Genomic DNA, 197369 nt, shown 5'->3' with positions numbered 1-197369 from the left:
TGATTATGCCGGTATTACTTCCTCTGTGGATTCTGATGAGATCACTGAGGGTGAGCTCACTGTGGTCGGTATCGGGGAACGTGAGGTCACTGCTGAGTATCGTGGTCAGAGTGCTTCTGCTGAGGTGTCTGTGATGCCCGACGAGGCGGACTCCCTGGTTGTCGAGGGGCCGACTGAAGCCACTGAGGCTGAGACGGTCACCTATACCGTGGAGCTGACCGATGAGCACGACAACCTGATCAGTGATGTCACTGGTCAGGTGGATGTGGTCTCTGATGTTATCGGTGATCAGGTGGAGCTGAACCAGGATGGGGACGCTATCGAGGTGACTTTCGTCTTCACCCCTGAGGAACTGGTTGACCGGGTGCTGACGTTCGTCTATCCGGTGGAGGGTGATGAGGACATCACCGCCACTGTGGATGTGGAGGTCTCCAGTGCGGTGGAGGACATTGAGTTGGATGCTCCAACCTCTGTCGGCGACGGAGAGACCCACGATGTTCAGATCACTGCCCTGGACGATGAAGGCGAGCCGCTGGGCGATGTGAGTGACTATGCCACCATCATCTCTGAGGAGGAGGCCGATGACACCGATGGCGCTGAGATCACCTTTATCGGTGCTGGCCAGCGCGAGCTGACCGCCATTTACCGCGGTCTTGAAGACACCGCCGTGGTTACAGTGACAGCGGAACCTGGGGCACCGGAGTCCATCACGATCGTTGGAGCTGAGCAGGTGATGGAGACTGCAACCGGTGCGTTCACCGTGGAGGCCTTCGACGCTGACGGCAACAGCTTGGGCGATGTTACCGAAGATGTGCTCATCACCTCCTCGGTGGAAGAGGACCAGGTTGCTGGCAACGAGGTGAGTTTCGCCTTCACCCCTGAAGCCCTGACTGACCGGGAACTGACGTTCACCTACCCGGTTGAGGATGATGAGGACATCATCGCTACCGTGGAGGTGCAGATCACCAGCGCGGTTGACTCTCTGGTGGTTGATGCCCCAACTGAGGCTGAGGTCGACGACGTCATCACAGTCAGTGTTGAAGCACTTGATGCTGAGGGTGCCGTACTCGGTGAGGCGGCTCAATATGCTGACCTGGCATCCTCAGTGGAGGGCGACGTCGTCGTTGGTTCTGAAGTGATCCTCGCCAGCGAAGGTGAGCGGACTATCACGGTCAGCTACCGTGGTGTCACCGGCACTGCGGTGGTGGAGGTGGCCGCCCCGGAGGAAGAGCTCCTGGTGCCGGAGGGGGTCATTCCCGGCTCTGACCAAGTCCCCACCGGCGGGACCCAAGAAGCCTCTTCCAGCGGGTATGCCCCGGGGGTTGAGGTCAGCGCCACCATGTACTCCGATCCCTTGGATATCGGCACCGAGACCGCTGATGAAACCGGTGCGGTGGCCTTCACCTGGGAGATCCCTGAAGACACCGAGCTGCGTGAACACACAGTGGTACTGAGCGCACCCGGGTATGAGGACACCTCGGCCACCTTCGAGGTCGTCGCAGCAGAAGAGCCGACGCCCACTGCGACTCCGACCGGATCTCCCACGCCGACTCCGACTGATGAGCCGACGCCGTCCCCAACGTCGACCCCGACACCGAGTCCGACCGCGACTCCTACACCCACTCCGACAGAGTCTCCGGCGCCAAGTGAGGAACCGACACCCACCGCAACGCCGACGGAGGAGCCGACAGCGACGCCGACTCCGAGTGATGAGCTGACGCTGAGTCCTTCCCCCGACCCAGATCTGGAGGCTGGCTCTGTGGAGGGGGCTGACCTCATCCCGGTTCCGAGTCCGACCGCAACCCCTACTTCGCCTCAAACTCCTTCCGCCGATCCGAGCCCGAGTCCCGATCCCGGGCCTGGCTCTGATACCAGCCCTGACCCGAGTTCGACCCCCGACTCTACTCGGGAGGCTGGCTCTGTTGAGGGGTCTGGCTCTGTTGCGGAGCCTGCCCTGGATCCGGTCCTCGGGGCCGAGGCGACAACGTATGGGCAGAGTCTCCGGTCGCCGGCCGACCTCCTGGACCACCCAGTACGGAATGCGGTGACGGCCGCCGCGCTCGCTCTCATCTTCACGCTGCTCGCGGCGCTGCCCTCGGAGCTGCTGTACTCGACGCTGAGGAGCAACTATAACCGTGCCTTCGGTTGGGCCGCCGGTCTGGGACGTCTGTGGACCCGGTGGGTTTCGCGGCTTCGGCGGGTTCCCAACCGGCATCTGGGACTCATCGCGCTGATGGTCTCGGGGGCGGTTCTTGGTGTTCTGGCCGAAACCGATCCGGCGAGCCCCTCGGTCCTTCTCCGCCTGTATCTGGCGGTGCTGGCCTCTGTGATCATTATGAACGCCGCCTCGGCACTGTTGTCCTGGAGCGTGGTCTATGGGCGGTACCGGATCGCCACCCGCATCAGGGCCATGCCCGGCTTCTTGCTCCTGGCTGCGGCGAGCGTCGCGGTCTCCCGCGTGTTTGATCTACAACCGGGCATCCTGTTCGGCCTGCTGGTCACAGTCGTTGTCCTGGGCACACTCAATCGTGCCCAGCAGGGCACAGTTGCCGCCGTGGCCGGTGCCGGGTTCCTCGCCCTCGGACTGTTGGCCTGGTTCGCCTATGCAGCGATTGACCCGGCGGCTGAGGGCTTCTTCACGCAACTGCTGCGCGAGATCCTGACCACCCTCACCATTGGCGGTATCGGTTCCACCCTGGTGACGATGCTGCCGATGCGGTTCCTCATCGGACACGATGTCTTCGTCTGGTCCAAAGGCGTGTGGGCGGGGCTCACTATGGCCTCGGTGGCGGCGTTCGTCCTGGTCGTCGCACCCCTGCCAGAGAGCTGGATCGAAGCATCGCGGCAGACCCTGGTGTGGTCCGTGGCCTTCGGAGCCTTCGGGATCGCCTCAATCGCGATCTGGGCCTGGTTCAGGTTGCGCCCGGTGCCTGAGGCGGTCCGTGTGCGCTGAATGCGTGCGGACTGCCCGGTCAAACATGGGCAGCCCGCACAGGTGTGCTCGGTATTAAGTTGTGACAGGTGTGGCCGGCATTCTTCGGTGCCGGCCACACCGGTTCCTCTCTCCGAGGGATCAGGCCTCGAAGCTGCTGCGGCGGCGGACCATGGACAACACGCCGAATCCGATGGTGAGCATTACCAGAGCGCCGAGACCGACCAGACCGATGGTGGCACCGGTCTGGGCCAGGTCGCCGGGCTGCTGCTCGGTGTCATCGGCATCGTCGCTATCATCGCCGGCGGGTCCGGCATCGGCAGCCAGCACAGTCAGTGTCGCGCTGCCGCTGATATCGCTGTCATCTCCGGTGACGGTGAACTCGTACTCACCGGGCTCAACATCCTCCGGGATGGTGACAGTGCCGGAAGCGGTGCCCTCGGCGTCAGCCTCGAAGCTGCCCAGTGTCGGATTCAGCGTGACCGTGATCTGCTCGCCGGCCTCGAAGCCGCTGGCCTCGAAGGAGACCTCATCGCCGGGTTCTACTTCAGCGATGCTCAGCGAGACCTCGGCTGAAGCCGGTTCCTCGGCGTCGTCATCCTCATCATCAGACGGCGGGGTGGAGGCGTCGTCGCTCGGGGTCGGTGACGGAGTCGGTTCCTCGTCCTCATCATCGGTGGGCGGCGTGGCGCCGTCGGTCGGCTCCGGCTCGGTGGGCTCAGGACTTGGCCCAGGCTCATCGGGGTCCACCGGTGTCGGCGGATCCACCGGACCGCCATCGAAGTCGTCGCCCTCGATGCTGAAGACGTCCACGATGCCCGCATTCGAGAAGTTGGAGACCCACAGGTCGCGGCTGACCGGGTCGATGCCTATGTTGATGGCGTTGCCGGAGGTCGGCAGCACCAGCTGCGGTTCGAACTCGTCCGTGTCATAGACGATCACCTCGCGGTCACCGAGGTTGGCTGAATAGAACAGACCGCGCTCGCCGTCGACCGCCACCGAGTTGGTGGCACCGGTCTCGATGATCTCCAGAACCTCGCCGTAAGCGCTGGATTTCGGGTCGGCGTCAAAGACGGTGATGGTGTTCTCCGGGAAGCTGGAGACGTAGAGCCGCTGGTCCACCGGGTCGAAGGTGGGGCGGTTGTTGTCACCGGCGTAGCCGAAGAGAGCGGCGATGCCGCTGTTCTGCTCCAGGGACTCCCAGCGGGAGGTCTCCTTGGGGTCAGACAGGGTGATGTCGGAGATCTCGAAGCTCCACACTGATCCCTGGCCGCCTCCGATGGTGCCGACGTAGACCACACCATTGGTCTCATCGACCTCCACGTCCAGGGCACCGACAGCGTAGTCGTCGATCTTCGGCAGCGGCACCTGAGCGACCACCGCGTCCAGACCGCGCTGGGTGGTGTCGAGCACGGTGACGTAGCCGTCGCGGGCCTCGGGGTTGGCCTCGCGGGCGAAGCGACCCTCACCGAGGTTGGTCACAAAAGCCAACTGATTGGTGGAGTCGGTGGAAATGCGCCGCGGGCCATCAAGTACGGGGGTGCCGTCCTGGTACTCCCAGATCCGGTCCCCGTCGGTCGGAGCGCCCTGGTCTGCGGAGTAGAGCACCACGCCGCCGCCGAAGCCGTACTCGTCCAGCTGGCTCTGCTGGCGGGCAGTGGTGGTGATCAGTGATCCGGTGGAGGGCTCGAATGCCACTCCGTAGGGGCCGAAGTGGGTACGCATCGAGGAGTAGCTCTCGACACCGGGGTTGGCCTGGTAGTCGAAGGGATCAGCGTCGGTACCGGAACCATCATTGGGGGTCAGGCCGGTGAAGTCGTGGTTGCCCACCAGCTCACGGGACTCGACGTCGAACTGGACCAGCTTGGTGCTTGACTCGCGCAGCGCAGTGTACTCTCCGCCCTCGAAATTGGACTGGTACCAGAAGGTGTCGGTGAGGTAGACCTGCCGGCCGACCTCGTCCAGTGCCAGCTGGTAGCCGTTGTTCACCCCGGTGGGCAGCCGGTCCACCTCATAGTCCAGGTCGGAGGCGATGAGGTCGGGCACCTCACCGGTGACGGTGGCGGTCAGGGCGGTGCCGCCGCGGGCGATGTCGTTGTCGCCCAGGGAACCGGTAAGCAGGATGATGTCGATCTCGTCACCGGCCTGGTAGGGCTCCTCCAGATCCGAGTTGTAGGGGGTGGGGAAGTCCAGGTCCATGTCAAAGCTGCCGTCTTCATCGGCGTAGATGATCTCCCATACACCCAGGTCAGCGGCGTCGGGATGGTCGGGGGCGATTACCGGGGTCGGTCCGCCGTCTCCGTCCAGCCGCACAGCGATAGTGGAACCTTCGCCTTCGGCGGTCTGCCAGTGCTCGCCGCGGATGTTCAGCGTTTCGCCGTACTCCCAGTCGGTGGTCTCCGCGTAGAGCTCAGCACCGTCATTATAGACCCGGACCGGCTCCTCAGCGTCCTCGTCGCCGTTATCGGGAGCAACATAGTCGAAGCTCCAGGAAGCCTCAGCCTCCGGGTCGAGCTCGTAGCCCTCCTCGGCCACAGCGGTGATGTTAACCGTGCCGTCCTCGGGGATCTCCACAGTGCCGGTGACCGTCTCGTCGGCGACGGTGTAGAGCACGCCCTGGGTCTCTGGGATGGTGACGATGTTGTTCTCAGCGGTGGGCTCAGCAGGGATGACCACGACGTCGGCCTCCTCGCCTGCCACGATGGTGAACTCCGCGGCAGGGTTGCGGATCACATCGTCTTCCCCGAGTGAGCCGGAGAGCACCCGGACCAGGTGCTCGGTCTCAGCATCCCAGGAGCCCTCGGCGATGTCAGAGTTCTCCTGGTCAGGGAACGGGATGCTCACCTCCCAGGTGCCGTCCTCGGCAGCCTCGAAGATGGCGTGCAGCCTTTTGTCCGGGGTGACCTCGTCGGTGACCGGGTTGGTCACGTCACGGGTGGTGTTCACGGCTCCGGGAGCCGGGGCGTCGAGGAGGACGGCACCCACGCTGGGCGACTCCCCGTCATTGGCGAACCAGCCCTCGCCGGAGATCACAATCTCCTCGCCGAACTCGACTTCAGTGGGTGCTACCAGCGTGGCACCGTCCGGGGTGGTGACCGTCTGCGTCTCTTCCGCGTGGGCGGCCGACGCCATGACGCCGACCAGTCCGCTGGAGAGGAGAGTGGCGCTCAGCGCGGCAGCCAAGGCTCTGGAGCCCCGGCTTCGCTGCTGGCGCGGACGCCCGGTGGCGGGCGCTTCAGTGAGCGTGTCCATGCACAGCTTCTTTCTCTCAAGGTGGGTAAGGAACCTGCGCGCCAGAGGGCGAGCAGAAGCGACCCAGTAGGTCTGCTATTGGTGAGCATAACCTAACCTTCATCTGTTCTCTAGATTTATGACAGAATAAAGGAAGTGATAACTTCTCTAATTGACTGGATGACGCGGATAGCTGTGCTTGCGATGGTGCTTGCGGTGACCGCCTGCACCACCGACCCCTCCGCTGAAGATTCCTCAGCGCCCCCAGCCGAGGGAACTCGCATCGTGGTGGACGTTGAAGGCACCGTGGTTGAAGTCCCTCAGACTCCGCAGCGGGTGGTCACACTCTCCGAGCCCACCCTGGACGGAGCATTGGCTCTGGGCGTGCAACCGATCGGCACAGTCACCGGCCGCGGTCAGTCCACCGTCCCCTCCTATTTGACTGAACACGCTGGAGACATCTCCTTATTGGGTGGAGTCGCCCAGCCGAACTTCGAGGCCATCGGAGCCGTGGAGCCTGATCTGATCCTGGTGGACGGTACCAGTGTGAACAACAACCCGGAGGTGATCACTGCCCTGCGCGCCATCGCCCCGGTGGTCTACACCGGGTACGCCGGCGGGGACTGGCAGCTGAACTTCCGGCACACCGCCGCGGCCCTCGGTATGGAAGATGAAGCCGAGAAGGTCATTTCAGGCTACGAGGCCCGGGCTGGGGAGATTGCCGCCGAACTCGAACCCCAGTATGGGGATAAGACCTTCAGCATCGTCCGCTGGCAGGGCGGCGGGGCCGCCACCATCCTCAAAGAGCTGCCTCCGGGTGCCGCACTCGAAGACCTTGGGCTGCAGCGCCCGCCCAGCCAGGATATGCGCGGCCGTGGCCACTCCAATCCGGTCTCCCTGGAGAACCTGGAGGAGATTGACGCCGACTACATGTTCTTCGGAACCCTCGGCGGCTCCAGTGTGGACAACCCGCAGGCAGGGGGATCCGCCAATGTGGACGACGCTTCCTCCGCGCTCCAGCTGGCTGTCGACACCCCGGGATTCACCCAGCTCGCCGCCTACCGTGCGGGCACCATCATCCCCGTGGACGGCTCCGCATGGACCTCCACAGGCGGTCCGTTGCTGATGACTCGCATCATTGAAGACGTCCGGGAGGAACTTCTGGAATGAGAACTTTCCTACCGCGGCGCCCGATCGCCGCACTGCTCACCGGACTGCTCCTCTCCCTCGTGGCAGCCGGCCCGGCCGCTGCCCAGCAGCAGGTCGAGGACACTCTTGGCAGCGGGGCGGCGCTCACCGGCCCGGTCGAGGTGGCCTATGGCGAGGATATTCGCATCTCCGGCACCGGCTATCTCACCCCCCAGGGAGAGCCCTCAGTGATGATAGTGCTGCTCGACGCCCGTTTCTCCGGAGACCCGGACACCGTGCACACCACCCGTGAGGTGATCAATCCGCTGACCGGCACCCCGGACGGAGATACCCGCCTGCACGCCATTGTGGAGGCAGACGCCGAGGGCAGCTGGGAGGCCGTGATCCCCTTCCCCACCGAGGAGAACTCCAATGCCGGCACTGAGGTGCCGGCCTGGGAGCCCGGCTCCACCCATGAGCTGCGTGTGCTCACCGGCACCTATCGCCCAGGCGACCACATCCGCAGCACATCGGTGGAGTTCACCATCACCGGGGAGGACGGGGCCGGTAAGGAGGAACCGGAGCCTGCCGAGCCCGAACCCAGTGACCCGGGGGAGCAGCCCGAGCCGCCGGCCAACCCCGGAGCCCCAGAGTGGCCGCACATCACCGTGGTGCATGACTCCGGTGCGGTGGCTTTCGTCGAACGCGATATCGGGACTGAGGCGGGCGGGACTCTTCGGATCAGGGGTGAAGGCTGGACCAACCAGGCCGGCACCAGCGGCTCCACTATTGCTGTGAAGCTGAACCGGTCGCAGACAGCCCAGTACACCAGGACCGGGGGCGACGTCGTCGTTCATCCCTCAGCTGGGGGAGATGACACTATCTGGGCGCTGCTGGCTCCGGAGAACCCCGAAAGCCACCGGTACGTCTTCCAGATCAGCAACGACGGATCCTTCGAGGTCCAGCTGCCGGCACCTGAGGATCTGGCTGCCGGCCAGTACCTGAGCGTCCTCTTCCAGTCCGGGCTCTTCCAGGACGGTGACGTCTCCCGGGCTGTCACCTCGCAGCCGCTGGTGGTCGGCGGTGAGCCCTTCGAGGGCGAAACCGGGATGGAGGAGGAACCGACCTGTGAATCCGCTGCTGCGGTGCCGAGCCTCGAGATTGGGAATCCGACAGTCGGTTTCGGGGAGACCCTGACTGTCCACGGCAGTGGCTGGTGCCACCCCGAGGCGAACCGGGGCGCCTCGGTTATCGCGATCAAGATCGATGAAGGCGCCTACTCCAGGCTGGACGACTCCCTGCACCAGAACCGCACCATCTGGTACATCGTCGACGACGCTGACCCGGCCACCGGAGACTTCACCGTCGAGATAGACCTTCCCGACGGCACCGCAGCCACTTCTGAGCCGGCACTGCCGGAGGGAGCCCATACACTGCGGCTGCTCACCGGTTCGCTGAAGCCAGGCGACGCCCCGCGGACCATACTCTCCGAGGAGTTCGTGATCGGCGAGTACCAACCGCTGGCACCTCCCGAGCCGCCTGAGTACCACGAGCACCTCACCGACTCGACCCAGGGCGCAGTCCGGATCAGCCGCTCCGCCCGGTACGTCGAGGTCGCCATTCCCGGTGCTGAGGACGGCGACTGGATCTACCTGATGGGTTTCGCCGAGGACGGCTCACCCCGCTATTGGTGGGGCGGCACCTGGTTCCAGGTAGCGGGTGAGCGGGTGCGTGCCCCGCTTGCGGAGACCACCATGCCGCTGCCTGAAGATTCGACCAAGCTTGCCGTACTCTCCGGAAACCAAGGCGAGCTGGGCCTGCTGCTGGGCTGGAAGTGGCTGGCGGGCGCCACTGTCCAGCAGCGCCCGGCCCCTGAGGTCACCGGCGATGGGTCCCACAGGGGCACAGACGGCACACAGCAGTCGCAAAGGTCAGAGAAAACAGCGAACAACCACAGCACCGGAGGCGATTCGGCCAATAGCAGCCAGCCCCGAGCCCAGCAGGGCGGGCTCGTGCAGAACCCGCAATACTCCAGCTACAGCCTCTGGGGCCAGCCGGTCCAGTATCAACAGTATTGGGTCCCAGAAGTGGAACAGGCCCCAGGCGCTCCAGCCCAGCAGCCTGAACCGCCACGCGAGACAGACCTGAACCAGGAGAACACCGGAGAGATCACCGTCTGGCTGGAGGACACTGAGCTTATCCTCGAGCTCGGCGAGACTGCCCCCGGCGACTGGGTCTTCCTCCACCTGTTTCCCGGTGCCCAGCCCCTGGGCTGGATCGAGGTGGACGATCACCACCGGGTCCGGCTCGAGGTGGCCGGTATGCCGCCCGGGGAGTACAGCTTCTCAGTCCAGGACCGAGAGGGGGAACTGATCGCCTGGGCTGAGCTGATCAGCCCACAGGACGAGGAGCCGGCCGCTGAGACCGTCGCGCTTCCGCACACGCCTCCGGCAGAGCCGCAGCAGCCCCAAGCAGTCCCCGCCTCATCCTCAGGCGGGCTCCTGGGTCATGCCGACTGGGTGCTGATCGCCCTGGGAGCTGGTGCCCTCTTCGGCGTGGCACTGGCCATGCTCATCACCACCCGACGATCCGCTGTCGCTGAAGGAGCCATACCGTGAGAACAGCACTGCGCAGAACCTGGGCTGGACTGGCCGCCCTGATACTCGCCGTCCTGATCACCGCTGTGCCTGCCCACGCGATCCCGCCCGATGGCGCCGGCCCGGACACTCCCGGCACGGCTTCCACCACCAGCCCCACCTCCGGACTGCGCCCCGGGGACACTTTGAACTTCACCGTGCACGGTTTCCCCGCCGGGGAAACCCTCTACATCAAGATCGACGATGGGCTGAACTGCTCTCAGGCGGCCGTGCACGGTGCCTGTGTCTACCATCAGCAGGCAATCCCGGCCTCAGGAACGGTCAGCGGCTCCATCGTGCTGCCCCATGACATCACTCCGGGCCAGCACTGGCTGCGCTTCCTCGCCTCTGAGGAAATGCGCGATGGCAGCGGCAATGTTATCGGCACCCAAGGCTACACACTGCGTGGACAGAGCTTCACGGTAGCTTCCCGATCAACCGACAGCGGCTCGCAGAACTCATCCGGATCACCCAGCACAGGCGAAAGCTCCACCAGCTCAGGATCGGGAACAGGCCACAGCAATTCGACGAACAGCCAAACCGGCGGTTCCAACCGTGCACAGCCTGAGACCAACACCGCAGTGCTGCCACCCGCAGGGCAGCAGCCTGGAGACTCTGTCCAGCCCGGGGCCGAGACGGGACCGGTAGAGACCGGAGAGGGACTCTCTGCCGGTGAGGTGATCACCGTGGACTGGTCCCAGTATGAGTCTGAGGATCTCGCAGATGGACTCCAGGAGGACGATGCCGCAGCTGAGCAGGCAGCTGAGGAGGCCAGACAGTTCCTAGCCGATAATCAGCGGGACATCTCAGACTCAGAGTCACCGGACCAAGCCGCTCAGGATGGCACTGTAGCCGCCGCTACGGGTCCGGGCGGGTTCCCCTGGATCGGCATAGTGGTGCTGATAGTGCTGCTGGCTGCCAGCGGAATGATCGTGGCGACCATGGCGCGGCGGCGCCGTACAGTCGCATGATCACAGCCGGTCGCACACTGTGGCTGGCCTTCGCTCTGATCAGTTCTCTGCTGCTTTGCGCGCTGAGCATCTCTGTGGGCTCCCGCAGCATCGGGCTCACTGAGGTGTGGCAGGTGCTGCTGCACCCCCAGGAGACCACTGAGGGCGTTGTCGTCATGCAGCTGCGGGTGCCGCGCACGGTGATTGCAGTGGTCGTCGGCGCCGCCCTGGCAGTTGCCGGTGTGCTCATGCAGTCCCTGACCCGCAACCCACTGGCGGACCCGGGGATCCTGGGCATCAACGCAGGGGCCTCATTGGCTGTGGTGATGGCGGTAGCCATCACCGGCATCGCCTCGATCACGTTCTATCTCTGGTTCGCGTTCCTCGGTGCAGCAGCTGCGGCAGTGGGCGTCTATCTGCTGGGCAGTGTCGGGCGGCAGTCCGCCACCCCCGCCAGATTGGCCTTGGCTGGGGTGGCGATCACCGCAGCGCTGAGCGCCCTGGTGCAGACCATCATCCTCACCAATCAGGAGGCGTTCAATGAGTTCCGGTTCTGGACAGCAGGCTCCCTGGAGGGGCGCGGTCTGGACATCACTGCCGTGGTGGCACCGTTCATCGCAGCAGGAGCGCTGTGTGCGCTGGCACTGGCACCGACGTTGAACGCGTTGGCTCTGGGCGATGAGACCGGTGCTGCCCTGGGTGTTCGGATCAGACGGACCAGGGCACTTACCTTCTTGGCGGTTACCCTGCTGTGCGGTGCGGGCACTGCCGCGGTGGGGCCGATCGCCTTCGTCGGCCTGGGCATCCCCTACTTAGCGCGGGCGGCCGTAGGCCCTGATCTGCGCTGGGCGGTGCCGATGTGCCTGCTGCTGGGCCCAGCCATGCTCCTGGCCGCGGATATCTTCGGGCGGGTGATCATCACCCCACAGGAGGTGCAGGCCGGCATCATCACTGCGCTCTTCGGCGCCCCGGTCTTCATCGCTATTGTCCGCCGCCGCAGGATCGAAGCGGTATGAGCGGCCATATCGTTCTGCGCGCCCGCGGGTGGTCACTGGTGTATGAGCGGCGGACGCTGCTGGTTGGCGTTGCCATGCTGCTGGTTTGTGCCGCACTGAGTGTGGCCGGTCTGCTGTTCGGCGACTATCCGTTGACCGTCTCAGAGGTGATCGGCTACCTCCTGGGTGACACCACGGATCAGCTGGCCGGCTTCTTCGTACGTGAGCAGCGTCTGCCCCGAGTGCTGCTGGCCGTGCTGGTCGGCGCTGCCCTCGGCATCTCCGGGCAGATCTTTCAGGCACTGTCGCAGAACCCGCTGGGCAGTCCCGATATCATCGGCTTCACCACAGGTTCGGCCACCGGGGCGGTAGTCCAGATCATCATCTTCGACACCGGCCCCGCAGGAGCAGCGGCCGGAGCGCTGCTGGGCGGTCTCACCACAGCGTTGGTGATCTACCTGCTCGCCTACCGGAGCGGGGTATCCGGCCTACGCCTAGTACTGGTCGGCATTGGCATCGGACTGATGCTCGGTGCACTGAACACTCTCCTGGTGGCCCGAGCAGCACTCACTACCGCGCAGACCGCCGCCCAATGGCTGGCCGGCTCGCTCAACGCCACCACCTGGCATCAGGTGCTGCTGGTGGTCGCCGCCCTGGCCCTGCTGATGCCCGGCGTGCTGCTGCGCGCCCGAGTCCTGACCGTGATGAACCTTGGCGACGATACCGCCGCCGGCCTCGGCGTCAGGGTTGAGCGGCAGCGGCTGATCCTGGTGGTCTGCGGGGTGGCACTGGTCGCCGTGGCCACCGCAGCCTGCGGTCCGATCGCTTTTATCGCGCTGGCCGCCCCGCAGCTGGCCCGCCGCCTCACCCGCTCCAACCAGGCTGGGTTCCTGCCCGCCGCGTTGATGGGCGCCTGCCTGGTGCTCGGCAGCGACATCCTCGCCCAGCGGCTCTTCGCACCTACCCAGCTGGCCGTAGGGGTAGTCTCCGGCACCCTAGGTGGCCTCTACCTCATCTGTCTGCTCGCCCTCGAAAGGAGAAAGCTCTGACCCCCGCCCAGCGCCCGCCCAAGATTCCCCGCCCAGTGCCGGTCCCACGTATCCCGGTCCCACGGCTGCCGCGCGATTTTCGCTCGCGCCCCTGGCCCTTGGTCACCGAGGAGCACGCCGGCACGGCCACCGTGACCTTCCTCTGCGAGTCACGGCAGGCCACCAGCGTACTGTTGTTCGCCAATCGGCTCACCGACGAACGGAACATCGGCTGCAGTGAGATGGAATACCTCGGCGACGGCCTCTGGGGGCTCAGCTACCGGATGGAGACCGACTGGCGGGCCAGTTATGGGTTCCTGCAGCACACCGGATGCGGGGTGCCCCCTTGGCGGGACGACTCCGACCAGCGAAGCCTGCGTGCTCTGCTGGACACCGGCAATACCGACCCGCGCAACCCGCTGACCTGTCCCAACTCCACCGGCCGGCTCTTCTCCGTGGTGGAACTTTCTGATGCCCCGCCCCAGCCCTTCCGCCTTGTGCAGCACCAGGACGACGGCGTCCCCACACCCAGCGAGCACCGGATCCCCACTTCCAGCGGCCCCAGGACTGTCTGGGCACATCCGGTGGGATCCCCGGGAGAGGGATCCCCACTGGTGCTGGTTCTGGATGGGGACACCTGGCTGCACCACCACCGGATGCAGCTCAGCCTCAACGCAGCCCACCAGGCTGGCGTGATCCCTGCGTCATGGGTGTTATTCGTCAGTTCCGGGAGCAAGGCCCAGCGATGGCAGTACCTGGGGCACCGCGATGGCGCCTCGGCAGAGCTGGCCACCGGTATCCTGCCGTGGGCCCAGCATCAGCTGGGCGCAGGTCTGGGGCCTGCCTCCACCTTAGCCACTGGGCACAGCTTGGGCGGGATCTCCGCACTCTGGGCCCTTGCCCGGCATCCGGAGCGGATCGGTGCAGCTCTGGCCCAGTCACCTTCGTTGTGGACCGACCAGGACAGCGCCCTTGCCTCCGTCCTGCGTCAGTGCGTCGGCAGGATCCGTCTGGAGGTCGGCCGGCAGGAGTGGGCCATGGTGGGTCAGGTACGGCAGCTTGCCCAGACCCTGCAGGATGCGTATGTGGCGGTGGAGTACGTTGAATTCAACGGCGGCCACGATTACGCCTGCTGGCGCGGAGGCCTCATCGAGGGAATCGCGGCGCTGCTTCCTCCCGAGTGAGGCTGCGCAACTGGGCGAGCTCCCCGCGCAGCTGCGGATCCTCCGGCACCAGATCTCGGTCCACATGGAAGGCCGCGGCATGTGCCGCTGCAGCCACGTCCTGTTCTGCCACTGCCCGGTAGAGCGCCAGATGATCCTCATGGCGTAGTTCGGCAGAGACCCCGTGTACGATCTGCCCGGCACTCTTGATCTGCCGCAGTGCAGCCATCACTCCAGCGTAGAGCCCGGTCATCAGCTCATTGCCGGCAGCTTCGAAGATCAGCACATGGAACTCCCCCGGAGTCTGGCCGCGTTCCACGTAGGCAGGGGAGTCGGCGGCGTCGTCCTCTCCTATGCTCAATGCAGTCCGCAGGGCCTGCAGCTGTTCCTCGCCGCGGTGGGCCGAAGCCAGCTGGGCCGCCTCAATCTCCAGGGCGCGCCGGTAGCCCAGTACCTCTTCCACCGGGTAATAGCTCACATAGTCGGCCAGCACCGAGTTCACCGGGATGCGGGAGCGGACAAAGGTGCCGATCCCGGGCATGGTCTCCAGCATCCCCTGGTTGACCAGCGACCGGACAGCCTCACGGACCGTGGACTTGCCGACCCCCAGAGCCTCCATCAGCTGGGCCTCAGTGGGTATACGGGAGTTCACCGGCCAGTCACCTGAGGCGATCCTGCGCCGCAGGTAATCATGGGCGCGTCGGGCGATGTCCGAGCCTCCCCGATGCATTGGCACGATCAACTCCTTGGGCTGTCTGAACGAATGCAGTCCAGTCTAGAGTGCCAGATGAAGGGGTAGACCACCTCACAGCAGACTCGATGTTCCTAGCGGTGAGCAACCTCAAAATAGACCGGAGTTCTGCAGGCCCTCCACAGCGTTGAGACCCAGGAACAGGCCAAGCAGGAACAGGATCAGCGCGATCGTTCCGTTGGTGTGCCGGCTCAGGAAGCCTTCCAGCCTGGCCAAGGGGCGCTCCAGCAACCGATGAGCCACCATTCTGCCCATAAGCAGCACCAATGCTGGGGCTATCATCACCGCACAGTAGAACAGGATCATCAGCGCCGATCCCGGCAACTCAGGGGCAGTGGCAGCCACCAGCCCGATACCTGCCAAATATGGAATCAGGGTGGCAATCTCCAGCCCCACCGCGGCCAGGGCCAGTGCCAGAAGAGGCCCGAGGCCGCCACCAGCACCCTCACCCACCGCCCGGCTGCGGAACCGGCTCACCCGGTCCGCAGCACTGCGCCCAGCCTCCCGTTGACGTTTCTTCGCCTTCCCCGCCTCTGTCCAGGGGTCCAGCCGAAGGCTGTACCAGATCAGCCCCGCAGCCAGCGCCGCCTGTCCGATGAGGAAGAGCTCAGACTCGCTCGCAGCGCTGAACCAGGAGAGCAGCTGATCGCCGAAGAGCACCAGCCCCGCCAGCAGCACCATACCGATCACCGCATAGGCGCCGGCCACCACACCCAGATAGACCATCACGCGTCCGGCCCGCAGTCGTCCGGGGGCCATCAGCAGCCAGACCGGGATCAGCAGGGTGCCGAAGCTGGTGGAGTCAATCAGCGCCAGCACCGTCAGAATCCCCAGCAGAGCCCAGGAGCCGTCCAAGTCATCGCCGAGCCAGTCGGCGGCAAAATCTGTGCTGCCTGCAGTCAGCAGTCCAGCCATATCCAGTCCAGTCATACCCTGATCCTCAGGCCCGGCTGCGGCACAGCGCATCGGCCAAAGGATGGAAACCGCCTCGCCGTGCAACACCGCATCTGCCACCTTCGACGGAGGACTCAGTGCGCAGGACTGTGGTCGAATAGCGGTGTGCACCGCAATCACCGCGCCCACCTGCAGACCGCTGCCTACCTTGTGCTCGGAGTGGTGGCCGTGCTCGCCGGCTGGGCCGGGCCCACCGACCTGCCCTGGTGGGATCACCTGCCCTGGCAGCCCCAGACCTGGTGGCACCTGATCACTCTGGCTGCCATGGGGGCGGTCATGCTGCTGAAGGTACACCGCCCCACCCTCGCACTGCTGCTCGGCGGGGTATGTGTCGCCGCCGACTTCAGCTTCGGCATCAGCATCGGACTGCTCCTGTGCCTGACCGATCTCATCTACAACCACGGAATTCGCGCCGGGGCCGGTCAGAACCGAGTGGCACAAACAACGTTGACCTGGCTGGTTGCAGCTCTAACCCTTACCGCCGCAGTGATGGGCACAGCCCAGTCTGTGATCAATGTGCTGCTGCTGAGCATCGCCGTTCTGATGGTCCCCCTCTGGTGGGCGGCCGAGGTGCGACGCGGCTATCCGGCGTTCGTGGAGGACCGGGTCCGCCAGCGGCTGGAGCAGGAGCGTCATGCTGAGTTGCTGGCTGAGCAGGAGCGCAGACGCGTTGCCGCAGTGGAACAGGAGCGGCGCCGAATGGCCCGCGAGCTGCACGACGTGGTCTCCTCCCAAGTGGCGTCGATCGCCCTGACCTCAGGTGCGGTGCTGAACTCTGATCCGGATCCGGAGCGGGACCGCCGGGCGCTGCAGACAATCCGCGAGACCAGTGTCAGCGCCATGGGTCAGCTGCGCCAGATGGTCCAGATCCTGCGCAGCCAGGGACAGGAGAACAACGACGCCGCGGCCGAACTGCTCACCGCCACCACCTGGGAGCAGGTGCTCACCCAGGCGCGCGGGCAGGGGCTCGAGGTGGAGAGTCACGGTGAGCCGCCCCAGGACCTGGACCTCGCTGTGCGGACCGTGCTGTTGCGCATCCTCCAGGAGGCCCTGACCAACGCCTATCGGCATGGTGCCGGGCCGGCGGTGGTGCGGCTGCGCACTGTACGTCGGCACCTGGTGCTCACCGTGGAGTCGGGACTGCGCAGTCAGGATGTGACGCCGGAGGTGGAGGGAACCGGGACGGGGCTGATCGCAATGGAAGAGCGAGCTCAGAGCATCGGCGGCAGAGTCTCTGCGGGTGAGGATCAGGGACGGTGGCGGATCCAGGCTGAGCTTCCGCTCAGCAGCAGGGTGACAGTGCAGGAGGGGACAGAGTGAGCAGTGAGCACAAACTCGCCGCAGCAGTCGCACCGATTACGGTGCTGCTGGCTGATGACCATTCCAGTGTGCGGACGGGGCTGCGGCTGCTGCTGGAGACCGCGGAGGGGATTGAGGTGGTCGGTGAGGCCTCCGACGGTGAATCCGCGGTGAAGCAGGTGCGCGCCCTGTGGCCCGATGTGGTGCTGATGGATGCGCGGATGCCGGGCACTGATGGAATCGCCGCCACGCGTCGGATCACTGCGGAGACGGACACCGAGGTGCTGATGCTGACCACTTTCGATCTTGACGAGGTGGTCTTTGGTGCTCTGCGCGCCGGTGCGGCAGGGTTCCTGCTGAAGTCAGCAGAGCCCCGCGACCTCATTGCTGCGATCCGGCGGGTGGCCGCCGGGGACGGCGTGGTCGCCGCTGGGGTGACCCGCAGATTGCTGGACGCCTTCGTCAGCGGTGAATCCGCTCAGGTGGCAGAGGAGCAGCCGGTCCCCGACAAGCGTCTGGCCCAGCTCACTCCGCGCGAACAGGAAGTACTGGCCACCTTGGGGCGAGGCCTGGGCAACGCCCAGATCGCCGCAGAGCTGTTCATCAGTGAGGCCACAGTGAAGTCGCATGTCTCCAGCCTGCTGGCCAAGCTGCACCTGACCTCCCGCATGCAGGCCGCAGTACTCGCCCGCGAGACTGGTTTGGTGCCATGACAGCGATGCCTTGAGGATCAACGCCGGATATGGGTCGGCTGGGCTGTCGGCAGCCTGATGCTCAGACTCGCGATGGTGGTGTCTCGTTCCGTCGGTCGATACTAAGAGTGGCGACGAGGTCTTCATGGAGTTGAAACCAGACTCGGTGGCAGGAGTCCACGTCGGTCTTATCGATCCAGTCGGGTTCCCCGCACTTGGCCTTGTCCAGTGCTGATTCATACCGAGCAATGTAGTCGTTGAATCTCGCCAGAACGGCAGAAAGACGTTTGGTCAACGGTGCGAGGTCTCTACCGAGTGCTGTGAGTTCTTCGAGAACGCGCCCATCCCACGCGCGGTCGGTATGGTCGTTGGGAGCAAACTGGTCTGTTGCGGTTGGCCTGATTTGCCAGTTGGTGACAGCGCGGAGCAGGCGAGCGTTGAGGGGGCGGAAATCGCGGTAGACAGCAGCGACCACGCCTTGGGGGTCGGCGTACAAGCGTTCTGCCGCGAGCTGGCGCTCGTTCTCCGTCTTGCCCGAATCGGTGAGCGTCCAGCCGTCGAGTTCGGCGAATCCGACATGCTGTACCCAGCCTGCACGCTCAGCCTCACTCAGCATTCGCAGTGCCTCGACATGGCTGACCCCGGCACGTTCGGCAACCGCCGTACTGTCTGCGAATCCCAGCAGGCGTACTGCGTGCAGCACGAGCAGCTCCGGCACGGATTGGTGAATCATGCTCGCTTGTCCTGCCTGGCGCTGAGCCGGTTGACGTACTGCTGGCAAGCCTGCGGGGAGCGGAACCCCATTGCCTCAGCAATCTGCGCCCAGGTCAGCCCGTCGTTTCGAGCTGCGAAGAGTAGACCGATCTCCACGGTCTCGACCTCCGCGCGAGCTGCCGGGAGCAGCGAAAGCGCCCCTAAGAGTTCATCCTGGGTCAGCTCAGATGAACACCAAAGCGCGTACTGCGTCAGATCGACCGCCGAGGGCGGCATCGGTTCAGGTCGCCACGGCCGCGGTTCTAACTGGTCCGCGCCCTTATCGAGAAGCCGGTCTTGGGCGTCGCGCTCACGCTGGCCCTGCGCGTGGTCGGAGCTGCCGGGTCGTTCGAGGTCGTACTTGCGTGCCATACCGACCATCCTGCTACTATCAACATAATATTGTCAATATTTTGTTGATGGATGGTGTGATGCTATTACCCCTCTCCAAAGTGACCCGCGCCAACGCGGGCAGCAAGGCGACCATGCTTGGGGCGCTGCGGCACGAAGGGTTGCCGGTGCCCGACGGGTTCGTCGTGCCCGATGACTACGGGCCCTCTGGCTCCGCGGTCGAGAGTTCCTTGCGCGATGCGGTGGCCGGTGAGCTTGCACGGTGGGGCGATCCGGTGGTGGCGGTGCGTTCCTCGGCGGCGAGCGAGGATGGCACCGGCGCTTCGGCAGCGGGACAGTACCAGAGCATCATCGGCGTTCGAGGAACAGTTGAGGTGTGCCAGGCGATCACGGCGTGTCGGGAGTCAGCTCAAGCGGCACACGTGGTGGATTACTGGACTTGGCTGGGAACTGAGGACTCGCCTCCGGCAGCGGGGATGGCGGTGCTCGTGCAGCCGGTGGTCGAGGCTGAGGTCTCGGGGGTGATGTTCACGCCCCAGCAGTCTGGAATGTCGACGCGGATCGAAGCCTCCTGGGGCTTGGGCTTGTCGGTAGTGGGGGGAACCATCACGCCCGACACCTACCAGGTCGCAGCAGACGGCACCATCGGCTGCTCGGTCGGCAGCAAGCGGACACGGATCGACTTGGATCATGAGCGCGGCGGTGTCATCACCAGCACCGTCAGTCCAGATCAGCAATATGCTCGCGTCCTGGACGATGCCACGGTCACGGCTCTGGCCGACCTCGGAGATCGGATCGCGAGGCTGCTCAGCGGACCTCAAGATGTCGAGTGGGCGGTCGCAGGCGGCACCATGTGGATTCTGCAAGCACGCCCCATCACCGCGGCACTTCCTGCCAGAAAGGTTCCCAGCTCGCTCGAATCGGTCGAGGCTCTGAGCGGCACTGCTGCTTCCCACGGAACGGTCACCGCGGCGGCAAGGATCGTGCGTGGCCCCTCAGACTTCGACTCCGTCCACCGGGGCGAGATTGTGGTCTGCCCCTATACCGATCCGGCATGGACGCCCCTGTTCGCCGTTGCCTCCGGGGTCGTCACCGAGACCGGCGGCGCGCTCTCGCATGCCGCGATCGTCGCCCGCGAATACGGCATTCCCGCCGTACTAGGCGTCACCGGTGCCACTGCCCGTATAAGGAACGGCGCCCGGATCACGCTGAACGGAGCAGCCGGAACCATCAGCGTCCTCTAATCCAAACCCTTGCCCCGGGAGAAAGGAGAGCAGGAGCATCGCCAGGGTGCTCCTATCACGCTCATGGCCACTAGGTACCTCTACATCGCCCGCCACGGCGACGCCGATGCATTCGGCAACCTCACCGACACCGGACGCGAACAAGCCCGCCTGCTCGGTCAGCGCTTGGCCAAAATCCCGATAGATGCCGTATGGCATTCGCCGCTGCCCAGAGCTGCTGACAGCGCCCGGGAACTCAACATCTTCCTCACCGGCAGCGCTCCTGTAGGCGAAGCGGCCGAGCTGATCGACCATGTGCCCTACGTGCCGAAGCCGGAGGAGACCCCGCTGTCATGGGTGCCGTTCTTCGACGGATACGACGCCGACGAGGCCGAAACGGGACACAGGATCGCCCAAAGCCTCACCGCAAGATTCACCACGCCACCCGAGGGCGACGACGACGTACACGAAGTGCTCATCACCCACGCCTACCCGATTGCATGGCTGATCCGCCACGCTCTGGACGCCCCGGCTGTACAGTGGCTCGGACTCAGCAGCGCCAACGCCGCCCTGACCGTGATTGAGAACCGACCCGGACTGCCACCTAGCATCGTCATGTTCAACGAGATGAGCCACTTGCGCTCCGACCTGCAGTGGACGGGGTTTCCGAAGACACTGCGCCCCTGAACCTGATTGAGAGGTAAGGAGATTCGAGTGCATGAGTACGTGATCGAGGCTGGCCGGTGAGGGTGGGAACACCCCCGTCGATCGGTGGTATATGACTGGGTGCGGTTGGTGTTTCTTGACTCCTGGGCACTGTCCAGGCTCTCTCGCGACGATCCTGGCTCACCGTTCAAGGACGATGGTAAGAGGCTCCTGGTCTCAGGCGGAGGGTCATTATGCGGCTGGATTGTCACGGAAAACCGTCGCGAGGAGACGGTCCAGGGCTGCGTGTGACTGCTCTCGAGCCGCCGGGGAGTTTTCGTGCTGCGCGGTCCACAGGGCGGCTTCGTTCATCGCGCCGGAGAGCTGTGCGGTCATCGCGTCGAGAAGCTCCTCAGAGACGCCAACCTCACGGAGCGCCTCACGCAGGTGTGCTGCTGAGTTCTCTGCGTCGAGTCGGCGCCATTCCTGCCAGCCGATCACCGAGGGGGCATCGATGAGCAGGATGCGCACAACCGGGGCAGCAGTGATCGCATCAAGGAACGCATGCGACCCCGCTTTCAGTTGATCAGTCGGGTCTGTTCCGGCTTCCTCTGCCGCTTCGATGACGACTTCGGCGACGTATGTCTGAAGCCGGTCGGCGACTGCGCGGAACAGTCCCGTCTTGTTCCGGTAGTGGTGATAGACCGCTCCCCGAGTGACACCGGAAGCCTGGGCAACATCGTCGAGTGAGACCTCAGCGAAACCACGAGAGGCGAATAGATCAGTGGCCGAGTCGAGAACCTGCAGGGCGGTCTGAGCGGCAGCGGCCGCAGAGGCGCGAGGCATAAGCACTTCCTTTACGTACATAAAGTATGTATTCTGCTCTTGTTAGATACACAGTGTATGTAAAGGAGAGGTCAATGTCTGTCACCAGCTTCTATCCGGTCCTCATGTCACGTGATGTCGAGACCGCTGCGGCCTTCTACCAGAAGGCGCTCGGCTTCGAGGCTGTCTACGAGACCGACTGGTATGTCAGCTTGCGCCTGGGCGTGTTCGAGCTGGCAATCCTGGCTCATGATCACGCTACGGTACCGGAGGGATACCGGGCGCTACCCCGCGGAGTGATCGTGAACCTCGAAGTCGACGACGTTGACGCGGTCCACCACCGTCTGACCGGCGAGGCCGGATTGGAGCCGGTCCTGACTCTGCGTGACGAAGATTTTGGTCAGCGGCACTTCATCGTCGCTGCACCAGACGGGGTTCTGCTTGATGTTATCCAGCCGATCCCGGCCAGTGCCGAATACGCAGACTCATACACCGGCGGTTGATCTGTCTGCGGGGATGCAGCGCGCTGGACCCAATATCCGCCAGGTTCAGGCACTCGATTGGCCACGGGGTCAGGAGACCGTCCGAGATCCTCAGCCGCTGCCGCTGTGGTATGCGCCTATGGCATCCTCAGCATGGGCATATCTGCCCTAAGCTGCCGCGGTCATGGCCGCTGCGCGAGGATGGCAGAGAACTTGTGCTGATAATGGATTGCTCGCACTGGGAGACTGTGACAACGTAGGTGCATGCAAAGATCGATCAGGGCGCACCTAGACATCACCGTTGAGGACGCTGCTGATTTTGTCTTCATAGTCTCAGCGGCCCTGACGGGCTCTGCAGCCGACCGTCTGGTCGACGAAACACTGACCGTGTCCCACAGCAGCGTCGCCCTCGAGGTCTCTGAGCTCCAGGACCTCCACGGAACCCGCATGCACTGCGTTTCCGCACCTACCGGCCAGCTGACTGTCGACTACCGGGCAACTGTCTCAGGCAAGACCGAACCCGGTCCGGTCGATCCAGCAGACCTGGTGCGGTACCGCAGGCCGAGCCGCTACTGCCAATCCGATGAGCTGGCTCCTACAGCGCACTACGAGTTCCAGGGCCTGAGTGGACTGGCCGCGATTGATGCCGTCGAATCCTGGGTCCATTCGCAGCTGTTCTACGTGCCAGGCTCCAGCGATCCCACCGATGGCGCTGTTGAGACTCTGCTCGCCCGCGAGGGAGTCTGCCGGGACTATGCCCACCTGGTGATCGCCCTGCTTCGGGCACTGGATGTGCCGGCCCGTCTGGCCGCAGTCTACGCACCAGGGCTTTCCCCCATGGACTTCCATGCCGTGGTGGAGGCGTACGCAGAAGGAAGCTGGCATGTGGTGGACGCCACGCGTCTGGCGCCGAGGAAGTCAATGGTCCGCATCGCGACCGGCCGTGATGCGGCGGACACTGCCTTTATGACCTCAGCAGAAGGGAAGCAAACCCTGAACAGCATCGAGGTGACCGCAGTCGCAGAGCAGCTCCCTGACGAGAACCACGCTGAGCGTGTTCAGCTGGTATAGCCGCTTCGGGCGCATGAATCGTTCGGCACCGAGCGGCACACGACATTGAGAGGCAAATACGGCAGGACATTCAGCTGGCTCCGCATCCTGATCCCGGCCCTGGGAGTGCTGATCTGGCTGGGACTGACCGCTGTGGGCGGACAGACTTTCGGCAAGCTCTCAGAGGTCGTCTCCAACGAACAGGTCACCTTCCTCCCCGCTGAGGCAGAGTCGACCCGGGCGCTGGAGCTGGGACGCCAGTTCTCCGACGACGACGCCGTCCCCGCCACGGTCATCGCAGAAGCCTCCGCAGGCGAGATCGGCGAACAGCAGATGAGCGCACTGGAAGACACCGTGGAGGTGATCGCTGGACTCGACGGGGTCCTCCAGGCGCTGCCGCCGCAGGTCTCCGAGGACGGTGCGGCAGTGCAGATACTGGTCCTGCTTCAGGAGCAGGCGGTCGAAGAGGGAGCAGTCGGCGGTCTGCGCACCACTGTGGACCAGCAACTTCCCGAAGCCGAATGGACAGCTCATGTGACCGGGCCGGCCGCGCTCTCGGACGACTTCTCCGAAGCATTCGCAGGCATCGACGGACTGCTGCTGATCGTTGCAGTGGTCACCGTCTTCATCATCCTGGTCCTGGTGTACCGATCGGTGCTGCTGCCGTTGCTGGTGCTGCTCTCCTCGGTGGGTGCGCTCTGCGCCTCCATCATCGTCGTCTTCCAGATGGCGCGCATGGACTGGATCCAGCTCAACGGCCAGGCGCAAGGGATTCTGTCCATCCTGGTGATCGGGGCCGCCACCAACTACTCCCTGCTGCTGGTGGCCCGCTACCGCGAGGAACTGCTGAATCAGGAGGACCGGTTCTCCGCGCTCTGGCTTGCCTGGCGGCGCTCGCTGCCGCCGATCCTGGCCTCCGGCGGCACCGTGGCGGTGGCGCTGCTGTGCCTGCTGGTCTCCGACCTGAACTCCAACCGCGCCCTGGGCCCGGTGGCCAGTACCGGGATCGTCTTCGCCATGATCACCACTCTGACCTTTCTGCCTGCAATGCTCGCGCTGCTGGGCCGGCCGGCTTTCTGGCCGAAGATTCCCCGAGCAGTCAGCCGGGTCCCCGCCGCTGAGCAGGGTAGGCGCCAGCGGCGGATCAGCCGTGAACGTGCCGGTCTCTGGCCAGCTGTGGCAGCCAAGGTGCGCCGCAGCCCACGGCCGATCTGGATGGTGGTTACCGCACTGCTGCTGATCTGCTCCGCAGGGGTGCTCGGTCTGAAAGCTGAGGGGGTCGCGCAGTCTGACCTGGTGCTGGGCGAAACGGATGTGAAAGCCGGCCAAGAGATGCTGGAACGGCACTTCGACGCCGGATCCGGTGCGCCGGCGTCGGTCTATGTCCCAGCGGAGGAGACCGAACAGGCTTTGGAGATCGTAGACGGCCTCGACGGCGTCGGCAGCGTCTATGCGGTCTCGGAGGACGGGTCTCCCGCCCAGTCGCTTCAGGAGGCAGCAGAGGCGGAGGGCTATGTGCAGCTGTCGGCCACACTCACCGACGCGGCGGACTCCCTGGCTGCGGAGAGCACAGTGCTCGAACTCCGGCAGCAGCTGGCCGAACTGGAGGCAGAGACACTGGTGGGCGGGACCTCTGCCATCCAGCTGGACACCAACCAGACCGCTCAGCGGGACCTGATGACGATCATTCCCCTGATCCTGGCGGTGATCCTGGTCTTCCTCGTCGTGCTGCTGCGCGCGCTCACCGCCCCGCTGGTGCTGCTGGTCACCACCGTGGTGTCCTTTCTGGCGGCGCTGGGGATCTCGGCACTGGTCTTCAACCACCTCTTCCAGTTCCCGGGGGCTGACCCGACCGTACCGCTGTTCGGCTTTGTGTTCCTCACCGCCCTGGGGGTGGACTACAACATCTTCCTGGCCACCCGGGCACGTGAGGAGACCCCTGCCCGCGGTGCAGGAGAAGGTCTCCTGCACTCCCTGGTGGTCACCGGGGGAGTCATCACCAGCGCAGGGATAGTGCTGGCGGCCACCTTCGCCGCCCTGGCCGTACTTCCGCTGATGTTCATGGTCCAGCTGGCGTTCCTGGTGGCGGTCGGGGTGCTGATCGATACCTTTGTGGTCCGCACCCTGCAGGTCCCGGCGATAGGGGTCGACCTGGGCAGAAGGTTCTGGTGGCCCTCTCAAGTTGGTCAACGCCCAAAGACTGCCGAAGGCGCCGAGCCTTAGGGCCGTTCCCAGGCCTCCACGGCGCCAGGCACGGGCCTGAACAGCGGGTGTACCGGTACAGGCTGCTCCGGTGCGGAAGCGCCTGCGTGCAGCTGCGGGGAACGCTCCGCGAGTTTGGCCTGCAGATGCTTCCACTCGAACTCGAGCTGCCCGGTGGTCACCTCGATCTGCATCAGCCCACTCTCTTCCCGCGGCACAGCGTCGGCGATGCGGCCGGCGTCGAACCGGTAGCCGCGACTGAGGCTCTCCTGGTGCAGGGTGCTGAGGTAGGAGGCGATGGCGGCCGCCGGTTCCGGATGCGCCTGAAACCTCTCAAGCTGGGGATGCCGGGTGTATCCGCGGGTGCGTCCGAGCAGCACCGCCTGGGCCAGCAGCGCCTCTCGCCAGCAGGCGACCAAGCCCTGCCGGTCCAGGACAGAAGGGTGCAGCGACCAGAGTCTCATCCTTAGGGAGCCACCCCCGCGGCGGCGGGACGGAAGCCCAGCCGAACGTTCTCGCAGCAGCCAGGCCGGCAGACGTCGTACCAGGGACCCAACCGGGTCAGGCGCGGGCGCTCCTGGGCGACAACGGCCTGGATACGCTCCTGGATCAGGTCTACCAGACCAGCGACGAAAGTCGGGTGGATACCTGGGGTGGGGGTTCGTGCAGCTCTCAGGCCGGCCTCCTCGGCTGCTTCCATCGCCTCATTGTCCAGATCCCACAGCACCTCCATATGATCGCTGAGGAATCCCAGCGGAACAAGGGCGACCGCCTTGACTCCCTGGTCTGGAAGCTCCGCGATCGAATCGCACACATCGGGTTCCAGCCACGGCTGAGTGGGCGGACCCGACCGGGACTGGTAGACCAGCTCCCATGCTGTGCCGGGCTGGGCCGCCGACTCCGCCGCCAGCTGCTCCATGATCTTTGCCCCCACGGCCAGATGCTGGGCCGCATAGGCACCGCCCTCTCCGAAGTGCTGGTCACCAGGGCCTGAACGCTCCGCATCCGCGGTGGGGATGCTGTGGGTGCAGAACAGCACACGGATCTCTTCGGGAGCGAACCCCTCTGCGGCGAACTCCCGCAAGGCCGCTGCCAGGCCCTCGGCGAAAGGCTGCACGAACCCCGGAGCGTCGAAGAACTGGCGCACCTTGTCGATGCGCACCACGCCGGCCAGGCCAGTATTGATCAGCGCCCTGGCAAAGTCCTCACGGTACTGGCGGCAGCTGGAGTACGAACTGTACGCACTGGTGGCCACCGCAAGCAGGCGATTATGCCCGTTGGCAGCGGCCTCCTGCACAGCATCCTCCATATAGGGGTCCCAGTTGCGATTCCCCCAGTAGACCGGCAGGGTCATCCCTCTGCTGTGAAGCTCCTGCACCAGGGCTTCGCGCAGCTGACGGTTGTGCTCGTTGATGGGACTCACACCTCCGAAATGCCGGTAGTGCTGGGCGACCTCTTCCAGCCTCGCATCGGGGATTCCCCGACCACGGGTGACGTTGCGCAGGAAAGGGATCACATCCTCCTGCCCCTCAGGGCCCCCGAAACTGGCCAGCAGAATGGCATCGTACTCCTGCGGGCGCAGCGAATGCGGATGCCCAGCCGCTGAGGCGTCATTGGCGTGCGGAACCTCAGCGGTATCTGGGTGGGTCTCGGTCATACTCGGTTTCCTTTCCTCAGTGGTGTGTGATGCGGTGGTAGGTATGGAGTCCGGTTGGGTAGGCGGCCTGGTCAGTCGGGCAGGGTTATGAAGATCAGCAGGACGGTCAGCGCGGCTCCCGCCGCGTAGTTGATCCAGAGGAAATGACGCCAGCCGCCGTGGGCCTGAGCTGAGTCCTGCTCGGCCAGATTCCTGTACGGTGCCGCCGCGGCAAGATAGGGCAGCGCCAGCAGCCCGGCCAGCGCTGCCGGCCAGCCTGCGCCTGTCACCAGGAGGCCCGCTGCAGTCCACAGAGCCAGGGCGAGCCTGACCGTGGTCTTTGCCCCGAGTGCAGTGGCGACAGAGCTGATCCCGGCCTGCCGGTCGGGGCCGATGTCCTGCACCGCGCCGAAAGCGTGGCTGGCCATTCCCCACAGCAGGAATCCGCCTAGTGCGCATGCGGCGGGGAGGCTGAAGTCAGCGCCGGCCAGAACCATCGCGTAGACGGCAGGGCTGACGAAGTGCAGGCTGGAGGTCAAAGAGTCCAGCAGCGGAACCTCCTTGAAGCGCAGTTGAGGTGCGGAGTAGGCCAGCAGGGCAGCGAGGCTGACTGCCAGGGCGATCCAGGATGGCCAGGAGCCAAGGGCCGCCAGCAGGAGCACGAACGGAAAGCAGACCACCGCGCAGGCCAGCAGTGTTGCGGTGTGCAGGCGCGGTGGCAGCAGAGCGCCCTCGGCGCCGCCCTTGCGAGGATTGGCTGCGTCGGAGGCGTAGTCGAAGACATCGTTGATCCCGTAGAGCGCGAGATTATAGGGAATCAGGAAGAACAGCGTGCCGAGCACCAGGGCGGCGTCGACCCCTCCGCCGGTGAGCAGATAGGCGGCCGCGAAAGGGTAGGCGGTATTGATCCAGCTCAATGGCCGGGAGGAGCGGAGCAGATGGCCGATCATCGCTCATTCTCTCCTGTGGACCCGCCCGAAGAGGGTCCACAGCGCGGGAAGCAGCACCACTGCTGCCACCGGGTAGCTGAAGTCCTCGATCGGGGCCAGGCCCAGCCGGAGCCCGGAGATCCGCTCATCGGCATAGGTGAACAGGCCGGCCGCAATCATGAGGTTGTCGAAAACCGCGGTCAGCACCAGCAGGACGAGTGCGGCGGCGCACAGCGCGCCCCAGGTGAACGGTGCAGGGGTGCTGTGTGTTGCGGTGGTGCCGCTGCGGCGGTGCACGGCGACCGCCCAGAGGGCGACCAGCGCAGCCGCACCCAGGAACACACCGGAGAGCACAAGATAGGTCATGTACTTCCCCCGCTCTCCAGCAGCCGCTGGGCGCCCAGTACCAGCACCATGGTCAGGTGGCACAGGAACAGCAGGAAGAACAGCTCCTCCAGGGGAAGCTCCGGTGCGAGCATGATGCCGGTCATATACGGTCCCGGTCCGTGCAGGAAGATCCCCAGCGCGATGCCCGCCAGATCCCAGAGCAGGAAGAACGCTGTGCCCGCCACCAGCACCAGGCCGGCGCGCACCGGTGCGCGGAAGACGAACAGTCGGAACCGCCAGTCGAGCAGCAGCATGCACCCGGTGGAGATCAGCAGTGAGCCCAGGTAGAGGAAGCTGGTCGGATCAGACAGCACAGGAATCCTCCACACGGGATGGGTCAGTGTCCCGGCGCAGGGCTTTGAGCACCAGCTCAGCGCTGATCAGGCACATCGGCACCCCGATCCCCGGCCTGGTCGTGGCCCCTGCGTAGAAGAGCCCGTTGAGCTTCGGAGACCGGATCGGCCCTCTGAGGAAAGCGCTCTGGCGCAGCGTATGAGCAGGGCCGAGCGCCCCACCTCGCCACGCTCCGTAGTCCCGCTCGAAGTCCGCAGGACCGATGCTGCGCCGGACCACAACGCGTTGGGCCAGATCCGGAACCCCGGCCCAGTCGGCGATCTGCTGGATCGATTCGTCCACCACGCGCTCCACTGCAGCGGCTCCGCGGCCATCCCTCCCGCCTGCCCCCAGGGAGGTGTCGGCGGCCAGTGGGACGAGCAGGAAGAGACTCTCATGCCCCGGGGGTGCGACCTCGTCGGTGGCGCTGGGGCGGCACACATAAAGTGACCGCGGAGGCCCTCCCGCAGGCCGCCTGCCGGAGATCTCGTCGAAGCCGCGCTGCCAGTCATGGGTGAACAGGAGCGAATGGTGGGCCAGCTCCGGAAGTGCTCCTCGAACGCCCAGTAGGGCCAACACCGCGCTCGGTCCGGGGTCCCGTCGCCTCCAGCCGCGCTCGGAGCGGCTGCGGTGCTCCGGTGCCAGCAGCTGAGTCTCGGTCACGTGCATGTCGGCGGTGGAGACCACGATGTCGGCGGAGACGAACTCGCGGCGACCGCCGCTTTCCGAGACCCACACCCCTGTGGCCCTTCCTCTCGATGCGGTGATGCGCTCTGCCCGGCAGCCGGTCCGCAGGACGGCGCCCTCGTGCTCGGCGATACGAGCCACCGCCTTCACCACAGAGCTGAATCCGCCCCGTGGGTGGAGAACGCCCTGAGTGAGGTCCAGGTGGCTCATCAGATGGTACATGCTGGGCGCAGCCGAGGGAGAGGTACCCAGGAAGACCGCCGGATAGCCCAGAATCTTCTGGACTCGCTCATCACTGGTATGCCGGGCGATGAACCGGTCCAGCGGCTCGGTGAGCAGCCTCAGCAGTTGTGGGAGCCGTCTGAGCAGAGCCGGCTGCAGGAAGGCCCGGGGTGAGGAGAATGTGGAGTAAAGCAGCTTGTCCAGAGCCAACCGGTAAGTCTCGGCGGCAGAGGCCAGATAGGTCTGCAGCGCGTCCTCGTCGGCGCCGAGAGTCACCAGAGCCTCGGAGGACCGGCGCTCCGGAAGGTCGAAAGGTGCTTCTTCGGACTCGAAGAAGACCCGGTATCCGGGATCGAGCTTCACCAGGTCCAGCTCTTCAGCAGCAGATGTCCCGAAGTGGCTGAAGAAGTGCTCGAAGACCTCCGGCATCAGGTACCAGGAGGGGCCTGTTTCGAACCGGAATCCGCGGTGGAGCCATTCACCGGCGCGTCCGCCTACCGTTTCATGGGTTTCCAGCAGCGTGACCTTGAGCCCCTCGCGCGCTAGCAGGGCGGCGGTGGCCAGGCCGGAGAACCCTCCTCCGATGACCACTGCTGTGCGCGTGTCGGTTCTGGTGCGTCTCACCGAACTGCTCCGGAGGGCATCGGCAGCAGCGCTGCAGCGATGATGCGCGCCTTCACCCGTTTCGGCACCGAGACCCGGATGCGGTGCAGGTCTGCCGCGGGAGTGCGGCGGAGCCGCTCATTGAGCTCACCGAAGAGTCCCGTGGCCAGTGCGGTGGCACGCCTGGGGCCCGGTGGAAGCAGGGGAAGCGCCCTGCGCGCTGCGGTGAGGTCGGCGTCGATATCGGCGATGATCTCGGTCTTGCGGTGCTCCCCCAGCACACCGGGGCAGGTGCCGGGGAAGTAGGTGCGGCCGAGCTGCTGAAAGTCCTCGGCGAAGTCACGCAGGAAATTGATCTTCTGGAAAGCTGCGCCCAGGTGTGCGGCGCCGATCTCCATGCGTTCTCGCTCCTCCTGTGAAACCTGCAGCCCCTGCAGGAAGACCCGCAGGCACATCAGTCCCACGGTTTCGGCCGAGCCATGGACATAAGTCCTGTACTGCTCCTCGCTGAGCGATACCACAGGTGTGAGATCCCTGCGCATGGAGCGGAAGAAGGCATTGATCAGCGCCTCCTCTATCCCTGCGGCCCTGCCGGTCACGGCGAAGCAATGAACGATGAGGTTGGCGCTGAATCCGTGCTGAAGGGCGGTGAGGGTCTCCTCTTCGAGGGCATCGAGAACCTGTTTCCTGGACTCGCCGTCGAGGCCGGCCTCCTCCGCTGTGCCGTCGACGATCTCATCGGCTACTCGGACCAGCGCGTAGATGCTGCGGATACTGCTGCGAGTCGCAGCCGGGAGCAGGGAGGTGGCCAGTCCGAATGATGTCGAATACTCCCGGATCACCCGGGATGAGGCGGCCTGAGCTGTGTGTGAGTACAGTTCTAGGTGAGAGGACAGCGCAGTGCGTCTCATAGGGGTGCCCGTCCGGACAGGCGGGCTTCCCTGCCCTCCTGGTAGAGGGGCATCTGCTGTGCCTGGAGCACCAGCCAGGGTGAGAAGACCCACGGAGCGGCGTGCACTGCGGTTCCGAGCTGTTCCGGCAGCACCCAGGTCAGTTCGCAGACTTCGCTGGGGTTCATCTGTGGAATAGTTGCAGCGGTGGCGGTGAAGACCGGGCAGATCTCGTTCTCCACGATTCCCGAGGCGTCTGCGGCCCGGTACTGGAAATGGGGGAGCTGAAGCTGAACCTGCTCCAGGGTCAGGCCCAGCTCGTGGCGGGCATGCCGGCGCACGGCGTCCTCAAGGTCCTCGCCCGGCTGCGGGTGGCCGCAGAAGGAGTTCGTCCATACGCCGGGCCAGGTATGTTTGTGAAGTGATCGTCGAGTGATGAGCACTTGTCCGTGGAGGTTGAAGACATGGCATGAGAAGCCAAGATGCAGTGGTGTCTGAGCGGTGTGCACCCCCTCTTTGAGCGCGGTGCCGCACTGTTCACCGTTCTCGGCGAGAAGCACCACCTGTCTTGCTGCCTCATTCATCTCAACACCACCTCATATAGTTAGCCTGGCTAGTAATAAACTTAGCTAATAGTAACCTAAGGAAAAGGTATGGTGAACAAGAGCGCGCACCAGGGCAGGACCGGGGGGTTCTCCATGCTCGATCCGCGTGTGATGGATCCTGGCGAGGAGATCATCAGATACAGCTCTCTTGAAAAGGATGAGCTGGATCAGATCGTCGGTGTTCTCGAGTCCCTGCGCAATTGGCGCGAGGCTGAGCGGAGCATGAGTGAAGCCTCACGAAAGTACATGAAGCTAGGTGAGACCGACATGCGAGCACTCAGGTACATCATCGCGGCTCAGAAGAACGCCCAGCTGGCGACTCCGGGCGCTCTTGCCCAGCATCTCGGGATTTCGACGGCCTCGGTGACCAAGCTCCTCGACCGTCTCGCTGAGCAGCAGCACATTCGCCGCCTCCCGCACCCTCAGGACCGTAGGAGCACCGCGATCGAGGCAACGGAGCAAACCCGCCGGGTGGCGCAGCAGACGGTGGGCCGCAGCCATGCCGGCCGCTTCTACGCAGCTGCGGCCCTCAGCCCTGAAGAGCGTGAAGTCGTCATCCGGTTCCTCGACGCCCTCTCGGCGACCCAGCCCTCGGACCAGGCGCCACAGGTCAGCTCCTGACTACATTAGAGCGTGGTGAGGTCCAAGGAGGTCGTGTCAGCCCCGCTCGGCGAAGAGGGTACGGCGGGTTTCGTAGCGTTCGCGCACGAAGCGGGTGGGCTCGGCGGTGAAGGTGGTGGTCGACGACGCCGCCCACTCCGGGGGTGCCGAAGCTCCGGAGAGCACCCACGCAGCCTGGCGGGCAGCCCCGTTGGCCACATACTCATCCGGCTCGGGCACCTGGACCTCGCGCTCGAAGATGGCCGGGGCCAGCTGCTGGACCGCCGGATTCTTCGCTGCTCCGCCGATCAGCTGGATGGAATTCACCGGCACTCCAAGGTTCTTCATCGCCTGCAGCCCGTCGGCCAGCAGGCACAGCAGGCCCTCCACGGCAGCCCGGGCCACATCCTGCGGGTTCATCGATGCCAGCGAGAGCCCGATGAACGAACCGGTGGCAAACGGCAGGTTCGGGGTGCGCTCACCCTCCAGGTAGGGGATCAGGGTCAGCCCGTTGGCACCAGGCTCAGCGGCCAGCGCCAGCTCGGCCAGCTGGTCATGGTCCACCCCCAGCATCCGGCAGATCCCATCCAGGATCCGGGAGCCGTTCAGCGTAGTGGCCAGAGGCAGGAACTCCCCGTCCGCGGAGGCGAACCCGGCGATCATCCCGGAAGGGTCCTGGATGGGTTTCGGCGAGACCGCAGCCACCACGCCGGAGGTGCCGATGGAGATCGACACATCCCCGGTGCTCATGCCCAGCCCCAGGGCTGCGGCGGCATTGTCCCCCGCACCCGGGCCGAGCACCAGGTGCCCCCAGCCGCGGGAGGCGTCCCCGGTGCCGGCGGGCTCATTTGATGCCAGCACTCGGGGCAGCACGATCTTAGCGGCATCATCCTCGGAGATGCGCAGCGCCTGAGCCAGCAGGTCGTAGCGGTATTCACCCACCGCGGCGTCGTAATAGGAGGTGCCGGAGGCATCCGAGCGGTCGGTGGTGAGGTCCTGAAGCCGGGTCGCCCCGGAGATCTTCCAGGTCAGCCAATCATGCGGCAGGGCCACCGCGGCCACCCGGGCGGCGTTCTCCGGCTCCGCATCGGCCAGCCAGCGCAGCTTGGTGGCGGTGAACGAGGCCACCGGCACTGAGCCGGTCATCCGCGCCCAGTTGGCTTTGCCCTCTGTGGCCCCACCGCGCTCCTCGATCAGCTGGTTGGCGGCATCTGCCGAGCGGGTGTCGTTCCACAGCAGGGCATCGCGGATCACATTGCCCTCAGCGTCCAGGGCCACCAGGCCGTGCTGTTGTCCCCCCACCGAAGCCGCGGCGACGTCGTCCAGCCCGCCGGCAGCGCGCACCGCCTCCAGGAATGCATCCCACCAGACATAGGGATTGACCTCGGTGCCGTCGGGATGTTTGGCGGAGCCGGAACGCACCAGCGCCCCGGTCTCCGCATCCCGGATGACCACCTTGCAGGACTGGGTGGAGGAATCAATGCCGGCTACCAGAGTTGCCACGGAGTGCTCCTATGAGGGGGATGTTCTTGGGATAAGTCTAGTGAGCGATGCCACAGAGGCGCTCGGGAGTCCCGTCATGGGACCGGGCGCCTCTGCTTTGGTCGTGAAGGCCGGCGCAAACCGGCCCAGAGGCGCGGTCACGTCACGGCCGGTACCGCGCCGGGAAATTAACTGATCAGGTGCTTGAGAGCCAGCTGGTTGAGCTTCACAAAGCCGAAGTTCCGCTGTGCAGCCTTCTCCGGGTCGAAATCTTCGTAGGCGGAGGTATCAGCCAGGAAGTCGGTCAGGCTCTCACCTTCGTCCAGGGTGGGCTGGGCCAGCTCGAAGATGCCGGATTCCTCGAACGCAGTCTGGACCTCGGGGTCCTCGCGGTAGGCCTTGGCCTTGTCTGCCAGCAGGGTGACCATCTCAACATTGGCCTTGGCGGAGTCCCAGATCCCGTCCACGTAGTCGGTGCGGGAGGGCTTGTAGTCGAAGTGCAGCCAGCCGTCGTACTTCGGCCCGCCGTTGGGGAATCCGTTGACCAGCAGATCGATGGTGAAGAACGCGGAAGTCAGGTCGCCGTGGCCGAAGACCAGGTCCTGGTCGTATTTGATGGAGCGCTGGCCGTTGAGGTCAATGTGGAAGAGCTTGCCGGCCCACAGTGCCTGGGCAATGCCGTGGGTGAAGTTCAGCCCGGCCATCTGCTCGTGCCCGGTCTCCGGATTCAGGCCCACAATGTCGCCGTGCTCCAGCTGGGCAATCATCCCCAGAGCGTGGCCGATGGTCGGCAGGAGGATGTCGCCGCGGGGCTCGTTAGGCTTGGGCTCCAGGCCGATCCGCAGATCGTAGCCCTTCTCCTTGATGTAGGCGGCCACCGTATCGATGCCCTCGGCGTAGCGCTCATGGGCGGCGTTGAGGTCCTTGGCGTTGTCATACTCCGAGCCCTCACGCCCACCCCACATCACGAAGGTCTCAGCGCCGAGCTCAGCGGCCCGGTCCACATTGCGCAGCAGCTTGCGCAGTCCGAAGCGGCGCACGGAGCGGTCGTTGGAGGTCAGTCCGCCGTCCTTGAACACCGGGTGGGAGAAGGTGTTGGTGGTGATCATCTCGATCTTCAGGTCTACCTGGTCGGCAACCTCTTTGAACTTGGTGAAGTACTTCTCCCGGGCGGCGTCGTCGGTGCCGAAGGGGGCCACGTCGTCGTCGTGGAAAGTCACACCCGAGGCGCCTGCCTCCTTGAGCTTGGGCAGGTACTCCCATGGCTCGAACTCCGGCCGGGAAGCTTCACCGAATTGGTCGCGGGCGGTCCAGCCCACGGTCCAGAGGCCGAAGGAGAGCTTGTAGTCAGAAGGCGAGGATGCCATGAGAGTTCCTCCATTGCAGGATCAAAGGGGGAGCGCCCTGACCCGCCCCTCCAGGGCTCAATGTGACCAGGCGCTCATTTTGTTTCTAGATGTAACCTAATTGTTTAGGGGGATAAGATCAAGTCCGTGATGTGGAACGGTTCTGGTTCATTGGCGCGCCTGGGCAGGCGTTCGCTGACCCGTGGGCTGAGTGCGCGCAACGGAAGAGACGGCACCGGCTTGAGCAGAGAGTGGACTAGCGGCGCGGGGTCGTCCGAGACGATTGAGGGTGGCGTGCAGCGCAACCCTGGCGACGCCCGCCCTGACTTTCTGCGTCCACAGCGCCGTGACCGCCCGCCGCACCATGAGGCGCTGCGCCCTGGTGCCCGGCAGGAGACCTTGCGGGAAGCTAATCTTCTGCTGATCACTGAGGAGATCTTCGCCTCCGCGCAGCCGTTGTCCCGGGCAGACCTCTCTATCCGCACCGGGATGACCCGGTCTACGGTGTCACGCCTTGTGGATGATCTGCTCACGGCGGGAATCGTGCGGGAGGGCTCACCTATGGTCGGCCCCACGCGCGGCCGGCCGGCAGTGCCGCTCACCCCGGCCCGGAAGACCTTGGCTGGGCTCGGGGTTGAGGTCAATGTGGACTTCATGGCCGCCCGGGCACTGGATCTCACTGGAAGCGTTCTGGCCGAGGCCATGGTGCAGGGGGACTTCCGCGGCTCGGAGCCGGAAGCGGTACTCCGGGATGCTGGGAGACTTGCCGCCCAAGTCGCCCAGCAGGGAGTTTCGGCCGGGGCGCGGGTGATCGGCACAGTGCTGGCTCTGCCGGGGTTGGTGGCTGCCGATGAGCGTTCCTTGCTGTTTGCACCGAACCTGGGCTGGCAGGATGTGGATGTGGTGGAGCAGTTCACCGCGGGGATCCCAGAGGGGACTTTCGGCCAAGCGGTCAGCGCAGCCAACGAGGCAAAGCTGGCTGCACTGGCAGTGGCTCAGGAGCTCACCGAGGCCGATGGTGAGGAGCAGACCTTCCTCTATGTCTCAGCCCAGCGCGGCATCGGCTCCGCTGTGGTGATCGACGGCGTGGTGGAGGCCGGTCCGCATGGCTGGGCCGGGGAGCTCGGACATATCTCAGTGGAACCGGCCGGGCCGGAGTGCGGCTGCGGCTCCAACGGCTGCCTGGAGGTCTACGCGGGCAAGCGTGCTCTGCTCAGAGCTGCCGGTCTGGACCCTTCGGCGAGCGCGGCGGAGCTCGCTGCGGCAGCTGAGGGTGCGGAAGGCGAACAGGCCCAGGAGGCCATCCGCCGCGCCGGCTGGGCCATGGGAGTGGCGTTCTCCGGAGCGATGAACGTGCTCGACGTCCATGAGATTGTGCTCGGGGGAGCGTTCGGCCCGCTGGCCGACCTGCTGCGCCCCTGCATCGAGGAGGAGCTGCAGCGCCGTGTGCTGGCCGCCCAGTGGGCGCAGTTCCGGGTGCGGGAATCGGGCACCGGGCTCGCACCGGCTACCTCAGGTGGAGCGCTGCGGGCGCTCCGAGCCGTCGTGGACGCCCCCCAGGATTGGGTGCCCCGAGCATAAAGATTTCGCCAAGAGATATGGCACCTGGCAGCATGCGCACTCACTGTGCCCGCGGTCGTCGTCGTGATGTCAGCGCTTTTTCTCCGCGAACTACCGCCCACACTTGCCATCATCGGAGGCGCCATATCTCTGCTGGGTGTGGGATTCGCCCAATGGAAGCCAAGGCGACGCCCAAGAACAAGTCGAGAGTAGGGGCGACCGCGCCAGAAAGGAGCTCCCGCCTCGGCGTAGTACCGAGTGAGCGGCGGCGACAGCGAACGATCTCCATCCACGGCGGCGACCGAGCACCCGTTTCGCTCTTCATCGTGAAAGAATGAGGGCCATGTATACGTTCTTCCGACTCGGCTAGCGATCCGCTAGCCAGTTCGAGGCCTCGCCCGCGGCTAGCGATGCGGGAGCAGACCTTCTGGTCGCTCCCGACCGCTACCGGGAGGAACACCCATGCCCTCTGTGCGCCTCGGCGCGGCAGAGTCGATCACCCACACCCTAACCACCAGCTCGCCTCCGCGTGTCCTGGTGCGCACCGTCAGCGGCCTCGAACCGCTCGCCGCTGCCGAGCTGACCCAGGCTGGTCACCGGGTGATCGACATCTCCACACGCCAACTCCTCGTTGAACTCGGCTCCGCGAGCATCATCACCGCCCCACCACGGCTGGCCGATGACCTGTTCCTAATCGGAGCAGATGTGCCCGACCCGGGCCGGACGAAAGCCGATCTGGCCTCGCTCGCCGGGAGGCTCCGACGCCACCTCATGATCCCCCTGACTCACCGCCCGCGCGAAGCGATCTCGGTGAGCGCGTCCTTCCTCGGCCGGCGCGCCTACAGCCGGTTCGACATCGAAGACCTCACCGGTCAGGTCATCGCCGAGCGCACCAGCGGCTGCTACTACTCTCGGCGCGAGGGCAACCGGCCACCCCCGCAGCGAGCCGACTGGCGTGTGGTGATCGACGGCACCCGCGCCATGGTCGCGATGCGACCCTTCGACGCGCCTTTGCACCGTCGCGACTGGCGCACCCGCACCGTGACCGGCAGTCTGCACCCACCGGTAGCCGCCGCGCTGTCACGACTGGCGCGCATCGAGCCCGGCCATCGTGTGCTCGACCCCTTCTGTGGTGCGGGAACCCTTCTGCTTGAAGCCCACCGGCTCGAACCCGGTGCCGACAACCTCGGCATCGACCATGACCCGACCGCGATCGCAGCCGCCCAAACGAACACCGCACCACGATGCGCGGCGATCACCTGGTGCAGAGGCGATGCGCGTGACCTGCTCAACCTGGGGACCAAGATGGACCGGATCGTCACGAACCCACCCTGGGATGTGCGAGTACGCATCGACGACCCCAGATCGCACATAGACCTATGGCGCCGAGCGATCAGGCCTGATGGGCTCCTGATCGCCATCGTCAATCAGTCACAAGCAGAGCTCCTGCAAGACGCGGCACGCTGGCACGTGACTGAGGCCCACGAGATCGCGGTGGCCGGTCAACACCCTTGCATCGTCATCGCCCAACCGAGCCCGTGACGCGGAGTGCCCCTGTGGTCACCAGAAGACTTCAGGCTCGCCATCTGCGGCGGTGTCTGAACGTAGGAAGTATTTGAACCCGTCGCCGGCGTCTTCTCTCACCACTGGTCAGGCGGGAGAATGGATTACCAGTTGTACTAGGAGGGACGATGGCTAAGAACGAGCTCGTCGCCGCCTCGACCTAGAGCGGTCACGCCTCTTGCAGATCGAGGGGAAAGTTCCCGAATCAACTCTGCGTTTACATCGCTGGCGGGTGCAGGACAGTCAGGATACCCGGGGCGAGAATTGCGGTGCGATCTGCGTGGGGGTCGGCCGAAGCTCGGTTGCCGAGCCCCAAACTCCATATCGCCTGGTTGCGACTATCGGCTATTCCATTCAGTTGACAGCAGAGTGCTAGAATGCTGTCATATCGATATGGAGGTGGCATCATGGCAGTCCTGACGGTGCGCAACGTTCCTGATGAGGTACATCGTGCGTTACGGGCCCGTGCCTCAGAGCACGGCCGGAGCGCCGAGGCAGAGGTACGCGAGATTCTTAGCGCCGCGCTCGTGCCATCCCGCCGTATTCTGCTCGGCGATGCGCTGGCCTCGCTCGGCCGCGATCTTGGTCTTACCGATGACGACGTTGCTGCCCTCGATGAGGTGCGTGATCGGACCCCGGCGGAGCCGCTGGCATTGCAATGATCGTCCTGGACACCAACGTCGTCTCCGAGGCGATGCGTCCCGAGCCTGACCCGAGTGTGCTGCGCTGGCTCAATACACAGGCTGCTGACACTTTGTATCTGTCGAGTGTCACGCTCGCGGAGTTGCTGTTCGGCATCACTGCCCTGCCAGACGGGGCGAGGAAGCACCGGCTAGCACAGGCCCTTGACCGGCTGCTGGCGTTGTTCCCCAACCGAGTGCTGCCCTTTGATCAGGAGGCCGCACGACGCTATGCGGACATGGTCGTAGCTGCTCGTGAGGCCGGCCGTCCCCTGCCGACCGCGGACGGCTATCTTGCTGCCACCGCAGCGGCGCACGGTTTCGTCGTCGCCACCCGGAACATCCAGCACTTTGAGGACACCGGTGTCGAGCTGATCAATCCCTGGGACCACGGCTGACAAAGTCCGAATCAACGCGAATAGACTAAGAACCCCAGAAACTAACCGATCAAGACCGCGCTACTTTTGCAGGCCCACGGCGTTCTCAACTCGGTGTAGTGCGGTCTCAGGCGTCGATGATGATGGTGACGGTGCCTCGGATCTGTCGAAGCACGGCCGGGCCTACGTTGCCGATTCGTGCGCTCACCCGCGTAGTCGCGACGGACCGGATGTGCTGGCACTGCGCGGCAGAGACGGCGCTGAGCCCGTTGTGCCCGTCGGGTTCGATAACGATCTCGGAGCCGCTGTCGCGGATCGTGCGTGTGAGAGGAACAACCTGGACGACGTTCGGGCCACCATGGAGGATCCGCTCAGCGGTGATAACGACAGCGGGCCTGCGCAGACCCGCCTCTGCGCCCGCTGGTGCACCGAGGTCGAGGTCGACGACGTCACCCGGCGTCAGCATCGAGCCAGGCAAGCTCGTCGTCGCGCAGGGGCACGGAAAGGCTGCGCCCAATAGTTTCCTGCTCGAGCAGGCGTGCACCGCGGGAGACGGTGTCGGTCAAGGACTCGCCACGCCGGGTCGCCAAGTCATTGAGGATGTCGCGCGTTGCGCGGCTGACCCGAATCGTTGTTGTATCGCCCATGCTTTCAGGCTAGCAGGTGTAGATGTTCTAGTCTACACGCGTCCGTCTCAGCTGCGAGACGTACACTGCGAACCGCAGAAAATAGCCGATCAAGGCCAACTACTTTTGCGTCGCTACGGCGTGCTCAACTCTGCGTAGTGCTGCATCACGGTGTGCCTCGCGGCGTTCCTCGCTTCGCATAGCAGCGAATGGACACCTGGACAGTGACTGGTCCTGTCGACCGTGATCGAATAACACCTGAGAGATGTCTTACTGGCCGGGAATATGAACTAGGCGCTCGTTATTTTCGCATGTCAGAGGCGCGTTTCCCCGTTACCCCGCCGCTTCAGGTCTATCCTTCATCGGTGGATTTGAGGACAAACACCAGATGCGGTGGGGAGTATCCCGCTACAGTTATAGGCAGTAGAAGTCAGAAGTCTAGGTGAGGACCTGAGGATGACTAGCACTACGAGAAATCAAGGCAGCGGCACCGTAAGCAGCGGGAAGCGACACGGGGTAGTGGTTGGCGTTGATGGATCTGACCACTCGATAGGGGCGCTGCGCCTGGCGGCAGAGGAGGCCGGTTACCGTGACGTGCCGCTGACTCTCATAGCCAGCTATGCTGTCACGGGCTACGCAATAGCTGCCGCTGATCTTAGCCCGCAGATCATCGACGAGAACATCATACGACGTGAGCTTGAAGAGCTACTCGAGAACGCATGTGAGCACATCGATACGTTTGACGGGCAGATTCGCACCGAAGTTGAACGCGGCGATGCAGTTAACGTTCTGCTGGACTATTCTCGAAACGCAGAGCTTGTCGTGGTGGGAAGTCGAGGCCGTGGAGGCTTCACTGGACTTCTGTTGGGATCAACCTCCGCAAGGCTCCCTGCCCATTCAAAAGCCCCTGTGCTGGTAGTCCCGCGCAGATTCACCCAAGCTGCCCTCGCCCCAGGCGCCTCACCCTTGGATAGCAACGCGCCGATCGCCGCAGGAGTTGACGGGTCCAGCCAGAGTCTCCTTGCAGCGTTAGAAGCGGCTCGTTTGGCGATAGAACGAGAGGTGGGACTCAAACTGGTCTCAGCTCTACCGCCCGTGGAGCCAGACGTGAGCTGGACACCATTACAGGAACAGCGACGACGGGCGTTTGACCATATCCGTCAACGCTGTGAGCAGGACGCGAACTGGCTGCAGGAGCTCTACCCCGGATTAGAGCTACAAAGTGAAATCGAGGAGGGCCGGGCGGCCGAAATCTTGATCGCAGAGACCGGCAAAGCTCAGGTGACCGTCGTGGGGACGCGAGGTCGGGGCGGATTCTCCGGAATGCTACTGGGTTCTACCTCCAATGCGACAATGCACCACGCCGCCGGACCGGTGATGGTGGTGCCGGCCTACGAAACCGATCTTCTGGGGAAACATCCTCGCTTCACGGAGAAATAAGAAGAGTTGGAGCCAGCCAGTCACTTCAGGTGCTCATCGCCGACCAGTGGTAACACCGCCATTTGTGGTCCTATCAAGTCGTTTTTGTGGTATTGGACCCTGTCCCCCCACTAGTTCCGTATCCATGTTCGGAGTAAAATCGCGGCCATGCAGAACACGCCCTCGACCCCAACCACCGAGGTCCTGCAGTCCCGTGACTGCTGGGACCTGTTGCGGAGCGTCTCTCTAGGCCGGTTAGCTGTCTGGACCGGCGATCACCCAGAGATCTTCCCACTGACCTACCTGACCGACCAGAAGACGATCATCTTCCGGACCGGCCCCGGGACCAAGCTCTCTGCAGTGCTCGGTGACACACCGGTAGCTTTGGAAGCCGACGAGATCGATACTCGAACCAACATCGCATGGAGCGTCGTTGTGAAAGGTCGTGCCCAGCAGATGGAACACACCGAAGAGTTCCTTACCGGCAATGCGCATCGGCTGATCGCCTGGGAAGCTGGGACCAAAGACTACTTCATCCGCATCACCCCGGAGGTAGTGACCGGTCGTCGGTTCTTGGTAGCCGGCCCCCATGCCTGGGAGGCGTCCCTGGACGATGCTTCCCGATCCGGACTGGAGTAACCACTTCGTAATGGTTCTGGGATGATCCCGGACGGTGCGGTGGCCCTTGGTCGGGTGAGCGTGCTCGGTGGTTCAGGGCCAGCCGCTGTGTCTCGAAGGCGCAGATATTACCCGCCGTTCGTCTCGAACTACCCTGCGAACTCACTGGATCCTGAGTACAGGGAATCAGCGGCCGAAGAGGACCTGGGCTTCTTTGTAGCGCTCGGCGGGAACCTCCTTGAGTCCGTCCAGGGCCTCAGCAAGATCCACCTTGACGATCTCGGTGCCGCGTAGTGAGGCCATATGGCCCCAGGCTTTCTCGTGGACCAGGTCGAGGGCCTTCATGCCGAACCGGGTGCCCAGCACCCGGTCGTATCCGGTGGGGTTTCCTCCGCGCTGGATGTGCCCCAAGGTGGTGTTGCGGGTTTCGATGCCGGTGCGTTCTTCGATCTGTGCGGTCAGCCACTCGCCGATGCCTCCCAGGCGCGGGCGCCCGTCAGCCTCCTGGCCCTTGGCGGCCAGGGCTGCTTCTGAGCCTTCGGGGATGAATCCCTCGGCGACCACCACCAGCGGTGACCGGCCGCGGGAGTACACCTGCTCCACCCACTCGCAGACTTGGTCCACATCCACTGTCTGCTCGGGGATAAGGATTGCGTGAGCTCCGGCGGCCATCCCGGAGTGCAGCGCGATCCACCCCACATGCCGGCCCATGACCTCGGCGACCATACAGCGATGGTGGGACTCCCCGGTGGTGCGCAGTCGGTCCATGGCATCGGTGGCGATGCTGATCGCAGTGTCGAAGCCGAAGGTGTAGTCGGTGGCCTTGAGGTCATTGTCGATGGTCTTGGGAACTCCCACGATCGGCAGCCCCTCGTCGGCCAGTCGCTTGGCCCCGGCCAGAGTGCCTTCGCCGCCGATGGCGATGACCGCGTCGATGTCATGGCGCTTGAGCTGTTTGGCCATATTCTCCGGGCCTCCACCGGGGTGGTTGTAGGGGTGGGTGCGGGAAGTCCCGAGAATGGTCCCGCCCTTGCGGGAGAGACCACGGACGTCATGGCGGGTGAGTTCCACATAGTCCGCCTCGATGACGCCCCTCCAACCGGCCTTGAAACCGACGAATTCATCGCCGTAACTCTTGATGCCATGCAATACCGTGGAGCGGATTACCGCGTTCAGCCCGGGGCAGTCGCCACCGGAGGTCATCAGCCCGATGCGCATGGTTCAGCTCATCCCTTCATCTTCTGACGAATGATCCTGACAGCGCCGACATGGATGGTTTCGCTCAGCGCGTGGGTGTCAGTCTAACTCCGCTGGACCCCCGAGGTAACCCTTTCGATGTCCCGGCGCTGATCACGGAAACGAGATCGCCCGGTTTGACGAGGCCGTACTGCGTTCCGGTCTCGTGCCGGGTCGGCAGGATATCGAAGAGTTAGGACGCTTTCGGCTGTGCTGGCATTCGTAGGCAGTTTGTGCGCTGAAGTAGCAGCGAAGGCCACGCGCACATACCCAGCTTGGGTGCCCCCAGAGCAGAACTGTTCGCTGCCTAGTGACCTCTCGTTGTAATTCACACAAGCATACCGATATGTGCCCGGCGTAGTAGACTGAGGGAGTCTGGTCCAGCACCGTACCAGCCGTGTTGCACCGGCCGTCACGTTAAACTCGTTCAACTGTGAAGGCAAGGCATGAGACCCTCAGAGATCATCGCAACTTTCGGGCCGGCCAGCACCGTGCAGGTTTCCCATCGTGCCAACGCGGTGATGCTCTCCAGGGACCACGGAGTATGAGCGAATCTGCTGAGCTGCACGTTCCAGTGTTTTTCGTCTCCGACAGCACCGGCATCACTGCCGAGACTCTCGGTAATGCGCTGCTCATACGTTTCCCAGGCATTCAGTTCGATCGCCGTGTCTTCCCCTTTGTGGAGACGCCGGAAATCGCACAGGAGGTACTTCACGAAGCCAGTACTGCGAGCTCGGCGCCGTTGATACTCATGACTGTGAAGAGCCCGGAGGTGGCTGCGGTGTTTGTTTCTGACAAGTGCGCCGTTGTGGACCTGCTGGGAGGACACCTTGGAGAACTCGAGCGGATCCTCGGTGTCAAGAGCTCAGAAGATGCGGCAAATTCTCATGGTGTGGGGGACTTGGAGCGATATCACTCACGGATGCGCGCGGTCGAATACGCCCTGGAGCACGACGACGCCCAAAGCGTGAGAATGCTGGATCTGGCAGATCTCATCATCATCGCTCCCTCCCGGTGTGGTAAGACCCCTACCGCGCTCTATCTGGCTCTGCGGCACGGCCTGCGGGTGGCCAACTATCCCCTCACAGAGGATGACTATCCGGCACTAGATGTACCGAAGGCGCTGGCACCGTTTACGGCGCGGTGCTTCGGATTGACCAGCACCGCCCAGCGCCTGAGCCAGGTGCGTCAAGAGCGACGACCAGGCAGTCCCTATGCAAGCCTGCAGCAGTGTCGTCGCGAACTGCGTTGGGCAGAGAACCTCTATCGAAGACACCGGATCCCGAGTCTGAACTCTGAGGCCAAAAGCGTCGAGGAGATCGCAGCAGTGATGCTGCACACAATGGGGTTGCGTCACAGTTAGGCAGAAACTACTCAATGGGAGGACCCGATGCGCAATATTCTATGGTTCGACGAGATCACCTTATCTGATATCGCTCAGGTGGGTGGGAAGAACTCTTCACTCGGGGAGATGGTCGCCCATCTCTCGCAGGCAGGGGTGCGAGTCCCAGGTGGCTTTGCGACGACCGCGGATGCCTACCGTGGTTTTCTTGCCTCGAACGGGCTTGACCGGCGGATCAAGGACGCTCTGGAACACCTGGACATCGAAGATGTCGGTGAGCTTGCCCGTGTCGGAGCACAGATCCGCGCGTGGATCCAGGATCAACCATTCCCCAGCGAGCTGGAACAGGAGATCCGCCAGGCCTATGACAGGCTGATAGCAGAGGATCCGGATCCCGACTCGGTGACGTGGGCGATCCGCTCCAGCGCCACGGCCGAGGACCTCCCGGATGCTTCCTTCGCAGGCCAGCAGGAGACGTTCCTGAATATTGGGGGAGCTGAGAACGTGATTGCCGCTGTGCATAGCGTTTTCGCCTCGCTGTACAACGATAGGGCGATCGCCTACCGGGTCCACCATGGTTTCGCCCACCACGAGGTGGCACTTTCGGCTGGTGTGCAGCGCATGGTTCGGTCTGATATCGGGGCCTCGGGTGTGATATTCACCGTGGACACCGAAACGGGATTCGATCGTGCTGTCTTTATTACAAGTGCCTATGGTTTGGGTGAAGCTGTGGTCCAGGGTGCGGTGAACCCCGATGAGTTCTATGTCTACAAGCCCTCTCTCCGTGCCGGCCGCAAGGCCATCCTCAGCCGCGCATTGGGCGAGAAAGCTGTAGCGATGCGCTATGCCTCCGGCCGAGGCCTAGAGAGCAGTACTGTCTTCGAGAAGGTTGATCCGGCAGACCGCGCACGATTCTCGATCACCGAGGCCGAGGTCACTGAGCTCGGTCGTTACGCCGTGGCCATTGAAGATCACTATGGACGACCGATGGATATCGAGTGGGCACGTGATGGAGTGGATGGCCAGCTTTATATCCTGCAGGCGCGCCCAGAAACAGTGGTCTCCCAGAACGCTAGTCAAATCCTGCGCCGTTTCGTGCTCAAGGAGCGCAGCGAAGTGCTGACCACCGGCCGCGCCATCGGCCAGCGCATCGGCACGGGGCCGACGAAGATCCTGCGATCAGTAGCAGATATGGACCGCCTGCAGCCCGGCGATGTGCTCGTTGCCGAGGTCACCGACCCCGACTGGGAACCGATCATGAAGCGTGCCTCAGGAATCATCACGGAGCGTGGTGGTCGCACCTGCCATGCGGCGATCATCGCCCGCGAGCTTGGCGTGCCTGCAGTGGTCGGGACCAGCGACGCCACCCGGACGCTGACCGATGGTGAACCAGTGACGATCTCCTGTGCCGAAGGCGACAACGGCATCGTCTACGCAGGAACCCTGCGATTCGAGGAAGAAGAGACCTACCTCGATGAGATGCCGGAGGTACCGGTGAAAATCATGATGAATGTAGGCACCCCCGATCAAGCCTTCTCCTTCTCCCAGCTTCCACACCGCGGGGTGGGACTCGCCCGGCTCGAATTCATCATCAACCACCAGGTCGGCATCCATCCACGGGCACTGCTAGAACACGACAGCCTCCCGGCAGCGTTGCGCCAACGCGTGAATGAGAAGATCACCGCGTTTGCATCGCCGCGGGAGTACTTTGTGCAAAGGGTGGTAGAGGGCGTGGCAACCATCGCGGCTAGCTTCGCCCCGGAGCCGGTGATCGTGCGGCTCAGTGACTTCAAGACCAATGAGTATGCCAACCTCATCGGTGGCGAACGCTACGAACCACGAGAAGAAAACCCGATGCTCGGATACCGGGGTGCATCCCGCTACATCTCCGAGGAATTCCGTGAGTGTTTCGAGATGGAGTGTGAAGCGCTACGCGTGGTCCGTGAGGATATGGGCTTGGAAAACGTAGCCATTATGGTGCCCTTCGTCAGGACAGTCGATGAAGCCAAAGCCGTCATCGACCTGATGGCTCAGAATGGGCTTCGCCGAGGGGAGAACGGCCTGAAGATCATGATGATGTGCGAACTGCCCAGCAACGCCCTGCTCGCAGACGAGTTCTTGGAGTATTTCGATGGATTCTCCATCGGTTCGAACGACATGACCCAATTGGTACTCGGTGTCGATAGGGACTCAGATCTCGTGGCTCATACCTTCGATGAACGAGACCCGGCAGTGCTCAAAGTGCTCTCTACGGTGATTGAACGCTGCCGGGCGCATGGAAAATACGTCGGCATCTGTGGCCAGGGACCTTCAGACCATCCAGATCTCGCCCAGTGGCTTGTTGAGCAGGGCATCGAGTCTGTCTCACTGACTCCGGACACCGTGGTGCAGACCTGGCTGAGCCTGGCCGCTAAGAGTTAGAGCGGGGGCTTCCGTGCATCAGTGGGGCCGGTCATGGTCTCCATTTACCCACCTGAACTGGTCTGCCATCACTGTAGCCGCTCTCATCCGGATCGAGACCGCCCCACCCAGCAGGTACACCTCAGGGCAAGTCATCAGCCGAGGTATGCCACAGAAGTGATTGACCAGATTAACTAATTTCAGTCAAAATGCCTCAATGGGTATCGACGCGAACCCGCCGCAGACCGGGTATGTAGTGGCACATGCAGGCTCACAGATCCGCGCTTGGCTCACCGGGCCTGCTGGTGGCCCGTTGGTCGCCCTGAGTCACGGTGCCTCGATGGACCATCAGATGTTCGATGAACAGCTCGGGCCGCTCATCGGTGCCGGGTATCGGGTGCTGACTTGGGACATCCGCGGTCACGGCCGGTCCCAGCCCATGGGCCGGCTCCCTATCGAAATTGCTGATATGACCGACGATCTGTTGGCCATCTTGGATCATCTGGATGTCTCCGGCCCGATCTGTGTCGGTGGGCAGTCGCTGGGGGGCTACATCGCACAGGAGCTGGTGCGCCGCGAGCCGGAGCGGGTGGCGGCGGTCGTGATCATCGGGTCGACCTGCACCACTATGCCGATTGCCTGGTGGGAGCAGTGGGCACTGAAGTCTTCCGCGTGGTGGTTCGTGCCCTGGCCATGGGAGCACCTCAAACGCACCATCGCCAAGTCAACGGCTCAGCGACCGGAGGTCCGCACCTACGCCGAAAACGCGATCAGTATGATGTCCAAGACCGACTTTGTACAGATCTGGCGAGCGGTCACACAGTCGATACGGCCAAAGCCCGGATACCGGATCGAGGTGCCGCTGCTGCTGACTCACGGCGACCAGGACCGCACGGGCAACGTCGCGCGAACCGCGCCTGCATGGGCAGCACGAGACCCACGCTGCCAGTATGAAGTGATCCCGCATGCCTCCCACAACGCGAACCAGGACAACCCTGAGCACTTCAACAGCGTCCTGCTGGATTTCCTGACCGAGCATTACCCGGCCGGCGGCACATGACCGCTCGGCGACAATAGTCAGGCGGAACTACTTCGGCGACCCTGCAACGGGCTTCTTGCGGCCTGGAGTCACTGCGCGCATCAGATCCAGCTGGGGTGTGAGTGGCACCAAAGCCCGCGATGGTGGGAAGGACGCCGGCTGTTCTGCTACGGTAATGGAAGCCCCGCGCAATGTATGCGCTCCGGATCGACTGGAAGGAGGAGCACAATGACTGCCTTTGTCCTGCCTCCGTATCCTTCACTTTTCAACGAGGTCGCTTCCGCTTTCTGACCTTCGGCGACCTCCCGATCCTGGAGCGTCTCCACATGTCTTCTGTGCGTACAGGCACACATCTTTCTAACCCTGACTCTGATGCAGTCCCACTGCAACCTGGGGCTGATCAACGGTGGTCCACCTGGACCGAGGTCACCCCCACTCAGCGCGGACCGCGTCCTCATCCTGACTGGCTGGTCACCGCCGCCGGTGCTTTCGACACCGAACTCGGCGTGGTGAAATCCGGAAAAGAAGCCGAGGTCCACCTCATCGAACGCGCGGTCCCCGGTACCACCGGCTGTCTTCTGGCAGCTAAGCGTTTTCTGGGCTCCCAACACAGTGATTTCCACCGATCCTCTGCCTACACAGAGGGGCGAGAAGTCCGCGACAGCCGGGAGGCCCGTGCCATGAAACGCAAGTCCTCCTTTGGCCGAATCGTGGCGGCCGGGGAATGGGCCTTCGCCGAATTCGAGGCGCTTGTCAAGGCGTGGAAGGCAGGTGTAGCCGTCCCTTATCCGGTGCAGATCAACGGCACTGAGATCCTGATGGAGTTCATCGGAGAGGACCGGGTTGCTGCTCCAAGGCTTGTCCAGAGCAGACCAACGGGAGTAAAACTTGCCGAGGCTTACGACCAAGTGGTGAGCATTCTGGAATCCTTCGCTCGCATGGGGTATGTGCACGGTGATTTCTCGCCGTATAACTTACTCGATGACGGCGGCAGAATTGTGGTCATCGATCTGCCTCAGGTGATTGATGCGGCCGTGAACCCGATGAGCCTGGACTTCCTCCACCGGGATGTTGTGAATGTGACCACCTGGTTCAACCGCCGTGGTTTAGATGCCGATCCAGAGGCCTTGTTCGCTGACCTGGTGGCACAGATGTGGTGATAGACCTTACAGCCTGAACGCCTCCAGCGAATAGCCCACCCGGTGCCATTGGCCGGGGGAGAGCTCAATCAGGTCCTTCCCTGAGTTGAAGGCGTTCGGTGGGCAGGTCATCGGCTCCACTGCTACCCCGGCCCGGTCAATCCGCTCGCCGGTATAGACCTGCGCCCAGGGGGTGTCAGAGATCATCCGCACCATGAAACCGCTGGGCCCGTGCAGCAGCTCTGCGCTCCAGCCCTCCTCCGGCAGCCCGGTATAGGCATGGTCAATCCGCAGGCCTGCCAGTAGGGGGCCGTCGGTGAGATCTAGGTCGCCGGCAACCGGGTTGGAGCCTACTACCTTGCCGCTGGGCTTGGTCTTTACCACGGTTTTGGCCGGAAGCCGCAGCCGGCAGGACTTCAGCGGGGCGTCCGCTGCGGTGAGATAGGGATGGAAGCCGGCGCCATAGGGGGCAGTGGGCAGCACCGAATCGTCACCGTCTTCTTCGATTGGTGTATACCTTGTGCTCAGGGTGGTGGTGAGCCCCAGGTGGCCGGCGACCCGGTACACCAGCACCACTTCCAGCCGGAAGGGGTAGCCGGCAGTGGGTTCGATGACTCCGGCAAGGTGCACCTCCGATTCCCGCTGGTACTGGATGCCCAGCTGGGTGTCGTAGAGCAGCCCGTGGATGGCAGCCCCGGTCTCTTCCTCATTGGACTCCAGTGCGTACTCAGCGTCTCCGTAGCTGTAGCTGGCCTTGACCACCCGGTTGGGCCAGGGCGCCAGCACCGCGCCGAGGAAGCCTGTTCGTTCGTTTCCCGGCACCTCCTGCGGGGCTCCCGGGTCCCCTGCTCCCTCTTGTGTTGAGCGCTCCAGTGGCACGATGAGGTTCTGCGGGGTGCCTGTGGCGGGATCCTGGCTGGTCAGGCTCAGCAGCGCACCGCCGCGGGTGGCGATCGCAGCGGAGTACCCGCCGGCTGAGATGGTGACATTGGGTGCAGAGGCGGTCATAGTGGTGGTCTCCTTCGCGTGAATTCTGGGACAACACTAACTAACCCCTGCTCAGTTGCCCACTTTTGGGGTTGCGCGGCGTCGTACACTAATGGCCCTATGAATTCACCAGTAGAGACTCCGCACAGCAAGCGGCAGGCAGACTTTTCCCGTCCGGCGGCCGGGCTGGGCGGCAGCTTTGTGCACCAGCCGGGCACCAAGATGGTGTGCCTGGACATTGACGGGACCATCGTGAACCATGACGGGTACATGTCCGAGGCGGTCAAGCAGGCCGGGCGCGCTGTGGTGGCAGACGGGAACACGGTGGTGATTGCCACCGGGCGCTCGCTGCAGGCCACGTTGCCGATCATCGAGACCTTCGGCATCACCCACGGCTATGCGGTCTGCTCCAACGGTGGGGTGACCCTGCGCATCGATGCTCGCCCTCCCGAGGACGGCGGGCTGGAGGATGGCTATGAGGTGATCGATCAGCAGGCCTTCGACCCGAGTCCGGCGTTGAAGGCCCTGAACAAGCGGCTCTCCACCGCCCGGTTCGCCATTGAGACCTCCGCCGGGCATTTCATTGCCACCGAGCGGTTCGAGGATCTGACCTTCGGACTGATTCCGGAGCCGGTGAGTATGAAGCAGATGAAGCGCGCTGAGGCGGTCCGGCTGGTGGTGAACTCCGACGACGCCACGGCTCACGAGTTTGCCCGGGCGGTCAAGGATATCGGGCTGCAGGGGGTCAGCTACTCAGTGGGCTGGTCAGCGTGGATCGATATCGCCGCCGACGGGGTCACCAAGGCCTCGTCCCTGGAGAAGCTCCGCGAGAAGCTCGGTGCCCCAATGGAGTCCACCGTAGCCTGCGGGGACGGGCGCAACGATATCGAGATGCTGCAATGGGCCCACCGGGGGGTAGCGATGGGGCAGGCTGTGCCCGAGGTCAAGGAGGTTGCCGATGAGATCACCGGCACTGTCGATGAGGACGGCCTGGTCGATGTGCTGAACTCGATTCTGAAGGGGGATGCGGTCGCAGCCCTTTAGATGCCACACCTGCGCCCCCCGGGACCAGCTCAGCGCAGCTGATCAGCCAGCTGCGCCACGGCGGGCTCGCCCACCAGATCACCACCCAGCATCGGCAGGGTGAGGATATCTGCCCCGGGCAGCAGTGTGCCGAGCTTGCCCAGCTGCTCCTCCTCTTGGGTACGTTTGGCGGCTAAGAACTCGCCCTGATCGAGGGGGGAGAGACGATTGACCACGACGCCGCCCACCTTCACTCCCAGCCGCTCAAGCTGGTGAAACAGCTCAGCTGACTCCAGCACCGGCACTCGCTCAGCAGTGACCACAATGACAAAGCTGCACAGGATGGGATCAGTGATCAGCCCGCGCAGCTTCTCGAATTTTCCCCGCCGCTGGGTGAGTACCTGACGGATCCGGCGGTCCCGATTGGCGCCCTCGGAGCTCTCCGGATCGTCATTGTCCAGGGCACGGATGGCCGCACCGAACTTCTCCGCCTTGGTGCGCCGGTTCAGCAGCCCCTCGGTCCAGGCAGACATGATCTCCGGCAGAGCAAGCAGCCGGGCGGTGTGCCCGGAGGGGGCGGTGTCGAAGATCATCAGGTCATAGTCCCGCTCAGCCAGCTCCACCACCTCGGCGATCCGTTCCAGAATGGCCGACTCATGGGTGCCGGGGGAGGATCGGGCCAGATGAAGATGAGCATCCACCTGCTTGTGCAGGTGATCCGGCATGAAGTCGCGCAGGGTCTGCCCCACCTGGGCCAGGTGGTGTTCGATGGTGGCGGTGGGATCGATCTCCACCCCGGCCAAGACTCCCGAGCCACCGTCATCAGCCAGCAGCACCGGTTCATCACCTACTGGCCGGTCCCAGAGGTGGCCCAGGTTGTGCGCGGGATCAGTGGAGACCAGCAGCACCCGCCGGCCAGCCCGTGCCTGGTGTAGGCCCAGGGCAGAAGAGACTGAAGTCTTGCCGACCCCACCCTTGCCGCCGATGAACAGCAGGCTGCGGTCTGCCGCCAGCTCTAGCAGCACTGCATGCCGTCCATCGGGGAGCGGTCCAGACCCTGCCGAATATGCCAGTCGTGCATGCGGTCCAGCATCTCCGGCAGCAGCTCCAGGGTGGCCCCGGAGGCCGGATTCGGCACACCGAGCGCTTCAGAGAGCACCAGCATCATGAACAGATCTTCCTCGTCACGCTTGGCCCGGGCGAAGACGCGCCGATAGGGGGCCACGTAGAACTCACGCAGCCCCCTCTCAGCTCGCTGGAACCAGCGCGCTGGCCCCGCCGGCGGGACCAGGTCCCGCTCGGCTTTCGGCCGGTTGCGCCGGCGCCGGCCTTCACGCCCAAAGCCGTGCATAACCGTACTCTACGTGGTGGTGAGCTTCTGGTCCTCGGTGAGGGCGACGTCGTCCTCTGGGTCCTTGGGGCCCTTCCACGCGGCGAGCATGGAGATCACAGCCTCCAGTAGCACCCAGGTAGCAGCCACCACGATCACTATATCGATGGTGAACAGCAGCCAGTCCCCGGCTTGGAAGAGGTCGACCAGCTGCACCAAGGCGGCGTAGATCGTCATGAACAGCACGAACACCGCAGGCAGCAGCACCGGTAGGAACGGCCGGCCCTTGCGGATGAGCATCACGGTCAGGATGGTCAGGGACAGTCCGGCCAGCAGCTGGTTGGTGGTGCCGAACAGCGGCCACAGCCTCATTCCGCCGGAAGCGTCTGCTCCTTGGGAGAAGGTCAGCGCGAAGGCCAGCACCACGGCGATCAAGGTGGCTGCCAGAGTGGGGATCTTCACCCCGGCGATCTGGCCGATCTCCTGGATCACGAACCGTTTCAGACGGGTCGCAGTGTCCAGCGTGGTGGCTGCGAACAGAATGGCCATAGTGGCCAGGATGGTTGCCGCCAGCCCCTGAGGCAGGCCGAGGCCAGCGTTGAGAATGTTCGCCCCGCCCTCCACGAACAGCGGCACACCGCCGGAGGAGAAGGAGTCATAGACCTCGCGCCACTGGGTGAGGCTCTGAAAGCCAGCAGTGGTGGCGATGATCGCGCCCAGGGCCAGCAGGCCTTCGCCGACCGCGCCGAAGTAGCCCACGAAACGGGCGTCGGTCTCCTTGTTCAGCTGCTTGGAGCTGGTGCCCGAGGAGACGATCCCGTGGAACCCCGAAATCGCGCCACAGGCGATGGTGACGAACAGCAGAGGAACGATGGAGGGAGTGTCGGCTGGGACGGCGTCGTTGACTGCCGGTGCCACCACAGTAGGGGTGGCCAGCAGGACTGCGCCGTAAATGATGCCCAGACCGACGAACAGCTGTACTCCGTTGATGAAGTCACGCGGCTGCAGCAGCACCCACACTGGAAGCATCGAGGCGATGCCGGAGTAGATGAACAGCAGGATGATCCAGATGGCATTGGGAGTCAGGCCGAAGGCACCCTCCTCGGGCAGCGAGATCGGGTAGGCGTTGCCCAGCAGGATCAGTCCGTAGAGTGCGATGACGCCCACAGCTGTCACCACGATCAGGTTCCATTTGAATCGGTAGATGGCTTGGCCGACCAGCACGGCGACCACCAGGGCACCCCAGGTGGGGATGACCGCCCCGGGCTGGGCCACCAGAAGGTTGGAGATGACCACGGCAAAGGCAGCCAGCACCATCAGGATCAGCAGGAAGATGACCACCAGGAACAGGTTTCGTCCGCGATTGCCGATATAGGTGCCCGAGAGCGCCCCCATGGACTTCCCCTTATTGCGCACGGAGGCCCACAAGGTGCCGAAGTCATGCATACCGGCCATGAACACCGTGCCCAGAGTGACCCAGAGGAAGGCGGGCAGCCAGCCCCAGATCACTGCCACGGCTGGGCCCACAATGGGGGCTGCGCCGGCTACTGAGGTGAAGTGGTGTCCCCAGAGGATGTAGCGGTTGGTGGGCACATAGTCCACACCGTCTTCGAATTGATGGGAAGGGGTCTTGAACTCAGCATTGAGTTTGTAGACCCTCTTCGCCAGGAACTTTGAGTAGAGGAAGTATCCGGCCAGCATCATCGCGACGCCGATGACGGCCAGCACCAGTGAGTTTGGTGCGTCCATGGTGGCTCCTGAGTGATCCGTTGGTGTAAGTGCCGCCGGACATATTACGTCTGCATGTGACCGGCGTAACTTTTAGGTTTCGCAGGTCCAGTATATGGGCACTGTGTGATACACGCCACGTATGAGTGACTGTGGTGGTGTCGCTTCGCTCAGGCTCTTCAATCGTCTGCCCGCATTCGGGCAACCCTGAATCGCCTCGGGCATTGCGCCGCAAGCGCTGCATGCCACTCGGCTCAGTCGGGTCTCGGCATCTCCCAGCTGAGCTGGGGGCTTCCCTCGGTTGAGTCGGGCGTCGTCGTGTGGAGTCTTTTCCCAGGTCAGGGTGATGATGTAGGGAATACCGGTACATGAAGCGAGTGAGATTGTGAGTTGCACCCCGTGTCACATCGAAACCCTGCACACCCGAACACCGGCAGCCACCGTGTAGTGGAGTCCAGCTATGCCACTGACCAGACTGCCGTGAAGAACCCTCTGCCCAAGGCCACTGCAGCTGAGACCGCCGCGGTGCTCGCCGAGGTGGAGCTGCCCATGATTATTAAGGGCCCCATCATCCGCCGGCCCAAAGTGGTCTCAGCGGTGGAGCGGCTGGGCCTGGAGGCTCGGGCGGTCAAGCGTATGCAGACCATGGCCCAGAAGTACGGCCGCGGCCCGCTGATGCTGGCTGTGCCCGGGCGGAACATGGCTACGGTGCTGGATCCCGACCATGTGCACCGGATCCTGGAGGAGTCTCCGGAGCCTTTCGCCACTGCGGAGACGCTGAAGGTCCACGCCCTGAAGCACTTTGAGCCGAAGGTCGCGCTGATCTCCGAAGGCGCGGACCGGGCGCGGCGCCGTGAGGTCAATGAGCAGTTGTTGGACCACAACCATCCCATCCACCGGATGGCGGAGCAGTTCATGCCCGCGGTGCGCGAAGAAGCCGCCGCCCTGTTGGCCGAGATTGCAAACAACGACGACGCCGGCCAGCTCGACTACGACACTTACTTCACTGCCTGGTTCCGTCTGGTCAACCGGGTGGTGCTGGGCGACTCCTACCGGGATGGCGCAGAGCTGATTGAGCTGATGCAGACCCAGCGCAAGCGGGGGAACTTCGCCTTCCTGCGCCCCGTGGACAAGGGTGCGCGGTCTGAGATTCTGCAGCGGATTGAGCAGGCGGTGGAGAAAGCCGAGCCGGGCAGCTTGGCTGCATTCATGAAGCAGATGGAGGCCGCCGGGGAGGCCGACACCTCCCGGGATGAGAATGTGCAACAGATCCCCCAGTGGCTGTTTGCCTTCGATCCGGCGGGGATGGCCAGCTACCGGGGGCTGGCGCTGCTGGCAGCCCACCAGGACCGGCTGGATGCCGCTCGGTACCAGATTCAGGATCAGGCCGGCGCCAAAGCTCCGATGTTGCCGCTGCTGCGGGCCACGGTGCTGGAGTCGCTGCGGCTGTGGGCCACCACCCCGATGATCCTTCGCGAGACCACCCGGGAGGTGGAGTTTGAACATGGCGTGATGCCGGCCGGGACCACGGTGCTGATCTTCGCTCCCTTCTTCCACCGGGACGAGAACAACCTGGACTTCGCCCACCGGTTCGCCCCGGAGGTCTGGGATCACGAGCGCACCCGCGAGGAGTGGCCACTGGTGCCCTTCAGCGGCGGCCCCGGGATCTGCCCCGGCCGGCACCTGGTGCTGCTGCTGACCTCCAACTTCATCGCGGAGATCGTGGGGAACCGGGGCATCGAGCTGACCAGCCATGAGCTGGAGCCGGGGAACCTGCCCGCCCTGCTGGACAATTTTTCCCTGGAGTTCCGGCTCTCACCCCGCTGAAGCGGAACCCTTGCCCTCCGGGACCCGCACCGACCACGGCACCTCTCTGCAGACTTGCGCGTCTCAACTGGAGGAATAAGCGTGTTTTCTGTGGGTTATCTCCTCAGTTTGGGCACCTGAGTTTTATGCGGCAGGGATAAAGTGGCCCTATGGCAGAGTTCAGGGTTCCCAAGGATGATCCCTCCCTTTCGCTGGAGGAGGTCTGGCCGGTCTTCGGACTGCGGATCATTTCCCCGCGGCTGATCCTGCGCCAGGTGCGTGAAACCGATTTCGGCGCCTATGTGGCTGCGGCCTCCTCGGGGATCATGAAAGGACCGCGGAACTCCTTTGCCTCGCCTTGGGATGAGAACACGCCTACGGATATCGCCAAGAACTCGCTGACCTGGCTGTGGTCCAGGCGCCCGGCCATCGGCCCGGATTCCTGGTATCTGATGCTGGCGGTCTTCGTCCGCAGCGAGGACGGCAGCGAGGGCCCGCTGATCGGTATGCAGGATGTTTGGGCGGAGAAGTACCGGGTGCTGCGCTCCCTTGAGACCGCCAGCTGGCTACGCGCCGACCAGCAGGGCAAAGGCTACGGTAAGGAGCAGCGGGCTGCTGCCCTGCTCTGGGCCTTCGATCACTTCGACGCCGAGTACGCCCAGTCCGGCGCCTACGACTGGAATGAGCCCTCCAAACGGGTCTCGGAGTCTCTGGGTTACTTCCAGTGCGGCACTAAGCGGGTCACCGACGCCCACGGCAAACAGCCGGAGTGGGAGATCGCCTACCGCATGGCTAAGAGCGATTTCATCCGGCCCAGCTGGAGTGTGAAGGTGGAAGGCAATGAGCTGCTCAAAGACTTCATGCTGCTCTCCGATCGGCACCTCTGGGACAATAGCGACCAGACTCCTTGACCCTCACCTTGGTTGAGGGATTTAAGTAGTGGCTATGAATCACGACGCCGCTACTGGGCTCCTCACTATCGGGGAGGTGGCCCGCGCCTCCGGGCTGAGCATCTCAGCTCTGCGCTTCTACGACCGGCAGGCAGTGTTCGTCCCTGCTGAGGTCGACCCGGCCACCGGGTACCGCTGGTACACACCGGAGCAGCTCGACGACGCCAAGTTGCTTGCCCGGCTGCGCCGGATCGCCCTGCCCGTGGCAGAGATTGCCACTGTGCTGGCCCGGGGCGACCCGGAGGTGACCCGCAGTGTGCTAGACCACCACGTCGCAAACCTCGAGGAGGGGCTGGCCGCCGCCCGGGCTGAGGCCGGGTTGATCACTGAGCGCGGTGGGACAGAGGAGGCCGCCTCCCCGCCTTCCGGACGGACTGCCCTGACTCTGGCAGCCGAGGATCTGCTGACGGGTCTGCGCACAGTGCGCCATGCTGTCGGCACAGATCCAGATATGCCGGCCATTCACGGCGTCTTTGCAGTGGGTGTCTCTGGCTGGAGAGGCCAGCAGGGCCGGATACGGTTGGCAGCGACGGACCGCCGCCGGGCGGCCTTTGCCGAGGTGCCCGCCCTGGTGGACGGGAGGCTGCGAGCACTGCTGCCCACCGAGTTCGTCGAGGCCGTGCTGCAGATGACTCCGCCGCTCAGTGGAGAAGTCGCTCTCGTGCTGGAAGCCGGTGAGGTGAGTCTCCGAGCAGGGGAGCAGCACGTCCTGCGGATGCCGGTACCGGAGGTTGCCTTCCCGGACCTGAGTCACGCGATTCCTAAGGCCCGCACCAGTGTCATCCTGGAGTCCGAGCAGGTGGCAGAGCACCTGGCAGAGCAGGGCGTCGCGCTCAACCAGGACTATATGGATCAGGCACTCGGCGCCCTAGATCCGGCGGAGGCAGAGAGCGGCGGCCCGGTGCAGCTCCGCCTGGACCTGGACGGCCCCGCTGAGCCGCTGGCCATCCGCCGGGCGGAGGAACCGGGCACCTTTGTAGTGGTGCTGCCGATTGTTCCGGATGCCGGGCGATGAGCGAGCGTGATGCTCACCCCGAGCTGAGTGAGGAGCCAGCGAACGTGCCGTCGATATATTGGCTCTGGCTGGGCGGCCTGGCGTGGACCACCATCGGTGTCAATCTGCTCTCCTTCGGAATGGTATGGACTGCTACGGCACATAGTGGGCTACTGGCCGGCGTCGTGCTCTTCTCCACTACCTTGCCCCGGGTCATACTGGCACTCTTCGGCGGGGCCGTCGCAGACCGGCTGGGTCCACTGCGTCTCATGTTTACCTCCGATGCCGCCATGTCTGCCTTCTGTGCCTCCGCTGCGGCCCTTGTCGTGGTGGTGGGTCCACATCCAGCATTGCTCATCGGGGTGGCCCTGATGCTTGGTATCGCCGATGCCTTCTACTATCCCGCGGCTGGAGCAGTGCCGAAGTTCCTTGTGCCATCGGCTGGTCTGCCCCGGGCTCTGTCGGCCCGTCAGCTGGTGATCTTTGCAGGGTCAGTGGCCGGACCTGCCCTGGGCGGGGTCGCGGTCAGTGCGGCGGGGCTGCCGCTGAGTCTGGCCCTGGGCTCGGCGGGATTCGCGGGCATGCTGCTGATTCTGGCCAAAGTCCGCCGCCGTATGCAGCAACCAGCACACCAGAACCACGCCGCCACGCCTTCTGACGTCATCGGCCAGATGCGTGCCGGGCTGAGGTTCGCGCTGACCACCCCGCTGCTACGCGCAGTGGTCCTGGTGACCTCAGCCTTCGCGCTGTTCGTGCTGCCGCTGACCTCGATCATGGTGCCCCTGGTGGCTCGGGACCGCGGATGGGAGGCCGAACTGGCAGGCGTCACCGCAGGGGTGTTCAGTGCAGGCATGGCGGCACTGGCACTCTGGGTGATGTGGCGCAGTGGTGCTCAGCGGGCCGGCGCCGCGGCCATCTGCGGCATGCTCATCACCGGAGCTGGGATCCTCGGCTTCGCCGCTGCCCACTATGAGGTGTGGGCCATCCTGGCGGTGCTGGTCACCGGTCTGGGTGCTGGTCTGTTCAGCGCCCATCTCGGCCCATTGTTCGTGGCCGCCACTGCGCCGGAATACATGGCTAGGGTTCAGTCAGTGATGATGATCGCCCAGGCCGCACCCATGATGATCGCCGGTCCAGTCATCGGTGTGTTGGCAGATCTGCTGCCAGTCGGCGTCATTGTGCTCATATGGGGTGCCGGGGCTCTCGTGGTGGGTTGCGGCTCCCTGTTCAGCCGTCCGCTGCGCAAGGCGCAACGACCCAGCTGAGGAGTAGCCCAGCAACCAGGTGTGGAATGGAAGTTTTTACCGCAAATTACCGTAAAAAACCTGCCCGAGGCTCGTCACGTCACCAGATGTTCAGCAACATGTCATAAACTCTTTAGATGGAATTTGTGCGACGTTGGCCGTACACCTTCATCAGTGTTGTCGCGATTCTGACTGTTGTGGCAGCCATTGCTGCCTCCAGCTACACCGGCGTGGGGCTGCGCGATCCCGAGGGATTCCTGGGTCCTGCCTATATCCGACTGCCGCTGCTGGCAGCCCTGATGTTCCTGGCCGGACTGATCCCGGCAGCCATCCGGCGTAGCGGCTGGAAGCAGATCCCACGCGGTGTGGTCGAGGTCATCAAGCATGAATGGACGCTACGCCGGATTCTCTACATCTGCACCGGGCTGCTGGCCTTCTACATCTGCTACGTGGGTTACCGGAACCTGAAGTCAGTGCTTCCGCTGCTGACTGATGAGGTGCTCTGGGACACTGAGCTGGCGGCACTGGACCTGTGGATGTTCGGCAACGTGAACCCAGCCTTCGTATTCCAGGACATGTTCGGCACCGGCATCTCGGCCGCAGTGCTCTCCTTCGTCTACCTCATCTACCTGCCGGTGGTGCCGATCAGCCTTGGTGTGGTCCTGGTGTTCAGCCGTGACCTCACGGTGGGCGCCTGGTACGCCACTGCGATGAGCCTGAACTGGATTGTGGGCACCGTCAGCTACTACATCCTGCCGGCGGTGGGCCCCATCTACTATGAGGGCACCCAATGGGCCTACGCCGCACTGCCGGAAACTAACACCTCGGCTCTGCAGGACGCCCTGTGGCGCAACCGCGAGACGTTCCTGGCTGACCCGGCCGGAGCCGATGTGATCCACGGGGTGGCGGCCTTCGCCTCGCTGCACTGCTCGGTGACCTTCACCATGGCCCTGTTCGCCCATCTGGTGATCAAGAACAAGCTGTTGCGCATTGTGGGGTGGGCGTTCTTCGGGCTGACTTTCATCGCTACCCTCTACTTCGGCTGGCACTACCTGGTGGACAGCCTGGCCGGGGTGCTCATCGGCTGGCTCTGCGTCGCCGTGGGCGCCTGGGCCACTGGCAACTGGTGGGCCAAGCGGCGCACTCTGAAGTCCGATCTCACCGAGATCGACCAGGACGACGACGCCAGCTCAGATGACAGCCCTGCAGACCATGAGACTGCCAGCACCCCGGTACGCGGCCTGGCCGCCCGCTCTGCCGGTTGAGCCTCGCCGGGGGAATCCCGCCAGTACGGGACGGGAGACTAGGCTTAATGGAATGAGTAGTGCAGAGCCGGAGCTCGCGGCCACACCAGTGCTGCTGACGCAGCGGTTGCGGCTGAGGGCACCTGATGAGGAGGATGTCGAGTTCGCGCTGGATGTGTACTCCCGTCACGAGGTGGTCCGCTATATCGGAACCGGCGAGGTGCAGACCACTCGTGAGCAGGCGTGCTACCGGATTGCGCGCTACCGGTCACAGTTCGGTCCCGCCGCCGGTGTCTGGCTGATTGAGCAGCGTGACGCCCGATTGGGCCGAGCGAAGACCCGAGTTGGCTCGGAGCCTTCCGAGACCCGACTGGGCCCAGCGAAATGTGGCGCTTGCGGCGCAATGTCCGAGGCGACTGAGGGTTGCCCGCAATGCGGGCAGGCGATTGAGCAGAGTGAGCGAACCAATGGCGCCCGGGTCGGGTTCGCTCTGATGAAACCGATTCCCTTTTCCGAGGGTGTGGAGGCTGAGCAGCAGGACATCGAGATCGGCTGGCATCTTCACCCGAGCGCCTGGGGCTCAGGTTTCGCCTCAGAGGCGGCTCAAGCTCTGGTTGACCATGCGCGCGCTCAGGGGCTGGGGCAGCTGGTGGCAGTGACTCATGCGGAGAATGCCGCCTCCCAGGCTGTGGCCCGCCGTCTTGGCATGAGGTATCGAGGTTCCACCGACCGCTACTACAACACCGCTTGTGAGCTCTTCACCTTGGACCTCTGAGGGCTGAGCTGTGACAGGATTGAGCCGTGTCTGCTGAGCCTGTCACTGTGAGTCCGGAGTGGGTGCGGGGTGCGGTGGTGGCCGCGTAGAAGATCCCTCCCCCCGCAGGGGCAGGGGAATACGACGACGCCGCCGATGTCCTGGGCGGACTGGGGCTCATCCAGCTGGACCCGCTGACCCGGGTCTCTACTGCCCAGCGGCTGACCTGCCTGACCCGGTTGCCGCGCAAGCACCGAGCCGAGCAGGTGGACGCCGCTCTGTGGCCTGCCGAGGCGCCTGCATCCTTCGAGGCGTTCACCAAAGTGGCCTGTGTCTTCCCGCTTCAGGACTGGCCGCTGCTGCGGCTGCGGCGTGAGGCTACTCGGGCCCGCCACGGGGAGAAGATCGCCCCAGCCGTCCGGGGCCGCATCCTTGAGCTGGTGGCTGAGCATCCTGGCGGTGTGCCCACCGGGGTGCTTGAGGCAGAGTTCGGCCCGGAACGCACCACCGGCTGGCACTGGTCTCAGGTGAAGGAGGCCGCTGAGCTGATGGTCCGGATGGGCGATCTGGTGGTCACCGCCCGGGACGGTGTGATCCGTCTCTTCGATCTGCCAGAGCGTGCCCTGCCAGCTGAGGTCCGCGAGGCCGAGGACCTGCCTGACGATACTCTGCGCGCCGGGCTGGCCCGGCGTGCCGCGGCCAGTTTGGCGGTGATGACCGTCAGCGACTTCGCCCACCACTATCACCTGGATAAGCACAACGCCCGATCGAGCCGAAAGGGCAGTGGTGCTAGTACCGGCTCCCCTGAGGCGATTGAGAGGCGTGAGCGAAGCGACGCAGCCCATGGAATCGAACTGGCAGGACTTACTCCGGTTGCTGTGGAGGGTTGGCGAGAGACAGCCTATGTGCTGCCTGAGCTGCTGGAGGCAGAGGCGCCTGAAACCGGGATCGGAGCGGATGGTCCCGCTCTGGGGCCGGTGAAGGAAGCCCGGCTGATCGGTCCCTTCGATCCGCTGCTGCGTGATCGCCGCCGGGCTCAGCGGATCTTTGGCTTTGACTACACCTTCGAGGCCTACGTGCCGCGGGATAAGCGGATCTACGGCCATTACGTGATGGGCGTGCTCTCCGGCACAGAGCTGATCGGACGGGTGGACCTCTGGCGCCGCAGCGGCGAGCTAGTGGTCAACCAGATCTGGGCAGAACTCGGGTATCCGTCACGGAGCGTGACCGCCCGCGCCAAAGCGGCAGCCCCAATCCTGACGCGTCAGCTTGGCGTTGCTCTGCGGCTGCCTGATTCGTAAGGTGGGTGGGCAGCTGTTCCTGGCCGTCGACACCGGCTTTTCATGAGTACACCGCGTTATAAGCCGGTGTATCTTTGATAACCCGGTGTAGTTGCGGGGCGGGGCGTCGTCGCTTCGGGTATCGTCTCAATCGCCTGCCCGCATTGCGGGCAACCCTCAGTCGCCTCGGACATTGCGCCGCAAGCACCACATTTCACTCGGCTCGGTCGGGTCTCGGAAGACCTCGCGTGAGCGCGGGTCTTTGCTCGGCTCAATCGGCGGCCGTTATACGCTGAGGGATGGAACGCTGACTTTGAACCCAAGGAGGAAGACGTGGCAATTGTCCGCGATGTGACCATCGAGATTCCGGCCGGATCCCGCGTGAAGTACGAGATCGACCACGAGACCCACCGGCTGCGCCTGGACCGGGTGCTGTTCACCCCCATGCAGTACCCCGCGCACTACGGGTACTTCGACGACACCCTGGGCGAGGACGGCGACCCCTTGGATGCTCTGGTCTACATCCCTGATGTCGACCTGATCCCCGGAGTAGTGGTGGAGGCCCGCCCGATCGGCGTGCTGAACATGACCGACGACGGCGGCGGGGATGCCAAGCTGGTCTGCGTGCTGGACGATAAGCGTTTCGACCACATCACTGACGTCAGCGACCTGGGCGAGTTCCTGGTCAAGGAGATTGAGCACTTCTTCACCCGCTACAAGGATCTTGAGCCCGGCAAATGGGTCAAGATCGAGGGCTGGGCCGGCCGCGAGGAGGCCGAGGCCGAGCTGAAGCGCTCCATCGATCGTTTCAGCAAGTAGCCTTTTTCGTTCGGTGGTCTCCTGCAACGACGTTTTTGCCTGATATCGGGGTGATTTGTCGTTGCACGGGGCCACCGAACGTGTAGTTGAGGCGTGGCCCAACGTGAAGCGCCGAACCTGGGGTCAGCCGGCGGGAGCGGCAGTCAGCTGAGCTTCTGGGCGGCACCGAGGTGGTGGGCTAGCCAGGCGTAGTCCCAGGCCCGCTCCTTCCACTTCTCATACCGGCCTGAGGCTCCGCCGTGCCCGCCGTCGATCTCGGTCTTCAGCACGATGGGTGCATCCCCCTGCTGGTGTTCGCGCAGCACCGGCACCCATTTGGCCGGCTCCACGTAGAGCACCCGGGTGTCGTTGAGTGAGGTCACTGCGGCAATGGCCGGATAGGTGGTGCGGTGTACGTTCTCGTAGGGCGCGTAGGACTTCATGTACGCATACACCTCGGGGTCTTCGATCGGATTGCCCCACTCCTCCCACTCACCGGCCGAGAGCGGCAGATCCGGGTCAAGAATGGTGGTCAAGTTGTCCACAAAGGGAACCTGGGCCACGATCGCGGCGTACTTCTCAGGGGCCAGGTTCGCCACTGCGCCCATCAGCAGCCCGCCGGCCGAGCCGCCGATCGCCGCCACCCGGCCAGGGGCACCCCAGCCCTCAGCCACCAGGTGATCGGTGACCGCGATGAAGTCGGTGAAGGTGTTCTTCTTATTCAGCTTCTTGCCGTCTTGGTACCAGAGTCGGCCCAGCTCGCCCCCGCCGCGGATATGCGCCACGGCAAACACGATCCCGCGGTCCAGCAGCGATAGCGACGGGATGCCCAGGGAGGCGTCCATGCTGATCTCGTAGGACCCGTAGCCATAGACCACTAGCGGATTGGTGCCGTCGGGCTGCACCTCGACCCGGCGCAGCAGGCTGATGGGCACTTTGGTCCCGTCCTGCGCTTGAGCCCACAGCCGTTCGGCCACGTAGTCTGCCGGGTCGAAGTCGTTGACGGGGGTCTCCCGCCGCAGCAGCGGCTCGCCGGTGGGGTGAGGATCAGCGACGTCTGGGACCAGTGCAGGCGCGTTAGCGTCTGTGCGGGCTACGTGGTGGCGGATGTCGTAGACCCGGTCCGGCACCAGCCAGGAGGTGTACTCCACCCGGAACATCGGGGCCTCGAACCGGGCCTGCACTACACTCACCGCATGGATCTCGTCTTCAAAAGCAGGACCAGGCAACGACGACGCCGTCACCGCGCCCCCGCCGTGACGCACCTGGCGTACGGTGTCCAGTGAGAGCAGCCGCACGGAGGGGTTCGCATTGATCCGGGCCTCCACCAGGATCTGGGCTGCGGTCACCGTGAGATAGAAATCGAGCTTCACCTCATCTTCGTGCCGTAGCACCGTAGGACCAAGATCAAGAGCCTCAGCATCGGCTTGGGCCCGCAGCGCCTCCGCGGTGGTCAGCGAGACGGAGTTGTTCGGACCGTGCTGGTTATGGGTGATCAGCAGCATCCGCTGCCCGTCCAGATCGAAGGGGGCCACAAAGTTGATCAGTCGCCGGGAGGCCGGGATGATCTCCACCGGCTCCGCGTGGGCGTCAGTGAGGTCCAGCAGCCGGGTGGCGTTCCACTCCGAGCCGCCGGACTCGATCACCAGCTGCTTGCGGTCTGCCGAGTACCAGGCCCCGGACCACTGAGTGATGTCATCGATCTGCAGCAGCAGCCGGTCCTCTTCCGGCTCGGTCCCGATAGTGTGCACATATAACCGATCGGGCCGCCAGGACTCATCGGCGGCAAAGTAATAGGCGCGCTTCCCGTCCGGGGAGAGGTAGATCCCGTAGTGCAGGTTCTCCACCGACTCCGGCAGATTCTCACCGGTGATCAGGTCACGAAACCGCAGGGTGAAGTGCTCATCCCCGCTGGTGTCCTCCGAGTAGGCCAGCAGGGCGCCCGACTCATCAATCGCCATCCCGCCCAGCGAGTAGAACGGGTGCTTGGCCGCCTCAGCATTGGTGTCGAAATACACTTCTTCGCCGACCAGCGGCACACCGGGTTCAACCACCGGCGGCTCCCAGGAGGCTGGATCCCTCACAGGGGTCCGGCAGTACACCGGGTGCTGCTCGCCCTCAATGGTGCGGGTGAAGTACCACCAGTCCCCGCGCCGGGCCGGGACGCTGAGGTCGGTCTCCACCGTGCGGGCCTTGATCTCCTCGAAAATCGCTTTGCGCAGCGGTTCCTGGTCTGCGGCCGTTGCCTCGGTATAGGCGTTCTCCGCCTTCAGATGCTCAATGACCTCCGGGTTGTCCTTCTCCCGCAGCCACTCATAGTGGTCCACAAAGGTGTCCCCGTGGTGGGTCCGCTCAACAGGAATCTTCTTCGGCACAGGGGGAGCAGGCGTCGTCGTCATCCCTCCATTCAACCAGTGTTTGTCCCGCCGGCGGGCACAGGTCCCGCTCGGCTCTCGGCCGCGTTGCCGAGGCCTTCACGCCTGAAACGTGACTCACTCCCCGGCTCTGATCAAGCCGGACTCATAGGCGGTGACCACAATCTGGGTGCGGTCGCGCAGCCGCAGCTTGCTCAGTATCCGAGAGACATGGGTCTTGACAGTCTGCTCGGCCAGGAACAGCTCCGCAGCGATCTCAGCGTTGGGCAGGCCGCGGGAGACCAGCCGCATCACATCCAGCTCCCGCTCGGTCAGTCCAGCCAGAACAGTCTTGTTCTGCGCGGTGACAGCGGGCCGGGCCGCGTAGTCAGCGATCAGGGTGCGGGTGATTTTCGGCGAGAGCAGCGCCTCGCCCTCGGCCACCACCCGCACAGCCTGAATCAGCTCCTCCGGTGTGGCGTCCTTGAGCAGGAACCCGCTGGCCCCGGAGCGCAGGGCGGCAAAGACGTACTCATCGGCGTCGAAAGTGGTCAGCATCAGGATCCGTGGCGGCTCACCAGGCATACTGAGCACTGTGCGCGTAGCCTCCAGACCGTTGACCTGCGGCATCCGGATGTCCATGAGCACCACATCGGGCCGGGTGCGCCGCACGGTGTCCACGATCCCTGCACCGTCCTCAGCGGCGCCGACCACCTCGATCCCCTCCTGGGCGTCCAGCAGGGCAGCGAACCCGGCGCGGATCATATGCTGGTCGTCGACAATGAGCACGCGCACAGGGCGAGAGGGGGAGACGCTGTTATCGGCCACGGCTTTACGCTACCCCAGCAGGGATTCCGGCCTGATCCCGACGGCCCGGTATTGCCGAGAATTGTCCCGCCGGTATCACCAGCACACCCGAGTTTCACTCCCCGGCGGGACGCCGAAACCGACGACGGATGCTTAGCGTGTAGGGCATGAACAACATCACATCACTGAGTGAGCGGCCATCGAGCCTCCTCTCAAGTCTTGCCCGGGACTACGCCTATGTGCTGCCCGGATTCCCGATCGCTGTGTTCAGCTTCAGCCTATTGCTGGCACTGACGGTGACCTCTGCTGCCACCGCGATCCTGTGGATCGGCGCGTTGCTGATGCCGCTGACCTTGGTGGTCGGTACAGGATTCGCCGAGCTGGACCGTCACCGGCTGCGGTTCTGGGGAGTCCTCCTGCCTCAAGCCGTCTACCGCCCGATTGGTCAGGGGTTGGCCGGGAAGCTACGCATCCTCGCCGACCCGCGCCGTTGGCTGGACTTGGTCTTCGAAATGCTCATCACCTTTCCGCTGCGACTGTTCACCTTCAGCGTGACGGTGGTGTGGACCGCCATCGGACCAGCGGGACTGACATATTTCTTCTGGTCGCTGTACCTGCCCGGCGAACGCGGGCTGATCCAGCTGCTTCGCCTGACCGATGCCGGTTTGGTCCCCGAAAGTACAACGGCACAGTATTTCTTGGACTCCGGCGCCTACTTCCTGCTCGGGCTGGTTTTCCTGGTCACATTGCCCGCGGTGGTGCGTGTGCTCGCCACGATGGACGCTGCACTCACCACTGCGCTGTTGGGCGGCGTCGATTTCGCCGGCGCAGCAGCCCCACACAGTCCCCGCGATGACCGCACTGCGTCGACCACCCCGCTTACTAGGGTCACCGGTGGTACCAGCGGGCCGACAGTATCTTTTAGCCGTGCGGCGTGGTCCTGGATCGGTACCGGCTTCGCCGCTGTGGTGCTGCTTGCCGTGGGGTGGCCGATCACCGCCACGGCCCACTCCGTTCCGGTGACGGTTGCCATGGTGCTGGTGCTCGCGCACTGCGGGTCGGTAGTGCTCACCCTGTACCAGCCATGGATTGGGCTCATGCTCTCCCTGGCGGCATCCGGAGGACTGATGGTTGCTGTCGCCGAAGCGGCAACCTCCCCCTGGCCATGGCCGATGACTGCGCTGATCACCCAGTGCGCGGTCCTCAGCGTGGCCGCACTGGCCCGGCCCTGGTACTACGCGGTCTCCGCCTGGTGCGGCGGGGCGGTCCTGACCCTTGTCGCGCTGCTCATCGTTGAACTTGAGACGGCCAGCGGGGCGCTGGCCAACAGCATTGTGTCCGTCTCAGTGACCGCGAGTGTCGTGGTCATCGGTGTACTGGTGCGGCTGTGGATCCTCAACGCCGGGCGGCTGGAGGCCGCCGAACGCACCAGTGCGGAGCAGGACCGTCGCCGCAAGGAGCTCCAGGAGCGCAACCGGATCGCCCGCGAGCTGCACGATGTGGTGGCTCACTCGATGTCAGTGATCAGCGTCCAGGCCTCCACCGCCCAGTATCGGAACCCCGGGATCGACGACGCCGCCCGCCGCGAATTCGAGGAGATCGCCGGCTCATCCCGGCAGGCACTGAGCGAGATGCGGATGCTGCTGAGCATCCTGCGCGGCGAAGACGAGGTGCCCACCGCGCCGGAACCCGGACTGGAGGACATCGACGAGCTGATCGAGACCACCCGAGCCTCCGGAACCCTGATCAGGTACCGCGGCCTCACTCCGGAGAGCGACGCCGCCCTGATCGCCTCTGCCACCCCGGCAGCAGCGCTCGCCGCCTACCGGATTGTGCAGGAGGCGCTCAGCAACGCACTACGACACGCCCCGGCCGCAGAGGTGGAGGTCGTGCTGAAGGCGGAGAAGATTGGTCCGATCCGCCGGCTGAACATCAGCGTGCTCAACAGGGCCTCCCCGGAGGAGATCGCAGAGCCTGCACCAGGGGCGGGCCTGGGTCTGAGCGGCATCAGCGAGCGGGCCGCGGCAGTGGGCGGCACTGCTGAGGCCGGGCCCACTGAGGACGGCGGCTTCGCAGTGCGTGCCCGGCTGCCGCTCTGAGCCGCTGCTGAGGAGAGCCCCTGACCCCTACTGAGGTAGGGGGTCAGTTTGGCTCCGGGGAGGGACGCGCAGAGCCACAAGGTGCTTCTAACCTGGAGCCATGACCATCACCCAGGATGCCCCGCGCAGCACATCTTCGTCCAAGCCCGCTCGCACTCCTGCGCCTAACAGGCAGACCAATGAGTTCTTCGAGCTCGCTCGGCGGGTGAAGGAGGCCGGGCTGATGGAACGGGGCGCGGAGAGCTACATCGGCCGCGGCGTCGTACTCCTCCTCGGCTTCACGGCGGCTGCTGCGCTGCTGGTGCTGCTCGGCGACAGCCTCTGGCAGCTGGCGGTGGCGGTGCTCTTCGGCATCCTGTTCACCCAGACTGCCTTCGTCTCCCACGACGCCGCCCACCAGCAGGTGTTCAGCAACGGGCGGAAGAACGAGTGGCTGTCCCTTCTGGTCGGTGACTTGGGGGTGGGCATGTCCTACAGCTGGTGGGTGCGTAAGCACGGTAAGCACCATGCCAACCCCAATGTGATCGGCAAGGACGGGGACATCGCTGCCGGCATCCTGGCCTTCATCCCGGAGGATGCGGCCTCGCGCACCGGGATCGCCGCCTGGTTCGCCAAGCGGCAGGGCTGGTTCTTCTTCCCGATCCTGCTGTTCTTCGGGTTTGTGCTGCACGGCCAGGCGGTGCTCGCAGTCGTTCGCGGCACCAAGGTCAAGCGCCGTGGGGTGGAGGCCAGCTTCCTGGCCCTGCGCCTGATCGGCTATCCCGCACTGATCCTCTGGCTGTTGGGACCGGTACTGGGAGCCGCGTTCCTGGTGGTGCAGATAGCGGTGTTCGGCGTGTACATGGGAGCCAGCTTTGCGCCCAATCACAAGGGCATGCCGCTGATCCCTAAGGATGCTGAGGTCGACTTCCTGAGCAGGCAGGTGCTCACTTCCAGGAACATCGCCGGCGGTCGCCCTATGGGCTGGGCGATGGGCGGGCTGAACTACCAGATCGAACACCACCTCTTCCCCCGGATGGCAAGCCCCAAGCTGTATAAGGTGCGTCCGCTGGTGCGCGAGTTCTGCGCGGAGCGCGGCATCACCTACACCGAGACAGGGCTGTTCGAGTCCTATGGGATCGTGATCCGCTACCTCAACCGAGTGGGGCTGGGCTACGCCGACCCCATGGAGTGCCCCATCACCTCCCAATTTAGGACGACGACAAAGGTCATGTGAGCCCCGCGCCTCTCCTACAGTTCACGTCGCTGTGCTAAAACGTGGCGGGTGAGCACCCCCGCATCCGAGTATGAGCCCCAGCCCGCAGCACGCCCGGGGACCGTATGGGAGGTCTTCCTGGTCTTCCTGCGGCTGGGCCTGACCAGCTTCGGCGGACCGGTGGCGCATATCGCCTACTTCCGCGAGGCGTTTGTGGTGCGCCGCAGATGGCTGACCGAAAAGGCCTACGCAGACCTGATGGCGCTCTGCCAGTTCCTGCCCGGCCCGGCCTCATCCCAGGCGGGAATGGCCCTGGGCCTGCAGCGGGCCGGAGTCGGTGGGCTGTTCGCCGCCTGGTTCGCCTTCACCATGCCCTCGGTGGTGCTCCTGGTGGCTTTCGCCTACGGGGTGGCCAACGCCGGAGACCTCACCGACGCCGGCTGGATCAACGGGCTCAAAGCCGCCGCCGTGGCCGTGGTGGCTCACGCAGTGCTGGGCATGGCCCGCTCGCTGACCCCGGACCCGCCGCGGGCCACTATCGCAGTGGGCTCCATGGTGGTGGTGCTGCTGGTGCCCAGTCCGTTCATCCTGGTGGGCGCCATCGCACTCTCCGGACTCATCGGCCTGATCGCCCTGCGCGCCCCCGATGAGCCCCTGAACAGTAAGGATGCCTTCCCGCTGCGGATCCCCAAGGCCGTCTCGATCACCTGCCTGAGCGCATTCTTCGTCCTGCTGATCGGACTGCCTGCGGCAGCGGCAGCCACCGGCAACTCGGTGCTGACGCTCTTCGACACCTTCTACCGCGCCGGCGCCCTGGTGTTCGGCGGCGGCCATGTGGTGCTGCCGCTGCTGGAGGCCGAGACCGTAGGTGCCGGGCTTATCGACTCTTCCACCTTCCTGGCCGGCTACGGTGCGGCCCAAGCCGTGCCGGGTCCGCTGTTCACCTTCTCCGGATTCCTGGGCGCCTCCGCCGCAGGGGACCCCACCGGCCTGCTCGGGGCAGTAATTGCGGTGCTTGCGATCTTCCTGCCCGGCGGGCTGCTGGTGGTGGGCACTGTGACCTTCTGGGAGCAGCTGCGCAGCAACCGCATCGCCCGCAAAGCGCTGCTGGGCTTCAACGCCGGGGTGGTCGGCGTGCTGGGTGCGGCCCTCTACAGCCCGGTCTTCACCGCTGGCATCATGGACACAGCCAACCCCGCTCTGGCGGTCTGCTTCGCGGTGGCCGCCTTCGTGGCGCTGAACAGCTGGAAGGTCCCGGCCTGGGCGGTGGTGATCGTCGCCGGCCTGCTCGGCTGGGTGGTGCTCTAACCCGCGCCGCTCCCGGGTTCCGCAGGCCCTGCTGACTAGGCTGTGAGAGAACGAGCCGGGCCCCGGCTCCTGGTCACCACGAGACGGGAAGCGAGTCAACGCCATGAACCAGCGCCGCCGCGCTTCGCCCGCCGTCTACCGCCGGCGCCGCCTGGTGGCCGCCCTGCTCGCGGTGCTGCTGCTCGCCCTGGCCATCTGGGGAATGCGCACCCTCTATGACCGGATCTTCGGCGATGACCCGGAACCTGCCGGCCAGACTGAGGAACAGACAGAGAATGATGACGCCCGATTGAGCCGAGAGGAGAGCGGAGCTGATTCTGAATCTACCGAGGAGCCCGCAGCCGAAGGCACTGAGGAGGAGCCTTCAGCTCCCGAGGACCCTGCAGCCGAGGGTGACTGCGCTGCAGCTGATATCGAGGTCAGGGCCAGCACCAGCCATGAGTCCTACGACGCCGCCACCGCACCCATGCTGATCATGGAGATCGAGAACACCGGCTCATCAGAGTGCATTCTGGATGCGGGCACCGCAGAGCAGCAGTTCAGCGTCTCTTTGGGCGGCCGGGAGATCTTCACCACCGCCCAGTGCGATATCGATGGAGAGTCCTTGGAGATTGAGTTCGAGCCCGGCCAGACCGAGCGGGCCAATATGGTCTGGCCGCGCTCCGAGTCGGCGGTGGACTGCGCTGAACCGGCCGAACTGGTCACCGGCGATTACGAGCTGACTGTCTCCGTCTCCGGGATCACCTCTGAACCCCATACCTTCCACGTCACCGGAGCAAGCCAATGAACGATTTTCCTGAGCCTTTGGGGGTGAATCCCGGCAAGGCTTCGCCGGGATTCAGTATCAGACCGGCGCGGACCTCCGATGTGCCGCGGATTGTGCAGATGGCCCAGCCCCTGGTGGAGAAACGAGTGCTTGTGCCCAAGGAACGGGTGGCCTACTACGAATCCATCCAAGAGTTCCTCATCGCCGAGAGTGCCCCTGGGGACCGGCAGCATCTGGAAGATTCTCCGGACCACGTCAGGGGCACTGAGGGGGATCTGATCGGCTTCGGGGCACTACACGTGATGTGGGAGGACCTGGCCGAGGTGCGTACTCTGGCGACTCTGGAGTCCTGGCGGGGCCTCGGCGTCGGCGGTGCACTGCTGCACCAGCTGCTGGACCGGGCCCGGACGCTGGGCACCTCCCGGGTGTTCTGCCTGACCTTCGAGGAGGAGTTCTTCACCCGCCACGGGTTCCAGGTGATGGCCGACCAGACCCCGGTGGACCCGGAGGTCTACGCCGAGCTGCTGCGCTCCCCGGATGAGGGTGTGGCGGAGTTCCTGGACTTAGCCCGTGTGAAGCCCAACACACTGGGCAATACCCGGATGATCCTTGACCTGGACGTCTAAAGATCCCTGAGCGTCCTCTGACTCCGACTAAACCGTTTAGCCCCCAGGTGTTCACCTCCAGTTCACCCGATCAGCAACTTCTGGTCACTTCACGTCCTTAGCGTGGCACCCGGTTCGACCAGCGCGCCTGCACGGTGCGCGAACCGAAGAAGTCCAAGCACCAAGAACTCGGCGCCGACCTAAGCCCGCGCCGACGCTCAAACCTCAGAGAGGGACAACGTGAAGGTAGCAAGCTTCGGCCGCGCAGCGGCCATTCTGTCCGTGGCATCACTGGCCCTGGTGGCCTGCAACGGCGACGACAACGGAAACGGTGACGATAACGGCACCGACGACAACGGCACGGTGGACAACGGCGCCGATGACAATGGCAACGGCGAGGCCTCCGGCGACATCGACTACTCCACCCTCGCCGGCACGCTTTCCGGCTCCGGCGCCTCATCCTTCCAGCTGGCCATCCAGGAATGGCAGTTGGAATTCCCCAACCTCACCGCTGGTGTGGATGTGGACTACGACGCCGTAGGCTCCGGCGACGGCCGCGCCAACTTCCTCAACGGCGCTGACTCCTTTGCCGGCTCCGACGCTCTGATGAGCGATGATGAGTTCGCCCAGTCCCAGGAGCGCTGCGGCGAAGACGGTGCCTTCCACCTGCCCACCGCCATCCTGCCGATCGCCGTGGGGGTGAACCTCGAGGGTGTGGACGAGCTGGTCCTGGACGGCGAGACCATCGCTCAGATCTTCGCCGGTGAGGTCACCAGCTGGGACGACGAGACCATCGCGTCCCTCAACGACGGTGTGGACCTGCCTTCCACCACTATCACCGTGGTGCACCGCCAGGACTCTTCCGGAACCACCGAGAACTTCACCGACTACTTGGAGCAGGCCACCGACACCTGGACCTGGGAAGCCGACTCAGAGTGGCCCAGCGAGATCTCCGCAGAGACCGGCGACGGCACCTCCGGGGTGATCAGCGCAGCCCGCTCCGTGGACGGCGCCATCACCTACGCCGACGCCCAGCAGGCAGAGGACGGCGGACTGACCAGCGTGCAGCTGGAGATCGGCGGCGAGTCCAGCGCACCCTCCGCTGAGGCAGCAGCCCAGGCGGTGGCCAGCTCCGAGCTGCGCGGCGGCCAGGCTGAGAACGACATGGGCTTCGATTTGGCCCGTGCCACTGAGGAGCCCGGCGCCTATCCGATCGTCCAGGTGGCCTACACCATCTGGTGCAACGAGTACGACAGCACCGAGGAGGCTGAGCTGGCTGCCGGCTTCGCTCACTACATCACCTCCGCTGAGGCTCAGCAGATCGCAGCCGATGTTGCCGGCGCCGCCCCGCTGAACGAGGACCTGATCAGCCAGGCGCACGAGGCGATCAGCCAGATCTCCGGCTGATACCGGGCCTGTTTGAGGCCCACCACAAGCTCCCTGATCCTTCAGGGATTCTCAAATGGTGCGAGTGACAGCGGACGCCGGGGTCCAGCCAAAAGCTGAGCTCCGGCGTCCGCGACCGCACCGCCCAATGACCTATCACCACCGCACCACTGGCACCGCAAGAGAGGCAGCACGGTGACGACTGACTCCACCACCCGGTCACAGCGCCGCAAGTTAGCCAAGAAACCGGACAACACGCTGGTCAGCGCCGACCGAGCCGGTGCAGGCCTGGACCGAGGCTTCGCCGGGCTGGCCAAAGCCGCCGGCATCTTCATCCTGATCATTCTGGCCTTTGTGGCGTTCTTCCTGTCCTGGAACTCAGTGGGTGCCCTCTACCAGGAGGAAGAGGGCCTGATCATCGGCCGGTTCCTCTCCTATGCCTGGCCCTTCGCCCTGGGCACTGTGGTGGTCGCCCTGCTGGCCCTGATCATGGGAGCTCCGATCGCCATCGGAGTCGCCCTCTATATCTCCCACTACGCACCCCCGCGGGCCTCCAAAACCATCGGCTACATCATCGACCTGCTGGCCGCCATCCCCTCAGTGGTCTACGGAGCCTGGGGCATGTTCGTGCTGGCTCCCGCCATGGTCCCCCTCTACCACTGGCTCAGTGAGTGGCTCTACCTCTGGCCCGAGGAGAATCTGGGCTGGGGCATCCCCTTCTTCGCCGGCTCACCCGGTATGGGCCAGAACATCTTCACCGCCTCGGTGGTGCTGGCGGTGATGATCCTGCCGATCATCTCCTCAGTCTGCCGGGAGATCTTCATCCAGACCCCCAAGCTGCACGAGGAGGCCGCTCTGGCACTGGGAGCCACCCGCTGGGAGATGATTAAGATGGCGGTGTTCCCCTTTGCCCGCCCCGGCATCATCTCCGGTGTGATGCTCGGCCTGGGCCGGGCCCTGGGCGAGACCATGGCTGTGGTCATGGTGGTCTCCGGCCTCGGCTTCCAGGCCTCCATCATTTCCCCCGGCAACTCCACCATCCCGCGTGAGATCGCCCTGAACTTCGGTGAGACCGGCCACGGCACCGAACGCTGGCACCAGCTGGTAGCCCTGGGGCTGGTGCTGTTCATCATTACCCTGGCAGTCAACATGGTGGCCCGCTGGATCGTCTCCCGCCACAAGGAATTCTCAGGGGCCAACTGATGTCCGAGACCGATACCAAGCACATGCACCAGAAGTTCGAAGAGCATCAGCGAGCCGAGCAGGACCAGGTCCACCTCGGCTCCGCAGCAGGAATGGTGGGATCCGTGAGCAACGTTGAACCGCAGGAACTCATCCGCCCCAGGTCTCTGGTGGGCAACGTGCTGCCCAAATGGTTCTTGCCGGCAACCGCCGGGGTGGGCGTCGTCGTCGGTTTTGTGATCAGTTATCTGATCGGCGGGCTCAGCGTGAACTACGCGCTGTGGTTCGTCTTCGCCGCGATCATCTACGTGTTGGTCAGCTACCTGATCACCCGTCAGCAGCTCAACAAGCGCAAAGCTGTCGACGGGCTGTGGCGCAACCTGGTCTACGTGGCGTTCGTGATTGCACTGATTCCGCTGGTCTCAGTGATCTGGTCGGTGACGGTGGACGGCTTCCAGGGCATCACCCACTCCTCGTTCTGGACCCAGGACATGAGCCAGAACGCGGCCAGGACCCGGGAGCAGGCCATTCATGACGGTGAGGCGCCGATGGGCGGTGGGGTGCTGCACGCGATCATCGGCTCACTGCTGATCACCCTGACCGCCACGGTGATCTCGGTGCCGATCGGCCTGCTGACTTCCATTTACCTGGTGGAATACTCCCGAGGAGGCCCACTGTCCCGGGGCATCACCTTCTTTGTGGATGTGATGACCGGTATCCCCTCGATCGTGGCCGGGCTGTTCGGTGTAGCCGCCATGCAGACCATTCTGATGCTCGGCAATCAGATCGGGCTCTGGAGCTACGGGCCGGGCAACTACTCCATGGGCATCACTGCCGCAGTGGCCCTGTGCGTGCTGATGATCCCGGTGGTGGTCCGCACCACTGAGGAGATGCTGCGCGTGGTGCCCAATGAGCTGCGCGAAGCCTCCTATGCCCTGGGTGTGCGCAAATGGCGGACCATTCTGAAGGTGGTCATCCCCACCGCGATCTCCGGCATCGCCGCTGGTGTGACTCTCTCGATCGCCCGGGTGATCGGTGAGACCGCCCCCATCCTGCTGACCGCCGGCACCCTGACCCGGGTGAACTGGGACATGTTCGCTGGATCCATGATGACCCTGCCGGTGTACATCTACCACACCTTCCGTTACCCTTACGGCGGGCCCGGAGAGCTGGAGTACCTCTCCGAGCAGCGCGCCTGGGGTGCGGCCCTGGTGCTCATCATGATCGTGATGACCCTGAACCTCATTGCCCGCATCATCGCCAACGTCTTCGCTCCCAAGAAGACCGGTCGCTAAGGAGCCCCAAGCACCATGTCAAAGTCCATCACCGCCAAGGGACTCAACGTCTACTACGGCGACTTCCTGGCCGTGGAAGGTGTCAACATCGAGATCTCCGCTCGCTCGGTGACCGCCTTCATCGGGCCCTCCGGCTGCGGCAAAACCACCTTCCTGCGCACCCTGAACCGGATGCACGAAGTACTCCCCGGAGCCCGCGTGGAGGGCGAGCTGCTGCTGGACGAGGACAACATCTACGGTCCCGGTGTGGACCCGGTGACTGTGCGAGCTATGGTGGGCATGGTCTTCCAGCGGCCCAACCCCTTCCCCACCATGAGCATTCGGGAGAACGTGCTGGCCGGCTATAAGCTCAATGGCGCACGGCTCTCCCGCAGCCAGGCCGACGATATCGTGGAGAAGGCGCTGCGAGGCGCCAACCTCTGGAACGAGGTCAAGGACCGCATGGACAAACCCGGCTCCGGACTCTCCGGCGGTCAGCAGCAGCGCCTGTGCATCGCCCGCACTGTGGCGGTGGAACCTGATGTGATCCTCATGGATGAGCCCTGCTCCGCCCTGGACCCGATCTCCACCCTGGCCATCGAAGACCTCATCGCCGAGCTCAAAGCGAAATACACGGTGGTCATCGTCACCCACAATATGCAGCAGGCAGCACGGGTCTCCGAGAAGACCGCCTTCTTCAACATCGCCGGCACCGGCAAGCCCGGCAAGATGATCGAGTACGACGAGACCTCGGTGATCTTCAACAACCCCACCAACGAGCAGACCGAGCGCTACGTCTCCGGAAAGTTCGGTTAGTTCGGTTAAGCGGCCTCCCTGACATGGCCCGCAGAATGCGGCAGCATTTCACGGGTCCCTGATGTCAGGGGTCCGGGTGCGGGCGACCCGCTGCGCTCCAGCCGGTCGCGGCACCTCACGGTTCGTACCGCCTCCCTCCCGTCCCCTTGCAGCTCATCCCGCATAAGAACCGCTCTGTTATAACAGGGCGCTGAGGGCGACGGTAAGGGTCGCGGCGATGAGCCCTGAGACTACTGGGGTGGCCGCCCAGTAGAGGGCGATCCGGCGGAACTGCCGCCAGTTGACGGTGGCGAACCGCTGGTTGGAGCCGCCCCCCATGATGGCGCTGGCAGCAGTCAGCGAGGTGGACAGCGGCAGCGCGAAGCCCAGCGAGCCGGCGAAGAGCAGCCCGGAGGTGGTAGTGGTGGCCACCATGCCGCGCAACGGGTCAATGGCGACCAGCCGGTGGGCCAGCACATGGCCGATCCGCCAGCCGCCGTGCCAGGCCCCAGCGCCGATGAGCACAGCGAAGAGCACATAGGCCAGTCCCGTCCACCTCTCAGGGTCGGTCACCCCGCCGGCGGCCAGGGCCACCAGCAGCACAAAGGAGAACCGCTGGCCCTGCTGCAGCCCGGTGCCCAGCGAGGTGACCCCCACTGAGACTGACTGTAGGCCACGGGAGACCCGGTTGACGCTGTCGGGATCTTCACCACGGGCCACGCGCACCGCTAGGAATACCAGCAGATAGGCCAGTGCGAAGGCCACCAGCGGAGAGAGCAGCAGGGTGATCAGCGGGGTCAGCCAGGGCAGTGACAAGACCGCTGCGGTGTTGGCCCCGCCCACTGCCACAGCAGCCAGCGTCCCGCCAAGCAGGGCGGCCAGCAGGGCGTGAGTGGTGGAGGTGGGCATGCCTTGGAAGTAGGTGAAGAGGTTCCAGCCCAGCACGGTCAGCAGGGCGGAGAGAAGCACCGCCAGGGTCAGTCCGGGGGCCATCTGTGGGAACTCGAACCAGGAGTAGAGGTAGATTCCCAGCGGCAGGGCCAGCAGCACGCCCAGCGCGTTGAAGGCTGCGGCCACCCGTGCTGCGATACGCGGGGTGAGCGCACGGGTGCGCACCGGGATGGCGATGGAGTTGGGCACATCATGCAGGCCTGCTACATAGAGGGTCGGCGCCAGCACAGCGACCACGAGCACCAGCAGTGCGAGCTCCACGTCAGGATTCCCGCACGATGATCGACCCGCAGATAACGGCCACCTTGCGCTGGGAGTGCACCGCGGCCAGGATCTGGTCGGCCAGCTGGGCCTGCTGCTGGGCGATGTTCGGCTGGAAGGCGGAGTCGGTGGAGATCACCCAATCCCGGTGCGTGCGGTTGGCCTGTTTGCTCAGCCGCTGCAGCTGGGCCCAGTAGTTCTCCAGGTGGTCGAAGTCGTCCAGCCTGGACATGGCGGCATCTGTCAGCTCCACCTGGCGGGCCAGCGCCTCGATCAGGTCTGCTGCCTCGGCGGGCAGCTGCAGAGATTTGCGACGCAGGATCAGGTCCCCGGCGGCCACCACATGCTCCATGGTGCGGTTGAGCTGCTGAGAGATGGCATAGATGTCCTGACGGGGCAGCGGGGTGAGGAACACGCTGCGGATATGGGTCATCAGGTTGAAGTGCAGATCCATGACCCGACCCTCCAGCCCCAGCAGCTCCTCACGGTGGGTGGCCCGCTCTCCGGCCGGGGTGCCCAGCAGCTGGGCCAGCATGTTCACTCCGGCCCGGACCTCGCGGGCGATATCGGTGAGCAGCGTGGCAGACTGGTGCTTGCGCTGACGGTTCCGAACGATCATGCGGTGTGTGCCCCTGGTGCGTTCTGCCGATGCCTGCCGCCCAAGGTGAACGGCAGGTGTCCTACAAATGGTGAGTGTATAGCCACCGGGTGAATGGCCGCAGATTACGCTACCGCAGGGCAGTCACACAGGCATCATCAACCGTTCCAGTTCCGGACGGTTTGACCATGGGACAAGGTGGGGTCCACACTGGTGGGCAGGTGTCGGGCTGTAGGTAACCCCCGGGCTCCAACCTCTAGCCGCTACGAGCGGCCACGCGCCGTGAGGCGTTCCCAGCCCGACACCCGCCCCTATTTGATGTAGGGGATGCCCTCGGCGGCGGGCGGTCGCACCCGGCCCACGAACCCGGCCACGGCGAAGATGGTGATCACATAGGGCAGCATCAGCAGCATTTCGCTGGGCACCGGAGTACCGATAGTGGACAGGGTCTGCCCCAATGAGGTGGAGAAGCCGAACAGCAGCGCGGCGAACAGCGCACCCTTGGGATTCCATCGGCCCAGGATCATCGCAGCCAGCGCAATGAACCCCTGCCCGGCAGACATCTCCTGGCCGAAGGCCAGCCCCTGGCCCACCGTGAAGTAGGCTCCGCCGAGCCCGGCGATTGCACCGGCCAGCACTGTGTTGATCACCCGGGTGCGGGCTACGTTGATGCCCACAGTGTCCGCCGCCTTGGGGTGCTCGCCCACCGCGCGCATTCGCAGCCCCCACCGGGACCTGAACACCAGGATGCTCAGCGCAGCCACGATCACATACATCAGGTAGACCAGGATGGTGTGGTTGAACAGCACCGGCCCGATGATCGGGATCTGGCTCAGCCCCGGCACCGACAGCCGCGGCAGCTGCTGCCGGGCGTTCCACAGCTCAGCGTTCTGGGTCAGCACCGTGGAGTAGAAGAAGCTGGTCAGCCCGATCACCAGCACATTGAGCACCACACCAACAATGATCTGGTTGACGTGGTACTTCACCGCGAACCAGACCAGCAGCCCGCCCACCGCAGCACCGGCGAAGGGGGCGGCCAGCAGTCCCACATAGGCGGAAGTGAAGAACGACGCCGCCACCGCCGCCAGGAAAGCCCCGGCCAGCAGCTGCCCCTCAATAGCTATATTGATGATGCCTGAGCGCTCTCCCACCAGGCCGCACATCGCCCCGAAGATCAGCGGCACCGAGAGCATCAGCGCCCCGGAGAGCAGGGTGACCATGGGGATGAACGCCCCGCGTCCGGCCCCGGCATAGACCAGGAAGGCCAGCACGAACAGTGTGCCGAAGAGCACCGGGTGCCAGACTCCCAGCCTGATCCGGTGCACCGCTGCGTAGACCGCCCAGCCGGCCAGCGCCAGCTGCAGGATGCTTAGGCTCAGTGCTGTGCCGAAGCTGGGCACGTTGATCGCATCGAAGGTGATGAAGTCGCTGGCGGTGGAGACCCGGAACTGGGTGGCCGCCCCGGCGGGGATCAGCAGGGTGAAGACCAGCAGTGAGAGCAGTCCCAGCACAGCGTAGGTGATGGGGAACTTCCACCGGATCGGCTGCAGCCGGGCCTCGGCCTGCTCTAAGGGTTCGGCCTGGACTGCCGCGGTGTCAGGGGCGGTGGGCTGCTCGCTCATCGAACGGCCTCCTGAACTGGTTTCTGACGTCGTCGTGGTTTCTTCTTCCGCTCAGTGCTGGGCAGGAAGAAGATGGCGCGGACCAGGGGCGGGGCAGCGATCAGCAGTACGATCACCGACTGCAGCACCAGCACAATATCGATGGGGGTGCCGGTCTGCGCCTGCATCAGCACTCCGCCTGCGCGCAGCCCGCCGAAGAGCAGTCCGGCCAGGAAGGTGCCCAGCGGGCGGGAGCGGCCCAGCAGGGCCACAGTGATGGCATCGAAGCCCAGGGTGCCGGCGATCCCGGCAGCCAGCCGGTACTCAGTGCCCAGCAGGTGGGCTGCCCCGCCCAGGCCGCAGAGTGCGCCACCGATGATCAGCACCAGTGCGGTGGCTTTGGGCACGTTGACCCCGGCGGTGCGGGCGGCTTCAGGGTTCTCGCCGATGGCGCGCATCTCGAAGCCCAGGGTGGAGCGCTCAAGCAGCCACCATACGAACACCGTGGCGGCGATGGCAATGAAGATTCCGGCGTGCAGTCGGAAGCCGGTGCCCAGCAGCCCGAACAGGCGGGCGGAGTCCTCCACCGGGGTTGCGATGGGCTGGTTGGAGCCAGTCTGGACGAACCACTGCTGGCGCAGCAGCCAGGCCAGGAAGTACAGGGCGATGTTGTTGAGCATGATCGTCACGATCACCTCATTGGCCCCGGTCTTGGCCTTGAGCACCCCGGCGATCCCGCCCCAGATGGCTCCGCCGAGTACACCGCCCATCAGGGCCAGCAGCAGGTGCAGGCCCAGCGGCAGGGCGAAGGCGTAGCCGATGAAGGCTGCGCAGGTCGCGCCCAGGATGATCTGGCCCTGGCCGCCGATGTTCAGCATCCCGGAGCGGAAGCCGATGGCGATGCCCAGACCGGCCAGGATCAGGGGGACGGCATTGACCAGGGTCTCGGTGATCGGCCGGATGGCTCGCTGGGGTGTGGCGGCCTGCCAGTCGTAGACAGCTCCGCGGAAGAGTGCGGAGTAGGCATCGCGGATCACCTCGAAACTGGTGGCGAAGAAGTCGGCGGGCCGGGCGAAGAAATAGCCCAGAGTGGCCTGAACCTGGGGGTTGGTGGCCAGGATGAGCAAGGCACCCACCACCAGGGCCACCACAATGGAGAGCACGGTGATCATCCAGGAGGACTGGGCGAGATCCCGGAGGGCATACTGCAGGCGAGACTCTGCCTGCTTGAGGGCACCACCAGGCTCGGCGGCGTCGTCGTTGTTCCTTGGGGTCTTCTTCTGGTCGCTCATGCCTGCTCCTCCGCCTCGACGTCGGCCTCGCCGAGCACGGTGTGGTGGGCTGCTGCCTGCACTCTGGCCTCCTCTGCGGGGACTCCGGCCATCATCAGGCCCAGCACGTCCCGGTCGGTGTCACCGGGCACCGTGCCGATGATCCGGCCGCGGTACATCACCGCGACCCGGTCGGCCAGATTCAGCACCTCGTCCAGCTCGGTGGAGACGATCAGGCAGGGGGTGCCCCTCTCTCGCTCCTCGATCAGGGTGCGGTGGATGAACTCGATGGATCCCACATCCACACCGCGGGTGGGCTGGGAGGCCACCAGCAGCCGATTGTCCCGGCTGAGCTCGCGGGCCAGCACCACTTTCTGCTGGTTGCCCCCGGAGAGCGTGGAGATCGCATCGTCCACCGTGCCTAACCGCACATCAAACCGGGCGGTCTGCTCCTCTGCCCTAGCGCGCATCACCTCCTGGCGCATCACCACCCCATTGGAGTACGGGGGTTGGTCGTACTGGTCGAGCACAAAATTCTCGGTGATGCTGAATCCGGCGATCACCCCGTCAGTGGACCGGTCCTCGGGCACGAATCCGATCCCGGAGTTCAGCCGCTGCTTGACGTTCTTGGGCCCCAGGTCGGTGCCGTCCAGAGTGATGGTGCCCGCCGCTGCCTCGCGGATGCCCAGGATCGCCTCGGTCAGCTCGGTCTGCCCGTTGCCGTCCACCCCGGCGATGCAGAGGATCTCCCCGCGGGCGATTTCCAGGCTGACATCGTCCAGCAGTGCCTTGCCGTTGGGGGAGACCACAGTCAGCCCGGAGACGCTGAGCGCAGTCTCGCCGGGGGATGCTGGCTCCTTCTGGGTGGTGAGGCTGACCTCGCGGCCCACCATCAGGCTGGCCAGTTCAGTCTCAGTGGACTCCGGGGTGGTTTCGCCAACCACTTTGCCACGGCGGATCACGCTGATCGTATCGGCGATCGCGCGCACCTCGCGCAGCTTATGGGTGATGAACAGGATGGAGGTGCCGGAAGCTTTGAGCTGACGCATGATGCTGATCAGCTCATCGGTCTCCTGTGGGGTGAGCACCGCGGTGGGCTCGTCCAGGATCAGCACCCTGGCGTCCCGGGAGAGCGCCTTGATGATCTCCACGCGCTGCTGCGCACCCACTGGGAGGTCTTCGATCATCGCCTCGGGGTCCACGTCGAAGCCGAACCGTGCAGAGATCTCCTCCACCCGGCGGCGGGCCTCAGCAAAGTCAACCAGTCCGGCCGCCTTGGTCGGCTCATAGCCGAGCATCACCGATTCGGTGACGCTGAAGACCGGGATCAGCATGAAGTGTTGGTGCACCATGCCGATCCCGGCCGCCACAGCATCTCCAGGGCCGTGGAACTCCACTGGTTCCCCGTCCAGGAGGATCTGCCCCTCATTGGGGGAGTAGAGCCCGTAGATGATGTTCATCAGCGTGGACTTGCCCGCGCCGTTCTCACCCAGCAGCGCGTGGATCTCCCCGGGTTCCACCGTCAGATCGATCTGATCATTGGCGGTGAAGTCACCGAACCGCTTGGTGACACCTCGCAGCTCAAGCTTCAAGGGGCCTCCTCCTGTTCGCAGATCGGCTGCTGATCACGGAGCGTTATCGGAGACGACCTCGGTCTCGCCGCTGACGATCTCCTCGATCAGCTCGTCGATCTTCTCCTTGACCTCGTCAGATACCTCATCCTCGTAGTCGTGGAAGGGGGCCAGGCCCACGCCGTCGTTCTCCAGATCGCCGATGTATGGCTCGGAGCTGAACTCGCCGGCCACGGACTCCTCAACGGTGTCGTAGACCGCCTGAGGGATCTGCTTCATCACCGAGGTGAGGATGATGTCGCCGTAGTCGGTGGACTCGTAGCCGTCGGTGTCCACCCAGATCATCAGGGAATCGCCATGGTCCTCAATGGCGGCGGCGGCACCAAGGCCCACCGGGCCGGCCACCGGCATCACGATATCGGCGTCCTGGGCCAGGAACTGCTCGGTCAGGGTGCGCCCGGCGTTCTGGTCACTGAAGTCCCCGGAGAAGGAGCCATTCTGGGTCTCCTTGTCCCAGCCGAGCAGCTGCACATCGGCGCCGTTGTCATCGTTGTAGCGATCCACACCGTCGGCGAAACCGTCCATGAACACGGTCACCGTGGGGATCTGGATGCCGCCGAAGGTGGCTACCACCCCGGTTTCGGAAGTGGCGGCGGCCACATAGCCGGCCAGATAGGCGGCCTCGGCGGTGTTGAACACCAGGGCCTTGCCGTTTTCGGGCTCGCTGGGGAGGGTGGAGTCGATGAGGCCGAAGCTCAGGTCCTCGTTGGCCAGGGCGGCCTCGTCAATGGCGTCCTCCAGCATGTAGCCCACGCCGAAGGTGAGGTCGCAGCCCTGCTGGACCATGGCGTCCACATTGGGCCCGAAGTCAGCCTCGGAGCTGGACTCAGCGGTGTTGAAATCGATGTCGAAGTCCTCCACCGCGTTCTGCAGGCCGACGTAGGCGGATTCGTTGAAGGACTGGTCATCCCAGCCGCCCTCATCGGAGACCAGGCAGGCGGTGAAGTCCACATCCTCGGGAACTTCGGGGGACTCGCCGTTCTCATCGGCTTCGGCGTCAGTCTCCGGCTCCTCGTCGGGGGCTTCGCCGCATGCTGCCAGGGCGAGCACGCCTACGGCGGCCAGGCTGAAAAGTGCTTTGGGGTTGATGGGCCTCATCGGGTTCTCCTGTGGTGTGAGTGTTGGTGCGTGGCTCCGCACAGGTGCGGTGTGAGGACATAGTACGGGGCGAACGTGAAAGCACCCAACCTCGGCCCAGCCCTGTGAGCACAACGCAACATGACGGTAACCGCGACGCCGGACGGCCAGCTGGGTGGCCAATCTAGACCCCTACTCAGAAATCAGGTCCTTATTGGATTGTCGGCAGCTCATGAAATGTAGAACTTCCGATAAGGCCCTGATTCTGCTCAGTGATGAGGGGAGTCAGGCTCAGTCAAGGGTGCCGGCTCGGTGGGCCCGGGCGGCGGACTCCAGTTCCTCTGCGGTGCCCAGCAGCTGTGTGGCCTTCTCGGTGAGCACTCGGGCCTCACGGTGGGCCAGCCGGTGCTGGTCGGCCCAGAGCGCCTGCCCGCGGGCGATCACCCGGCAGAAGGCTCCAGCCCGGTCGAAGGCCACATCGATCTCCCCGGCGTACATTCCGGCCAGGATCGCATCGGCCAGCCTGGTCATCTCCTCGGCGGAGGGCGGTTCGGTCACCCCGGCGATCGCCGAGGGTGCGGAGTTGCTGCGGCCCAGTCGACAGTACTCGCTGATCCGTTCCGGGGACTTCTGTACGGCGGCGCGCAGCGCGTAGATCCGCCAGAGTGCTCCGGCCAGGGAACGGGCAGGGGAATGGGCCCAGAGCTCGGCGATGGCCTCAATCCCCTCGGTCTCGGCCAGTCGGACGAACCGTTCGGTGATCTCCGGGTCGGCGGCGTCGCGCCCTTGGTCGACCAGGGCGTGTGCGGTGTCATGTGCGGCCTGGGAGATTTGGGCAGGATCGGAGCCACCTACCCGCTGGTCGAACACAGCGGGGTCGGTATAGGCGGGTCTGCGGTATTGCGGAGGGTTGCTCATCGGGTCGCCATGATATCGGCTAGGGCAGGCAGCGGAGCGGAGGCGCCGTCGTCGTAATACCTAGAACTCATCGAGGAGACGTCCAGGAACAGTCCAGGCAAGCTGGTTTCACTGGTCGTACGGAGAGCGGAAAAGGTCTTCAGCAACGGATAAGTGACAGCGAAGCCATCAGGGGAGTTGGACGTGGGACAGCAGGCAGTCTCGGCAGGCAGAACAGGACAGAGAAGCAGGGCGCAAAGCTGGATTGCGCTGGCAGCAGCGGTAGCGTTGGGGGTCACCGCCTGCGGAAGTGATCCCCAGGCCGCTCCGCCGGTAGAGGTACCTGCCGAACCGGAGGGCACTGACCAGCCTGAGGGCACCGATGAGCCGCCGGAGACTGAGCAGGAGCAGCCCGATACGCTTGCGGAGTTCTGCGCCGGAGACCCGGAGATCCAGCCTGAGGACGAGGACCGAATCCTGCACGGGGTCAACGTGATCATGGGGGAGGACCCCGAACAGGTGCCGGTGCCGTACTTCGAGCAGCTGGAGCAGTCTGCTGAGTTCCAGCCGGCCACGGTGGACGGGCCCGCCGAAGGTGTGGAAGTTCCGGTGTTCTCCGCGCTGATCTGCGATTCCAGTTCTGACGGCGCCTACGCGGCCCTTTCGCACTGGTTCGAGTTCCTGCACTACTCCGAGCTGGTGCGGGACAATGATCTGCTCACCCAGCTGCATATGGAGGACTGCCGGGACTGCGTTATCTGGGAGGAAGATGTCGCCGAGATGGCTCAGGAGGATCAATGGCTGGTTGATGGCGAGATCACCGGGGAGCTCTATGTCTCCATGCCGGTGGGCGACCAGTTCGAAGCCGTGGTGGACCTGGTCGCTGATCCCTATGACCGGGTGGACGCTGACGGCGTGGTGACCACCAACAGCGAAGGCATATTGGAGACCAATACCTTTGAACTGGTCTTTGACGAGGACCAGGGGCACTGGCGGGTCGCTGAGATCGGACTCGGCTTTGTGGACACCGATCCGGGCAATGGAGGCGACGACGACGGACCGCCGCCTGGTGCCGGTGAGGCACCTGAGCCGCCGGAGATGCCCGCCGAGGTGGAAGAGCACACCCCCGAGGGCGCCTTGGCAGCCATGAACTACTGGCTGGCGGTCTTCGACTATTCCGGAGCCACTGGGGATATGGAGCTCGCTGAAGAGATGATGCACCCGGAGTGGGGCGAGCTGGAGACCTTGTTCGAGGGCCGGCTGGAGCTGCTGGAGGAGGAGAACGTGACTATTGCCCTGGACACTCCCACTGAAATCTCCGACATCCGGGTCTGGCAGGGATCACTGCCCAACCCGGACGCCGGAATGGTCTCCGGCCAGCTGGTGGAGGGCCAGTGGACCGCCTATACGGAGGACGGCAGCGTCTTCCACGTGAACCGGGAGAGCCAGATCGGCACCACCACCTACATGTTCATCTACAACCAGGACGTGGGGCACTGGCAGGCTGCTGAGACCGGCGGCGACGAGCCGGAGGAGGTCTTTGAGCTGATGGAGATCGATGTCCCTGACCCTGATCTGACCAGTGACTGAAAACCTCAGCTGCCCTGCCGCTGTGGTGGCGTGGTGCGTGGCTGGGGACAGTTGAGCAGGAAGTCCAGGTAGCCACTGCGCAGTCTGCCGCTGCGGTGCAGTAGCAGCATGGCAGCCACCAGCACGCCAGGGCTGCTGCCCAGGATCATATCGGTCATGGTGTCCCAATTATTGTCCTGTGCGGAGGTGTCGAAGACGGCATCCCAGATGAATTCGGCGACCTCCCACAGCAGAGCGATGAATCCTTTGACTGTGATGATGATGGCAGCTTCGAGCCAGGGCGGCAGCTGCAGGTTGTACCGGCGGATGGTGATCCCTAGGGCAAAGACCACTAACAGTGCCAGGGGGAAGCCGGAGTAGGTGTGAACGACTTTGTCCCATGGGTCCCAGGCGTGGTAGAGACCCAGGAACTCCCCGATGTAGGGACCGGTGATCAGCAGGACGGCGTAGCCTGCCTGCATGCTGAAGGGAATGTGCACCCGTGCCCATCTCTCCACGAGAATCGGAGGCAGCAGGGCTGGAATCAGCAGCAGAGGGACCAGAGGCTCCGGCTCACCATCGCTGAACAGGGCGATGACCAGAGAGACCACGGTGATCACAGCGGTGGCAATCATGGGGGTGTGGCGGATCCAGGAGAGACCCTCTGGGCGGTGGTGCATCATTAAACCCTACAGAACCCCAGGTCCGAGGGAGAGAGGCGGAGACTAGTGGAGCTATGCACGCAACTGCCGGCCACAACCCGGCTCTCCCATTCGGGCAGAATCGCCGAGCTGACCCGGGACGATCTGACGGACTCAGGGGTGGTGCTCTGCATCGGGGAGCCGGGGGAGATGACCGAGCAGTCCCATGTGGAGGCCAGGGACCCCGGTTTCCTGCTGCATGACTACATTCGGCGGATCCGTTCGGTCATCACATCCTTGCTCCCCCCTGAAGAGCTGGAGTTGGGTGCGATACTGCACCTGGGTGCAGGGGCGCTGACCCTTCCCCGGTGGGTGGAGCATCAATGGCCGCAGGCTGCTCAGACAGTGGTGGACATCGAGCCCGAGCTGGTGGGGTTTGTGCTGGAGCACCTGCCGATGCGGCGGGTGCCGGAGAGTGTAGTCGCTGATGCCGCGCAGGTGTTGACTGCTGATGGAGACTTGTCCGGCAGGCGCTTTGAGGTTGTGGTGGTGGACCTGTTCAATTCTTCTCAGGCGCCGGATTCACTGACTGAGCTGAAGTTCTTCCAGAACGTTCTTGGGGCGCTGACCCCTGGCGGGCTGATGGTGATGAACATCGGCGACGACGCTGGGATGGAGTTTGCCCGTCGGCTGACTGGCCGGTTGCTGGAGGCTCTGGGGAGAGAGGGAGTCTCAGCACACTATGCCCTACTCACCGCCCCGGATACAGTGCTCAGCGGTGAGGATGAGGGGAATCTGGTCTTCGCCGCCCGGCCTTCGTGGCCGCTGAGGGAGACCGAGACCAGTCAGATCTGGGCGGCAGGACCGCACCCGGGTGATGTGCTCAGCGGTGAGGATCTGCACGCTTGGGTCAGCTGAACCGAACTCCAGGAGGCCTTGATCACGGGTGGCGTAGCGACGCCAGTTGCTGCGTGTGCCGGGGGAGATGGACACGTGCAAGCCCTTCGACGAGTTCACCCAGCGTAATCGAGTCATCAGCGACTAGCTGGGTTCCCGAGATGATCAGTCGGCGGAGCCCGGTGTCAGCGTCCGAGTCGGACAGCTGATCGGCGATGGCGCACAACACCTCACCGCGTCGTCGCGCGGTGTCAAGCAGGGCGGCCCGATTGGGATGCTGCTCGATGATACGAGCCAGGTTCCACTCGTCGAGGGCATAACGGTTGTCATAGGTGGGCCGTTGACCGGAGGCAATCGCCAGGGCGACAGCAGCTACGCCGCAGTCGGTTGCAATGACGTGCGCGATTTGCTGCTCGGCGGTCCATTCCCCTGACCGTGGCGGACCGAGATCGCCGGCGCTGGCGACCGAGAGGAAGGAGTCATACGCCGCCTGTAGATCCTTGGTCTCCATCGTCATGCTCTCTTCCGGATCGGTACAGCCGCCACGCGCTGGGAGGACTCGAGGTATCTTTTGAGTGCGCCGATGATGTGCTGGGAGCCGTCTGCGGTCTCCTGTCCGTGGGCTCCGGAGTGCCTAAGCATGACGGTACAGCCCTCGCCGTCGGGCTCGACCGTCCAGGTGAGTGAGCCCTGATCCTCGCGATGACCGTTCCAGACTGCGATGAACTCATGGGTGAACGATCGTGGCGGGTCGTAGGTGATGAGCATCCCGGTGATCTGCAGCTTACCCCCGCTGTAGTACTCGATGGGCGATCCGACCTGCCAGGTGGTCCGGAGCTGCGAGCCAAAATACCACTCGCTCGTCTGAGCGGGGTCGGTGAGAGCCGCCCACGCTGCCTCCGGCGGGGCGTCGATACGCACCCGGAATACACGGTCCTCTGTCATGCTCGTCCTTCCAGCTCCCTCTTGAGGGCGGTCAGTCCGGACGCAGTGCGCGCCCCGAAATCATCGATCCATCGCTCCGCGAGCTGCACGATGGGCACAGCGTTGAGATAGCAGAACCGCTGTCGCCCGACCTTGTGGGTCACAACAAGATCGGCATCCTCGAGAACTCGGATGTGCTTAAGTACGACATGCCGACCTAGCGGCGCGACACAGTCGGTGAGCGACGCAACGGGCTGTCCATCTTCCTCGCGAAGGGCATCGAGCAACCTGCGGCGTGTCGAATCCGCGATCGCGGCAATGACGGTATCGGTGCTCACATCTAAAATGATAGGTGACTGTCTAGTCACCTATCAAGTCCCATGACGAGCTACTCATCGACCCTTGCGGATCCAGTCAGCGATGCCCACGGTGCCCAGGGCAGGTTCTTCGAGTACGCCACGATGCTCGTCTTCGCCGGCATTCAAGAGGAGCGCCACGCGTGGCTAGCTATCGGCGAATCGGGTCTACGCAGTGAACCACACTACGAGCGCTATAGACATATCCTCGCCGACCTTGTGCACCGACCCGGCGGTGCTCGATGAACTGCTGGACCGGGCCTGGGACCTGACGGTGAACACATGGACACGAACAGCCCGCAAGGAAGTGGGGCTGATGTAGAAACTGGTAATAGTTTCGGTTCCTCAACGCACCGCGTTCGGCCCATCAGGAGTTTTCCTCCAGGACTGGACAATGGCCGTACTCAGTCATCCAATGAGACGGCGGCGAGGGCCTCAGGACCGTGCTGCTGGGAACCAAGAGTTAACCCTGAATCTGCGTGCCCCGGTACCCCCTGAGATCGCCGAGCATCTTGGACGACCCTGGTCTTCCTGCCCACCATCACCCCGTCCATCCGCTCTAGGCCCTGCTGCGAATGTTCAGGTCAATCCTTGTAGCTGATGCGGCAATGCTGGTGCCGACCCAGATGGCCGTGAATGGGGCGCATCGCGACCATCTATGAGCTTGAAATGAAGGTGATGGTCTCCGCCTCGGCGCTGGCACAGCTGGCTGCGCAGATGAGCGGACAGGCACTTGCCCGCAGCTTCATCAAACATATCCGTGGGGCCGGCAGCGCGGTGAATACCACCGTTGCCTCTGCCAACACCAGGCCACAGGTGAGGGGTGGATGCGACTCTGTGAAAAGGTCCACACCGGCACCATTCATTGATATCACCCAGGTCACATGACTTCAGCCCGACGATTGCTCTGTGATGAAAGAGATGTTCTCGCGGAAAACGTCTCGGAAATAGGCGCGGCAGCGAAGGAGCTGAGGACGGCGGGTTTCTGCAGTGAATCCTATGGGAGAGTGAGGTGTGATGACCACTCCTGATGATCTCGATGCCACCGGTTCTGATTTTCGCACCGAGGCCCGTAGGGGCCTCATTGCGCTGACCGGGCAGGAGGTCGAGTTCAGACCCGGGCAGTTCGAGGCTATCTCCGCATTGGTCGAACATCGGCGGCGGGTCCTGATGGTGCAGAGGACCGGATGGGGCAAGTCAGCGGTCTACTTCCTCTCGGCTGCGCTGCTGCGCCGTCGAGGGAGCGGTGTGAGCCTGATCGTCTCACCCCTGCTGGCACTGATGCGGGATCAGATCCTCGCCGCCACGCGCGCAGGTGTCCGGGCTCAGGCGCTGAATTCGGCGAATGCGTATGAATGGGATGAGGTGCTCACTACCCTGCGCAACGATCAACTGGACGTTCTGCTCATCTCACCAGAGCGTCTGGCGAATCCCCGGTTCCGCGACGAGGTGCTTCCCCACATCTTGGAGCACCTGGGCATGCTGGTGATCGATGAAGCCCACTGCATATCCGATTGGGGACATGATTTCCGCCCCGATTATCGCCGGATCGGCAGTATTGTCCACGCCCTTGACCCTGACATTCCGGTCTTGGCGACCACGGCCACGGCGAACTCTCGCGTGGTCGAGGACGTGGCGCAGCAGTTGGCGCCCGAGTCTGAATCCTTGGGCGCCGAAGACGTCCTGGTGCTGCGCGGTTCACTGGGCCGGGAATCCCTGCGCCTGGGGGTGCTCACACTCGCCCAGCCCGAGCAGCGGGTCGCGTGGCTGGCCGAGCATCTGGGCTCGCTGGCCGGAAGCGGCATCATCTATGCGCTGACCATTTCCCAAGCGGAGAACCTCGCACATCATCTGCGCGCCCAGGGGTTTGAGGTGGCGGCATACACCGGGCGCACCGACCCTGAGGAACGGCAGGACCTGGAAAAGTCGCTGAAGGACAACCGTGTCAAAGCTCTGGTGGCGACCAGTGCGCTGGGAATGGGCTTCGACAAGCCCGACCTGGGGTTCGTGATTCATCTGGGTGCACCGTCCTCTCCAGTCTCCTACTACCAGCAGGTGGGCCGCGCTGGACGCGCTGTGGCCAATGCCGATGTGCTGCTGCTCCCGGGTTCCGAGGACGTTCGGATATGGGAACACTTCGCCCAGGCGTCCATGCCCACCCAAGAGGGTGCAGCAGCCGTGCTTGCCGCCTTGGGCACCGCTGATCCGCTTTCAGCCGCCCGGCTGGAGGCTTTGGTGGAGATCCGCCGTGGACCGCTGGAGCTGCTGCTGAAGGTCTTGGAGGTCGACGGCGCCGTCCAGCGAGTGAGCCGCGGCTGGGTATCCACAGGACGCAGTTGGGAGTACGACGCTCAACGGTATGCGAACATTCTGCGACTGCGCCGGGAAGAGCAGCGGGCCATGCTCGACTACGAACACCTCGCCGCTGACCAATGCCGTATGGTCTTCCTGGCCAGAGCGCTCGATGATCACCAAACTCAGCCGTGCGGCCGCTGTGATACCTGTTCCGGTCCCTGGTATCCCACCTCACTGGCGGAGTCCTCACTGGAACAGGCGAGGGCAAGCATCGACCGGGTCGGTGTGGAGATCGCAGCACGGCGCCAGTGGCCCACCGGGCTCGGCAGCCTCGGACTCAGTCTCAAGGGCAAGATCCCGGAGGCCGAGCGAGCCGAGGAGGGACGCGCGGTCGCACGGCTCAGTGACGTCGGCTGGGGGCCGCTGGTTCGCGAGGCGTTGCAGGCAGAGGACCTCCCCGTACCTGATCAGCTGCTGCAGGCGGCGGTGCGCGTCTTGGCCGAATGGCAGTGGCAGCGGCGGCCCGACGTCGTGGTCTCGTTGCCCTCCCGGAGGCATCCGATTCTGGTGCGCAGCCTGGCGGAGCGGATCGCTGAGATCGGGCGGCTGCCCTATGCCGGTGAGCTCGCCTGGGCCGACGGCGGGCCCCGCAGCTCACCAGAGTCAAACAGCGCTTTCCGGCTGGCGGGTCTGATGGACCATTTCGCTGTTTCCGAGGTCGTGGCGGCAAAATTAGGCGCAGCTGCGGTGTTACTGGTGGATGATGAGATCGTCTCGCGCTGGACCATGACCGTTGCGGCCAGAGAGCTCCGCCGTGCCGGCGCCGACGTCGTATTCCCCATGGCGCTGGGCCTGCGCGGATAGTTCTCGCTTGTCGGCAGACTCGTTTGCGGTTTCGCCGTTCTTCGATCGATTCAGAGCCTAAGCACATCACATCACACGTCAAGTAGATTGCATGGCTAACTAGTTAGCGGTACGATCTAGTCATGGGGAAGGATACCTCATCCCCATCGCCTTGAAGAAGCCGGCTTGGGTCGTATCAAAGGCGGCACCCTGTATCCGATCCTCTCTGAGTACGAGTCTTCCGGACTTCTCACTGCGTCCTGGCAAGAAGGTGAAGGCGGGCCTGGCCGCAAGGTCTTCTCCATCCCCCGAGGGGACGAGAAGAGCTGCACAACCTCCAGGAGCGATGGACTGGGTTTTCGGCTCACGCAGGAGCAGCTATCAACGCACAAGGAGAAAAACAATGACCATGGACCGCACGACCGCATACCTGGATGAACTTCACACAGCCTTAGAGCTGCGCGAGACACGGGATTCACTCACCGACGACGTGGTCCGGCAGGTCGAGAGCCACATCGCTGAAACTGGCGAAGACCCATACGAAGCCTTCGGTGATCCTGTCCAGTACGCGCAGGGGCATTCACCACGTTCCGCAACCGCCCCCTTCTGGGCCCTTCTCGCCGCCTCAGTCCTTCTGGCCTGTGGGGGCGGGTGGTTACTACTCCACGGCGTGATCAATGTGGCGGACTCACGTGAGATTTTCTGGGGCATAGGACCGATCTTCGGAGTGACTGCGGGAGCGGCGCTCCTTTTCCTGTGGGTCGCCTTTCTTGTCACCGCGGGGGTTGCACGTAAGAAGCGGTGAATCGACCCCAGTCTCCAGTGTCCTGTCAGACATCGCCGCACGGGCCTAGTAGCAGTTCTCCCTCGGCTCTACCAGCCCGTATCAGGATTGACGGGCCTTCGTAGACGCTTCACCCAAGCTTATGCTGATCGTCACCGACTGAGGTCGGGCCGAGGAGAGGGCGTTTCAGAGGGCGGTCAGATCCACGGCAGCCACACTCCGGCGGCCGAAGGCCCAGAGCACATTTTCCTCAGGCGGTCCTTGGATCACACAGAGAGGGTCCGTAGTCCGCCCCCTGGTCACCGCACCGTAGTTTGGGCTGATGAAAGTGATCCGCTGATGCTGCGAGCGCGCTGCCAGCAGAAAGAGCCCTTGGGTTCCTTGCTTCCACAGCTGCGCCCGAACATCTGAGTTGATGTCACGCCGGTTGTCCGGGTCGAAGTCCTGCTGAGCCCGGAGCACGTCCTCAGTGTGTACGTAGAATTCCACGGTGTTGGCGACGTTATCTACTGGGCGCAGGCGCGCAGGCGACCATCGCGGCGGGCCGGCAGCCACCCGATCCACCAGGGCCTGGTAGCCCACGCGCTTCAGCTCCTCCAGCGCAGCCCGTGCGCGCCGGCCCACCACCGGAAGTCTCTCCCCGGACAGAAGATCCGGCCGCGAATCGCGCACCACAATATGGACTGCCAGGTCCCGGGCATCCCAGCCCTCGCAGAGCGTCGGCGCATCCGCTGCGACACCGCGCAACGCCTCGGACAACGCTCTACGTTCTTGTGCTGCGGGATGGACCATAGGCTTAGTGTACGCCGGGTTATCCTCAGAGCTCGGGCCTATCCGGTGCAATTCCTGCCGATTCAATGCAATGCGGATGTTGAAGCAAACTGTGGGCCTCCATAGTCGATAGGGAGTTTGAGAACCCTTCCCCGGCCTTGAAAACCGTGGCTTCTCATTGGTCTCGCGGGGTCTACAGGCAGGATCGGAGGTCGCTGGAGCCTATGAAGTGTCAGGGCATCGTTCATGTTTTTTCGGTTGGTAGTCCCTGTCGGAGTCGATGAGATGTTCGGCGATGGTCGTCCCTATGGCTAGGTCGATGATCATGGTTTCTCGATCGTGCACCGGGGCGAGGACACTGGCGCCGCGGTGGTCACGGCATATGTTGAGGTGGCGCAGTTTGCCGGCGTAGCGCAGAATGATCTGTCCTTGAGCTTTCTGAACCGTCTGCACACCTCCCCGCGGACCAACGTGCATCGAGATCTGACCGCTATAAGGCTTACAGCCGGTTCACGGCTCGCGTTCGTCTGCTCCGCGGAGAACTATTCGCCATCGTTTTTCAAGCGGCCTCTCACCTTGCGCATTCTATATTGGTATGCCAATATACCAACATGCCAAATATAAACGTGACCCAGCTCACAGATAGGGCTCGTGGAGATTCGAGCACTTTCTCTCCTGCTGAGGTTCAACAACCCCTATCCCGTGCTGATCAAATCAGAGAGGCTCTCCGCCAAGGGATTCTCCAAGGAGCATTGGGGCCGGGCCATCCACTGGTGGAGCGCGATCTCGCGGCTAGATTCGGGGTCTCTAAGACCCCGGTCCGAGAGGCACTTAAGCAGCTTCGCTGGAGCGGGTTGGTCGAGTTCAGCTCCTACCAAGGCGTTCGCGTCCGCAGTATCGACGCAACTATGGCTGAGGAGCTTTACGCCGCTAGACTCGCCGTCGAGCCGGCTGCGGTCAGCCATAGCGTTGCCTCACGAGGTCCTGGGGTGCTTACTACTGCGCGTCAATCACTCGAACGAGCCCAGGCCCTCATAGCTGAAGACGACTGTGATTTCGCCGAACTGGGGCTAGCCAACCGAAACTTCCATCGTGAGCTATACGCAGTTGGAGGGAACTCCTTCCTATGCGACTTCGTCGACCAGTTGTATGACTTGACGACGTTGGTGGCCACCACCGGGTGGCGGATCATGGCTACTTTTAGTAAGGAAGCCGAGGAACATCAGGCAATTCTGCAGGCTGCAGAAGCAGGCGAATCCGACCGAGCCTACGACTTGCTTCGAGCCCATATCGAGACCTCAGCCGAAGTAGTGTCCAGTGTTCTGGGCAGTCGGGGCGGGTCATGAGGACTGCGGTATGGGCACACCCGGTGTCTTTCCTCGGTGATGGGTGGCGCGAGGCGCAACGACTGCGTGACGAGGGCGTGGAAGAGGTGCGTCTAGCGCTGGTTTATCACAGTGGCCGATGGCTTCTCACCACAAGTGCCCCGGGTGTTGTGACACATCTCCCCTCCGGTACCTGGTTTCAGCCTAAACCTGAACACTACGGTCGGCTGCGTCCTTCGGTAGCTGACCCCACAGCCCGAGACAAAGTGGTCGGAATGCTGGGTGAACACGGCCTGTCTGTAAATGCCTGGTTGGTCGGATTGCATTCGACCCCTCTAGCAAGTGCCAATCCAGATCTAGCTGTCCTCAATGTCTTCGGGCATCGGTACCGGCACGCTCTGTGCCCTGCGAATCCGGATGTCGAATCTTATGCTGCGAACTTGGTTCGTGATGTTGTGACGAACTCTGGAATCGATGCTGTGGAATTGGAAGCCTTTGGCTACCTCGGCTGGGCGCACGCCAGTGAACATGACAAGGGCGGAGCCGACTTGAGACCTGTTGACAGGTGGCTTCTCTCTTTGTGTGTGTGCCCCTCCTGTTCTGATCGTATGCGCCGTGTCGGTATAGACCCAGATGCCCTCGCGCATCGCGTCAGGCTAGTCGTGCAGGAACAGCTGCGCGAACCGCAACCAGCCGCCCCCGAAACTTCCGAAGACGCTGTCCGCGCGCTGGGAGAAGCTTTGCATCACTCCCTAATCGCCCTAAGGTCCGAGGTTACGGGCGATTTGATGACGGCTGTCACTGATGCAGTTCGGACTCGGAGGGCGCAAATTTGGCTGCGAGCCACGGGCGACCCATATCATTGCGGTGGGAAGAGCGCCGGAGACCTGGCCAGACTGGCAAAGATCGTTGACGGACTTACTGTCACTAACCTGAGCGGCGACGTCGACGCTCTCGATACAGACCTTGACGAGGCACAACGGGCGGGAGCTACACGTCTTACCGCTGGCTGGAGCCTGATTGGCTCCCACACCTCTTCCGCGGCGAAGCTAGTCGAAGTCGGATCCCGGGTCCGCGCCGCCGAAACCCTCTGCTTGTACGGCTACGATCTCGCGCCAAGCGAGCGCGTGGGTTGGATGTCGCGGGCTATACCCCGGGAGGTACCGCTGCCATGACGGGTTTTATCCTCCGCAGGGTCGTTCAACTTGTCATTGTCCTTGCCATCGTCTCAGTCGCACTGTTTCTGTTGCTGCGTCTGCTACCGGGCGACCCGACCACAACCATTCTAGGCACTGAGGCTACTCACGAACAGCGAGAGATTCTCCGCGCCGAACTTGGTTTGGACCAACCCTTGATAGTGCAATTCGGCCAATGGATTCTCAGCGTATTCAATGGAGATTTAGGAGAATCTTGGATCACTGGCGAACCAGTTTCTGCTGTAATGAGCGACCGACTTCCAGTCACTGTTCAATTGGGCGTGATGTCCCTCCTAGGGGCCCTCCTAATCGGGGTCCCCGCTGGAGTCCTCGCGGCGGTGCGTCGGCGCAGCACGTTAGACACAGCATTGACAGGCGCTGGCGTGTTCTTTCTGGCGATTCCGAACTTTTTTCTCGGTCCGCTTCTAGTGCTGTTATTCGCACTCTCCCTGGGGTGGGCTCCGCCCTCAGGATTTGTCAACTTCACGGACGATCCTATTGCGAACTTGATCCATATGGTACTGCCGGCTGTAACGGTTGGCAGCATGGTAGTTGCTGTGGTCATGCGCCAGGCCCGGGGGGCCATGCTTGACTCACTTGGCGGGGACTACATTCGTACCGCTAAGGCTACTGGGCTCTCCCGTGGTCGGGTCGTTATGGTCTATGCGCTGCGAAACGCGCTTCTTCCCGTGATTACAGTGACCGGTCTCCAGGTCGGCGCGTTGTTGAGCGGAACCATAGTTACTGAAACGATCTTCACCCTGCCTGGCATGGGCAGCCTCATTGTCAACTCGATCTTCAGTCGCGATTTGCCTGTAGTTCAGGGAGCGGTACTGCTAATTGTCGTGGCTGTACTACTGATCAACTTGGTGACGGATCTTATCTATGCCTGGCTCGACCCCAGGATTGTCTATGACGCCGCGTGAGCGCCCTGTTTTCTGCCACAGTGAAGGAGAAGAACCGTGACTCTCATCCAACTGACCACAAGTTCTTCGCGGAAGATCGCAGCGCGACTGCTACGGATGCTGCTTCGTGATTGGCGCGTCGTATTCGCATTGACGGTCTTCGTTGCGATAGGTTGCGCGGCACTCGTTAGCCCCTTCATCACCGATACCATGACCGCAACGGACACCGGCCGGCTTCTGCGGGGTCCGGGTCCTGGTCACCTACTTGGCACAGACAACCTCGGGCGCGACATTGGCGCGCGCCTTGTTGGTGGCGCCGTAGTTACGGTACAGGTCGTTGCGATCGCTGTCGGTGCAGCCCTTGTTGTCGGCACTGTGTTGGGCCTGCTGGCTGGTTACCTAGGTGGATGGGTTGATGCTGTTGTCATGCGTACCGTTGACGGGCTCATTGCGTTCCCATTGCTTGTCCTTGCGCTAACGATCGTCGCCGCACTTGGTCCCGGAGTCAACAACGCCCTCATCGCCATTGCAGTGGTTATCACTCCTCAGTTCGCTCGCTTGGTCAGAGGCGAGGTGCTTTCCCTTCGCACCCGCGACTGGGTTGCTGCGGCACGTATCGTTGGGGTTCCCACACCGGTGTTGCTGTACAGGCATGTTCTCCCGCACTTGGCAGGGACGCTCTTAGTTTTCACCGCACTCCAAGCGTCCACCGCTGTGGTCGCAGAAGGGGCGCTCAGCTTCTTAGGTCTAGGTGTCCAGGCACCTGACCCGAGCTGGGGTGCGATGGTCGCAAGCGGCACTAACTACTTATCTTCCAATTGGGCACTCAGCGTCTTCCCTGGTCTTGCCCTGTTTCTTACGATCGCAGCTTTCAACTTACTCGCGGATGCGCTACGAGATGTCTTTGACACTCACAGGACGAACTGATCTTCGTCTGACCACCACCTGATGAGAAAGGAAAATCATGACTAATACACCGAAGCGGGGAGACCGACGGAATGCTCGGAGACTCTCTCTGGCGGCAAGCACGCTTACTCTCGCCCTGTTTGTAGCGAGTTGCGGAGGTTCAGAAGCTGGTGACTCCGCCGGCACGCTAACTGTGGGTTTCGACAATGAACCTGTGACCCTTGATCCGGCTTTCAGCAGTGCCATCTCCTCAGACCGGAACGTCCTCAACATGTTCTATGACACTTTAGTCAGGCAGGATGCGGACGGTGAGTTTGTTCCAGCTCTAGCCGAGGACTGGGAGCAGGACGGTGACACCCTGAGGTTCTTCTTGCGAGAAGGCGTGACATTCCACGACGGAACTGACTTCGATGCTGAGGCAGCCGTTGCGAACCTGACGCGGGTAATGGACCCTGAAAATGGGAACACCAAAGCGGCGGCGTTGGCCAAAGTCGAAGAAGTCACGGCCGAAGGAGAACACATTCTGGAGTTGACTCTTTCCGAGCCCGATCCCATCCTCTTGGTCAACCTTGCGCACGAGGCCGGAATGATGGCATCCCCCAGTTCGTTAGAAGCAGACAGCTTAGATCGCGAACCTGTAGGCACCGGACCGTTTACATTGAGTTCTTGGCGATCCAACGTAAATCTCGTGGCCGAGGCAAATCCTGATTATTGGAGAACGGATGATGAAGGTGAGGCTCTGCCCCGGCTCGGGCAAGTCACCTTCGATTTCGTAACCGATCCCTCCACACTGCGAGCAAATCTCAGCGCAGGCCAGGTCGACATGGTTCGGGTCCTGCCTCCTGAGGAGTACCTTCAGTTGGAGGAAAATCCACAGGTCACCTTTGAAGACACTGGGGTGCGCCGATCCTACTACATCAGTATCAATCAGGAAGAAGGCGTGTTCGAGAACCCTCAAGCACGGGAGGCGCTCTCTCTGGCCGTGGACCGTGAGGGCATCGGTGAGGCTGCCGCAAGTGGCGAGTATGACATCTCGCCGTCCTTCGCGACCGAGTTCGATTGGTTCTTCGACGAGAGTATTCAGGTTCCCGAGCACGACCCGGAGCGTGCCGCCGAGCTCATCGAGGAAGCTGGCCTGGAAGGTGAGGAAGTGAGCATCTTGGTACGCCGTCGCGATCCCGATCCTACTATCGCCGAACTGGTCCAGTCCGAGCTCAACCAAACTGGCCTTTCAGCGTCGGTTGAGGTTCTTGAATTTGAGTCCCTGCTCGACCAGATGAATGAGGGTGACTACGACGCTGCAGTGATGGTGATCGACGTGCCCAGACTTGACCCGTCACTGACCTTCGATCCATATCTAGTTACAGGAGCGCCCAATAATTGGGGCGGGATATCCTCCGACGAACTCGATGATTTGCTTGCCGAGGGAACGCGAATCGAGGGGGAAAGCGAAAGAGCCGAGATCTACTCCGAAGTCCAACGGAGCATAGGCGACAATAACGACCTTGTCTTCCTGCACCAGCCTACTGCGCCGTTGATCCACGACGTGGACTTGCAGGGACTTGTATTCAATGTCGATGGGCAGTGGCGTCTCGATGAGGCCTGGTTTGAGTCCTAACCGTTCCCAAACCTAAGGAGCCTGAGCGATGTCGCTGCTGGAAATAGAAAACCTGAATGTGCAATTCAGTACTGGGAAACGCACAGTCCACGCCGTGAGCGGGGTTGACTTGCGAGTCCGGGCGGGAGAGTCACTTGCGCTAGTGGGTGAGTCTGGGTCGGGTAAGACAGTTACTGCGCTGAGCATCTTGGGCCTTACCCCGCCCGCGCCAACGTGCAGGGTCGGTGGGGAGATCCGCTTTAGTGGACAGAATCTGCTCGGATTGTCTGAGAGTAGGTTGAAGGCTGTTCGAGGCGGTGAGGTCGCCATGGTTTTCCAAGATCCTACTAGTGCGCTGAATCCTCTGCTCACCGTTGGTACTCAAATTACCGACGCCGTTCAGTCGCATCTACCCGGACGGCGGCGGCGTGATGAACTCCGTGGACGCGCAGTCGAAGCCCTGGAATTGGCCGCTTTGGATAAACCATTGGAGAGGTTGCGTCAGTATCCCCATCAACTCTCTGGCGGCATGCGACAGAGAGCGGCCATCGCGCTTGCAATCGCGGCTCGGCCCAGACTTCTCATCGCGGATGAGCCCACGACTGCACTGGATGTGACGGTGCAGGGGGAGATTATGGAGACATTAGGGCGGCTCCGGCGTGAACTTGACATGGCGCTTGTTCTGGTGACCCACGACCTGGGTGTGGTCGCTGAGCACAGCGACCGGACTGCCGTAATGTATGCGGGTCGAATAGTGGAGCAGGGGCCTACCCAGCAGGTCCTCGCCAACCCACAAATGCCCTACACCCGGGCTCTCCTCGACGCGACGCCCCTGGTTGGGGCGCCGCCGAAAGAGAGATTGCGAGCCATCGGCGGGGCCCCGCCTGACCTTGCGGACTTGCCCGAAGGGTGTGCTTTCTCTCCTCGTTGTCCTTACGCCATAGATATCTGTCGCACGACAGTACCTGAGCTGACACGACGCGGTCCGGATCGAGTGGCTGCATGTATCCGGACTGACAATGGTCTGGTCATCAACGGGACAAAGTCACCTATCCCCGCTTCCTTCAGCACAGTATCTAAGTCTTCAGTCAACCCGGCGAGCAGCCCGAAGGTATTGGCACGATTCACAGACGTTGCCCTGCATTATCCGGTCCGTGGCGGACTACTGGGAAGGAAAACAGGCTATGTCCCAGCGGTCGATGGAGTTTCGCTGGACGTCTACTCGGGCAATACGCTGGCGGTGGTAGGGGAGTCAGGGTCTGGTAAGACGAGTCTGTCCCGCACACTGCTGCGCTTAGAAAAACCTACGGCTGGTCTGGTTACCTACGATGGCATCGATGTGTCACAGGCTCGGGGACGTGATTTAGCCAGACTTCAGCGAGAAGTTCAGGTAGTCTTCCAGAGCCCTTATGCGAGTCTCGACCCGCGCATGACCATTCAGCGCATTCTGGCGGAACCTCTTCGCGTTCATGGCGAACCGGTTGAGCGGGACCGTTTGGCGCGCCTCTTAGAATCAGTTGGGCTGGGGGAAGACGCCCTGGACCGCTACCCTGCGGCATTCTCTGGTGGCCAGCGGCAACGCATCGCCATAGCTCGTGCCGTGAGTCTCCGACCACGGCTCATTGTCTGTGACGAGGCTGTGAGCGCGCTAGACGTTTCAGTCCAAGCCCAGGTCCTTAATCTGCTCGGTGACCTGCAAGCCGAACACGGAATCGCCTATTTATTCATTACTCACGACCTCGGGGTAGTCCGGTCTGTCGCCGACGAGGTTGCCGTTATGCAGGCCGGCCAGGTCGTGGAGTACGGACCTGCCGAACGCGTCTATGCCCAACCCAAGCACAACTACACCCGGGAGCTGCTCGCTAATGCGCCTCGCCAAACCGCGGGTGCCTTGTGAACACAATATCCACCACGCACAACGAGAGGACAGTTTCCATGCCCCGGAATAATCCCCGGATTAATAAGGTACGGCTCACACCTGTTAACACCCCGCGACATAACAGCATCACTTGCGGCCACATCATGGTTGAATTACTCACGGATGACAACGACCTCGTCGGTCTGGGGGAGATGTCTGACCTCCAGCACCTGCCTCGCTATCATTTCGATGTGCCGGAGTTAGCGCAGACTCTGAACGACCTTCTGGTGGGCCTGTCTCCGCTGGAGTTGACAGAAGCCGAGACGAGATTAGAGGGCGAATTCCCGCAAGCTGAGTATATTTACGATAAAAGCCGGGCCATCAAATGCGGTGTGGACATTGCGTTATGGGATTTGGCTGCCAAGCATCTCGACGTGCGTGTTTGCGATTTGCTCGGTGGGCAGGTCCGTGACTCCGTTGCCATCGCTTATCCAATCTTCCGGCAGACCCATGAAGATGACTTGGAAGTCAACCTGGAAATGATGGACCGCCGGATCAGTGAGGGTTTCAACCACTTTCGCGTGTACGTAGGACGACATTTGGATCTGGACGAGCAGTTTCTACGCCGGGCTCGTGATCGTTTCGGCGATACCGTCAGCTTCAAGTCCCTGGATTTCTCTAATATGCTCTCGGCGAAAGAGGCGTGCGTTTTCACAGAGCGAGTAATGGACGTTGGCTTTGACATGGTCGAGGCGCCCGCGCCCAACCACGACATCCGTGGTCTTGTGTTCGCAAAACAGCGACTACCCGTGCCCGTGAGCGAACACATCTACGGTAACCGTTGGGCACTCGATCTAGTTGCTGCCGACGCTGTGGATGTGTTCAACGTTAGCGTGATCGCCATCGGCGGCATTACCCCTGCCCGGCGAATATTCGCTCTCGCCGAAGCAGCTGGAAAACCCTGCCTGGTTGGAACCACTCAGGAACTGTCCGTAGGCACTGCTGCCGCCGCCCATGTGGCCATGGCGATGCAGACGGTGAAGTTGCCCAGCGACCCCGTCGGCCCACTGCTCTACACCACCGACGTGGTTAAGGAGCCTGTCAGTTATGAGAAGGGACGCCTGCTGGTCCCGGATGGACCCGGATTGGGCATGAGTCTGGACCGTGATCGACTAAATGCTTGTGCCTCTCCGCTGACATGGTCGCAAAATAGCCGTGAACAGGTCGAGGACAGGGCGGCGGTGAGACAGTGAGTACACGGACTGCTATTGTCACTGGCGCGGGACGTAACATCGGGTTTGCGATCGCTCGCCACCTCGCTTTGAAACGTCTCCGGGTGGTCGTCAATGCGCTCCATGCTGATGAGGCCGAGCACGCTGCAGCTGCCCTCCGCAGTACAGGGGGCGAGGCCGTTGGGGTGGCGGCCGATGTATCTGATCCTGACGAGGTCGCGGCTTTGTTCGACGTAGTCGCTGACAGGTGGGGCGTGGCCGACGTATTGGTGAACAATGCCGCGGCTCCCATGGTCGCACGTCAACCGCTCTTGCAAGTCGACCCCGGTGACTGGGATCGCAGCTTTGCCGTCAATGCCAGAAGTGTCTTTCTCTGCGTGCGTGAGTTCGCTCACGCCGCCACTCAAGGGGGGAAAGTTGCCGCATCCGATAGCGCAGTGGTCAACATCTCCTCAGTCGGCGCTACTCGGGCCCACCGCAATGCTGTGGCTTACGACGCGACTAAGGGAGCAGTCGAGGCTGCTACCCGTTCGATGGCTCTCGACCTGGCACCACTTGGCATTCGCGTCAATGCTGTTTCGCCGGGCGCTGTGATCAACGATCGGCTGGCCGGGGCTGACCCTGCAGATCTCGCGGCCCGCGCCGCAACCATTCCATTGGGACGGATCGGCACCGGTGACGATGTCGCGACTGCCGTCGCCTTTCTCGCCGGGTCGGAATCTGCCTACGTCACCGGTCAGGTACTCCAGGTGGACGGCGGTCTCAGCGCGCAAGCCCGCCCCCCGGGAGCTGACGTCTTCGCCGACCAAGGACCCCACACCACACCTTTTAGGAAGTGATTAACTCCATGCCCGATCAGCCAAAACATGGATCTTCAACTGTGCTAAACCCGAAAGATCTAGCCGCTCTCTCCCGTGCTAGTACTGCCACTATCACCACACAACTTTTCAAGTTAGGTTATCGCAATACCTTCCTGGCTGGAGTGCGGCTCCAAAGCAGCCCTACTGGTCGAATGTTGGGGGAAGCATTTACCTTGCGATACATTCCCGCACGTGAAGACATCGATGTCTTGGCCGCCTTTGACGACTACGACCACCCACAGCGTAAAGCCATTGAGTCCACCAAATCTGGCCAGATTCTAGTCATGGACTGTCGCCAGGAAACACGCGCGGCCTCCGCTGGGCACATTCTGCTCACCCGGGCTGCAGCTCGCGGTGCGGCGGGCGTGGTCACAGATGGATCTTTGCGCGACATCGCCGGGATCTCGGAACTCGACATGCCTGTTTATGCGGCTGCCCCGGCGGCGATGACAAATCTCGCTACCCATCACGCGGTCGACCTGAACGTGCCGATTGGGTGCGCGGGAGTTCCCATATTCCCCGGGGACATACTAGTTGGTGATAGCGACGGCGTGGTTTGCGTACCGCGGCACCTGGTGTCCGATATCGCACAACCCGCTGCCGAACAGGAGGCTTTGGAGGACTTTATTTTGTCGCAGGTACAAGCAGGAGTGGGGCTTCGGGGCACTTATCCGCCCGATGAACAGACGATGGAGAGATATGCGCGTTACTGCGGCAACCATCCTTCTTACAAAGAGGACCTTGCATGACCGGTTATAAGCACGCCCATCCTGCTTCATCCAAAGAAGATGCGACTGCTCTTGTTCAGACTCTGAGCGGCGTTAGCTGTGTCCTTATAACGCCATTCTATGATGGCTTCGTTGGGGTGGATAAGACATTATTGTCCAACCTGGCGGCGTCCATTGCTAACCAGGGTATTCATAGCCTGACTGCACTAGGCAACACCGCAGAGGTGCACCAGTTGGATTGGTCTGAACGTGAGGCGGTGTTGGGGTCGGTCGCGGCAGCTGGTGAGACGGCGACTCTCATCGCGGGAGTCAGTGGGCCGTTCCCCAGTCTCATAAGGGAGGCCGAACTAGCCACTGAACTCGGCTACAAGGCCATCATGGTCCATGAGCCGACCGACCCATTTGGGGACGCTCAGGGTCTTCTTAACTACTATTTTGCTTTGTGCGATGCCTCTCCGCTCCCTGTGGTTCTGTACTTGCGCACGTCATTGTTAGATGTCTCCAATTTGGCACGGTTGATTGACCACCCAGCCGTAGTGGGAGTCAAGTACGCGCGATCAGATTTGGAATCCATGGCCGCGTTGCGCGGAGTTGTCGGGTCGACTGGCTGTGTGTGGATTAATGGTGCCGCGGAGACAAGGGTCGCTGACTTTTTAGATCTCAGCGTCACGGGGTTTACCTCCGGACTAGCCAACGCGATACCCGCTGCCTCGCTCGCTATACACCAAGCTGCAGTCGAAGGAGACCAAGAGCGTCTTGGCCATCTGATAGATCTAGTCCGACCTTTGGAGGATTTGCGCACAAAAAACCGTAACCGTAACAACGTCGCTGTCATCAAAGAGTTGCTGCGACTCAACGGCCTGCCCGTGGGCCAAGTGCGGCCGCCGCACATGCAACTAGACACTGCAACAGCTCTAGCTGTGCGGGAGCTACGAGAAGCGGTTCTTGCAGAGATCCCCTAAGGCGGGCACCTGGCGTACTGTTTCATTTCCTGACCTTTTAAGGATCTTCCACGGACCCATCTCCGACATAAGAATAGACCGAATTTTCACGTGTGGACCATTAATGCCCTCCGCGGAACAGAAGAATTGGAGCTGAGTATGAGTCAGAATCTGAAGGGACACTCGATCATTGCCGGCGAGCACATTGTCGGCAGGGGGAAAACGATTTACGGATACAACCCCGCTACTGGTGAGGCACTTGAGCCAGGGTTCACTCTGATCGATGAGTCACAGCTGAAGACTGCTACAGCGGCCGCTGCCGAGGCTTACCAATCCTTGTCGACTCTGGATCCGGAGGCCCACGCAGACTTCCTGGAGAAGGTCGCTGAAAACATCGAGGCCATCGGTGAACAGATTACTAGGCGGCTGTTACTTGAGACTGGACTTCCGGAGGCTCGGGCAACCGCCGAGCGGGGCCGGACAGTCAACCAATTGCGGCTCTTCGCCAAGGTGGTGCGTCAGGGAGACTTTCGGGGAGTTCGCTGGGACCCTGCTTTGCCGGAACGTCAGCCGATGCCGTGTCCAGATATCCGTCAGCGCAAAATTTCAGTGGGACCGGTCGCAGTTTTCGGCGCTTCGAACTTTCCGCTGGCGTTTTCGGTTGCTGGTGGAGATACCGCCTCGGCGCTGGCTGCTGGCTCTCCTGTTATTGTCAAAGCCCATAATGCCCATCCAGGGACCTCAGAGATCGTGGGAACCGCCATCACCCAGGCAGTAGCGGATGCCGGGCTGCACCCTGGGGTGTTCAGCCTGATCTACGGACCCGGCTCGTCGATAGGTCAGGCGCTGGTCTCAGACCCGGCCATCAAATCTGTCGGATTTACTGGTTCCCGTGCTGCGGGCACTTCTCTGATGAGGGTTGCAGCCGCACGGGAGGTGCCGATCCCGGTCCATGCGGAGATGAGCAGTATTAATCCTGTGTTCATCTTCAATGGAGTGTTAAGCAACGATGACGATGGGATGTCCGATTTGGCTAGTGCCTATCTGACTTCTGTCACCGGATCTTCCGGGCAATTATGTACCCAACCCGGACTGGTGTTCGTTCCCACTGGAGAGAAGGGCGACGCCTTTGTTATGGCTGTCGGTGCGGTGACAGGTTTGACTGCAGGGCAGACTATGCTCTCCGAGCCGATTTACGGTTCGTGGAAGGAAGGGGTCGAGCAGCTAGCAGCCCAACCCAGCGTCGAGTTGGTTGGCAAGGGCAGTGAAGGTGAGACCCAGAACGCGCCTGCCCCAGTGATCTACCAGGCCACCGCAGAGCAGTTTCGGAACAACCCGGTGTTGCACCAGGAGATCTTCGGAGCGGCATCGTTGATCATCCGATACGATTCCGCCGACGATCTCATCAACGTAATACGGCAACTGGAGGGGCAGCTTACCGCGTCTCTGCATCTCACCCACGATGACTACTCGACCGCCGCTCCGCTGGTGCCTGTGTTGGAGCAGAAGGTTGGTCGTCTCCTGGTCAACGATTGGCCCACTGGTGTGGAAGTCAACCACTCCATAGTCCATGGTGGACCGTTTCCGGCTACTTCTGATGCACGCACGACAAGTGTGGGAACTCTAGCGATTGAAAGGTTCCTGCGACCAGTCGCCTACCAGAATTTCCCAGAAGCCCTAATGCCGGCCCCAGTGCAGGCTGAAAATCCTTGGGGGCTGAACCGGCGAGTCAACGGCGAGGTGAGACAGGAGGACTAAAGCCGGCCGGGTATGCAGAAGGACTCTCCAGCCCCTCGTGCACCACTGTGCAGGGAAGCGACGGCGAATTTGATGCTGATAATTCCCTGTTGGACATTGACCCGGCGAGAAATCGATTGGATGAGCTAAGGACCGAACGGATATAAGATGAATCGTCATTCCCCACATGATGAGGTAGATTCGACGCTCGCTACGGCACTGCGTGGTGCGGTTGCAGAGGTGAGTGTGCGAGCTATTGATAGGTTTGCGGCGGCGCATGATGCCTCGCACTATCGGATGACCCCTCAGGTGCTTGTTAAGCCGACTACCATTGATGAGTTGGCGGCTCTGTTCGCTGAGTGCCGTGAGCGCCGGATGCCACTAACTTTCCGCTCAGGCGGTACCAGCTTGTCGGGGCAATCGGTCACCGAATCGGTTCTGGTCGATACCCGTCGGCACTTTCGACAGATCGAGGTCCTTAACGGTGGTACCCGAGTTCGCTGCGGACCGGGAGCGGTGCTCCGCAATGTCAACGCGCGATTGATTCGACATGGCCGTAAGCTTGGGCCTGACCCCGCCAGCGAGATTGCCTGCACCATCGGGGGTGTGGTAGCCAATAACTCATCGGGCATGGCTTGTGGTATCGAGTCCAACACTTATCAAACTTTAGATTCAGCAGTGCTGGTGCTCCCAAGCGGCACTGTGGTTGATACTGGTACCAATAATGCTGACGCAGCCCTTCGCCGAGATGAGCCGGAGATTCACGCAGGATTGGCGGCTCTGCGGGATCGGCTACGCGGGGACCAGCAGACGATAGAACGAATCGAGGCTTTGCATTCGATCAAGAACACCATGGGCTATGGGTTGAACTCGTTTCTTGACTATGACGAGCCAGTCAAGATTCTAGAGCACTTGTGCATCGGCTCCGAGGGGACACTGGCGTTCATAGCCGAGGCTACCTTTTGTACGGTGACGGTGAAACCTCACGTAGCGACAGGACTGCTGATCTTCGAGGACCTGCGAACTGCTACTGCTGCACTCCCGGACTTAGTGGCAGTTGGCCCGGCCACAGTAGAACTGATGGATGCCACGAGCCTCCGGGTAGCTCAGCAAGATCCCAACTGTCCACGTGAGATTGTCTCGATCGATCTGGCCCATCACTGCGCATTGTTGGTGGAGTTCCAGGAGGCCGAAGACCATCGGCTCACCGAGAAGCTCAATTCAGTCGCCTTGGTATGGCAGAAGTTCCCACCTTTTCTCGATGTGGAGTTCTCCAGTGATCCTGGTCGCCGGTCAGCTTTGTGGGCCACTCGCAAGGGACTTTTCGCCGCTGTGGCGAGTAATCGCCCCTCGGGCACTACTGCGTTGCTGGAGGACATTGCAGTGCCCATGGAAAGACTGGGTGAGACTTGTGAAGCTCTGACCATGCTGTTCGACGCGTATGGTTACGACGATGCGGTGATTTTTGGTCATGCAAAAGACGGCAACATCCACTTCATGATCACTGAACAGTTCAGCGCAGCTGACGAGGTCGATGAGCCAAACAACACCGCCCGTCGTGACTTGGAACTCGATGATGCCGAAATTGAGAGTCGTCACGCAGTGCTTCGTTACCGGGCTTTCACCGAAGATTTGGTCGACCTGGTGCTTTCCCAGGGCGGAACATTAAAGGCTGAGCATGGGACAGGACGAATGATGGCACCATTCGTCCCTCGCCAGGTGGGCCAAGAACTCTACCGAGCAATGTGGGAGGTCAAAGACCTCATCGACCCGGAGCATTTGCTCAACCCAGGAGTTCTGCTTACTGAAGATCCCCACGCCCACCTGCGGAACCTCAAGACTGCCCCTGGTGTCGAAGAAGAAGTTGACCGATGTGTGGAATGCGGTTACTGCGAACCGGTCTGCCCCAGCAAGGACCTGACGACCACCCCGCGAGAGCGCATCGTTATCCGTCGCGAGATCGCCCGTGCTGATGCCGAAGGCCATACCGAGTTGGCCGCCACCCTTAGGGGACAGTATGAGTATGAAGGGCTGGATACATGCGCGGTAGATGGTATGTGCCAGACCGCCTGCCCGGTCTTCATCAACACAGGAGACCTCGTCAGAAGGTTGCGGGAAGAAAACACTAGTCGGCTGGGCCAGCGTGCGTGGAATGCTGCAGCCCATCATTGGCACAAGGCCAGTGCTTTGGGGTCGCTGGCCTTGACATCAACGGATAAGTTACCTTCGCTGTTGCCTGTGGCCGCATCTTCCATAGCCCGCAAAGTGGCGGGAGAGGAGACAGTGCCCCAGTACAGCGCCGACCTTCCCACGGGAGGGGAGCAGCGCGTCACCATCGAGAATCCCCAGGCAGAGATCGTCTGGTTCTCCAGTTGCACGAACACGATTTTCGGCCCTGGTGAAGTAGTGGAACAGGCAAAAGTCGCCTGCGGTTTGGTAACTGTAGGCGTAGCCGACTCCTTCCGCATGCTATGTGAACGAGCGGGCATAGAAGTGTGCACTCCTGAAGGAGTCTCCAAGCTGTGCTGTGGTACTCCATGGAAGTCCAAGGGGTACCACAGCGGCTATCAGCACATGCGACAACAAGTAATCGAAAGGTTGAACCAAGCAACTGACGGCGGCAGAATCCCGGTAGTATCCGATGCTTCGTCCTGCACAGAAGGTTTAGCTGCCCTACTAGATGGCACAGCGATTGAAGTAATCGATGTTGTCCACTTTACTGCCGACAGAATACTCCCAAACCTGCCTGAGTTTTCGGAAGCCCAGGGTTTTCCCTCACTTACGTTGCACCCGACCTGCTCGTCGAGCCGGATTGGTTTGAACCCAGCGCTAGTAAAAATTGCCGAGGCGATCTCGGAGGATATTTACATTCCCGAATCCTGGAATTGCTGTGCCTTCGCAGGTGACCGCGGCATGTTACGTCCTGAGCTGACTGAGTCCGCAACTAAGCTCCAGGCAACGGAAGTGCGACAGTATGGCGCAGCTGCACACGCTTCGACCAACAGAACATGTGAGATAGGGATGTCCCGTGCAACAGGCATAGAATACCGTCACATCCTAGAGCTTTTGGTCGTGGCCTTGCCATAGCCTGTCCAGCACATTGCTCCAGACATTTACCATCGGATGGGGCTGGTGCAGGGGTAGGTCGAAGCAGCCATGACTGACATCGCTCGTGCGTGGGGAACCGGTGGCGATCTCCCTTTTCGCGCTCGGCCTGCTGATCCTTGCCATTGGTGCCGCGCTGCTGGCGGTCGATACTTGGAACTGTGCCCCCATGCACTGGGCCGGCATACCGCTAGCTTTACTGGTGATCCTGTATCTGCCGCAGTTCTTCGCTCCCGACGTGGTGCGCGTAGCCCACGGGATTCTACTCGGTGCCGCGTGCGTGTTCTGGGCCTTCGCTCACGTCCATATCCGGGTGGTGAGGACTAGACGGTAGCCATCAGGATCAACGAGGGTGACTCCGCCCTCGTCCCAATAGGGATTCTCTGAGGCCACGGTAGTCCCGCCCAGACGCTCCAATCTCGTCTGTACCTCTTGGACGGAGGAGCTGTCGCCGAGGTAGAACACCAGAAGGTCGTCGATGGTCGGAGACGGGATGATCGTGTGAGGCTCACACCGGGTGAATTCCAGATGCCACCGGGCGTTCTCGAAGCCGCACATCACTAGCTCCCAGCACCGTTGCTCGATCTGGGCATCGCCCTCGTAGAGGACAGACATGCCTAGGCCCTCAACCTAGAAGCGGCGAATGCCTGCTGGATCGAGTGTAGGGCGAGCAATTCGAATATGTGCGTCGCTGGTCTTCATGGGTAACCCGCCCCCACCCGAGGTGAAGCAACAACACTGGTACGCAACAGCATCAGAATAGTCCCTGTGGGGAGCGCCTGATCCTTGCGGTGATCACTGGCTGCGCTCGGTTGTGATACCTCGCCGTAGTAATTGGAACGCTTGTTTGAAAAGTGGTGAGAGCTCGGCATGGGGATCTTTCTGTTCCGCCCAGGCAATGATGACATTCAGCACGGTCGAAGCGACCATCCCCGCGACGATCCTCAGTTCCACAGCATCTCGGCCTTGCTCTCTTCCCCATGATAGGACTGAGCGGAGTTCGGCCTCCATGGCATCGGCCTGCCGGTGCATGGCCGCGAGGATCATCGGTTCCTCCACGATATAGCTGATGCGGCGGCGCAGGAACTCCCTTTCACTCTCATCGAGCGCGTCAACGTAGGTGCCCACGCGGCGTACTTGGGTCTCGATCGCGTCAAGCACAGCACCCTGTTGAAGACCATGTTCAATGCCACTCATCAGGCCCCGATCATGCTCGTCCCAGAGCACAATGTGCTCCTTGGTGCCGAAGTAGCGATATATCGAACTGGGTGAAACGGCTGCTTCGGCGGCGATCTGCTCCACTGTGACTCTCTGGTACCCCTCGACGTCGAAAAGCTCAAGGGCAACCCGTTGAATGTGGCGCATAGCGGTGAGCTTCCTCTGCTCCCATGCACCTAAATCTTCGCTCATGCTCAGCATGATAACCCTGGATCGAACAAACTTGATAGTCACTTGCAGGTATGCGATGCAGGCGCTATAGTGAACACACTTGAAAGTCACTATCAGATTGGAGGTTCTCCTGTGCGAGGTTCGACCCCTGCCTCATCGTTCGTCAGCCCGCAATGGCGTGAGAAGTTCATGAACCATTACGAGCACATGCTGCATGACTGGCCCTCTCACCAGCGAGAGCTCATCGCTCATCGCTACGGGCGTACCGGGGTGCTTGTCGCCGGCAATGTGGAGAGCCCACCCTTGGTACTGCTGCACGGGCGCTACACGCCCTCGCCGAGTTGGACCCCTCTGATCCACGATCTAGCCTCCCGCTACCGGGTGTATGCCATCGACACCATCGGCGAGCCCGGACTCAGCGTCAACGACGGCGTGAGGCTACGGTCAGACGGGGACTACACCGCTTCGCTGGTAAGCACCTTAGATGGTCTTGGCCTGGGAGCTGCTCATGTATGCGGGTACTCCTTTGGCGGGTGGCTCGCCGCCGGGCTGACGGTGGCACACCCCTCACGGGTGAGATCATTAACGCTGTTGGATCCCGCTCAGGTATTCGCCCCCTTCAGGCTGCGCTGGATACTGCACTGCATCCGCCCGTATCTCTTCCCCACTGAACAGAACATCAACCGGCTCTTCCGCTGGGCCGGGCAAGGAGCCCCAGGCCACGACGACATCATCGAACTGGCCACACTGGCCATGCGTTCCTTCCGCATCAAGGCACCGGAAGCCTCCTTGGTACCCAAGGTCCAGCTACGAGAACTCGACATGCCAGTCCAGCAACTCATTGCAGTGCAATCGGTCGTCCACTCTCCCGAGAGGGCACAACGCAGAGCCGAGCGCATCAACCTAGCGGTGAAAACGCTCCTGGTGGAGGACAGCTCCCACTTCATCATCCACAACCAACCCACCCAAGTGCTCCAAGCACTCGATGACCTCATCACCGCCACCGAACAATGTCCAGTGAACCGCTTGTAAGTCTTGAGGTGGCTGGCCTGGGGCTGGCTGGCAGGGTTGGTGTCGTCACCTGATCCCGGGCGTGACCCTTGAATCGCCTGGCCTCCATGTGGAGTGTCTTTCCCAGGATCTGTCCGTTTGGTTTCGGGTGCCGACACCAGCCCTGGGCCACCACGATGGCCTGATCAGAAGCATGTCCATCCCATGGAATCCGCAGTCGGTGGGGTGTGACCCATTACAGGCATGCCTCGTAGTGACTTCTCTCCCCGGACCGGCGTCGGCAACGACGTATCTGTCCAAGACGAGAGAACAGGAACACCGTCATGTCCAGTGTGACAAGCAATATTGCGGACTTCTACCAATACGTGGTCGGAGTCGATACCCACGCCGCCACCCACAGCTATGCCATCCTCTCTGCTGCCAACGGAATAGTGATCGATCAAACGAGTTTTCCCACCACCGCCGCCGGACTGCGCCGAGCTCGGGAATGGATCAGTCGTCGCACCCATGGCGACCTTGACGCTGTGCTCATCGCAGCTGAGGGCACAGGCTCCTACGGTGCAAAACTCAGCGGTGTGCTGTCTGAAGTCGGCTACCGAGTCGTGGAAGCACCCACACCAACCAAACAACGTGGGCATGCGAAAACCGATGCACTCGATGCTGCCCGATCAACGCTGGCGACGCCAGTGAACTCACTACGAGACCGACGCGCTGGTGAAATCCATGACGCGCTACAAGTACTAACTTCAGCGCGGGACCATCTCAACGTTGAGCGACTGCGATGCATCAATGCCCTCACCGCCTTGGTCAGGACCTATGACCTCGGTATCGAGGCACGCAAGGCGCTGACACCGAAGCAGATTGAGCTCATCGCTGCCTGGCGGCATCGTGAGGAACCTCTCGGACCGCGCGTTGGGCGTGCCGAGGCGGTGCACCTAGCCAAGCGCATCCGTGCCCTTGATGGGGAACTCTCCCAGAATCGTGTTGCCCTTACTGAACTGGTCGAAGCTCATGCTCCGCAACTACTGCAACTGCCCGGGATCGGGGCGGTGACAGCCGCGGTGGTGCTCGCTGCTTGGGCTTATCCGGGATCGGGTCCGAGGAGAAGCTGCCTTCGCCCGAATCGCTGGCACCTGCCCGATCCCAGCATCCTCAGGCAACACTCTCAGGCATCGATTGAACAGAGCCGGAGACCGCAAGCTGAACAAGGCGCTGAACACCGTTGTCCTGACCCGGATGCGCACCGATCCCGAGACCCGCCACTACCTCGAACGGCGAAAAGCAGAAGGACGGACTACCAAAGAAATTCGCCGCTGCTTGAAGCGCTACATCACCCACCAGCAGGAGCTAACTATCGCGTATTGACAGACATAGAAGCATCTGTAAAGGGTCACACCCCACCGACTGCGGATTCCATGGGATGGACATGCTTCTGATCAGGCCATCGTGGTGGCCCAGGGCTGGTGTCGGCACCCGAAACCAAACGGACAGATCCTGGGAAAGACACTCCACATGGAGGCCAGGCGATTCAAGGGTCACGCCCGGGATCAGGTGACGACACCAACCCTGCCAGCCAGCCCCAGGCCAGCCACCTCAAGACTTACAAGCGGTTCAGTGCTCCCGTTCGGCGGTGATGGTCTCGTGCGCGGACAACTCGGCCCCGACGTGTTGCAGGACGCCGTAGAGGACGGAACGTGCGGTGGCGTCGGGGTTGTCGCCCGGATGCGGATGGGCGTGTTCGTCGGGCCGGTCGAGGATCACATAGACATGGTTGGCGTGCTTGCCGCGGGTCATCGCGACGTAGAAGTTCTCCCTCGTCGTGTTCGGCTCCACCAGCACATGCGCGGTGTCGACGGTGACGCCCTGCGCCCGGTGCGCCGTGATCGCATAACTGGGCTCGATGAACTCGAAGACAAAGCCACCACGCACACCCCCGGCTTCATAGATATCGAACATCTCGGCGAGCTGGTCAGCTTGAACCTGTTCGTCTCGGACGTGCCCGTCGTTGATACATGGAACGGGAGCGTCGCGATGGATGATCTAGTGGCCGGAGGGACCTTTTCCTCGACACACTGATAACTGCCTAAGCCAAACTCCGTGATGACGATCGACATGCCAGTTGCATGGTGGTCAAGGCGAGTGGCGGAGTGACGTTGGAGGAACGAAGGATTCAAATACCGTGCCAAAGGCCGTGACATCGATCGCAGAGCCTATCCTGCGACACTCCACACCAAGATCTTGGCCCCGCCTGCGGCCCTTAACAGAACGGCATTGCTGTTAGCTGTGTTCTGCCGGCCCTTCAAACATCAGCTGGCGGTCTGCGGTCATTTGGAGCAGCTCCGTGTCATAGCTGATCAGCAGGACAACGGCGCCATCGGCTGCGAGCTGGTGGAGGATCTCCCGCCGGAGCTTTTCTGAAACATTTTTGGAGGCAGCGGATTCCATCATCGGTAGTGACAGTTTCACGGACACACACGAGAAGAGATCATGCCTGCTACCAAGACCCCCGCCCTGGCCGTCATCATCGGCAGCATCCGCCCGGACCGGTTCGGTCCCACACTGGCCAGATGGTTCGCCGCCGAGGCCGAAGCACACGGGTCCTTCCGCGTGGACGTCATAGACCTGGCTGAATACCAGCTTCCGATGGAACTGACCGGTAACGACCCCCACGCCGCACTTCCCGACGACGTCGCAGCCCTGGGTAAAAGATTGTCCCGGGCCGATGCGTTTGTGCTGCTGACCCCGGTCTACAACCGCAGCTATCCCGCCTCCCTGAAGACCGCGATCGACTGGTTCTACGGTGAGTGGGTGCTCCGTCCGGTCTCTTTCATCTCCTACGGAGGGGTCACCGGCGGGCTGACCGCGGTAGAGCACTTGCGCGTCATCTTTCCGGAGTTCCCGGCCATCACCACCAAGAACTTCATATCTCTGGCCAATTTCTGGAAGGTCTTCGACCATGACGGCCGTCCGGTGGACACCGCCGGGCTGCGCGGGCCAGCCACCACTGTGCTGGACGAGCTGGCGTGGTGGGCCCCGATGCTGCGCGAGGCCCGCACTACACGCCCCTACCCAGGGCTTGACTTCGAACCCACATTCACCGAGAAGGATCGGGAGGTCCCAGCATGAGTTCCCCAGAGACCCAGCCGAACCCCACCGTCGGGGACAACGACGACGCCGCGGCCTCAGCACCCAAGGCCAGCACTCGGCAATGGCTGGGGCTAGCCATCCTGGTCATCCCGCTATTCATGCTCTCCACCGACATCACAGTGCTGTATCTGGCGATGCCGGCCATCGCAGCAGATCTGGCGCCCGCGGGCTCTCAACCTCTGTGGATCCTGCATATTGGTGAGTTTCTCAGTGCAGCCACGATGATCACCTTCGGCCTGCTGGCTCAACGCATCGGTGCACGCCGGTTGCTGCTCAGTGCAGTGGCCGCCTACGGCTTGGCCTCGCTGATTGCCACTTATGCCGTTAATCCGGAGATGCTGATCGGTGGACGCGCCCTGCTGGGTGTAGCTGCAGCGGCTTTCACTCCGGCAGGAATGATCCTCGTCCGGCGGACCTTCCGGAATCCCAAGCAGTACAACGTGGCCTTTGCCTCCTATATGGCTGCCTTCGCCGGCGGGATGGCAGCCGGACCCCCACTGGGTGGGCTGATTCTGGAGCACTTCTGGTGGGGCGCTGTCTTCCTGATCAACGTTCCCGTAGCAGCGATACTGCTGATCGGCGGCCCCTTCCTGCTGGAACGCAACCACTCAGACCGAGGCGTGCGAATCGACGCGCCCTCAGTGGTGCTGTCCATTGCTGCCGTGCTCGCCTTGGTCTACGGTCTGCAGGAGATCGCCACGGGGAACTTGACCGCTCTGTCGCTGTTATCTGCCGCCATCGGAATCGGGCTACTGCTGCTTTTCCTGCGACGCCAGCGCACCACTTCTGCTCCTTTGCTGGACCTTGCCCTGTTCCGGAACAAGACACTTCGGCTGATGCTCATCCTGATCTTCATCGGTGCCTTCGGCATGGCAATAGCCGATATGTTGCTTCCCCAGTTCTTGCAGATCACCCGTGGACTGAGCCCGTTGCAGACCGGGCTGGTGCTGCTGGGGCCGGCCATCGGTGGGACGGCGGGCACTATGCTCACTCCGCTGTTCGCCCGCGCCCGGCGGAAAGGCCTGGCACTGGCCGGAGTCATGGCGACCACTGGCGCTGGCGGAGCTGTCATCATCCTGATGCTGCCTGGGGCCAGCCTGGTCAGCATCATCATCGCACTGACAATCATCTCTGTCGTCAGTGCGCCCTTTATGACGCTGGCCTCCCAGATGCTCATTACAGCCGCCCCGGAAGAAAAGACCGGATCGGCTACCGCGGTGCAGGATGTGACCTCGAGCCTGGGCATGGCCTCATCCCTAGCCTTCCTCGGCGGCGGGGTCCTGACCCTCTACCGGCGTATCCTGTCGGACCGTGCCGATGCTCAGCTGCCGGAAGAAGCTGTGGATGCCGCAGGGGAGAGCTTCGGCGCCTCTGCTGCAGTGGCGGAGGGACTCGACGGCGTGCAGGGCTCGCAGCTGATTGAGGCAGCCGATGCGGCCTTCACCATTGCTACGCAGACCGGCTACGGGGCCTTCGCAGGCATCAGCCTTGCTATAGCAGTGGTGTTGGTTCTGGTGCGCCGACACATCAAGCTCGGCTGAGCCGGAGCCCTGCCGGCAGGGCGTCCTCTCCAAGGAGCCGGCTGAGCGAGCGGTGCGCCGTGTTTCGCTCAGCCGGCCTCAGCCCTGCCAGGACTTTTTCAGCCTGCTCCGGGTCTCTCAGCTGGAACTCCAAGACGGCCTCCAGGGCATCAGGATGCATGATGCAGAATGCATAGGCAGTCCGGCGGGCCAGCTCTTTTGTCCGGTGCAGATGACTTTGGGCAGCGTCCAAGTCCTGGAAACGCACGCTGTTGAGGGTTCGTACGGATTCCCAGTAGGAAAGCTCGCCTTCCAGGCCCAAACTGTCCGCGAGCTGGACAGCCTCCTCGGTGATCTCTTGAGCCCGCGAGGTGGCACCGTCTGCCACCGCAACCAAGTACTGCACCGCCAGCAGCTGCGTCCTTCCGTCGGCATCCCCCTGCTCCCGCAGGATCTCCTCGGCGTCGTATCCAACAGGCAACCCCTTAGGCCGAATATCGAAGTGCTCCATAAGAAAGTAGTCCCGCTGAGCCGCAGCGAAGGCAGCCCGGGACAGTTCGCCCACAGCCAGCAGATACTCAACTGCCTCATCGGCGAGCCGCTCACCCAGTTCCCCGTGGGTCTGATGAGCCAGCATGCAGCTGGCAGCGAACCACTGGACCTGCATCTTGGCCAGGGGGCCAGCGTCGTCGTCTTCAAAGCCGTCCAGGGCTGCCACGACCCCTTCCACCCGGGCGTCAGTTTTCCCGGCTTGCAGAGTACGGGCAAGCACCTTCACCTGAGCGTGGCGGTTTCGATCCTCAGAACTCCGCCCCGGATACGTACAGGCCGCCACTGCGGCAAGTTCTTCGCCCAATGAGTCAATGCGCCCGGTCATCCAGCGGAACCAGAAAGTGGACATCACCAGGAGTGTAGCGCTCTGAACATCCTCACGACGGAGGGCTTCGGTCAGAGCATGGGTCAGATGCCCGCGCTCGGCGTCAATCCTGTCGATCCATCCCTTGGCGTGATGTGCGAAGAGGTAAATCTCAGCGCATTCGGCCAGTTCCTGGAAGTAGGTCACATGCCTGGCGGCAACAGCAGGCTGCTCACCTGATTCTGAGAGCTGTTCAGCAGCGTATGAGTGCACGGTCTCCAGTAGCCGGTAGCGCAAACCATCGCTGGTGTTCACGGTGGCCATCAGACTGCTGTCCACCAGGTGGGAGAGTAACGGCAGTATGCGGCTGGGAGGAATCTCCACAGTATAGGCAGGCCACTGGGTTGCCGTCTCGGTGCGAGAGCTTGCACAGATTTCTTCAATGACGTCGAGCCGCCAACTGACCGGATGCACTGCCAACCGTCGCAACAAGGCACGCTCCTCGTCGTCTAGCAATGACCAGCTCCATTCCAGCATCGCTCGCAGAGTCTGCTGCCGCCTGGGGGCCGCTCTGCCAGGTCGGCTCAACAGGTCCAACCGATCGGTGATGCGTTCCAATAACTCCGGGATCGACAGCACATTAGTCTGCGCGGCGGCCAGCTCCAGAGCCAACGGCAGACCGTCGAGGTGACGGCACAGTTGCTCTGCAGCCTCCAGAATGCTCTGGTCGACTACCACGTCGGAGTTCACCGCCCGAACCCGGGTCAGAAAGAACTCTACGGCCGGGCTCAGCTGTTCCAGCTCGTTAGCCGAATGCAGATACTCGCCTTTAACCGGCAGCTGAGGAACCCTGTAACGCTGTTCCTCGGGCAGGGCCAACGGTTCACGACTCGTCGCCAGAAGGCGCACCGAACCAGCATTGCGCAGCAGTCTCTCGGCGAATGACGCCGCACCCTCAACTACATGTTCACAGTTGTCCAGAACCACCAGCGCCTCCCGACCTTGCAGGGAGGCTGCGATACGCTCCGTCAGACCAACGCTGTCCTCCCGAGGAGTGGGCAATCCCAGAACTGCAGTCACAACACGTGCCACTACGCGTTCAGCCCGCGCCGGGTTCTCCTGACCCTGTGCGCTGACTTCAGCGAGGTCCACGAACCACGCCTCGGCAGAAGTATCGTGCACCTCTTGTTCTGTGGCTTCGACTGCCAACCTGGTCTTACCGATGACGCCGATGCCCATCAGGGTGACTATCCGATGGGAACCCAGCAGCGCCAGAACATTACTGAGCTCTTCAGCACGCCCTAAGAAGGGAGAGGCATAGGCCGGCAGCCGGCGGCGCGGGCACAAGGCCACCGGGGCCGACGAAGGAGGGGCTGGCTCTGCTTCCACAGCAAGGTCCTGACGCAGGATCTTCAGGTACAGATCCTGAAGATCCGGGCTGGGGTCAGCACCGAGCTCTTCAGCCAGGTGCTTTCGGAGCCGCTCATAGGCGGCTAGAGCCTCTGGCTGGCGACGGCTGCGGTAGTAGGCAAGCAACAGTGGAGCCACCAGGGTCTCCCGTGCTGGGTGTGCGGGCAAATACGGAGCCACAAAGTTCACCGCCCGCTCAGGATCCATCGCCATCAGTGTCTCGGCGCAGCGTTCCACTGCCTGCAGTCGCGCCTCCTGAAGATCACCGACCTCAGCGGCCAGTCACAGCTCATCTGCGAACTCCGCATAGGGTTCTCCACGCCACAACTCCAGGGCCTTTTCAAACACCAAGACTTGCTCCTGGCCTGAGAACTGGGCAGAGGTGCTGCGGATCCTCTCCCGGAACTCCGCGGCATCAAGCGTCTCTGCAGTGACATTGAGCTTGTAGCCCCCGGATGAACGGATAAGCATCTGCCGGGCACCCGGGGATGCCTCATCGAGCAGCGACCTCAGCCGGGAGAGCTTGGCCTGGAGCACACGGGCAGGATTGTTGGGCAGCGAATCTCCCAAGACCCGATCCACCAGCTTCTCCGGCCGGCACGGACTGGCCACCGACTGCAACCAAAGCCGCAATCAGCGCACGGATCTTCCGCTCCGGGACTTCGACCACCCTCCGGCATCCCTAGCCCTAGCCTCTTGAATTCTCACATCCCAGGGGAACAGAACCCAGGACACGTCACCCAAGGGAACAAAACCCAGTACGGTTCATCATCGACCGACAGATCGCGTTCCTCGACTCCCGCATCCAGGCCAGCGAGATCGAATACGATCAAGCCCGTACCCACCTCGATGACTGCCTGGCCCTGGCCAGTGACTGTCACGCGATCTACATGAGCATCGATGATCCGTTGCGCCGGATCGCCAACCAAGCCTTCTTCGACCGCCTCATCGTCACCGATGACGATGTGATTGACGCAGAGCCAGGGGTGCCGTTCAACATCCTGTTCAACCCCGAAGTACACGCTACCGCCCTCGCACAGCAGGGCAAGAACGGAAACGAGGCAGGTAAAACCGGAAACGTCGGCGGTTTGAACAACGACGATCTGGTGGGCCCTGCGGGGCTCGAACCCGCGACCAGCGGATTAAAAGTCCGTAAGAGGCACCACGATGACAAGCCCTATTCTACGCTTCCCCAGGTCAGTGCGTTGGTTACCGTTGGTTGGAGTTGCTCAAAACCCGGTACTTTCGACTCGCGGGTGTACCCAGGGTGTACCGGATACTACGGCTGGGAGGGGATGACGACTGGATGCCTCTCCTCCCAGCGCGGTGCTTTCTCGTATCGTAAGGCTACGATGGGATCTTTCTCCGCAGCTCGGTAGGCCGGCATTGGGCCTGCTATGAACGCGATAGTCCGGATGATGCCGGTGAACACGGCCAGTTCCAGTGGGACGGATTCATAGAGGGTGAGTCCGATGACGTCGCTCAGCGGCCCGCTGGCCAAAAGGTGATTCCTTAGTGAAGGCGTTAGGTTCCTAGGGATCGTCACGCTAAGGACTCTTCGGAAACATTGAATCTAAGTCCATATCAGCATTCGGCTTTAGCGGAACTTCTTGCGCAAGAGCATGTATGGCTTGTTTGGCAAGTTCGACGCAGTCCGCGCCGCCCATCGTCAGATATTTGTAGGTGGCATAGGTGGTGATGGTCGAAGCAGCGCGTAGAGCCTCAATCAGAGCTCCGGCGTCAGGGAGGACGAGCGATCTGAAATGGCCAGGTTCGTACTCTTCGCCGAGACTGATCTGAGTGAGCTCCAAATTAGTCCAGTACATTCCATGGGCGGCTCCGCTCATGGCTCTCCAGAGCCGCTCAGCCTCCGTTCCGTCCAACTTCAGTCCAGGATCAGTACAGGCCTGCTGGATTATCCACAAATAGCCTTGAGGTGCTGAGACCTCTCTGTCAGAGAACTCAGAAGAGACTCGTTCTACGAGCTCCTGCTCTCGTCGCCTAACTGATTGCTTGCCCGCCGCATTGAGGCGGCTCTTACGATGCTCCTGAAGATCCCAGCGGACGAGAGACAGATGTCTTCGAACGCACTCTCGAGAAGTTTGCCCCGCAAGCAACCAGACGACCTGTGCTGCACTCTCAATTGCAGCTCTTGCCAGAGCTAAGGTGGGGCGCATTCGAATGACTGAAGCCTGCTCCGGATCGAACTTCAGAGGGGCCACGAAGTCGGCCCACATTAAGAGGTGCTCAAGTGAAGCGGCCACATAGTGCTGTGCTCGATCCGAGACCTTCTCCCACTGATAAAGGGCATTCACCTGGGCCAAATCTGAGCCGGGCGTTGGATCTCCCCACGAGTTCAGCATCTTCTCCGCCATACGCGCGCCTTGAGCGACCTCAACAACTACGCTAGACGCTGCTTTCGGAGCCGGTACAGGGTAGGTGCTCACGCGTCCTCCTGTCGGCGCTCGGACTGGAATTTCTCTTCTGCTTCTTTGACGCGCTCTTCGCCTTCGAACATACGGTCACTGACCTTCTTCGCAGCAAGTTCTAGGGCGACCAGGAAATAACCTCCCCAGTCCTCGTTGACGCTTGATGTTCGCACAAGGTGAGGGACTACGGCTTGTAGCTGACTTACTAAGAGTGCGGAGGCAATAGTGGCTGGAAGCGCAAGTCCCAAATTTGTGGGGCCGGCTACAAGAGCAGCTTCGTGTTCCCGGACTGCCAGAGTGTCGTGGAGCCCATCGGACCCAGCATGCAGAGGGGCACTCGTAATGTTGTAAAAGACGGGAAGCTCTGGCATTACTCGCTTGATGAGATCGCCATACCCTATTCTGCGCTGGCCAGGGAATAGGGGCGCAGCCCAGCCGCAGGCACTGGAGAACTCTTTTCCATACTCAAGAATCAGCAGGTCTCGTTGTTTTTTAACACGAGAGACGCGCTCATCCGAGAGAGACTTCTCAGAGTCGTCAAGTATTCCGCTAGACTTGATTGCGCTGATGGTCTGGAAGCCAAAGACTTCGCGGTGCACCAAGTATCGCTCAACTAGCTCTGGATGATCTCCCTCAGGGGAGCCGTGCTCTGCAAGAGTGCGAGTCACTGCGAAAATCTCAAGGATCGTGCGAGTTCTCGCAGCGGCACCATCAGAGTGACCACCCCGGAGAAGCCAAGACACCTCTGCGTGTGTCTTTAAACATCTCGCAGCGAGTCCACGTTGGACATCGTAGTACCTCAGGTACTGAGTCTCCTCAAGGTCATTACCAAGAGCTTTTTCGATGACTTCGTGCCCCCATGAAGCCGCTTCAATTGCCATAAGGTACAGAAGATCCAGCTCTTCCAAGCCGTCCTGGTAGTAATTCTCTAGTCGCTCCTGGAACTCAGACCTATCCGCGAGGTGTGCCTGAATCGGTTCACGCCGGTCTCGCCCGAGATTCTCCAAAAACTCAGAAAGTCGGGCAGCGTCAAGGTCCTCTTTCTTCGGGATGCCGAAAATAAACGCTTCGGTCTGCGGGGAGCCATCCTGTGTGTGGCCACTTTCAGTCACTTGCCGTCCTTACTTGGTCTTCTGGACCAAAATCTAGAAATCTTTTGATTCGGATCATTTCGGCGTAGCGGGTGAAGAGGATCTCTTGACGTTTCTTCTCGGACTGGCAGGTGCGGGTCGCTCCGAAGGCACGGTCGACGACGGCGTCAAGTTTGTCGTGCGCTTTGATCAGTGCGGGGTCCATCACCAACGGGTTGTAGTGGTCCGCAAGAGACCGTTCTGGGTACCGATCGCGGGCTTCGAGGACACCCTGGCCGGCGGAGATGATCGCAGCCCGGAGGTCGTCCGGGACGTCGGGGAGCGGCACCGTGTACCAGGAAAGTGTTGAGCCGAAACGAAGGTCAGACTTGATGCGTCCGCCTACAGTTTTCTGCCAGGTGATGAACATTGACGAAGACATGATCGCGAACTGGAACCCGGTGGCGTCCGGAGCCGTGAAATTCGCGTTGCTGCAGATGACCGCTGGGCCAAAGTGCGCGACAGGGTAGTAATGCCGGGTCTCGGAGACGTGAATCGGGATGCCAAGGTACGGCTCCGAATATTTCATTCGTTGCCGGAAGAGATGGGGGTAGCGGGCGAAATCCCTGGTAGAGGCTGCTCTGGAGGCTGCGCGGAACTCTCGGACAGCTTCGACTCGTGTCTTCAGGATGGGCGACCTGGCCAAGTCCTGGGGGTCGAGGTCTTCGAGCCAGAGGCACCAGCGGTCCTCCTTATGGATGAGCTCTCGGGCTCCGACGTAGGGGTGAAGGTACTTGGCTGCGATGGGGTCAGCAGCGACCTCCTCGTAGTCTTCAAGTTCGACGATGAGGTTGCCGTCGTCGGTGGGTTTGGAACCGTAAGCTGTCTTCTCAATGTGAGGGGAAATGGGTTTGGACGCTTTCTCCACCAGCACATTCGGCCCGTCGACCAGATATGCATTGATACTTTGCGGCTTCTCCTCAACGGGCTCGCCACGCAGTTCGGTGTAAATGAACAATCGGCGCTGGATTGGCCGTTTCGTGAAGCCAATAATGGTGCAGTGCACTGCCGCTGCCGCAGGTGCCTCCGAAGTCCAGGCAAAGGTGCGGTGCGCAAACTTGATCTGCCACCCAGCCTCAAAGATCGGCTTGAACAGGCGTGCCGGCTGATCGCCCTGGACGATCGAGTTGGTTGACACGAAACCCCAGGTGCCGTCGCCTGTCCCGAAGTAGTCGACGGCTTTCTTATACCACCCGGTGACATAGTCCATCCGGGAAACTGTGTAGTCACGGCCCCAGACATCCTTGAGATCATCCAGCTGGTCTGCCTCACGGGTGTTGTCACCCAGGAACGGTGGGTTGCCGAGAATGTAGACGTTTTCGCTAGGTTCGATGACTTCAGTCCAGTCCATCCGGAGGGCGTTGCCGGTGTGGATGGTCTCGACCTTGTCCAGTGGCAGCAGCTGTGGTGCTGCGCCGAGGCGGGCCTGCATCTCCTGGTTGGCCTGGTGCTCCACCAGATGCAGTGCGGTGGCCGCGATACGAGCAGGCCAGTCTTCGATCTCGATGCCGTGGAACTGCCTGGCCTGGACCATGATCTGATCCCCGGTGAAGAACAGCCCCTCATCCAGAACAGACTTCGACTTCCGGCCAGCCTCGAGTTCTTGGATGCGTTCGATGATGCGCAGCTCCAACGAGCGCATTTCTCGGTAGGCAATAATCAGGAAGTTCCCGCAACCGCACGCCGGGTCAAAGAAGTGCATCTCACCCAGACGTTCACGTAGATTCCGGAGCCCACGCACGGAGTCTTTCTTTGCTTCGAACTCCTCGTGCAGTTCGTCGAGGAACATTGGCCGGATCACCCGCAGGATGTTCCGCTCCGTGGTGTAGTGAGCCCCCAGACTGCGTCGCGCGGCCTTGTCCTTCACCGCCTGGAACAAGGAGCCGAAGATCGCAGGGCTGATCGCTGACCAATTGAAGTAACAGGCTTCAATCAAGCGGCGGCGCATATCCGAGTCGAAGAACGGGATTGCCACGTCTTCTTCAAAGAGTCCGCCGTTGACATACGGGAACCTGGCCAACAGCCCGGTGAGATTGCGTGGCCGCCGTTCCGGGGGAGTCTTCAGCATTTGGAACAGCTGAGCCAGCATCGGACCAAGGTCATTCCCTGATTCCTCGGTCCGGTTCTCCAAGAACTCCAAGAACAGGTCTCGTTCACCCCAAAGGGCGGTGTCGTCGGCGTAAAGCATGAACAGGCACCGGACCATGAATACCGATGAGGTATGCTCGTTAAACCCGGACTCTGCCAGCCCCTCGTAGAGGGAGGCCATCAGCTGGGCAGCCTTGATGGAGGCGGCCTCGCGCTCCTCGAAGCTCAGTATTCGGTGGCCGTAGCCGGCCAGGAATGCCAACTTTTCTGCGTGATCACGGAAGTTCTCCAGCTCCCACTCAACTGCGGCGTCGTCGGAGCCGGTCTTCAGATTCAGCAGACGGAAGCGCACGAAGTCACTGGTCAGCACCCAGTCAGGAAACTCCGCATCGGGAAGATCATGCAGATAGTCCAGGGCCTGGGCCTCAGCCTTGGCCAAATCCTCGCCGGCAGACTTCATCTCCACCGCCAGGATGCCCGGGACCAAGGCGTCGATGTAGCCCTGCCTGCCAGTAGAGGTGCGCTTAGCCCGGTGCTCGTAGAGCGCAGCGCGAGAGTCGGTGAGCCCGTAGACCTGAAGCAGATCCCGGACGAACATCTGGGCCTGCTGGCGTTCATCGCCTGCGGCGTCCTTCCAGTCCAGCACGAACCGGTCCACCTGCCGGTAGATCTCCTCGAAGCTGCGCGCTTTGTCCATGCGTTCAGGTTACACACAGGTAGGGAGTTCACGGGGTCCGTGCGGATATAGGTGCCGGTACATGTCATAGGCAGGAGGCATGATGGATCGTATGATGTTGAAGATGGAGCCAAGCACAGTTGCACTCCGCGCAGGAGCCAGGGGAGTCGATGATGAGACGATCATCAAGATTCTCGTAGCAATGCGCAAGAACCACCCCCTGACTCAGCCCGAGCGCGTCCAGATGCTTCAGCAGGAAGGTATCGATTACCTGCTGGAGACTCTATTTGGCACAACACTGATCGACCCGGAGCTAGAGCTCGAGGTCGAACGCGCCTACCAGGATCTCCGGCGATGGCGGTCTCATGGTTTCAACGTGCTTTCCATCCTCGATACCGCCTATCCGCGTCATCTGCGCAATGCCCGGGAGGCCCCAGCTCTGCTCTACTACCAAGGTGACATCGTGCCGAACGACACTGCGGTGTCGGTAGTCGGATCCCGAAGAGCAACACCGGAAGTGCTGGAACAGGCAGCAGCCACAGCCCAAGAGCTTGTGTCCCGGGGCCTGACGGTCGCCTCAGGGCTCGCAGCCGGGGTTGATGCTGCTGCTCACTGCGCAGCGCTAGAGACTCATGGCCGAACGGTGGCGGTCATGGGCACAGGGCTTGAACACACCTACCCGGCGTCGCATCAGAAGCTGCGAGGGCAGATCGCCAACACCGGGTTGGTGCTCTCTCAGTTCGAGCCCGACTTCTCCGGCGCGAAGTTCGCCTTTCCCATGCGGAACCAAGTGATGTCTGCCTATGGTCTTGCGACCATCGTGATCTCAGCACAGGAAAAATCCGGTACTAGGCATCAGGCCCGAGCAGCTATCGGGCACTCCCGCGGCCTCATTATCTCTACACAGGTGGAACGTGAGACAACGTGGGGTCAGGACTACGCCGCCAACGGGCTGGCAAAAGTCGCCCACAGTCCGCAGCAAGCAGCTGAGCTGGCACTTCACTTCGCCGAGATCCATGAGAGAGGCACTCGGCTGTTCGCATGAGTCCGGAGCAGGGCTTCGATGAGTCTGTCGATGAGTTCCTCGCAGCGCAAACTCACCTTCGCTCTGCTGCGCTTCAACCGGATTTGCCGGTCTGTAAGAGTTGTCGCGGCGCAGTGGGACTCCTGATCGGGTTCTCTGAAGTCAACGAGCGATACGAACTCTGCGCACCGTGTTGGGGCTACAGGCATGGCCAGCGAGTAGAGCAGCACGGTCTTGCTGACGGTATCTTCCCGTTGCTGTATGCCGTATCTGGACGGGACCAAACCTCACGTGACATGTGGAACTATAAGGATCCCCGCCTCGGTGGGCCCAATGACAACATTGCTTTCGCGGGGTTGGCCTCCGTTCTCTACGTAACCCTCCGAGACCACTGGCCATGTCTGCAGTCCAACACTGGTACCTCGCCGGAATGTGTCACCGTGATCCCCTCAACCCAAAAGCCTGGACAGCCAAGTCCGCTCCTGGAACTTGTGACCCGAGTGTTGCGAAGGCTCCCGTTGCCCACCCAGGTCCAAGAACTCCTCAGCTACCGAGGGCCCTCCACGACGGCAGGAGGAAAGCAACGCGGCGTCGTCGACCCTGAGTTGTTCAGCGCCGAAAGAATCGACCCCGGCGAAGACATCTTGCTCGTGGAGGACACCTGGGTCTCCGGCAGTCATGCTCAGTCGGGTGCCACTGCTCTGAAACGTGCTGGGGCTCGCTCGGTCACAGTTCTAGTCCTAGCCAGATGGCTCGACCCCAGGCATGCTCCTGGTGAGTATCTTCTCGAAGCACTTCCGAATCTTCCGCAGCCGGGATCTGAAATCTGCCCATTCGTGACTCCTGGCCTCCATAGGTGTCTCGCCAGCGCAACGCACCACTGAAGCGACTCAGATTCATAGTGCCTAGCGCGACACCCACTACCCTGTGGCAGCAGCTAGTCATTTACTCCAGCCCAGGGACCAGTCCAACTTTCGTGACCGTTCATGGCCCTAGTCCTCTCCAGACCGGCCCCGTCTGAGTCCAGGCCACGGCTCTGGCCCAGTCCACATGGACTCAGTCCCAGTTCCGCTTCAGTCCAGGCCCGGTCCCCTAGACCTACAGTCCAGTCTAGGACTGACATTCACATCGAGTCCCCAGCCCGCCTCATAAGCGCACGACTCCTCAATAACCACGCCTACCGTCTTCTACGACCACAGAAAGAGACCTCAAGATGTTCTAGAACCCTCAGAAGGACGTTCGACGATCCAAGGATGTTCAAGTCCTGATATTTACGACACACCTCTGGCACCAAGTGTGCACATCGTGGACAAAGTGCGCAGAAGTAACGCTACGGCAGGCTGCCCAGTCCTCTTCACAAATGAACGAAGTCGCTAAACCTCAGATGCGCGTCCTAGCAAGAGGCGGAGCGAGGGCCAACTCACCTGCTGCCAAATTCTCGGGTAACTGGGAAAGGGGACCTTAGTCGGTGACGTCATCGGTCTTCGGAAAATCCGAGATCGATGCCAGGAACCCCTGCGACACGAAGTAGGGATTGTTCTCATCTCCGATGACTTGGATTTGAATGGCCTCACCATCGGCTTCGAGCACTCTATAGGAGTCGCCTTCCCGGACCGCAAGGCCGGACGACGGATCCTCGGCGTCGGCGGTGACCGCGAAGAGCTTTCTCCTACCGAGGCAAGGAGCCGTCTGCTTGATACGGGCTTTGGTCGAACGTCCGTAGGCATAACCTATGCCCAACCCCGCGCATGCGCCTACGCTTAGGACCAGCCCAACTAGATTCTTGGGTCCGCCAACTTTCTTAGCGATGGTAACGAAGTCCTGGTAGTCACCGAGGTTACTCACGTCCCTGACCTCCCTTGTCAGCTATTTGGCTCAAGCGTACAGCTACGGCAGTGACCACGCTGGGCTCGCTCTCCTTGGACTGGTCGGCATCCTAAGAACCCATCGCTCAGAGCGCGTTCTCGAGCTCATCCCTTGAGTAGCCAAACATGTAGTCTTCATCCTTGCCGTTCGAAACCCAAATCTGAGCGGCATCGTAGACACTCAATGCGTCGCCGTCGTCACTTTCCTCGTCATCTTCGTCCCGGAGACCGGACCAGCAACTTGAACAGTACATACCAGAGTAGACGTACCTTTTTGTCAGGGGAGTTCCGCAATCAGGGCACGGTGGCGTCTCCCCGGTGTAAGCATCGCTCTCCTCCCAGCTCTCTTCCTTCTTCAAAAGAAAATCAAAAAGGCCCACTGGTAAAACCCTCCTCAGTTGTCAAGCTGTGTTAGTCGGATCCGATGGCCGTATATATGAGCGAGCATTCGGTCACAGGTCACCACATGTCGTAGCCGCTGGCGCTGAGCAGCCTCACCACACACTCAGACGATCCCCCGTAGGAGGAGATAGTCCAGGTGGTGTAGTCACCGGGATCGACTTCGTCACTGTCAGTGAAGCTCCGATCATCTGTTACTCGACCGCCATCTGAGAGGCAGACTATGTCTACGCTGATCGGCCCAGTGACGGTGACGTCATGGGGGTTGACGACATCACCAGTTAGGTCTCCACTGGGAAGCTGCTCAAAGTTGTCGATGTCCAGGGTGATGATGTTCTCGAACGATCCAAGTCCTTCGGTGTACTTCACGCGTAGGTCTGGAATTTCAGATCCAGCAGGGAGGTCCCAATCCGATGAATCGACGTAGACGTACCCGAATCCGTAGCCGCCAGGAGGGATCACGTTCGGATCAACGGAATGCGAAGAGCCAGTTCCCAGAGTCTCTCCTTCAGGACCCAAAGCTCGGCCGCTGACCTCTACGCGTGAGACTGTCTGTCCGGTCCTGTTGTGCACGATGAATGGAAATGAAGTGTTCCCGTCAGGTTCGCTGATCGCGACGACAGATACTTCACCGTCTTCACCCTCCGGCAGTGCGCTCTCGTCACCAACGATTGTGATGGCTGTGTAGGCCTGGGGAGTATTGGGAAGGCTTTCACCTTGGGGGACATCTCCATCTTCCTCTGGATCGTCCTCGTCGGCGTCATCAGCTTCTGATGCAACAGATGTCTGCTCTTCGTCGTCTGCGGACTCTTCGGTAGTTGTGTCTTCAGCGCCATTGTCTGGTGCGGCTCCGGATTCGGCATTGTCGCCGTCGCAGGCCGTCAGTGCCAGCAGTGCAACCAGACTCAATGTGGCGGTGGTGCTGGTGCGAGCAATCACGTGTTGTCCCCTGCCGTTATTCCCTGTGGCGGCATAAGCCTGAGCGAGGCCCATGAGCCTCATTGGCCTGATCCTAGCGCGCAGCTCGGACATCGAGACTTCTATCCACCGAAGATCTCTTTGCTGAGCCGATGATGCATTAAGTTATGAGGAGTGACGGCTGACAGGCATGGTGAGTTGCCCCAGGCTTGCATCCGGTCTTCTCCACTTCGGGTTTCCGAGGACCCCGGGCTCCTCGGCCTGGCGCCCTAACGGTGGTGCGCTCATCCTCCGTGATCGCCAACCGGGCGAACTGGACGCAGCGCCTGCGGGGGTCTCTTTCTGGCAGGGAAAGAGCGACTTCGAACGCGCCTATGTTCCCGGGGCAGATGGGCATTTCTCCTCTATCAACCCGCCCCAACGACACTCACCTCATCGGTTGGTCGAAGTTCAGGCAGGGTTCTTGTCACCAGAAGGGGAGGTAGTCCTCGCTCAGCGGGTAGTCATACCAGGGCGGTAGGTCGCTCTCCTCGGCGCTGATCCGCAGCACTGTTGTCCACCAGTCAGCGAAGTTCTCGAAGCCCTGGTTCCGCCAGAGGGCCAATTCCTTTGCCTTGTCCAAATCACTCTCCAGACTGGACCTTACCTCGTCCAGGCGCAGCTCAGCGTTCTCGATGATCTGGCGTATCGTCTCGCATCGGCTGAGAATCTGATCAACCATTTTCTCCTCAGCAGAGGGCACGGCCCGGCTGTATTTCATGGCCCGTCGCCGCTGGTGCTTCTTCACGTAGGCATAACTGGCCTCGGTAAGCTCGCCGGTGGGATGGACTCTCAGAAAAGGGGATTCCGTCTGCTCCTGCTGGAAAAACCGGAGCTTATTCCGTTCGCTTTGGACGTCCGCCTTCAGCAACCGGGCATAGTAGCGGGCCTCTTCAACCTGCTCCTGGAAGTACCGCCGTGATGCCTTGGTCTTCCTTAGCTCGTCCTTGAGCCGCTGGATTTCGTCAACAGCCTCCTGGGGAACAGACTGCCCTTGGCGACGTCGCACTCGGTAGGCAGCTTGTCGGCAGTTCCTGCCACAGTACTTCTGGTCCGGCTTCTCACCGGAAAGAGGATCAGCACAGTGTTGACAACGCTTCATGGGTTTTCGCCATCCCAAGGTCTGTCTCCGATGATCAGACTCAGTGGCCAGGGCGGCGTCGAGCCGGATCAGTTCGGATGACAAGTCGTTCGATGGAACGGATGATCGATGAGGTCCGAAACTTGATGATCATGCCATTCGCCAGCTGCGGCGCATCGGGCTTCTCGAACAAGACGTGGAAGTAGTCTCCGACCTGCGGCCAGCGCAGCACCTGGAGGATCTTCCACTGCTCATGATCACGCTCCAGCGCCCCAGAGACCGAGTTGCGTCGGGGTGAGCGCAGATAGGTCATTTTCTCCAGATCCCAGATGCTCTGACTGCCTTCGGTGGTGACCAACCAACGGCCACCAGAACCTGCAGTAAGTCGGGCGATCTGCTGACGTTGTCCATACTCAGGTCTCATCCGTTGCGCCCTTCCCAGACTCCGCTTGGGGGTCATTGTCGGCGAGTCGGGTAATCGACCGAACCTCAGAGGAGACACGGTAGTGCTCAATGGCATGATGCAGCTCTGGGTCGTCGTACCAGATCCAGGAGCGCCCTCCGACTTGCGGCCACTGCACCACGCGCGTGATCCGCATCGGCTGACCGTCAAAGAGCATGCCCCTGAACCTGGGATCTGGCCCGGGCAATCGCGTGTACACCATACGGTCCAAATTCCAAATGTGCTGCGTCCCTTGAGTCTCGACCAGCCAACACCCAGTATCCTCAGGGCCGAGTTCTGCGACATGCTCCGGCGAATCATCAGACGGCATCAGACCCACCACTCTCCATCCTTTCGGGGAAAGCCCGCAATGGGCGTCCTCCCCGGCTCAGGGTCTCGAACGCCATGCCCTGCTCCTGACGCTCACGAACCAGGGCCTCGACCGCAGGTTCTGAGATGTCCAACGAGGCGGGCTCTCTGAGCTGGACATAGAGCTCCTGATGCTCTTCATCCCATTGCCAGTCGACGATGACACCGAGGCTCTGGAGATACTCCACCACGCCGAGAATGAACCGGCCTGTGAAGAACCTGCACAGACTCGATGGAGCGTCCAGGGGAATCCAGGCCTGATCCCCCGATGGGGCGTTCTGCTCGGCAGCAGCAAAAGCCAGCTCCCGCAGGACCATCATGATTTCAGGGCCGATCTCTTCCTCTGGGAGGAGATGCATCGCCTTGAGGGTGCCCTCTTCCTGGTCATCCTCGAGGCCGATGCCTAACAGGTGGAGCGCACTATCAGCGGCATCGAGATAGTCGATCTGTTTCTCTGAGAGCTCGTCCTCATCTATTAACCAGTCACCGCCAGGCTCAAGAACTTGATGAATCGCGTGGGCAACGCGTTCAGCCAAGTGCCCAAACTTGTCGTTTGGCAGTATTCGCCCGCCGAAGTGACGGCGTTCGTCCTTCCTGCGGCGAACTACGAAGCCACCCCAGGTGTACGGGTCCAAGGGCGAGAGCCCCGTGGCCCACTCTGTAACTGCTCCGCTGAGCGGTTGGCGGTGTGACATGGGCATGTGAATACTCACTTTCCTGGAGGTTCCAACTCCTCGCGCGCGTACTGGACCTTGCGTCCAGAGACGAGGAGGAGGTGGAAGTTGTTTTTGAAGTGAAGTGGAAGTTCCTTTGTATTAAGCATGACCACGGGGATCATGGGAGGGGTGATCCCCGTGGTCATGGGTCCCATGATCTGGGGATCCCAAAGACCCATGATCTTTCGCGTCCATAAGCCTGCCGCGGGAGGGGCTCTCCGCTCTCGGCACTTGCTCCCAGACATACATCTGCGTTCGGTGATCAAAATGCCTCGGAAGCCAGGTGTAATCGGCTTCCGACTCCAGGATCAGCGCATAGTGCTGCCTCATACCCGTCGGGTTGTTGGTAGTTGCGGGAACTGCGATTCCCAACTGCATGAGAACGGAGAGGACTCGGCGTGTGGCACGCTCGGCGTTCATCTTGTTCCTGCACAGATCTTCAGGGCTCCTCGCATCCTCTAGAGTGAGGCAATAACCTAAGGCGACGGCTATCTGCTCCCACCCGGCGAAGAAAACGGGAGGGGCCCCATCGTCTTTCGCAATCGACGCCATAGAGATCGCGGCAATACGGGCCTGCTTCTCGCGGGGCGTGCCGCGTGGAATGAGCTCTGGGGTGCCCAAAACTTGTTTGACCAGCTGACTACCCATGATCCACCTCCGAATCGTGATGCGACTCGGCATGGGTCGGGAGACGGTCGGCCTGCGCCGTCAGCCATGCGGCATAGTTGCGCAAGCACCCAACACTCGAGAACCGGAGCACCAGGCCGTCTCCGATGTTCCCGTCATCGTCAAAGTGATTGATAAACACCCGGACGCCGGCGTCGATGAAATCGTTGGGGATGCTGGAGAGAGCGACGTGATGCTCATGCTGTTCGCCCCGGTCGGCATGCCCTAGATAGCAGTACTCAGCATGCTCAGTGAGCCGCTCACCCCGGACGGGTGCATATAGGAGCTTGAGGTCGGTATCCTGGAACGAGGCAGGTAATCCGTAATAGGTGCTTGCTTCGGCGGTCCGGTTGTCTTCTTGGCGGGAGAGACCGGGCCGCTTCTCGCTATCAAGATGCCTCATCTGCTCATCACCTGACCTTGCGCCTTGGCCTCAGCTTGCGTGCATGCCGTGACCCATGCCTCCAGCTCTTCACGAACATAGAGAACCCGCTTTCCAGCCCGGAAACTCGGTGGCGCAGGGTGCTCGCCACTTCTGGCGTGGTGTCTCCATGACCGCAAAGTTCCCTCTGGGACACCCAGGAACTCCGCAGCCCGTTTGGTGTTCATAACCTCCATCGTGGATCAACCTTTCGTTGTCGATACTGAATAATATGCCCACTTATCGTTGATACAGCATAAAAGCACCCACGACTCACGCTGTCAACACAATGGAGTCGAATAGCAGATATTCACCAATATTCGGTTACTATTGATCCATGCTAGACGAGGCAGCGGCCGCAGAGGACAACTTCGCCATTCACTTGCGCCATCAGCGGCGCCTACGGGGGCTGAGCCAGGCCCAGTTAGCAAAGCTGATGGAGGAAGAGGGTATTCGAATTCACCCCCAGACCATCTTCAAGATTGAAAACGGCACTCAGAGGGTAAAGCTCAACGAGGCTGCTGCTATAGCCTCCTGTCTCGATTTGCCACTGGGAGACCTCATTTCTAGGGAGGGGAATCTCTCTGTGGCACAAGGATGGAGGCAAGCGATCTTAACTAATTTCGATGCAAGTACAGCCGTCCACCAGTGGCTCATGGCGAAGTACCTGCTTGCCTTGCAGTTGGACTTTTTCGAAGAAACAGGATGGACACCTCTGGAGAACTACTATGAGTCACTCGTCGTTACGCCTCTGGAGACGCTTGGGGCTGAGTTCCGTTGGCCAGGTGCTGTAGAACAGGAGGCTCAGCGATCTATTGCGGATCCGAATGTACGAGATGAGCTACTCCAGCGGATCAGAGACGGCTGGGAAGGTGCTTCCCACGTTAGAAACTTCTATCGGGCGCACCCCCATCTTCTGGACGGCAAGGGGACTCTTGATCCGCCGAGCGGCAAAGACAATTGAGCCCACATGCCCTCCAAGAATCCCCGTGCCTGGGTTGAGGACACCTGGTACAAGCGCGACAAGACTCCCAGTGCCCGGCATGGACGGGGCCGCCGCTGGCGGGTTCGCGTCTTTACTCCGATGGGCAAGACTGCCACTGAGTCCTACGAGAGAAAGACGGATGCCGAGCAGCGCCGTGATGAGCTGAACGCTCAGTTTGTTACCGGCACCTGGGCCGACCCGAAAGCAGGCCGGGTCGCAGTAGGAGTGGTCCTCGACAAACTCATGGAGACCAAAGACGTCAAGGGCAAGACCCTTCGGGACTATGAATCGCTCCTCAAGACACATATACGGCCGCGCTGGGGCGACACCCCAGTCAAAGCCGTTCAGAAGTCAGATGTGCAGCTCTGGGTTGCGACTATGCGCAAAGGAGGCCTGTCGGCCTCTCGGACACGAAAATCCCTATTGCTTCTCAACGAGGCGCTCGAGCTCGCCGTCGACGACCGTCTCATCAACGTCAACCCGGCAGCCCGGGTCAAGGGGCCTAAGCAAGGCGAGAAACGCGAAGGCCGCCCCCTAACACTCGATCAGATTCTGTCCACCACCCAAGCGTTCAAGCGACCCTCCGACCGAGCGCTGTTCCTCACACTCGTCCTCACGGGGCTTCGCTGGGGAGAAGCCTCCGCCCTGCAAGTGGGATCTGTCGATCTTGACCTCAATAAGCTCACCATCTGGCGCACGTACTCAGACTCTGGCCAAGGCGGGAAAGTCATTGAAGAGATCACGAAGAACAAGGAGCGACGGTGGGCTCCGCTCTCCGAAACACTGAAGCGAGAACTTCTGCCACTCATGAAAGACAAGGGGCCCGCTGCCGACCTGTTCACTGCCCCTCAAGGAGGCGTCGTCCTTGAGGGCAACTGGCTGCATCGCGTCTTTCGACCAGCCCTGAGGCAGGCGGGCATCGCTGAGCCCAAGGACTACCGAATCCACGACCTCAGGCACACCTTCGCGTCCCTCAACGCCAAGAACGGAATCTCCCCCAAGGAGCTTCAGCGCGTTCTGGGCCATAAGACGCTGGCCATTACCACCGACACCTACATGCACCTGTACGAGGACGACTTCGGCGGTCTCCGGGAGTCCCTTGACAAGGCGATGCGCCCACTTGCGCAGGCACCCAAGGAATCGGAACCAGCTACCTGAGCGACAGCCCAAAATCCTCCCGGGTGTACCCGGGGTGTACCGATAGATCTCAGCGGAACTGGCTGAGCACTCAATAGTCCTGCAGAATCACGTTTGACCTGGGGTTTTAGTTGTGGGCCCTGCGGGGCTCGAACCCGCGACCAGCGGATTAAAAGTCCGATGCTCTACCAACTGAGCTAAAGGCCCTGGTCTGTATGGAGGCGGCCAAAAAGGCCAGAGACTATGGTAACTCACTCGGGTCGTCCTGTGCTCAGCCGTAGTGAGGCAGACTGAGGGTATGGACCAGGTTCAGTATGTGACAGTGCAGACCACTACCGATTCCGCTGCCGAGGCGCAGCACCTCGCCTCTGCCGCAGTGGCCCAACGGCTGGCAGCCTGCGTGCAGATCTCCGAAGTGCGCAGCTTCTACCAATGGCAGGCAGAGACCCACGACGACGCCGAGCACCTCCTCACCCTGAAGACCACGGCGGCCCAAGTCCCCGGGATCAAGGAACTGCTGGCCCAGCAGCATTCCTATGACGAGCCGGAACTGATCGTGCAGCCGATCATCGATGGCAGCGCGGGATACCTGAACTGGATCGCCGAATCCACCGCCTGAGCAGCCAAAGAACTTTCTTCAAGCTGTCAATATGCGGGGTGCTTGTACGTCATGATGGTGACGGGCCATCCGGTTCGGCACTAATCACCTCCGGCGAAGGTCGCCCGACCGACTGCCGCAGGGGGCACGATCTGAGGAGCAATCATGAAATACGCACTACTGCTGATGGGGCACATCAATGATCCGAACTGCGGCGAGGACGGCGGAGCCGATCCTGAGGAGTTCTTCGCCTTCGACAAAGAGATCACCGAAGCAGGTGTTGTGGTGACTTCCTTCGCGTTAGAAGACCCGGAGCATGGCGTGCGGGTGAGCAGCGACGAGAAGGGTGAGCGTATCGTCTCTTCTGGACCCTTCGCTGAGGTTCAGGAGTTCGTTGGCGGCAGCTACATCATCGAAGTGGCCAATATCGATGAAGCCATCGACTGGGCACGCAGAAGCCCAGGCTCTGCGCCAGGTTCGCATGTAGAGGTCCGCCCTGTCGCCCCCTACTGAGGTGCAGCAGACTCAGGTGCAGCGGGCAGTTGCCGCCACGGACCGGACCAAGGTCCTGGCGGCGCTCGCCCGACTCTTCGGCGACCTCGACCTTGCCGAAGACGTGCTGCAGGATGCCCTCGTTCAGGCTCTGCGGAGGTGGCCGGAGACCGGGATTCCAGACAGCCCGGAGGCCTGGCTGACCACCACCGCCAAGCGGAAGGCACTCGATACTCTCCGGCGTCACTCCGTACTGCAGCAGAAGCTTCCTCGCCTGCGTGTGCACCAGCAGCAGGAGCCAGTCCCCGACTCACTCGCAGACCCGGCCGCGCTCATTGCGGAGCAGGGCTCCAAGCCCGTGGAGGATGACCGGCTCGGGCTCTTTTTCGCCTGTGCTCACCCCCTGCTGAAGCCTGAGGACCGGATTGCGCTGACTCTGCGGTTCCTGGCCGGCCTGACCACCGCTGAAGTTGCCCACGGGCTGCTGACCCCCATCACGACCATGCAGCAGCGGATCACTCGTGCCAAGAAGCGCATCCGCACCATAGGTATCTCCTTCGAACCACCCCGCCAGGAGGAGCTGCACCAGCGGCTGAGCGGAGTTCAACGGGTGATCTACCTGCTCTACTCCGAAGGGTTCACCCGCTCCGCCGGGCAGGCGCATATCCGGGACGATCTCACCGCTGAGTCGATTCGGCTTGCGCGCCTGCTCCGAGAGCTGGTCCCCGGCTCTGCGGAGGTGACTGGGCTGCTCGGGCTGCTTCTGCTCACCGAGGCGCGCCGCCCTGCTCGTACAGATTCTGCTGGGCGTCCGGTCCCGTTGACTCAGCAGGACAGGACACGCTGGGACGTGGAACTGATCCGGGAAGGAAAAGCCCTGGCTGAGGCTGCTGCGGCGGTCCCAGGTGCGGCCAGCTATGCGATTCAGGCTGCGATCGCTGCAGTGCACGCTGAGGCAGAGACCTACCAGGACACCGACTGGTCTCAGATCGCTGTACTCTATCGGCTCCTGGAAACCTACGAGCCGGGGCCGGTGGTCCGGCTCGGGCGCGCCGTGGCACTCGGCCGGGCCCGGGGACTGCAGGAGGGGCTGCAGCTGCTCGATGCGCTCGCCGACGACGCGGTGCTCTCCCGGCTCCGCTCCTTCCACACCGCCAGAGCCGTCACCTTAGAAGAGCTCGGCGATCAGCACGGAGCAGCCGAGGCATACCGACGCGCGCTCAGCCTCCCTGGCAATAAGGCGGAGGAAGACTTCTTGGCCAATGCGCTCTCCGGTCTCAGCACAACAGAGGCGGATGCGGGACACTCGGCCTCGTGCGGCAGACTGAGGGCAGGAGAAACATCAACTGCAGAAGGAGCCGCTATGAATCACCGCACACTGGGCCGCACCGGCCGGGACGTCTCAGTCATCGGATTGGGCACCTGGCAGATCGGCGGAGACTGGGGGCCTGTCTCCGAGCAGGACGCCTTCGCCGTGCTCGATGCCGCAGCGGAGTCCGGGGTGACGTTCTTCGACACCGCTGATGTCTACGGCGATGGGCGCAGCGAACTGCTCATCGGACGCTGGCGCGCACAGAATCCCGGTTGGCACGGCACAGTCGCCACCAAGATGATCAGACGGGCGACGACGCCGTCACTTCAGTACGCCACCGCAGAGCACTTCCGGGCCTGGACGGACCGATCGCGGCAGAACCTGGGCGTGGACACTTTGGATCTGGTCCAGCTGCACTGCCCAGAGACCCCGGTGCTGGAAGCCGACCAGGTCTATGACGGCCTTGATGCGCTGGTGGAGGAGGGCGCAGTCGCTGCCTACGGCGTCAGCGTGGAGACCTGTGACCAGGCACTGACCGCGATCGCCAGAGAGCATGTGGCCACTGTGCAGATCATCCTCAACGCCTTCCGCCAGAAGCCCCTGGATGAGGTGCTGCCCGCCGCCGCACAGGCCGGCGTGGGGATCATCGCCCGGGTTCCGCTGGCCTCAGGACTGCTCTCCGGACGTTACACGGCGGACACCGTGTTCGCCGCCGATGACCACCGCAGCTTCAACCGTCACGGGGAAGCATTCGACGTCGGTGAGACGTTCGCCGGAGTGGACTTCAACGCCGGGGTGGCCGCCGCCGCGGAGTTCTCCCGGCTAGCCCGAGAGGCAGACTTGGAGCCCGCCGCAGCAGCCCTGGCCTGGACGGCCCAACAGCCCGAGGTCAGCACAGTGATCCCTGGGGCGCGAAACGCCGAACAGGCCCGAAGCAATGCCGCCGCCGGTGAGATTCCGCCGCTGCCGCAGGACTTCCTGGATGCGGTGGCGAGCCTTTACGAAACCACAGTCAAGCCCCAGGTCCACCACCGCTGGTAACGATCAGACTCCTGGGCTGAGAAGCTACACGGGTCCCGGCCGCTGACACAGCTGATTTACTGCCAGGACTAAGCGGAAGCAGGAAGGCGGGCATTGCTGAACTTAGTGCTGCGGCGACCTCGCTTCGCTCACGCTGCTCAATCGCCTCGGCCGACTCCGAGCGTGCTCGGCTCTGTGCTTGGCCCAATCCGGTGTCGTGGTGACCGGGAGGCTTCGATGAACTCGACAGCTCGCTCCCGGGGTGCGGGGGTAAGCAGACTGACGCCCACGAACAGCACAACGGCCAGCAGCAGACCCCAGACCCCGGAACCCTGGCCCAGCAGTGCGGTCCCGGTGTACTCCAGGCCCAGCACCAGCGAACCGGCCAGCACTACCGAGCTGATCACACCAGCGGAGGTGCCGCGCTTCCAGAAGAAGGCACCGATGATCGGCGGGACCATCACCAGCAGGCCCGCAGAGGCGGAGACCGAAAGCACCGCGATCAGGTCAAGCTGCAGCTGAGCGAACCCATAGGCCAGCCCGGCCACCACTGGGATCACCGCCTTGCCGGCCGCCAGCTGGATCCGTTCACTGAGTCCGCGGCGGGCACTGACCACATCCCGGGTGATCATTGAGGACAGGGTCAGCATGATCGAGTCGATGGTGGAGACACAAGCGGCCAGAATGCCGATCATCACGATGATCGCCAGCGGGGCGGGTACCAGCCCCGAGCCCAGTAGAGTCGGTGTGGCGCTGTCTGCGGCTTCAAGGTCAGGGAAGTGGATCCGTGCCGCAAAGCCCCAGAACACCGAGACCAAGGTATAGATGAACCCGAAGACCAGGAACCCGATGAGCATCCGGCGCATATCCTTCAGCGAACCTGGGGTGAACAGCCGCTGGGAGACCTGAGGATTGGAGATGGAGAAGAAGATCCAGGGTAGGGAGAGCGCGATGAAGGTGGAGAGCGTGAAGTAGCCTTCGCCCGGCACAGACAGTGCGCCCGGCTGGTCCTCCAAGGCGTCGAAGAACCCGCCCAGTCCACCGAGCTGGTGGATGACGATGACCACCACCAGGGTGGCTGAGAGCACCATGATCACTGATTGGAGGGCATCGGTCCAGACCACTGAGCGCAGCCCGGCGACCATGGCGAAGACGATGGCTGCGAAGCACACCACCGCAGTGCCGGTGGTGAAGCTGATGGCCCCGTTGGTCATCCCGGAGACCAGGTAGCCGGCCCCGGCCAGCTGGACGGCCGCATAGGGGAGCAGGAACACAAAGCTGGCGATCGCCGCCACCGCGCCGGAGGCTCGGCTGACATAGCGGTGCCCGATCATCTCCGAGGGAGTCACATACCCGAAGCGCCGCCCGACCCGCCAGAACCGGGGCCCGAAGATCAGCACCAGGGTGACTCCGCACAGGTAGAGCAGCTCAAAGCCCAGTGCTCCGACGCCCCCGGCATAGGTCAGTCCGGCCAGGCCGATCATCATGAACGCTGAGTAGGTGGTGGCCGAGTAGCTCATCGCAGAGAGGAACCCGCCCATCCGCCGGCCGCCCAGGAAGTAGTCGGTCATATCCTCGGCCGTCCCGGAGCGGGAGAGCAGGGCCGCCGAGGTGGCGACTAGGAAGTACAGGCCGATGCCGATCCAGACCCAGGTGGAGTCCATCAGAGCTGACCTCGCTCAGGCTGGGTCTCGTACTCATCGTCCCAGCCGGCGGAGACCATCACGTTGACTGCGATGACCGCCACGGTCATCACCGTCCAGAACAAGGCGCTGCCGTACCAGGCGTCCACCTCACGCAGCAGCGTGTAGGGGACCACGAACATCGCCAGCATGATCACTGGCACGCTGGCGATGAGCCAGGTCAGAGAAGATTTTCGCTGATCCGTCAGATGCACTTCTCAAGGCTACACCCACGTGAATGAGCTGCTGGCGCAAGAGGGGGCTTTCGCCCTGACGAATTCGAGCGCGGCGCACTGCGCCGGCCGAATTATGAGGAAAGGGCGAATCCCGCGCCAGAGCCAACAGCTCAACGCAGCAGAGCTAGGCACACGACGACGCCCCCGGCGGGTACCGAGGGCGTCGTCGTGATCTGACTGGAGAGAGAGGCTACAGCTTGCCGGCAGCCTCCAACTGCTGTTTGGCCGGGTAGCGGATGGACTCCACCATCTCCTGGACCTCCTCGCTGGGCGGCTTGGTCAGGTTGGACACCGTGATGGTGACGATGAAGTTCAGCGCCGCGCCGATCGTTCCGATGCCCTCCGGTGAGATGCCCCAGATGTGATCATTGGCCTCAAGGCCGAACAGCGGCAGCGTGTAGATCATGTAGCTGGCGCTGAAGATCAGACCGGTGAGCATTCCTGCGGCCGCACCCTTGGCGTTGGCCTTCTTCCAGAAGATGCCCAGGATGAGGATCGGGAAGAAGGTGGAGGCCGCCAGTCCGAAGGCGAAGGCCACCACCTGAGCCACGAAGGCCGGCGGATTCAGGCCAGCGATGATCGCCACGAGCACCGCACCGGACATCGCCAGGCGGCCCACCAGCATCTGCTGCTTCTCGGAAGCCTTCTCCTTGGAGATCATCCGGTAGTAGATATCGTGGCTGGCCGAGGAGGAGATTACCAGCAGGAGTCCCGCAGCAGTGGACAGAGCCGCAGCCATACCGCCGGCAGCCATCAGGCCGATGATCGGGGCCGGCAGACCGCCGATCTCCGGGGAGGCCAGCACCATGATGTCGTTGGAAACGATCAGGTCAGCGCCTGAGGCCGCCGCATTGGAGACGGACTCAATGGCACCGCTATCCGTATTCAGCTCCACATAGCCCGCCGTTTCCCAGGGTTCGATCCAGGCCGGCAGGCTGTCGGCAGTGGCCTCCCGGGCACCTTGTAGCAGGTTCAGGTTGGTGAACGCGCCCACCGCCGGTGCGGTCAGGTACAGCAGCGAGATGAAGAACAGGGCCCAGAAGGCGGAGAACCGCGCCCCGCGCACCGTCTTGGTGGTGTAGAACCGGATGATCACATGCGGCAGGCCGGCAGTACCGATCATCAGCGACATGGTCACCAGGAACACGTCCAGCTGGCCGCCGTCGCGGCCGGTGAAGGCCTCGGTGAACCGGTCCAGGCCGAACTCGGTGCGCAGTGCGTCCAGCTCAGCCAGGATGGTGCCGTAGGTGACCTGCGGAATCGGGAAGCCGCCGATCTGCTGAGAGACGGCCACTGCCGGGATCAGGTAGGCGATGATCAGCACAAAATACTGGGCCACCTGGGTGTAGGTGATGCCCTTCATGCCGCCGAGCACCGCGTAGAAGAAGATCACCACTGCAGCAACCACCACAGCCCAGTGCGCCTCCAGCCCCAGGAACCGGGCGAAGACCACGCCGCCGCCAGTCATCTGGCCCACCACATAGGTGAAGGAGATGACGATCGCGCAGATCGCGGCCACCACGCGCACAGTGTCGGAGTACCGGTCGCCCACGAACTCGGGCACGGTGAACTTGCCCCATTTGCGCAAATAGGGCGCCAGCAGCAGAGCCAGCAGCACATAGCCGCCGGTCCAGCCCATCAGGTAGACCGAGCCGTCGGAGCCCAAGAAGGCGATCATGCCGGCCATGCCGATGAAACTGGCCGCCGACATCCAGTCGGCCGCCACGGCGGCACCATTGGCGATGGTGGGCACGCCCCGGGAGGCGACGTAGAACTCCTTGGTCTCCTTCACCCGGGAGCGCCAGGCAATGTAGATGTAGAGCCCGAAGCTCAGCAGCAAGAACAGGAAAGTCCAGAACTGCATCGGTTCCAGTCCAAACATCACTGAGCACCTTCCTTAGGCTCAGCTACCCCGAACTCCTTATCGATCCGGTCCATCCACAGCGCGTAGACCAGGATCAGCACCACGAAGGTATAGATGGAGCCCTGCTGGGCGAACCACAGGCCCAGTGGGAACCCGAGGACTTCGATATTGTTCAGCGGCTCAATGAGAATGATTCCGAACCCGAACGAGACGGTGAACCAGATGGCCAGCAGCACCACCATCAGCCGGACGTTCTTCTTCCAGTAGCGCTGGCGCCAGCCGTTGTCCTCTGGCGGTGCCGCGCCGGAAGAGCTCTCGTGTGTCACATCGGACATGTGTGACTCCTTTGCTCTTAAATCTACTTAGGGCGATCTCGCATCTGCGCGCGGATGCACAGATGCCTGGGATAAGACAATCGCGATGTGACAGCCCTCACAAGCTCTTCTGGGCAGAAGGTGCATCTGGGTTGGCGAGCGGTCAACCTGGCGCCGCGAGCGGTCGAATACGTGTGATCTGCCGCACATTGGCTGATTCTGACCGCTGGTGATGCTGTTACCCGCCGTTGAGCACCAAGGCGCCCGCTCATCTAGATTCTGTGACGCTCCTCACCGTAGAATCTGGGTCATGAGTACCACCACCGCATCCGCACCGCAGCAGAAGCACGCGGAGCAGAAGGGCCTTGCCGGGGTCTTCACCCGGTTCCGGGAAGGACGCAAGCACGGCTGGGGGATCTTCCACCTGGGCAGCTGGCCAATGATGATCGGCGGCATGGCCATGATCATCTCCGCGTTTCTGCCCTGGATCTACGTGACGCTCACCCAGGAGCTGATCGGTGAGTCCTTTGTGCTGCGCGGCACCGACGGGCCCGGGGTGCTGACCCTCTCCGTGGGCTGCCTGGCCTTCGCCGGGGCCTTTGTGCCCAGGCGGCGGCTGGCCATCGCCCATGCCGGGATCCCCGGCGCACTGGTGGCCGGGATCTGCCTGCTGCAGAGCTACAATCTGCTGGTGGCCAATATGGACACCCAGTGGGGGTCCTTCCTGCCCGGGATGGGGCTGGTGCTGGCCGCCGGCGGTGCGGTGATCCTGCTGCGGGCCGCCTGGACCATGTACCGCGGCTGGCCCGCGCCGTAGCGACGTAGCCTAGAGATGTGAGCCCCGGTGATCTGACAGGCCCTGCCTCGCAGTATGACGGCGAGACCCGCGATACCCCCGCCGAGGTCGACGCCGCCTTCCGCACCCTGCGCCGGATAGCAGTCACCTACTTCATCGTGTTCCTGGTGGTGGTAGCTGCCTTCCCGGTACTGACACTGACCCTGGACTGGTGGTTGGACTCCCGCCTGATCGGCAGTCTGAGCCCCGGGTTCCTCACCGTGGCAGTGGGCCTCTACGTGGTCTTCGCCGGCATCGGCATTGCCGCAGCTACTCTGAGCTCCAGCGTGGAGCAGCGCATGCTCGGCAGTCAGTCCGATGAAGACTTTAGGCCCGAAGGTCGGGGCCGCGGTACCCGACCGAGAGGCGAGCGGGGTTCCCCCGCCGCCGGGACCAGCGACTTTAGGCCCGAAGGTCGGGGCCGCGGTACCCGACCGAGAGGCGAGCGGGGTTCCCCCGCCGCCGGGACCAGCACTGGCGCCACCCGATGACCACCACCGCCATCATCACCCTGATCGCCGTGCTGGTGATCGTGCTCGGTGTCAGTGTGATCACCCGACCCCGGCACTCCTCCACCGTGGACTTCTACCTGGCCGGGCAGCGGGTGGGGGTGGTCACCAACTCCTGGGCGATCTGCGGAGACTACCTCTCCGCGGCGTCGTTCCTGGGGGTGGCTGCGGCAGTCTACGTCTCTGGGATCGACGGCGCCTGGTATGCGGTGGGCTTCGCCGCCGGGTTCGTGCCGGTGCTGCTGCTGGTGGCCGCTCCACTGCGCCGCTACGGGGAATTCTCGCTGGCCGACTTCCTGGGCCGGCGGCTGCGATCCGATGCGGTGCGCCTGCACTCGGTGGGCGTGGTGCAGCTTGTGATCCTCTGCTACCTCATCCCCCAGTCGGTGGGCGGAGGCATCACCTGGGAGCTGCTGGTCGGTCACGGGCTGTTCGGGCTCAGTCCCTATTCCACCGGGGTGCTGCTCTCCACTGCGGTGATCGCCGTGGTAGTCGCCTCCGGGGGGATGCGGGGGACCACTTGGAACCAGGCGGTGCAATTCCTGCTGCTCTTTGCCGCCCTGGTCTGGCTGGCGGTCACTGTCAGCGCCGACGGCTTCCGCTACGGGGAGGCAGTGGAGAGCCTGAGTCAAGAACCCCTGGCCAATCCTGAGTTCGTCGAGGGCCAGTGGCAGATGACCCAGGAACAGAATGCGATCAGCCCGGGGCAGGAGGCCGTCTTCGGCCAGCCCGGAGCTCGTTACGGGCAGCTGGGCCAGGTGGCCCTGGTGGTCACCCTGGGGCTTGGTACTGCCGGACTTCCGCATGTGATGAACCGGTACTTCACCGCCCCCACCGGCCGGGCCGCCCGCACCACCACTGTCTGGGTGCTGCTGCTGATCGGCATGTTCTATGCACTGGCGGTGATGATGGGCACTGCGGCCCGGGATATCATCCCGGCCGCAGCCCGCGAGCACGCCTGGTTGGAGGAGCTCACCGTGGACGGGGTGCTGCGGGTCCCTGAGCACGCCCTGCCGGTGCTGGGCCGGATCTACGGGGATGAGGCCGGATTGGGGCTGATCGCAGCGGCTGCCCTGATTGCTGCGATGTCCACTGTGGCCGGACTGTTACTGGCCTCGGCAGCCACATGGGGTCACGACGTCTACGAACGCCATATCAACCCCAGGGCCACCCAGCGCCAGGCCGTCTGGGTAGGCCGGGTCTCCACCCTGATCGCTGCCAGCATCGCTGCCGGACTGGCCATGCTGCTGCGGCCTGATGCCTTCACCCCTGCCATGCCTTCCCTGGTGGCCACCATGGTCACCTGGGCGTTCGCGATCGCCGGCTCAGCGCTGACGCCGGTGGTGGTGCTGGCCATCTGGTGGCGGCGCACCACCGCCGCAGGTGCCCTGGCCGGGCTGGCCAGCGGATCGACCGTTGCCATCGGCATGTTCCTCACCGCCAGCTTCATGGAGCCTGGAGCGCTGCGCGAACTTTTCGCCGCCCCCACCTTGGTGGCCGCCCCGCTGGCCTTCACACTGACCATCCTGGTCTCGCTGCGTACACAGCCCCCGGCAGAGGTGGATGCCGACTGGGTGATCATGCACGGTACCGCCGCCGACCGGCACGCTGAACGGATGGCCGCCCTGACTCTGCGCGAGCGGTGGCGCAGAAAGGAGGAGCGGCGTGCGCGGTAGCCTCATCCTGGCCGCAGCGGTGCTGGGCATCTGGACTCTGATCTATATCGTCACCCAGGTGCTGGTCACACCAGCCCTGCCGGTGCTGCCCACTGTGGGCATCGGCGTCGTGCTCACCGTTGCTGTGGTGCTGGGTTACCCTTCGGCGCTGCGCGGGCCCCGGGGTTCCCGCAGCCTGCGCAGCCCCCGCCGCGGCAGCGCTGGTGCCGATCCGCACGGCCGCCGCGATCTGCCTGACCGTGGTGTGCGTGATTTGGCAGTGCGTTCCATCCCGCTGCGCTCCGGGCTGACTCAGGACGCCGCCCGGCGCACCTGTGAGCTGCTGCGGCCCATGCTCTCCGGGGATGCGGTGTCCATCACCGACACCGAGGACATCCTGGCCTATATCGGGCCCGGCGAGAACCATCATCTGCCCGGCGGAGCCATGCAGACCTCCGCCGCCCCGCGCGCAGTCCGCAGGGGCAAGACTGTGGTGGTCCGGGACAAGGCCTCGGTGGGCTGCCGCGAACCGGACTGTGAGGTGATCTCCGCGGTGATCGCCCCGCTGCGGATCGGTCAGCGCGTAGTGGGCACCCTGGGCGTCTACCAGGCGACTACGCAGATTCCGCCCAAGCAGCTGGTGGAGGATATGGCAAATATGCTCAGCCTGCACCTGGAGCTGGCTGAGCTGGACCGGGAGAAGCAGCTGGCCGCCAGCGCCCGGCTGGACGCGCTGCGTGCCCAGATCAATCCGCACTTCCTGTTCAACATTCTCAACACCATTGCCTCCAAGGCCCGTACCCGTCCCGAGGAGGCCCGGGAGCTGCTGCTGCGGCTCTCCGAGTTCTTCCGCTACGCGGTCCGCCAGGAAGGGCATTTTGCCGAGTTCGCCCAGGAGTACTTCTTTGTGCGGACCTATCTCTCCTTGGAGCAGGCCCGGTTCGGCTCCCGGCTTCAGGTCCGCTACGACATCGACCCGCAGGCCCTGACCTCCCGGGTGCCGGTGCTGACCATCCAGCCCCTGGTGGAGAACGCGGTCAAGCACGGCATCGCTCCCAAGAAGGAGGGCGGCACTGTGCGGCTGCGTGCCCGTGTGGATCCGTTGACCCGCACCACCAGCATCCGGGTCTCCGATGACGGGGTGGGTATGGACCCCGAGGTGCTGACCGCACTGACCGAGGGGGGCGGCGTCGTCGGGGACTCCACCGATGCTGTGCTGACCGGGCCGGACGGCGCTGGTGGGCATGCCGGAGTAGGGCTGAAGAACATCTCCGAGCGGCTCGACCAGCTCTTCGGCGACCGCTACGACCTCTCGATCGCCACCCCGAAGTCCGGCGGCACCGTAGTGGAACTGAAAATCCCGCTGCGTTGAGATGGCCCGCCCTCGCTTGAGCTTCTTCTCACACGGTGTGCTGAAATCCGCTGAATAGATGAGGTTCGAAGCTCTTTCCCGGGATTTCAACACACCAAGCGACAGCGTCTCGCGAGAGCAGGGTTCTGATACCGGGAATATACTGTGAGCTGTGTCGCCTCGCGCCCTGATCGTTGATGATGAAGCTCCTGCCCGGGAGGAGCTTCGCTATCTGCTGGAGGAGGCCGCCCCAGCCACGAAGGTCCAGGTGGTGGGTGAGGCCACCAACGGCGAAGAGGCTCTGGTGCTGCTGCACTCATTGGATTACGACCTGGTGTTCCTGGACATCCGGATGCCCGGGCTCACCGGCCTGCAGGTGGCCGAGCAGCTGCGCGAGCTGCCCCGGCAGCCCAAAGTCATCTTCACCACTGCTTACCCGGATCACGCTGTGGAGGCCTTTGACTTAGCTGCCGCCGACTATCTGGTCAAACCCTTCGACGCCGAGCGGCTGGCCCGGGCTGTGGAACGGGCACTGGCCGGGGCCGCACCCCAGGAGAACAGTAGGGACGCCGCCGCCTCCCCGGCCGCCAGCAGAAACTCACCTGACCAGCGCGACCGCCTGGTGCGGATACCGGTGCAGCGTGACGGCCGCACCGTGCTCATCGAAGGCGATGCCATTGTCTACGCGGCCGCGGCCCGAGGGTACTCTTCGCTGAAGCTGGCCGATGACAAAGTGCTGGTCAGCTTCTCGCTCAACGAGCTGGAGCGTCGACTGCACGGACACTTCTGCCGGGTGCACCGCTCTTACCTGGTGAACTTGCGCTATGTGCGAGAGCTGGTGCCCGACTTCCGCGGCCACTTAGCGCTGGTGATGAATGACCGGCAGCGCTCGCGAGTGGAGGTCTCCCGCCGCCACGCCAAGGAGCTGCGCCGCCGCCTGGGCGTATAGGGCGGAATGAACTTCCGGCAGAGAAGGTTCAGCACCAGTGGACAGTACCGACCCCGGAAGGACATCACCGATGACTGCAGTACCCACCATTGAGCTGAATGACGGCACCACTATCCCGCAGCTGGGATTCGGCGTCTGGCAGGTGCCTGCTGAGCAGGCCGAGGAGGTGGTCACCAAGGCCCTGCAGACCGGCTACCGGCATATCGACACCGCCGCGGTCTACCGCAATGAAGAAGGTGTGGGTGCGGCCATCGCCAAGTCCGGCATCCCCCGCGACGAGCTCTACGTGACCACCAAGCTCTGGGTCTCAGACTTCAAGAAGGGCGCCACGAAACAGGCACTGGAGACCTCACTGGCCAAGCTGGGTCTGGAGGCGGTGGATCTCTACCTCATCCACTGGCCGGCCCCGGCTGACGAGAAGTACCTGGACGCATGGGCCGCCCTGGAGCAGCTGCAGGCTGAGGGCAAGACCCGCTCCATCGGCGTCTCCAACTTCCTGCCTGAGCACCTGGACCGTGTGGCCGAGATGGGCTCGGTGACCCCTGCGGTCAACCAGGTGGAGATCCACCCGGCCCTGCAGCAGCGGGACATCCAAGCTTCCAACGCCACGTACGGCATTGCCACCCAGGCCTGGAGTCCGCTGGCTCAGGGGGCAGTGTTCGAGGATGCGCCGATCGTCGAGGCCGCCGAGGCCCACGGGGTCACCGTAGCTCAGGTGATCATCCGTTGGCACTTGCAGCGCGGACGCATCCTGTTCCCCAAGTCGGTGACCCCGGCCCGGATCGAGCAGAACTTTGAGGTCTTCGGCTTCGAGCTTACTGAGGCCCAGCTGGAGGCCATCGACGCCCTGGACCGCAACGAGCGCACCGGCATGGACCCCGCCACCTTCAACCCGGCCTAATTGAGCGGCCGCGCTTACTAGGAGCAGCCACCCAGTACGCAGATACACCGGGTTTTCTTGGATACACCACCTTATAACCCGGTGTTCTTGTGAAAACCCGGTGTAGTTGCTCCGGGGTGAAATGGCATCAGGGCTGAGCGCCCAGAGCAGAGAAGAACCCCGGCTGATCATTCCAGCCGGGGTTCTTCTGGTGCCCAGAGGCAGTGAAGACTACTTGGCGTCGTCGTTGCCTTTCGCCTCGCTCACGAGTTTCACTCGCCTCGGAAGATCCCGCGTGAACGCGGGCCTTCACTCGGCTCAATCACTCGTCCGGGTCCACCACAGGGATGGTGCCGGTGGCCACGGTTTCGTCGAAGTACTCCTCGGCCTCCTGCTCCCAGCCGGTGTACGACTCGGAGTATTCAGGGGTGGCGAAGACCTCGTCGGCGCGGATCGGGTCACGGTACGCGTAGGACTGATCCCAGCCGAGCACACCAGTGGTCGGGTTGACGTTGGTGGCCGAGGGCGGGACGTCCTGGATGGCAACCACCAGATCATCATTGGCTGTGCCCTGGGACTCAGCGGCCCCGGAGCCAGCAGAGGCAGGCAGACCGGCCAGGGTGGCCGAGGTGCCGCCGAACATGGCCCGCAGCGTCTTGGTCTGCTCGTTGAGGATCTCCAGGACCGTCCGCTGCACGGCCGGGCCCTCCTCAGTGCCGGTCTGCTGACGCGCGGTCTCCACCACGGCAGCCTTAGTGGCGTGGCGGCGGACCCGCACGTAGCGCGGTGCGGTGCGTCCCTCATAGAGGTAGAGGCGCACCTGGGCGATCACCGCCAAGGCCATCACAATCGAGAACGGCGCGGCCGAGGCGATCGCGGCCACCTGCAGCACACGCAGCGAGGAGTCTGGATCATCGCCGGCGGCCAGCAGCACAATAGCGGCCAGGGCGATCAGCGCGGTCCAGAACACCCGAGTCATCCTGGGGGTCTCGGTGCGGCCGCCGTAGGCCAGCACATCGGTGACCAGGGACCCGGAGTCGCCGGAGGTGATGAAGAAGATGGTGATCACAATGATGGCGAGCACGGCGGTGATTGAGGCCAGCGGCAGGTTGTCCAGCAGCTGGAACAGCGAGTCCTCGGTGCCTACGGTCTCTCCGCCTTCACCGTCGTCCACCAGCATGGTGCCCTCGGTCAGCTGGTAGTAGATGCCGGAGGAGCCGAAGATGGAGAACCAGATGATGCCCACAGCGGTGGGAGCCAGCAGCACACCGAGCACGAACTCACGGATAGTGCGGCCGCGGGAAATACGGGCGATGAACATGCCCACGAAGGGCGCCCAGCTCATCCACCAGCCCCAGTAGTAGATGGTCCAGTCAGCGGACCAGCTGCCACCCAGCAGGCCGCCGTCGCCGCCGGCGTAGTCGGCATTGGTCTCGAACATCAGCTGCGGGAAGGCCAGCGCGTACTCACCGGTGTTGGAGATCAGTGACTGCAGCAGGAACAGAGTGGGACCTGCGAGCAGCACGAACAGGGCCAGCACAGCCGCAGCGATCAGGTTGAAGTTCGACAGCCACTTCAGACCCTTGTGCACACCACTGATGACGGAGAAGGTGGCGATGGCCATAATGACGATCACCAGGACGGTGAGCAGCGGCTCGGAGCTGGGATCCTCCACCCAGCCCATGAAGCCCATGCCGGCTGCGATCTGCTGGGTGCCGATGCCCAGGGAGGTCACCACGCCGAAGACGGTGCCCACGATCGCGACGACGTCGATGATGTGACCCACCCAGGACTCGATGAGCTTGCGGCCGAAGATCGGCTCCAGCAGCCAGCGGATCGCCAGCGGGCGGCCGCGACGGAAGGTCATAAAGGCCAAGCCCAGGCCGATCACCACGTAGATGGCCCAGGCGTGCAGGCCCCAGTGGAACAGTGACTGGCCGATGGCAGAACCTGCATTGGCGGACTCGGTGGCGGCGATGATGTTGCCTTCGGCGTCAACGCCGGTGTCCCCGGTCAGTTCCGGGGGAGCGATCAGGTGCCACAGCGGCTCGGCCACGCCCCAGAAGACCAGTCCGATGCCCATGCCGGCGGCGAAGAGCATGCAGAACCAGGAGCCCAGTGCGAACTCGGGCTTCTCATCGTCGCGGCCCAGGCGGATATTGCCCACCTTGGAGAGCCCGGCCCAAAGGGCGAAGACGACAAACCCGGTGCACAGCAGCACATACCACCAGCCCACGCCCTCAACAATGGTGCTGTTGAGTGTCTCGAAAGCATCAGCGCCGTACTCATTGCCCCACCAGGTGGCGAAGCCTAGGGCGACCAGGATAATAACGACTGAGGGTATGAAAACCCACAGGTTCAGCCCGCGCACCACGTCCGATATGGACCAGTCGCGCAGCTTTTCTACTTCTGGCTGCGAAGCCATGAAGATCCTCCTCAAATGCGAGTTGTGTATCTCTTTACCGTGCCACTCTATACATGACAGGACAGTTACACCTTGATAACTGTTTCATTGAGAACCACCGGTGGCTTGGCTCATCGGCTTGGAGCGGTTACCGTTGAAGGCATGCCCACAGGCTCTGAGATGCCTGCGCGCCGAATGAGGAAGAGGGATGTGCTGCGGCCAGCTGCTGCAGTGCTGACGGCTTCATGCCTTTCCCTCGCTGCCGTTCCTGCCGCGCAGTCCGGTACCGCAGCTGACGGGGTCGCCGGTGCGACCCCCGCTGCCCTCTACCCAGCGCCGGGCCAGCCCAGTCCAGAGGCCAACGGAAATGACGACGCCGCCACCTCCACAGTGCACAAAGACCAGGGTGATCTGCGCATCGCCACACTCCATGCTGATATCACCGCAGACCCCAGTGCGGAGGCCCCGGTGGAGTCCCTGGTGAACAGTCTGGCCACCGGCAATCACACCCAGGCCCGGGCTGTGGCACAGACCGCGCAGCTCAACGCGCCGGATGTGCTCATTCTCACAGGCGTCAGCTATGACGAGGATCAGCAGATCGCCGAGCAGCTCAACGGGTACCTGGCCTCAGGTCAGTACGGGGCGGCCGGCCTGGACTACCCCTATATCTTCACCGCTCCCACCAACTCCGGCCGAGAGTCCGGTGTTGACCTCGACGGCGACGGCAGTATCGGCGGTCCCGGTGATGCCGTGGGCTATGGGGAGTACCCCGGCCAGTACGGCACCGTGATCTTCTCCAAGCATCCGATCGCTGAGGATGAGGTCCGCACCTTCCAGCAGTTCCTCTGGGACGATCTGCCCCAGGCCGAGCTGCCGGAGACCAGCCACTCCGACCTTGCGGCCTCAGTGCTCCGACTCAGCGAGACCAGCCTGTGGGACATTCCGGTGGAGGTGGACGGCCACACGATCAATCTGGTGACCACCGCCTTGGCGACACCCAGTGAGGAAGCAGATATCGCCAGGGGGGATGACCTGCGCCAGGTGATCGCTGACTACGTGACCGGTCAGGCCTGGTACCTCTACGACGACAAGGGCGAGCCTGCTCCTGGAAACCCCGCCGCACACTATGTGGTGGCCGGTCTTCCAGCAGCAAAGACCGGGCCGGAGAATCTCGATGTGCTGCTGGACTCCCCGGTGCTTCAGGACACCCAGCCGGAGGCCGTGACACAGCGCCCGCTCTCTGACCGCCCGGGCTCGGAGTGGCACACTGATCCGCTGGCCACCCGGCATGTGCCCGGTGATCGGGATCTCCGGACCTCATATGTACTGCCCTCCACCACCCTTCCGGTCAGTGACTCCGGAGTCTTCTGGCCCGGGGAGGGTGAGATCGGCTACCAGGTGGTGAACCCGGAGAGCAGCTATGCCCTGGAGGACCGCCTGGTCTGGGTCGATCTGACTGCAGGCAGCTGAGACTCTAGACTGAAGGATATGGCTTCAGCGAATCTTGTGCTTTCCTCCGGCAGCCGCCAGGCACCGGTGCCGGAGATCCCCCGACATGAGCAGCGGCTGCGCCGGAAACAGGAGAAGCAAGCGGCCAAGAAAGCCTCCAAGCCGCTCTTCCGCAGTGCTGCTACTGGCTTTGTGGCCGCCAAATCGATCTCTCTGGTCTCCCGGCAGGCGTTCAACCAGGACGGCTCGCTGACCCCGGGTGCGGAGACCTGGCTGACCCGGGCCGTCACCGTGCAGCGGCCGATCGTGTTGGCCAACCTGCGCCGGCTGCGCAAAGCGCACCCCACCCTCAGCAACCGGCAGCTGGCCATGCAGCTGGACAAAGAGTTCAAACGCTCCATGACCGGCGGCGGTGTGCTGATCGGAGCCACCTCAGCGGTGCCCGGTGTGGGAACGGTCACCTCCATGGGACTCTCAGTGCTGGCCACCGGAAGCTTCCTGGAGCTCTGCGCCCTCTACGCCCAGTCGATGGCCGAACTCTCCGGGATCAGCACCGAAGATCCCCAGCGTGCCAAACTGCTGGTGATGGGGATCATGCTCGGTGAGGAGGGGCGCCGGCTGCTCGGCGAACTCTCTGCCCAGGCCGAGGGTCGTGGCGCAGGACCGATCGGCTCCATCGTGCCGATGAGCTCCTTGGCAGCCAGCTCCGCCGGATCCTCCACTATGGCCAACCTGATCACCAATCAGCTGAAGAAGCAGTTTGTGCGCCGGTTCTTCATCCGGCAGGGGACCTCCATGTTCGCCCGTGCCGTGCCCTACGGCATCGGGGCGATCATCGGGGGAGTGGGCAACCGGGTGCTGGCACACCACATCACCTCCACTGCGCACAGCATCTTCGGGGAGCTGCCAGAGCAGACCCCGGCAGCTCTGGTGGAGGACTTCAAGCGGGGCCTGGAGCGCGAGAAGCTGCGGGCTGACCGTAAAGAGCGCCGGGTGAAGAAGAAAGAACTCCGAACAGCCTCCAAGGCAAGCCGGAAAGAGGCCAAGGCCCTCCGCGCAGCTGAGCGGGTGTCGTCGTCCTCTGAGAATCTGGCGCTGCCCGGGGAGTTCTCTGCCTGACAATTTACGCAGTATTCACGCAGAGTCGTCGGGTGGACATTCGGTCTCCAGGTGGTCACGGGTTGGTCCGGAGCTCCTAATCTGTGGGCATGAGCATCAGCCTGCAGTGGGTTCCCGAGGATTTTGACACTGCCTCCAGCACATCATGACCCCGCCGGACATGGGTCTTTGCGCACCGGTGCGTCTCCGCGCTGTTCCCCGAGCATACCCGGCTCGACTCGTCCAGCACCTGTCTGCGTAACACCGGCGAGTTCTGAACGGACCTTTAGGTGCGAAGGCCGGCGCCGCTGCAGCCGGCCGAGAGCCGAGCGGGGTCTCCCCGTGGGTGGGACCAGCACTGTAGGATGTCGGGAAACCACATCCCAGGAGGTCCGCCATGATCCCCGAGAACCCCGGCGTCGTCGTTGGCGTGGACGGCTCAGAACAGTCCCTGCGGGCAGCCCACTGGGCAGCCGCCGAGGCCCACCGCCGCGAGCTGCCGCTGACCGTGGTGACGGCTTATTCGATCCCAGCCTTCGCCGCCTCCTCCATGGACGGCGGCTACGCCATGATGGATGACTCCTCCTTGCGTGCTGGCGCGGAGAAAGTGCTGGAAGAAGCCAAGCAGTTCCTGCGCGACTATCCCGGCGAGGTGGACTACCGCATCGAATCCGGGGATCCCGCTGCGGTGCTGCTGGAATACTCTGAGTCCGCTGCAGTGCTGGTGGTGGGCTCCCGCGGCAGGGGAGGGTTCTTCGGACGGCTGCTCGGATCGGTCTCCTCCGCACTGCCTGCACATGCCAAATGCCCCACGGTTTTGGTGCCGCTGAAGTTCTCATCCAAGCAGGAGAACGCTGTGACCACCGCTACCGGGGCCATCCCGATCGTCTCCGCCGCCGATGAGCCGGGTGCACCGGCCCCGGCCTCGCTCATCGAAGAGGGAGCCCATCCCATCCGGACTCGGGACAAGCGCCCTGTGGTGGCCGGAGTGGACGGCTCCGACTACGGCAGGGTGGCCGCCCTGACCGCAGCCCAGGAGGCTGCCGAGCGCGGCACCACACTCAGACTGGTCTGTGCTCTGCCTCCCTTGGGCTCCACCCTGGTGTGGATCCCCACCCACATTGAAGACTCCGACGCACTGGCTGAACTGCAGGAGAAGCTCAATGCCGGCCGGCTCTGGATCAACAGCCACTACCCGGAGCTTGAGATCGATGTTGAGGTCATCGACGGCACCGCAGTCGATGTGCTGGTTGCAGAGACCCGTCACGCCCAGCTGACGGTGCTGGGCACCCGCGGACGCGGCGGATTCGCCGGAATGCTGCTGGGCTCTACCTCCCAGGGAGTGCTCCAGCACGCCGAAGGTCCCCTGATGGTGGTGCCTGAAGGGGAGGACCAGCGCATCCAGAACCGCGCTGAGTTCGGTCCCGTGCTGTAATGTCCCGCAGCGGGGCACATGGGTCTGTATCAGATCTGCTGTGCAATATATAGGTGACACTCCACGCTGAGACTCTGTGACAAAGTTGTGCAGAGCTTAACCTTCAACCTACTTGAAGGTTTGACGATGCTGATTTGTGACCCTACTTCCGCGGAATGACGCGGTTTTTTGTTTCACAGATTCATCACAGAAACCTTGAGGGCTATTGCCTCCGTGACCTTTTCGCAATTATTGTGAACGCCAGCAGCACCGCGAAGGGTTCCAATCCAGACACGTTTCCCATCTCAGTCGCTCGCCCGAGGGGTTCACTCAGCCTCCGCAGGTAAGCGTCCGTGTCCCGGCTGGAGCCGCAGCAGGGTCTCTCATACTACGAGACCTAGGTTGGCGTGACCGCTGCGCCCAAAGAGGAAAAGTGAGGAAGAACTGTGAAGCACCGTCGCAATCTTGCGGTGGCGGCCGTCACCGCCGCCATCGTGACTACAGCGCTCGTCGGGACCACTCTGCCCGGCCTGGTCGCTGATCGCACCTCTGACGGCTCCGCCGTGGAGCAGACCAACGACCAGAACCTCTCTGATGAGACCCTCGTCCGCACTGACCTTCCTGAGGTGCTCTCCGTCGAGGAGATCTCCACCGCCGCCGAGTCTGCTGACGCCCGGGACCAGATGATCATCGACATCGTGGGCCGGATTGATCAGGCCGTGGACCGCGCCGAGGAACTCGAGCTCGAGCTGATGCGTCAGCACTCCCTAGCCATCGCCGAGCTGGAAGAGGCCTCCGAGCTTCGCGAAGAGGCCGAACAAGCACAGCGTGAGGCTGAGGCGGCCATGGCCCTTGACGCCTCCGACGACTACCAGAGCTCCGACACCTCTGCAGCAGATGTCCTGCTGGGCGAGGGCGACACTCTGGCCGATGACGCCACCGACCAGCAGCTTGACGAACAGGCTGAGCAGGATGCCGCGGCAGCGCTGCAGCGCCAGCGCGAGGCTGAAGACCGCGCCGAGGCACAAGACGAGGTGGCCGCCGCCTCCCTGGGTGACCTCGGAGCAGAGGAAGCTCGGATCCTCCAGCAGCGTCGTGAAGCAGACCAGCGCACCTGCGAGCTCCTGGAGACCCTCCAGGAGGAAGAGAGCTTCGAAGGCTCACTGGACGACTTCCTGCTCTGGCTCTACAACCGTGAGGAGCTCTCCGAGACCGGGACCGGCTACTTCGCTGAAGACGGTGCCATCGACTGCGATGCCGTCACCGCCCGGATCAGCCAGCTGCGTACACCTGCCTCGGCTGAGACCGATGAGGCTGGCACCGCGGCCAGCAACCAGACCACCGAGGACTCTTCGGACGAAGCGGAAGGGGAAGCCGAATCGTCCGAAGAGTCTGAGGTCACCCCCTCCGACTCTCCGAGCCCTAGCCCGAGCGAGACCGCAACCTCCACTCCGAGCCCGAGCGCCACCCCCTCGGCTACTCCCACCCCGAGCCCCTCAGAGTCCCCCACTGAGTCAAGTGCGGCCAGTTACGACTCGCTGAGCTCAGAGCAGAAGGATCTGCTGGCTGAGGCCGCTGAGCTGGACACCAACTTCGACGGTGGTGCCCGGGACTACTACCAGCTGATTCTGGACAACGATCTGTTCACCACCAGCAGCGGCAGCGCCAGCTGGACCGTGGTGGAAGGTGAGGTCACCCGGCTGCGGAACCAAGCAGCTGAGGCCGAGGCTGAGGCCAGCTCATCACCCAGCCCCAGCCCGAGCCAGTCTTCATCCTCTGCACCGAGTTCATCGCCGAGCTCCTCACCGAGCCCGACGCCGACTCCCACCCCTACCCCGAGTTCCACGCCCAGCCAGACCTCTGCCCCGAGCTCTACGCCTACCCAGACCTCCAGCCCGAGCTCCAGTCCCTCGCAGACCCCGCGGATCCCGCACTGGGATGACCTGAGCCAGGAATTGCGAGGCCTGCTGGTGGAGGGCAGCAACATCGACCCGAGGTTCGACGGAGGCTCCGGCGGAGACTACTGGCGGTGGATCCCGGCCAACCGACCTGATCTGCTCAACAGTGACGGTACGGTCTCCACCTCCAGGCTGGCCACCCACCTGAGCGGGCTGCGCAGCAGCTCATCGTCTAGCCCCAGCCCGAGCCCCACCCAGACGCAGACTTCGACTCCGCGTCCCACGCAGAGCTCTGGGAACCAGCCCGCCGGCAACAGCGGAAGCAGCGGCGCAGCCCAGATCGCCCTCAGCTGGGCCCGCAACGAGGCCACCCGGTCGGGCACCAGCTACGTGTTGGGCGCCAATGGTCCCAACGCCTGGGACTGCTCCAGCTTCGTGCAGGCAGCCTACGCCCGGGCCGGGGTGAGCTTGGGCCGCACCACCTACGCCCAGCTCACCCAGGGCCGACAGGTCTCCTGGAGCGACCGCCAGCCCGGCGATCTGATCTTCTGGGGCAACTACCATGTGGCCATCTACCTGGGTGGCGGAATGATCGCTGATGCCGGCTCCCCCTCCTCCGGGGTCAGCATTCGTCCGATCTTCCAGTCGCACAACATCAGCCAGGTCCGCCGCGTCGGCTGATAGCAGAACAGAATAACGACGACGCCCTTGGCACCCAGATGCCTGGGGCGTCGTCGTATGTTTACGCCCAGCCGAGGCGGCGGAGGGTGTCGTCGCCGATGCCGAAGAAGTGCGCCACCTCGTGAACTACGGTGACGGTCACCTGCTCCACCACCTCATGCTCGCTCTGACAGATCTCCAGAATTGCTTCCTTGTACAGCGTGATCCGGTCCGGCATCGCCCAGGGCTCCTCGCCGCGCTCGGTCAGCGGAGTCCCCTCATACAGCCCCAGCAGCACCGTATTCGGGTTCTCCCAGGGCTCAGGCTGATAGCGGTCCTCCACAAACACCGCCACATTGTCGATCTTGGCCGCCAGCTGATCCGGGATGAGCTCCAGAGCGTCGGTGACTGCGGCGTCGAACTGTTCATCGCTCATCCGAACGGTCATGGCAGAGAGTCTACGGGCTGAGCTATCGGACTATCGGACCTGGTTCGATAGGCTCGGTGTATGGGAGAGACGCAGAATCCGCTGGAAACCTTTAGTCTCGAGACGCTTCGCCGCCGCCAGTCCATCAAATGGCGAGCTTTCGGAGATGACGTGCTTCCCCTGTGGGTGGCTGAGATGGACACCCCCTTGGCGGAGCCTGTGGTCCAGGCGCTGAGCCGGGCTGTGGAGCTCGGCGACGCCGGCTACCCCTCCTCAGGGCCCTATATCGAGGCATTCCGCAGCTTCGCCGCCCAGCGTTGGGAATGGGAACCGGCCGCCGCCCAGATCCGAACGGTCCGCGATGTGATGACCGGTATGGTGGAGGCCCTCCGACTAGTCGGTGAGCTCTGGGACACCGTAATCGTCTCATCCCCGGTCTACCCACCGTTCTTCAACTACCCGGTCACCGCCGGCCGCCGAGTGGTCGAGGCCCCGCTGGGTGCCGACGGCAGACTGGACTTTGAGATGCTGGACGAGGCTTTCAACCTGCGGACTGCCGGTGGCCAGGCTGCCTACCTGTTGGCCAACCCGCATAACCCCACCGGCGCGGTTCATACCCGTGAAGAGCTCGAGCAGCTTGCCCAGCTGGCCGCCGACTACGGAGTCCGGGTCATCGCTGATGAGATCCACGCGCCCCTGGTCTACCAGGACTCCACCTTCACCCCCTATCTGACGGTGGATCCGCGCGGCTACGCGGTCACTTCCGGTTCCAAGGGCTGGAACCTGGCGGCATTCAAAGCAGGGCTGCTCATCGCCGGTGAAGAGGTCAGTGCTGAGCTTGCGGAGCTGCCCCCGGAGGCACCCATCGGGGCCAGCCATATCGGTGTGCTGGCTCAGACCGCCGCCTACGCCGAGGCGACACCCTGGCTGGATGCGGTGCTCCAGGGCCTGGACGCCAACCGCCGTCTGCTGAGTGAGCTATTGGCTGAGCACGTCCCCGGTGTCGCCTACTCGGTGCCGGAGGCCACCTATTTCGGCTGGCTTGACTTCAGTGAGTTCGGGTACGACGACGCCCCTAACGGCGGAGCAGAGACACCTATCCAGGGACCGGCCAAGCACCTCGTGAAGGAGGCGAAGGTCGCCCTGACTGGGGGGCATTCCTTCGGCACCGGCGGGGAGCGGCACGCCCGGCTGAACTTCGCCACCAGTCAGGCGATCCTCACTGAGGCCGTCCAGCGCATCGGTGCTGCGCTTAAGTAATTACTCCAGCTCAACTCACCTGCGAAATCAGGCGGTTATTGGATTATCGGCATCTCATGGGGTGCAGATTTTCCAATAACCCCCTGATAAGAGGTTCCGCCGAGAGGCGCAACAGGTATGACCGAGTGGCGGGATCCCTCAGCCGGGGAGTGTCTTAGGCCAGCCCGAGGTCCGTCTTGGAATAGGCGTAGAGATAGGGAACCCCAGACTCAGCCTCAATATGCTCCTTGGCCCCGGTGTCCCGATCCACGATCACCGCCACGGCCTGGATATCACCGCCCACTTCACGTACTGCCCTGACCGCCTGCATGGCTGAGCCCCCGGTGGTGGAGGTGTCCTCCACCACCACCACCTTGCGCCCCTCAATACCGGGGCCCTCCACCTGGCGGCCCTTGCCGTGGCCCTTGGGCTGCTTGCGCACCACATAACCGTCAACTGCCCGGTCATCAGCCGCAGCAGTGTGCAGCACTGCGGTAGCCACGGGGTCGGCCCCCATGGTGAGCCCGCCGATGGCTTCGAACTCGATTCCGGCGGCGTCGAGCATGCCCAGCACCAGCTGTCCCACCAGCGGTGACCCTTCGTGGTGCAGGGTGAGCGGGCGCATGTCCACATAGAAGTTGGCCTGCTGTCCGGAGCTCAGAATGAAGCTGCCGTGTTCTACTGCGAGCTGGTTGATCAGGTCGCGGAGGCGGGTGGCGACGTCGTGGTTCTGTTCCAGCAGGGCGGATGCGTAGGAAGTCATGACTTCCATCTTATGGCCCGGCCAACCGCAGCGGGCGGGCATGACTCCAAGCTGCCCTTCAGCGGAGATTCACCTGCCGGTTACATGTCGCTGACTAGACTGATCGTTATGCGTGAGCTTCAGAAGACGATTGTTGAGGAAATGGGCGTCAAGCCGCAGGTTGACCCTGATGAGGAGGTCGAGCGCCGCAGCGATTTTCTGGCCGCCTATGCAAAGTATGCCGGGGCCCAGGGCTTTGTGCTGGGCATCTCCGGAGGGGTGGACTCGACTCTGGCCGGCTACCTGTCCCAGAAGGCTGCCCAGAAGTTGCGCGAGGATGGCATCGATGCCCGTTTCCACGCCATGCGACTGCCCCATGGCACCCAGCAGGACGAGGCTGACGCACAGAGCTCATTGGAGTTCATTCAGCCTGATCACACCCACGCCTTCAATATTGAGAAGGCGGTGACCGGTGTGGATGTGGCGTTCAAGGAGACTTTCGGCACCCGGCTGGCTGACTACCACCGGGGCAACGTCAAGGCCCGGCTGCGGATGACTGCCCAGTATGCGGTGGCCGGAGAGAACAGAGCTTTGGTGGTCGGTACGGACCACGGCGCGGAGTCGATCACCGGGTTCTTCACCAAGTTCGGCGACGGCGGCGCGGACATCCTGCCCAACTTCACGCTGAACAAGCGCCAGATCCGCCAGATTCTCAAGCACCTGGGTGCTGATGAGCGGATCTGGTCCAAGGTGCCCACTGCGGATCTGCTGGATGACAACCCGGGTCAGCTGGACGAGACCGAGCTGGGCATCACCTACGACCAGATCGACGACTATTTGGAGGGGCGCCAGATCGACGACGACGCCGCAGCCCGCCTGGAGCACCGCTATCTCACTACCCGGCACAAGCGCACCATCCCTGTGACCCTGCTCGATGACTGGTGGCAGAGCAGGTGAGCCTGTTCGACTAGTCCTCGGCTGGAGAAGCTGATCCGCACTGAGCCAGGATCTGGTCCACAGCTGCTCCGACCCGGCTGACTGCCGCAGAGACCAGCCGTCTGCCCGCCTCCGGGTGGTAGAGACCTGGCTGACCGACCACACCGACCGGATTGAGCTCCTCGAAGGGCCGGTTGGTCTGGGGGTGGGCATCCGGAAACAGGGATGGATCGGGCCAAACAGCCTGACCGCCTGCGGCGGGGACGGTCTCAGCCGACACTGCCTCTGGCCACAGGTGCGACAGAATGGAGGTCTCCATGGCACAGGCGTGCCCGGCCGCCCGGCTGGCATCCGGGAAGACCTCTGCGAGCACATCGGCAAGCTCATCGAAGTAGCTGAGGGACCAGGCACGTACCCCTTCCAGCAGCAGTTCCTGGAGTGCCAGGGACAATGCCGGCCGATTTCCCCCGTGACCGTTGAGGAACACCGGCGTATCCCCGTGGGCGGCGATGCTGGCGGCGAGGTCCACCAGGACTGAGACCAGGGTGCTGGGCCGGAGGCTGAGCGTTCCAGCGAAGGACAGGTGGTGCCCGGAGGCTCCCACCGGAATAGGCTCGGCCACCAGGACTCGGCTTCTGCCGGCAGCCACTCGCTCGGCGATCTCGGTGGCGATCCAGGTGTCTGTTCCCACCGGCAGGTGCGGGCCGTGCTGCTCCACGGCACCGATCGGTACCAGCACCGCATAGGGTCCTCTGCTCCGGTGATCCGGGGAGACCAGGGCTGCGTAGCGTTGGGAAGCGGAGGCTGCTGGACCGGGGGTCACAGGATCTGACCCTGTTCACGCAGCAGAATCTCCTGGACCAGATCCACGGTCTCATCCTCCACGTATATGTGGAAGCCGAAACGCAGCGCTCCCCGCCGGACTGAAGCACGCACTCCGGCACGTTCCAGGGCAGCCAGCACGGGCCGCGGCTCCTTGGTCGCATAGGTGATGATCGGGCTGGACAGATCGCTGGCCGGAACCGGCAGGTCTGCCTGCTGCAGCCCGTGCCGGAGCCGCTCCGCGAGGCTGAGTACGTACTGCTGGCGGTCCTGGAGTGAGAATCGGCCCAAGGCAGCCAGGCTGGTCTGGGCACCCACCCAGCTCAGCCAGGCTGGGGACTGATCCAGTCGTGCTCCGCCCTGACGCGGCAGCAGCGGTGGTCCGTAGGATCCCACCTGCGGGGTGTCCACCATGCCGTAGGGACTGGCTGATGACGGCGCTTCAGTAGAGAAGTCGGGGCGAATCACCGCGTATCCGGTGCCACGAGGAGCAAGCAGTCCCTTGTATCCGGCGCTAGCGACCAGTGCAGCCTCCTGGGGGTCAAACCCCAGTTCGACGACGCCCATCGACTGAGTGGCGTCCACCAGCAGTTCGGCCCCCGCGGTACGGCACGCTTCGCTCAGTCGGGTCAGATCAGGCCGAGCACCGTCATGAGAGCTCACGGTGGAAACGGCCACTGCTGCCACGTTCTCGTCCAGGGCGTGGAGGAAGGTTTCGGTGGTATAGGGGCCGCTGACCCAGCGGAGCCGGTCTTCGCCGAAGGCCTGCATGAGCGGAAGCAGCAGAGAGCGGAACTCGCTGCGGTGGGCCAATAGCAGACCCCTCCTCCGCGAGACCTGCTCACCCACGTAGGCGACAGCGGGCACCACCGAAGGGATCAGGGCGATATGCTCCGGGTCCACGGCGAACTCGGCGGCAATCAGGGGACGGCATTCCTCCCGGATCTGGTCCCAGTCCTCGAAGCGCGCCGAGGCGCTCGCCCAGGCTTCTACGGCCTGCCGAACTGCCTCGGTGGTGGGCTTCGGCGGCACCCCCATACTGGGGGTATCCAGATAACGGGCGGCCTCGGCGGGGAAGAGACTGCGCATCTTCTCGGGTGTTTCAGCCATTGAGGGCTCATCCATTGATCAGATTCGGGATCCACATGGTCAGCCCTGGGACGAAGGTCAGCAGGAGCACCATCGCGGCTCCCACCAGGAAGTATGGAATCAAGTCCTTAACGGCGTCTTCCATTTTGATTTTGGCCAGGTGGCAGGAGATGAACAATGTGGTGCCGATCGGCGGAGTGAACAGCCCCAGGGCCAGCGCGCAGAGCATGACGATCCCGAAGTGGGTGGGATCCATGCCCAGTTCAAGCGCGATGGGGAAGAAGATCGGAATGAAGATGAAGAGGTTAGGCACCAGGTCCATCACCATTCCTGCGCACAGCAGGATCAGCACCAGGGCTAGTTTGATCCCCCATGCAGGCAGGCCCAGGCCCATCAGCGCGTCGGAGATCAGCTGCGGAACCCGTTCCGAGATGAGTACGTAGCTGAAAATGGTCGAGGTGCAGACAATCAGCATCACCACTGTGGTGCCATAGGCCGCACCCTTGACCGCACGTACCATTCCCCTCCAGTTCAGCGACCGGTAGATGAACACTGAGATGAGGAAGGCGTAGACGGCTGCGACAGCTGCCGCCTCTGTAGGGGTGGCGATACCGGCGACGATCACAACGATCAGTACGATCGGCAGGAGCAGTGCCCAGAAGGCTTTGACCGCAGCAGTGGTGAACTCCTTGAGGCTTGGGCGCGTCTCCCGCGGGTAGCCTCGTTTGATGGAGATGGCGATGGTCAGTGCCAGGTAGGCGACTCCAATCAGGATGCCGGGGATGATTCCGGCCAGGAACATCTCGGCGACAGAGAGATTGGCCAGCCAGGCGATGATGATCATCGTGCTACTGGGCGGGATGATGATGCCCACCACCGAGCTGGAGGCGTTGATCGCTGCCGAGAAGGAGGCGGTGTACCCCTTTCGTTTCATTTCGGGAATGAGTACCGAGCCCACTGAGGAGGCATCAGCCACCGATGAACCTGAAACCCCAGCCATGCCCATACTGGTGACCACGGAGACACAGCCCAGGCCGCCGGGCAGTTGGCGCACTCCGGCGTGCACCACGTTGATGAGGCGCTGGGCGATTCCGCTTTCGACCATGATGTTGCCCATCAGAATGAAGAACGGAACGGCGAGGAATGCGAATGACTGAGTATTGGACAAGAACCTCTGGGCCACGATGTCCAAAGTGATGCCTTCTACCAGCACGTAGAGCAGGGCAGAGGCACCCATCGCGAAGGCTACGGGCATGCCCAGGATCAGCAGAAGAACAAAGACTATGATCATTACCCAGATCATTCGGCTCCACCTTTGATTGTTCCCTCAGCCAGTTCCGAGGGGTCGATTGTCTCGCCAACGGGCTTGCGCAGGTGGCGGAAGAATATGTCTGTGATGATCTGCAGCAGCAGCACAACGCTGATCACCGCAAAAGTGACTGCCACTGAGGCGTTGAGCCAGGCTGTGGAGATCTGCAGGGAGGGTAGCCGCTGATCCATCACCGCTGTGGTGAGCTGTAAGCTGGACCAGGCCAGAACCAGGCAGAAGCTCAGCATGATGATCTTCATCAGTACTTCTGCAACTTCGGGCAGTTTGCCCGGCAGCTTGTCACGGAAGTACGTCACGGCGATGTTGTCCTGGCGGTGAGTGACGGAGATGGCCGCCAAAAACACCAACCAGGCAAAGATCAGTCCGGACATGCCCGTGGTGGTCTGGATCGGGGTCTGCAGCAGATAACGGCTGATGACCGCGGCCATCACCACTGTCGTCAGGGCCACCATCAGGATGCCGGCCAGGGTTGCCAATGCGTCGACGCTGCGATCGACGACGCGTACCACTCTGTCCATCAGTCCTCTTCTCTTTAAGAAGTCCAGCAGCAAGACGGCGGCACTCCTGCCTGGGGTGCCGCCGCCCTACTGGTCTATTCGCTGCGGTATTCGTCGAGGAACTCCTGGGCCTCGGCAATGCTCTCCGAGCCGATGAGATCCTCGAACTGCCCGAAGGCTGGTTCGACAGTCTCTCGGAAACCGTCAATATCGGGGTCTTCAACGATCTCTTCGAACTCGTCGGAGAGCAGCTCCAGCATCTCTTCATGATTTTGCTGGGTTTGTTCCCGGGATAGGGTCTGGGCTTCATCGGCGGCGTGCTGCACGACCTCCTGGAGCTCAGGATCAAGACTCTCCCAAACCTCCGGATTCATGATGAAGTTCACATGGTAGTAAAAGATGTTCATGATGGTCAGGTAGTCCTGAACTTCATGGAAGTTCGTCTCGTAGATGGCATCCAGCGGGTTGAACTGACCATCGATGACTCCCTGCTGAAGAGCCGGATAGACCTCCGTGAAGGGCATAGTGTCAACACCGGCACCCAGGGCTGTGAAGGTCGCAATGGAACTGGGCTCGTCTGGGCTGCGCATCGTCACGCCCTGGAAGTCGCCGGGCTCCTGGATCGGGCGGACGTTGTTGGTGACCTGGGCAAAGCCAAGATCGTGGTGGGAGAGTACGAAATAGCCCTCTTCGTACGCGGCTTCCTTCCACGACTCGCCCACCGGCCCGTCTAGCAGCGCATATGCCTCATCGAAGTTCTCGATCATAAAGGGCAGGGCAGGGATGGCATACTCAGGCACCGCATTCTGCAGTGCCCCGCCACCTGCCATCTGAAGATCCAAGCTGCCGGTGCGGATTCCGTTGAGCATCTCCTGCTCACTGCCCAATGCTTCGGCAGGATAGATGTCTACCGTGATACGACCGTCGCTCTCCTCCTCAACGATCTCTTTGAACCGTTCGGCTGCGAGGCCTCGGACGGACTCTTCGTTGGTGTTATAGCCCAACTGCCACTCATAGGTCTCCCCTCCTCCGGCGTCGTCGTTTCCGTTATCCCCATTGTCGCCGCAGGAGGCGACAAGAAGCAGAGCAGAAGCGGTGAGTAGGGCACCGGCTTTCCGACCGTTACTGCGAAAGGTGAGTGATTTCATGAGTCCTCCTGGTGAGTCGAGTGGTGAAGATTTGTGAACGATATCATATGGTCTAGTCCAATTTTGCGGTAAATTCAAGGAATTGCCGACTATCATGCCTTCTTGTACTCTCATTGTCTAGACCTTTTGTTACAGTCCGGTTACATGTCCGGTACCTGAAGAACGGAGCCAGTGTGGATGTCTTGTCATTGACCGCGGAGCTTGTCGCGATTGACTCCTCCAACCCTGGAGTGGGGGAGCAGGCCGTGGTAGATCGGCTGGAGGACCTCTGCCGTGAGCTCAACCTCCCCTTTCAACGCATCGAGCCTGTGGCTGGTCGGCCAAACTTAGTGGTGACCGTCGACAAAGGGCCAGGCAGGCATCTTGCCCTCTCCGGACACGTGGACACTAAACCGATCGGCGATGCAGCAGATCAGTGGCAGACTGACCCGTTCACGCTCACCACCATCGGGAACCTGGCATATGGCCTTGGCAGCTCTGATATGAAAGGTGCTGTAGCTGCCTCCCTGCTGGCACTCCAGCGATACAGTCAGGGACCAGGGGCGGGAAAACTGAGTGCAGTTCTGACAGCGGATGAGGAACAGGGCTCAGGCGCCGGTGCGCAGGCGCTCACCGAGCAGAACCTCTTGCCGGAGATCGATGCCATGGTGATTTGTGAACCCAGCGGGGTGGAAGAGCCCTGGGAAGCTCTACATCTCGTCTCACGGGGCATCTGCTGTGTGGAGCTCGAGATCTGGACCAAGCAGGGGCACAGTGGGCTCTCACCAGCTTTGGGCAGGAACGCCGTTCTGGTGGCCGCAGACCTGCTGAAGGCGTTTGAGAGCTTCAGCCCCACTGTCAGTCATCCGGGAGCTGTTCCCTGCGAGGTGACGGTCAATCCTGGCATGCTGGTCGAAGGCGGTGTTGCCTTCGGAACCTGGCCGGGACACTGCCGGATCGGTATTGAGCTTCGGCTTGCCCCGGGCATGGACGAGACGGTGGTCAAGCAAGAAATCCAAGACGTGGTGGATCAGATAGCTGGAGACAGCGCCCACGTGGAGGTCCAGTACCGCCCTGGATCTCTTGGCTGGATGCCAGGAATTGAGCTTGATCCCGGCCATGACGTGGTGGAAGCCTGTCAGCGTGCGGCGGCGCAGGTCCTCGGTAAGAACTTGAACTTCAGGGGATACCCTGGTGGAACAGACGCTACATACTTCATGCGCCAGGCCGGAATCCCGACAGTCACCAGTCTGGGTCCTGGTTGGCTCAGCGTGGCTCATGGCCCCAATGAGTGTGTAGGCGTGGACCAGCTCTATCAGTCAGTTGACCTCTACCAGGCTCTGGCCGAAAACTATTTGCAGGAGAGAGTTATATGACCCCTGCCCCCAAGTACGAACGCATAGCAGAGGAGTTGGCCGAGCGGTGCGCCAGCCTCCCGCCGGGCACACGGCTGCCTCCAGAGAAGATCTTGGCTGAGGAATTCAGCGTCAGCCGGATGACTGTGCGCCAGGCGCTTGAGCGGCTCAACGAGAACATGGTTGTTACCCGCAGCCCTGGCCGCGGAACCTTCGTGCAGCGGCCTCGGGTCACCAAGAATCAGCAGCTCACCTCCTTCACCGAAGACATGCATGCCCGGGGCATCCCCGCCTCGACCCGTCTGGTTCGCCTGGACGAAGTCACCTCCACCACGGAGCAGTCCCGGGAATTTGGGCTTGGTCCTGGTGCGGCGCTGGTCCGAGCCGAGCGTCTGCGCTACGGAGCGGAGGAGGCAATCTGCCACGAGACGGTCTATCTTCCGCCTCAGCTTGCCAGCGCACTTTCAGCCTCCGACTATGAGCAGTCCATACACGCCGCCCTGCGCAGTCAAGGTGCCGCCCCGGTGAGCGCGACCCGGCACACCTCGGCCGCCTTGTTCCCTCGGAAGGTGGCTGCTCTGTTGGGCAGTTCCGCGGACGCGCCGGCACTGCGGGTTAAGCATACGTTCCGTGACAGCAAGGCGGAGCCGCTCTATCTGGCCGATTCCTTTTACCGCGCTGACCGATACGAAATCGTCACAGAAGTCGAGCGTTTTGACTGACCACCTACCCCTGAAAGTCCTACCACTGACCCGAAAGGAAGATCATGATGAAGAAAGCTCACGTCCTCGAGGAACTCCCCGCTCCGGCCGGTCCGTACAGTCAAGTTGTCGAGGCCGGGGACTTCGTGTTCACCGCCGGCTTCGGTCCGCAGGACCCGAAGACCGGGGAGGTGTCAGAGGGCATCGAGGCCCAGACGACCCAGGTGCTCAACAACTTAGAGACCGCACTGGCAGCTGTCGGGCTGACCTTCGCCGATGTGGTGAAGACAACCGTCCATCTGGAACGGTTGGATCGAGATTTCCAGGGCTTCAACAAGGTCTATGGTGAGCGCTTCCCTAAGCCTTTCCCGGTGCGCACCACAGTTGGCAGCACACTGGCGAATATCCTGGTGGAGATTGACGCCGTCGCGATGCGCCCTGCCTCCTGAATGCTGCCATGAGCTCCCAGGAAAACTCTGTACCAGCGTGGCAGACAAGCATGGGGCCCTGGCTCATCGAGCCGGACCCCTTGGACAAACACTGGTCCCCTGCCTTCTCCGCACAGGGCGAAGTACAGCTGTCGGTGGAAGACCTGCCCACTCCCAACCTGATTCTGGACGTTGATGCCCTCACACGGAACCTTCAGAACATGCGTGAGTGGACCACCGAGGTAGGGGTTCGTCTGGCCCCCCACGGTAAGACCACCATGGCGCCAGGCCTGTGGCACTGGCAGGTGGATGCCGGGGCATGGGGAATATCTGTGGCTAACTTCTTTCAGCTGCGGGTCGCCCATCACGTGGGGATCCCCCGTGTCCTCGTGGCCAACGAATTCCTCTCACCGGGGGGACTGCAGTGGTTGAGCGAGACTCTGTCCATCACCAGTGCAGAGACCTTCGACGTGGTGTGCTGGGCGGATTCCGTGGCGGGTGTGGAGCTGATGGAGAAACAGCTCACAGCTTCTGGGGCTAACCGTCCGCTTGGGGTGTGCGTGGAAATAGGTGCCCTGCACGGCCGCACGGGCATCCGTGCCGCGGCGGAGGCCAGGGCGGTGGCCGAACGCATCGCTGCCTCGGAAGTTCTGCAGCTGCGAGGTGTTGCAGCCTATGAGGGCAGTGTTCCTGCCCCCGTCGAGGGCGACCACGCCTCCGCCGTAGCGCGTTACGTGCAGAAGGTCAGAGCGGTCTTCACAGACCTGTCTGATATCTACGAGACCGCAGGTCCCATCCTTACCTGCGGCGGCAGCGCATGGTTCGACATCGTGGCAGAACAGCTGGCACCTTCAGCACAGGAGGTTCCTGGCACCGAGGTGATCCTTCGCTCGGGTGCATTCGCCATCCATGACCATGGACACTATGAGCGGGTGACGCCGGGCCGCACCCGCACGGGGCCTCGTTTTGTTCCTTCAGCGTTCTCCTACGCTCGGGTGCTCTCGGCCCCAGAGGACGGGCTTGTCGTTCTCGATGCGGGCAAGAGAGACATTCCCTACGATATCGATCTGCCCCGAGTTCTTGGGGTCTTCGCCCGCGGAACTTGGCGGGAGGTCTCGGCGGAGGTGTTCAAGACCGATGATCAGCACGCCTACGTCCGTGTGGACCAGGCAGCTTTGAAGGTAGGTGATCTGGTGCGGCTGGGGCTCTCGCATCCGTGCACCATGTTCGACAAATGGCGCTCTGTCCTCCTGATGGAGAAGAACCAGCTCGTCGGAGCAGTCAGAACGTATTTCTAATTTCGCATATCGGCGGCGGAGGCACAGTTCTTCTGCACCCTCCTCGAACGTGATCAGAACCTATTTAAGTATACCTTTGGAGAGTTACCTATTGGCACACCAGAGCAGAGAACCTGCATTATCTGAAGCCGCCACTTCGATGCCGCGCTCGGGCATTCGCGAAGTCATGGACCTGGTCTGGCAGGCCGATGCCCCGGTCATCGGGCTGCATGTGGGGGAACCCAGCTTCCCGGTACCTTCCGAAGCTCTTCAAGGAGCTCATGAAGCACTGGACGCCGGGCATACCAGCTATGTTCCTAATGCCGGCATACCTGAACTCAGGGAGGCCATCGGCGATAAGCTGCGCACCCACAACTCCATACAGGCTTCTGCCGATGACATCATCGTCACCGCTGGCGGTATGCAGGCGCTCTCCCTGGCGATGCTCGCAGTACTTTGGCCAGGAGATGAAGTTCTGGTGCCTGATCCCGGCTGGCCGAACTTCGCTATGGCCGCTCAGCTGCTGAACTGCCTGCCCCGCCCGTATAGGTTGTCGCCAGAGAATGAGTTCCTGCCCACCGTGGAGGAACTGGACAGGCAGCTGACCTCGAAGACCAGACTACTCATCCTCAATACGCCGTCGAATCCCCTGGGCTCAGTCTTCGATGAGAGAACAATTGTCCAGGTACTGGAGTGGGCCGTGAAGAACGACCTCTGGGTGATCTCCGACGAATGCTATGACGCGATCACCTTCGAACATCCTCATCTTAGCCCGGCCGCCTTCGACACCACAGGCCGTGTCCTCTCTTGCTTCAGCTTCTCCAAGACCTACTCGATGACCGGAATGAGGGTCGGCTACGTCTTAGCGCCGGAGGGTACCGGTCCTGTCCTGGCAAAAATGCAGGAGCCGGTGCTCTCCTGTGTCAATGCACCGGCGCAGTACGCTGCTCTGGCGGCACTGCGCCATGCTTCTGGAAGCATTCTCCGCGCTCGGCAGAGCTACCAGGAACGCAGGGATGCTGCTTGCCACCTTCTCGATGAGCTGGGTGTCTCCTATCTCTTACCACGGGGCAGCTTCTTCCTGTGGGTTGATGTCCACCGGTTCACAGACTCGGCATCTGACTTCGCCCGTCGTGCTGTGCTGGAGAAACAAGTGGCAGTAGCACCCGGTACGGCCTTCGGCAGTGCCGGGGAGGGGTACATCCGGGTTTCGTTGGCAACAGAGACTCATCTGCTGCTCGAGGGGCTGACCCGAATCTTCAAAGGTCTGTGAAGGTGGAAAGAATGAACAAGGATTGGCAGAACGGGACCGTTCTATGTGCAGGTGAGACCATGGCACTGGTCACCCCCGCCTCTACTCAGCGGTTGCGCCAGGCGACTCTCTTTCATCTCGACGCCGCCGGGGCCGAGTCAAACGTGGCAGCGCATCTGGCCGCTCTGGGTCACCGTGCGGTGTGGTTCAGTCGTCTCGGTGCCGATGAGCTGGGCAGGAGAGTTGCTGACACAGTCTCCGGCCGAGGAGTCGACGTCTCCGCGGTCTGCTTCGATGCTGCCGCTCCCACGGGTGTGTACTTCAAAGATCCTGGTCACGGAGTGCTGTACTACAGAACAGCATCTGCTGCCTCGCTGCTCTCAGCGCAGGACGCCGTGGCCATGGACCTCTCCTCCGCAGCAGCCCTCCATGTCTCCGGGATCACCGCTGCACTGTCCGGTTCGGCTGCCGAATTCCTTGCCCAGGCAATGCACACTGCTCGGGAACGCAATGTACGGATCAGCTTCGATGTGAACTACAGGGCTCCTCTGTGGAGCCCAGCAGCTGCTGCCCCATCGTTGAAACGCCTCGCAGAGCAGGCTGACCTGGTTTTTGTTGGTCGTGACGAGGCGGAGACCCTCTGGGGTACTGAAACGGCGGATGATGTCCTTGAACTCTTGCCAGAACTTCCTCTGCTGGTGGTCAAGGATGGTTCACTTGGGGCCACCGAGTTCAGCGCCGGAACCAGTGTTTTCGAACCCTCCGAGCAGGTACAGGTTGTCGAAGCGGTTGGAGCCGGTGACGCCTTCGCCGCGGGCTATCTCTCGGGTCTGCTTAGCGGGAAGTCACCAGCACAGCGCCTGCGCGCCGGACATCAGCGAGCCGCCCTCACCCTCCAAACCACTACAGACTTCACTGATCAGAACGGAGCCACGCCGTGAGCCCTCTTGTTGATAACGCCTGGTTCGACACCGCTTTCGCCAAGACACCGGTGATGGCGATTCTTCGGGGACTGGGGGTTGAGCGCTCTCTCGAACTGGCCGCCACCGCCTGGGACCTGGGTATTGATTCTGTCGAGCTGCCACTGCAGAACGATGAGGATGCAGAGGCTATCCGGCAAGTCGTCACTCTTGGAGCCTCCCGTGGAAAGTCCGTTGGAGCCGGGACCATCATCTACCCGGAGGAGATTGACATTGCCAAAGAGGTGGGAGCCTCCTATCTCGTCTCACCGGGTCTGGACCGCGATCTGGTGCTTCAGGCCTATGACACTGGCATGCCGTTCCTGCCCGGAATCGCCACTCCCTCCGAACTTCAGACTGCCCAGGCACTGGGCCTTACCTGGGTGAAGGCCTTCCCTGCCCGGTGGCTCAGCCCTGAGTGGTTTTCCCTGATGAGGGGGCCGTTCCCTGACGTGAAGTTTGTGGCCACGGGGGGGCTCAACGGAAGGAACGCCCAGAGTTTCTTAGACGTGGGGGTCAGTGTGGTGGCGGTTGGCTCTGCATTGGAGGACTCCGCTCAGCTGCAGCTGCTGGGAACCCTGATCTGATGCTCATCAGCGGGGAGCGGCTGGTAGCGTAAAACGCATGCGGATTGCGACCTGGAATGTGAACTCGCTGCGGGCCCGGGCTGACCGGGTGGAGGCCTGGCTGGAGAAGTCAGACGTGGACGTCCTGGCTATCCAGGAGACCAAGTGCAAGGACGAGAACTTCCCCTGGGAGATCTTTGAACGCAGCGGGTACAGCGTGGCCCACTTCGGGTTCAACCAGTGGAACGGGGTGGCGATCGCCTCCCGGGTGGGACTGAAGGATGTGGAGCGGACCTTCACCAATCAGCCGCCCTTTGGGAAAAACGGCAAAGATCCGGTGCAGGAGGCCCGGGCGATCGGTGCCACCTGTGCAGATGTGCGGGTCTGGAGCCTCTATGTGCCCAATGGCCGCGCCCGTGAGGATGAGCATATGGTCTATAAGCTGGCCTGGTTGCGGCAGCTGCGCGCGCAGGCCTCATCATGGTTGGCCGAGGACCAGCAGGCGCAGTTTGTGCTGGCCGGTGACTGGAACATCGCGCCGCTGGACACTGACGTCTGGGACATCGAGTTCTTCGAGGAGAACCAGATGACACATGTGACCAAGCCTGAGCGGGAGGCCTTTGCGGAGTTCATCGAGGCAGGGTTGACCGATATCGTCAGGCCCCACACACCGGACCCCGGGATCTACACCTACTGGGACTACACCTCCCTGCGCTTCCAGAAGCGACAAGGCATGCGTATTGACTTTCTGCTTGGCTCGCCCGCGCTGGCCCAGCGGGTGCGGAACGCCTATGTGGATAAGGACGAACGCCGCGGCAAAGGCGCCTCAGACCACGCCCCGGTGGTGGCGGAGCTGGCAGGCTGATATGCAGATGAGGGTCTGACCAGCTGGCCAGACCCCCATTGAAACGGGTAGTGCGGTAAGGCCTCAGGCCTTGACGTTCTTAGACAGCAGCACAATGACCTCCAGGCCCAGCCGGGCGAAGATGATGGTCAGCACCGGGACAATCCATCCGAAGAGGATCGGCCTCAGCAGGCTCCACGCATCGAAGCTGCCATAGCTGGAAGCCAGGACGATGCCGCTGATGATGCTGCTCAGCCACCAGAGCGCGGCCACAGCAATAATGAGGTAGAGGAACGCCTTGGCGAACTTCTGCACCTGCAGGGCGGAGAAGTCCGGGGTGAACAGTGCGCTGAACACATTGGGCTCAGAGGGGCCCCCCTTCGGGAAGTTCTGGGGAGGCTGCTGATATCCCTGCTGCCCCTGGTCGCCGTATCCTTGCTGCGGGTAGCCCTGCGGTGGCTGCTGATACTGCTGGGAGGGGTCCTGGGGCGGCTGCCCGTACTGAGGGTTCTGATCTCCGTTGGGTGGCTGTGTCATGCTCTGTCCTCCTGTGGTGTAGGAATGGTCCGTTCAACCATGCTCCATAACTTACCTCAGTGTTCCTTGAAGGACACCGAAAGATCCCTGCCGGATGCGTGGAATCCTGAACTTGCCGGGGTGCCGCGCCAGCAACTACACTCTTACAGGTTCCCTCGCGGGAACGTGTCTTCCCAACATTGGGATCGGGCCCCCATCGTCTAGCGGCCTAGGACACCGCCCTTTCACGGCGGCGGCACGGGTTCGAATCCCGTTGGGGGTACTGCGCTTGAGGCGATTGAAGCAAGCCAGAGCGTAAGCTCTGGCCACTGCGATTGAGCCCTGCATCAAGTGGCGCTGACGCGAGGCGTCTGGTAGGGTTTCACATCGTGCCAAATGGCGCAGACAACTTCATCAAGGCCCTGTGGCGCAGTTGGTTAGCGCGCCGCCCTGTCACGGCGGAGGTCGCGGGTTCAAGTCCCGTCAGGGTCGCAAAAGTGTTTGGTTGAACCAGGCTCTGTAGCTCAGTTGGTAGAGCGTTCGACTGAAAATCGAAAGGTCACCGGATCGACGCCGGTCGGAGCCACGAACCGAACGCTTGAAACAGAGAACCCCCGAGGAATCGGGGGTTCTCTGCGTATCCGGCCCCGTAGCCGCCCAGCTCAGGGGTTATGGGTTATAGGTCGGATTCGTGTTGCTGAGTAGGCCTGGTTCCCAGTGTTGGTGCGGCAGGATCGGTGTCGGCATACTCAGTCCACTGCGAGCAGGGCGCGGCGGCGGCGCTCCAGGTCCTTCAGCTCAGACTGCAGCCGGCGGAACTCCTCCGGAGGCTCAGCCGGGTCCATCCGCTGCAGCTGACCCAGCAGATTCGCCTTCTCATGCTGGATCTTCAGCTCCACCAGTCGGTTGAGAATCTCCTGACAGTACCGGTCAAGATGCTCCTCCGTCTTTGCTGGCAGGGGAGTCACCGCCAGCTCCGAGACAAACCCGCGCAACGGCTGAGGCACCTCCCGGCGCACCGACTCCACCCACAGTTTGGGGTCCGAGGCCTCCGCAGCAGCAATCCGGATCCCGTCATGCAACGCCTGATGCGCAGGCGCAGTGAACCGCACCGCAAAGATCTCCTCCCACTGTTCGGCGGTCAGCCGGGTGGGGTGCTGCAGCACCACCTCCAGAGCCTGCCGCTCCATCATCACTGCCGGATCTCGGGTGTCTGGCCGCTGATACTGGGGGGAAGGCACCTCGCCCGATTGAGTCGAGTGGAGACCGGAGTCGGTTCCAGGGCTTCCGAGGCGATCGAAGGGCGTGAGCGAAGCGACGTCGCCCCCCTGGCCAGCTGCCCCTGAATATTGGCTATTTGCTGGCCCGGCACCTCGGTAGCCCTGCGGTGCAGAGCCCTGCTGCGGCGTCGTACTCTGCGCTCTGCTGCGGCTGGACCCGGACTTGCCGGCCTGGGCAACTGCAGAGGCCACTTCGCCGATGTCCGAGCCCAGCCAGCCGGCCAACTCCCGCACATAGGCCTCTCGCAGGGAGCCGTCACGAATCACTGCCACTACCGGCGCCGTGGCACGCAGCGCACCCAGCCGGCCCTCAATGGAGCCCAAGTCCCAGTCGTGCAGCCGGCGGCGGATCACAAACTCCACCAGCGGGGTCTTGGACTCGATCACACCACGGACCGCCTCATCGCCGCGGTGTTGGCGCACATCGCAAGGGTCCATGCCGTCGGGGCCCACTGCGATGAAGGTCTGGGCGTTGAACTGGTGGGCCTCGTTGAATGCCTTGACCGCGGCCTGCTGCCCGGCCTTGTCGCCGTCAAAGGTGAACACCACCTCGGCCGGGGTGCCGTCATCGGAGAGCAGCCGACGGGCGATCTTGATGTGCCCCTCCCCGAAAGCGGTGCCGCAGGTGGCCACCGCAGTGTCTACCCCGGCCAAGTGGCAGGCCATCACATCGGTATAGCCCTCCACCACCACCAGCTGTCGCTTCTTAGCTATGTTCCGTTTGGCGTGCTCGATTCCGTAGAGCACCTGGGACTTCTTATAGATCTGAGTCTCCGGAGAGTTCAGATACTTCGGCCCCTGGTCGTCCTCATAGAGCCGCCGGCCGCCGAAGCCCACGGTATTGCCGGTCATGTCTTTGATCGGCCAGAGCAGCCGGCCGCGGAACCGGTCGTAGATCCCGCGGCGGCCCTCGGAGAACAGGCCGGTGAGCTTCAGCTCATCATCCCGGAACCCCTTATTGCGCAGATGCCCCACCAAGTGGTCCCAGCCCTGGGGCGCATAGCCCACACCGTAGGTCTCAGCATGCTCCCGGGTGAAGCCGCGCCCGGTGAGGAAGTCCCGGGCGATCTGCGCCTCCGGGATGGTCAGGCAGCGTTGAAAGAACTCATCGGCGATCTTATGGGCATCCAGCAGCCGCTGACGCCGCCCGGTCTCGGCCTTATCCGGACCTGAGCCCTCCTCATAGCGCAGCTCAATCCCGTAGCGGGCGGCCAGCTTTTCCACGGTCTCGGCGAAGCTGGTGTGCTCCATGGCCATCAGGAAGGCGATCACATCCCCGGACTCCCCGCAGCCGAAGCAGTGGTAGGTGCCGACCTGCGGGCGCACGTTGAAGCTGGGAGAGCGCTCATCGTGGAAGGGGCACAGCCCCTTGAAGCTGCCGATCCCGGCGGTCTTCAGGGTGACGTACTGCTCCACCACCTCGCGCAGATCGGCACGCTCGCGCACTGCGTCGATGTCCTCGCGCCGGATCAGACCTGCCATGAGTCAAGGCTACTACCGGTACGGTGCCCGATTGAGCCGAACGGAGACCTGCACGGTGCAGAGCATCCTGAGGCGATCGAGGGCTCGGGTGCGGGCTGTGACACCGACGGCGCCCTACTCCAGAACCAGAATGAGATCCCCGCCCTCCACCGGCTGGACACCGTTGACGGCCAGCCGGGCCACCGTGCCCGCCCTGGGTGCGGTGATCGAGGACTCCATCTTCATCGCCTCGATGCTGGCCACGCTCTGCCCGGCCTCCACCGTCTCGCCGACGGCCACCTGTACCGAGACCGCCCCGGCGAAGGGGGCAGCCACATGGCTGGGGTCGGCGGGGTCAGCCTTCTCCGCAGCGGCCACCTTGGACTCCACGGACTCATCGCGGGCCATCACCTGGCGGGCCTGGCCGTTAAGCGTGCACATCACCGTGCGCATGCCCTTCTCGTCCGGCTCTGAGATGGTCTGCAGGGTCACCAGCAGCCGCACCCCCTTGCCCAGGGAGATCACATGCTCATACCCGGGGGTCATGCCGTAGAGATAGTCGCGGGTGTGCAGCACATGAATGTCCCCGTACATCTGACGGGCGGCCTCGAAGTCCTTGGTGGGGCTGGGGAAGAGCAGCCGGTTCAGGGCGGCCCGCCGGGTGGTGGAGTCGGAGTCCAGCGCCGCGGCATCGTCCGCTGAGAGATCCTCGGCCACCGGTTTGATGCTGCGGCCTTCCAGGGCTTTGGTGCGGAAGGGCTCAGGCCAGCCGCCGGGCGGGTCACCCAGCTGGCCGGCCAGAAACTGGATCACCGAGTCGGGCAGGTCGAAGCTCTGCGGATTGGCCTCGAACTCCTCCGGATCAGCACCAGCACCCACCAGCTGCAGGGCGAGGTCTCCCACCACCTTGGAGGACGGGGTGACCTTGACCAGCCTGCCGAGCATCTTGTCAGCGGCGTAGTACATGTCCTCGATCTGCTCGAACCGTTCGCCCAGCCCCAGGGCGATGGCCTGCTGGCGCAGGTTGGAGAGCTGACCGCCGGGAATCTCGTGCCGGTAGACCCGGCCGGTGGGGCCGGGCAGCCCGGACTCGAAGGGGGCGTAGATGCCGCGCACAATCTCCCAGTACGGTTCCAGGGAGGCTACCGCCTCCAGGCCCAGCCCGGTGTCCCGTTCGGTGTTCTCCAGGGCGGCCACCAGGGCTGAGGCTGGCGGCTGGGAGGTGGTCGAAGCCATCGAGGCGGTGGCCACATCCACCGCATCAACCCCGGCCTCGGCGGCAGCCAGCAGGGTGGCCAGCTGACCTCCGGCAGTGTCATGGGTGTGCAGGTGCACCGGCAGCTCGAAACGCTCGCGCAGCGCGCTGACCAGGGTTTTAGCAGCGGCCGGACGCAGCAGCCCGGCCATATCCTTGATCGCCAGGATATGTGCCCCGGCATCCACGAACCGCTGGGCCAGGTCAAGGTAGTAATCCAGGGTATAGAGATCCTCAGCCGGATCGGTGAGGTTGCCGGTGTAGCACAGCGCGGCCTCGGCCACAGCGGTGCCGGTGGCCCGGACCGCCTCAATGGCCGGGATGACCTGGTCGGCGTCGTTGAGCGCGTCAAAGATCCGGAAGATATCCACCCCGGTGATCGCTGCCTCCTCCACGAAGGCCTGGGTGACCTTCAGCGGGTAAGGGGTGTAACCCACCGTGTTACGCCCGCGCAGCAGCATCTGCAGCGGGATGTTCGGCATCTCAGCGCGCAGCCAGGCCAGCCGATCCCAGGGATCCTCGGAGAGGAACCGCAGGGCCACATCATAGGTGGCCCCGCCCCACACCTCAGCGGAGAACAGGCCAGGGGTCACATGCGCCACTGCCGGTGCGGCGGCCAGCAGATCACGAGTGCGCACCCGGGTGGCCAGCAGTGACTGGTGGGCATCCCGGAACGTGGTGTCAGTGACCGCCAGAGCCTTGGTCTCACGCAACTTCCTGGCAAAGACCTCCGGCCCTTCTGCAACCAGCAGGTCCCGCCAGCCCGGGGGCTTAGGCTGCTCCGAAGGCCCGTCAAAGGGGGAGCGGTCCGGCTCGTCGCGCTTGTCCCCGGGGAACTTGGGCAGCTTATCGCGCGGGTCGATGCCCTGAACCCGGGGCCCATGCGGCTGATTGACGGTGACATCAGCCAGATACTGCAGAGCTTTTGAGCCACGGTCCTGGGACCGGTTGGCGGTGGCCAGCTCAGGGTGCTTATCGATGAAGTCGGTGGCGACGTCGCCGGCCAAAAACTCCTCAGAGCCCAGCACATTGAGCAGGAACGGAATATTGGTGGCCACCCCGCGGATGCGGAACTCAGCCAGCGCACGGCGGGCCCGGGTCACCGCGGTGAGGTAGTCCCGGCCCCGGCAGGTCAGCTTGACCAGCATCGAGTCGAAGTGCGGGCTGATCTCCGCGCCGGTGTAGGCGGTGCCGCCATCCAGTCGGATCCCCGAGCCGCCGGCGGAGCGGTAGGCGGTGATAGTGCCCACATCAGGCCGGAAGTCATTGGCCGGGTCCTCAGTAGTAATCCGGCACTGCATGGCCGCCCCGCGCACCCGCAGCCCATCCTGGGCGATGCCCAGCTCATCCAGAGTGGCCCCGGCGGCGATCCGCATCTGGGAGGCCACCAGATCCACATCAGTGATCTCCTCAGTCACGGTGTGCTCCACCTGGATCCTGGGGTTCATCTCGATGAACACATGCTGGCCGGCGCGCTCGCCAGCGGTCTCCAACAGGAACTCCACGGTCCCGGCATTGCGGTAGCTCATCGCTTTGGCGAAAGCCACCGCATCGGCGTGCAGGGCCTGACGGACCGCTTCGTCCAGATTGGGGGCCGGGGCGATCTCCACCACCTTCTGATGGCGGCGCTGCAGGGAGCAGTCACGCTCAAACAGGTGCACCACATTGCCCTGCGCGTCGGCGAGGATCTGCACTTCAATGTGCCGGGGACGGAGCACTGCCTGCTCAATGAACACCGTGGGGTTGCCGAAGGCGGTATCGGCCTCGTTCATCGCCGCCTTCAGCGCACCGCGGAGGTCCTCACGCCGCTGCACACGGCGCATCCCGCGACCGCCACCTCCGGCCACAGCTTTGACGAACACCGGGAACCCGATCCGCTCTGCCTCAGCAGCGAGCTCCGCCACATCCTGAGAGGGCTCGGAGCTCTCCAGCACCGGGATCCCGGCCGCCCTGGCAGCGCGCAACGCCTTGACCTTGTCCCCGGTGGACTCCAACACATCAGCCGGCGGGCCCACAAAGGCGATACCGGCCTCTTCCGCGGCCCGGGCCAGGGCCGGATTCTCCGAGAGGAACCCGTAGCCGGGGTAGATCGCCTCAGCCCCGGCATGCTGGGCCACCCGGATGATTTCAGCGATATCGAGATAGGCGCGGACCGGATGCCCCTCCTCGCCGATCCGGTAAGACTCATCAGCCTTCTGCCGGTGCAAGGAGTTGCGGTCCTCATGCGGGTACACAGCAACAGTGCGCGCACCCAGCTCCACGCCGGCGCGCAGGGCCCGGATCGCGATCTCACCGCGATTGGCCACCAGAATCTTCGAAAACATCAGTCAATGCCCTCCGAGGTCTCTTCAACGCCCACCACCCCATTGTGGTGAGCTGGGTCAACATTACCCCGGTCCGCATTACGGACATGAAACAGCGCACGACGCCGCCACCTCACCTGCCCGCACTCACCGGCCAGTAGGCTGGTCGGGTGGAGAATGAGCCGGCGGAAGCGACTGAAGTCTGGGGCAGTGATCGTGAGATCGGCCTCGGGCCGTGGCAGGGGCCCTGGCCCGAGGCCGAGCACTACGACCCCGAGCTGCTGGCTCACGGGGACCGCCGCAATGTGGTGGACACCTACCGCTACTGGAGGCACGAGGCGATTGTCGCTGACCTGGACGCGAAGCGGCACAGCTTCCATGTGGCGATCGAGAATTGGCAGCACGACTTCAACATCGGCACCGTGGTGCGCACTGCCAACGCGTTCCTGGCCCAAGAGGTGCACATCATCGGCAAGAAGCGGTGGAACCGCCGCGGCGCCATGGTGACCGATAAGTACCAGCACATCCGCCACCACCCCACTGTTGAGGAGTTCGTGGGCTGGGCGGGTGAGGTGGGCGTCGTCGTACTCGGTGTGGACCTGTTTCCAGACTCAGTCCCCTTGGAGACCTATGACCTGCCGCAGAACTGTGTGCTGGTCTTCGGGCAGGAGGGTCCAGGGTTGAGCGAGGAGATCAGGCAGGCCGCTGAGGCGACCCTGTCGATCGCGCAGTTCGGCTCCACCCGCAGCATCAACGCCGGAGTGGCCGCCGGGATCGCCATGCACGCCTGGATCCGCCAGCACGCCGCGGAGAGCAGGGGGCATTGAACCTGAGGGGCGCTCGGCGACTCAGGGAACGCCCAGCAGCCTGAGACCGGCGGCTGCGGCCGCACCGGCGATCACCACCACGATGAACGGGGCCCGCAGCAGCAGGGCCACGGCTGCCGCGGTGAGGGCGCCGAGCCTGGCGTCGAAACTGACGCCGCCCTCGCCCGAGAAGGTGTTCATCGCCACCAGGGCGGCCAGCAGCGCCACGGTCAGCGCTGCGGAGATCCGCGGGACCAGCGGGTGGCTCAGCCAACTGGCAGGCACCAGATAGCCGATGATCTTGGTGGCATAGGCCGCAGCACAGGCCAGCAGCACCCAGCCCCAGAGGCTCATGACCGGCTCACCTCCGGATTCTTGCTCTGCTTAGGCTTCTGGGAGGCCAGAGACCAGACCACAGCCACCGCTGCGGCGATCAGGATCGGGATGCCGGCCGGGACTGCCGGGGTGGTGAGCACCGTCACCAGGGCGGCGACCACAGCCAGAGCCCAGGGCTCTCTGCCGCGCAGCCGGGGCCAGAGCAGGCCGAGAAAGGCTGCCACCACGGCCCCGTCCAGACCGAGAGCCTCGGGCTCAGCGATGAAGTCGCCGAGCACTGCACCGATGAGCGTGGCGAGGTTCCATCCGAGGTACACCCCGATTCCGGTGACCCAGAACCCCCGGTGCTGCTCATCAGGGTCCTGCTGGGCGGTGGACACCGCCATGGACTCATCGATGGTCACCTGGGCGGCGACATACTTCTTGACTCCGGTGGGGTTCAGCAGCGCCTTCAGCTGCACGGCGTAGATGCTGTTGCGCACGCTCAGCAGGGTGGCACCAGCGGTGGCGGCCGCGGGTGCCCCGCCGGAGGCGAGCACCCCGATGAAGGCGAACTGGGAGCCTCCGGTGAACATCAGGGCGCTCAGCGCCACGGTCTGCCATACGCTGAGACCTGCCGCCACTGCGAGTGCGCCGAAGGAGATGCCGAAGAGCGCCACAGCAGCAGAGACCGAGGCACCCATCTTCACAGCCGGAGTGAATCGCTGGGAGGCCCTGGATGAGGCAGTGCGGCGGGTGGTCTTGCTCACAGCGCAATATTAGTGAAAATATGTCAGAAAAATATTGTCGAAACACATAGTCTGGAGCCACATATGCGCAATGATTTTAGGGTTGATGCTCTGGACCGCGCGATCATTGCTGAACTCACTGAGGATGCTCGGCTGAGCAACACGGAGCTGGCCAGGCGCGTGGGCCTGCGCCGGGTGCAGCGACTGGAGCGCGAAGGCGTGATCGAGGGGTATCATGCGGAGCTGAACCCCAAAGCTGCAGGACGGGGCTTTGAGGTGATCGTGGCCATCGATATTGCGGTGAACAACAGTGTGACCATTGAGGACTTCGAGTCCGCAGTGGTGCAGGTGCCGGAGGTGACTGAGGTGCGCAGGATGTTCGGCCAGCCCGACTACTTCCTCCGGGTGCAGGTGGCCGATGGGGAGGCTTATGAGATCCTGGCCATCCGGACCCTCTCCCAGCTGCCGGCAGTCAGCCGGCTGCTCTCCCACCAGACCATGCGCCGCCTCAAGGGGTGAGGGAGCCGTGGATGAGCAGACCCATGAGCGGGTGCGGGAGGTCATCGCTTCGGTGCCGGCGGGCAGAGTGGCCACCTACGGGGATATCGCGGCGTTGGCCGATCTGCCTACCCCTCGGCTGGTGGGTCGGGTGCTGCGCGAGGACGGCGGCGACCTTCCCTGGCACAGGATCATCCGTGCGAACGGCGTCCCGGCCCCGCACCTGCGCGCTGAGCAGCTTGAGCGGTTGCGGGCCGAAGGAGTGCTGGCCGAGGGGCACCGGGTGAACCTGAGGCGCTACCGCTGGGAGTCGGCATAGTGCTCGGCGACGGCTTGGCGCTATCGTGGTCAGATGGTGCAGGAGAAGACCGGATTCTTTGAGCATGAAGGCCGGCAGATGGTCTACGACCGGCTGGAGGGGCCCGGTGAGCGGGCCTTTGTCCTGGTCCATGGCATTGGCATGGGCCGGAAGATCTACACGGAGCTCGCCGCGGAGTTGGCCCGGCATGGCACGGTCTACGCGGTGGACCTGCCGGGCTTCGGGGAGTCTCCGAGGCCGGAGTCCCCGCTGCCGATGGCGCAGACCGGGGACTTCCTGGCCGAGTTTATCCGCCTGAAGAAGCTGGTGGACCCGGTGCTTGTGGGGCATTCCATGGGCGGCCAGGTGGTGGCGGAGGCTCTGGCCAGGCATCCGGAGGTCAGCAGCTGCGGGGTGCTGATCGCCCCCTCCGTGAACCGGGCCGAGCGTACGGTTTTCCGGCAGGGGCTGCGCATGGTCCAGGACCTGGCCGGGGAGAGCCCCAAGGTGCTCCTGCTGGGCAGCTGGCAGTACGCCAAAGCGGGGCTAGGCTGGTTCCTGTCCAAGATGCGCCATATGCTCGCCCACCGACTGGAGGAGACCTGTCCGCAGATTCGGGCCGATGTGCTGGTGCTGCGCGGAGACCGGGACCGGGTCTGCCCACGACCCTGGATCGAGGAGATCACCGGGCTCATCCCCGCCGGGCGGATGGAGGAGATCCCGGGTTGCGGCCATGAGGCCGTCATCAAGAGTCCGCAGCCAGCGGCCCGACTGATCCTTGAGCACTCAGGTATCTCCGGGTGAACCCCGCAGCTCGCCCAGCGTAACTTCTGCGATCGAATTGAAGCCAGTGCAGAGCTGAGCTTGCTCACGCTCTTCTGAACCGATGGGGAGGGGGAGAAAATCGCAAAACTTTTTTCTACACGTTGTAGAAAAGGGGTATACTGAAACCGACGAGGACGGAATCACTCAATCACAAAGGGGGTCGCCGCACTCGTCAGCCCCATAGGTGAAAGACCCCCGGATAAGGGCAGTCATGAACAACGGCGTTCACACCCCAGCTCCCACCGGAAACACCATCCCCTTCGACCCTGCTGAGCGCGATCTCGGCGTCGTGGTCGGCTTCGACGGCTCCGAGCAGGCCACCCGAGCCCTGCACTATGCGGCCCGGGCCGCCCAGCGGCGTGGCACCAAGCTCACCGTGGTCACCGCCTTCACCCTTCCCGTGGGTCTCTACGCAAATACTGTAGGAGTCCCCGACATCTCTCAGGAGGACGTCAAGCGCCAGATGGCCGAGAAGACCCTCGACAGCGCCCGGGACTACCTATCCGGATACCCCGGTGAGGTCACCTACCGGGCTGAGCACGGCGATGCCTCCGGAGTGCTGGTGGATCTCTCCGCCTCCGCAGAACTGGTGGTGGTCGGCGCCCGCGGCCGCGGCGGGTTCATCGGCCGGGTGCTCGGCTCGGTGGCCACCGCCCTGCCCGCCCATGCCAAAGCGCCCACCGTGGTGGTGCCCCGCCACTACCCATTGCCTGAGGCGGAGGGCCCGGAACGGTTCGCTCCCGCAGTCTCTGACCAGCCGGTGACAGTGGGAACAGACGGCTCCCCGGATTCTCGGATCGCAGTGCTGCAGGCGGCCCAGGCCGCCCAGGACCGCCAAGCCCCGCTGCGGATGATTGTCTCGCTTCCGCCTCTGGACGGGGCCCTGATGTGGTACCCGGAACTTGCCCCACGCGGCGCTGAGGTCAGCGAGGTCCGTCAACGCGAACTCAGCGGCACTCTGGAGGCCGAGGCCGAATGGGTCTCCCGGCACTTCCCGGACCTGGAGATCATCCGTAGCGTTGAGCTCGGTGAAGCTATCACCGTGCTGACCTCCGCCAGCCGGGAGGCCCAGCTCACCGTGGTCGGCACTCGCGGCCGCGGCGGGGTGGCTAGCGCCCTGCTGGGCTCGGTCTCCCGCAGCGTGCTCTACAACGCCGAGGGCCCGGTGATGGTGGTGCCCCACCTGGAGGACTCCCGCCTCCAGGACGCCCCGGCAGCCTGGTAGCCGGGCCGGGCTGACCCGCATGCAGCCAGGTGAAGTGGAAATACCCAGTCGATGTTGCATTCCGCCCCGGAAAGCAAGCAATTCTGCAACATCGATTGGGTCAATCGCATCTATGCTGCTGCTGAGTGGCTGAAAGTGAGCGGCGTCGTCGTTAGTATGGTCACAGAGCGCGCAGGCCTCACCGGCCTCAGCGCGGGCATCAACGACGCTGCCCACCGTACCCCACCACAAAGGAGCACAGCGTGGCCATCGCAACACCAGAGAAGTACAACGAGATGATCGACGCCGCCAAGTCCGGCGGCTACGCATTCCCCGCGGTGAACGTCACCAGCTCACAGACGCTCAACGCGGCCGTCAAAGGCTTCGCCGACGCTGAGTCCGACGGCATCATCCAGGTCTCCACCGGCGGTGCCGCCTATTGGTCCGGACCCTTCGTCAAGGACATGGTGGCCGGCTCCCTGGGCTTCGCCGCCTTCGCCAAGGAGGTCGCCAAGAACTACGGCGTGAACATCGCCCTGCACACCGACCACTGCCCCAAGGACAAGCTGGACGGATTTGTGCTGCCGCTGCTGGAGGCCTCTGAGGCCGAGGTTAAGGCCGGCCGCGACCCCATCTTCAACTCACACATGTGGGACGGCTCCGCTGAGACCTTGGAGGAGAACCTGCGGATCGCCGCCGAGCTGCTGCCCCGCTCTGCCGCGGCCAAGCAGATTCTGGAGGTCGAGATCGGCACTGTAGGCGGCGAGGAGGACGGTGTGGAGAACGAGATCAATGAGAAGCTCTACACCACCGTGGAGGACGCCGTGGCCACCATCGAGGCCCTCGGACTGGGCGAGAACGGCCGCTACATCACCGCCCTGACCTTCGGCAATGTGCACGGAGTCTACAAGCCCGGCAACGTGAAGCTGCGCCCGGAGATACTCAAAGACATCCAGGAGCAGGCTGGCGCCAAATACGGCAAGGACAGCCCCTTCGACCTGGTGTTCCACGGCGGCTCTGGCTCCACCGAGCAGGAGATCGCCGATGCCGTCAGCTACGGGGTGATCAAGATGAACATCGATACTGACACCCAGTACGCCTTCACCCGTCCGGTGGCCGGCCACATGCTCACCAACTATGACGGCGTGCTCAAGGTGGACGGCGAGGTGGGCAATAAGAAGACCTACGACCCGCGCGTCTGGGGCAAGGCCGCCGAGGAGAATATGGCCGCCCGCGTAGTGGAGGCAGCCCAGCAGTTGGGCTCGGCCGGTAAGTCGATCAAGTAAACATACGACGCCGCGGGCTCGGGCTCCTCTCCGATCCGCACTTCAACGCACCCGGTTCTTTTCATCTACGGCCGATTCTGGTCAGCTTGTGAAAAGTTCTGGGTGCGTTGTGTTTGAGGGGGAATGAGGAAAATGCCAAGCAAACTTGTGTTGCTGGACTTTGACGGCACGCTGTGCCTGGGTGATGACCCGGTGCTGGAGTATGCCCGTACTGTGGACGAAGCCCTGGGCCTGAAGGGGCTGCCCGAGAACCTGCCGCGCCCGGTGGCAGAGATCGTGGCGGATGCCTTCGCCCGGGACACCCTCCTGGTTCCGGACATTGAGTATGGCGACGAGGGGCTGCCCACTGCCCTGAGTCACGAGCGTAGCGATGTGGCGACTTTGAGGCGCGAAGACCGCGGCAACGCGGCCGGTCAGGGACCCGTGCCAACGTCTGACGTCGGTGCGGGTCATGTCGGGGAGCGAACGGGACCTGTGCCCGCCGCCGGGACCAGCACTGCGAAAGCCCACCCCAACTCCTGGCCGCTGCAGGACGGGTACCAGCTGGTGCAACTGCTGGCCGTCCAAGCTGGACTGAGCAATGAGGAGGCCGGTACCGCGTTCCGGGCGGCGCGACGTCAGCTGGTGGGCCGGGGCCTGCAGAACACGGACCTGCACGCCCCAGAAGGCGCCGCAGAGCTGCTTGCCGAGTTAAGGGCAGAGAAGTCCATCAGCGGCGTACTTATCACCAATGCACCAGCGGAGGGGTTTGCCGCCTGGCTTGAGGCACTGGGCCTGCAGGACAGCTTCGATGCGGTGCTCAACTCCGCACAGAAGCCCTTCGGGATGCCTGCGGCGGTGGAACAAGCACGCGCAGCCAGTCCGGAGCCAGTGCCGGAGGAGAACGTCCTCTCAGTGGGCGATATCTGGGCCAACGACCTGGCCCATGTGCGCGCCCGCGGTGGGAGCACCATCCTGATCGACCGGTTCGACACCGGCCTGGGGGAACCCGCTCACCGGGTGGGCAGTTTTGCCGAAGCAGCTCCTTTGATCCGCCGCTGGTCAGGCTGGAAGCAGTTTAGTTAACGTCCGTCTGGGGCCAAACGTTAACAATAGGTGACAGCTTGCCGAATTGGGTGGTCTCAGGTTGTGACCGGGTTCGCAGGCCGCTTAGAGTAAGTCCCAGACTCGCGGGTTTTCCGACCTGCGGGACTGTTGGGCGGGGGCCAACCAGTCTCCGATCAGCAACCGCACCTACATCTTGATGAGCTCGAAGGAAGTTCCCACATGCGCATGAACACCAAGTCAGCATTCGCGCTGGCATCTGTTCTGACCTTGACCCTGGCCGCCTGCGCCGGTGATGAGGAAGATGTCACCGGCGATGACGAGGATGACGACGACACCTCTGAGGTCGATGACACCGAGACCACCGATGACGGTGATGAAGACGAGGACGATGAGGATACCGCTGCTGGCGAGATCACCTCTGTCGACTCCATCACCATCGGCTTGGTTCCGGCCACCGACTCCGCCACTGAGGCTGAGGAGGAGAACGCCGAGTCTCTGGCCGAGCAGCTCTCCGAGTCCCTGGGCGGCTTCGAGGTGGACATCTTCTTCGCCGACAGCTATCTGGGCGTGATCCAGGGCATGCAGTCTGGCGACGTGCAGCTGCTGATGTCCGGCCCGGTCGGCATGATCCAGGCTGAGGACGAGGCAGGCGGCACCCCGATCCTGCAGTCCATCCGTTTCGGCTCTGAGCAGTACGTCACCCAGTGGTTCACCAACGATCCCGACACCTACTGCCTAGACGACGTGGTGCAGGATGAGGAGGGCTTCTCCTTCTGCAACGGCATCTACGATGAGGAGGCCGGTGAGCTCGCCGAATACGGCCCGATGGGTGAGGACGCACTGGAGCTGATCGAGGACGGCACCGCGGTGGCCTATGTGCAGGAGGGCTCTGCCTCCGGCTTCTACTTCCCGCAGACCCAGCTCAACGAGCTCGGCGTGGAGGTCGACCCGCAGTTCGCCGGTGGCCATGACCAGGCTGTTGAAGCGGTCTACAACGGTGAGTTCACCATCGGCACCTCCTTCGACGACGCCCGCGGCAACATCGTTGAGGAGAACCCCGACGTGGGTGAGGAGCTGGTGGTCTTCGCCTGGGCCGGACCGATCCCGAACGACGGCATCGTGGCCTCCGGAGAGTTCACCGACGAAGAGCTGGATATCCTGACCGAGGCATGGCTGAGCTTCTCCGAGTCCGGTGACTTGGACGAGGGCGACCCGCTCTACGACGTCTACGAGATCAACGGTCTGGCACTGGCCGACCAGGAGGCCCTGGATCTGGCCCGCCAGGTCTACAACGACTTCGGCGACGACCAGTGATCACTGGCTGATTGTCGACTGATTGACTGACGGCGCGGCCCCGGACTGCTCCAGCCCGGGGCCGCGCCCCCGTCCAAGGATTCTCCTGACATGATTACTTTCGAGAACGTCGATGTGGTCTACCCCAACGGTTTCAAGGGTCTGGACAATATCAACCTGAATATCACCAAGGGCGAGTTCGTGGCCATCATTGGGCTCTCCGGGGCCGGCAAGTCCACCCTGATCCGCGCAGTCAACGGACTGGTCCCCTACACCGGCGGCACGCTGACCGTGGGCGAGACCGTGGTGGACCCCAGGAACAAGTCCAAGCTGCGGAAGCTGCGCGCACGAGTCGGCATGATCTTCCAGCAGTTCAACAATGTCGGGCGCATCAGCGTTCTCAACAATGTGCTCATCGGCCGCTCAGCCTTCACCTCCACCTGGCGGTCCCTGATCGGCTGGTACGGGGCCGAGGACAAAGAGGTCGCCTTCCAGTCCCTGGAGCGGGTCGGGATTGTGGACAAGGCCTACAACCGGGCCTCCGCGCTCTCCGGCGGCCAGCAGCAGCGTGTGGCCATCGCCCGCGTGCTCGCCCAGGACCCGGAGGTCATCCTGGCCGATGAGCCGGTGGCCTCGCTGGACCCGCCCACCGCTCGGAAAGTCCTCGGTGACCTGCGCCGGATTCAGCAGGATTTGGGCATCACCTGCATCGTGAACATGCACCACTTAGACCTTGCCCGCGACTACGCCGATCGGATCATCGGCATGCGCGCCGGCAAAGTGGTCTTCGACGGCCCCACCGGAGAGGCCATCGACGCAGTGATCGAGGATGTCTATCAGCGCTCACTGACCGCCGAGGACATCGCCACCGTCAACGTGCCGGTCAGCCTGGAGGACATCCCGGCAGAAGCGGAGGCGGAAGCAGTCGCTGCCGGCGAGCCTGACGGGAACTCCTGACGTGACTGCTGTGGCTGAACGCCCCTCCGCTGCAAGCGCAGTCAAACGTCCGGAGCCGCCCAAGCCGCCGCTGGCCAACTACCTGGGCCTGGTGGTCATCGCCATGGCTGCCTTCGCTTTCTTCTGGTGGACCCGCGAAGACACCTCCGTGCTCTTCCTGCCGCTGGGCTTCATCACCCTGTGGGCACCTCAGTGGCCGCTCATCGGGTTCCTCACCATGCTTGCCGTGCTGGCCCTCTGCTGGTTCACCCGCACCAGCCCTATGGCCGCCTTCGGAGCCCTGAGCGTGGTGGTCTTCAGCTACTGGGCCGGCTCCAATATCTACTTCATCGACCGGATCATTGACGTGCCCTCCCGGCTGACCGGAGGCAACACCCGTGACCAGCTCATCGGCTACTTCAACCCCGACTGGAGCTACCTGCTGTTCAGTAACGTGGCCGGCACCTCCCGGCCGATCTGGGGCGAATGGCTGATCACCCTGTGCATGGCCGTGGTAGCCACGATTATCGGCTGCTTCATCGGCCTGCTGCTGGCCATGCTGGCCTCGCCAGTCTCCAGCTTCAACAAAGCCACCAGTCAGACGGTGAAGGCCGTCAACTCGGTGGTCCGCTCCATTCCTGACGTCGGCTGGGCGCTGCTCTTCGCCGCCTTCATCGGCGGTACCGCCTACGGTCTGGGCGCCCTGGCCGCAGTGCTGGCACTGATCATGTTCAACATCGGGATTGTGGCCAAGCTGCTCGGCGAGTCCATTGACGCTGTGAACCCCGGCCCGTTGGAGGCCGCCGATGCCACAGGCGCCAACCTCTTGCAGCGTGACCGCGTTGCCGTGCTGCCGGCAGTGATGCCCAGCTTCGTCTCCTACAGCCTCTACGTCTTCGAACTCAATATCCGGGCCTCCGCCGCGCTCGGTGTGGTCGGCGTGGCCGGCATCGGCGGCGAGCTCTCCCGCCAGATCGGCCGGATGTCTCAGGGCTACGAGAACGTCGGCGCCATCCTCTGGGCCCTGGTGCTGGTGGTGCTGCTGGTCGACCTGCTCTCCATGTGGATCCGGAGGAAGCTGCTGTGAGCTATGGGTACAAGATCTCCGCCGGCGTCGTCGGCTCAGTGCTGGTTGCCGCCCTGGCCTTCCTGATGACCTATACCTCGGTAGCCGAGGCTTCCGAGGTCTTCCGCCGGATGATGTGGGGCCTGGCCGTCGCCGCGACCGTGGTCGTCGTGGCCGTGGCCGTCTACGGCCTGGCCTACCTGGGCACCGCCAGGCAGCGGGCCGAGGCCCAGCAGCGCCTGGACTCAGGCCGGACCGGCTATGCCCCGGACCGGCTGGATATGCGTCCGGTCAAGCCGTCGAAGTTCTGGTACAACATGGCCCTGATCTTCGTCGGGGTGCTGTTCGTCGGCTCCGCGGCCGGCACCGGCATGTCGCTCAGTGCCCTCCTGGAGATGCCAGCCCGGATGTGGGATTACACCGTGCAGATGATCGCCGGCGTGGCCCAGATCCCGGATGAAGAGGCCAGAGGGGACTGGTCGAACGCCTTCGATGCCATGCTGGAGTCGGTGGCCATCGCCTGGATCGGCACCATCGTGGGTGCGCTCTTCTCACTGCCCTGCGGCATCCTTGCGGCTCGCAACATGACGCCGCTGGCCATCTACCTCCCCATGCGGTTCATCCTCTCAGTGATCCGCGCGGTGCCGGAGATCGTCTTCGCTGTGGCTATCTTCATCCCGCTGCTGGGTGTGGGACCGGCCCAAATGGGCGGCGCGATGGCTGGCGCCTTCGCCCTGGGCATCAGTTCTATCGGCACCCTCTCCAAGCTGATCTCCGAGGCCATCGAGGGCGTGGACCCCGGCCCTCTGGAAGCCTCACGGGCCTCAGGGGCCACCCACACTCAGATGATCCGCTGGGCCGTGCTGCCGCAGGTGCTGCCCGAGGTGCTTGCCATCTGGCTCTACCGCTTCGAGGTCAACATCCGCGCCTCAGCCATCCTGGGTGCCCTGGGCGCCGGCGGTATCGGCCGGCTGATCAGCCCGCCCAACGGCCTGTTCGGCCAGCGCCCCTACGACTGGGAGGCCATCGGCATCACCCTGTTCGTGATCATCGCGATCACCATTGTGGTGGACCAGATCTCAGGATTCGTCCGGCACCGGGTCATCCACGGCAAGACCGTCAAGCAGAAGAAACGCAGGAAGGATGACTCCGACCCGAAGGTAGCCGCCGTACCGGTGTAAGTCCCGTGTAAGTCCCGGCGATGCCCGATCCGAGCCCCCAACGCCCGGCTGAGGCCAGCGCGCGATGAGCCACGGGCAGTCTTTTGCTGTTCGGTGGTCACGAATGACCATAAATCGGCAGAAATCTGCCCAGGAACGTCGTCATTTGCGGCCACCGAACGACAGTGACGGGATTAAAACCTGTTGATGGCACGGCAGAGCATAGGATGTCCCCATGAGCGTAGTTGGACGTAATCTCATGGAGCCTGATCCGACCCTGCTGCCGGCTGAGCCGGAGGTCACTGAGTCCCTGGCTGCCGGCGAGGAGCCGGTGGACCTGGCTGCCAAACACCCCACCTCATCTCTGGTGTGGGCGTTGCTGGCCGAGGAAGCCCTGGACGCCGGCTACACCGTAGAGGGTTACGCCTACGCCCGGGTGGGCTATCACCGCGGCCTGGACACCCTGCGTGCCAACGGCTGGCGCGGGCAGGGCCCGGTCCCGTGGAGCCACGAGCCTAACCGCGGCTTCCTGCGCGCCCTGGCCGCACTGGGCCAGGCCGCCGCCGCCATCGGCGAGGTCAATGAGGTGGACCGCATCGGCAAGCTCCTCAACGACTCTGATCCCACCGCCGCCGAGCAGATCCGCGCCCTGCGAGGCTGAACACAACTCAGACGTGGCCAAGCTCTACTTCCGCTACGGGGCGATGAACTCCGGCAAGTCCACCGGACTGCTCCAAGCCGCCTTCAACTACGAGGAACGGAACCAGCGTGTGCTGCTGGGCAAGCCCGCCGTGGATACCAAAGGTGATGACCAGATCGTCTCCCGGCTCGGGATGATCCGCAGTGCGGACTTCCTCATCCCGCCCCAGGCCGCATTGCGCGAGCTCTTCCACCGCCAGGCTGCCGCTGACCCGGAAGGCACCCTGTTGGAGGACCTGGAAAGCGACGACGCCGCCCCCGCACCAGTCCAGGTCAAACCCGTATCCTGCCTGCTGATCGACGAGGCACAGTTCCTCACCCCGGATCAGGTGGATGATCTGCTGCGCATCGCCGTGCTGGACGATGTGCCCGTGCTGGCCTACGGCATCCGTACTGATTTCCGCACCAGAGCTTTCCCCGGCTCAGCGCGACTGATGGACTTAGCTCACTCCCTGGAGGAGCTGAAGACCATCTGTCACTGCGGGCGCAAAGCTGTGTTCAACACGCGGCGGCAGGGTGAGAAGATCATCTTTGACGGAGACCAGGTGGCCATCGACGGCACCGACGTCTGGTACCAGTCCCTCTGCGCGGCTTGCTACCTCGAAGCCAGCGGCGGCCGCCTAGGCTAAAGCCGCACCGGGGTGGGTGCCGGATCTGCTCAGCTCAACCCCACCGCCTCCCAACTCCGCATAACTACACGGCGTTTTCTTGTCTACACCGCCTTATAACCCGGTGTACTTAAGAAAAGGCCGTGTAGTTGTTCAAGGCTGCACCCAAGCGATCGGGTTCCTGATGCCCTTGCCAGTGACGTCGTCAGTGTGTTCGGGAAGTGAGCCGGCGTCGTCGTAGGCAGTCCCATAGCTCTGCGCAAACGCGTCCATTTCCTCCACAGTCAGCGGCTCGGGAAGCTCTCGGTGCGGGCCCAGGTCCTTGAAGGCCTCCTGGTAGCGGAAGGCGGCTCCGGTATCGGCGGGATAGGCCTGCTTGTCCACACCGATCACCTCGCCCCGGTCTGTGGCTGAAGCGCGCGCCAGCTCGTCCCATTCGGGTACCTCCACCAGGCCGGGGGAGTCCAGTCCGTGCGAGAACAGGCTGATCAGCACCTCGTCATAGGCATCCGCGGCGGATAGGTACTCGGAGAGCACCTCGAAGCTGGGCCGCATGTGGAACCTGTTCCAGAACGGCACCGAGCCGGTGGTCAGGGTGTACCAGGGGTCCAGGTGATTATAGGTCTGGGCCAGCAAGCGGCTGTCCTGCCACCCCAGCTGCCGGTACCAGTGGCGGTAGAGCTCGGCGATGAACGCTGAGCTGTCCTGCGGCTCATTCTGGTGCAGGGTACGACGCCGCCACCCCGCCTCAGCTGTCAGCTGGTCCACAGCAGCACCGAGCTGCGGATCAAAGCCCCATTCTCCGTCCGGAGTGCGGTCAGTGGGCTCGGGGGGCTGCCAGCTGGTGTACTCCGAACCCTGGTCGGCTAAGAACTCGGTGATCCGCTCACTGCCGGTGCTGTACTCCTCCTCAGGGATGCCGCCCAGGCAGCCGAACTGGAACAGACTGCGTTCCCCGGTCTGGGTGGAGCGCCAGGTGCGTGTGCTGTCCAGTGTGATGATGACTCCGCCGGGGTCCAGGCGCTCGCGCAGGAACTGGGCGTAGACCGGGCCCAGAGACTTTCGCTTGAGCCGGAAGAACGCGGCCTGAGCCATCATCGGCCGGTCCTGGGCCGGATCGTGCATATGGTAGACATTGACCCGGGGATTATTGGCCGCGATCTGCCGGGCTGCCGGCGCCCAGCGGCGCATCGCCCCGGCGATGTCATCAGGATGAGTGGTGCCGTCGCGCACCGAGACCAAGGTAGTCTGCGGCAGGAACGGCACCCCCAGTGCGGTGGCCAGAAAGAACGCCGCACCGGAGACCGCCCCCACCATCACTGCCGGGTAGGTCTGATGAGGTGAGCTGGCGCGGTCGTACTCTTTGACCACCCAGCGGTCAATGGCATCCACGTCAATCTGGGGCACTTTCCGCTCCGGGAGGGCCTCACTGCGCCCGGCGAGCTCGTAGAGCTTCTCCCGCACCCCGCGCGGGGGCAGAGCTGCGGCCTTGGCCAGCAGGGAGGAGCTGGGCCCGGTGCCCATGGCCGGGTGGCCGGTGCCCTTCAGGAACCCGGAGACCGCCCGGACTGCGTTGATGGAAGATTCGAAATCGGTGACAGTGCGCGCTCCGCTGAGGTTCATCGGCGGCCCCGCCCCGGGCCGACCACGCGGCGGGCGATGCGCGCTCCGCGGGAGACGGCGTAGTAGCCTGCATAAGCCTTGGGGGCTAGAACTTTGGGCGCGTGGCGCAGAGCGATGCGCGGAATGCTGCGCAGTGCCATCATGTACTCCTTACTACCTGAGCTGCGTATCCATGTTCACTGTTCACCCTAGCCAGGGAGCCTCAACGCTGGCTGGACTTCCGCGTTGATAGACTCAGAGCCGGCCTTTGACCGCGTGAGAGGACACCATATGCCAGCCATTGTGATTGTCGGCGCCCAGTGGGGCGACGAGGGCAAGGGCAAAGCCACCGACCTGCTCGGCTCCCGAGTGGACTACGTGGTCAAGCCCAACGGCGGCAATAACGCCGGGCACACTGTGGTGGTGGGCGGTGAGAAGTTCGAGCTGAAGCTGTTGCCGGCCGGCATCCTCTCACCCAATGCGGTGCCGGTGATCGGCAACGGCGTGGTGGTCAACCTAGAGGCCCTGTTCGAGGAGATCGACGGACTTCAGGCCCGTGGGGCTGATACCTCTCGGCTGCGGGTCAGCGCCAACGCCCATTTGGTGGCCCCCTACCACCAGACCATGGACAAGGTGACCGAGCGGTTCTTGGGCAAGCGGGCCATCGGCACCACCGGGCGTGGGATCGGGCCTACCTATATGGACAAGGTGGCCCGGCTGGGCATCCGGGTCCAGGACATCTTTGACGAATCCATCCTGCGGCAGAAGATTGAAGGCGCGCTGCGGCAGAAGAACGAGCTGCTGGTCAAGCTCTACAACCGGCGGCACATCACGGTCGATGAGATCGCCGAGTATTTCCTGTCCTATGTGGACCGGTTGCGGCCCATGGTGGTGGACTCCACCATCCTGCTCAACGACGCCCTGGACCAGGACAAGGTTGTGCTCATGGAAGGCGGCCAGGCCACCTACCTGGATGTGGACCACGGCACCTACCCTTTTGTAACATCCTCAAACCCCACCGCCGGCGGAGCCTCGGTGGGATCAGGCATCGGCCCGACCCGGATCACCCGCTCCATCGGGATCGTCAAGGCCTACACCACCCGCGTGGGGGCCGGCCCGTTCCCCACTGAGCTCGAGGACAAATGGGGCGAATACCTGCAGAAGACCGGCGGGGAGTTCGGGGTCAACACCGGCAGGCCGCGACGCTGCGGCTGGTACGACGCCGTGATGGCCCGCTATGCCGCCCGGATCAACGGGTTCACCGACTACTTCCTCACCAAGTTGGACGTGCTCACCGGCATTGAAGAGATCCCGGTATGCGTGGGCTATGACGTGGACGGCACGCTGCACAGCCAGATGCCGATGACTCAGACCGATTTCCACCACGCTGAGCCCGTGTATGAGACCTTCGCCGGCTGGGAGGAGGACATCACCGGCTGCCGAAGCCTGGAGTCCCTTCCGGAGAACGCCAGAGCCTATGTGCTGGCCCTGGAGGAGATGTCCGGTGCGCCGTTCTCAGCGATCGGGGTGGGTCCGGGGCGTGACCAGGTGATCCAGG

At 63.0% G+C, this 197369-nt stretch carries 180 protein-coding genes, 5 tRNA genes and 6 pseudogenes (1 of these 191 running past the window's edge); 110 read left to right on the top strand and 81 right to left on the bottom strand.

From position 1 onward, the window contains the following. Positions 1 to 2953: pseudogene (locus F0311_RS17975) on the top strand (hypothetical protein); the annotation flags it as partial. Between the two features lie 120 nt (positions 2954 to 3073). Here the strand turns inward: F0311_RS17975 and F0311_RS06865 are convergent. After that, positions 3074 to 6184 carry a YncE family protein gene (locus F0311_RS06865; protein ID WP_150461168.1) on the bottom strand — a complete coding sequence of 1037 codons (3111 nt, stop codon included), beginning with the start codon at positions 6182 to 6184 and terminating at the stop codon, positions 3074 to 3076. Positions 6185 to 6343: 159 nt separating this feature from the next. Between F0311_RS06865 and F0311_RS06860 the strand changes: the two genes are divergently transcribed. From F0311_RS06860 to F0311_RS06835, 6 genes are read left to right on the top strand one after another with little or no spacing between them, the layout of a single operon-like run. After that, complete coding sequence (locus F0311_RS06860; protein WP_150461167.1) at positions 6344 to 7333, top strand: ABC transporter substrate-binding protein; 990 nt, start codon at positions 6344 to 6346, stop codon at positions 7331 to 7333. Then, positions 7330 to 9909, top strand: coding sequence for a hypothetical protein (locus F0311_RS06855; RefSeq protein WP_150461166.1), 2580 nt, complete (start codon positions 7330 to 7332; stop codon positions 9907 to 9909). The genes F0311_RS06860 and F0311_RS06855 overlap by 4 nt, the downstream gene beginning before the upstream one ends. Next, positions 9906 to 10898: a hypothetical protein gene (locus F0311_RS06850; RefSeq protein ID WP_150461165.1), complete on the top strand. Its 993-nt coding sequence runs from the start codon at positions 9906 to 9908 to the stop codon at positions 10896 to 10898. The genes F0311_RS06855 and F0311_RS06850 overlap by 4 nt, the downstream gene beginning before the upstream one ends. Beyond that, complete coding sequence (locus F0311_RS06845) at positions 10895 to 11893, top strand: FecCD family ABC transporter permease (RefSeq protein WP_150461164.1); 999 nt, start codon at positions 10895 to 10897, stop codon at positions 11891 to 11893. The genes F0311_RS06850 and F0311_RS06845 overlap by 4 nt, the downstream gene beginning before the upstream one ends. Continuing rightward, the gene (locus tag F0311_RS06840) at positions 11890 to 12921 is read left to right on the top strand and encodes a FecCD family ABC transporter permease (protein WP_150461163.1); all 1032 of its coding nucleotides are present in this window, start codon (positions 11890 to 11892) and stop codon (positions 12919 to 12921) included. The genes F0311_RS06845 and F0311_RS06840 overlap by 4 nt, the downstream gene beginning before the upstream one ends. Positions 12922 to 12956: 35 nt before the next feature. After that, entirely contained in the window at positions 12957 to 14084 is a 1128-nt protein-coding gene (locus tag F0311_RS06835) for an enterochelin esterase domain-containing protein (RefSeq protein WP_150461162.1), read from the top strand. On the opposite strand, the gene F0311_RS06830 is transcribed toward F0311_RS06835, so the two are convergent. Both F0311_RS06830 and F0311_RS06825 read right to left on the bottom strand, forming a co-directional pair. Continuing rightward, positions 14047 to 14793, bottom strand: a complete 747-nt coding sequence (locus F0311_RS06830; RefSeq protein WP_223881185.1) for a FadR/GntR family transcriptional regulator — start codon at positions 14791 to 14793, stop codon at positions 14047 to 14049. The genes F0311_RS06835 and F0311_RS06830 overlap by 38 nt on opposite strands. A gap of 111 nt (positions 14794 to 14904) precedes the next feature. Further along, positions 14905 to 15744 carry a GAP family protein gene (locus tag F0311_RS06825; protein ID WP_191089777.1) on the bottom strand — a complete coding sequence of 280 codons (840 nt, stop codon included), beginning with the start codon at positions 15742 to 15744 and terminating at the stop codon, positions 14905 to 14907. Between the two features lie 129 nt (positions 15745 to 15873). On the opposite strand from F0311_RS06825, the gene F0311_RS06820 reads away from it, so the two are divergent. Next, complete coding sequence (locus F0311_RS06820; protein WP_150461159.1) at positions 15874 to 17088, top strand: sensor histidine kinase; 1215 nt, start codon at positions 15874 to 15876, stop codon at positions 17086 to 17088. Beyond that, complete coding sequence (locus F0311_RS06815; RefSeq protein ID WP_150461158.1) at positions 17085 to 17780, top strand: response regulator; 696 nt, start codon at positions 17085 to 17087, stop codon at positions 17778 to 17780. The genes F0311_RS06820 and F0311_RS06815 overlap by 4 nt, the downstream gene beginning before the upstream one ends. A 61-nt stretch (positions 17781 to 17841) precedes the next feature. Here the strand turns inward: F0311_RS06815 and F0311_RS06810 are convergent, their stop codons facing one another. Then, the gene (locus F0311_RS06810; RefSeq protein WP_150461157.1) at positions 17842 to 18492 is read right to left on the bottom strand and encodes a helix-turn-helix domain-containing protein; all 651 of its coding nucleotides are present in this window, start codon (positions 18490 to 18492) and stop codon (positions 17842 to 17844) included. After that, positions 18489 to 18884, bottom strand: a complete 396-nt coding sequence (locus tag F0311_RS06805) for a DNA-binding protein (protein WP_150461156.1) — start codon at positions 18882 to 18884, stop codon at positions 18489 to 18491. Before F0311_RS06805 ends, F0311_RS06810 begins: the two co-directional genes overlap by 4 nt. A 59-nt stretch (positions 18885 to 18943) precedes the next feature. On the opposite strand from F0311_RS06805, the gene F0311_RS06800 reads away from it, so the two are divergent. Continuing rightward, positions 18944 to 20107 (top strand): PEP/pyruvate-binding domain-containing protein, encoded by a 1164-nt coding sequence (locus F0311_RS06800; RefSeq protein ID WP_150461155.1) that lies wholly within the window; start codon positions 18944 to 18946, stop codon positions 20105 to 20107. A gap of 63 nt (positions 20108 to 20170) precedes the next feature. Then, positions 20171 to 20773, top strand: a complete 603-nt coding sequence (locus tag F0311_RS06795) for a histidine phosphatase family protein (RefSeq protein WP_150461154.1) — start codon at positions 20171 to 20173, stop codon at positions 20771 to 20773. Between the two features lie 210 nt (positions 20774 to 20983). Here F0311_RS06795 and F0311_RS06790 read toward each other — a convergent pair whose 3' ends face one another. Further along, positions 20984 to 21577: a TetR family transcriptional regulator gene (locus F0311_RS06790; RefSeq protein WP_150461153.1), complete on the bottom strand. Its 594-nt coding sequence runs from the start codon at positions 21575 to 21577 to the stop codon at positions 20984 to 20986. Between the two features lie 74 nt (positions 21578 to 21651). On the opposite strand from F0311_RS06790, the gene F0311_RS06785 reads away from it, so the two are divergent. The 3 genes from F0311_RS06785 (at position 21652) to F0311_RS06775 (ending at position 25311) form a co-directional block, all read left to right on the top strand. Further along, positions 21652 to 22059 (top strand): VOC family protein, encoded by a 408-nt coding sequence (locus tag F0311_RS06785; RefSeq protein ID WP_150461152.1) that lies wholly within the window; start codon positions 21652 to 21654, stop codon positions 22057 to 22059. Positions 22060 to 22302: 243 nt separating this feature from the next. Beyond that, positions 22303 to 23109 (top strand): transglutaminase-like domain-containing protein, encoded by an 807-nt coding sequence (locus F0311_RS06780; RefSeq protein ID WP_150461151.1) that lies wholly within the window; start codon positions 22303 to 22305, stop codon positions 23107 to 23109. Positions 23110 to 23154: 45 nt separating this feature from the next. Continuing rightward, on the top strand, positions 23155 to 25311 hold the full coding sequence (locus tag F0311_RS06775) for an MMPL family transporter (protein WP_150461150.1): 2157 nt from the start codon (positions 23155 to 23157) through the stop codon (positions 25309 to 25311). On the opposite strand, the gene F0311_RS06770 is transcribed toward F0311_RS06775, so the two are convergent. The 8 genes and pseudogenes from F0311_RS06770 to idi all read right to left on the bottom strand — a co-directional run bounded on the left by F0311_RS06770 (position 25308) and on the right by idi (position 31561). Continuing rightward, positions 25308 to 25754 carry a pyrimidine dimer DNA glycosylase/endonuclease V gene (locus F0311_RS06770; protein ID WP_150461149.1) on the bottom strand — a complete coding sequence of 149 codons (447 nt, stop codon included), beginning with the start codon at positions 25752 to 25754 and terminating at the stop codon, positions 25308 to 25310. The two genes, F0311_RS06775 and F0311_RS06770, sit on opposite strands and share 4 nt — an antisense overlap. A gap of 2 nt (positions 25755 to 25756) precedes the next feature. After that, the gene (locus tag F0311_RS06765) at positions 25757 to 26947 is read right to left on the bottom strand and encodes a ferrochelatase (protein ID WP_150461148.1); all 1191 of its coding nucleotides are present in this window, start codon (positions 26945 to 26947) and stop codon (positions 25757 to 25759) included. Positions 26948 to 27018: 71 nt separating this feature from the next. Next, positions 27019 to 27876: a prenyltransferase gene (locus F0311_RS06760; RefSeq protein ID WP_150461147.1), complete on the bottom strand. Its 858-nt coding sequence runs from the start codon at positions 27874 to 27876 to the stop codon at positions 27019 to 27021. Between the two features lie 3 nt (positions 27877 to 27879). Then, on the bottom strand, positions 27880 to 28221 hold the full coding sequence (locus F0311_RS06755) for a lycopene cyclase domain-containing protein (protein ID WP_150461146.1): 342 nt from the start codon (positions 28219 to 28221) through the stop codon (positions 27880 to 27882). Beyond that, on the bottom strand, positions 28218 to 28556 hold the full coding sequence (locus tag F0311_RS06750; RefSeq protein ID WP_223881174.1) for a lycopene cyclase domain-containing protein: 339 nt from the start codon (positions 28554 to 28556) through the stop codon (positions 28218 to 28220). The genes F0311_RS06755 and F0311_RS06750 overlap by 4 nt, the downstream gene beginning before the upstream one ends. Beyond that, positions 28546 to 30153 (bottom strand): annotated as a pseudogene (crtI, locus tag F0311_RS06745) (phytoene desaturase family protein); the annotation flags it as partial. The pseudogene crtI and the gene F0311_RS06750, both read right to left, overlap by 11 nt. Beyond that, a complete protein-coding gene (locus F0311_RS06740) occupies positions 30105 to 30998 on the bottom strand; it encodes a phytoene/squalene synthase family protein (RefSeq protein WP_150461145.1) in 894 nt (297 codons plus the stop codon). The gene F0311_RS06740 and the pseudogene crtI, both read right to left, overlap by 49 nt. After that, on the bottom strand, positions 30995 to 31561 hold the full coding sequence (idi, locus tag F0311_RS06735; protein WP_150461144.1) for an isopentenyl-diphosphate Delta-isomerase: 567 nt from the start codon (positions 31559 to 31561) through the stop codon (positions 30995 to 30997). The genes F0311_RS06740 and idi overlap by 4 nt, the downstream gene beginning before the upstream one ends. 69 nt (positions 31562 to 31630) lie before the next feature. On the opposite strand from idi, the gene F0311_RS06730 reads away from it, so the two are divergent. Next, positions 31631 to 32203 carry a MarR family winged helix-turn-helix transcriptional regulator gene (locus F0311_RS06730; RefSeq protein ID WP_223881172.1) on the top strand — a complete coding sequence of 191 codons (573 nt, stop codon included), beginning with the start codon at positions 31631 to 31633 and terminating at the stop codon, positions 32201 to 32203. A 36-nt stretch (positions 32204 to 32239) separates the two neighbouring features. On the opposite strand, the gene xylB is transcribed toward F0311_RS06730, so the two are convergent. Beyond that, the gene (gene xylB, locus F0311_RS06725) at positions 32240 to 33685 is read right to left on the bottom strand and encodes a xylulokinase (protein WP_150461143.1); all 1446 of its coding nucleotides are present in this window, start codon (positions 33683 to 33685) and stop codon (positions 32240 to 32242) included. A 167-nt stretch (positions 33686 to 33852) separates the two neighbouring features. Continuing rightward, positions 33853 to 35031, bottom strand: coding sequence for a xylose isomerase (xylA, locus tag F0311_RS06720; RefSeq protein WP_150461142.1), 1179 nt, complete (start codon positions 35029 to 35031; stop codon positions 33853 to 33855). 273 nt (positions 35032 to 35304) lie between these two features. Here xylA and F0311_RS06715 point away from each other — a divergent pair, with 273 nt between their 5' ends. The 4 genes from F0311_RS06715 to F0311_RS06695 all read left to right on the top strand — a co-directional run bounded on the left by F0311_RS06715 (position 35305) and on the right by F0311_RS06695 (position 39211). Beyond that, on the top strand, positions 35305 to 36591 hold the full coding sequence (locus F0311_RS06715) for an ROK family transcriptional regulator (protein ID WP_223881171.1): 1287 nt from the start codon (positions 35305 to 35307) through the stop codon (positions 36589 to 36591). A 441-nt stretch (positions 36592 to 37032) separates the two neighbouring features. Then, on the top strand, positions 37033 to 38112 hold the full coding sequence (locus F0311_RS06705) for a methyltransferase domain-containing protein (protein ID WP_150461141.1): 1080 nt from the start codon (positions 37033 to 37035) through the stop codon (positions 38110 to 38112). 398 nt (positions 38113 to 38510) lie between these two features. Then, positions 38511 to 38795, top strand: coding sequence for a FitA-like ribbon-helix-helix domain-containing protein (locus tag F0311_RS06700; RefSeq protein WP_223881170.1), 285 nt, complete (start codon positions 38511 to 38513; stop codon positions 38793 to 38795). Continuing rightward, on the top strand, positions 38792 to 39211 hold the full coding sequence (locus F0311_RS06695; RefSeq protein ID WP_150461140.1) for a type II toxin-antitoxin system VapC family toxin: 420 nt from the start codon (positions 38792 to 38794) through the stop codon (positions 39209 to 39211). Before F0311_RS06700 ends, F0311_RS06695 begins: the two co-directional genes overlap by 4 nt. Before the next feature lie 106 nt (positions 39212 to 39317). Here F0311_RS06695 and F0311_RS06690 read toward each other — a convergent pair whose 3' ends face one another. Continuing rightward, positions 39318 to 39656: a type II toxin-antitoxin system PemK/MazF family toxin gene (locus F0311_RS06690; protein ID WP_150461139.1), complete on the bottom strand. Its 339-nt coding sequence runs from the start codon at positions 39654 to 39656 to the stop codon at positions 39318 to 39320. Beyond that, entirely contained in the window at positions 39640 to 39837 is a 198-nt protein-coding gene (locus F0311_RS06685; protein ID WP_150461138.1) for a hypothetical protein, read from the bottom strand. Before F0311_RS06685 ends, F0311_RS06690 begins: the two co-directional genes overlap by 17 nt. A gap of 435 nt (positions 39838 to 40272) precedes the next feature. Between F0311_RS06685 and F0311_RS06680 the strand changes: the two genes are divergently transcribed. Together F0311_RS06680 and F0311_RS06675 are read left to right on the top strand one after the other, a co-directional pair. Then, the gene (locus tag F0311_RS06680; RefSeq protein WP_150461137.1) at positions 40273 to 41256 is read left to right on the top strand and encodes a universal stress protein; all 984 of its coding nucleotides are present in this window, start codon (positions 40273 to 40275) and stop codon (positions 41254 to 41256) included. 147 nt (positions 41257 to 41403) lie between these two features. After that, positions 41404 to 41874, top strand: a complete 471-nt coding sequence (locus F0311_RS06675; protein ID WP_150461136.1) for a pyridoxamine 5'-phosphate oxidase family protein — start codon at positions 41404 to 41406, stop codon at positions 41872 to 41874. A gap of 165 nt (positions 41875 to 42039) precedes the next feature. On the opposite strand, the gene F0311_RS06670 is transcribed toward F0311_RS06675, so the two are convergent. Then, complete coding sequence (locus F0311_RS06670) at positions 42040 to 43071, bottom strand: 6-phosphofructokinase (RefSeq protein WP_150461135.1); 1032 nt, start codon at positions 43069 to 43071, stop codon at positions 42040 to 42042. Between the two features lie 562 nt (positions 43072 to 43633). Between F0311_RS06670 and F0311_RS06665 the strand changes: the two genes are divergently transcribed. From F0311_RS06665 to F0311_RS06650, 4 genes are all read left to right on the top strand, one after another. Then, positions 43634 to 44452, top strand: a complete 819-nt coding sequence (locus F0311_RS06665) for a pyruvate, water dikinase regulatory protein (protein ID WP_150461134.1) — start codon at positions 43634 to 43636, stop codon at positions 44450 to 44452. A 27-nt stretch (positions 44453 to 44479) separates the two neighbouring features. Then, the gene (ppsA, locus tag F0311_RS06660; protein ID WP_150461133.1) at positions 44480 to 46852 is read left to right on the top strand and encodes a phosphoenolpyruvate synthase; all 2373 of its coding nucleotides are present in this window, start codon (positions 44480 to 44482) and stop codon (positions 46850 to 46852) included. Positions 46853 to 47048: 196 nt separating this feature from the next. Beyond that, on the top strand, positions 47049 to 47891 hold the full coding sequence (locus tag F0311_RS06655; RefSeq protein WP_150461132.1) for an alpha/beta fold hydrolase: 843 nt from the start codon (positions 47049 to 47051) through the stop codon (positions 47889 to 47891). Positions 47892 to 48196: 305 nt separating this feature from the next. After that, the gene (locus F0311_RS06650; RefSeq protein ID WP_191089776.1) at positions 48197 to 49030 is read left to right on the top strand and encodes a serine protein kinase RIO; all 834 of its coding nucleotides are present in this window, start codon (positions 48197 to 48199) and stop codon (positions 49028 to 49030) included. 6 nt (positions 49031 to 49036) lie between these two features. Here the strand turns inward: F0311_RS06650 and F0311_RS06645 are convergent, their stop codons facing one another. Next, a complete protein-coding gene (locus tag F0311_RS06645) occupies positions 49037 to 50017 on the bottom strand; it encodes an aldose epimerase family protein (protein WP_150461131.1) in 981 nt (326 codons plus the stop codon). A 99-nt stretch (positions 50018 to 50116) separates the two neighbouring features. Between F0311_RS06645 and F0311_RS06640 the strand changes: the two genes are divergently transcribed. Further along, entirely contained in the window at positions 50117 to 51040 is a 924-nt protein-coding gene (locus F0311_RS06640; protein ID WP_223881169.1) for an HAD family hydrolase, read from the top strand. A 29-nt stretch (positions 51041 to 51069) separates the two neighbouring features. On the opposite strand, the gene F0311_RS06635 is transcribed toward F0311_RS06640, so the two are convergent. Genes F0311_RS06635 through F0311_RS06625 form a run of 3 tightly spaced genes read right to left on the bottom strand, consistent with a single transcriptional unit; the run spans position 51070 to position 54098 of the window. Next, positions 51070 to 52044 (bottom strand): ArsA family ATPase, encoded by a 975-nt coding sequence (locus F0311_RS06635; RefSeq protein WP_150461130.1) that lies wholly within the window; start codon positions 52042 to 52044, stop codon positions 51070 to 51072. Then, positions 52035 to 52370 carry a cory-CC-star protein gene (locus tag F0311_RS06630; protein WP_223881168.1) on the bottom strand — a complete coding sequence of 112 codons (336 nt, stop codon included), beginning with the start codon at positions 52368 to 52370 and terminating at the stop codon, positions 52035 to 52037. Before F0311_RS06630 ends, F0311_RS06635 begins: the two co-directional genes overlap by 10 nt. Before the next feature lie 9 nt (positions 52371 to 52379). Beyond that, entirely contained in the window at positions 52380 to 54098 is a 1719-nt protein-coding gene (locus F0311_RS06625; protein ID WP_150461129.1) for a carbon starvation CstA family protein, read from the bottom strand. Between the two features lie 378 nt (positions 54099 to 54476). Here F0311_RS06625 and F0311_RS06620 point away from each other — a divergent pair, with 378 nt between their 5' ends. The 8 genes from F0311_RS06620 (at position 54477) to F0311_RS06585 (ending at position 63168) form a co-directional block, all read left to right on the top strand. After that, positions 54477 to 55904, top strand: coding sequence for a cytochrome P450 (locus F0311_RS06620; RefSeq protein WP_223881167.1), 1428 nt, complete (start codon positions 54477 to 54479; stop codon positions 55902 to 55904). A gap of 149 nt (positions 55905 to 56053) precedes the next feature. Continuing rightward, positions 56054 to 56794: a GNAT family N-acetyltransferase gene (locus F0311_RS06615; protein ID WP_150461128.1), complete on the top strand. Its 741-nt coding sequence runs from the start codon at positions 56054 to 56056 to the stop codon at positions 56792 to 56794. A 34-nt stretch (positions 56795 to 56828) separates the two neighbouring features. Continuing rightward, positions 56829 to 57848: a MerR family transcriptional regulator gene (locus tag F0311_RS06610; protein WP_223881184.1), complete on the top strand. Its 1020-nt coding sequence runs from the start codon at positions 56829 to 56831 to the stop codon at positions 57846 to 57848. Between the two features lie 44 nt (positions 57849 to 57892). Then, positions 57893 to 59092, top strand: coding sequence for an MFS transporter (locus F0311_RS06605; protein ID WP_191089775.1), 1200 nt, complete (start codon positions 57893 to 57895; stop codon positions 59090 to 59092). Between the two features lie 116 nt (positions 59093 to 59208). Beyond that, positions 59209 to 60336: a phosphatase PAP2 family protein gene (locus tag F0311_RS06600; protein ID WP_150461125.1), complete on the top strand. Its 1128-nt coding sequence runs from the start codon at positions 59209 to 59211 to the stop codon at positions 60334 to 60336. Between the two features lie 52 nt (positions 60337 to 60388). Then, positions 60389 to 61090, top strand: a complete 702-nt coding sequence (locus tag F0311_RS06595; RefSeq protein ID WP_191089774.1) for a GNAT family N-acetyltransferase — start codon at positions 60389 to 60391, stop codon at positions 61088 to 61090. Between the two features lie 92 nt (positions 61091 to 61182). Further along, the gene (locus tag F0311_RS06590; RefSeq protein ID WP_150461123.1) at positions 61183 to 62370 is read left to right on the top strand and encodes a DNA glycosylase AlkZ-like family protein; all 1188 of its coding nucleotides are present in this window, start codon (positions 61183 to 61185) and stop codon (positions 62368 to 62370) included. Positions 62371 to 62688: 318 nt separating this feature from the next. Continuing rightward, entirely contained in the window at positions 62689 to 63168 is a 480-nt protein-coding gene (locus tag F0311_RS06585; protein ID WP_150461211.1) for an inorganic diphosphatase, read from the top strand. Positions 63169 to 63311: 143 nt separating this feature from the next. Here the strand turns inward: F0311_RS06585 and F0311_RS06580 are convergent, their stop codons facing one another. After that, a complete protein-coding gene (locus F0311_RS06580; RefSeq protein ID WP_150461122.1) occupies positions 63312 to 65546 on the bottom strand; it encodes a S9 family peptidase in 2235 nt (744 codons plus the stop codon). A gap of 93 nt (positions 65547 to 65639) precedes the next feature. After that, complete coding sequence (locus F0311_RS06575; RefSeq protein ID WP_223881166.1) at positions 65640 to 66329, bottom strand: response regulator; 690 nt, start codon at positions 66327 to 66329, stop codon at positions 65640 to 65642. 146 nt (positions 66330 to 66475) lie between these two features. Between F0311_RS06575 and F0311_RS06570 the strand changes: the two genes are divergently transcribed. The 9 genes from F0311_RS06570 to pstB all read left to right on the top strand — a co-directional run bounded on the left by F0311_RS06570 (position 66476) and on the right by pstB (position 76939). Next, positions 66476 to 68407 carry a sensor histidine kinase gene (locus F0311_RS06570; RefSeq protein ID WP_150461121.1) on the top strand — a complete coding sequence of 644 codons (1932 nt, stop codon included), beginning with the start codon at positions 66476 to 66478 and terminating at the stop codon, positions 68405 to 68407. Positions 68408 to 68507: 100 nt separating this feature from the next. Then, on the top strand, positions 68508 to 69623 hold the full coding sequence (locus F0311_RS06565) for a fatty acid desaturase family protein (protein ID WP_150461120.1): 1116 nt from the start codon (positions 68508 to 68510) through the stop codon (positions 69621 to 69623). 48 nt (positions 69624 to 69671) lie between these two features. Further along, entirely contained in the window at positions 69672 to 70910 is a 1239-nt protein-coding gene (gene chrA, locus F0311_RS06560; RefSeq protein ID WP_150461119.1) for a chromate efflux transporter, read from the top strand. A gap of 103 nt (positions 70911 to 71013) precedes the next feature. Beyond that, positions 71014 to 71697, top strand: a complete 684-nt coding sequence (locus F0311_RS06555) for a hypothetical protein (RefSeq protein ID WP_150461118.1) — start codon at positions 71014 to 71016, stop codon at positions 71695 to 71697. After that, positions 71694 to 72302, top strand: coding sequence for an amino-acid N-acetyltransferase (locus F0311_RS06550; protein WP_150461117.1), 609 nt, complete (start codon positions 71694 to 71696; stop codon positions 72300 to 72302). Before F0311_RS06555 ends, F0311_RS06550 begins: the two co-directional genes overlap by 4 nt. A gap of 219 nt (positions 72303 to 72521) precedes the next feature. Further along, positions 72522 to 73688, top strand: coding sequence for a phosphate ABC transporter substrate-binding protein PstS (pstS, locus tag F0311_RS06545; RefSeq protein WP_150461116.1), 1167 nt, complete (start codon positions 72522 to 72524; stop codon positions 73686 to 73688). A 174-nt stretch (positions 73689 to 73862) separates the two neighbouring features. Beyond that, positions 73863 to 74870 carry a phosphate ABC transporter permease subunit PstC gene (gene pstC / locus F0311_RS06540; RefSeq protein ID WP_150461115.1) on the top strand — a complete coding sequence of 336 codons (1008 nt, stop codon included), beginning with the start codon at positions 73863 to 73865 and terminating at the stop codon, positions 74868 to 74870. After that, a complete protein-coding gene (gene pstA / locus F0311_RS06535) occupies positions 74870 to 76144 on the top strand; it encodes a phosphate ABC transporter permease PstA (protein WP_223881165.1) in 1275 nt (424 codons plus the stop codon). The genes pstC and pstA overlap by 1 nt, the downstream gene beginning before the upstream one ends. Before the next feature lie 15 nt (positions 76145 to 76159). Beyond that, a complete protein-coding gene (gene pstB / locus F0311_RS06530) occupies positions 76160 to 76939 on the top strand; it encodes a phosphate ABC transporter ATP-binding protein PstB (protein WP_150461114.1) in 780 nt (259 codons plus the stop codon). A 177-nt stretch (positions 76940 to 77116) separates the two neighbouring features. Here the strand turns inward: pstB and F0311_RS06525 are convergent, their stop codons facing one another. From F0311_RS06525 to F0311_RS06495, 7 genes are all read right to left on the bottom strand, one after another. After that, complete coding sequence (locus tag F0311_RS06525; RefSeq protein ID WP_150461113.1) at positions 77117 to 78130, bottom strand: inorganic phosphate transporter; 1014 nt, start codon at positions 78128 to 78130, stop codon at positions 77117 to 77119. Between the two features lies 1 nt (position 78131). Beyond that, a complete protein-coding gene (locus tag F0311_RS06520; RefSeq protein ID WP_150461112.1) occupies positions 78132 to 78749 on the bottom strand; it encodes a DUF47 domain-containing protein in 618 nt (205 codons plus the stop codon). Between the two features lie 290 nt (positions 78750 to 79039). Then, positions 79040 to 80350: an ABC transporter permease gene (locus F0311_RS06515; protein WP_150461111.1), complete on the bottom strand. Its 1311-nt coding sequence runs from the start codon at positions 80348 to 80350 to the stop codon at positions 79040 to 79042. Further along, positions 80347 to 81621 carry an ABC transporter permease gene (locus tag F0311_RS06510; protein ID WP_150461110.1) on the bottom strand — a complete coding sequence of 425 codons (1275 nt, stop codon included), beginning with the start codon at positions 81619 to 81621 and terminating at the stop codon, positions 80347 to 80349. Before F0311_RS06510 ends, F0311_RS06515 begins: the two co-directional genes overlap by 4 nt. Then, a complete protein-coding gene (locus F0311_RS06505) occupies positions 81618 to 83192 on the bottom strand; it encodes an ABC transporter ATP-binding protein (protein WP_150461109.1) in 1575 nt (524 codons plus the stop codon). Before F0311_RS06505 ends, F0311_RS06510 begins: the two co-directional genes overlap by 4 nt. Before the next feature lie 33 nt (positions 83193 to 83225). Next, positions 83226 to 84329, bottom strand: coding sequence for a BMP family lipoprotein (locus F0311_RS06500; protein ID WP_150461108.1), 1104 nt, complete (start codon positions 84327 to 84329; stop codon positions 83226 to 83228). A 270-nt stretch (positions 84330 to 84599) separates the two neighbouring features. Next, positions 84600 to 85226 carry a hypothetical protein gene (locus F0311_RS06495; RefSeq protein ID WP_150461107.1) on the bottom strand — a complete coding sequence of 209 codons (627 nt, stop codon included), beginning with the start codon at positions 85224 to 85226 and terminating at the stop codon, positions 84600 to 84602. Positions 85227 to 85409: 183 nt separating this feature from the next. On the opposite strand from F0311_RS06495, the gene F0311_RS06490 reads away from it, so the two are divergent. Then, positions 85410 to 86795 carry a DUF6318 family protein gene (locus F0311_RS06490; protein ID WP_150461106.1) on the top strand — a complete coding sequence of 462 codons (1386 nt, stop codon included), beginning with the start codon at positions 85410 to 85412 and terminating at the stop codon, positions 86793 to 86795. A gap of 5 nt (positions 86796 to 86800) precedes the next feature. Here the strand turns inward: F0311_RS06490 and F0311_RS06485 are convergent, their stop codons facing one another. Continuing rightward, the gene (locus F0311_RS06485; RefSeq protein ID WP_150461105.1) at positions 86801 to 87454 is read right to left on the bottom strand and encodes a hypothetical protein; all 654 of its coding nucleotides are present in this window, start codon (positions 87452 to 87454) and stop codon (positions 86801 to 86803) included. Positions 87455 to 87502: 48 nt separating this feature from the next. On the opposite strand from F0311_RS06485, the gene F0311_RS06480 reads away from it, so the two are divergent. Then, entirely contained in the window at positions 87503 to 88333 is an 831-nt protein-coding gene (locus F0311_RS06480; protein WP_150461104.1) for a spermidine synthase, read from the top strand. 22 nt (positions 88334 to 88355) lie between these two features. Here the strand turns inward: F0311_RS06480 and F0311_RS06475 are convergent, their stop codons facing one another. Genes F0311_RS06475 through F0311_RS06465 form a run of 3 tightly spaced genes read right to left on the bottom strand, consistent with a single transcriptional unit; the run spans position 88356 to position 89574 of the window. Next, positions 88356 to 88829, bottom strand: a complete 474-nt coding sequence (locus F0311_RS06475; protein ID WP_150461103.1) for a DinB family protein — start codon at positions 88827 to 88829, stop codon at positions 88356 to 88358. Then, a complete protein-coding gene (locus tag F0311_RS06470; protein WP_150461102.1) occupies positions 88826 to 89257 on the bottom strand; it encodes an SRPBCC domain-containing protein in 432 nt (143 codons plus the stop codon). Before F0311_RS06470 ends, F0311_RS06475 begins: the two co-directional genes overlap by 4 nt. Further along, on the bottom strand, positions 89254 to 89574 hold the full coding sequence (locus F0311_RS06465; protein WP_150461101.1) for an ArsR/SmtB family transcription factor: 321 nt from the start codon (positions 89572 to 89574) through the stop codon (positions 89254 to 89256). The genes F0311_RS06470 and F0311_RS06465 overlap by 4 nt, the downstream gene beginning before the upstream one ends. A 42-nt stretch (positions 89575 to 89616) precedes the next feature. Between F0311_RS06465 and F0311_RS06460 the strand changes: the two genes are divergently transcribed. From F0311_RS06460 to F0311_RS06440, 5 genes are all read left to right on the top strand, one after another. After that, complete coding sequence (locus tag F0311_RS06460) at positions 89617 to 89838, top strand: hypothetical protein (protein WP_150461100.1); 222 nt, start codon at positions 89617 to 89619, stop codon at positions 89836 to 89838. Positions 89839 to 90228: 390 nt separating this feature from the next. After that, entirely contained in the window at positions 90229 to 90480 is a 252-nt protein-coding gene (locus F0311_RS06455) for a hypothetical protein (protein WP_150461099.1), read from the top strand. A gap of 129 nt (positions 90481 to 90609) precedes the next feature. Continuing rightward, positions 90610 to 92751 carry a RecQ family ATP-dependent DNA helicase gene (locus tag F0311_RS06450; RefSeq protein WP_150461098.1) on the top strand — a complete coding sequence of 714 codons (2142 nt, stop codon included), beginning with the start codon at positions 90610 to 90612 and terminating at the stop codon, positions 92749 to 92751. 132 nt (positions 92752 to 92883) lie between these two features. Next, positions 92884 to 93168 carry a PadR family transcriptional regulator gene (locus tag F0311_RS18990; RefSeq protein WP_223881181.1) on the top strand — a complete coding sequence of 95 codons (285 nt, stop codon included), beginning with the start codon at positions 92884 to 92886 and terminating at the stop codon, positions 93166 to 93168. Beyond that, the gene (locus F0311_RS06440; protein WP_150461097.1) at positions 93134 to 93535 is read left to right on the top strand and encodes a hypothetical protein; all 402 of its coding nucleotides are present in this window, start codon (positions 93134 to 93136) and stop codon (positions 93533 to 93535) included. Before F0311_RS18990 ends, F0311_RS06440 begins: the two co-directional genes overlap by 35 nt. Positions 93536 to 93700: 165 nt before the next feature. Here F0311_RS06440 and F0311_RS06435 read toward each other — a convergent pair whose 3' ends face one another. Next, positions 93701 to 94306, bottom strand: a complete 606-nt coding sequence (locus F0311_RS06435) for a TIGR03085 family metal-binding protein (protein ID WP_150461096.1) — start codon at positions 94304 to 94306, stop codon at positions 93701 to 93703. A 201-nt stretch (positions 94307 to 94507) separates the two neighbouring features. Then, a complete protein-coding gene (locus tag F0311_RS06430) occupies positions 94508 to 94738 on the bottom strand; it encodes a hypothetical protein (protein WP_150461095.1) in 231 nt (76 codons plus the stop codon). Between the two features lie 158 nt (positions 94739 to 94896). Here F0311_RS06430 and F0311_RS18985 point away from each other — a divergent pair. Further along, a pseudogene (locus tag F0311_RS18985) lies at positions 94897 to 95163 on the top strand (GntR family transcriptional regulator); the annotation flags it as partial. 30 nt (positions 95164 to 95193) lie between these two features. Beyond that, complete coding sequence (locus F0311_RS18415; RefSeq protein WP_223881180.1) at positions 95194 to 95631, top strand: GntR family transcriptional regulator; 438 nt, start codon at positions 95194 to 95196, stop codon at positions 95629 to 95631. A 335-nt stretch (positions 95632 to 95966) separates the two neighbouring features. On the opposite strand, the gene F0311_RS06420 is transcribed toward F0311_RS18415, so the two are convergent. After that, on the bottom strand, positions 95967 to 96257 hold the full coding sequence (locus F0311_RS06420) for a hypothetical protein (protein ID WP_150461093.1): 291 nt from the start codon (positions 96255 to 96257) through the stop codon (positions 95967 to 95969). Positions 96258 to 96781: 524 nt separating this feature from the next. Here F0311_RS06420 and F0311_RS06415 point away from each other — a divergent pair. The 10 genes from F0311_RS06415 to F0311_RS06370 all read left to right on the top strand — a co-directional run bounded on the left by F0311_RS06415 (position 96782) and on the right by F0311_RS06370 (position 110657). Further along, a complete protein-coding gene (locus F0311_RS06415; protein WP_150461092.1) occupies positions 96782 to 97732 on the top strand; it encodes an ABC transporter permease in 951 nt (316 codons plus the stop codon). Positions 97733 to 97768: 36 nt separating this feature from the next. After that, positions 97769 to 98638 carry an ABC transporter permease gene (locus F0311_RS06410; RefSeq protein WP_150461091.1) on the top strand — a complete coding sequence of 290 codons (870 nt, stop codon included), beginning with the start codon at positions 97769 to 97771 and terminating at the stop codon, positions 98636 to 98638. A gap of 193 nt (positions 98639 to 98831) precedes the next feature. Continuing rightward, a complete protein-coding gene (locus F0311_RS06405; protein ID WP_191089773.1) occupies positions 98832 to 100235 on the top strand; it encodes an ABC transporter substrate-binding protein in 1404 nt (467 codons plus the stop codon). 28 nt (positions 100236 to 100263) lie between these two features. Next, the gene (locus F0311_RS18795) at positions 100264 to 102111 is read left to right on the top strand and encodes a dipeptide ABC transporter ATP-binding protein (RefSeq protein ID WP_150461089.1); all 1848 of its coding nucleotides are present in this window, start codon (positions 100264 to 100266) and stop codon (positions 102109 to 102111) included. A gap of 38 nt (positions 102112 to 102149) precedes the next feature. Beyond that, complete coding sequence (locus F0311_RS06395; protein WP_150461088.1) at positions 102150 to 103325, top strand: mandelate racemase/muconate lactonizing enzyme family protein; 1176 nt, start codon at positions 102150 to 102152, stop codon at positions 103323 to 103325. Further along, complete coding sequence (locus F0311_RS06390) at positions 103322 to 104143, top strand: SDR family NAD(P)-dependent oxidoreductase (RefSeq protein ID WP_150461087.1); 822 nt, start codon at positions 103322 to 103324, stop codon at positions 104141 to 104143. The genes F0311_RS06395 and F0311_RS06390 overlap by 4 nt, the downstream gene beginning before the upstream one ends. 8 nt (positions 104144 to 104151) lie before the next feature. Beyond that, positions 104152 to 104913 (top strand): ribonuclease activity regulator RraA, encoded by a 762-nt coding sequence (locus F0311_RS06385; protein WP_150461086.1) that lies wholly within the window; start codon positions 104152 to 104154, stop codon positions 104911 to 104913. Next, positions 104910 to 105854 carry a dihydrodipicolinate synthase family protein gene (locus tag F0311_RS06380; protein WP_150461085.1) on the top strand — a complete coding sequence of 315 codons (945 nt, stop codon included), beginning with the start codon at positions 104910 to 104912 and terminating at the stop codon, positions 105852 to 105854. The genes F0311_RS06385 and F0311_RS06380 overlap by 4 nt, the downstream gene beginning before the upstream one ends. A gap of 138 nt (positions 105855 to 105992) precedes the next feature. Then, complete coding sequence (locus F0311_RS06375) at positions 105993 to 107591, top strand: aldehyde dehydrogenase (NADP(+)) (RefSeq protein ID WP_150461084.1); 1599 nt, start codon at positions 105993 to 105995, stop codon at positions 107589 to 107591. A gap of 147 nt (positions 107592 to 107738) precedes the next feature. Next, positions 107739 to 110657 (top strand): FAD-binding and (Fe-S)-binding domain-containing protein, encoded by a 2919-nt coding sequence (locus tag F0311_RS06370; RefSeq protein ID WP_150461083.1) that lies wholly within the window; start codon positions 107739 to 107741, stop codon positions 110655 to 110657. A gap of 315 nt (positions 110658 to 110972) precedes the next feature. On the opposite strand, the gene F0311_RS06365 is transcribed toward F0311_RS06370, so the two are convergent. Both F0311_RS06365 and F0311_RS06360 read right to left on the bottom strand, forming a co-directional pair. Then, positions 110973 to 111290, bottom strand: a complete 318-nt coding sequence (locus F0311_RS06365) for a hypothetical protein (protein WP_223881164.1) — start codon at positions 111288 to 111290, stop codon at positions 110973 to 110975. A 180-nt stretch (positions 111291 to 111470) separates the two neighbouring features. Continuing rightward, complete coding sequence (locus F0311_RS06360) at positions 111471 to 112127, bottom strand: TetR/AcrR family transcriptional regulator (protein ID WP_150461082.1); 657 nt, start codon at positions 112125 to 112127, stop codon at positions 111471 to 111473. Between the two features lie 126 nt (positions 112128 to 112253). Here F0311_RS06360 and F0311_RS06355 point away from each other — a divergent pair, with 126 nt between their 5' ends. Together F0311_RS06355 and F0311_RS06350 are read left to right on the top strand one after the other, a co-directional pair. Further along, positions 112254 to 113096, top strand: a complete 843-nt coding sequence (locus F0311_RS06355; protein WP_150461081.1) for an alpha/beta fold hydrolase — start codon at positions 112254 to 112256, stop codon at positions 113094 to 113096. Between the two features lie 302 nt (positions 113097 to 113398). Next, a pseudogene (locus F0311_RS06350) lies at positions 113399 to 114440 on the top strand (IS110 family transposase). 252 nt (positions 114441 to 114692) lie between these two features. On the opposite strand, the pseudogene F0311_RS06345 reads toward F0311_RS06350, so the two are convergent. After that, positions 114693 to 114965, bottom strand: a pseudogene (locus F0311_RS06345) (C-terminal helicase domain-containing protein); the annotation flags it as partial. A 387-nt stretch (positions 114966 to 115352) separates the two neighbouring features. After that, complete coding sequence (locus F0311_RS17970; protein ID WP_191089772.1) at positions 115353 to 115541, bottom strand: hypothetical protein; 189 nt, start codon at positions 115539 to 115541, stop codon at positions 115353 to 115355. 21 nt (positions 115542 to 115562) lie between these two features. Here F0311_RS17970 and F0311_RS06340 point away from each other — a divergent pair, with 21 nt between their 5' ends. Together F0311_RS06340 and F0311_RS06335 are read left to right on the top strand one after the other, a co-directional pair. Next, a complete protein-coding gene (locus F0311_RS06340) occupies positions 115563 to 116201 on the top strand; it encodes an NADPH-dependent FMN reductase (protein ID WP_150461080.1) in 639 nt (212 codons plus the stop codon). Then, positions 116198 to 117763, top strand: a complete 1566-nt coding sequence (locus F0311_RS06335) for an MFS transporter (protein ID WP_150461079.1) — start codon at positions 116198 to 116200, stop codon at positions 117761 to 117763. The genes F0311_RS06340 and F0311_RS06335 overlap by 4 nt, the downstream gene beginning before the upstream one ends. On the opposite strand, the gene F0311_RS06330 is transcribed toward F0311_RS06335, so the two are convergent. From F0311_RS06330 to F0311_RS06295, 8 genes are all read right to left on the bottom strand, one after another. After that, positions 117750 to 120290, bottom strand: coding sequence for an ATP-binding protein (locus tag F0311_RS06330; RefSeq protein ID WP_150461078.1), 2541 nt, complete (start codon positions 120288 to 120290; stop codon positions 117750 to 117752). The genes F0311_RS06335 and F0311_RS06330 overlap by 14 nt on opposite strands. Continuing rightward, positions 120291 to 120620 (bottom strand): AfsR/SARP family transcriptional regulator, encoded by a 330-nt coding sequence (locus tag F0311_RS06325; RefSeq protein WP_150461077.1) that lies wholly within the window; start codon positions 120618 to 120620, stop codon positions 120291 to 120293. Between the two features lie 92 nt (positions 120621 to 120712). Then, complete coding sequence (locus F0311_RS06320) at positions 120713 to 121030, bottom strand: hypothetical protein (protein WP_150461076.1); 318 nt, start codon at positions 121028 to 121030, stop codon at positions 120713 to 120715. Positions 121031 to 121112: 82 nt separating this feature from the next. Then, a tRNA-Ser gene (locus F0311_RS06315) sits at positions 121113 to 121186 on the bottom strand. A 101-nt stretch (positions 121187 to 121287) separates the two neighbouring features. Beyond that, positions 121288 to 121509, bottom strand: a complete 222-nt coding sequence (locus F0311_RS06310; protein WP_150461075.1) for a hypothetical protein — start codon at positions 121507 to 121509, stop codon at positions 121288 to 121290. Positions 121510 to 121555: 46 nt separating this feature from the next. After that, positions 121556 to 122383 (bottom strand): hypothetical protein, encoded by an 828-nt coding sequence (locus F0311_RS06305; protein WP_150461074.1) that lies wholly within the window; start codon positions 122381 to 122383, stop codon positions 121556 to 121558. Between the two features lie 68 nt (positions 122384 to 122451). Continuing rightward, positions 122452 to 123549: a DUF5677 domain-containing protein gene (locus tag F0311_RS06300; RefSeq protein ID WP_150461073.1), complete on the bottom strand. Its 1098-nt coding sequence runs from the start codon at positions 123547 to 123549 to the stop codon at positions 122452 to 122454. Next, entirely contained in the window at positions 123542 to 126352 is a 2811-nt protein-coding gene (locus F0311_RS06295; RefSeq protein WP_150461072.1) for a class I SAM-dependent DNA methyltransferase, read from the bottom strand. Before F0311_RS06295 ends, F0311_RS06300 begins: the two co-directional genes overlap by 8 nt. Before the next feature lie 103 nt (positions 126353 to 126455). Here F0311_RS06295 and F0311_RS06290 point away from each other — a divergent pair, with 103 nt between their 5' ends. Beyond that, positions 126456 to 127376 carry a DNA-processing protein DprA gene (locus tag F0311_RS06290; RefSeq protein WP_150461208.1) on the top strand — a complete coding sequence of 307 codons (921 nt, stop codon included), beginning with the start codon at positions 126456 to 126458 and terminating at the stop codon, positions 127374 to 127376. 1440 nt (positions 127377 to 128816) lie between these two features. On the opposite strand, the gene F0311_RS06285 is transcribed toward F0311_RS06290, so the two are convergent. The 10 genes from F0311_RS06285 to F0311_RS18980 all read right to left on the bottom strand — a co-directional run bounded on the left by F0311_RS06285 (position 128817) and on the right by F0311_RS18980 (position 134459). Beyond that, positions 128817 to 129200 carry a hypothetical protein gene (locus F0311_RS06285; RefSeq protein ID WP_150461071.1) on the bottom strand — a complete coding sequence of 128 codons (384 nt, stop codon included), beginning with the start codon at positions 129198 to 129200 and terminating at the stop codon, positions 128817 to 128819. A gap of 106 nt (positions 129201 to 129306) precedes the next feature. Further along, a complete protein-coding gene (locus F0311_RS06280; protein WP_150461070.1) occupies positions 129307 to 129600 on the bottom strand; it encodes a hypothetical protein in 294 nt (97 codons plus the stop codon). 79 nt (positions 129601 to 129679) lie between these two features. Continuing rightward, positions 129680 to 130558, bottom strand: coding sequence for a hypothetical protein (locus F0311_RS06275; RefSeq protein ID WP_150461069.1), 879 nt, complete (start codon positions 130556 to 130558; stop codon positions 129680 to 129682). A 445-nt stretch (positions 130559 to 131003) separates the two neighbouring features. Next, positions 131004 to 131585 (bottom strand): hypothetical protein, encoded by a 582-nt coding sequence (locus F0311_RS06270; RefSeq protein ID WP_150461068.1) that lies wholly within the window; start codon positions 131583 to 131585, stop codon positions 131004 to 131006. 133 nt (positions 131586 to 131718) lie between these two features. Continuing rightward, the gene (locus F0311_RS06265) at positions 131719 to 132081 is read right to left on the bottom strand and encodes a hypothetical protein (protein WP_150461067.1); all 363 of its coding nucleotides are present in this window, start codon (positions 132079 to 132081) and stop codon (positions 131719 to 131721) included. Next, positions 132071 to 132256, bottom strand: coding sequence for a hypothetical protein (locus F0311_RS06260; protein ID WP_150461066.1), 186 nt, complete (start codon positions 132254 to 132256; stop codon positions 132071 to 132073). The genes F0311_RS06265 and F0311_RS06260 overlap by 11 nt, the downstream gene beginning before the upstream one ends. A 163-nt stretch (positions 132257 to 132419) precedes the next feature. Then, positions 132420 to 133163 carry a hypothetical protein gene (locus F0311_RS06255; protein ID WP_150461065.1) on the bottom strand — a complete coding sequence of 248 codons (744 nt, stop codon included), beginning with the start codon at positions 133161 to 133163 and terminating at the stop codon, positions 132420 to 132422. A 14-nt stretch (positions 133164 to 133177) separates the two neighbouring features. Beyond that, a complete protein-coding gene (locus F0311_RS17965) occupies positions 133178 to 133330 on the bottom strand; it encodes a hypothetical protein (protein ID WP_191089770.1) in 153 nt (50 codons plus the stop codon). Between the two features lie 494 nt (positions 133331 to 133824). Continuing rightward, positions 133825 to 134253 carry a hypothetical protein gene (locus F0311_RS06250; protein ID WP_150461064.1) on the bottom strand — a complete coding sequence of 143 codons (429 nt, stop codon included), beginning with the start codon at positions 134251 to 134253 and terminating at the stop codon, positions 133825 to 133827. Then, on the bottom strand, positions 134250 to 134459 hold the full coding sequence (locus tag F0311_RS18980; RefSeq protein ID WP_223881163.1) for a helix-turn-helix domain-containing protein: 210 nt from the start codon (positions 134457 to 134459) through the stop codon (positions 134250 to 134252). The genes F0311_RS06250 and F0311_RS18980 overlap by 4 nt, the downstream gene beginning before the upstream one ends. 149 nt (positions 134460 to 134608) lie before the next feature. On the opposite strand from F0311_RS18980, the gene F0311_RS06240 reads away from it, so the two are divergent. Beyond that, positions 134609 to 135235 carry a helix-turn-helix transcriptional regulator gene (locus tag F0311_RS06240; RefSeq protein WP_150461062.1) on the top strand — a complete coding sequence of 209 codons (627 nt, stop codon included), beginning with the start codon at positions 134609 to 134611 and terminating at the stop codon, positions 135233 to 135235. Positions 135236 to 135241: 6 nt separating this feature from the next. Beyond that, positions 135242 to 136414, top strand: coding sequence for a tyrosine-type recombinase/integrase (locus tag F0311_RS06235; RefSeq protein WP_150461061.1), 1173 nt, complete (start codon positions 135242 to 135244; stop codon positions 136412 to 136414). A gap of 113 nt (positions 136415 to 136527) precedes the next feature. On the opposite strand, the gene F0311_RS06230 is transcribed toward F0311_RS06235, so the two are convergent. Then, a tRNA-Lys gene (locus tag F0311_RS06230) sits at positions 136528 to 136600 on the bottom strand. Positions 136601 to 136691: 91 nt separating this feature from the next. Between F0311_RS06230 and cutA the strand changes: the two genes are divergently transcribed. From cutA to F0311_RS06210, 4 genes and pseudogenes are all read left to right on the top strand, one after another. Then, positions 136692 to 137012 carry a divalent-cation tolerance protein CutA gene (cutA, locus tag F0311_RS06225; protein ID WP_150461060.1) on the top strand — a complete coding sequence of 107 codons (321 nt, stop codon included), beginning with the start codon at positions 136692 to 136694 and terminating at the stop codon, positions 137010 to 137012. Positions 137013 to 137156: 144 nt separating this feature from the next. Then, positions 137157 to 137504, top strand: coding sequence for a YciI family protein (locus F0311_RS06220; RefSeq protein WP_150461059.1), 348 nt, complete (start codon positions 137157 to 137159; stop codon positions 137502 to 137504). 1 nt (position 137505) lies between these two features. Further along, a pseudogene (locus F0311_RS18790) lies at positions 137506 to 138366 on the top strand (RNA polymerase sigma factor); the annotation flags it as partial. A gap of 480 nt (positions 138367 to 138846) precedes the next feature. Then, entirely contained in the window at positions 138847 to 139836 is a 990-nt protein-coding gene (locus F0311_RS06210; protein WP_150461207.1) for an aldo/keto reductase, read from the top strand. 137 nt (positions 139837 to 139973) lie between these two features. Here the strand turns inward: F0311_RS06210 and F0311_RS06205 are convergent, their stop codons facing one another. From F0311_RS06205 to F0311_RS06190, 4 genes are all read right to left on the bottom strand, one after another. Beyond that, positions 139974 to 141479: a sodium:solute symporter family protein gene (locus tag F0311_RS06205; RefSeq protein WP_150461058.1), complete on the bottom strand. Its 1506-nt coding sequence runs from the start codon at positions 141477 to 141479 to the stop codon at positions 139974 to 139976. Beyond that, positions 141479 to 141712 carry a hypothetical protein gene (locus tag F0311_RS06200; protein WP_150461057.1) on the bottom strand — a complete coding sequence of 78 codons (234 nt, stop codon included), beginning with the start codon at positions 141710 to 141712 and terminating at the stop codon, positions 141479 to 141481. Before F0311_RS06200 ends, F0311_RS06205 begins: the two co-directional genes overlap by 1 nt. Positions 141713 to 141923: 211 nt before the next feature. Beyond that, complete coding sequence (locus tag F0311_RS06195) at positions 141924 to 143615, bottom strand: sodium:solute symporter family protein (protein ID WP_223881162.1); 1692 nt, start codon at positions 143613 to 143615, stop codon at positions 141924 to 141926. Then, entirely contained in the window at positions 143615 to 143932 is a 318-nt protein-coding gene (locus F0311_RS06190; protein WP_150461056.1) for a DUF4212 domain-containing protein, read from the bottom strand. Before F0311_RS06190 ends, F0311_RS06195 begins: the two co-directional genes overlap by 1 nt. A 289-nt stretch (positions 143933 to 144221) precedes the next feature. Here F0311_RS06190 and F0311_RS06185 point away from each other — a divergent pair, with 289 nt between their 5' ends. The 6 genes from F0311_RS06185 to F0311_RS06160 all read left to right on the top strand — a co-directional run bounded on the left by F0311_RS06185 (position 144222) and on the right by F0311_RS06160 (position 150111). Next, positions 144222 to 144728: a hypothetical protein gene (locus F0311_RS06185; protein WP_150461055.1), complete on the top strand. Its 507-nt coding sequence runs from the start codon at positions 144222 to 144224 to the stop codon at positions 144726 to 144728. A gap of 17 nt (positions 144729 to 144745) precedes the next feature. After that, positions 144746 to 145237 (top strand): DUF485 domain-containing protein, encoded by a 492-nt coding sequence (locus tag F0311_RS17960; RefSeq protein WP_191089769.1) that lies wholly within the window; start codon positions 144746 to 144748, stop codon positions 145235 to 145237. After that, on the top strand, positions 145234 to 146931 hold the full coding sequence (locus F0311_RS06175) for a solute symporter family protein (RefSeq protein ID WP_150461054.1): 1698 nt from the start codon (positions 145234 to 145236) through the stop codon (positions 146929 to 146931). Before F0311_RS17960 ends, F0311_RS06175 begins: the two co-directional genes overlap by 4 nt. Next, a complete protein-coding gene (locus F0311_RS06170; RefSeq protein ID WP_150461053.1) occupies positions 146921 to 148282 on the top strand; it encodes a histidine kinase in 1362 nt (453 codons plus the stop codon). The genes F0311_RS06175 and F0311_RS06170 overlap by 11 nt, the downstream gene beginning before the upstream one ends. 151 nt (positions 148283 to 148433) lie before the next feature. Beyond that, a complete protein-coding gene (locus F0311_RS06165; protein WP_150461052.1) occupies positions 148434 to 149210 on the top strand; it encodes a LytR/AlgR family response regulator transcription factor in 777 nt (258 codons plus the stop codon). A 70-nt stretch (positions 149211 to 149280) separates the two neighbouring features. Further along, complete coding sequence (locus tag F0311_RS06160; RefSeq protein WP_150461051.1) at positions 149281 to 150111, top strand: aldo/keto reductase; 831 nt, start codon at positions 149281 to 149283, stop codon at positions 150109 to 150111. A gap of 301 nt (positions 150112 to 150412) precedes the next feature. Here the strand turns inward: F0311_RS06160 and F0311_RS06155 are convergent, their stop codons facing one another. After that, entirely contained in the window at positions 150413 to 152515 is a 2103-nt protein-coding gene (locus F0311_RS06155) for a BCCT family transporter (RefSeq protein ID WP_150461050.1), read from the bottom strand. 141 nt (positions 152516 to 152656) lie between these two features. On the opposite strand from F0311_RS06155, the gene F0311_RS06150 reads away from it, so the two are divergent. The 4 genes from F0311_RS06150 (at position 152657) to F0311_RS06135 (ending at position 159034) form a co-directional block, all read left to right on the top strand. Beyond that, positions 152657 to 153964 (top strand): endonuclease/exonuclease/phosphatase family protein, encoded by a 1308-nt coding sequence (locus F0311_RS06150; protein WP_150461049.1) that lies wholly within the window; start codon positions 152657 to 152659, stop codon positions 153962 to 153964. Positions 153965 to 153982: 18 nt separating this feature from the next. Then, positions 153983 to 155062, top strand: coding sequence for a hypothetical protein (locus tag F0311_RS06145; protein ID WP_150461048.1), 1080 nt, complete (start codon positions 153983 to 153985; stop codon positions 155060 to 155062). Positions 155063 to 155438: 376 nt separating this feature from the next. Continuing rightward, positions 155439 to 156476, top strand: coding sequence for a universal stress protein (locus tag F0311_RS06140; RefSeq protein ID WP_150461047.1), 1038 nt, complete (start codon positions 155439 to 155441; stop codon positions 156474 to 156476). Between the two features lie 425 nt (positions 156477 to 156901). Continuing rightward, entirely contained in the window at positions 156902 to 159034 is a 2133-nt protein-coding gene (locus tag F0311_RS06135; RefSeq protein WP_150461046.1) for a C40 family peptidase, read from the top strand. A 61-nt stretch (positions 159035 to 159095) separates the two neighbouring features. Here F0311_RS06135 and F0311_RS06130 read toward each other — a convergent pair whose 3' ends face one another. Continuing rightward, positions 159096 to 159461 carry a metallopeptidase family protein gene (locus tag F0311_RS06130; RefSeq protein ID WP_150461045.1) on the bottom strand — a complete coding sequence of 122 codons (366 nt, stop codon included), beginning with the start codon at positions 159459 to 159461 and terminating at the stop codon, positions 159096 to 159098. 60 nt (positions 159462 to 159521) lie between these two features. Between F0311_RS06130 and F0311_RS06125 the strand changes: the two genes are divergently transcribed. Further along, positions 159522 to 160700: a MalY/PatB family protein gene (locus tag F0311_RS06125; protein ID WP_150461044.1), complete on the top strand. Its 1179-nt coding sequence runs from the start codon at positions 159522 to 159524 to the stop codon at positions 160698 to 160700. Positions 160701 to 160854: 154 nt separating this feature from the next. On the opposite strand, the gene pyrE is transcribed toward F0311_RS06125, so the two are convergent. Continuing rightward, on the bottom strand, positions 160855 to 161442 hold the full coding sequence (gene pyrE, locus F0311_RS06120; protein ID WP_150461043.1) for an orotate phosphoribosyltransferase: 588 nt from the start codon (positions 161440 to 161442) through the stop codon (positions 160855 to 160857). A gap of 108 nt (positions 161443 to 161550) precedes the next feature. Between pyrE and nadE the strand changes: the two genes are divergently transcribed. Next, the gene (nadE, locus tag F0311_RS06115) at positions 161551 to 162378 is read left to right on the top strand and encodes an ammonia-dependent NAD(+) synthetase (protein WP_150461042.1); all 828 of its coding nucleotides are present in this window, start codon (positions 161551 to 161553) and stop codon (positions 162376 to 162378) included. A gap of 10 nt (positions 162379 to 162388) precedes the next feature. Here the strand turns inward: nadE and F0311_RS06110 are convergent, their stop codons facing one another. The 5 genes from F0311_RS06110 to F0311_RS06090 all read right to left on the bottom strand — a co-directional run bounded on the left by F0311_RS06110 (position 162389) and on the right by F0311_RS06090 (position 167243). Continuing rightward, positions 162389 to 163180, bottom strand: a complete 792-nt coding sequence (locus F0311_RS06110) for a creatininase family protein (RefSeq protein WP_150461041.1) — start codon at positions 163178 to 163180, stop codon at positions 162389 to 162391. Further along, entirely contained in the window at positions 163177 to 164289 is a 1113-nt protein-coding gene (locus F0311_RS06105; RefSeq protein WP_191089768.1) for an aminotransferase class V-fold PLP-dependent enzyme, read from the bottom strand. Before F0311_RS06105 ends, F0311_RS06110 begins: the two co-directional genes overlap by 4 nt. A 7-nt stretch (positions 164290 to 164296) precedes the next feature. Then, positions 164297 to 165559: a TRAP transporter large permease gene (locus F0311_RS06100; protein WP_223881161.1), complete on the bottom strand. Its 1263-nt coding sequence runs from the start codon at positions 165557 to 165559 to the stop codon at positions 164297 to 164299. Positions 165560 to 165567: 8 nt separating this feature from the next. Then, positions 165568 to 166116, bottom strand: coding sequence for a TRAP transporter small permease (locus tag F0311_RS06095; RefSeq protein WP_150461038.1), 549 nt, complete (start codon positions 166114 to 166116; stop codon positions 165568 to 165570). 74 nt (positions 166117 to 166190) lie between these two features. After that, positions 166191 to 167243, bottom strand: coding sequence for a TRAP transporter substrate-binding protein (locus tag F0311_RS06090; RefSeq protein WP_191089767.1), 1053 nt, complete (start codon positions 167241 to 167243; stop codon positions 166191 to 166193). A 182-nt stretch (positions 167244 to 167425) separates the two neighbouring features. Between F0311_RS06090 and F0311_RS06085 the strand changes: the two genes are divergently transcribed. The 8 genes from F0311_RS06085 to F0311_RS06050 all read left to right on the top strand — a co-directional run bounded on the left by F0311_RS06085 (position 167426) and on the right by F0311_RS06050 (position 174625). Then, positions 167426 to 168598 (top strand): M20 family metallopeptidase, encoded by a 1173-nt coding sequence (locus F0311_RS06085; RefSeq protein ID WP_191089766.1) that lies wholly within the window; start codon positions 167426 to 167428, stop codon positions 168596 to 168598. Beyond that, positions 168595 to 169299, top strand: a complete 705-nt coding sequence (locus F0311_RS06080) for a GntR family transcriptional regulator (protein ID WP_150461035.1) — start codon at positions 168595 to 168597, stop codon at positions 169297 to 169299. Before F0311_RS06085 ends, F0311_RS06080 begins: the two co-directional genes overlap by 4 nt. 44 nt (positions 169300 to 169343) lie before the next feature. After that, a complete protein-coding gene (locus F0311_RS06075; protein ID WP_150461034.1) occupies positions 169344 to 169727 on the top strand; it encodes a RidA family protein in 384 nt (127 codons plus the stop codon). 8 nt (positions 169728 to 169735) lie between these two features. Further along, positions 169736 to 171004 carry an alanine racemase gene (locus tag F0311_RS06070; RefSeq protein ID WP_150461033.1) on the top strand — a complete coding sequence of 423 codons (1269 nt, stop codon included), beginning with the start codon at positions 169736 to 169738 and terminating at the stop codon, positions 171002 to 171004. 139 nt (positions 171005 to 171143) lie between these two features. Beyond that, entirely contained in the window at positions 171144 to 172256 is a 1113-nt protein-coding gene (locus tag F0311_RS06065; RefSeq protein WP_150461032.1) for a pyridoxal phosphate-dependent aminotransferase, read from the top strand. 11 nt (positions 172257 to 172267) lie between these two features. Beyond that, complete coding sequence (locus F0311_RS06060) at positions 172268 to 173176, top strand: sugar kinase (RefSeq protein ID WP_150461031.1); 909 nt, start codon at positions 172268 to 172270, stop codon at positions 173174 to 173176. Further along, complete coding sequence (locus tag F0311_RS06055; RefSeq protein ID WP_150461030.1) at positions 173173 to 173781, top strand: bifunctional 4-hydroxy-2-oxoglutarate aldolase/2-dehydro-3-deoxy-phosphogluconate aldolase; 609 nt, start codon at positions 173173 to 173175, stop codon at positions 173779 to 173781. The genes F0311_RS06060 and F0311_RS06055 overlap by 4 nt, the downstream gene beginning before the upstream one ends. A gap of 37 nt (positions 173782 to 173818) precedes the next feature. Next, the gene (locus F0311_RS06050; RefSeq protein WP_150461029.1) at positions 173819 to 174625 is read left to right on the top strand and encodes an exodeoxyribonuclease III; all 807 of its coding nucleotides are present in this window, start codon (positions 173819 to 173821) and stop codon (positions 174623 to 174625) included. A gap of 63 nt (positions 174626 to 174688) precedes the next feature. Here F0311_RS06050 and F0311_RS06045 read toward each other — a convergent pair whose 3' ends face one another. Then, positions 174689 to 175141: a DUF4282 domain-containing protein gene (locus F0311_RS06045; RefSeq protein ID WP_150461028.1), complete on the bottom strand. Its 453-nt coding sequence runs from the start codon at positions 175139 to 175141 to the stop codon at positions 174689 to 174691. Positions 175142 to 175330: 189 nt separating this feature from the next. Here F0311_RS06045 and F0311_RS06040 point away from each other — a divergent pair. From F0311_RS06040 to F0311_RS06030, 3 genes are all read left to right on the top strand, one after another. Beyond that, a tRNA-Glu gene (locus tag F0311_RS06040) sits at positions 175331 to 175403 on the top strand. 135 nt (positions 175404 to 175538) lie between these two features. Continuing rightward, a tRNA-Asp gene (locus tag F0311_RS06035) sits at positions 175539 to 175612 on the top strand. Between the two features lie 21 nt (positions 175613 to 175633). Next, positions 175634 to 175706: transfer RNA gene (locus tag F0311_RS06030), tRNA-Phe, on the top strand. A 163-nt stretch (positions 175707 to 175869) separates the two neighbouring features. Here F0311_RS06030 and dnaG read toward each other — a convergent pair. Beyond that, on the bottom strand, positions 175870 to 177882 hold the full coding sequence (gene dnaG, locus F0311_RS06025; protein ID WP_150461027.1) for a DNA primase: 2013 nt from the start codon (positions 177880 to 177882) through the stop codon (positions 175870 to 175872). A 114-nt stretch (positions 177883 to 177996) separates the two neighbouring features. Then, a complete protein-coding gene (locus tag F0311_RS06020; protein ID WP_150461026.1) occupies positions 177997 to 181440 on the bottom strand; it encodes a pyruvate carboxylase in 3444 nt (1147 codons plus the stop codon). Positions 181441 to 181589: 149 nt separating this feature from the next. Here F0311_RS06020 and F0311_RS06015 point away from each other — a divergent pair, with 149 nt between their 5' ends. Next, entirely contained in the window at positions 181590 to 182246 is a 657-nt protein-coding gene (locus F0311_RS06015) for a TrmH family RNA methyltransferase (RefSeq protein ID WP_150461025.1), read from the top strand. Positions 182247 to 182267: 21 nt separating this feature from the next. Here F0311_RS06015 and F0311_RS06010 read toward each other — a convergent pair whose 3' ends face one another. After that, positions 182268 to 182579, bottom strand: coding sequence for an AzlD domain-containing protein (locus F0311_RS06010; RefSeq protein ID WP_150461024.1), 312 nt, complete (start codon positions 182577 to 182579; stop codon positions 182268 to 182270). Beyond that, positions 182576 to 183310 (bottom strand): AzlC family ABC transporter permease, encoded by a 735-nt coding sequence (locus F0311_RS06005; RefSeq protein ID WP_396897422.1) that lies wholly within the window; start codon positions 183308 to 183310, stop codon positions 182576 to 182578. The genes F0311_RS06010 and F0311_RS06005 overlap by 4 nt, the downstream gene beginning before the upstream one ends. A gap of 63 nt (positions 183311 to 183373) precedes the next feature. Between F0311_RS06005 and F0311_RS06000 the strand changes: the two genes are divergently transcribed. The 12 genes from F0311_RS06000 (at position 183374) to F0311_RS05945 (ending at position 194230) form a co-directional block, all read left to right on the top strand. Further along, positions 183374 to 183808, top strand: a complete 435-nt coding sequence (locus F0311_RS06000) for an Lrp/AsnC family transcriptional regulator (RefSeq protein WP_150461023.1) — start codon at positions 183374 to 183376, stop codon at positions 183806 to 183808. 7 nt (positions 183809 to 183815) lie between these two features. Continuing rightward, positions 183816 to 184106 (top strand): MGMT family protein, encoded by a 291-nt coding sequence (locus F0311_RS05995; RefSeq protein WP_150461022.1) that lies wholly within the window; start codon positions 183816 to 183818, stop codon positions 184104 to 184106. Positions 184107 to 184139: 33 nt separating this feature from the next. Continuing rightward, the gene (locus tag F0311_RS05990) at positions 184140 to 184889 is read left to right on the top strand and encodes an alpha/beta fold hydrolase (RefSeq protein ID WP_150461021.1); all 750 of its coding nucleotides are present in this window, start codon (positions 184140 to 184142) and stop codon (positions 184887 to 184889) included. A gap of 232 nt (positions 184890 to 185121) precedes the next feature. After that, positions 185122 to 186135, top strand: a complete 1014-nt coding sequence (locus tag F0311_RS05985; RefSeq protein WP_150461020.1) for a universal stress protein — start codon at positions 185122 to 185124, stop codon at positions 186133 to 186135. Between the two features lie 242 nt (positions 186136 to 186377). Further along, positions 186378 to 187400, top strand: a complete 1023-nt coding sequence (gene fbaA / locus F0311_RS05980; protein WP_150461019.1) for a class II fructose-bisphosphate aldolase — start codon at positions 186378 to 186380, stop codon at positions 187398 to 187400. 132 nt (positions 187401 to 187532) lie between these two features. After that, on the top strand, positions 187533 to 188465 hold the full coding sequence (locus F0311_RS05975) for an HAD family hydrolase (protein WP_191089765.1): 933 nt from the start codon (positions 187533 to 187535) through the stop codon (positions 188463 to 188465). A gap of 201 nt (positions 188466 to 188666) precedes the next feature. Further along, positions 188667 to 189761, top strand: a complete 1095-nt coding sequence (locus F0311_RS05970; protein ID WP_150461017.1) for a phosphate/phosphite/phosphonate ABC transporter substrate-binding protein — start codon at positions 188667 to 188669, stop codon at positions 189759 to 189761. A 90-nt stretch (positions 189762 to 189851) separates the two neighbouring features. Then, on the top strand, positions 189852 to 190697 hold the full coding sequence (gene phnC / locus F0311_RS05965; protein WP_150461016.1) for a phosphonate ABC transporter ATP-binding protein: 846 nt from the start codon (positions 189852 to 189854) through the stop codon (positions 190695 to 190697). Position 190698: 1 nt separating this feature from the next. Further along, on the top strand, positions 190699 to 191763 hold the full coding sequence (locus F0311_RS05960) for a PhnE/PtxC family ABC transporter permease (RefSeq protein WP_150461015.1): 1065 nt from the start codon (positions 190699 to 190701) through the stop codon (positions 191761 to 191763). Next, positions 191760 to 192923: a phosphonate ABC transporter, permease protein PhnE gene (gene phnE / locus F0311_RS05955; RefSeq protein ID WP_223881160.1), complete on the top strand. Its 1164-nt coding sequence runs from the start codon at positions 191760 to 191762 to the stop codon at positions 192921 to 192923. Before F0311_RS05960 ends, phnE begins: the two co-directional genes overlap by 4 nt. Before the next feature lie 214 nt (positions 192924 to 193137). Next, complete coding sequence (locus F0311_RS05950) at positions 193138 to 193563, top strand: DUF3151 domain-containing protein (protein ID WP_150461014.1); 426 nt, start codon at positions 193138 to 193140, stop codon at positions 193561 to 193563. Between the two features lie 13 nt (positions 193564 to 193576). After that, positions 193577 to 194230, top strand: a complete 654-nt coding sequence (locus tag F0311_RS05945; protein WP_150461013.1) for a thymidine kinase — start codon at positions 193577 to 193579, stop codon at positions 194228 to 194230. A gap of 132 nt (positions 194231 to 194362) precedes the next feature. Here the strand turns inward: F0311_RS05945 and F0311_RS05940 are convergent, their stop codons facing one another. Continuing rightward, complete coding sequence (locus F0311_RS05940) at positions 194363 to 195832, bottom strand: hypothetical protein (protein ID WP_150461012.1); 1470 nt, start codon at positions 195830 to 195832, stop codon at positions 194363 to 194365. Continuing rightward, a complete protein-coding gene (locus F0311_RS17955; RefSeq protein ID WP_191089764.1) occupies positions 195829 to 195972 on the bottom strand; it encodes a hypothetical protein in 144 nt (47 codons plus the stop codon). The genes F0311_RS05940 and F0311_RS17955 overlap by 4 nt, the downstream gene beginning before the upstream one ends. Before the next feature lie 130 nt (positions 195973 to 196102). On the opposite strand from F0311_RS17955, the gene F0311_RS05935 reads away from it, so the two are divergent. Continuing rightward, positions 196103 to 197369, top strand: partial view of an adenylosuccinate synthase gene (locus tag F0311_RS05935; RefSeq protein ID WP_150461011.1) — the 5' portion only. 20 nt of this gene lie beyond the right edge of the window; the window shows 1267 of its 1287 coding nt (coding positions 1-1267); its start codon is at positions 196103 to 196105; the stop codon falls past the right edge of the window.

Source organism: Nesterenkonia ebinurensis (assembly GCF_008711175.1).
GTDB classification, from domain to species: domain Bacteria; phylum Actinomycetota; class Actinomycetes; order Actinomycetales; family Micrococcaceae; genus Nesterenkonia; species Nesterenkonia ebinurensis.
This window is presented reverse-complemented; position numbering and strand designations above follow the sequence as displayed.

What these genes read in the sequence shown, in the direction of transcription:
- F0311_RS06520 (WP_150461112.1), bottom strand. Translation starts at nt 78,749, where the DNA reads ATGATCGTTCGGAACCGTCAGCGCAAGCACCAGTCTGCCACGCTGCTC.
- F0311_RS06370 (WP_150461083.1), top strand. Translation starts at nt 107,739, where the DNA reads ATGAATCGTCATTCCCCACATGATGAGGTAGATTCGACGCTCGCTACG.
- F0311_RS06780 (WP_150461151.1), top strand. Translation starts at nt 22,303, where the DNA reads ATGCAAAGATCGATCAGGGCGCACCTAGACATCACCGTTGAGGACGCT.
- F0311_RS06385 (WP_150461086.1), top strand. Translation starts at nt 104,152, where the DNA reads ATGCCCGATCAGCCAAAACATGGATCTTCAACTGTGCTAAACCCGAAA.
- F0311_RS06805 (WP_150461156.1), bottom strand. Translation starts at nt 18,884, where the DNA reads ATGGCACGCAAGTACGACCTCGAACGACCCGGCAGCTCCGACCACGCG.
- F0311_RS06865 (WP_150461168.1), bottom strand. Translation starts at nt 6,184, where the DNA reads ATGGACACGCTCACTGAAGCGCCCGCCACCGGGCGTCCGCGCCAGCAG.
- F0311_RS06655 (WP_150461132.1), top strand. Translation starts at nt 47,049, where the DNA reads ATGGGTATCGACGCGAACCCGCCGCAGACCGGGTATGTAGTGGCACAT.
- F0311_RS06485 (WP_150461105.1), bottom strand. Translation starts at nt 87,454, where the DNA reads ATGCACCACCGCCCAGAGGGTCTCTCCTGGATCCGCCACACCCCCATG.
- idi (WP_150461144.1), bottom strand. Translation starts at nt 31,561, where the DNA reads ATGAATGAGGCAGCAAGACAGGTGGTGCTTCTCGCCGAGAACGGTGAA.
- pyrE (WP_150461043.1), bottom strand. Translation starts at nt 161,442, where the DNA reads ATGACTTCCTACGCATCCGCCCTGCTGGAACAGAACCACGACGTCGCC.
- F0311_RS06340 (WP_150461080.1), top strand. Translation starts at nt 115,563, where the DNA reads ATGCCTGCTACCAAGACCCCCGCCCTGGCCGTCATCATCGGCAGCATC.
- xylA (WP_150461142.1), bottom strand. Translation starts at nt 35,031, where the DNA reads ATGGCATCCTCGCCTTCTGACTACAAGCTCTCCTTCGGCCTCTGGACC.
- F0311_RS18415 (WP_223881180.1), top strand. Translation starts at nt 95,194, where the DNA reads ATGGCTGAGGAGCTTTACGCCGCTAGACTCGCCGTCGAGCCGGCTGCG.
- F0311_RS06705 (WP_150461141.1), top strand. Translation starts at nt 37,033, where the DNA reads ATGCCCTCTGTGCGCCTCGGCGCGGCAGAGTCGATCACCCACACCCTA.
- F0311_RS06810 (WP_150461157.1), bottom strand. Translation starts at nt 18,492, where the DNA reads ATGATTCACCAATCCGTGCCGGAGCTGCTCGTGCTGCACGCAGTACGC.
- F0311_RS06455 (WP_150461099.1), top strand. Translation starts at nt 90,229, where the DNA reads ATGGGGCGCATCGCGACCATCTATGAGCTTGAAATGAAGGTGATGGTC.
- F0311_RS06785 (WP_150461152.1), top strand. Translation starts at nt 21,652, where the DNA reads ATGTCTGTCACCAGCTTCTATCCGGTCCTCATGTCACGTGATGTCGAG.
- F0311_RS06190 (WP_150461056.1), bottom strand. Translation starts at nt 143,932, where the DNA reads ATGTCCGATGTGACACACGAGAGCTCTTCCGGCGCGGCACCGCCAGAG.
- F0311_RS06580 (WP_150461122.1), bottom strand. Translation starts at nt 65,546, where the DNA reads ATGACGACGACGCCTGCTCCCCCTGTGCCGAAGAAGATTCCTGTTGAG.
- F0311_RS06730 (WP_223881172.1), top strand. Translation starts at nt 31,631, where the DNA reads ATGGTGAACAAGAGCGCGCACCAGGGCAGGACCGGGGGGTTCTCCATG.
- F0311_RS06240 (WP_150461062.1), top strand. Translation starts at nt 134,609, where the DNA reads ATGCTAGACGAGGCAGCGGCCGCAGAGGACAACTTCGCCATTCACTTG.
- F0311_RS06045 (WP_150461028.1), bottom strand. Translation starts at nt 175,141, where the DNA reads ATGACACAGCCACCCAACGGAGATCAGAACCCTCAGTACGGGCAGCCG.
- F0311_RS06145 (WP_150461048.1), top strand. Translation starts at nt 153,983, where the DNA reads ATGGCTTCAGCGAATCTTGTGCTTTCCTCCGGCAGCCGCCAGGCACCG.
- F0311_RS06105 (WP_191089768.1), bottom strand. Translation starts at nt 164,289, where the DNA reads ATGGCTGAAACACCCGAGAAGATGCGCAGTCTCTTCCCCGCCGAGGCC.
- F0311_RS18980 (WP_223881163.1), bottom strand. Translation starts at nt 134,459, where the DNA reads ATGAACACCAAACGGGCTGCGGAGTTCCTGGGTGTCCCAGAGGGAACT.
- ppsA (WP_150461133.1), top strand. Translation starts at nt 44,480, where the DNA reads ATGCGCAATATTCTATGGTTCGACGAGATCACCTTATCTGATATCGCT.
- F0311_RS06375 (WP_150461084.1), top strand. Translation starts at nt 105,993, where the DNA reads ATGAGTCAGAATCTGAAGGGACACTCGATCATTGCCGGCGAGCACATT.
- F0311_RS06295 (WP_150461072.1), bottom strand. Translation starts at nt 126,352, where the DNA reads ATGGACAAAGCGCGCAGCTTCGAGGAGATCTACCGGCAGGTGGACCGG.
- F0311_RS05970 (WP_150461017.1), top strand. Translation starts at nt 188,667, where the DNA reads ATGCGCATGAACACCAAGTCAGCATTCGCGCTGGCATCTGTTCTGACC.
- F0311_RS06380 (WP_150461085.1), top strand. Translation starts at nt 104,910, where the DNA reads ATGACCGGTTATAAGCACGCCCATCCTGCTTCATCCAAAGAAGATGCG.
- phnC (WP_150461016.1), top strand. Translation starts at nt 189,852, where the DNA reads ATGATTACTTTCGAGAACGTCGATGTGGTCTACCCCAACGGTTTCAAG.
- F0311_RS17965 (WP_191089770.1), bottom strand. Translation starts at nt 133,330, where the DNA reads ATGACCACGGGGATCACCCCTCCCATGATCCCCGTGGTCATGCTTAAT.
- F0311_RS06500 (WP_150461108.1), bottom strand. Translation starts at nt 84,329, where the DNA reads ATGAGGCCCATCAACCCCAAAGCACTTTTCAGCCTGGCCGCCGTAGGC.
- F0311_RS05985 (WP_150461020.1), top strand. Translation starts at nt 185,122, where the DNA reads ATGAACAACGGCGTTCACACCCCAGCTCCCACCGGAAACACCATCCCC.
- F0311_RS06515 (WP_150461111.1), bottom strand. Translation starts at nt 80,350, where the DNA reads ATGAGCGAGCAGCCCACCGCCCCTGACACCGCGGCAGTCCAGGCCGAA.
- F0311_RS06395 (WP_150461088.1), top strand. Translation starts at nt 102,150, where the DNA reads ATGCCCCGGAATAATCCCCGGATTAATAAGGTACGGCTCACACCTGTT.
- F0311_RS05940 (WP_150461012.1), bottom strand. Translation starts at nt 195,832, where the DNA reads ATGAACCTCAGCGGAGCGCGCACTGTCACCGATTTCGAATCTTCCATC.
- F0311_RS06755 (WP_150461146.1), bottom strand. Translation starts at nt 28,221, where the DNA reads ATGACCTATCTTGTGCTCTCCGGTGTGTTCCTGGGTGCGGCTGCGCTG.
- F0311_RS06690 (WP_150461139.1), bottom strand. Translation starts at nt 39,656, where the DNA reads ATGCTGACGCCGGGTGACGTCGTCGACCTCGACCTCGGTGCACCAGCG.
- F0311_RS06155 (WP_150461050.1), bottom strand. Translation starts at nt 152,515, where the DNA reads ATGGCTTCGCAGCCAGAAGTAGAAAAGCTGCGCGACTGGTCCATATCG.
- F0311_RS06470 (WP_150461102.1), bottom strand. Translation starts at nt 89,257, where the DNA reads ATGACAGAGGACCGTGTATTCCGGGTGCGTATCGACGCCCCGCCGGAG.
- F0311_RS06790 (WP_150461153.1), bottom strand. Translation starts at nt 21,577, where the DNA reads ATGCCTCGCGCCTCTGCGGCCGCTGCCGCTCAGACCGCCCTGCAGGTT.
- F0311_RS06625 (WP_150461129.1), bottom strand. Translation starts at nt 54,098, where the DNA reads ATGGACGCACCAAACTCACTGGTGCTGGCCGTCATCGGCGTCGCGATG.
- F0311_RS06740 (WP_150461145.1), bottom strand. Translation starts at nt 30,998, where the DNA reads ATGAGACGCACTGCGCTGTCCTCTCACCTAGAACTGTACTCACACACA.
- F0311_RS06695 (WP_150461140.1), top strand. Translation starts at nt 38,792, where the DNA reads ATGATCGTCCTGGACACCAACGTCGTCTCCGAGGCGATGCGTCCCGAG.
- F0311_RS06205 (WP_150461058.1), bottom strand. Translation starts at nt 141,479, where the DNA reads ATGGACTCCACCTGGGTCTGGATCGGCATCGGCCTGTACTTCCTAGTC.
- F0311_RS06765 (WP_150461148.1), bottom strand. Translation starts at nt 26,947, where the DNA reads ATGACCGAGACCCACCCAGATACCGCTGAGGTTCCGCACGCCAATGAC.
- F0311_RS06065 (WP_150461032.1), top strand. Translation starts at nt 171,144, where the DNA reads ATGCCGCGCTCGGGCATTCGCGAAGTCATGGACCTGGTCTGGCAGGCC.
- F0311_RS06095 (WP_150461038.1), bottom strand. Translation starts at nt 166,116, where the DNA reads ATGGACAGAGTGGTACGCGTCGTCGATCGCAGCGTCGACGCATTGGCA.
- F0311_RS06855 (WP_150461166.1), top strand. Translation starts at nt 7,330, where the DNA reads ATGAGAACTTTCCTACCGCGGCGCCCGATCGCCGCACTGCTCACCGGA.
- F0311_RS06090 (WP_191089767.1), bottom strand. Translation starts at nt 167,243, where the DNA reads ATGAAATCACTCACCTTTCGCAGTAACGGTCGGAAAGCCGGTGCCCTA.
- F0311_RS06305 (WP_150461074.1), bottom strand. Translation starts at nt 122,383, where the DNA reads ATGGCGGAGAAGATGCTGAACTCGTGGGGAGATCCAACGCCCGGCTCA.
- F0311_RS06770 (WP_150461149.1), bottom strand. Translation starts at nt 25,754, where the DNA reads ATGAGACTCTGGTCGCTGCACCCTTCTGTCCTGGACCGGCAGGGCTTG.
- F0311_RS06640 (WP_223881169.1), top strand. Translation starts at nt 50,117, where the DNA reads ATGAATTCACCAGTAGAGACTCCGCACAGCAAGCGGCAGGCAGACTTT.
- F0311_RS06355 (WP_150461081.1), top strand. Translation starts at nt 112,254, where the DNA reads ATGAACCATTACGAGCACATGCTGCATGACTGGCCCTCTCACCAGCGA.
- F0311_RS06630 (WP_223881168.1), bottom strand. Translation starts at nt 52,370, where the DNA reads ATGCACGGCTTTGGGCGTGAAGGCCGGCGCCGGCGCAACCGGCCGAAA.
- F0311_RS06595 (WP_191089774.1), top strand. Translation starts at nt 60,389, where the DNA reads ATGAGTAGTGCAGAGCCGGAGCTCGCGGCCACACCAGTGCTGCTGACG.
- F0311_RS06795 (WP_150461154.1), top strand. Translation starts at nt 20,171, where the DNA reads ATGGCCACTAGGTACCTCTACATCGCCCGCCACGGCGACGCCGATGCA.
- F0311_RS06645 (WP_150461131.1), bottom strand. Translation starts at nt 50,017, where the DNA reads ATGACCGCCTCTGCACCCAATGTCACCATCTCAGCCGGCGGGTACTCC.
- F0311_RS06435 (WP_150461096.1), bottom strand. Translation starts at nt 94,306, where the DNA reads ATGGTCCATCCCGCAGCACAAGAACGTAGAGCGTTGTCCGAGGCGTTG.
- F0311_RS06680 (WP_150461137.1), top strand. Translation starts at nt 40,273, where the DNA reads ATGACTAGCACTACGAGAAATCAAGGCAGCGGCACCGTAAGCAGCGGG.
- F0311_RS06450 (WP_150461098.1), top strand. Translation starts at nt 90,610, where the DNA reads ATGACCACTCCTGATGATCTCGATGCCACCGGTTCTGATTTTCGCACC.
- F0311_RS06080 (WP_150461035.1), top strand. Translation starts at nt 168,595, where the DNA reads ATGACCCCTGCCCCCAAGTACGAACGCATAGCAGAGGAGTTGGCCGAG.
- F0311_RS06650 (WP_191089776.1), top strand. Translation starts at nt 48,197, where the DNA reads ATGTCTTCTGTGCGTACAGGCACACATCTTTCTAACCCTGACTCTGAT.
- F0311_RS06665 (WP_150461134.1), top strand. Translation starts at nt 43,634, where the DNA reads ATGAGCGAATCTGCTGAGCTGCACGTTCCAGTGTTTTTCGTCTCCGAC.
- F0311_RS06420 (WP_150461093.1), bottom strand. Translation starts at nt 96,257, where the DNA reads ATGCGCGAGGGCATCTGGGTCTATACCGACACGGCGCATACGATCAGA.
- F0311_RS06195 (WP_223881162.1), bottom strand. Translation starts at nt 143,615, where the DNA reads ATGTTTGGACTGGAACCGATGCAGTTCTGGACTTTCCTGTTCTTGCTG.
- F0311_RS06000 (WP_150461023.1), top strand. Translation starts at nt 183,374, where the DNA reads ATGCGCAATGATTTTAGGGTTGATGCTCTGGACCGCGCGATCATTGCT.
- F0311_RS06070 (WP_150461033.1), top strand. Translation starts at nt 169,736, where the DNA reads ATGAGCTCCCAGGAAAACTCTGTACCAGCGTGGCAGACAAGCATGGGG.
- F0311_RS06130 (WP_150461045.1), bottom strand. Translation starts at nt 159,461, where the DNA reads ATGACCGTTCGGATGAGCGATGAACAGTTCGACGCCGCAGTCACCGAC.
- F0311_RS06600 (WP_150461125.1), top strand. Translation starts at nt 59,209, where the DNA reads ATGGAATTTGTGCGACGTTGGCCGTACACCTTCATCAGTGTTGTCGCG.
- F0311_RS06475 (WP_150461103.1), bottom strand. Translation starts at nt 88,829, where the DNA reads ATGACGATGGAGACCAAGGATCTACAGGCGGCGTATGACTCCTTCCTC.
- dnaG (WP_150461027.1), bottom strand. Translation starts at nt 177,882, where the DNA reads ATGGCAGGTCTGATCCGGCGCGAGGACATCGACGCAGTGCGCGAGCGT.
- F0311_RS06185 (WP_150461055.1), top strand. Translation starts at nt 144,222, where the DNA reads ATGAGTACCACCACCGCATCCGCACCGCAGCAGAAGCACGCGGAGCAG.
- F0311_RS06760 (WP_150461147.1), bottom strand. Translation starts at nt 27,876, where the DNA reads ATGATCGGCCATCTGCTCCGCTCCTCCCGGCCATTGAGCTGGATCAAT.
- F0311_RS06570 (WP_150461121.1), top strand. Translation starts at nt 66,476, where the DNA reads ATGAACAACATCACATCACTGAGTGAGCGGCCATCGAGCCTCCTCTCA.
- cutA (WP_150461060.1), top strand. Translation starts at nt 136,692, where the DNA reads ATGGACCAGGTTCAGTATGTGACAGTGCAGACCACTACCGATTCCGCT.
- F0311_RS06075 (WP_150461034.1), top strand. Translation starts at nt 169,344, where the DNA reads ATGATGAAGAAAGCTCACGTCCTCGAGGAACTCCCCGCTCCGGCCGGT.
- pstA (WP_223881165.1), top strand. Translation starts at nt 74,870, where the DNA reads ATGTCCGAGACCGATACCAAGCACATGCACCAGAAGTTCGAAGAGCAT.
- F0311_RS06555 (WP_150461118.1), top strand. Translation starts at nt 71,014, where the DNA reads ATGAACCAGCGCCGCCGCGCTTCGCCCGCCGTCTACCGCCGGCGCCGC.
- F0311_RS06020 (WP_150461026.1), bottom strand. Translation starts at nt 181,440, where the DNA reads ATGTTTTCGAAGATTCTGGTGGCCAATCGCGGTGAGATCGCGATCCGG.
- F0311_RS06335 (WP_150461079.1), top strand. Translation starts at nt 116,198, where the DNA reads ATGAGTTCCCCAGAGACCCAGCCGAACCCCACCGTCGGGGACAACGAC.
- F0311_RS06150 (WP_150461049.1), top strand. Translation starts at nt 152,657, where the DNA reads ATGCCCACAGGCTCTGAGATGCCTGCGCGCCGAATGAGGAAGAGGGAT.
- F0311_RS06100 (WP_223881161.1), bottom strand. Translation starts at nt 165,559, where the DNA reads ATGATCATAGTCTTTGTTCTTCTGCTGATCCTGGGCATGCCCGTAGCC.
- F0311_RS06265 (WP_150461067.1), bottom strand. Translation starts at nt 132,081, where the DNA reads ATGAGACCTGAGTATGGACAACGTCAGCAGATCGCCCGACTTACTGCA.
- F0311_RS06160 (WP_150461051.1), top strand. Translation starts at nt 149,281, where the DNA reads ATGACTGCAGTACCCACCATTGAGCTGAATGACGGCACCACTATCCCG.
- F0311_RS06060 (WP_150461031.1), top strand. Translation starts at nt 172,268, where the DNA reads ATGAACAAGGATTGGCAGAACGGGACCGTTCTATGTGCAGGTGAGACC.
- F0311_RS06510 (WP_150461110.1), bottom strand. Translation starts at nt 81,621, where the DNA reads ATGAGCGACCAGAAGAAGACCCCAAGGAACAACGACGACGCCGCCGAG.
- F0311_RS06685 (WP_150461138.1), bottom strand. Translation starts at nt 39,837, where the DNA reads ATGGGCGATACAACAACGATTCGGGTCAGCCGCGCAACGCGCGACATC.
- F0311_RS06565 (WP_150461120.1), top strand. Translation starts at nt 68,508, where the DNA reads ATGACCATCACCCAGGATGCCCCGCGCAGCACATCTTCGTCCAAGCCC.
- F0311_RS06175 (WP_150461054.1), top strand. Translation starts at nt 145,234, where the DNA reads ATGACCACCACCGCCATCATCACCCTGATCGCCGTGCTGGTGATCGTG.
- F0311_RS18795 (WP_150461089.1), top strand. Translation starts at nt 100,264, where the DNA reads ATGTCGCTGCTGGAAATAGAAAACCTGAATGTGCAATTCAGTACTGGG.
- F0311_RS06235 (WP_150461061.1), top strand. Translation starts at nt 135,242, where the DNA reads ATGCCCTCCAAGAATCCCCGTGCCTGGGTTGAGGACACCTGGTACAAG.
- F0311_RS06415 (WP_150461092.1), top strand. Translation starts at nt 96,782, where the DNA reads ATGACGGGTTTTATCCTCCGCAGGGTCGTTCAACTTGTCATTGTCCTT.
- F0311_RS17955 (WP_191089764.1), bottom strand. Translation starts at nt 195,972, where the DNA reads ATGGCACTGCGCAGCATTCCGCGCATCGCTCTGCGCCACGCGCCCAAA.
- F0311_RS06290 (WP_150461208.1), top strand. Translation starts at nt 126,456, where the DNA reads ATGGAGCCAAGCACAGTTGCACTCCGCGCAGGAGCCAGGGGAGTCGAT.
- F0311_RS06050 (WP_150461029.1), top strand. Translation starts at nt 173,819, where the DNA reads ATGCGGATTGCGACCTGGAATGTGAACTCGCTGCGGGCCCGGGCTGAC.
- F0311_RS06675 (WP_150461136.1), top strand. Translation starts at nt 41,404, where the DNA reads ATGCAGAACACGCCCTCGACCCCAACCACCGAGGTCCTGCAGTCCCGT.
- F0311_RS06460 (WP_150461100.1), top strand. Translation starts at nt 89,617, where the DNA reads ATGACGAGCTACTCATCGACCCTTGCGGATCCAGTCAGCGATGCCCAC.
- F0311_RS06255 (WP_150461065.1), bottom strand. Translation starts at nt 133,163, where the DNA reads ATGTCACACCGCCAACCGCTCAGCGGAGCAGTTACAGAGTGGGCCACG.
- nadE (WP_150461042.1), top strand. Translation starts at nt 161,551, where the DNA reads ATGCGTGAGCTTCAGAAGACGATTGTTGAGGAAATGGGCGTCAAGCCG.
- F0311_RS06825 (WP_191089777.1), bottom strand. Translation starts at nt 15,744, where the DNA reads ATGACTGGACTGGATATGGCTGGACTGCTGACTGCAGGCAGCACAGAT.
- F0311_RS06140 (WP_150461047.1), top strand. Translation starts at nt 155,439, where the DNA reads ATGATCCCCGAGAACCCCGGCGTCGTCGTTGGCGTGGACGGCTCAGAA.
- F0311_RS06860 (WP_150461167.1), top strand. Translation starts at nt 6,344, where the DNA reads ATGACGCGGATAGCTGTGCTTGCGATGGTGCTTGCGGTGACCGCCTGC.
- F0311_RS06260 (WP_150461066.1), bottom strand. Translation starts at nt 132,256, where the DNA reads ATGCGGATCACGCGCGTGGTGCAGTGGCCGCAAGTCGGAGGGCGCTCC.
- F0311_RS06670 (WP_150461135.1), bottom strand. Translation starts at nt 43,071, where the DNA reads ATGCGCATCGGGCTGATGACCTCCGGTGGCGACTGCCCCGGGCTGAAC.
- F0311_RS06440 (WP_150461097.1), top strand. Translation starts at nt 93,134, where the DNA reads ATGACCATGGACCGCACGACCGCATACCTGGATGAACTTCACACAGCC.
- F0311_RS05990 (WP_150461021.1), top strand. Translation starts at nt 184,140, where the DNA reads ATGGTGCAGGAGAAGACCGGATTCTTTGAGCATGAAGGCCGGCAGATG.
- F0311_RS06800 (WP_150461155.1), top strand. Translation starts at nt 18,944, where the DNA reads ATGCTATTACCCCTCTCCAAAGTGACCCGCGCCAACGCGGGCAGCAAG.
- F0311_RS06365 (WP_223881164.1), bottom strand. Translation starts at nt 111,290, where the DNA reads ATGTCTGTCCTCTACGAGGGCGATGCCCAGATCGAGCAACGGTGCTGG.
- F0311_RS05975 (WP_191089765.1), top strand. Translation starts at nt 187,533, where the DNA reads ATGCCAAGCAAACTTGTGTTGCTGGACTTTGACGGCACGCTGTGCCTG.
- F0311_RS06220 (WP_150461059.1), top strand. Translation starts at nt 137,157, where the DNA reads ATGAAATACGCACTACTGCTGATGGGGCACATCAATGATCCGAACTGC.
- F0311_RS05950 (WP_150461014.1), top strand. Translation starts at nt 193,138, where the DNA reads ATGAGCGTAGTTGGACGTAATCTCATGGAGCCTGATCCGACCCTGCTG.
- F0311_RS06615 (WP_150461128.1), top strand. Translation starts at nt 56,054, where the DNA reads ATGGCAGAGTTCAGGGTTCCCAAGGATGATCCCTCCCTTTCGCTGGAG.
- F0311_RS06250 (WP_150461064.1), bottom strand. Translation starts at nt 134,253, where the DNA reads ATGAGGCATCTTGATAGCGAGAAGCGGCCCGGTCTCTCCCGCCAAGAA.
- F0311_RS06495 (WP_150461107.1), bottom strand. Translation starts at nt 85,226, where the DNA reads ATGAGCAACCCTCCGCAATACCGCAGACCCGCCTATACCGACCCCGCT.
- F0311_RS06700 (WP_223881170.1), top strand. Translation starts at nt 38,511, where the DNA reads ATGCTGTCATATCGATATGGAGGTGGCATCATGGCAGTCCTGACGGTG.
- F0311_RS06210 (WP_150461207.1), top strand. Translation starts at nt 138,847, where the DNA reads ATGAATCACCGCACACTGGGCCGCACCGGCCGGGACGTCTCAGTCATC.
- F0311_RS06830 (WP_223881185.1), bottom strand. Translation starts at nt 14,793, where the DNA reads ATGCATCGGGGAGGCTCGGACATCGCCCGACGCGCCCATGATTACCTG.
- F0311_RS06610 (WP_223881184.1), top strand. Translation starts at nt 56,829, where the DNA reads ATGAATCACGACGCCGCTACTGGGCTCCTCACTATCGGGGAGGTGGCC.
- pstB (WP_150461114.1), top strand. Translation starts at nt 76,160, where the DNA reads ATGTCAAAGTCCATCACCGCCAAGGGACTCAACGTCTACTACGGCGAC.
- F0311_RS06550 (WP_150461117.1), top strand. Translation starts at nt 71,694, where the DNA reads ATGAACGATTTTCCTGAGCCTTTGGGGGTGAATCCCGGCAAGGCTTCG.
- F0311_RS06845 (WP_150461164.1), top strand. Translation starts at nt 10,895, where the DNA reads ATGATCACAGCCGGTCGCACACTGTGGCTGGCCTTCGCTCTGATCAGT.
- F0311_RS06010 (WP_150461024.1), bottom strand. Translation starts at nt 182,579, where the DNA reads ATGAGCCTCTGGGGCTGGGTGCTGCTGGCCTGTGCTGCGGCCTATGCC.
- F0311_RS06125 (WP_150461044.1), top strand. Translation starts at nt 159,522, where the DNA reads ATGGGAGAGACGCAGAATCCGCTGGAAACCTTTAGTCTCGAGACGCTT.
- F0311_RS06840 (WP_150461163.1), top strand. Translation starts at nt 11,890, where the DNA reads ATGAGCGGCCATATCGTTCTGCGCGCCCGCGGGTGGTCACTGGTGTAT.